The following is a 161,893-nucleotide window of genomic DNA, read 5'->3' on the forward strand; positions in this document are numbered from 1 at the left end:
GCTGGCCACACACAGCGTCGGACTGCTCATCGGCACGGGCCTGCCGCTGCTCGGAGCCGCGGGCGCGAGCACGGTGGGACGGTTCATCAAGGAGTACGACTGGAAGGTCGGCGAATCCCCCGACGGGCTGCGGCTCGACCACGGGCTGCTCGACAAGGCTCACGAGACGGTGCCGCCGGGCCGTGTGCAGGCGGTGCGCATCGTGGAGCCGCTGCTGTGGCGGCGGCGCGGCTGGGTGCGGGTCGAGCTGGATGTCGCGGGCTCGTCCAACAGCATTCTGGTGCCGGTCGCCCCGCGTGCGCTCGCGGAGTCGGTGATCGCCCGGATCCTGCCGGGGGTCACGGTCCCGCGCGAGCTGTTCCGGCCCCCGGCGCGCTCCGCGTGGTGCGTACCGATCTGGTGGCGCGGCCACGGACTGGCCGTGACGGAGACGGTCTTCGCCACCCGGCACGGACTGCTCAGCCGCACCCTCGCCCTGGTCCCGCACGCGAAGGTGCAGAGTGTGCGACTGACTCAGGGCCCCTGGGAACGCCACAAGGGCGTGGCGGACATCCATGTGGAAACCGGTGCGAACACCTCGGTCACGGCCCGGCTGCGCGACACCACCGAGGCGTCCGCGCTGCTCCAGTCACAGGCCGACCGCTCGCGAACGGGCCGCCGGACGGCACGGCCGGACCGGTGGATGGCCAAGCCGTAGAAGTCCCCCACGAGTTCGCCCCAGCCACAGCCACAGCCGCAACAATCGCCACCGCCGTCACCGCCGCAGGTAACCGCGCCGGGAAATCGGGCTACGAGATCGGGCTACGAGATCGCGCTGCGCAGATCCGCCACATCGATCTGCTCGGTGTCGTCGTGGGCGGTCAGGTCGATGACCTCTCCCACCGGGCCGCGCTGCGCCGACGACGACGTGCCCGAGCCATGCTCCACGCCCTGCGCATCCGCCTCACCCGGCTCCCCGGCCTCGCCCGGTTCCCCCGTCTCGCCCAGCTCTTCGCGCGCCCCCAGTTCCGCCCTGTGGGCGGCCAGCGCCTCCTCGCCCACCACATCGGCGAGGTCTTCGTCCTGCACGGCGCGTACGGCTTCGATGGCGGCCGGGCTCGGGCCCGCCTGCACCGCCTTCGCCGCCGGCCCCGTCTGCGTACCGAAGAAGTCGAATCCGCCCACGGCGGTACGTCGTACCGGAGCGTGCGGTACCACCGCCGCGGCGGCGGGCACGGAGTAGTGCCGAGGGCCCTGGGGTGCGGCGGCCGGGCGCTCGTGAGCGTCGACCGCCCCGGGCTTCCCCTGCGCGGCCTCGACCTCCTCACGGGACGCGCCGCCGGCGGCACTTCCCGCACCGTTCGATGAGGCGGCAGCGGCGGCCGCGTTGTTCTGCTGCGCCGCGGCGTTGCGCTCCAGGCGCTCAAGTGCCGTGCTTGCGCGCAGATAGAGCGCGGGGCTCGGGGTCCGGTTCGCGGTGTCCGCGCCCGCGGGCGGCAGGGCCTTCGCCGGGGCGGCGGCCTCGATCGCGAGGCGGCGGCGCCCTTCGAGCGCGCTGGCCCGCTCGGTCTCCGCGGTGGCGTACCGCCGCAGGAGCGCCGCGTGTTCGCTGCGCAGGGCGGCCAGTTCGGCACGCTTGGAGCGGAGTTTGCCCTCGAGCTTGCCGCGCAGTTCGCGCGACTCGTCGAGGTCGGACTCCAGCTCGGCTATTCGCTCGTCGTGCTTCCACTCGTCGCTCGCCCGGGCCCGGGTGAGTTCCGCGACGCGTTTGCCGGCGAGCCGGTCCCAGCGGCGCATGACGACCGAACCCACGACGGCCGCGGCCGCGGCCGCGCCGACCAGGCCGCGCAGCACCACGGGTTCCGCGACCAGCCAAGCTCCGGCGGCGCAGACGAGCGATACGCCGGCGACCGTCGAGGGGGGAAGCAGCCTGTGCAGGGGTGGGGAATGGCGGTGACGTCCACGTGGCATGGCCAGAAACTTACCGCGCGTGCAGAGCGGACGAACCCCCGCCCGGGAATCTGTTCCCTTGTGGTTACGTACGCCCCATACGGTTCAAGCGGCAACCAACCGCCATCCCCCACCACTTGAGGCCCTTTGCGGGTCAGCTCAAGATCATTTCTTGATGAGCCCCTTGGACTCCAGGTACTCCTTGGCCGCGTCGGCTTCCTTGACCCGCTCCGCGTCCACCTTGCGGTTGAGTTCCACGAGATCCTGTGTGGACAGCGTCTCGGTCAGCTTCGCGAGTACGTCGGCGATCTCCTTGTCGCCCGCCTCCTTGCTGTTGACCACCGGGAGGATGTTGTCGGCGTTCTGCAGTTTCTTGTCGTCCTCGAGCAGGACGAGGTCGTAGTTCTCCAGCGTCGCGTCCGTCGTGGTGGTCAGGACGAGCTGGTCCTCGCCGTCCTTGACGGCCTGCTTGGCCTGCGGGGTTCCGACGCCCTTGGGGTCGACGCCCGCGACGTCGATGCCGTACGTCTTCTTCAGACCCGGTGCGCAGAACGGCCGCACCTCGCACTCGTCACCGGCCGCGATCTTCACCTTCAGCTTTGCCTTGCCGAGGTCGGAAAGCGACTTGAGCTTGTTCTTCTGCGCGTATTCCTTGCTCACCGCGAAGGCGTTCTGGTCGACCGCCGCGCCCGCGGGCAGGACCTTCAGTCCGCGCGGTCCGGCCAGCTTCTCCAGGGCGGCGACGGTGGCTTCGACGTCACTGGAGGCGACCGGCTTCGCCTTCGGGCCGTTCTTCTTGGCGTTGAGGAATTCGGCGAGCGTCGCGGCGTATTCGGGGACTACGTCGATGTCGCCCTTCTCCAGGGACGGTTCGTAAAGCTCACGGTTCTCCACGGTCTTGATGGACGTGCCGTATCCGGCGTCCTTCAACAGCTGGGAGTAGAGCTCGGCGAGCACCTTGGACTCGGTGAAGCCGGCGGAACCCACCACCAGGGAGCCCTTTTTGCCGCCACCGCCCTTCTCCGAGCCCTTGTTCTCAAGGCTGTCGCCGCCGCAGGCGGTCAGCCCCGCGGCAAGGCCGACCACGGCGGCCGCGGCGGCGGCCGTCCGTATGCCGTGCGGAAACTTCTTCATGGGGAACCACCATTCGCTGTCGTATGACGTCTGAAGTCGCTTTACATCACTTACGTGGCACTACTTACGCGGCGCCGCTTAGGCGGCACTGCGCGAGCGTCGCGCGGCGGAGCATCGCACGACGGGCCCGTACCCCGGCGGCATACCCCGGCGGAGCCTTACGCCGCGGCCCTGCGCCGCATCGGATCGAACCACTTGCCAAGGGCCACGAGAACCCCCTCCACCAGGAGAGCCAGCGCCGCGACGAGAACCGCACCGGCGACGACCTGCGGAGTGTCCTGCAGGTTGAAGCCGGCCGTGATGATCCGGCCGAGGCCGCCCTCCCCCGCCATCGCGGCGAGCGTCGCCGTCGCGACCACCTGCACCGCGGCGGAACGGAGGCCCGTCATGACCAGCGGGTAGGCCAGCGGGAGTTCCACCTTCAGGAAGAGCTGGCGGCCGCTCATGCCCATGCCGCGCGCCGCCTCCACCACCGCACGGTCCACCTCGCGCATACCGACGTAGGCATTGGTCAGCAGCGGCGGCACGGCGAAGAGCACCAGGGCGATCAGGGTGGGCAGATCGCCGAGCTTGCCGAGCGGGGTGAGCGAGAGCAGGACGAGCACCGCGAGCGTGGGAACGGCGCGCCCCACATTGGAGATATTGACCGCGAGCGCACCCCCCTTGCCGATGTGCCCGAGCACGAGCGCGACGGGCAGCGCGATGAGACAGGCGACGGCGAGGCAGGTCCCGCTGAAGTCGAGATGCTCGGCCAGCCGGTTCCAGACGCCCTTTTCGCCCTGCCAGTTGGCACCGTCGGCCAGCCAGTCGAAGGCACCCGATATCGCGTTCATGCGGGCTCCGTCACCTTCGGTGTGCGCTCGGCGCGGGGGCCGCCACGCACCGTCCGTATTCGGGTCCAGGGGGTCAGCCACCGCTGCAGGGCGAGCAGAAGCAGATCGGCGGCGATCGCGAGCAGGACGCACAGGAGCGAGGCGGTCAGCACCTGCGCCTTGAAGTCACTGCGCAGGCCGGACATGATCAGGCCGCCAAGGCCGCCGAAGTCCACGATCGCGCCGACGGTCGTCATGGCGATCGTGGAGACCGTGGCGATGCGCACGCCGGCGAGCAACGCGGGCAGCGCGAGCGGGAGTTCCACCTCCCAGAGCAGCCGCCCCGGTCCGTAACCCATCCCGCGGGCCGCCTCCCTGGCCTCTTCGGGGACCGCCTCGAGCCCCGCCAGGATGTTCCGCACGAGGATCGTCAGGGAGTAGAGCACCAGGCCGGTGACGACCAGGGCCACGGAGAGCCCGAACGCCGGGAGCAGCAGCGAGAACATGGCGAGCGACGGCACCGAGTACAGCGCCGTGGTCACCCCGAGCACCGGTCCCGCGAAGGTGCGGCTGCGGCGCGCGAGCAGGGCGAGCGGGAAGGCCACGGCGAGCCCGATCACCACCGACGCGGCCGTGATGCCGATGTGCTGGACCGTGGCGTCGACCAACTCCTGGCCGCGGGAGCGGACGTACTCCCCGCACAGCCAGTCATTGGTGACCAGGCAGTTCTGCTCGGCCATCGCCCGCCCGCCTCCCCCGAACACCTTCGTACGCCCGTCCGTACATCCGTCGTATGTCTGGCGACCCTAAACCCCGGCACTGACAATCGCCGAGAGCCGTCGTCTTGCAGCAACATGAGGTTCACAGAACGCCCACCACAATGGGGAGCCATGATCCGGTTCGAGCACGTCACCAAGCGCTACGCAGACGGCACCACGGCCGTCGACGACCTGTCCTTCGAGGTTGCCGAGGGCGAACTGGTCACGCTTGTGGGCCCTTCGGGCTGCGGCAAGACCACCACGATGAAGATGGTGAACCGGCTCATCGAACCCACCTCGGGCCATATCCACCTGGACGGCGAGGACATATCCACCGTCGACCCGGTCGAACTGCGGCGCCGGATCGGCTATGTCATCCAGCAAGTGGGCCTGTTCCCGCACAAATCGGTTCTGGACAACACCGCGACCGTCCCGCATCTCCTCGGCGTCAAGCGCTCCAAGGCCCGTGAGCGCGCCGCCGAGCTCCTCGACCTGGTCGGCCTCGACCCGTCCGTCTACGGCGGGCGCTACCCCGAGCAGCTCTCCGGCGGCCAGCGCCAGCGCGTCGGTGTGGCCCGCGCACTGGCCGCGGACCCGCCGGTGCTCCTCATGGACGAGCCCTTCGGCGCCGTCGACCCGGTGGTCCGCGAGCATCTGCAGAACGAATTCCTCAAGTTGCAGGCGGCGGTGCGCAAGACCGTGCTCTTTGTCACACATGACATCGAGGAGGCGGTCCGGCTCGGTGACCGCATCGCCGTCTACGGCGCCGGACGTATCGAGCAGTACGACGCACCTGCCGCCGTTCTCGGCGCCCCCGCCACTCCCTATGTGGCGGATTTCGTAGGTGCGGACCGTGGGTTGAAGCGGCTCTCGGTCACCCCCATCGAGGAGGGCGATCTGCAGCAGCCGCCGGTGGTACGCCTGGACGACCCGCTCGGCGAGGCCGCGGCGCAGCTGAGCGCGGAAGGCGCCCACTGGGCCGTCGTACTCGACGAAGAGGGCCATCTGCACGGCTGGATCTCGGCCGAACACACCCTGAGCGACGGCACCGTGCGCGATCAGGCCCGCCGCATGGAGGCCTGGCTGCCGGTAGGCGCCTCTCTTAAGCAGGCGTTTTCGACGATGCTGCAGCACGACGCCGGCTGGATCGCCGTGATCGACGAGGCGGCGGTGGGCCGTTTCCTGGGGGTCCTGACCCCCGCGACCCTGCACGAGGCGCTGCGCCGCTCGACCACGGCGGACGCCCGGGACATCTCCCGCGCGGAGGTCGACCTGGAGACGGTGACCATTCGCTGACCACCACCCCTGAGGCGACGGCTGCTTCGCGCTGACCTTGTCGCTTACTTCTACTTCGCGCTGACCTTGTCACTCAGCCACACCAGGGCGGGCGGGATCTCCCTGCGCCAGGTGTTGAAGTTGTGGCCGCCGCTGTCGAGGATGATCGAGGAGACCCGGGTCGGGGACTTCACCTTGTCGATGAACTGCTCCGTCTCCTTGAGGTTGCCCTCGCCCTGCTTGCTGCTGGTGGTCAGCAGCGCGACCTTCGGGGCGGGTTCGTGGTCGAGCAGCCACAGCAGGTCGGCGCGCTGCTCCACCTTCTTGTCGCCCTGGAAGAGGTCACCGGTGGTGTCGTCGATGGGCGCCCGGTAGTTGGCGGAGAGACCGGCGCCCGCGGCGAACTTGTCGGGGTGCTTCATGGCGATCTTCAACGCGCAGTAGCCGCCGGTGGAGTTGCCGATGACGCCCCAGTTCTCGGGCTTGGTGCCGACCCGGTAGTGGTCGGAGATCGCGGCCGGCAGGTCCCTGGCGAAGAAGGTCTCGGTCTGCGGGCCGTTCGGGACGTCCACGCACTCGGTGTCGCGCGGCGGCGCCACCGTGGGCCGCAGCATGACCAGGATCATCGGCTGCATCTTGCCCTGCTTGGCCTGGTTGTGGGCGGTGGCCGGGTAGCGAAGTCCGTTGAGCAGATTCTCGGCCGTGCCCGGGTAGCCGGTGATCACCACGGCTGCGGGGAACTGGCGGTCCTTGTCCTTGAAGTACTCGGGCGGCAGGTAGACATACGCGGGTGAGCGTATGTCGGAGTCCTTGCCGACCACGTCGATCTTCTGTATCTGGCCGCCGACGGTGGGCTTGGAGCCGCCGGTCACGTTCGTCACGGCCTGGGTGCCGACGACCTTGACCGAGCCGTTGGCACCGCCGGCCTTGTCGTGGTCCACGACGACGCCCATCTCCTGTTCCTGGCCGAAGAGATCGGCCCAGGAGGCGTAGAACTCGAAGGAGCGGTTGGCGGCGAGCCCGACCGAGGCGAACACCATCACCTGGGTCGCCGCGAGCAGGCCGATACGGCCGAGCACGGCACGCCAGTTGCGGCCCGCCAGCTTCGGCCACAGCCATACCGTCGCGACGAACAGCAACACGGCCAGAGCGGCGGCCAACACCAGCACGAGATTGCTCTTGAGACCCATGGGGTTTTCCTGCCTGCGCTTTCTGCCGGGCGAACGCCCGGGCTTCCGTCCTACGCCGGTGTCCGTCCGGCGCGGCACCCGCTGGGGCACCGCCGGTTCGGCTCCGGCGTCTTCGCCGGTTTCCGGCCTCTGCACCGGTTTTCCGGGCGGAGAGTGAACCCGTCTCCCTGTTGTGCCGTCCTAGAGGGCGCAATTTGTCCGGCGTAATGAAGGAGCCGGGCTCCAGCTCTCTCGCAGAACTACGGGATGCGATGTCTGTCAGGATAGATGGGGAAATGTCGGGTGGGGTTGCAGCCATTTCTCGCAGGGCCCGCCGCATACTGCGCGGGCCGAGCCCCGAGAAGGTTCCGTCCCTGGTCGCCACCGCCTGCACCCTGGTAGGCCTCCTGGACATCGCCGCGGGGGTCTTCCCGAGATTCCGGCACAGCCGGATCCATGCCATCGCCGAGGTCCTGCCGGGCGCCCTCGGCCCCTTCGCCGCCGCCCTGGCGCTCAGCGCGGGTGTCCTCCTGCTGCTGCTCGCACACGGCCTCAGGCGTCACAAGAAGCGGGCCTGGCGGGCCGCCGTGGTGCTGCTCCCGGCCGGTGCCGTGGCGCAGTTCGCGTACCGGCACTCGATCCTGGGCGTCGTGATCGCCGGTCTGCTCCTCGCCCTCCTGTTGCGCCATCGGAGTGAATTCTCCGCGCTCCCCGATCCCCGCAGCCGTTGGCGTGCCCTTGCCAACTTCTTCCTGATGGGCACCTTCTCACTGGGCCTCGGCACGGTCGTCGTCGGCACCCACCCGCACAAGGTGATCGGCGACCCGAGCCTCGCCGACTACCTCACGCACGTCGTATACGGCCTGTTCGGCGTCGAAGGCCCCATCGACTACACAGGACGTACGTCCTGGACCGTCGGCTACTCGCTCGGCGCCCTCGGCCTGCTCACCGCCATCACCACGATCTATCTGGCCTTCCGGCCCGAGCACCCGGCGGCCAGGCTCACCCAGGACGACGAGGCACAGCTGCGGGAGCTGCTCGTGCGGCACGGGGAGCGCGACTCCCTCGGCCACTTCGCGCTCCGCCGCGACAAGGCCGTGGTCTTCTCGCCCAGCGGCAAGGCCGCCGTCACCTACCGCGTCGTGTCCGGTGTGATGCTCGCCAGCGGCGATCCCATCGGGGACGTCGAGGCCTGGCCGGGCGCCATCGAACGCTTCATGGACGAGGCGAAGAAGCACTCCTGGACGCCCGCCGTCATGGGCTGCTCGGAGACGGGCGGCGAAGTATGGACCCGCGAGACCGGCCTCGACGCGCTCGAACTGGGCGACGAGGCGGTGGTGGACGTCGTGGATTTCTCCCTCACCGGGCGCGCGATGCGCAACGTGCGGCAGATGGTCAAGCGCATCGAGCGCAATGGCTACGAAACCCGGGTACGGCGCGTACGTGACCTCAGCGAAGGGGAGTTGGAGCGCGTCCAGCGCGCCGCCGCCGACTGGCGCGGCACCGACACGGAGCGCGGCTTCTCCATGGCGCTCGGCCGCATCGGCGACCCGGACGACGGCGACTGCCTGATCGCCACGGCCCACAAACAGGACGAAGTCCCCGGCCCCTACGGCGACTTGAAGGCGGTCCTCCACTTCGTGCCCTGGGGCAAGGACGGCGTCTCGCTCGATCTGATGCGCAGGGACCGCTCCGCCGACCCCGGCATGAACGAACTCCTCATCGTGGCGGCCCTGCAGGCGGCCCCGAAGCTGAACATCGCGCGCGTGTCGCTGAATTTCGCGATGTTCCGCTCGGCGCTCGCCCGCGGCGAGAAGCTCGGCGCGGGCCCGGTCCTGCGCACCTGGCGCGGACTGCTCGTATTCCTGTCGCGCTGGTTCCAGATCGAGTCCCTGTACAAGTTCAACGCCAAGTTCCGGCCCCGCTGGGAGCCCCGATTCGTGGTCTTCCGCACCACCCGTGACCTGCCCCGCATCGGTATCGCCGCGATGCAGGCCGAGGGCTTCGTGACGCTCGCGATGCCGCGCTTCCTGCGCCCCCGGCCGCGCCCGCAGCGCCCCTGCCCGCACACTCCGGCCGTCGAGCGGCAGGAACGGGCGACGGAGCGCGAGCGCGAGGTCCAGACGGTCTGAGCACCGCCGCACCCGGCGGCAGGGCACTGGTGCGGACCGGGCTGCGGCGCCCGCTCCGTACTGGCCGCCCGCCGTCCGGGCCTAGGCTGGAGGCATGAGTACGTTGCGCGGCCGAGGCTCGGTCGAAGGCCTTCCGGAGTGGGACCGCTGTGCGGTGATGGGGGTCGTCAATGTGACGCCTGACTCCTTCTCCGACGGCGGCCGCTGGTTCGACACCACGGCCGCCGTCAAGCACGGCCTCGATCTGGTCTCGGAGGGCGCCGACCTGGTCGATGTCGGCGGCGAGTCGACCCGCCCCGGCGCGAGCCGTGTCGACGAGGCCGAGGAGCTGCGCCGCGTCGTCCCCGTGGTGCGCGGTCTCGCCTCCGAGGGTGTCACCGTCTCCGTGGACACCATGCGCGCCCGGGTCGCCGAACAGGCACTCGCGGCGGGCGCCGTCCTCGTCAACGACGTCAGCGGCGGTCTCGCCGACCCCGCCATGATCCCCACGGTCGCCGCCGCCGGGGCCCCGTTCGTCGTCATGCACTGGCGCGGCTTCAGCGAGGACATGAACAGCCGCGCGGTGTACGAGGACGTGCTGGCCGAAGTCGTCGCCGAGCTGCACGCGCGCGTAGAGGCGGTTGTCGCCGGCGGTGTCGCCCCGGAGCGGATCGTGGTCGACCCCGGCCTCGGCTTCGCCAAGCAGGCCGACCACGACCTGACCCTGCTCGCCGGAATGAAGGAACTGCGCTCCCTGGGGCGCCCGGTCCTGGTCGCCGCGTCCCGCAAACGCTTCCTCGGACGTGTGCTCGCCGGCCCCGACGCCGCCCCGCCACCCGCCCGCGAGCGGGACGCCGCCACCGCCGCCGTCTCCGCCATCGCCGCACACGAGGGCGCCTGGGCCGTGCGCGTCCACGAGGTGCGGGCCACCGCCGACGCCGTGCGCGTAGCCCGCGCCGTAGAAGGAGCCCAGTGACGTCACGTACGGACATCGAAGCCGTCGAAAGTGCCAACACCGCCTTCTACGAGGCACTTGAGCAGGGCGCCTTCGAGGGCCTCTCCGACCTCTGGGTCTCCGACGACGACGAGGACGGGGCGGCCGAGACCGTCTCCTGTGTGCACCCCGGCTGGCCCGTGCTCACCGGTCGCGGCGAGGTGCTCAGGTCGTACGCCCTGATCATGGCGAACACCGAGTACATCCAGTTCTTCCTCACCGACGTGAAGGTCGGGGTGCACGGTGACACCGCCCTGGTGAGCTGCACGGAGAACATCCTCAGCGGCGGCCCCGCCGAGGAGAGCGGCGAACTCGGCCCGCTGGTCGGCCAGCTCGTGGTCGCCACAAATGTGTTCCGTCGCACATCCGACGGCTGGAAGATGTGGTCCCACCACGCCTCGCCGGTGCTCGCCGAAACTGATGACGAAGAGGACACAGAAGGCGGCGAAACACCCGCCTGAGTGGGTAGGGGACCCGTGGGGATTGGAATCTTGGGCCCTTGGGTATGGGCGGCTACCAGCCGCAGCCCGGATTGTCCATAGCCCCCGTGGGCAAGCAGTGTCGGCGCTCGCAGGTAGATTCGAATGGGCCTCGTGTGCCGACCGCACTCGGCATGGGCCTGCCGAACCGACGATTGCAGGAGTGATTCGCGTGGATCGTGTCGCGCTGCGCGGCCTCAAGGCCCGTGGGAACCACGGTGTCTTCCCCCGTGAACGCGAAGAGGGCCAGACCTTCATCGTGGACCTGGTGCTCGGCCTCGACACCAGGGCGGCCGCGGCCGACGACGACCTGGCGAAGACCGTGCACTACGGCGTCGTCGCCGAAGAGGTCGTGGCGGTCGTCCAGAGCGACCCCGTCGACCTCATCGAAACCCTCGCCGAGCGCATCGCACAGCAGTGCCTGAAACACGAAGGCGTCGAGGAGGTGGAGGTGGTGGTGCACAAGCCGGACGCACCGATCACCGTGCCCTTCGACGACGTCACCATCACCATCACCCGGAGCCGAGTATGAAGCCCTCCCGTCACCCGGCCACCGCCCCTGAAGGAGCCGCTTCGCGGCGCGGTGATTTCGGCGACCCGACCGTACAGCCGGTGCCCGCCTCCGTGGTGGAACAGGTGGATGCCGCGGACGTCACCCTCAGCAACCCCAAATTCGCCGTCATCGCCCTCGGCAGCAATCTCGGCAACCGCCTGGAGACCCTCCAGGGCGCCGTCGACGCCCTGGAGGACACCCCGGGCCTGCGCGTGAAGGCCGTCTCGCCGGTGTACGAGACGGAGCCCTGGGGCGTCGAGCCGGGCTCACAGCCCGCGTACTTCAACGCCGTGGTGGTCATCAAGACCACCCTGCCCCCGTCCTCGCTCCTGGAGCGCGCACACGCCGTCGAGGAGGCCTTCCACCGCGTCCGCGACGAGCGCTGGGGCCCGCGCACCATCGACGTCGACATCGTCGCGTACCAGGACGTCATCTCCGACGACCCGGCCCTCACGCTGCCGCACCCGCGCGCTCATGAGCGGGCCTTTGTGCTCGCCCCCTGGCACGACGTCGATCCGGAGGCGCAGATTCCGGGCCGCGGTCCCGTCGCCGAGCTGCTCGGCCAGGTCATGGGCCAGGGTGTCGCAGCCCGTGGCGACCTGGAACTCCGGCTGCCCGAGTAGTCGTTAGGGTCTGCACAGGCCCGCGTACGGGTTCACAGGGACCCCGAGGACGAGGCAAGACGAGGAAGAGGCGACCGCCACCGTGAAGCAGCTGCGCATCCGGACGCTGATCGGACTGTTCGTGGTCGCGGGGGTGCTGTCCTGGGCGGGCGCCCGGCTCTGGGATTCGCTCGGCGATCTGCCGAGCGTCCCCCTCGCCGCCCCGATCGTGCTCGCCGTGATCGCCGCGGTCCTGCTGGCGACGGCGCTCTCCATCCGTGCCCGCCTGCGCGCCCAGCGCGAGCGCAGGCCGGGGGCCAAGGGCGTGGAACCCATGATGGCGGCCCGCGCCCTGGTATTCGGCCAGGCAAGCGCCCTGGTCGCAGCCCTGGTCACGGGGGTGTACGGCGGCGCGGGCGTCTTCCTGCTCAGCCTCCTCGACGTCCCCGCCCGCCGCGACCAGGCCATCTATGCCGGCTTCGCGGTCCTGGCAGGCGTGGGCGTGATCGCTGCGGCCCTGTTCCTTGAGCGGGTCTGCCGGCTCCCGGACGACGAGGACGAGGTCGGCGCGGCCGCGGCGTAGGGCGCAGGCGCAGGACCGAGCGCCGCCCCGAACTCCAGGGCGCAGAACCCGAGTTCACCGAGGCGCGACCGAACCTGCCCCCCGGAAACCCCTGCCCCTGCCCCGGAAACCCCGGTCCCTGCCCTGCCCTTGCCCCTGCCCCTGCCCTTGCCCGCAGACCTCAAAAGGCCGCGCGCCGCGCCTCACTTCGCCATGATCAGGCTCATCGCCTCGGCCCGCGTGGCCGGGTCCCGCAGCTGCCCCCGTACCGCCGACGTGATCGTCTTCGCGCCCGGCTTGCGCACACCGCGCATCGTCATGCACATGTGCTCGCACTCCACCACGACGATCACTCCGCGCGGCTCCAGGATCTGCATCAGGGAGTCGGCGATCTGCGTGGTCAGCCGCTCCTGCACCTGGGGACGCCGGGCATAGACGTCGACGAGCCTGGCCAGCTTGGACAGACCGGTGATCTTGCCGTCGTTGGACGGGATATACCCGACGTGCGCCACTCCGACGAAGGGCACCAGATGGTGCTCGCAGGAGCTCATCACCTCGATGTCCTTCACCAGCACCATCTCGTCGTGACCGAGATCGAAGGTGGTGGTCAGGACGTCCTCGGGCTGCTGCCACAGACCGGCGAATATCTCCTTGTACGCCCTCGCCACCCGCGCCGGCGTCTCCCGCAGCCCCTCACGGTCCGGGTCCTCTCCGACCGCGATGAGAAGCTCACGCACGGCGTTCTCGGCTCGCTTCTCGTCGAACTCGCCGATCGAGCCCTCGCCGTCCAGCGTCACCGGGTCGGTCATCTGTGCCTCGTTCCTGTTACGACTGGCATGGCGCCTGTACGTCTGACATGCGGCGCACAAAGATGCCGCGCCCCCCAAGGCTAAAACTTGGGGGGCGCGGCATCCATTCCGGGCCTGCTGAGGCGTCCGGGGAGAACCCCGGGCCTCATGACCGCGGCATCAGCTCTCCGGTCGCTCCTCCGGAGCCGGGGCCTTGGTCAGGTCCGCCGGCGCCGAGTCGCTCGCGGAAGCGGTCACCGCGGGCGCCGTGCCGTTGGCGCCGTTGGTCAGAGACAGCTCCTTGGGCGAGAGGACCGGCGGCCGCGTCGACGGCGTACGCCGCGAGGAGCCGGTCCAGGCCGGGCGGGCCGGGCGCTTCACGATCGGCGCGAAGATCTCGGCGATCTGCTCCTTGCCCAGCGTCTCCTTCTCCAGGAGCTGCAGGACGAGGTTGTCGAGAACGTCGCGGTTCTCGACCAGGATCTCCCAGGCTTCGTTGTGCGCGGTCTCGATGAGCTTCTTGACCTCTTCATCGACCAGAGCGGCGACCTCTTCCGAGTAGTCGCGCTGGTGCGCCATCTCGCGGCCGAGGAACGGCTCGGTGTTGTCGCCGCCGAACTTGATGGCGCCGAGCCGCTCGGTCATGCCGTACTGCGTGACCATGGCACGGGCCGTGGCGGTGGCCTTCTCGATGTCGTTCGCGGCACCGGTGGTCGGGTCGTGGAAGACGAGCTCCTCGGCCGCGCGCCCGCCCAGCATGTACGCCAGCTGGTCGAGCATTTCATTGCGCGTGGTCGAGTACTTGTCCTCCTCGGGGAGCACCATCGTGTAGCCGAGGGCACGGCCTCTGGAGAGGATCGTGATCTTGTGGACCGGGTCGGAGTTCGGTGAGGCCGCCGCGACCAGGGCGTGTCCGCCCTCGTGATACGCGGTGATCTTCTTTTCCTTGTCCGACATGATCCGGGTCCGCTTCTGCGGGCCCGCCACGACGCGGTCGATCGCCTCGTCGAGGAAGTAGTTGTCGATCAGCTTCTTGTCGCTGCGCGCGGTGAGGAGCGCGGCTTCGTTCAGCACGTTCGACAGGTCGGCGCCGGTGAAGCCGGGGGTGCGACGGGCGACGGCCGAGAGGTCGACGTCCGGAGCGACCGGCTTGCCCTTCTGGTGGACCTTGAGGATCTCCAGACGGCCCTGCATGTCCGGGCGGTCGACGGCGATCTGCCGGTCGAAGCGGCCGGGGCGCAGGAGCGCCGGGTCGAGGATGTCGGGCCGGTTGGTGGCGGCGATCAGGATGACGCCGCCCTTCACGTCGAAGCCGTCCATCTCGACGAGCAGCTGGTTCAGGGTCTGCTCGCGCTCGTCGTGGCCACCGCCGAGACCCGCACCGCGGTGCCGGCCGACGGCGTCGATCTCGTCGACGAAGACGATCGCCGGGGCGTTCGCCTTGGCCTGCTCGAAGAGGTCACGGACACGGGAGGCACCGACACCTACGAACATCTCGACGAAGTCGGAGCCGGAGATCGAGTAGAACGGAACGCCCGCTTCACCCGCGACGGCACGCGCGAGCAGGGTCTTGCCGGTACCGGGCGGGCCGTAGAGCAGCACGCCCTTGGGGATCTTGGCGCCCACGGCCTGGAACTTGGCCGGCTCCTGCAGGAACTCCTTGATCTCGTGGAGTTCCTCGACGGCCTCGTCCGAGCCCGCGACGTCCGAGAAGGTCGTCTTCGGGGTGTCCTTGGTGATGAGCTTGGCCTTGGACTTCCCGAAGTTCATGACTCGGGAGCCGCCGCCCTGCATCTGGTTCATCAGGAACAGGAAGACAACGACGATCAGTACGAACGGGAGCAACGAGAGCAGGATCCCGACGAACGGGTTCTGCTTGGAGGGCGAGACGGTGTAACCGTCCTTGATGTCGCCGTTCTCGTAGTTCTGCTGCAGCTTGGTGGCCAGCTGGGCGCCCTGGTCGCCGATGTAGCTCGCCTGGATCTTGGCGCTGCCGCCGTACTTGTCCTTGTCGGCGCCATCCTTCAACTCGACCTTGATGGTCTGTTCGTCACCGGTGGTGAGCTTGGCGGTCTGGGCCTGCTTGTCGTCGATGGCCTTGATGACCTGGGCGGTGTCCACCGTCTTGAAGCCGCCGGACGAGCCGACGACCTGCATCAACACGACCACGGCGAGGACGGCCAGCACGATCCACATGACCGGCCCACGGAAGTATCGCTTCACGTCCATCCATACGGAGCGGTGCCGCCCCGTCCCTCCTGCCATAGTGAGTTTGATAAAGACTGTTCTTCGGACGGTACCCCAGCATTGTCACCCGAAGCCGCAGGGGACGGCGGGCAATCCCGTCTTCCCATGCTCCAACGGCGGGAACCCGGCAAGGGTTCCCGCGGGATACGGGCCGGGGTTTCAGCCGCCGTATACGTGTGGAGCCAGCGTGCCGACGAACGGCAGGTTCCGGAACTTCTCGGCGTAGTCGAGGCCGTAGCCCACGACGAACTCGTTGGGGATGTCGAAGCCGACCCACTTCACGTCGATCGCCACCTTCGCGGCGTCCGGCTTGCGCAGCAGGGTGCACACCTCGAGGGACGCGGGTTCGCGGGAGCCGAGGTTGGAGAGCAGCCAGGACAGGGTCAGGCCGGAGTCGATGATGTCCTCGACGATCAGGACGTGCTTGCCCTTGATGTCGGTGTCGAGGTCCTTGAGGATCCGGACCACACCGGAGGACTGGGTGCCTGCTCCATACGAGGACACCGCCATCCAGTCCATCGTGACCGGAGTGGACAGCGCACGCGCCAGGTCCGCCATCACCATCACGGCGCCCTTGAGGACACCGACGATGAGGACGTCCTTGCCCGCGTACTCCGAGTCGATCTTCGCGGCCAGCTCGGCCAGCTTCGCGTCGATCTCTTCCTTGGTGATGAGCACCGACTTCAGGTCGGTGCCCATGTCTTTCGCGTCCACCCGCACATCACTTTCGGTTCGCCGTCTGTCAGCCCTGCCGGATGACAAGTCTGCCACCCTGCCGCTGGGCCTCCACCCGGCCGGGGAGGTTGATGGCCCCCTGGCCGCGCCAACCGGTGATCAGACGGTCGACTTCCTCGATGTGCCGGGCGAACAGCGCGCCCGCGGGCGAGCCCGCGGCGATGGCGGCCCGGCGCAGGACGCGGCGGCGCACGGCGGGCGGCAGGGCGTAGAGCTTGGCGCACTCCAGGAGGCCGGCCTCGTCGCGTACGGAGGTCTCGGCCTGGGCGGCCCAGGTGTCGAGGGCGTCGGCGTCGTCGCGGGAGAGCTGGGCGGTGCGGGCGAGCGCTTCCACGACGCCTTTGCCGAGGGCCTTTTCGAGCGCGGGCAGGCCTTCGTGACGAAGCCGCGAACGGGTGTAGGCCGGGTCGGCGTTGTGCGGGTCGTCCCAGACGGGCAGGGACTGCACCATGCACGCCTTGCGGGCGGTCTGCCGGTCCAGGTGCAGGAAGGGCCGGCGATAGCGTCCGCTGGCGCCCGGCCCGCCGGAGACGGCGGCCATGCCGGACAGGGAGCGGATACCGGAACCGCGGGCCAGGCCGAGGAGGACGGTCTCCGCCTGGTCGTCGCGGGTGTGGCCGAGCAGGACGGCGTCGGCGCCGTGGCGTTCGGCGACTTCGTCGAGCGCGGCATAGCGCGCGTCCCGGGCGGCGGCTTCGGGGCCGCCTTCGCGCCCGACGTGCACGGCGACGCACTCGACGGGGTCGAGTCGCAGCGCGGTGAGCCGGGTGACGACTTCGGCGGCACGCAGGTCGGAGCCGGGCTGCAGACCGTGGTCGACGGTCACGCCACCGGCCCGGATGCCGAGTTTGGGGGCTTCGAAGGCGAGAGCGGAGGCGAGCGCCATGGAATCGGCGCCGCCGGAGCAGGCGACAAGCACGAGCGGGGAACGGCCCGGCTCGGATGGCGGGCGAGCGCCCCGCGCAGGCGCGGATGGCGCGCCGGATGCGGTGTGTGCGGAGTGCGCCGCGAGGTCGCGTGCTGCTAGATCGGTCAGGACGTCGTGGAGTACGCGGCGGACCGCCAGGCGTATCGCCGCGACCGCAGGATGGGGACCCATTGCCCGGTTCCCTTCGTGAAGTTCGGGGGGTGTGCCTCGGTTCAGTCACTTCGCTCGAGATCGTTCACTTGAGCGCGCCCTCAAGAGGTCTTTCCTGGATTCTCTTGAGATCGCCACTCAGGATCAGTCACTCAGAGTGTGTCGATGGTGACAGAGCCGAGCCGTTACCCGAGCATTGCACGCCTACCCATGGCTCACGGTCCCTCGGAAGGGTGATTGCGGCGGCTTGCTCCTGCCGCCGGCGGCATGCCGCTCACGACTCTGCCTTACGGTGCACCCTCGCGACCCAGTCCGCCGGTTTGGCGATCTCCGCCTTGGTGGGGAGGGTGTTGGGTGAGGTCCAGACCCGGTTGAAGCCGTCCATGCCGACGTCTTCGACGACCGCGCGCACGAACCGCTCGCCGTCGCGGTACTGGCGCAGCTTGGCGTCGAGGCCGAGGAGCTTGCGCAGGGCCTGGTCGAGGCGCGAGGCCCCCTTGGCCCTGCGCTCCTTGAACTTCTCCCGGATCTCGCCGACGGACGGCACGACTTCGGGTCCGACGCCGTCCATCACGTAGTCCGCGTGCCCTTCGAGCAGGGACATCACGGCGGTCAGGCGGCCCAGGATCTCGCGTTGGGCGGGGGTCTGCACCACCTCGACGATGGACCGGCCGCCCTCGTCGTCCTCCTCCGGCCGGTTGCCCGCGAGGGACGAGGCGGCTTCGCGGAAGCGCTCGAGGAGCGTCATGGGGTCGACCTCGGTCTCGCCGAGGAATGACTGGATCTCGCCTTCGAGGTGGTCGCGCAGCCAGGGCACCGCGGTGAACTGGGTGCGGTGGGTCTCCTCGTGCAGGCAGACCCAGAGCCTGAAGTCATGGGGGTCCACGTCGAGTTCACGCTCCACGTGGACGATGTTCGGCGCGACGAGGAGCAGCCGGCCGCCGCCGGGGCCGCCCGCGGGCAGCTCGCGGCTTGGCGGGGCGAAGGTCTCGTACTGGCCGAGGACGCGCGAGGCGAGGAACGACAGGAGCATGCCGAGCTCCACACCGGTGACCTTGCCGCCGACCGCGCCGAGCACGGCACCGCCGGGGCCGCCGCCGCGGCGCTCCTGCATCTTCTCGAGCAGGGGCTTGAGCACTTCCCTGAACCCGGCGACGTTCGCCCGCACCCAGCCCGCGCGGTCCACGACCAGGACGGGGGTGTCATGGGCGTCCTCGGTCCCCATCTTCGTGAAGGAACGGACGTGCGCCTCCGAGGACTTGGCGTGCCGGCGCAGCTCCGAGACGACGGCGCGCGCCTCGTCCCGGCTCACCTCGGGCCCCGGCCGCACGAGCCGGGTCGCGGTCGCCACCGCGAGATTCCAGTCGACCATCTCCGCACCACCGATGCTCGTCATGCGTCTCCGTACGTCGTCGGCTCGCTGCACGGTGGGGTGTGAGGGGGCCCGCCCTACCGGCCGGGGGTCCGGGGGTCGCCCCCGGGAGGACACAGTCAGTCGACCATCTCCGCACCACCGATGCTCGTCATGCGTCAACCGTACGTTGTCGGCTGCGCCAACGGTGAGGGATGCGGTCGCCCGGCTTGCCCTGGGCGGTACGGGTGGGCCTGGGCTGTTCCCGGTTGTCCGGAGTGGTGCGCGGATCCGGGATACCGGCGTACGGCTTCCGGTTTGTCAGTGGCAGCCGCAGTTCGCGACGGATCCGGGGTACCGGCGCGCAGGCTCTCGGTTCCTCAGCGGCAGCCGCAGTTGGCGACCGTGGAGGCGAGGCGGTCGAGGGTGGACTGGGCCGATCGGGGGTCGGCCGTGCCGGAGGCCGTGAAGGCGAAGACGAGGAGGCGGCCGTCGGCGTCGACGACGGTGCCGGCGAGGGTGTTCACGCCGGTCAGCGTGCCGGTCTTGGCGCGGACCAGGCCCGTGCCGGGCGAGCCGTCCTCGTACCGGTTGCGGAGCGTGCCCGTGAAGCCCGCCACGGGCAGGCCGGTGAGGGCGGGGCGCAGCTCGGCGCGGGCCGGGTCGGCGGCGCGGGCGAGCAGGGCGGTGAGCAGCTTCGCGGTGAGCTTGTCGTCCCGGTTCAGACCGCTTCCGTCGGCGAACTTCACGCCTTCCAGGGGGAGTTCGAGCTTGCGGAGTTGGTCCTCCATGGCCTTGGCGGCGCCCTCGAAGCTGGCCGGTTCGCCGTCGGCGATGGCCGTCTGGCGGGCCAGGTGCTCGGCGATGTCGTTGTCGCTGTGCGTCAGCATCCGCTCGACCAGGGCGGCGAGCGGCGCCGACTCGGTCTTGCCGAGGGTCTCGGCCCGCTCCCCCGCCTTGCCGGGGCCCGGCTCGCCCGTCACGTCGACGCCCCGGTCCCGCAGGAGGTCGGCGAAGGTGCCGGCGGCGTCACGGGCCGGGTCCGCGGTGCGCTGCGCGGGGCCGCTGGTGGAGTCGTCCATCCGGCCCTCGTCGACCATCAGGGCGCTGACCGGCGCGATGTTCTCGTTCGGCCCGATGGGGTGCTGGTCGGGCCCCGAGTACGCGGAGGTGTCGTACGAGAGCTTGATCTTGTCGAGGCCCCGGGTGCGCAGGGCGTGCGCGGTCTCGTCGGCCAGGGTGTGCAGGCTGGCGTTGCCCTGGGAGCCCTTGCGGGCGGTGAGGGTCGGGTCGCCGCCGCCCACCAGGACGACCTCACCCGGGTCCGCGCCGGAGTCCGCGCCGGTGACGGTCTTCGTGGCGATGCGGTGGTCGGGTCCGAGTGCCGCGAGCGCCGCCACCGCGGTGGCGATCTTGGTGGTGGACGCGGGTGTGACGGCTTCGCCCGCCCCCGCGGCGTACACCTCGGTGCCGGTGGCCGCGTCGACCACGGACGCGGTGCGCTGCGAGCCGAGGGCGGGGTCCTTGAGGAGCGGATCCAGTACGTCGGCAAGCGCGCGCCCGGTGGGGGCGGGGGCGCCGCCCGCGGGGGCGCCGAGGCCGTTGAGCACGCCGGGGGCGCTCGGTGCGGCCGAAGGGTCCTTGCCGCGGCCGTGATCTGCGCCACCGTCGCGGGCACGATCGGCTGCCAGAGCGCGTTCGGCCGTACGCTGACCCGAGTCCCAGGGTCCGGCCGCGGTCACCGCCACAGCCGAGAGGGCGAGGCCTACCGTGGCTGCGCCCGCCGTGAGTTGCCAGGTCGTGAGCGCCCTGAGCCGCGGGGGCCGGGGCAGCCGGGGCGGCTTCACCGGCTGTCGCAGCCGCCGAAGGCCGGGGAGCTCCCTGATCTTGAGCTCAGGCACCACCGACCAGCCCCTTTCGCGATCACACACCTGCGTGAGGGACACTTAATCACTGCGTCTTGCCGCGGGATCGCACCGCGGTGGGTCCGGCCACATAAAAGGGCCGGACGTCCGTGGGGTTGTCCCCCGGGAGGACGCAGCACCGTCCGTTGTTTGTGTTGATCATGGAGGAGCATCCGGTGGAGTTCGACGTCACGATCGAGATTCCGAAGGGTTCGCGGAACAAGTACGAGGTGGACCACGAGACCGGTCGTATCCGTCTGGACCGTCGTCTGTTCACCTCGACCAGTTACCCGGCCGACTACGGCTTCGTCGAGAACACCCTCGGCGAGGACGGTGACCCGCTGGACGCCCTGGTCATCCTGGACGAGCCGACCTTCCCCGGCTGCCTCATCAAGTGCCGCGCCATCGGCATGTTCCGTATGACCGACGAGGCGGGCGGCGACGACAAGCTGCTCTGCGTGCCGGCCTCCGACCCCCGTGTGGAGCACCTGCGCGACATCCACCACGTCTCCGAGTTCGACCGCCTGGAGATCCAGCACTTCTTCGAGGTCTACAAGGACCTGGAGCCCGGCAAGTCCGTCGAGGGCGCCAACTGGGTCGGCCGCACCGACGCCGAGGCCGAGATCGAGCGCTCGTACAAGCGCTTCGAGGAGGAGGGCGGTCACTGACCCCCTCGCCACAGCCGTACCGGAGAAGGCCGTGCGCACCCCTGACAAGGGGGTCCGCGCGGCCTTCTTCGCGTGTCCATGCTCATACTGGCCTTACCGGAGGTGCGTAAGTCGGAAGTACGAGGAAGCAGAGGGTGGCTACACGTGGCTGACACCACGGAGGAGGAAGACCGCAAGCCGCAGTCGGACGAGGCGCACAGCGCGTTCGCTCCGGTCGACGGCGCCGGGACTCCGTCGGCTCCTCCCGAGGACGAGCAGCCGACCTCCGAGTTCACCATCCCCCAGGGACTGCGGATTCCGCCCGCTCCCGAGGACCAGGAGAGCTCGGCCTTCAAGCCGCCGCCCAGCTACGACGCCCGCCAGGCCGCGGCCTTCACGCCGCCCGAGGGCATCCCCCTGGTCAGACTGACCAAGGAGGCGCCCTGGCAGGACCGGATGCGCACGATGCTGCGCACCCCGGTCGCCGACCGGCCCGCGCCCGAGGCGACGCAGAAGAACGACGACGAGACGGGGCCCGCGGTCCCGCGCGTCCTCGACCTGACGCTGCGTATCGGGGAGCTGCTGCTCGCGGGCGGCGAGGGCGCCGAGGACGTGGAGGCGGCGATGTTCGCCGTGACCCGCGCCTACGGCCTCGACCGGTGCGAGCCGAACGTCACCTTCACGCTGCTCTCCATCTCGCACCAGCCGTCCCTGGTCGACGACCCGGTGACGGCCTCGCGGACGGTACGCCGCCGCGGCACCGACTACACCCGGCTCGCGGCCGTGTACCAGCTCGTCGACGACATCGGCTCCGAGGACATCGACGTCTCCCTGGAAGAGGCGTACCGCGGTCTCGCGGAGATCCGCCGTAACCGGCACCCGTATCCCGGCTGGGCCCTCACCTCGGCGGCGGGCCTGCTCGCCGGGTCGGCGGCGACGCTGGTCGGCGGCGGTGTCGTGGTGTTCATCGCGGCGGCACTCGGCGCGATGCTGGGCGACCGGCTCGCCTGGCTGTGCGCGGGGCGCGGGCTGCCGGAGTTCTACCAGTTCATCGCGGCCGCGATGCCGCCCGCCGCGATGGGTGTGGCGATCAGCCTCCTGGACCTGCCGGACGTCCGTGCCTCCGCGGTGATCACCGGTGGTCTGTTCGCGCTGATCCCGGGGCGGGCCCTGGTCGCCGGTGTCCAGGACGGTCTGACGGGCTACTACATCACCGCGGCGGCGCGGCTCCTGGAAGTCGGCTATCTGGTCGTCGGCATCGTGATCGGCGTACTGACCGTGCTGTATCTGGGCGTGCGGCTCGACGCCGGGCTCAACCCGGAGACGACGATCCACGCCTCGAGCCGCCCGGTGATCCAGATCCTGGCGGCCATGGCGCTCAGCCTGGCCTTCGCGGTCCTGCTCCAGCAGGAACGTTCCACCGTGCTGCTCGTGACGCTCAACGGCGGGGTGGCCTGGGTGGTGTACGGGGCCATCGCCAGCGCCGGCAGGCTCTCGCCGGTGGCGGCGACGGCGGCCGCGGCGGGCCTTGTGGGGCTGTTCGGGCAGCTGCTCTCCCGCTACCGGTTCGCCTCCGCGCTGCCCTATGTGACCGCAGCGATCGGTCCGCTGCTGCCCGGTTCCTCGACGTACTTCGGACTGCTCGACATCGCGCAGAACGAGCTCAACCACGGCCTGGCCCAGCTGTCCAAGGCGGCCGCCCTGGCCCTCGCCATCGCGATCGGCGTGAACCTGGGCGGCGAGCTGGCCCGGCTCTTCTTGAAGGTGCCGGGCGCGGAGAGCCCGGTCGGGCGCCGCGCGGCCAAGCGGACACGCGGCTTCTAGCGCTCCGCGGGAAGCCCGGTACCGCGGGTGCGTAGCGGCTTGTCGCTCCCCGGGCTACCGCTATCGCTTCGCGTGGCGGCCGCGCTGGGGCTGCTGCGCCGCGGTGCCGCCAGCGGTCGCGGCCGCCTTCTTGTTCTTGGAGCGGGCCCGCAGGAACTCGATGATGATCGGGACCACCGAGAGCAGCACGATGCCGATCAGGATCGCCTCGATGTTCTTGTGCACGAAGTCGATCTGGCCGAGCCAGGAGCCGAGCAGGGTGACGCCCGCGCCCCACAGGACGCCGCCGATGATGTTGAACGTGATGAACGAGCGGTAGTTCATCCGGCTCACGCCCGCGATGATCGGCGTGAAGGTGCGCACGATCGGCACGAAGCGGGCCAGGACCAGCGACTTCGGGCCGTACTTCTCGAAGAACTCGTGCGCCTTCGTCACGTTCTCCTGCTTGAAGAGGCGGGAGTCCGGGCGGTTGAAGAGCGAGGGCCCGACCTTGCGGCCGAAGAGATAGCCCGCCTGGTCACCGAGGATCGCGGCGAGGCAGATCAGGGTGCAGACCAGCCACAGCGGGTGATCGAGGACGCCCGTCGTGACGAGCAGTCCGGTGGTGAACAGCAGCGAGTCACCCGGCAGGAAGAAGCCGATCAGCAGGCCGGACTCGGCGAACACGATGATCAGCAGGCCGATGAGCCCGAACTTGTTCAACAGAAAGTCCGGATCGAGCCAGCTTGGTCCGAGCGCAAGCGTCGTCATCACGGGTCCGGGCTCCTGGGGTGTCGGTGGGCTGAAACGGCGAAGTGGCCGCCCAAAGTTATCAACGCAAGGAGACGGGACCAGGTTCCACCGGACTTCCCAGGATGCACCCCGTACCAAACAGGACAAAGCTGTACTGCTGGGGGGCCGTGTCCCTGTGGGGGCTGTTGTGGAGGTGGACGTTCATGGGCATCGAGGACTTCGGCGGCGGACAGGCCCCACAGTCGGACGTACTGGTCGTGACGACCAATGACGTACCCGGATTCCAGGTCCAGCAGGTCATCGGCGAGGTCTTCGGGCTCACCGTCCGCTCCCGGCACCTGGGCAGCCAGATCGGCGCGGGCCTGAAGTCGATGATCGGCGGCGAGCTCAAGGGCCTCACGAAGACGCTGGTGGAGACCCGCAACCAGGCCATGGAGCGCCTTGTCGAGCAGGCACGCGCGCGTGGCGGCAACGCGGTCCTGATGTTCCGCTTCGATGTGACCGAGGCGCTCGACGGGGCGGCCGAGGTCTGCGCGTACGGCACCGCTGTCGTGATCGCGCCCGCATAGGTAACCCGCACAGGTAAGGGGCGCCCCCAATTGCGGGGCGCCCCTTACCGGTTACGCATGCCGGATCGCGTTCGCCAGGATCGCCTCGCGCTCGTAGGCGGCGAGGCCCGGCTTGGCCTGGTCGATGTTGTGCGTGAAGCGCTCGTCCGACACGTACATCTCGCCGAGACAGGTGTGCATCTCGTACGAGCACTCGTAGTGGTTCCGCGAGATCCACTGGCGGTGCGCCTCGGCGGCGTCCATCGCCTCGTCGGACTCGGGTCCCGCGCCCGCCTCCATCAGCTCCACGAAGCGGCGCGTGACCTCGTCGCCCTCGCGCATGATCCGCTGCCAGTCCTCCTTGGTGTACGAGGCGGAGCGGCGCTTGGACTCGGCGTAGGCGTCGGTATCGCCCCAGCGCTCCTGCACCTCCTCCTCGTACTGGTCCGGGTCGTGGTCGCCGAAGACCTCGAACTTCTCCTCGGGCGTGAGGTTGATCCCCATCTTCCTTGCCTCCATGGCTGTTTCGACGGCGGCGGCCATCTCCTGGAGCTTGGCGATCCGGGCGGTCAGCAGCTCGTGCTGCCGGCGCAGGTGATCGCGCGGGTCCGTGTCCGGGTCGTCAAGGAGCGCCGCCACCTCGTCGAGCGGGAAGCCCAGCTCCCGGTAGAACAGGATCTGCTGCAGCCGGTCCAGGTCCGCGTCGCTGTAGCGCCGGTGCCCGGCGTGACTGCGCTCGCTGGGGACCAGCAGGCCGATCTCGTCGTAGTGGTGCAGCGTGCGCACCGTGACGCCGGCGTATCGGGCGACCTGTCCCACGGAGTAGCTCATCGCCACCCGCTCCTCTCGGTGTTTCTCGGTACGCGGATCAGCCTGGGGCCTCACGTGACGTGAGGTGCAAGTCCAATTTTCCGGAGGGTCCCCGCGCTCCCCTGGGCGGCCACGACGGGCTTATGCCCTGGTTGCCCCGTTATGGTGGCGTCATGACCCTGCACAAAGGCGGCACCCACCCCCAGGACGGTCCGCAGGAGAGCAGGCTCCCGCCGAACCCGTTCTTCGGCGAGGCCGATCCGGTCGGCGGGATGGCCTCGGCCCCGCCGCGGCACCGGCTGCCCGACGGGCCGCTGCCGCCCACGACGGCATACCAACTCGTCCATGACGAGCTGATGCTGGACGGCAACGCGCGGCTCAACCTGGCCACCTTCGTCACCACCTGGATGGAGCCGCAGGCCGGCGTCCTGATGGCGGAGTGCCGGGACAAGAACATGATCGACAAGGACGAGTACCCGCGCACCGCCGAGCTGGAGCGGCGCTGTGTGGCGATGCTCGCCGACCTGTGGCACGCGCCGGACCCGCAGGCGACGGTGGGCTGCTCGACGACCGGCTCCAGCGAGGCCTGCATGCTCGCGGGTATGGCGCTCAAGCGGCGCTGGGCCAAGCGGAACGCGGACCGCTATCCCTCGCGTGAGGCCCGCCCCAATCTCGTCATGGGCGTGAACGTGCAGGTCTGCTGGGAGAAGTTCTGCAACTTCTGGGAAGTGGAGGCCCGCCAGGTGCCGATGGAGGGCGACCGCTACCACCTCGACCCCGAGGCCGCGGCCGCGCTCTGCGACGAGAACACCATCGGCGTGGTGGCCGTGCTCGGCTCGACCTTCGACGGGTCGTACGAGCCGGTGGCCGAACTGTGCGCCGCGCTCGACGCGTTGCAGGAGCGCACGGGCCTCGACATCCCGGTCCATGTGGACGGCGCGTCGGGCGCGATGGTCGCGCCCTTCCTCGACGAGGACCTGGCCTGGGACTTCCGCAAGGCCCGGGTGGCCTCGATCAACACCTCGGGCCACAAGTACGGCCTGGTCTACCCCGGAGTCGGCTGGGCCCTGTGGCGCTCCGCCGAGGAACTGCCGGAGGAGCTGGTGTTCCGGGTGAACTACCTGGGCGGTGACATGCCCACCTTCGCCCTGAACTTCTCCCGCCCCGGCGCACAGGTCGTCGCGCAGTACTACACCTTCCTGCGCCTCGGGCGCGAGGGCTACCGGGCCGTGCAGCAGGCCTCGCGCGATGTCGCCTGCGGGCTCGCCGAGCGGATCGAGGGCCTGGGAGACTTCGAACTCCTCACCCGGGGCGACGAGTTGCCGGTCTTCGCCTTCACGACGGCGGCCGATGTGACGGCGTACGACGTGTTCGACGTGTCGCGGCGGATGCGGGAGCGGGGGTGGCTGGTCCCGGCGTACACCTTCCCGGCGAACCGGCAGGATCTGTCCGTGCTGCGGGTGGTGTGCCGCAACGGGTTCTCGGCGGATCTGGCGGGGATGTTCGTGGACGATCTGGAGCGGCTGCTGCGGGAGTTGCGGCGGCAGCGGGGGCCGCTGGGCAGGGATACGAGCAAGGCGACTGCCTTCCATCACTGAGCGCTCCGCGGGAAGTCCGGTACGACACCTGCGGGTGCGTCGTGGCTTGTCGCTCCCCCAGCTACCGCTGGGGGTACCCGCAGCGCGGCGGAGCCGCATATCGACACAGCCCCGTGCCCCTTCGGGGCACGACGAACCGCACCGGACTTCGCCCAAGCCGCTCGGAGCCGTGCGGGGCGCCCCGCCACAGAGCGCCCCGCACGCCGCGACCGCTACTTGCTCAACCTCCCGAACCTCCGTACCGCCAGCGGAAAGAACACCGCCAGCAGGGCCAGCGGCCATAGCACCGCGAGGAGTTCGGCGTGCTGGGCCGCCCACGACGCGGGGGTCACGCCGCCATCGTTGCCGAACAGGTTCCGTACCGATGTGGCGGTGGCCGACATGGGGTTCCACTCCACCACCGCCCCGAGCCAGCCCGGCATGGACTCGGGGGTCGCGAAGGCGTTGGACAGGAAGCCGACCGGCCAGACCATGATCTGCACGGCCATCACCAGCTCCGGCTTGCCCGCGATCATCGCCAGGTGGATGCCCATCCACAGCATGGCGAAGCGGAAGAGCAGCAGCAGCCCGACGCCGCCCAGGAGCGCCGCGAACGAGCCGTGCCAGCGCCAGCCGACCGCGAGCCCCACCCCGATCAGGACGATCAGCGAGAGCGCGGACTGCAGCATGTCCGCTGCCGAACGCCCCACCAGGACCGCGCCACTGGCCATCGGCATGGAGCGGAAGCGGTCGATGACGCCCTTGTTGAGGTCCTGGGTGACCGCGACCATCGTGGCGTCCAGGCCGAACGCCATGGTCAGGGCGAACATGCCCGGGACGAGGTACTCCCGGTAGTCGCCCTCGATGCCGGCGCCGCCGCCGATCAGATAGCCGAACATCAGAAGCAGCATCACCGGAAAGGCGAGGCCGACCACGACCTGCACGGGCTGCCGGGCCCAGTGCGCGAGTTCACGCCGGGTCATGGTCCAGGAGTCGGTCAGCGCCCAGCTCAGCGAGGTACTCATGCCGCCTCACCCCGCTCGCCGTCCGTACCCGTCAGATGCAGGAAGACCTCGTCGAGCGTCGGCCGCCGCACCGCGATGTCCTCGGCTTCGACGGCGGCGTCCTCCAGGGCGCGTACGACCTGGGTGAGCGCCGCCATCCGGTCGCTCACGGGCGCGCCGGCAAGGCGCCGGTCCTCGTCCACCGTCACCTCGCCCGCCGCGAAGGCGCGCAACAGGTCCGCCACACACGGGAGTTGACGGCCGTCGTGCACCACCACGTCGATACGGTCGCCGCCGGTCTTGGCCTTCAGCTCGTCCGCCGTGCCGTCCGCGATCACCCGGCCTGCGTCGAGCACCGAGATCCGGTCGGCCAGCTGGTCCGCCTCCTCCAGGTACTGCGTGGTGAGAAGGACGGTGGTGCCGCCGCCCACCAGGGACCTGACAGCGCTCCACACCTCGGTGCGGCCGCGCGGGTCGAGCCCCGTGGTGGGCTCGTCGAGATAGAGCACCCCGGGGTCGGTGATCAGGGACGCCGCGAGGTCGAGGCGGCGCCGCATGCCGCCGCTGTACTGCTTGACCGCCTTGCGCCCGGTGTCCGCGAGGCCGAACCGGTCGAGCAGTTCGTCCGCGCGGGCGGCCGCCTTGCGGGCGCCCAGGTGGTGCAGGCGTCCGAACATGTCGAGGTTCTGCCGGCCGCTGAGGTCCTCGTCGACGGCGGCGTGCTGGCCGAGGAGACCGATGCGATGCCGGACCTCCCGGGCGTGCGTGCGGACGTCGTACCCGAGGACCTCGGCGCGGCCCCCGTCGGGCCGCAGCAGCGTGGCCAGGATGCGTACGGCGGTGGTCTTGCCCGAGCCGTTCGGGCCGAGCACGCCGTGCACGGTGCCGCGGCCGACGGTCAGGTCCAGACCGTCCAGGGCCCGTTTCGGTCCGTACTTCTTCTGTACGCCTTCGACGACGATCGCGTCGCTCATGCGCCTCCTCCTGGCGGTTAGTCAAACTTGACCAATGAGGATCGAAGGTAGCGGGGCGCCAGGGATTAGTCAAACTTGAGTAGCCGCAGACTCAAGTTCTCCGACCTGCCCTTCAAGGCCCTTGCCCTTGCCCTTGCCCTTGCCCTTGCCCTTGCGGACAGAACCTGACCGCAAGGGTCCGTAACGTCGTATCCAAGAAGCCCGGCGAACACCGGAAAGCCGGTCACAGAAAGGCGGCCCGATCATGGTCATGCACGTTCCCGCAGAGGCCCACGGCGACGAGCGCGGCGCACTTCTCGCCTTCCTGGACGAGGGTCGCGGCGGTATCCGCCGGGCCCTGCTCGGCCTGACCGACGAGCAGGCGGCGCGGCAGCCGAGCGCCAGCGAGCTCTCCCTGTCCGGGCTGCTCAAGCATGTGGCCGAGGCCGAGCAGGGCTGGGTGGCGCGGGCCAAGGGCGAGGAGCCGGCGATCGCCCGCGACGAGTCCAACTGGGACGAGACCTTCCGGCTCATCGGCGCGGAGACGGTCGCCTCGCAGCTCGCCCACTGGGAGCAAGTGGCCAAGGACACCGAGGAGTTCATCCGCTCGGCGCCGAGCCTGGACGAGACCTTCCCGCTGCCGGACGAGCCCTGGTTCCCCAAGGAGCGGGTCTCGCTGCGCTGGCTGCTTCTCCGCCTGATCAGCGAGATGGACCGGCACGCGGGCCACGCGGACATCATCCGCGAGACCCTCGACGGCAAGACGGCCTTCGAGCTGGTGGCCCAGGAGCAGGGCGACTCCTGGGGCTGACGGGACGGCCGCCCGGCCCGGGACCTAGGCCATCAGTTCACGCAGGCGCTCCACTTCGCTGCGGACCGACTCCCTTTCCTCATCGGCGAGTTGGACCGCGGCGGCCTGTTCCAGAGCGCGCGCCGCCGCCCGGTCGTCGCCGGTCCGCAGGGCCGCATCGCCGCGCAGCACAAGGAGCCGGACGAGCTGCACGGCTGTCGGGCGCTCGCCGTCCAGGTCCAGGACCCGGTCGATGATCCTGGCGGCGCCCGCCGGGTCCTCCTTCGAGTCGAGAAAGAGCGCGGCGTTGTGCAGCGCCTTCGCGAAGGTCTCCTTGGGGGCGGGCCGGTGGCTCTGGTCCTCGCTGATCTTCTGGCCGATCCGGATGCCGTTGCCGCCGGGGTCGGTCATGAGGAACTGCCGCACGCCGTACGACATGTCCTTCAACGGGCCGATCCGCGGGATGCCGCGGCTCGGTATCCGCCCGTACGCCGCCTTGAGTCCGCCGCGGAAGGACTCATAGAGGCCGTCCACGTCGTCGGTCAGGACATAGGCCATGCTGAGCGACTCGCTCGGCTCGTACTTCTTCATGCCGAAGAAGTGCAGCTCGATGTCGCCGCGCTCGACGCACGCGTACGGGTTGGGGCTCTTCTGCTGGAAGGTCACCTCGAAGCCGAGCGCCGTGTAGAAGTCGAGCACCGGCTGCAGGGTCTGACAGGGCAGGATGGGGATCACTTTTTCGGGCATGCCCAGTATGCTAGTCAAAGTTGAATAGAAAGGATCCGCTCCATGTCCGCAATCAGGCTCCTCGTCCTCGGCGCCGTACGTATGCACGGCCGGGCGCACGGCTATCAGGTGCGCAACGATCTGGAGTTCTGGGGCGCCCACGAGTGGTCCAACGCCAAGCCCGGGTCGATCTACCACGCGCTGAAGCAGATGGCGAAGCAGGGCTTCCTCAAGGCGCACGAGATCGCGCCCTCGACCGCGGGGGGCCCGCCGCGCACCGAGTACGAGATCACCGACAAGGGCACCGAGGAGTATCTGTCGCTGCTGCGTGACGCCCTCACCTCGTACGACCAGAAGCTGGACATCCTGTCGGCGGGGATCGGGTTCATCGTGGATCTGCCGCGCGAGGAGGCCGTGGCCCTGCTGAAGAAGCGGATCGAGGGCCTCGAGGGCTGGCGCAAGTCGGTCACCGACTACTACACCCCGGAGGACGGGCCCGAACAGCTGGGCCACATCGGGGAGATCATGAACTTCTGGGTGCACTCGGCGGACGCGGGGGCGGAGTGGACCCGCGGGCTCATCGAACGCATCGAGCAGGGGGCGTACGTCTTCTCCGGCGAGGGCGAACCGTTCGTGGGCGTGCTCGCCCAGGGCGAGGAGAACCCGTACGCGACCAAGGAACACCACCCCGGCGACGACGACTGAGGCCGCCCCGAAAACCGCCCGCGGCCGCTACAGCGGGAAGCGGCTCTTGCCGTGCTGTACCGAGATCCACTTCTGGGTGGTGAACGCGTCCACCGTCGAGTCGCCGTTGAGCCGGCCGAGCCCCGAGTACTTCTCGCCGCCGAAGGCCACGAACGGCTCGTCGTGCACGGTGCCGTCATTGACGTGCATCATGCCCGTCTCGATCCGGCGCGAGAAGCTGACACCGCGCTCCAGATTGGCGGTGTGCACGGCGCCGCTCAGGCCGTACGGAGTGTCGTTGGCCAGGCGTACGGCGTGCTCCTCGTCGTCGAAAGTGACCAGGAGCGCCACCGGGCCGAAGATCTCCTGGCGCAGGATCGGGGAGTCGTCGGGCAGGTCCGTGAGCACGGTGGGCTCGACGAGATTGCCGAGCGTACGGCCGCGCACCAGGGCGGTGGCCCCCTCGGCCAGGCCCTGGTCGACCAGGGTGGTGAGGGCGTCGGCCTGGAAGGCGTTGATGACCGGGCCGATCTGTGTGTCCGGGTCGCGCGGGTCACCCGTCTTGAGGTCCTTGACCCGGGCCACGAACTTCTTGGTGAACTCGGCCGCCAGGGACCGGTCCACGAGGATGCGGTTGGCGGCCATACAGACCTGGCCCTGGTACACGAAGCGGCTGAAGACCGCCGCGTCCACGGCGTAGTCCACATCCGCGTCGTCGAGTACGACCAGGGCGCTGTTGCCGCTCAACTCCAGGATGGCGCGCTTGAAGTGACTGGCCGTCACGGCGCCCACATGGCGGCCGACACGGTCCGAGCCCGCGAAGGAGATCACCTTCGGCACCGGGTGCTCTATGAGCGCGTCACCGACCTCGGCGATATCCGTCACGAGGACATTCAGAAGGCCGGCCTCAAGACCCGCGCCCTCGAAGATCCTGGCGATCAGGCCGCCGCCCACCACCGGGGTGTTCTGGTTCGGCTTGATCACGACGGCGTTGCCGAGCGCGAGGGCCGGGGCCACGGACTTGAGCGTCACCAGGAACGGGAAGTTGAAGGGGCTGATCACACCGACCACACCGACCGGGACACGGTAGACCCGGTTCTCCTTGCCGTCGGTGGTCGAGGCGAAGATCCGGCCCTCCGGGCGCAGGGCCAGCTGGCTGGCCTCGCGCAAGAACTCCTTGGCCAGGTGGACTTCGTACTCCGCCTTGAGGCGGGTGCCGCCGAGTTCGTCGATGATCGCCTCGACGATCTCGTCCTCACGGTCCTCGGTGACGCGCAGGGCCCGCTCGATGACGGCACGCCGGGTGTACGGGCTCGCCGCCGCCCAGCTCTTCTGGGCGCGCTCGGCGGCGCGGTACGCCTCGTCGACCTCATAGCGGGTGGCGACCGTCAGGGAGGCGAGCTTCTCGCCGTTGTACGGGTTGAAGTCGATGATGTCCCACGAGCCGCTGCCGGTCCGCCACTCGCCGTCGATGTACTGATGGGCAAGGTCGGTGAAGAAGGACATACGACCCCTTACCGCTGATTCGGGTGCGTCATCGACATGGTCAGTGCCGTGATCCTTGCCATGGCCGCTCCGTGTACAACTCCTGATGGCACGTCATCGTACTTGTGTTTCAGGAAAGTTGGAGTAGACCACGAAGCAAATCCCTGGTCTCATCAGGGCTCGGGCTGTCCTTCTGGAGGCGTTCCATGGCCCTTTCGTACTGACTGACCTCTTCGCGCTTGTCGAGGTACAGGGCGCTGGTGAGCTGCTCCAGATAGACGATGTCCGACAGGTCGGACTCCGGGAAGCGCAGCAGGGCGAAGGCACCGGACTCCCCCGCGTGCCCGCCGAAGCTGAACGGCATCACCTGAAGGGTCACGTTCGGGCGCTCGGAGACCTCGATCAGATGCTCCAACTGCCCCCGCATCACGGCCCGGTCGCCGTAGGGGCGGCGCAGTGCGGCCTCGTCGAGCACGCAGTGGAAACGGGTCGCGCGCTCGGACACCAGAACCTTCTGGCGCTCCAGGCGCAGGGCCACCCGGCGCTCGGTCTCCGCCGCGCTCAGGCCCGGGGCGCCACGCTTGACCACCGCGTGCGCATAGGCCTCGGTCTGCAACAGACCGTGCACGAACTGGACTTCGTAGACGCGGATGAGCGAGGCGGCGCCCTCCAGGCCGACATATGTCTGAAACCAGCCGGGTAGAACGTCCGAGTAACTGTGCCACCAGCCCGCGACGTTGGCCTCCTTGGCGAGGTCGAGGAGCGGGCCGCGCTCGGCCTCGGCCGTGACGCCGTAGAGCGTGAGGAGGTCTTCGACGTCTCTCGCCTTGAAGCTCACCCGTCCCAACTCCATGCGGCTGATCTTCGATTCGGAGGCACGGATCGAGTAGCCGGCCTGCTCGCGCGTGATGCCGCGCGCCTCACGCAGCCGCCTGAGCTGCGATCCGAGCAAGATGCGCCGCACCACTGAGCCGCTCGACACGGAACCGCCAGACTCTTCCGCGGTCACGTCGACACCCTCCCCATCCTCCCCGTTCTCAGGAACCGGAGCTTCCCGGCGCCGTGAACCGAAGCTCCCCCCGTTGCCAGGAGCCGAAGTCTGCCATTAAAACGCTCCTCCCCGTACTCAATCGATTACAGAAACAGTCCCCTCACAGAACAGCTACGAAAGAGGACGGAGGAAGAAATGAGCAAGAACCGGTACGGGAAGGTCCAACTCCGGCGCGTGCACGTGCATCTGCCCTTGCATCCGCCCTACGCATTCGGAACGATGGGCCGCGCGCACCACCGCAACATCGCTACTGGCTGACTGGCCGCGAAACCGGGGAGTGCCTCGCATGGGGACGAATGGATCGACCATGCTCGAGCCGTTACGGCAGGGGCTGCCTCCGATCGACCCCTCCGCGGTGTCGAACGCCGCGTCGTGCGCTCTGCCCGCACGCTACGAAGCAGTGCGCGGAGCACGGCAGTTCACCCGCCGCACGCTCGGCGAGTGGCACCTGGAGGAGCGCTTCGACGACATCGCGCTCGTCGTCTCCGAACTCGTCACCAACGCCTTGCGCCACGGCCTGCCCCTCGCCCGCCACCACCCTTCCAACGAGACCCTTCGGGCCGCACCTCCCGATTCGGCCGACACCCCGCGCGACGAGGACTCGCCGGTGCGGCTGCATCTGATGCGCTGGACCTCGCGCCTGGTGTGCGCGGTGCGCGACCCGAGTCCGGAGAGCCCTGTCGCCCTTGACGACGCGGAGATCGCCGACTTCTCCGCGGAGTCCGGGCGCGGGCTCTTCCTCGTGGACTCCTTCGCCGACGGCTGGGGCTGGCACCCGCTCGCGGGCGCACTCAGCGGCAAGGTGGTGTGGGCGCTGTTCCGGCTCGCGCCGGAGGGTTCCTGAGCCGGAGGGTTCCTCAGCCGGAGGGAGCCCGAGGGGGTACGGCCCGGCTGCCTGCGCCGGGCCCGTCGGCTCAGCCCGCTATGAGATGGTCGAACTCGCCGTCCTTTATGCCCAGAAGCATCGCCTCTATCTCGGCGCGCGTGTAGACGAGGGCGGGACCGTCCGGATGGCGTGAGTTGCGTACCGCCACACTTCCGTCCGCCAGCTTCGCGAACTCCACGCAGGAGCCCTGCGAATTACTGTGCAAGCTCTTCTGCCAGACCACACCCTGAAGCTCCGTGGCCGCCATGCCGTTGTACACGTGGTGCACAGGTCGCTCCCCGGTGGTGCTGTGACTCGTGTTATCCAAGCGGTCAACTGCCCCGGATCATAGCCTTGTTCACATGCGGCTGCATGGGCAGATGCACGTGCACGCGGGGTGGTGAGCTGGTTACAGCTTTGCGAGGACGGCCTCGAGTGCCCGCAGGACATACGAGCGCCAGCCCTGCCCCATGATCCTGTGCGCCATCATCTGGGCCGGGTCGTCCGGATCGAATCCCTCGTGTACCAGGAAGAGACGTGTGCCGCGCCCTTCCGGCTCCAGGGTCCAAGTGATCGTCCAGTCAGCCGGGTTGGCGGAGCCCGCGGGATCGGCGTCCTGCCAGCGGACACACAGCATCCGCTCACGCTCGAAGGCGAGCACCTCGGCACTGATGGTGCCGGAGAAGCCGGTGTTGGGGCGCGGGATCGCCGCCATCCGGTAGCGGTGCCCGACTTCGAGCCGGAAGCACTCGTCGGCCGCTCCGCGACCGGCCCCGGGCATCAGCCACTGGGCGATGAGCTCGGGCTCGGTCAGGGCGCGCCAGACCTTGGCGGGCGGGTGGGCGAGGAACTGGTCGACGCGGAGTGTGGTGAGGTCGTCGTCGTCCGGGTGCGGGCTTGTCATGCCTCATCGTCCGGCATGCGGCCGAGGAGATCGCCCAGGCCCTTGAGCCGGTCACGCCAGAATCGCTCGTACGGATGGAGCCAGTCCTGCACTTCGGCGAGCGGGGCGGCCTCGAGGCGGTAGATACGCTGCCTGCCCTGGCGCTCCTCGGAGACCAGGCCGGCGTCCCTGAGCACCTTCAGATGCTCCGAGAGGCTGGGCCGGCGCATGTCGAAGTGGTCGGCGAGCGCCTGCACCGGCTGCGGGCCCTGCTCCCGCAGGAGCGTCAGGACCTCGCGGCGGGTGGCGTTGGCGAGGGCGGCGAAGAGGCGGTCCTCTGCGCTGCCCTGGCCGTGCGGGGCGCTCTTGGTGACCACGCGGTCAGAAGCCTTCCTTCTCCGTGAGCAGCATGAAGCGGTTGCCGTCGGGGTCGGCGAACTGGGCCATCCTGCCCCACGGCAGCTCGTCCGGTCCTTCGACCCGGACACCGGCCGCGGCGAGCCGCTCGCAGTCGGCGTCGACGTCATCCGTGACGAACATGATCCCTTGTGCACTGCCCGGCGTGAAGCCGCCCATGCCGGGGCCGGAGAGCGTGAGCACGGTCTGCGCGCCCTTGGGGGCGACCTGGAGCCAGCGGCCCGGGGGCATCTGCCGGTCCGCGGTGACCTCGAAGCCGAGGGTCTGTGCGTAGAAGCGGAGGGCGGCGTCCTGGTCGGAGACGGGGACGGTGACGAAAGAGGCGTGGGTGATGTTCATGGCGTCCACGATAGGTAGGGAATTTCCTACGTGTCAAACGTAGGGAAATTCCTACCTATCGTGACGGGGTGGGCGGGCGAAGCGGGGCGGGCCGGGCCAGGGCGGTGCGAGGCGGGCCGGTCCAGGGCGGTGCGAGGCGGGCCGGTCCGGGCCAGGGCGGGCGCGAGGCGGGCCGGGGCGGCTATCGGCTGGAGTAGGGCAGCAGGGCCATCTCCCGGGCGTTCTTGATCGCGCGGGCCAGCTGCCGCTGCTGCTGTGCCGTCACCCGCGTGACCCTGCGGCTGCGGATCTTGCCGCGGTCGGAGATGAACTTACGGAGCAGATCCGTGTCCTTGTAGTCGATGTAGGTGATCCCTGCCTGGTCGAGGGGGTTGGGGCGGTTCTTGACCGGCTTGCGTTCGGGCTTGCGGGGGGACATGGGGAGTCAGACCTCCAGGAGGGTGTCGAAGGCGGGCGGCAGCCGCTTCCAGGCCTCGCGGCCCGCGGCGTACTCGGCGTCGGTCAACAGGCACGATTCGAGGACGTGTTGAAGCCCCTCGCGGTCCAGGCCCGGTGAGGTGAAGACCAGGTGCTGGCAGCAGTCCCCGTGCTCGGGGTGCCAGTCGAGGGCGGCGGCGGCCCGACGCACCGGCGGTACGAGTTCCCAGGCGGCGTCGGGCAGCGAGGCGAGCCAGGGCCCCGCGTTCTCGACGCAGAGGGCGCCGCCCGCCGCGTCCCAGGCGAGCAGGGTGTCGGGGTGGTCGGCCAGCCAGAAGCGGCCGCGGCTGCGGGCCGCCGCGCAGGTCAGGTCTTCGAGGGCCTGGTAGAGCCGCTCGGGGTGGAAGGGGCGGCGGGCATGCCAGACATACGTGCCCACGCCGGCCTCGTCCGCCTCCTGCGGCAGCAGCGCGCAGGCCGGATGCTGGGCCGCGGCGGCCGCCTCGATGTCGAAGCCGGCGAGCGCCGCTCCCGCCAAGTCGCCTTCCTCGACGGACACTTGGCGGGCGGTGGGGTGTAGCTGGGCGAGCAGGGCCCGGTCTTCCGCGTCGGCCTCCGCGCTGTCGACGACGGCCAGGACGGGGGCGTACTCCAGCTGCCGCGCCCAGGTGTCGGCGACCGTGCGCTGGTCGGTGGCGGCGGCCGCAAGTCCCGCCTCCATCAGGTCGTCGCCGTTGCCGAGATACGGCAGGAGCAGCGCGGGGTCCACGGCCGTGATGACCGAGGTGACGCGCAGTCCGCCCGATGCGACCACCTCCGCCATCGCCTTGGGCTCGACGGAGTCCCACAGCTCGACCACCGCGAGCCGGGTGAGACCGCTGTCCGCGAGCCGCTCCAGCTCGGGCACCAGGTCCTCGCGCAGGGCGCAGCAGGCGCAGTCGTTGACGAGCGGCGCCTCGCCGGTGGACAGCACGCCCGTGGCGTCGCGCACGGTGCGGACGACGGTGCCCTGCACGGCGGTCGAGAGATCGTGATGGAGCGCGACGCTGCCCGCCACCGTGCCGAGCAGCCGCTCGACGGCGGCCTTGCGGGCGTCCGCGTGCAGGCCGCCGACCAGGGCGACACCGAAGTCCGCGGCCATCAGCGGTCCTTGTGCGCGCCGTAGCGGCGCTCGAAGCGCTCCACCCGGCCCGCGGTGTCCAGGACACGTGCGGTGCCGGTGTAGAAGGGGTGGCTCCGGTCCGAGATCTCCACGTCGATGACGGGGTAGGTGTTGCCGTCCTCCCACTCGACCGTCTTGTCGCTGGTGGCGGTGGAGCGGGTCAGGAAGGCGTAGTTCGCGGCGCGGTCGCGGAACACGACGGGGCCGTACTCGGGGTGGATTCCGGGCTGCATGTCAGCGCTCCTCCTTGAAGTCGACGTGCCGCCCTGCGACCGGGTCGTACTTGCGGAGCACCATCCGGTCGGGGTCGTTGCGGCGGTTCTTGCGGGTGACGTACGTGTAGCCGGTACCGGCGGTGGACCTGAGCTTGATGACGGGGCGTAGTTCGTTGCGGGCCATGTGGGCTACAGTAAATGAAAATGGTTTCCATTACCAAGCTCGTTCTGAGACGAGCCCACAGAGAGGTGCATCACCTTGTCCGCGCACTGCATGCTGACCGGCCGCGCGCCCGGATTCGGCAACACGATCTCCCACTCCCACCGGCGCAGCTCACGCCGCTTCGACCCGAACATCCAGCGCAAGCGGTACTGGCTGGAGAGCGAGGGGAGGCATGTGCGGCTGACGCTCAGCACGAAGGGGATCAAGACCGTCGACACGATCGGGATCGAGGCCGCCGTGGCCAGGATCCGTGCCCGCGGGGTGAAGGTCTGATGGCCAAGAAGAGCAAGATCGCAAAGAACGAGCGCCGCCGGGAGATCGTCGCGCGCTACGCCGAGCGCCGCGCCGAGCTGAAGGAAATCCTTCGCCGGCCCTCCACTCCGGAGGCCGAACGGCTCGCTGCCCAGCGGGAATTGAGCAGGCAGCCACGGGACGCCAGTGCCACCCGGGTGCGCAACCGGGACAGCGTCGACGGGCGTCCGCGCGGATATCTGCGCACCTTCGGACTGTCCAGGGTGAATCTGCGTGAGCAGGCGCACGCCGGATTTCTGCCCGGGGTCCGTAAGTCGTCCTGGTAGCTTGGCCCGGCTTTTTCGTTGAGCCGAGCACATTGGGGGACTTCACCGTGCTGAAGCACGTACGCATCTGTGCCGCCGCCGCTGCCGTGGCGGCCGCTCTCGCACTGACCGGCTGCAGTGGTGACGGCGGCGGCAAGGGCAAGAAGGGCGACGAGCCCGCGGCGAGCGAGGGCGCGCAGGAAACTCCGGGCGGCGACGCCGGTGACACCGGCGGTTCGGGCGGCACCGGCTCCGACGCCAAGGGCGGGAGCCTGGACGGGGTCTGGGTGGCCGTGGCCAACGGCAAGTCCGTCGCGCTGACCATCTCCAAGGGCGGCAAGGTGGCCGCGCTCGCCGAGCTCGGCGTCGGCTCCGGCACGGGGGTCACCTGCGTCGGCAAGGCCGGTACGGAGGCGGGTACGCAGATGATCCACCTCACCTGCAAGGGCGGCGGCCAGCGGGAGATGGGCCGGGTCGAGTCCGTGGACGCCACTTCCATGAAGGTCGCGTGGGAGGGCGCCGGCACCGACGACTTCAAGAAGACCGAGAACGGGCAGCTGCCGGAGGGCATCCCCACGGAGGGGCTGCCGCAGTCCTGACCTGAACTCCTCTCTACTGGCGGGCCGTTGTCCCCTTCGGGGGCTGCGGCCCGCGGTCGTGTCCGCGGTCTTCGGGTGCCCCGCGCGGTGGGGCGTCCAGGGCGTCGGAGAGTTCCTCGAGCGATTCGAGGAGCAGCCGCCCCGCCCGGCGTACGACCCGGTCGGGTACGCCCTCGCCGTCCCACTCGCGCAGCGCCTTGCGCACCGGCTCCCAGTCGGGTGCGCGGCGTTCGCGCACGTCCTTGGCGGCCTGTTCGGTCGCCTGCCGCAGGGCGTCGGCGAGGTCGGCCGCGGGCGGCACCGGGGTGGTGCCGCGCTCCGGAAGATGGGCCTCCATCAGCATGGCGACGCGGGCGATCTGCGCGAGCGCGTGCTCGGCGCCGTCCGCCGCGGCCCGGGACAGACCGCGGTGCCGCACCGGTTCGTCCTTGGCCCGGTGCACGGCGTCCTGCCAGGCGATACGGGCGTCGCGCGCCTGCAGCAGGGATTCTCTTACGTCGGCGCAGGCACGGCCCGCGGGTTCGGCGTAGTGATGCACGACGGCGGCCGCGTAACGCCCGTCCGCCACCAGCCAGTCGGCGAGCCGGGTCCGCAGCCGCGGTGTCTCCCAGGCGGGGTAGACGGCGTACGACAGCATCGCGAGCAGCCCGCCGACCAGGGTGAGGACGACACGCTCGGGCACGGTCTGCGTCCACTCCGTACCGCCCATGCCGAGCAGGAAGACGACGTACGCGGAGATCGTCACCTGGGAGACCGCGTAGCCGGTGCGCATCAGGAGGTACGTCAGGCCCGCGCAGCAGATGGCCAGGGTCGCGGAGAGCACCGGGCCCGGGTCGGTCAGCTGGACGATGCCGGTGGCCACGGCGACGCCGATCAGGGTGCCGCCGAAGCGGGCCACGGCGCGTCCGAAGGTCTGCGAGAAGTCGGGGCGCATCACCATGACGGAGGCCATGGGCGCCCAGTAGCCGTGGCCCAACGGGAGGGCGTGGCCGATGAGATAGCCGACGACGGCCACGGTGGTGACGCGGATGGCGTGCCGTTTCACCGCCGAGTCGCCGGTGAGTTCCCGGCGCAGGGTGCGGGCGGCGACGGGGGCGAGCGCCGGGACCGTGGGGCGGACGAGGGCGATGGGGCGGGTGTCGGAGGTGGTGTGGCCCGCGGGCTGCGGTGCGGGGCCAGGTTCGGGCTGCGGTGCGGGGCCAGGTTCGGGCTGCGGTGCGGGTCCAGGTTCGGGCTGCGGTGCGGGTCCAGGTTCGGGCTGCGGTGCGGGGCCAGATGCAGGCTCCGGAGCGGGTTCCCGGGTCGGGGCGGTCGAGGAGCGGCGGCCCGTCAGGGTCAGGAGCCAGCGCCTGCCCTTCGCGGCGCTCGGCGGGTCGGCCGTTTCGATGACGTCGTCGAGGAGGGCCGCGAGACGGGTGGCGGCGCGGCCCGCGGGGCCCGTCAGGATCGCGCCGGTGTCCGGGGTCCTCAAAGCCGCCAGGGCCGCCGCGGGCAGCTGCGGCGGTTCCCCGTGGCGGATCGCGTGGGCCGCGGCGTCGAGCACGGCGGCCGCGGCGGCCAGGAGTTCACGGACGCGGTCGCGCTCCACGCCCTCCGCCGGTACGCCGACGGCCGGGTCGGCGAGCGAGGCGAGCACCGGCCGGACACGTTCGGCGAGGCCGCGGGCGCCGTGGAGTTCGGCGGGGCGGCGGCGGGCCTGACGCGGGGTGACCGCGGCAGCGTCGCGGGCGGCCATCAGCGGGGCCGGGTCGAAAGGGGCGACCGGGTCGTGGCGGAGACGGCGGGCGTAGTCGGCCTCGGCGGCCAGGGCGTCGGCGAGGGCGTCGCGCTGGGCGCCCCATCTGCGTACCGGGAAAAGGACGATGAGGGTGGCCTGCACCAGGCCGCCGGCCGCGATCATCGCCGCGTGGCCCGCGGCCGCGGCGACCGTCGTCGGAAGGGTCACGGTGACCAGCATCATCGCCACGTTCGACGAGGCGATGATGCCGACCGTGGGGCCGACGGACCAGCTCAGTCCCGCGAGGAAGGTCCACAGGGCGAGCAGCGCCATGAAGAGGACCAGGTGGGAGGCGCTGAGATAGCCGAGGAAGGTGCTGATGCCGAGGCTCACACCGGAAGCGAGGGCGAGCACCGGGCGCGGGCGCCAGCTCCGCTGGAACGTGGCGATGGCCGCCTGGAAGGCACCGAACGCGGAGCTCACGGCGACGGCGGGGCCGAACAGGGCGAGGCTGACGCCCACGACAATCGCGAGCCCCGCGGCGGCGCGGAGAGTGATGAGCGGCTCAAGGCGCCGCCGCTCGACCTTGAGGCCCGAGCGGGCGGTCTCCTTCAACGCTCGTAGCCAGCTCACTCCGTGAGGATACGTCGTATTCCGGGACAAGCTGGGCTGGGGGCTCCAAGGGCAGGCGAGGCCTTCGGGGTCACACCCCGTGAGCGCGGTCCGCTGCCGCTGTGCCCTCCGTCCAGCCTGCCGCGTCCTGGGCGGAGCGGACCCGGGTGGTGGTGGTCCGGGGGAACATCTCCTCCGTGCGGCCCGCGACCGCCACGTCGCGGGCGGCCAGGACGGGCAGCAGGTCGTCCGCGGCCACCGCCGTGACCTCGGCCGATGTGGCCGTCAGCCGGGTGCCGACGCGATGGGCGTAGGCGAGCAGGAAGGACTGCCGGAACGTCTTCGTGCGCTTGCGGCCGCCCGCGCGCTGGGCCGCCTCCGCCTTGGTCATCGCCGATGTCGCCTGCACGAGCAGCGAGGTGTGGAGCAACTCCACCGCGTCCAGGTCGGTTTCGAAACCGACGACCGTCGAGAAGCCGAACGCCTCGTTCCACACCGCGCGGCAGCGGTTCGCCTCGGCCACCGCGTCAAGGAGGATCGCCTTGGCCGCCTCGTAGGGCGCGTCGACGCCGATCCGGCGGGCGGCCGGGGTGTCCGTGGCGTGGGCACGATGGGCCAGGAGCGCCTCGTCGATCCCCTGCCGCGCCATCAGCTCCTGCGCCTTCGCGGTGAGCGCCTCCGCCTCCTCCGGGTAACCGGTCGCCTCGGCCTTGGCGAGCAGGGCCCGGATCCGCGACAGCATCCGGGGTTCCGCATGCGTGGACGGCACGTGCACGGGCGTGCCGGGCGCGGGACCCACCGGCTCGATCGCGGGCAGCCGGAGCAGCAGCCGGTACAGCTCCAACAGGGCCGTCGCGTACAGGAATCGGTCACCGCGCGGGCCGGGTACGGGCAGCTCCGCGACCTGGGCGTCCCAGCGCGGCGGCAGGCCCTGCTTCACATAGCGCCGCACCTCGCTCCTGATCAGCTCCGCCGCGATCTCCGCGTGCCGTTCCGCCAGCTCGCGGCGGACCATCCGGACGATGTCGGCGGGCTCCCAGCCGCGCTGCCAGGCGGCGCGCACGAACTCCTCGCCGCGGCGCAGCGCCTCGCGCACATGGGCAGGGCCGGCGGTGAGCAGGGCGGCGCCCGCGTCCACCCCGGCCTCGGCACCCATGCCCGCCCCTGCCTCACCGCCCGCGTACAGCGCGGTCGCGAAGGCCCGGTCCACGGCATCGGTCACCGCCTCGGTACCGGCGTCGTTCACGGCATCGCTCACGGGGCGGCCTGCGCCTCGTCGGCGGGCGTGCGGGTGCCGTCGGCGGCCTTGCGGGTGTCGTAGGCGGCGCGGGCCTCCGCGATGGCCGGGCGGTGGGCGATGGACCAGTCCGAGAGCGCCTTGAGGAGATGGGTCATGCTGTGGCCCATCGCGGTCAGTTCGTACTCGACCTGCGGCGGCACCGTCGGATACACGGTGCGCGTGAGGAGGCCGTCGCGCTCCAGGCGGCGCACCGTCAGGGTGAGCATGCGCTGCGACACGGGCCCCGGGATGCGGCGCTGCAGCTCCTTGAACCGCAGTACGCCCGCGGCGAGTTCGACCAGGACGTACACCGACCACTTGTCGCCGAGGCGGTCCAGGACGTCCCGCACCCCGCACTCGTCCTGCGGGGTCTCGCAGCTGATCACCGGTTCGGCGATCCGGCCCGGGACCGGGCCCGGGGGACCTGAGGGGCCTGAGGGGCCTGAGGGGCCCGGGGTGGTTACCTCGGTGTGCCCTGCTGACATGAAAGTGCCTCCTTACGCGACCACGCGCCGCCGAGCACGATAATCCCCATGCTTCTGATCACCGGCGCCACGGGCGCACTCGGCAGACTCGTCACCGCACGCCTCACCGGCCGTGACGATGTGCCACCGGTCGTCGTCGGCACCCGCTCCCCCGGCCCCGGGCAGCGCCGTATCGACTTCGACGACCCCGCTTCCCTGGGCCCCGGCCCCTCCTCCAGCCCTTCCTCCTCCAGCCCTTCCTCCTCCAGCGCCTCCTCCTCCAGCCCTTCCTTCGGTCTCTCCGGTGTGGACACCGTCCTGATGATCTCCGCGGGCGCCGCCGAGGACGATGTCGTGATCACACGGCACGAGGCCCTCATATCCGCCGCCGAGAAGGCCGGCGTGCGCCAGATCGTCTACACCAGCCTGAGCGGCGACGGCGACCATCTGACGTACGCACTCGCCCACCGCTGGACCGAGCGCAGGCTGCGCGACTCCTCGCTGCAGTGGACGATCCTGCGCAACGGCCTGTACGCCGAGTTCCTCGCCGCCGTCGCCGCGCCGGGCGCCGACGGCACCATCGCGGCCCCGCTCGGCGAGGGCCGGCTCGCGGCGGTGGCCCGCGCCGACCTGGCGGAAGTGGCCGCGCGCGTGGCGGCCGACAGCGCGGCGCACGCCGGGAAAGTGTACGAGCTGGTGGGTGAAGTGGCCCTCGGCGGAGCCGAGCTGGCGGCCGCCGTGGGCGGCACGTACGAGCCCTCGGGGCTCGCGGCGACCCGTGCGGCGATCACGGCGGCCGGGCAGGCGCTGCCGTTCCAGGTGCCGATGCTGATGAGTACGTACTCCTCGATCGCGGGCGGTTTCATGGACGGCGCCTCGATCGGCCCGCGAGCGGCCGGCGCGCTGCGGACCCTGCTCGGCCGTGCGCCGGAACCGGCGCTCGATGTGTATGCGCGGACGGTCCGGGCGGCGCAGGCGGACCATCGGGCCGCGCAGGGCGCCTAACTGTCGCCGCCCTCGTCGATCAAGCGGCGCACCTCACGGTCCACCATCCCCAGCCTGGCCTCCGCGACCAGCGGGACCGCGCGCCGCTGCCGCCGCGCCTCGTGTACGTCGATGTCGACGGTGACGAGCGCGGGCTCCCACTTGGGCGCCTGCGCGACGACGGTGCCGCGCGGGTCGACGACACGCGAACCGCCCCAGAAGGAGGCCCCGTTCTCGTTGCCTACGCGGTTCACGAAAACCACCCATGCCTGCAGCATGCGGGCCGTGTAGGACAGCAGCGTGTCCCAGTACAGGCCGGTGTCCATGGCCTCCGGGTCGAGGCTCGCGGCGCTGTTCGTCGGTACGACGATGACCTCGGCGCCGTCCTGCACGGCCAGCCACGGCAGGACCGGCTGCCAGGCGTCGTTGCAGACCAGGGTCGCCGCCCGGCCGTGCCCGCCCGGCAGGTCGTACGCCCGCAGGGACTGCCCGGGGCTGACGTGCTTGCGCTCTTCCCAGGCAAGGTAGTTGGGGAGATACAGCTTGCGGTGCGGGTGCAGCAGCTCGCCCTGCGCGTAGTAGGCCGAGGTGTTGTACGCGCGCAGGCTCGTGTGCTCGTGCAGGCCCACGAGGACATCCGCGCCGTGCGTGCTCAGCTCCAGCAGGCGCGGGTCCCTCGCCTCGACGGACGTATCCCGCTTCAGGCCGCCGAGGTGGTAGCCGTGCAGGCTGAGTTCCGGGAAGACGACGAGGTCGGCGCCCTGCGCCACGGACTGCTCGATCTGCTCACGGGCGGTGCCGAGGTTCTGCTCGACCTCGCCGAGCACACAGTCGGTCTGCGCAAGGGCCACACGCATCGGGGCTCCCTCATCACGTATCCCCCGCCGTCCACTTTCTCCCTCTACGTTACGTACGTCCGCCGCTCATGGCAGCAGCTCATGGCAGCAGCACCAGCTTCCCTCGCACATGTCCGGCCTCGCTCAGCTCCAGGGCCTTGGCCGCCTCGGCCAGCGGGCGGGTCCCCGCGACCGGTACCCGTACCCCCGCCTCGACCGCACGCCGTACCGCCTCGACGGCCGCCGCGTCATGCGCACCGCCCCGCGAGAAGGTGATCCCGAGGCCGGGCGCGGCCATGTCGGCGATGGTCACGATGCGTTCCTTCGTACCGCCTCGCAGCTCGACGGAGTCCTCCAGGGCGCCCCTGCCGGCGACGTCGAAGACCGCGTCCACCGTGGCGGTGACCTCGCGTACGCGGTCCACCAGGCCTTCGCCGTACGCGACGGGCAGCGCGCCGAGGGAGCTCAGATAGGCGTGATTGGCGGGCGACGCGGTGCCGATGACCCGGGCGCCGCGGGCCAGGGCGAGCTGCACACCCGCCGAGCCGACGGCCCCGGCGGCGCCGTGCAGGAGCAGCGTGTCCCCCGCGCCGACGCCCAGGAGGTCCAGGACCCGGGTCGCGGTCTCGCAGGCCACGGGCAGCGCGGCGGCCTGCGCCCAGTCGAGTCCAGCGGGCTTGCGGACGACCGCGCTCGCCAGGGCGTACTCGGCGTACGCACCGGTCTCGGTCCAGCCGAACACCTCGTCGCCGACGCTCCACGCGGTGACGCCGGGCCCGACCGCGTCGACGACACCGGCAGCCTCGCTGCCGGGCACGGCGGGCAGCGGGGTCGGCATATACGGCTGCATCCAGCCGTTGCGGATCTTGTAGTCGATGGGGTTCACCGCGGCGGCCTCGATCCGCAGGCGCAGCTGCCCGGGGCCCGGCTGCGGTGCCCCGGTCTCGGTGAGGCACAGGACCTCGGGTCCACCGAACCGGTCGTAGCGGATCGCTCTCATACCGCCGCTCCTCGCTCCTGGGTACGTGGCGTTCGTGGCATCCACGGATACGTGACGTTCGTGTCGTCCACGGATACGTGACGTTCGTGTCGTCCACGACGCACGGATGTGGCGCCGTACAGGCGTACTGGCGTACTGGCGTACAGCCTCACTGTCAGTACCCCCTGCCACACTCGGCTCATGAGCGAGCGGTGGGTGATCGCCCTGACGGCGGACGGCGGCGCGCAGCTCGTCCCGCTCACCGCTGACGGGCGCCCGTCGGGCGAGGTGGCCGAGGAGCCGGACGCGGCCGAGGCGGTGCGGCGGCGCCCGGAGGTGACGCGGTGGGTGTGGCGGTCCACCGCGGAGATCTATCCGCTGCTGCTCGCGGCGGGCGTGCGCGTGGAGCGGTGTTACGACATCGAGGACGCCGAGCAGCTGCTCCTCGGCCACGAGGGCCGGCTCGGCGAGCCCCGGTCCGCGGCCGCCGCGTGGGCCCGGCTCCACCACAGGCCCGTGCCGCCCGATCCGCCGCAGCGCTCCGCCGAGCCCGGCGCGCAGTCCTCGCTCTTCGAGCCCGGCCCCGTGCACGTACCGCTGGAAGGCCTCATCGAGGTGTACGCCGACCAGTTGGCACGGCACGAGCGGGCCGCACACCCCGGCCGGATGCGGCTGCTCACCGCGTCCGAGTCGGCGGGCATGCTGGTGGCCGCCGAGATGAACACGGCGGGCCTGCCGTGGAGCGCGGACGTGCACAAGGAAGTGCTGCACGAACTGCTCGGGGAGCGGTACGCGGGCGGTGGCGAGCCGCGCCGCCTGGCCGAGCTCGCGGACGAGGTGTCCACGGCGTTCGGCCGGCGCGTGCGCCCCGATCTGCCCGCGGATGTCGTGAAGGCCTTCGCGCAGGCGGGCATCCGGATCAGGTCCACCCGGCGCTGGGAGATCGAGGGCATCGACCACCCGGCCGTCGCCCCGCTGATCGAGTACAAGAAGCTGTACCGCATCTGGGTCGCCCACGGCTGGTCCTGGCTGCAGGACTGGGTGCGCGACGGCCGCTTCCGGCCCGGGTATCTGCCGGGCGGCACGGTCACCGGGCGCTGGGTGACCAACGGCGGCGGGGCGCTGCAGATCCCCAAGGTGATCAGGCGTGCGGTCGTCGCGGACCCGGGCTGGCGGCTCGTGGTCGCCGACGCCGACCAGATGGAGCCCCGGGTGCTCGCGGCGATCTCCCGCGACCCGGGCCTGATGGAGGTCGCGGGCCGCACGGACGACCTCTACCAGACGGTCTCCGACCGGGCGTTCGCCGGTGACCGCGAGATGGCCAAGCTGGCCGTGCTCGGCGCGGTGTACGGCCAGACGTCGGGCGACGGCCTGAAGAACCTGGCGCTGCTGCGGCGGCGCTTTCCGCGCGCGGTGGCGTATGTCGACGACGCGGCGCGGGCCGGCGAGGAGGGACGGCTCGTACGCACCTGGCTCGGCCGCACCTGTCCGCCCGCGGTGGGTGCGGGTGAGGCGGAGGAGGCGGGCATTCCGGTGCCGGCCGACGAGGGCGCGGCGGCGGTGGACGGTGCGGGGGACACCGCCGATGAGTGGGTGCCGGGGTACGCCTCGACCAACACCCGCGCCCGCGGCCGTTTCACGCGAAACTTCGTCGTCCAGGGCAGCGCATCCGACTGGGCCCTGGTGCTGCTCGCCGCGCTCCGCCAGGAGACCGCGGACATGGCGGCCGAGCTGGTCTTCTTCCAGCACGACGAGGTGATCGTGCACTGTCCGGCCGAGGAGGCGCAGACAGTGGTCGAGGCCATCGCGCGGGCCTCGGAGCGCGCCGGGCGGATCGTCTTCGGCGAGACGCCGGTGCGTTTTCCGTTCAGTCCGGCGGTGGTGGAGTGCTACGCGGACGCGAAATAGTGATCGGCATGACCGAGCCCACGCGCCCGCGCCCGCAACCGCCCGTGCACGTGCAAGCGCAGGCGCCCGTGCAAGCACAGGCGCAAGCGGCCAAGAGCGGCACCCGGCAGCGCATCGTCGACGCCGTGCTCCGCATCATCGGCGAGGACGGCGTGGCCGCGGTCACCAACCGGCGGATCGCGAAGGAGGCCGGGGTCTCCCTCGGCTCGGTCACCTATCACTTCACGGCCCAGGACGAGCTGCTGCGCGAGGCCCTGCTGCACTTCGTCGCCGAGGAGACCCGGCGCTTCACCGAACTCGCCGACCGCTCACGCGCCGACGGCGTCGACCTCGCGGGCGCCGCGGCGCTCGTGGGCCAGGTCGCGGGCGGTACGGAGTTCGACAGCACCCAGATCGCACCGTTCGAGCTCTACATCCAGGCGGGCCGCGACGAACGGCTGCGCGCCGCGGCCGCCGAGTGCTTCGCGGCGTACGACCGCCTCGCCGCCCAGATCCTCACCGCCCTCGGCGTCCCCGACCCCGACCGGCTCGCGGCCACCGCCGTCGCCCTGGTCTTCGGCCAGCAACTGCGCCGTCTGGCGACGGGCTCACCGGCCGAGGAACTGGTGGACGCGTTGTTGCTGCTCACTCGGGGGACTACGGGTCCCTGATGGGCCCCAGGTGGGCAGACCGGCCCTCAGCACAACCTGGCGGACGGCCAGTTGGAGCTGCACACCGCCGCGCCCCGGCCCTTCAGGACGCCACAGGCACCGCGGACACCTCGGAGAAAGCGGCGGCCTCGGGCACGGCGGAGATCTCGGGCACCGGGGCGGCCTCCGGGGACGCCTCCGCCCAAGTCGCGCCCAGGGTCGCGTCCAGGGTCGGGTAGTCCGTGTACCCGTCCGCGCCGCCCGCGTACATCTGGCCCTTGTCCCGCAGCGGGTTGAGCGGCGCCCCGATGGCGAGACGCTCGACCAGGTCGGGGTTGGCGAGGAACGCGCGGCCGAGCGAGATCAGGTCGGCGCCCGCGGCGAGCAGCCGCTCACCGGCCTGCTTGCCGCCGTCCGCGGGCAGCGGCACGCCCCAGCCGAGCAGCGGGTTGGCGATCAGCGTGCCGGGCCAGGCGGCACGGATCTCCCGGAAGAGGGCGGAGTCCGGCTCGGCGAAGACGACGTGCAGGTAGGCGAGGCCCGCGCCCGCCAACTCCCCCACCAGCGCCCGGTAGATGCTGTCGGTGTCGCCCTCGTCCATGCCGTTGACCGTGAGTCCGGGCGAGATCCGCACGCCCACCCGTTCGGGGCCGATCTCGGCGGCGACGGCGCGGACCACTTCGAGGGCGAACCGGATGCGGTGGGCCACGGGACCGCCGTACGCGTCGGTCCGGCGGTTGGTGCCCTGCCCGAGGAACTGGTGGATGAGATAGCCGTTCGCCGCGTGCACCTCGACCCCGGCGAAGCCCGCGTCGATCGCCCTGCGCGCGGCGGCCGCGAAGTCGGCCACCGTCGCGTGGATCTCGTCGAGGGTCAGCTCGCGCGGTGTGACCGCGTCCTGGTGACCACTCGGAGTGTGGATGCCCTCCGGGAGCGGGACCGGCGACGGCGCGACCGGCGTGTGCCCGCTGTTGTCGGGGTGCCCGACCCGCCCGCCGTGCTGGATCTGCAGGAACATCCGCCCGCCGGCGGCCCGTACCGCCCCGGTGACCTGGCGCCAGCCGGCCACGTGGGCGTCGTTGTGGATCGCGGTGATGTTGGGGTACGTCTGCCCGACGGCGTTCGGCGTGGCGGCTTCGGCGATGATCAGGCCGGCCGAGGCACGCTGCGCGTAGTAGGTCGCCATGATCGACTGCGGTACGCCGTCGGCCGCGGCCCGGTTACGGGTCATCGGCGCCATCACCAGCCGGTTGGGCAGCCGCAGCGCCCCGAGGCGGGCGGGCTCGAAGAGGCGGGACGCGGCGGGGACGTGCTGCGCTTCCGGGGCGGCGGCGGTCGTGGTCATCTCAGGGCTCCCTGTCGGGTGTGGTGCGTGCCGCGCGCTGAGCTCCGCGGCTGCGTTCGGTTCCTCCGCTTACAGGGATGACTCTGCTCCGGAGCCCTTCGGAGGGGCTGATGATCCGCTGACGGGCGCCCGCGGGCGACCAGCCAGGCCTCACCCCTCACCCCTCACCCCTCACCCCTCACCCCCGCCCCGGCCCCGCCCCTCAGGTCGTGTAATCGGCGTTGATCTTCACGTACCCCTCGGTGAGATCACACCCGTAGACGGTGAACTCCCCCTCACCGATGCCCAGTTCGACCCCGATGACGACCTCGCTCCCGCCCAGATACGCGGCGGCCTCGTCCAGCACCGCCTCGGTCACCTCCTCCGGATACATCGCGATGTCCCCGAACCGGATCCGTACGCGCCCGGGATCGATATCGCTCTCGGCGTCCAGCTTGCCGATCGCCATGGCGACCCGCCCCCAGTTCGGGTCGCAGCCGTGCACCGCCGTCTTGACCAGGGGCGAGTTGACCACGCTCTTGCCGACCCGCTTGGCCTGCGCGGTGTCCCGGGCCCCGGTGACACGCACCTCGATGAGCTTGCTCGCCCCCTCGCCGTCCGACGCGATCTCCCGCACGAGGCGCAGCGCACACGCGTACAGCACCTGCTCGAAAGCGCCGGGATCCACAGGACCGGCAAGGCCGTTGGCGAAAACGGCGGCGGTGTCGCTCGTGGAGGTGTCGGTGTCGATGCTCAGGGCGTTGAACGTACGGTCCATCACGCGCCGGAACAGCGCGTCGAGGCGGTCCGCCGGCAGCTCGGCGTCGGTGAAGAAGAAGGTGAGCAGCGTGGCCATATCCGGCTCGATCATGCCCACGCCCTTGGCGATACCGGTGAGCACGGCGTCCCCGCAGCGCACGGTCACCAGCTTGGCGCGGGTGTCCGTCGTCATGATCGCCGCGGCCGCCGCCCCGAAGTCCGCCTCGGGCAGCGGCCGTTCGAGCCGCGCGATCCCCTCCCGTACCCGCTCCATCGGATACCGCCGCCCGATCACCCCGGTCGACGCGACCACAAGCTCCTCGGGCGCGACACCCGCGAGCCCGGCGACGGCGCCGCGCACCTCGGCCGCGTCCTGCGCCCCCACCGCACCGTTGGCGACATTGGCGTTGCCCGAGATGACGACCATCCCCCGGCTCCGCTGCAACGGGGCGTCCCGCCGGCTGAGTTCCACGCTCGGCCCGGCAAACCGCGACCGGGTGAACACCGCCGCGGAGCGCGCCGGCACCTCGGACACCACCACGGCGAAGTCATCACCCCCACCCTTGACCCCGAGCCGCCCGGCCACCCCACGAAACCCCTGCGGACCCATCCCACGCCACCTCTCCACCTCGAATGAATATGCAAACTCCTACATACTCATACCCCATGGGCCGCACGAAGCCCACCGAGTTCCGCCTCGGCCGACTCAGGGCATGAAAAAGCCCCAGGTCACGGCGAGTGAGTCCTGGGGCTGATCCGAGCCGCCTTCGGGATTCGAACCCGAGACCTACGCATTACGAGGACGGTAGCGATCATGACGGCATGTGCCGCGCGGTCGCGGCAGGTCCCGTTTTCGCAGATCAGAGCACCTGCCGCCGTCCGGCTGCGTACATCCCGTGCCGCACTGTCCACAGGCATCCGCGCTCCCCTTGCGCTCCCCTGAGTCCGCTTCGTAGCTACGGCACGCCAGGCAGCCACCGCCGTCCTGGACTCGAGTGCCTCTTGTTCGTCCTCAACAAAGCGGGATGCTTGCTGGCCCGGCCTTCGTTCCGAGGCAGAAAGAAGAGGGAGATGCCTGCTCGCTGAACGCCGTACTCACCGCAGAGGTTTGCGCCCGAAGACGTAGACGTAGTCCCAGACGCCCAGCGCCCTCCACAGGCGAGCCGCGTCCTTGGGCCGGAGATTGATGCAGCCCGCCGAGCCCGGCCCGGAGAAGAGATTGCTGTACGAGCCGTGCAGGGCCTGGCCCCCGGAGAAGTACTGGGAGTGCGGCATCGGGGTGTTGTCGTACAGGGTGGAGATCTCGTTCTTCTTCTTGCGGAAGACCTGATGCCAGCCGCGCCGCGTCTCCTTGCCCGGGCGTCCGGTACGGATCGGCACCACCCCGTACGTGATCTTCCTGCCCTTCTGCACCCACATCAGCTGACGCGTCAGATCCACGCAGGCCACCCGGCGCTTGCGGACCGGGCAGCGGGAGCCGACACCGGGCTTCTTGCGGGCCTGCGCCACCACGGCCATGTACCGGGTCGCGCCGCTCGCGTACCCGTTGGCCGGTGAGATGCCCTCGCGCCGCTGGAACGCCTGGATCGCGGCGCACTCCGCCGAGGACTGGTGCCCGTCGACGCGCAGCCTCAGCAGCCGCTCGACCTCTTTCTGGTACGGGCCCGCCACATCCACGACGCAGCGCTTGGGCGCCTCGGCGGCCTGGGCCGGCGCGGCGCCGAGGACCGTGGCGAGTGCGCCGCCGGCGACGGTGAGGGCGAGCGGTGCCCACAGCGAAGGACGAAGGGCCGGTGGGGAGGTCACGAACACGGTGCGGCTCCAGTGGGGGGCGGTGGCCTCGGGTCGGGTGCCGGTCCATCACAGACTGCGGTGCGATCATCCGATGGGCTGGCGCGCCGACCTGTGTGGCGCGGCCCCTCGTTTGGCCTCTCCGGCCCGCAGGGCGGCGGCACCTGGCCTTGACGCAGGGCTGGGCCAGACGTGGCGCAAGCGGGGCCCGGCGCAGGGCCTACCGGGTTGCTTGTCTCACCCGAAGAGCCTCTTATGTTGATGGCGCGGAAGAGCCGGTCCATGCGGGGCGATATCGGTTGGTCCGAGGTGTGACGAGCGGTATACCGCGGGCACTTCGGACCTCCCGTCCTCGATTCGCAGGAGACCCTGACAGATGCGCATGTTGTTGCAACGCAGATCCGTGTGGGTGGCGATCACCACCGCGGCTGCCCTGGCGGCCGGTGGGCAGTCGGCACTGGCGGTGCAGGCCGCACCGGAACAGACCGACCTGGCCCGTGGCCGAGCCGCGTGCACCCCCACGGCTCCGTACACGGGGTGCCAGGAGTTCACGTTCACCGGCGCCGAGCAGACGTTCCCTGTCCCGGACCGCGCCATCCAGGTCGAGGCCGAGCTGAAGGGCGCGGGCGGCGGAGGCAGCGCCGCGGCGGCCCCCGCCGGCGGCGACCAGCAGGCCGGTGACGGCGGCACCACCAAGGCCACCCTGCCGGTGAAGCCGGGCGACGACCTCACCATCACGGTCGGCGGCGGTGGCCGGACCGGGTCCACCACCAACTCGGCGGGCACACAGCGACGCGGCGGCTTCGGCGGCGGCGGGCACGGCGGATGGTCGGGGCGTTCCGGCGGTGGCGGCGGTGGCCTCAGCGGGGTCGCCAAGGGCACCACCCAGCTGGTGATCGCCGGTGGCGGCGGTGGCGCGCCGGGCGGCAGCGCACAGCCCGGGGCCGCCGGCGGCGACGGCGGTGGTACGGCCGGACAGGGTCTGACCATCCCCGCGGTGGGCGGTGGCGGCACGCAGACCGCCGGCGGCGCCGGCGGCACTCCGATGGGCCACTGCAATATCGCTGGTCAGGCAGGCACCGCGCTCAAGGGCGGGAACGGCGGCACGATCGGCATGAGCGGCACCCAAGACGCCGCCGGCGGTGGTGGCGGCGGCTGGTTCGGCGGCGGCGGTGGCGGTTGCTCCCCCGACGCCAACCCGTTTGGTGAAGGTGGTGGCGGCGGCGGCTCCGGCTACGTCAACACCGGTGCCGGCGTGAACGGCACCACCACGGTCGGCGGTGGCGGCGCGGGCGGTACCAACCAGAAGGACGGCACCAACGGCACCGTCAAGATCCAGTGGAAGGAGCTGAAGCCCCCGGCCATCACCGGCCCGGCCGACGGCTCCAGCGCTCCGGGCGACGGGCCGATCAAGGGCACGGGCGAGCCGGGCGCGACCGTCACGGTGAAGGACAAGAACGGCAACACCATCTGCACCGCCAAGGTCCAGGCGGACGGCAGCTGGTCCTGCACCCCGAGCAAGCCGCTGCCCTGCGGTCCGAACGAGCTGACGGCCACGCAGGAGAAGGGCGGTGTCACCTCCGAGCCGGAGAAGATCACGTTCAACGCCGGCCAGCCCTGCATCAGCCCGCCCCAGCCGCCGGTCATCACCAAGCCCTCCCCGCCCACGGGGACCAGCAAGTCCCCCGGCAAGGTGACTGTGCGCACCCAGACCGGCGAGGTCGTCTGCACGGCGACCGTGGGCGCCGACGGCAAGTGGTCCTGCCCGCCGGGCAAGCCGCTGCCGCCGTGCACCGAGCTGACCGCAACGGTCACCAAGGACGGTGCGACCTCCAAGCCGTCGAAGGTGGCCCGCACCTACTGCCCGCCGAAGTACGGCAAGAAGTAGGAAACTTGTCTCTCCCCATCAACCATGGGGAGAGTTCCTGGCTGGGCGAGCTCGGCCGGGAAGCTATGTGAGGCAGGGCCTCTGGTTACAGCGCGACGGCGGCGGAAGCCACCTCGTGTGACCGGAGGCCCTGCTGATGCCGTCGTACTTGTCTTGCCCTCGGGGTTCGGGTCGGCGCCGCCGATATGCGATCTTCCGCTCACCGGTTCAGGAGCGCAGGCGACTGGCCGCACCTGGAGGACACGGGCCGCACGCTGCGTTCGGGGAGACTCACGCCCGTCAACCGATATGGGAGTGGACTGGGAGGCGGCGCTGTTTCATGCCCCGTTCGATAGCGGGTGTGCCGGGCTCTCCCCGGCCACCATGGCGCCGCAACGTCAGTACAGCGCGCGGGGATCTACCTGACTGTCAGCACGCCCGAGAGTTCATCCGGGTGCCGGACGTCGACACTGGCCACTCGTGCACGAGCCGCCCTACTGCCAGCCATCCAAGGAGAATTGAGGGCCGTCCTCGAGGTAACGATGGAGAGCGCTCGCGGTGGTGTCCACGAATTCGTCGGGGATGGTGTCGGTGGCAACCCAGCGGACCTGGGCGTGCTTGCGCGGTTCACGGTTCTCGGGCTCGCCGGTCCACTCATGTGCGGCGAAGACGACGGTGAGGAAGCCGTTGGGGGCCTCAACTCCCCATGCCCCGTGGAAGATGTGGGCAACCTTCAGGGCTTCTGGCCTCACCGTCAGACCGGTCTCCTCGTACAGTTCACGCACCGCGGTCTCGGTGATCGGCTCGCCCGGTTCGCTTTTGCCGACTGGGCAGGTCCCACATGCCCTGCGCGAAAGAAGCGCCTGCGCGCCGGCGGCTACGCCCGCTACGAGGTCGACGTGCGCGTCCACCTCAAGCCTCACCTGGGCGAGATACGCCTCGACAGGCTCAACGTGCCCCATCTGGACCGCATGTTCGACGTCATCAACGAGGCGAACATCGAGATCCAGGAGCAGAACGCTCAACGGTACGCGGCAGTAGCCGAGTTGAAGGCCATCCCGTGGATGGGTGCGGAGAACCGGGCTCGCCGCAAGTGGGTGAAGGCCGCCATCGACGAGATGCCGCCGTTCCGTCGGGTGACCAGCGTCAACACGCAGCACCACATCAGGGCCACCCTGCGCGCCGCGCTCAACACGGCCATCGCGCAGCGCATCATCCCCAACTACAACCCGGCGGAACACGTCGAGCTGCAGCCCGGCACCAAGCCCAAGGCCCTCATCTGGACCGAGGAGCGCGTGACCGCTGGCTGGCCACCGGGGTAAAGCCCAGCCCGGTGATGGTCTGGACGCCAGAGCAGACCGGCATCTTCCTGGACCATGTCACCGGCCACCGCCTGGAGGCCATGTGGCGGCTGATCGCGTTCCGCGGCCTGCGGCGTGGCGAAGGCTGCGCACCACGGTGGATCGACTTCTCGAAGAAGAGTCGATCGCTGGAGATCGCCACACAGCTCGTCCAGGACGGCTGGGAAATCCTCGAAGGACTCCCCAAGACCAACAGCGGCATCCGCTCCGTGGCGCTCGACGAGGAGACCGTCGACCTCGTCGAGGTACGCCGGCGCCTCCAGGAGAAGGAGCGGCGCGAGTGGGGTGATGCCTGGAAGGACACGGGCCGCATCTTCACCGAGGAGGATGGTTCCCTGCTCCACCCCGGCAAGATCTCCGATCTCTTCGACCGCTTGATCACCGAGGCTGGCCTCCCGCCCATCCGCCTCCACGACCTGCGCCACGGCGCCGCGACCCTCGTGCTCGCCGCAGGCGTCGACATCAAGGTCGTCTCCGAGACGCTGGGCCACAGCGACACGCGCATCACACGCGACGTCTACCAGGCCGTCCTCGACGACCTCGCCCGAGCGGCAGCCGAAGCCGTGGTCAAACTCGTCCCCCGCGCCCCACGTGCCATCCGCTCGGCGATCGAGCTGCACGCCGCGCGACCTTCAATCCCCCTCGGCGCCTCGCCCGGATGCTCCTGCGAGTGCACCTGTGGGGCAGCCGCCCGCCCCGTACACACTGCTTGATCAGGTGATGGGGCTTACGCCTCTGATCTTCCCCAGCACTGCCGTGCCAGCCTTGTCCGCCCCCCTACGGTCTCAGCCCGCTCGTCGACGTCCCGAGGGGAAGGCGTGCGTGCGGGCGACCACCACAATGATCAGCACCGGGACGAGGAGCAGCAGGGAGCTGTGCGGGAAGGAGGCCGGGCCGAAGGCGGCGAGGAGGATCCCGCCGAGGGCGCCGCCGCCGGCGATGGAGGAGTTGCAGACGGTGACGTACAGGGCCTGGGCCTGGTCGCCGCCGGCATCGGCGACCGCGGTCTGCAAGAGGGTGGCGATGCCGCCGCAGGCCAGACCCCACAGGGCGGTGGCCGCGTAGACCGCGGCGGGGGTGTCCGCCAGGGTGGCCAGGAGAGTCGATGCGGTCAGGAACAGGGTGACGCTGGTGATGGTCAGGGTGCGCAGGTGACGGTCGACCAGGGCGCCGGCGGCGAGGATGCTGGCCACGGAGGCCGCGCCGAAGACGAGCAGCACACTCTCGCGGGAGGCGCCCATGCCGTGTGCGTCGAGGAAGGTGGCAACGTAGGTGTAGAGGATGTTGTGGGCCAGCATGAAGGCGGCTGCCGTGAACAGGACCGGCAGGACCCCGGGGAGCCGAAGCGCCTGCAGGATGGGTTGGCGCTGTTCGGGGGGTCGTCCCGCGAAGTCGGGCAGCACGGCGGACATCCAGCCCAGCAGGGCCAGGGTGATCAGGGTGACCAGGAGGAAGGTGCTCCTCCAGCCGATCCGGGAGCCGAGCAGGGTACCCAGGGGGATGCCCAGCGACAGGGCGAGCGGGATGCCGGCCAGGGCGACGGCGGCGGCCCGGCCCCGCAGGTGGGGCGGTGCCAGGCGGCGGGCGTAGACGACGAGTTCGGACCAGACCACGGCGGCGGCGATGCCCGCGACCAGGCGCAGTCCCATGGTCACCAGGTAGCAGGAGGAGGCGGCCGTGGCGGTGTTGGCAAGGGCGAAGACCGCCACCGCAGCCAGCATCAACCTCTTGCGCCGCCAGGCGGCCATGGCCCTGGCCAGCGGAATGGCCGAGAGACCGGTGGCGAGGGCGTAGATGGTCAGGGACTGGCCCATCGCAGACTCGCTCACGGAGAGGTCGCGGGCCATCTCCGGTAGGACTCCGGCGGGCAGGGCCTCGGTGAGCACGGTCATGAAGGCCGCCAGGGCCAGCGCCAGTAGCGGGGACAGGGGGAGTCTTCCCTGGTCCTTTGCCTGCTCGGAACGGGGAGGGAGTGCAGTGGTGGGCATCGGGCAGCGGTCCAGGTGAACGTAGGCGGGCGGCGCGGACCGCCTCCGCTCACCGAAGGAAGGTCACACCCACACCCACACGTGGGAAGGGCAGATCGGCATACGGCGCGGGAAGCCATCGCATCCCGTTCACCTGGCCGCGCTCGGAACCGATCACGTACCGCACCCGGCGGCCGTGCACCCGACGCGCCGGAGCCCGGCAGCCGCGCGGGCGGCAACCAGGAGCGAGACGGGCGGCGATGGGCATGATCGAAGGCTAGCCAGGCTCGCATCGGTCCGGCCAGGAGCAGATGTCCCGTATCCACCAGGGCACAGGTCCCGCTCCACGGACACGACCCCTTGTCCGATTGCTCACCTGCCCCGGAGCGCGGACCGCCACCCACGGCCAGGGTGAGTGCGGCCCTCAACGATCACGCCACGACTCTGACCTGCTACTTCAAGATGGGGCAGCTCAATGAGCGACGGCAGGAGCGGAAACAGGCCCGTACCTTCGCATCGGGCGGTGGAGCTGCCTTCGAAGGTCACAGCCACCGAGGCCAGCCGGGCCGACACACCTTCGCTACTCGGCTTGTTCACGCAGACCGCGAGCAAGCGCGGCATGGTGGCGCATCACCGGCACGGTGCCGGCGTCCACATTTCCCTCTGGCCGTGCTCCTCGCCACAAGGACACAGGCTCCACTCCTCGGACTCGATCCGGTCGGCAGTGGTGTCCACCAGTGCCGCCACCTCGTCGAGCACCCCTACCGGGATCTCGGCAGCACCCTCGGCGTAACGCTTCACCAGTGCGGCACCGAGCTCGGTGGCAAGGTCCAGCAAGTGTGCCGAGGCTGCTCCGTCGCCGTTGACCCCGGCGTACTTGCCGGCCTGCGATGCGGCCATGACCAGGTGCCCCACAGCCTCGACGGGGACGCCAACCGTGCGGTCGTCGACTCGAACCGGGCGCATGGCGTGCGGGCCTGACACCCCATGCTCCTCTTCGGCCGCCGCCATGATGATCTCGGCCACGGCCTCCGGGGTGACCAGATGGACGGCCTCCTCAAGGTCTACGCCCACTTGCCCAGCCATGACCTCCACGCAGTGCGTCGCCACGCCGTGCACCGACGTGGGCTCGACCTCGACACCGTGCGTCAGCAGCACGGCGCTCGTCTGCGCCACCAGCGCCTTGACAGGGAGCGTGTCCATCGGCTCTGCCACAACCTTCACCCCTAGAAGGACGGATTGGAGCACCTCCACAAAACCGATGCTCCACGTGGGAAACCCGCCGAAGCCCGCTCGGCCCGCAGCGCGATTGCCTCCGCCGCGCACCCCGGCACTCCCATTGCGCTCACGCGCTCCCCTCGCGCTCCCCTTGGATCTCCCGGCACGAACGGAGGCGCCGTCCTCGGCGCCAGAACACCCCAGACATGAAAAAGCCCCAGGTCACGGCGAGTGAGTCCTGGGGCTGATCCGAGCCGCCTTCGGGATTCGAACCCGAGACCTACGCATTACGAGGGCCTGAAAGATCGTGACGGGTGGTGCCGTGGTTGCGTGCTGGGTCTTGTCTTGCCTGGTCAGGAGCGTGGTGCTGCTCCCGCTCGTGCCGCGTGATCCAACGTGTGCTGCCCCGTCCGCTCACGCAGCGCTCACGCAACTGATGAGGCTCCGTGACGGTCGGCGCTGGTTCAGGTACCGCTCGCTCGGGCCGAACGGGGCAGGGCGCGCAGGGCCGGTAGCCGGGCGCAGTCTTCTGCTCCGGCCAGGCCCTCGCCCAGGGCCATGAGGGAGAGGATCCGTACTGGCCGGCCGACCGTGGCAGCGGCCTCCAGTTTGTGGTGGCCGTCGAGAAGGAAGTGGGTGAGGCCCCAGTGCTGGTAGTGGTCGATCGGCATCCCGGTGGCGGGTTCGCACACGTCGAGCGTGGAGATCGCCACCGCCGTGGGGGCTGTTCCCTGCCCCATGAGCGTGACGTATTCCTCGACGCGCTCTCTCTCGTTCCACGTCGGGGGGACCATGGGCACGACGAATTCGTAGAGGTGAGTGTCCGCGTCGACGGTGGTCTCGAAGGTCCGGTAGTACGGGGTGTGCGGGTACTCCGGGAGGCCCCAGAACTGATCGATACCCCATGTGCTTACCTGCTCGCCGCTGAAGTAGTCGCCTTCTTTGCCGGGGACGATCAGGCGGGGTTCCACCTCGAGGAGCAGCGGTAGGTACTCGCCCTGCGGCAGCAGCATGCCGAACGCGTCGATCACTCCACAGGCGTCCGGATCGTCCAACGCGTTGGTGAGCCGTTCCTGCACGTCCTCCAGGGACAGCTTCTCGCGCGCGCCTTCCAGCCGACGGAACAGGAACGGGCACGTTCCGCAGTAGAAGCTGAGCTCGAAGGCAGGCTCATCGTCGACCATGAGCAAGCGGCGCCGTGGCCCGCCGCCGATCTCGTGCAATTCGGTGTCGAAGCGCAACCGGGCCTCGGGCGCAGGGACGCCGAGGCTGCGCGGGGCGCCCGCTTGGATCATCACGGATCGACCGTACGGGACGCTGCAGACCGGCTCCACCGACTAATGAGCGCCCTTCTGGCCGATCGGCCAGCCAACGGGGGTGGCCAGCTCGGAAACCCAGTGGTGAGGCGAGCGAGCTCCCGTCCACACTGCACCGATGAGCAGCCCTTACCCGTGTCCGTGCTGTGGGCATCGCGTTCTCGACCGCATGCCCGGCTTCTACGAGATCTGTCCCGTCTGCTTCTGGGAAGACGACGGTGTTCAGTTCCGCTGGCCGACTGTGGCCGGCGGAGCCAACAAGACCTCGCTCATCGAAGCCCAGCGCAACTACCAGGACTTCGGCGCCTGCGACCGGCAAGGCTTGGCCCATGTCCGTCTGCCGGCCGAGGACGAACCGCTCGATCCGACTTGGCGCCCCATTGATCCGGCCCGCGATTCCTTCGAGGACTGGGACGCAGAGGAGCGGGCCCCATGGCCCGACGACCGCTCGGTGCTGTGCTGGTGGCTGCCGACCTTCTGGCGTCGCGACATCGCGCCTCACGCAGACTGAGCCCACACCCACCCGAGAGGCACCCCGCATGGCATCCCACATTGAAGCCCTCGTCCAGCAGATGGATGGCCCTGCTGACGAGTCCATGGATGCCCGCGCCGAGCTGATCCACATCGGGCGCCCCGCCATCCCCGTCATCATCGACGGCCTGCCCTCTCTCGGCGCCTTCGGCCAGCTGACTGCCATCGAGGTCTTCGAAGAAGTCCGAGACGTCCGCTGCGGGCATGCGCTGATCGCTCTGTTGGCCAGTGAGAACAGCACGGTCCGGGAGTGGGCGGCGCTCGCGCTCGGGGACCTGGGCATCTGCGAGGCGGTCGAGCCGCTGTGGGGTGCGTACCGCGCCTGCGTGGAGCGGACGACGCCGCCGGACTGGAGCGAGCCGGGTGGCATCCGCTGGGCTCTGACGGAACTCGGCGCCCGCAATCCGGTCCTGCCTTCGTTCACGGCCGGCCTGCGCACCACGATGGTCGGCGACGTGCCCGGGTGGCCGTCGGTCCATTACCGCGAGATCGTGAACGACTTCGCGGACCATGAACAGGCCGTCCTCTGCTGTCAGTTCTGGAAGATCGAGGGGGACAGCATCTACCGGATATCCGGTCCCAAGGCGGACTGGGAACTCGACTGGACTGCGCCTTGGCCAGAGCTGGTCGAGTCCGCCCGCGAATGGGCACTGCTCGAAGCCACCGAAGCCCCTGCTGCTCACGACGTCGTCGTCACCATCGAATGGATCGACCACACCGACCTACATCCATGGGTGATCGCCGACTAGCCTTCCCGGCATGTCTGATGCCACTGTGCACAAGCCGCTGCTGTGGGTCGAGTCCGGCGGCGGTCCGCTGGTCATCGTGTCCGAATCCGCCTTGGGTACCTGGCGGACGGGTACGGAAGCTGCGAGCGCAGACGAGTCCAGCGACTGGGGCGACTACGACCGGGCCTGCCAGGTCGACGAGTACATCGGCACCCTGCACGTAGGGGACGCCGAGGCCCTGGTACTGGCCGACAGCCCTGACTCCACGACCTTCCTGCCGAACCGCATGCTGTTCATCCGGTGGGGCGGGGCCGACTCCGAGAACGACATCCTCGCCGCACTCGACTCCGCGCTCGACGTGGCCGAATGGGAATCCCCGGTGCAGTGGACGGTCCCCGCCGGCCCGGTCGTCCTCTTCGACGCTGCCTGGTCCGGCACCGACCTGCCTGACCACCAGCCGGACAACCACCTGTCCATCGACCTGCCCTCCGGCACTTACGTGGCCGAGTACGCGAACGTCGAGCCGAACCCGCGCACCTCGTTCGGCCTCGTCCGACTCACGCCGCACGCTGGGTGACGGGCATGCCGATTCAGCACCCCGGCGACATCGGATTCGGGTACGTCATCGAGCGATACGTCACGACCGGGCGCGGCCGTTCCGCCCCCTCGGACGCTACGGCGAGATACTCAGCGGCCACTACATCCGCAAGGAAGGAGCCGCTCGCAAGCGATTCGTGCGCGCCATGGTCCACGACGCCGCCACGATCACGAACGATGAACTGGCCGCGCTCTTCGGCTTCGAGTGGCGGGCCCGCCTCACCGCGTCCTGGCTGGTCGGCGTTGCCCGGCGCCACGAGTTCCGCCAGCAGATCGCCGATCTGCTGCTCGCCAGCGAACTCACCTACGCAGGACGGGGATACTGCTTCGCCCTGGCACGCCTCGGTACACACGAGGACGCAGAGATCCTCACCGCGTACCTGGACCGCTATCTGCCGCAGCTCGATCTCCGCTACGACCAACCTGACGCACTTGGCGCACTGCTGCGCCTCGACGCCCAGCTCGGCACCGAACACGCTGCCAGATTCACGCCTCCCGACGGCCCATGGGAGCGTTGGGTCAACGCCCTCCCACACCTTCGCGAGCAGCCGGGCTATACACCTGCCGATCAGTGCCGATGGACCGATACCCAGTGCGACTTCGCCAGCGGATGGTCTCTCGCGTGACACCTCCTATGTGCTCGCGGAGATCAGCGGACCCAATAGTCCCTGACATGCCGCAACCGCCGCCGGCGTTGCGAAGGGCGCACCGCGCGGGCTGCCTCAAGGCTCATTCGGTGAGGCGTGAAGTGACCACGAACGTCGTCCCCTCAAGCGGGTTCCCCACACTCGTCTGACCCCACGCCTTGAGTGCTGCTGGCTCCGAACAAACCCTGGACAGAAGCTTGGTGACGTCATCGGTGCGAGGAGCCGCGGGCAGCCTGCATCGCAGGAGTGGCTCACCGGTGGCGCTGGTGTACTCCTCTTCCCCCTCCTCCTCGGGATCATCGGGAACCCACCGGCACACATCAATGTGCCAGGCGCCCATACCCTCGCCCCCCGGATCCGGCGCGGAGACCGTCAGGAAGTGGTGATCCGCGTCGTACGGCTCGGCGAAGATCTGGGGGTACTCGAGCGAGAACATCCCGTCGTCCGCCTGTGCAGCTGACCACTGGTCGAAGGCGGTGACCAGGAGCCGCAGCTCCGAAACTGCCGCTTCCCGTTCCCCGCGGGTGATTCCTTCCTCAAGACGGTCCAAGTCTTGCCGTGCTTCGCGCGTCAGAAGATGCATACCGCCGCGGTAGGGAACGAACGGGAAATCAGAATCCCAGGAACGCTGGTTCTCCTCAGGCACAGGCACTGCTTCCGAGTACTCAGCGAGCGCGTCGCGCAGCTCGCGTTCCTCTGCCTCCAGCTCCGCGTCGATCGCGATACGGATCGGAGCGGGTGCGGCGGCGACGGCCTCGTCCAAGTCGACCAGCGCCTGGTGAAGATCAAGGCAGACCCACTCGTACCAGAGGCTGTGCGTGCCTTTGAGGAGCCCGGCGCGCGCTGCTCGGTCGGTGAGTGCCGCCAGATGTTCAGTGGGGTACCTGGCTACTCGCTTCCGTCGCTCGTCAAACAGTCCCAGGGGAACTGTGGCGAGTGCGGAGATCCGATTGAGTGCGTCGACGATCGGTGCCGCGAGACGCGCGGAGCCTAGGCTCGTCACAGTCGACGAAACTGTGTCGTCTCCGCGTTGGTAGACCGCCAGGATCTGTGTCTTCCCACGGTTCGCGTGTTGACAGTAGATGGTCATGCAGACGCCTTTCGGCCGCGGAGGCTGAAGCCCCGGCGGCGGAAGAGGTGAAGAGGTTACGGAAAGAGGCGGTGGCGAGGGCGCGTTCCGACGCTCCATGCCTCGAAGAGATCAGCGGTGGTTCAGGTCCTATCCCGAACTCCTTGCTCACGGGCAGGCTATCCACCCCACGTGGCCCCTGACAACCGCCGAGCGGATCCCCTTCCGCTGCCGCGCTGTTGGAGTCTCAGTCCCGAGGTCACGCGATGCGAGTCGCGCACAGGTACTCGAAAGTTGGCACGGAGAACGCACACATGTGCAACACCTCCCTCCTACTGACTACTCACACTCATGCCCTGCGGCGATCCAAAGCACTTGCGATCCAAGGCGATGAAGATCGTCTCTGTGCCTTTCGCTCTCATCTTCATCGGCCGGCTCCAAGTCGGGCAGTTCCTCTCTGATGATGGCCGCGATCTCCTCCGTGGGAAACCACGTTGGAAGCTCAGCGATCTGACAGGAAACCCCGGAATGCTCCCAGGTCCTTGAGTCGCGCTGCTCGCTCCACTGCGCTACGCCACCAAGCATCAAATGCAGCAACTCCGAATCGCCTTCGATCGCATCAGCCAATACCTGTCGCACTGTCGCTGCGCTGCTGATTTCGGCTGAAGCGGCGAGTAGTAGGCGTGAGTGAAACCGGTTGTCTACCCACACGTCAGGCGTCTGCCAGGATTCGGCTCGAAGAGCCTTCGCTGCCTCCTCCATTGCCTCGGCCTGCAATGTGTGGCGTTCGGAATCCTTTGCGGTCAACATGAGATGGCGAAGAAGGGATACGGCGCATGCAAGAGGTCGTTGCTCCGTGGCCTGATGAATCAGTGCCCGGTACGTCTCATCGTCGGCATTGCGGGCTACCTTTGCAGCGCGTCGAGCCGTCGCGTCCAGTCCAACCGTGAGCGTCGATGGGACATGAGGTAGATCTACTACGCGTTGCATTGCTTCCACTAGCCGGCTGTACAACTCGGCGTCATAATCCCGATGAGTGGCTCTCGCCCATGGTCCCGCTGCATCCAGCAGTTCACAGTGTTCCCTCACAGCACGTTGCTGTTCCATCTCAACAGGCGCAGAAACAGGCGCCTCAGGCTCCGGAGGGTTGGATGCGTCATCGCCACGCCACGCTGCGCTGAGCTGCCGCGACGCGTGCTGCAACTTGGCAATCGCCTCGGGCAATACATCGTCATCCTTGGATGGTGGTCTTCCAGGCCAACGGCCAGAGGCAGACAACAGTTTCCCGGACTGTCTCTCGACCCAGTCGCACCAGGGCGCCAGCCGTTTGTCAGCTGCAGAAACTGCGTGGAGTTCCGCTACGAGATTGATGACCAGCGGCTCCAGGGTGGCCACGCTCTCGGCGAGGGCTGATTCCAGAGCGTCGTGGTATGGCTTCGCCTCCATGTGGGACGGCTCCACCGGACGGCGCTCACCATTGGCGTCATAAGCGGGTATCGACCTCGTTGTGCGGTCGCGCAACGCCTGCCATGCCTGGGCTGCATCACGTGGGAGACGCCTCTTCTGATGAGCCGTAGAAGCCAACTGTCCGACACATCGAGCTGCCGCCAAGACCGTCTTCGCGCCAGCCGTCGCAATGCCCACCTGCCGCGAGTCGAAGGAAGCGACGGCCACTTCCTCCGCCTCAACATCACTTAGCGGCCAGGACCGACCTATCTCGGCATACTCGTCAAGCTGTGCCGTCTTCCACCGCCGCAGCAACTCCGCGGGAAAGTGCTCCGGTGTGTCATCTACCTCGGTGGCATGATCGAAACAGAGCAACAGCAGGTTGCCTGCGCCGCGGTTCTGCTCTTCCGGCATGTCTGGGTCCCAGCGCGGTCCCCCTTCGCTGCGCGCATGGATGTGTGCCACGTGACTGTTGAGGAGAAGTTCGCCCGTCTCGTTGTTCTGGCGGTACAGGGGTCGCGAGCATGCAGGCTCGGCGCATCGAAATGCCGTCCCGTAGAGCTTCTTTACCGTTCCCGCAGTCGGCGTGCGGTGGTTCACGATCGGGCTGTGCTGCCCGGAGTCTGCGCTTGTCACCCGGAACATTGTCGCCGACGAGAGGCCCTCACGTATCAGTAAAGGCAGGAACGGCACCGATCGAGGGTAGTAACTGAACACTCGGAGACGTCATTGGTCAGCATGCGTTCAGACGGGTCGATGATGTCCAGCCTGCAGCGAGACGCCCTCGCTCACTAACGCGGCATGCGTGCCTGACGGTTATCAGCCGTGGACGAGCCGCAGTCCCGGACGCGGTGAATCAGAGACCTGCCCGCCACCTTGAACACCGATCGGCACGAGGCCAAAGACATAGTCATTGAGGTCCTCGGGATGGATTCCCATCTGACTTGCAATCTCGGCGGGATGCATACCTCTGTCCCGCAGAGCGTCGAAGACCTTGGCTAGGAGCTGGCTGCTCTCACGGGCCATGAGGGACTGGGGCTCACCGCTGCGGTAGCCCATCTGCGCAAGCTTCTTGACCGTCTGCCCGTGCTTCCACTCGGAGAGAAGACCCAAGTCCCGCAGACGATAGGCAAGCGCCATGGCCGATACTCCCCAGCGTCGTTTGGCGCTCAGGATCCGGTCCACCGAAGCATCGGCCAGTCGCTGAGCGACAATGCCTGCTTTAGGCATGAGGAAGGCGGAAGCGAAGGCGTTGGCCTCTGGTTCGGCCGCACGGCCCCCTGGGAGCCGGTACTCGGAATGCAGTACGAGGTGCCCCAACTCGTGGGCAGCGTCGAATCGTCCCCGCTCGCCCGTCTTGCGGGTGTTCAGGAAGATGTAGGGGGTGCCAGCATGCGTAGTCGAAAAGGCATCGGCGTCAAGGCAGTCCGGTGCCAGAGAGAACACTCGTACGCCGTTGGCTTCTAGGAGATGGACGAGGTTGGGCACGGGTGCCTCGCCTAGCCCCCACGCAGCTCTGACCTGCTCAGCGGCCTGCTCAGTTGGTAGGTGGGGGTAGGTAGGAACGTTTGGGGCGGGTAGACGGAACCTCTCTTGCAGCCACGCGTTGAGGCTGGCAGCGATGGCACCGGAACTGAGCGTGGCGTCCCGCTCCAGGGCGCTCATCTTCGTTGGCGCACGGAAGCTGACGGCGTCCAATTGCATCTCTGGTGCCGGCGGCGCTCGGAAGAACGCGATGGGAAGGTCGAGAATGTCCGCCAGGATGGACAGCGTCTCCGCGGATGGCGTCTTCCGATGCTTCTCGAAGGCGTTGATGCTCTGTGCGGAGAGCCCAGAGGACGCCGCCAAGGCTGCCTGGGTCATGCGCCGCCGCTTGCGCGCGAGGACCAGTCGCTCCGGCGTGAACACGTGCCTCAACTCCCATATCTTGCTCCGACCAGCTAATTCTCTCCCAAGAACTCCACGACGACCTCCGGGCCCTCGTCGTCGCCAGGATCATCAAGCGAGATGTCGAAGCCCGGGTCGTCTAAGGGCGGCAGGCTGATCGGTATGCGCGTGAGCCACTCGTCGACGTACTTGCCCTTCATTTTCACTGGCAACGACAGCTCGGCGAGGATCTCCCCCTCAGCGCGCTTGTAGAGGAGGCACCAGGTCGGGATCTGGTCCAGCTCAACCCCGTACAGCAGCTCGTCTCGCGATACGAACGAGAGCTGTACGTTCTTCTCCACCATGCGTGCCATCGCGGGGCCCTTGGGGTTCTTGGACCTCACGGGCTTCTTCAGGTTGGCGACACCGCCCTCAGCGCTGATCGCCGTAATGGCGTGAGTCCGCTCGGGGTGGATCACCCGCAAGATGCTGTCTCGAGACGTGCGCCCCCAGCTGTCAGGCACGAGGATCTCGGCCAGGTAGCGGTTCACCCGGCTCCAGAAAATGAACCCTCGTGCAGCAGGAGCATCAAAGTCCGTGCAGCCGCGTACGTCCTCGACAGCCATGCCTAAGGCCAAGGTGAACAGATCTTCTGACACGCCGAGTTCGGCCAGCTGCCGCGCGTGCTGTTGGGGGTCGAGCTGCGCCAAGGTTCGTTCCCTCCAAGCGACTTGAGTTTCAGAAATCGTACCTCAATCGAGGTTCGATTTCTGAAACTACCGCGATCGTACGTACGTTCCCTCGGCCGGGGCAAGAGTGCGCGGCTGCACTAATCCCAGCCATCGAGCGAGACTTGAGGGCCCCCGGTCAGGTAGCAGCGCAGAGCACTGGCGGTGGTATCAACGAACTCCTCGGGGATCGAGTCTGCTTCGACCCACCGGACCTGGGCGTGCTTGCGAGGCTCACGGTTTGCCGGTTCGCCCGTCCACTCCTCAGCCGCGAAGACGACGGTGAGGAAGCCGTTGGGTGCTTCAACTCCCCATGCCCCGTGGATGATGTGGGCGATCCTGAGGGACTCGGGCTTCACGGTTAGGCCGGTCTCTTCGTAGAGCTCGCGCACCGCAGTCTCCGTGACGGGCTCGCCCGGCTCGCTCTTGCCGACCGGCAGGTCCCACATCCCTTGGGCGAACTTTGCGTTCTCGCTGCGCTGGAGCAGGACGACGCGATCAGTGGCCTTGTCGTGGACGATGACGGCGGCGACCAGCAGGGTCATGGATTCGAGTGCGGGCTTGAGGGCTTTCGGCTGCTGGGCGTCGGTTGTCGGCTGAGCCACGATGGTCCCTTCGTCGACCGGGTTGTTGGGCATGTTAGGCGAGCGCTTCGCGTGCGCGGCGTGTGAGTTCGGCGGCTCCTGGGACACCTCGGCGCTGGTAGACCGCGAGGGTGGATCTGAGCGACGTGATCGCCTTGCGGGTGCGGTCGGAGGTCATGCCCTCCATGAGGGTCAGAGCCTGGCTCCAGGCGGCGACGGCTTCGTCGGCGCGGGCCCGGGCGGCCAGGCTGTCGCCGAGGTCGGCGTACGTGAGGGCGTGGACGCGCTTGTACTTCTCCGGGTCCCAGCGGGTGAGGGCGTCGCGGTGTTGCTGCTCGGTGCCGACGTGGTCGGCGAGGTCGGTCAGGGTGCGGGCGGTGTGGCTGGCCACGGTGCCGGCGGCCGGGCCGCTGACGCGGGAGTAGCTGGGCTGAGGGCCGTCGTCGCGGAGCAGGGCGTCCTCGGCGGCGAGCAGGGCGCGGGCGGCGGAAGGCTTTTCTCCGGAGGCGGCGTATGCGCGGGCGTGGGTGATGTGGAGCAGGGCTTCGGTCTGGCCGTCGACGTGGCCGATCCCGTTTGCGAGGGCTGCCTGGGCGAGGTCGATGCAGTGGTCGGGCTGCTTGAGGCTGAGGGCCTGGTGGGCGAGGGCGCGCATCATCCAGGCGGCGTGGCCTCGTGGGTCCGCCTCACAGGCGAGTTGGTACCCGACCTGGTAGTAGCGCTGGGCGGCGCCTTCCTGGCCAAGGTCGTGGTGCTTCCAGCCTGCCAGGTAGGCGAGTTCGGCCACCGCGCCGAAGGCGGTCCGGCGTAAGGCTTCGGTGGGGAAGCGGGCGCGGAGCATGGGTGCTGCGGTGTCGGCCAGGTAGGCGGTGACGGTGGTCAGTCCGTGGCCGCCGCCCAGGCGCTCGTCGGCTGCGCTGAACGCGGCGGTGATGTGGCGTACGACGTCTACATCTTCGGCGCCGACCAGCATGCGGCCGGTGCGTGCGCGGAGCATGCGGGCGGTCGCCTCGTGCTCGTAGGCAAGAGGCATCGCTACGCCGGCTGTGGTGAACGCGGCGATGGCGAGGAAGCGTCTGCGCTCAACATCCGCTCGCCCCAAGTCTGTTGCAGCGATCACTGGGTCGGTCTCGTCCGCCGTGTCCTCGGCGGCTCGCAGTCCGATCTCGCTCTGCGTGACGGTGCGTCTGGTACGACGGGACAGCGCCTCGGCGAGGTAGCGGCCGACTTGTCCGGTGGGCTGGCGAGTGCCGTTGACCCAGTGCGAGATGGCTGACTTGTTGGTCTGCAGTAGATCGCCGTTCTCCGCGGCGATTCGGCGGACGTCCCCCACTCCCTCACCGTCTCCGCCCAGCTCGTGCAGGACGGCTGGGAGGTCGAGGCATCCGACCCGAAGACGGACAGCGGCTACCGCGTGGTGGCGCTCGACGACGACACGGTCGACGTCTTGAAGCGGCACCGCGAGCGGCAGGACAAAGCCCGCGCAGAGTGGGGCTCGGCCTGGGTCAAGACCGGCCACGTCTTCACCCAGGAAGACGGCTCCTGGCTCCACCCCGGCAAGGTGACCGACCTCTTCGAGCGCCTCGCCGCCGCCTCCGGCCTCCCGCCGATCCGACTGCACGACCTGCGCCACGGCGCGGCCACCCTCATGCTGGCCGCCGACATCGACATCAAGATCGTGTCGGACACCCTCGGGCACAGCGACACCCGCATCACGCGGGACATCTACCAGAGCGTTCTGCCCCAGGTCGGCAAGAGCGCCGCCGAAGCCACCGCCAAGCTGGTCCCGCTTCAGCGCAAGACCGAGGCGGAAAAAGCGGCCCGCAAGGCGGCGAAGAAGGCGAAAGCCAAGGCTGGCAAGGGCAACGGTCGCAAGCCGAAGGGCAGGGCGAACGCTCACGCCGAAGCCGCGAAGAAGGCCAAGCGCCGGAAGCCCAAGAAGTAGGTTCCTGTGCGCTCCGCTCACGCATCGCTCACGCAAGCAAAGTCGCGGCGCCCCAGCCGCGCGGCGCCCCAGCCGCGTGGCGCCGCATGCCCCGAGCAACACAAAACCCCAGGTCACGGGCTATGCGACCTGGGGTTTCTCCGAGCCGCCTTCGGGATTCGAACCCGAGACCTACGCATTACGAGTGCGTTGCTCTGGCCATCTGAGCTAAGGCGGCAAGCTACGGAGATGACGTCTCTTCCGCGCAGGAAGAGGTTCGCATCAGCAGCGCCGCCAAGTCTACAGGGTTAATCGGGGTGCCCCTGACCAGCCCCCGGCCCGCCCGGACAGCCCCCGATCAGCCCGCGGCCCCGCCCCCCGGACCGGCCGTCGGACGGCTCAGCACTTCTTGCCGTCCGGCGGCGCATCGCCGCGCAGGAGGTAGCGGTTGATCGCGCTGTCGATGCAGTCGCTGCCCCGGCCGTAGGCGGTGTGGCCGTCGCCGTCGTAGGTCAGGAGGTGGCCGGAGTCCAGCTGGCCGGCGAGGGCCTCCGCCCACTTGTAGGGGGTGGCCGGGTCGCGGGTCGTGCCGACGACCACGGTCGGGGACGCGCCCTCGGCCTTGATGCGGTGCGGCTCGCCGGTGGCCCGCACCGGCCAGTACGCGCAGTTGAGGGAGGACCATGCGAGACCCTCGCCGAAGACCGGTGAGGCCTTCTCGAACTCCGGCAGAGCGGACTTCACCGCGTCCGGGTCCTTGAAGGCGGGGGGCAGGTCGAGGCAGTTCACGGCAGCGTTGGCGAACATCAAATTCGCGTACTTCCCGTCCGGCTCCCGCTCGTAGTAGCTGTCGGCGAGGGCGAGGAGACCGGCGCCGTCCTCTTTCTCCATGGCTGCCGCGATGGCGTCCCGCAGCTGCGGCCAGGCCGCCTCGTCGTACATCGCGGCGATCACGCCGGTCGTGGCCAGGGACTCGCCGAGCCTGCGGTCGGTGCCGGTCGGGACCGGCGCCTTGTCGAGGTCACGGAAGAAGTCCTTCATACGCTTGCCCGCGTCCTCGGGGCTTCCGGTGCCGAGCGGGCAGTTCTTGCGGGCCACGCAGTCCTTCGCGAACGCCTGGAACGCCGTCTCGAATCCGGCCGTCTGGTCCAGGTTCATCCGGCGCGCAGGCAGGGACGGGTCCATCGCGCCGTCCAGGACCACGCGGCCGGTGCGCTTCGGGTAGAGACCGGCGTACGTCGCGCCCAGGAACGTGCCGTACGACGCCCCTACGTAACTCAGCTTCTCGTCACCGAGCGCCGCGCGGAGCACATCCATGTCACGGGCCGCTGCCACCGTGGAGACATGGGGCAGCACCTTGCCCGAGCGCCGTTCGCAGCCCTGCGCGAACTCCTTGTAGGCGGCCACCAGTTGGTCTGTCTCGCGCTGGCCGTCGGGAGTGACGTCGGTCTGCGTGTACGCGTCCATCGCCTTGCCCTCAAGGCATTCGACCGGCTCGCTGCGGGCCACGCCGCGCGGGTCGACGGCGACCATGTCGTACTGCGCGCGCACCGGCGCCGGGTAGCCGATACCCGCGTACGTCTGCAGGTACTGGATCGCGGAGCCGCCCGGGCCGCCCGGGTTGACCATGAGCGAGCCGAGGCGCTTGCCCGGCCCCGTGGCCTTCTTGCGGGCGACGGCGAGCTTGATGTCGCCGCTCCCCGGCTTGTCGTAGTCGAGCGGGGCCTTCATCGACGCGCACTGGAAGCCGGGCACGCCGCACTCGCGCCAGCTCAACTCCTGTCCGTAGTACGCCGTCAGGGCCTTCGGTGTCTCGGCCGGCAGCGCGGACTCCACGGCGCTGGACGACGAACTCCCCGACGAACAGCCGGAGATCAGCAGCGCGGCCGCCGTGAGCAGGGTGCCGCTGGTGCGGAAGAGGTGGCGCCTGGTGTCCATCCGGCGAGCGTAACTCTCAGGTGGCCGAGGGCACACATTCCGTGTTCAGCGGAGTCCTTACGAGTGACGGTCCCCCCACACACAGACACCCGTGCCGCCCCCACCGACACCCGTGCCACGGCAGTCCGACCCAGCCCCGCCTCATCTCCGAGTAAGGCCGCCTCACCCCGCGCGGAGCGCCACCGCCATCGCCTCCACCGCGAGCAGCGGGGCCACATTGCGGTCAAGTGCCGTACGGCAGGCGGCGATCGCCTCGATGCGGCGCAGGGTCGCCTCCGGTGAGGAGCTGAGCGCGATGCGGTCGAGGGCGTCGCGCATCTCGGTGTTGGCGAGGGCGACCTGGGAGCCGAACTGCAGCGCCAGTACGTCGCGGTAGAACGCGGTCAGGTCGACCAGGGCCAGATCGAGGCTGTCGCGCTGCGTACGCGTACGGCGGCGCTTCTGCCGGTCCTCGAGCTCCTTCATCACGCCCGCCGTGCCGCGCGGCATCCGCCCGCCCTGCGCGGCACCGAGCGCCGCCTTCAGCTCCTCGGTCTCCTTGACGTCGACCTCTTCGGCGACCTGCTTGGCGTCGTCCGACGCGGCGTCGATCAGCTCCTGTGCGGCCTTCAGACAGCCGCCGATGTCGTCGACACGCAGCGGCAGCTTCAGCACCGCCGCCCTACGCGCGCGTGCCCGCTCGTCGGTCGCCAGGCGGCGGGCCCGGCCGATGTGCCCCTGCGTGGCACGGGCCGCGACGGCGGCGACCTCCGGCTCGATGCCGTCCCTGCGGACCAGGATGTCGGCGACGGCCTCCACCGGTGGCGTACGCAGCGTCAGGTGGCGGCAGCGGGAGCGGATGGTGGGCAACACGTCCTCCAGGGACGGCGCGCAGAGCAGCCAGACCGTGCGGGGGGCGGGCTCCTCCACCGCTTTCAGGAGGACGTTCCCCGCGCCCTCGGTGAGGCGGTCGGCGTCCTCCAGGACGATGACCTGCCAGCGGCCGCCGGCGGGCGAGAGCTGGGCGCGGCGGACCAGCTCCCGGGTCTCCTTGACGCCGATGCTCAGCATGTCCGTCCGTACGACCTCGACATCGGCATGCGTACCGATCAACGAGGTGTGGCAGCCGTCGCAGAATCCGCACCCCGGAACCCCGCCCAGGGCGCGGTCCGGGCTGACGCACTGCAGGGCGGCGGCGAAACCACGGGCGGCCGTGGAGCGGCCCGAGCCGGGCGGGCCCGTGAACAGCCAGGCGTGCGTCATCTTCGAGGCCTCGGGGGCGGGAGTCCTGGCCGCCTCCGCGGTCACCAGGGCGTCGGCGTCCCCGGCCGCGGCACTGAGCTGCGCCGCGACGCGCTCCTGTCCGACCAGGTCGTCCCATACGGGCATGTCGCCCCGCCTTTCCCTGCTTACCGCCGTGCCGTTCGGTCACTGCTGTGCCGTTGGCCTACCGCCGCGTCACGACTGCGCGCGCTGACGGCAGCACTTGCCCTGCCTCTCCATTGTGAGGCAGGGGTCTGACAGCGGGGGCCAGTGACGGCGGGACGCCAATGCCAGCCGGACACCACCGGTGCCAGAGACCCGGCCGCCACGGCCGCCCGGCAGCCCGGCCGCAGCCCCTTAGCCGCGCCGCCCCCGGCCGCCACGGCCACCGCGGCCGCCCTCGTCCTCGTCCCGCTCCCCCAGCAACTCGTCCGCCAGCGACGGCAGATCGTCGAGCGGCGTCTCCTCCGCCCAGTCGGAACGGGGGCGCCGACGCGCGGTGCCCGACTCCGGGTCGACCTGCGGGAGTTCACGGGTGCGGTCCTCGTCCGGCGAGGGCTGCTGCCGCTCCTCGCGGAAGATCCCCGGCGGCACCCGGTCCGCGGGGTTGCTCGCCGCGTTGCCCGCCGGGCGGGCGTCCCGCACGGGAGGCAGCACCGCAGTCTCGTCGGCCGCGCCCTGAGGAGCGGGCGGCTGAGGCAGCACGGCCGTCTCCTCGTTGTCCGCGCCGGCTCTCTCGGGGTTCGCCACGGGCAGCACCGTCGTCTCGTCGGCGGCGCTCGACGGTGCGGCGTCGGGCTTGACGATCGGCGTCGGCACGGTCGTCTCACTGTCGGTTTCCGCAGCCGCGGCTTCCTTGCCCGGCGCAGCGGCAGCTTCCTTGCCCGCCGCCGCGGAGGCCGCGGAGGCCGTGGACGCCGCTGCCGCCGCGGATGCTCCGGTCGTCGCCGCCCGCCGCGCCTGCTCCGCCCGCAGCAGGGACTCTTCCGCCTTGCGCTGCTTCTCCAGGCGGCGCGCCTCGGCCTCGGCCCGCAGTCGCGACTCCTCCTCCGCCTGCCGGCGCCGTCGCTCCTCCTCTGCGGCCCGCACCTTCTCCTCGGCCTCGCGCCGCTTGCGCTCCTCCTCGGCGAGACGGCGGGCCTCCTCGGCGCGCTGCCTGGCTTCCTCGGCCTGGCGCTCGGCCTCGCGACGGCGGGCCTCCTCCAGCTCGCGCCGCTTGCGCTCCTCCTCCTCGGCGCGCAACCTGGCGAGCTGCTCCTGCCGTTCGCGCTCCTGGCGCTCCTCCTCGGCCTTGCGGGCGGCCTCTTCCTCGGCCTTGCGCCTGGCTTCTTCCTCGGCCGCCTTGCGCGCTTCTTCCTGCGCCTTCAGCTCGGCCTCGGACAGGGGCAGCACCTGGTCGAGGCGATGGCGTACGACCGTGGTCACCGCCTCGGGCTCCTGGCCCGCGTCCACCACCAGGTAGCGGCCGGGGTCAGAGGCGGCGAGCGTGAGGAAACCGGAGCGCACGCGCGCGTGGAACTCGGCGGGCTCCGACTCCAGACGGTCGGGCGCCTCCGTGAACCGCTCCCGCGCCGTCTCCGGCGAGACATCGAGCAGCACCGTCAGATGCGGCACCAGCCCGTCCGTCGCCCAGCGCGAGATCCGGGCGATCTCGGTCGGCGACAGGTCGCGGCCCGCACCCTGGTAGGCGACGGACGAGTCGATGTAGCGGTCCGTGATGACGACCGCGCCACGCTCAAGAGCGGGGCGTACGACCGTGTCGACGTGCTCCGCGCGGTCGGCGGCGTACAAAAGCGCCTCCGCGCGGTGCGAGAGACCGGCGGACGACACATCGAGCAGGATCGACCGCAGCCGCTTGCCGACCGGAGTGGCACCCGGCTCGCGGGTGAGGACGACCTCGTGGCCCTTGGCCCTGATCCACTCGGCGAGCGCATCGGCCTGGGTGGACTTCCCCGCGCCGTCGCCGCCTTCGAGGGCGATGAAGAACCCGGTGGCGGCGGGCGCCTGCACGGGGTCGCCGCCACCGCGCAGCGCCTCGCTCAGGTCACGCCGCAGCGGCACCCCGGAGCGGTCGTCGGTACGGGCGAGCACCAGCGCCGCGACGGGCAGGAGCAGCGCCCCGGCGAGCATCAGCGCGAACGCGGCGCCGCCGTGCGCGAACACGAACTTGCCGCTCTCCACGCGGTGCGGCCCGATCGCCGCGGCAAGGAGCGGGGCGGCGAGCGCGCCGAGCGCGATGAAGACGCGTACGACGGCCTGGAGGTGCTCGGTGGTGCGGGCCCGCCGGAAGTCCTCGACCTCCTGGTCGAGCAGCGCGTGCCCGGTGTTGGCGGCGACCCCGGCGGCGTACCCGGACAGGGTGACGATCAGGAGCACCGTCGTCGGATCGGGGACGAGCCCGGCGGCGAGCAGGCCGAGGCCCGTGAGGGCGATGGCGAGCGCGAGCAGCCGGCGCCGTGAAAGGGCGGGCAGCACGGACGCCGCCGTACGGATCCCGAGAACCGTGCCGCCCGTGAGGCCGACGACGAGCAGACCGAAGAGCACCGGCCCGCCGGACAGGTCCACGGCGTGCAGGACGGCGACGGCGACCGCGGCGGCGATCGCACCCGCGACCGCCGCGCAGGCGAGCACGAGCAGTGGGCTCGCGCCCGTGCGCCCCTTGTCGACACCGGTACCGGTCTTGGGGCGGCGCAGTCCCTCCAGCGGTGAACGGGCGCGCGGCGTCTGGGTGTCGGGCAGTTCGAGGAAGTAGACGACGGACAGCGAGGCGGCGAACAGGCCAGCCGCGACATACGAGGCGAGTGCCGCCTGGTGCAGATCGAACCACTCGATCCCGGCGCCCAGGAGATTGCTCACCAGGGTGACGGCGATCAGGCTGAACGCGGCGAGCGGCAGGGCGACGAAGGCGGTACGCAGCGAGAGCCGCCGCAGCGCGTCCATGTGGTCGGGCAGCGGGCGCACAGTGGCGCCTTCGAGCGGCGGCGCCGGCAGCAGGGCGGGCGCGGCGCTCTCCCGGGACACGGTCCAGAAGCGCTCGGCGACCCCGACCACGAAGCCGGTGACGAGCAGCACGGCGAGCGCGCTGTCCGGGGTCCAGTCGATCCACAGCGGTGCCACGATCAGCAGCACGGCCCGCAGACCGTCGGCACCGATCATGGTCCAGCGCCGGTCGAGCGGGCCCTGGGCAGAGGTGAGCGAGGTCAACGGGCCGAGGAGCACCGCCCCGAAGAGCAGCGTGGCGAGAATGCGTACGCCGAAGACCGCCGCGACCGCGAAGGCCGCCCCGCGGTAACCGCCCCCGAACGACCCCTCGATGACCGCCGCCTGCAGGGACAGGACGACGAGTACGAGAAGCGCGAGGGCGTCGCCGATACTGCCCACCAGCTGCGCACTCCACAGCCGCTTCAGCGGCGGGAAGCGCAGCAGTGCGCGGACGGCACGCTCACGGGAGTCTGCGACCAGGGCGTCGTCGGGGTCGTGGTTCACGACCGTTGGCTGCTCGGCACGCGTCATCCCGCCAGCCTATCCGGAGCCCCGGGCTCCCCGAAGCGAGTGCCCGAACATACGCCCGGACCACCACGCTCCAGAGACCCGCAACAGCCCTCAGCCCGCCGAAGGCCGACCCTCCGAGGCTCAACTCACTCCACCGAAGACCGACCCTCCGAGGCTCAGCTCAGTCCTCCGAAGGCACCTTCGCCGAGGCCGCCTTCTTGGCCGGAGCCTTCTTCGCGGCAGCGGTCTTCTTGGCGGTCGTCGTCTTCTTAGCGGCGGTTTTCTTGGCCGCCGTCTTAGTGGCGGTTTTCTTCGCCGGGGCCTTCTTCGCGGGCGCCTTCTTGGCCGCCTTCTTGGCGGTCTTCTTGGCCGGGCCCTTCGCCCGCTTCTCCGCGAGCAGTTCGAAGCCGCGCTCGGCCGTGATGTCCTCGACCGAGTCCGCCGCCCGCAGCGTCGCGTTGGTCTCGCCGTCCGTGACGTACGGGCCGAACCGGCCGTCCTTCACGACCACCGGCTTCCCGCTGACCGGGTCCTCGCCGAGCTCCTTCAGGGGCGGCTTGGCGGCGGCCCGGCCGCGCTGCTTCGGCTTGGAGTAGATCTCCAGGGCCTCTTCGAGAGTGATCCCGAAGATCTGGTCCTCGGTCTCCAGGGAGCGCGAGTCGGTGCCCTTCTTCAGATACGGCCCATAGCGGCCGTTCTGCGCGGTGATCTCGACACCTTCGGCGTCGGTGCCGACGACGCGCGGCAGCGACATCAGCTTCAGGGCGTCGTCGAGGGTCACCGTGTCCAGGGACATCGACTTGAAGAGCGAGGCCGTGCGCGGCTTGACCGCGTTCTTGCCGGTCTTCGGGGTGCCTTCCGGCAGCACCTCCGTGACATACGGGCCGTACCGCCCGTCCTTGGCCACGATCTCGTTCCCGCTGTGCGGGTCCTTGCCGAGGGCGAAGTCGCCGCTGGGCTTGGCGAGCAGCTCTTCCGCGTACTCCACGGTGAGCTCGTCCGGAGCCAGATCGTCCGGAACGTCCGCACGCTGGTGGTTCTCCTCGCCCTTCTCACCGCGCTCGATGTACGGGCCGTACCGCCCGACGCGCAGCAGGATGCCCTCGCCGACAGGGAAGGAGGAGATCTCACGGGCGTCGATCGCACCGAGGTCGGTGACGAGCTCCTTGAGGCCGCCGAGGTGGTCCCCGTCGCCGTTCCCGGCGTCCGATGCGGAGCCCTCCGCGTCACCTTCGCCGAAGTAGAAGCGCCGCAGCCACGGCACGGCCTGCGCCTCACCGCGCGCGATGCGGTCGAGGTCGTCCTCCATCTTGGCGGTGAAGTCGTAGTCGACGAGCCGGCCGAAGTGCTTCTCGAGGAGATTGACGACGGCGAAGCTCAGGAAGGACGGCACCAGGGCCGTGCCCTTCTTGAACACATAGCCGCGGTCGAGGATCGTCCCGATGATCGAGGCGTACGTCGACGGGCGGCCGATCTCGCGCTCTTCGAGCTCCTTGACGAGGCTGGCCTCGGTGTAGCGGGCCGGGGGCTTGGTGGCGTGGCCGTCGACCGAGATGTCTTCGGCGCTCAGGCCGTCGCCCTCGCTGACCTGCGGGAGCCTGCGCTCACGGTCGTCCAGCTCGGCGTTCGGGTCGTCGGCACCCTCGACGTAGGCCTTCAGGAAGCCATGGAAGGTGATGGTCTTGCCGGAGGCGCTGAACTCGGCGTCGCGGCCGTCGGAGGCAGTGCCGCCGATCTTGACCGTGACCGAGTTGCCGACCGCGTCCTTCATCTGGGAGGCGACGGTCCGCTTCCAGATCAGCTCGTAGAGCCGGAACTGGTCACCGGTCAGACCGGTCTCGGCCGGGGTGCGGAAACGGTCACCCGAGGGGCGGATCGCCTCGTGCGCCTCCTGCGCGTTCTTGACCTTGCCGGCGTACGTACGCGGCTTGTCCGGCAGGTAGTCGCTGCCGTAGAGCTGCGTGACCTGGGCACGGGCGGCCGAGACCGCCGTGTCCGACAGGGTCGTGGAGTCCGTACGCATATAGGTGATGAAGCCGTTCTCGTACAGCTTCTGCGCAATCTGCATGGTGGCCTTCGCGCCGAAGCCGAGCTTGCGCGACGCCTCCTGCTGCATCGTCGTCGTACGGAACGGGGCGTACGGCGAGCGGCGGTAGGGCTTGGACTCGACCGAGCGGACCGAGAACCGGGAGTTCTCCAGGGCCGCCGCGAGCGCCCGGGCGTTCGCCTCGTCCAGGTGCAGGGTGTTCGCGCTGTTGGGCTTGAGCTGCCCGACGGAGCTGAAGTCACGGCCCTGCGCGATGCGCTTGCCGTCGACCGTGGTGAGGCGGGCGACCAGCTGCGAGGGGTCTGAGGCGTCACCGCCGCGGCCGGTGCCGAAGGTGCCCGTCAGGTCCCAGTACTCGGCGGAGCGGAAGGCGATGCGCTCGCGCTCCCGCTCGACGACGAGGCGGGTGGCGACGGACTGCACACGGCCCGCCGAGAGCCGCGGCATGACCTTCTTCCACAGGACGGGAGAGACCTCGTAGCCGTACAGCCGGTCCAGGATCCTGCGGGTCTCCTGGGCGTCGACCATGCGCTTGTTGAGCTCACGCGGGTTCGCGACGGCGCCTTGGATGGCGTCCTTGGTGATCTCGTGGAACACCATCCGCTTGACCGGCACCTTGGGCTTCAGGACCTCGAGGAGGTGCCACGCGATGGCCTCGCCCTCGCGGTCCTCATCGGTGGCGAGGAAGAGTTCGTCGGAATCCTTCAGGAGGTCCTTGAGCTTCTTGACCTGGGCCTTCTTGTCGGCGTTGACGACATAGATGGGCTGGAAGTCATGCTCGACGTCCACGCCGAGGCGGCGCACCTCGCCGGTGTACTTGTCGGGCACCTCGGCGGCGCCGTTCGGGAGGTCGCGGATGTGCCCGACGCTCGCTTCGACGACGTATCCAGGGCCGAGATAGCCCTTGATCGTCTTCGCCTTGGCGGGCGACTCGACGATGACGAGTCGGCGGCCGCCGCTTGCGGTCTCGCTGGTCGGGGACAACGTTGGCTCTTCTCTCCGGTCGGCACTCGGTGGCTCTGCGGTGGCTCCGCGGTCGCTCTTGTGGTCCGCACGGTCCCGCACGGCGCTCCGTACACCTTCATACGGTGACGCCGTACGCGTTCATACGGTGACGCTGCGGAGTGTGACGGTACATCCCGCCCCCGTGTCAAACGGGAAAAGCCCGCAACGGCCACTCGAACGGTAACCCGACTACCGCCATTCCTGCCGCCCGGAGTGTCTACCTGGCCTTTCGGGGATATCCGGAATCTCCTCTCCCACATTCAACCCCGGCCCGGCGCCCGGCCCCCTCTCAAAGGCGCGTGAAGCACCACACCCCGAGCAGCAGGGCGCCCGCCCCGGCCAGTGCGGTGAGCGTCGCGGATGCGACCGGGCTCACACCTTGCGCCACCGGCTCACGGTGCCGCACGCGGACGCCGGTCCACATCAGCAGCCCGGCTCCGAACAGCGCGAACACCGTTCCCGCGAAGATCGCTGGTCCGCTCTCCATGCCCGTGTCCTCCCCGCCCCGGGTGTCCAGAACGCGGAGGCTGACACGCCAAGCGCACGTCCAGGGCACGACGGGACGGCATCCGGGCGTCATCGGCGCGAATCAGGGGTGAACGCGCCCGGTGGATGTTGGCCGGTTTCCCTCCGGTACGGCCGATGCCCCACGGGTACGCCTCTGACTCCTGACTCCTGACTCCTGTGGCGCCTCGCCCCGCCGGTTACCCCACAGGGTCCAGGAACCCCTGCTCGACCAGGAGCCTGATCTGCCGCGGGGTGCGGTCGCGCAGCAACACCGGGTCCTCGCCGACCAGTTGGGCGATGGCGTCGAGGATGCGGCCGGCGCTCAGCGATCCGTCGCACACGCCGGCGAAGCCCGCGCCCACCGTGTCGACCTTGGTGGCCCGGCGCATCCCTCGGTGCTGGCGCAGGACGACATGCTCCGGGTCCTCGGCTCCCGGGAGCCCGACCTGCTCCTGCACGACCTCGGCACCCAGCTTGAAGTGCCCGGCGAGCAGCGCAGCGTCGTCGGTGTCCCGCAGGAAGTCCTGTCGCTCGAAGTGCGTGCGCACGGCCTCGCCGAGCGGCTGCTCGACCGGATGCGGCCACTCCTCGACGGTCACCGACGGGGTGGCCGCCCCCGACTTCCTGAGCGTGATCCACCCGAAGCCGACGGCCTTGGTCTTGCGGGCCTCGAACTCGTCCAGCCAGGCGTCGTAACGGGCCGCGTACTCCGCGGGGTCCATGCGGTGGTCACCCGCGTCGCGCAGCCACAGCTCGGCGTACTGCGTAATGTCCTGCACTTCGCGCTGCACGATCCACGCGTCACAGCCGCGCGGCACCCAGGAGCGCAGACGGTCCTGCCACTCCTCCCCTTCCACGTGCTGCCAGTTGGCGAGGAACTGCGCGTATCCCCCTTCGTTCAACCGCTCCCCCGCCCCTTGAACGAGCGAGCGGCACAGATCGTCCCCGCCCATGCCGCCGTCCCGGTAAGTCAGGCGCGCACCGGGAGAGATGACGAACGGCGGGTTGGAGACGATCAAGTCGTACGTCTCGTCGGCGACCGGTTCAAAGAGCGAGCCCTCCCTGAGGTCCGCCTCATGGGCGCCGGACAGGGCGAGGGTGAGCCGGGTGATGTGCAGGGCACGGGGGTTGAGGTCGGTCGCGGTCACGCGCGTCGCGTGCTGGGCGGCGTGCAGGGCCTGGATCCCGGAGCCGGTGCCGAGGTCGAGCGCGCTCGCGACCGGCGTGCGCACCGTGATGCCCGCGAGCGTCGTGGACGCCCCGCCGACACCGAGCACCACGCCCTCGTCGTGACTGCCGATACCTCCGGCGCCGCCCACGGCGCAGCCGAGGTCGGAGACGATGAACCAGTCCTCGCCGCCGGGCCCGCCGTACGGCCGTACGTCCACCGTCGCCCGTACCTGGTCACCGTCCTGCGTGAGCCAGCCGTCGGACAGGCACTCGTCCACCGCCAAAACCGCCGCCACGCGCGCGTGCGGCACGCCCTCCTGCAGCAGGAAGAGGCGTACGAGCGCCTCCAGCGGGCCGTCTCCCCGCGTGGCCCGCAGCGCCGGCACCGTCTCACTGCGGGCGAGCGCGGCATACGCCGGGGCGCCGAGCAGTTCGAGCAGTCCGTCGGCCGTGAAGTCGGCGGCGAGAAGGGCCTCCCTGAGACGGGCGGCGGTTCCTGGGCGGTCGTTCGCGGGCAGCCTTGTCGTACTCACACGTCCATTGTCCTCTTCCCCGTCCACCGCACACCCCGCACCCACGCCGAAGGGCGCCGAGGGCGGGCACCGGGACGCGACAAGGGCCCAGCACGCACGCGTGCCGGGCCCTCACGGGAGAACGAGTATCGCTGTCTCTGCCTGCTCCTTGCCGCTGCGCCTCCGGCCTGCCGCTACGCCTTGGAGGGCGCGGGCGCCTTGGACGCGTCGGCCTTGCAGCCGTCCTGCTTCTTGATCGCGGCGCCGACGTCACCGTCGAGCAGCGTCTTCAGAGCCCCGTCGCCGTCCTGCTGGATCTTGCCCAGGTCGTCGGCGACCTTCTGCAGGCCCTCCGAGAACTTCTTGAGTCCCTCGGGCGAATCGTCCTTGGCGTCCAGGCCGTCGACGTCCTTCTTCAGGTTCTCGTACGACTTCGACGCCTCGTTGAGGTCCTTGATGGCGTCCTGCTGGATCTTCTTGCCGTCGTCGACCGGGGGCGCGCCCGCCTTCTCCAGGGCACCGGCGATGGCCTTGTCGGCGTCGGCGATCGCCTGGAACGCCTCCGAGTCCGCCTTCTGAATCTCCTCGGGCTTGCCGTCCGCCGCCGTCGAGACGATGGTCTGCTGCGCCTTCACGCTCTTCTCAAGCTGCGGCTGGATCTGGCCGCACAGCGACTTGGCCCAGTCGTTGAGCTTGTCGTCCTTGTTGTCGCTGCACCCCGACAAGGCCAGTACCAGTACCGCACCGCCGGACAGTGCGGCTGCAAGCTTCTTGTTCACCGGATTGGTCCCTTCCATGGCTCTCGGCCCCGGAACATACACGCCAAGTGGGCGACAACCGCGTGCCGGGCGTCCGCTAAGAGCCCTATTGCAGCCATTTGCACCAAGGGAGAGGAGAGTCACTGAAACAAAAAGGGGGCGCACGGCGCAACAAGGCGGGCGGACGACGCATCAAAAAGCGCCGCCCGCCCGCCTGTTGAGCAGGTGTCGTCCCGAGGTCAGGACACCACCGCGGGGTCGGCCGACTTCGCGACCCGCTCGGAGTTGCCTTCGTCACCCACGGCGATACCGCGCCGCTTGGAGATGTAGACAGCCCCGATGATGACGAGAATCGCGAGCGTGGCGATGCCCGCCCGCACCCCGACACTCGCGTCGTCGCCATAGCTGAACTGGACGACCGCGGGCGCGATGAGCAGCGCCACCAGGTTCATCACCTTCAGGAGCGGGTTGATCGCCGGTCCCGCGGTGTCCTTGAACGGGTCGCCCACGGTGTCACCGATGACCGTCGCGGCATGGGCCTCCGAGCCCTTGCCGCCGTGGTGGCCGTCCTCGACCAGCTTCTTGGCGTTGTCCCACGCGCCACCGGAGTTGGCGAGGAAGACCGCCATCAGCGTGCCGGTGCCGATGGCACCCGCGAGGAACGAGCCGAGCGCGCCGACGCCGAGCGTGAAGCCGACCGCGATCGGGGTGAGCACCGCGAGCAGGCCGGGAGTTGTCAGCTCGCGCAGCGCGTCCTTGGTGCAGATGTCCACGACACGGCCGTACTCCGGCTTCTCGGTGTAGTCCATGATCCCGGGGTGCTCGCGGAACTGCCGCCGCACCTCGAAGACCACCGCGCCCGCCGACCGCGACACCGCGTTGATCGCGAGCCCCGAGAAGAGGAACACGACCGCGGCGCCGAGGATCAGGCCCACCAGGTTGTTGGGCTGCGAGATGTCCATGACGAGGTTCATCGGAGCCCCGTCGCCGAGCTTCTCGCCGACGTCCTTGGCCGCACCCGCGATGGCGTCGCGGTACGAGCCGAAGAGCGCCGAGGCCGCGAGTACCGCGGTGGCGATGGCGATGCCCTTGGTGATGGCCTTGGTGGTGTTGCCGACGGCGTCCAGGTCGGTGAGCACCTGCGCGCCCGCTCCCTCGACGTCGCCGGACATCTCGGCGATGCCCTGGGCGTTGTCGGAGACCGGACCGAAGGTGTCCATGGCGACGATGACGCCGACCGTGGTGAGCAGACCGGTACCGGCCAGAGCCACCGCGAACAGCGCCAGCATGATCGACGTACCGCCGAGCAGGAACGCGCCGTAGACACCGAGACCGATCAACAGGGCGGTGTAGACGGCTGATTCGAGGCCGATGGAGATACCGGCCAGAACCACGGTCGCGGGACCGGTCAGCGAGGTCTTGCCGATGTCCCTGACGGGGCGCCGGTTGGTCTCGGTGAAGTAGCCGGTCAGCTGCTGGATCAGCGCGGCGAGCACGATGCCGATCGCCACGGCCACCAGCGCCAGGACCCGCGGGTCGCCGTCGTGGGCCGTGATCGCCGCGTCCGTGACGCCCTTCAGCTCGGCGTACGTGGCCGGGAGATACGCGAAGACCGCGGCCGCCACGAGCACCAGCGAGACCACCGCGGAGATGAAGAAGCCGCGGTTGATGGCGCTCATCCCGCTGCGGTCGGAGCGGCGCGGCGCGACGGCGAAGATGCCGATCATCGCCGTGACGACACCGATCGCGGGCACGATCAGCGGGAACGCGAGCCCGGAGTCACCAAAGGCCACCTTGCCGAGGATCAGCGCGGCGACCAGCGTGACGGCGTACGACTCGAAGAGGTCGGCGGCCATGCCGGCGCAGTCGCCGACGTTGTCGCCCACGTTGTCGGCGATGGTCGCGGCATTGCGGGGGTCGTCCTCCGGAATGCCCTGCTCGACCTTGCCGACCAGGTCGGCGCCGACGTCGGCGGCCTTGGTGAAGATGCCGCCGCCGACGCGCATGAACATCGCGATCAGTGCGGCACCGAGGCCGAAACCTTCCAGCACCTTCGGTGCGTCGGCCGCGTAGACGAGCACCACGCACGCGGCACCGAGGAGGCCGAGACCCACCGTGAACATGCCGACGACGCCGCCCGTACGGAAAGCGATCTTCATGGCCTTGTGCGAGACGGCCGTCAGATCCTTTGCGGGTTCTCCTTCCGCGGGAGTCGCCTCTCGTGCGGCGGCTGCCACACGGACATTGCTGCGGACGGCGAGCCACATGCCGATATAGCCGGTGGCCGCCGAGAAAAGCGCTCCGACCAGGAAGAACACCGAGCGTCCGGCGCGCTGATTCCAGTCGTCCGCGGGCAGCAGCATGAGTAGGAAGAACACCACAACGGCGAATAGGCCGAGGGTGCGCAACTGGCGGGCCAGGTAGGCATTTGCGCCTTCCTGGATCGCTGCCGCGATCTCCTTCATGCGGTCGGTTCCTTCGCCCGCCGCGAGCACCTGGCGCACCAGGACTCCGGCCACCGCGAGCGCCGCGAGCGCGACGACACCGATGGCGACCACGATGAGGCGGTTGTCGGAGGTCAGTACTGCGGCTGCGAAGGTTGAGGGGTGGTCGATCTGATGAGGGGAAAAAAGCCCCGCCATTCGTCCTCCTTGACGCTGGGGCTGAGCTCAAGATGTGGACGGATTGTAGGGAGCTGGACCTGATCAAAACAGTGCGCGTCAAACGGAATTGGCCCGCAGTTGCTCCTCAGCAAATGATCGCGCCCCGGGATTGCCCTCGAAATGGCTAATGCCTCAAAGGCATTGACGATTGATCGACGATCAAGGAATGTGCCGGGGATATGTTCTCGACCAGGACGTCTGCGAAAACCATCCAAGATCGACCAGGCACCCGAAGATCACGGGGAACGCCAACTCGGCAGCAAAAAGGCCCTGTTCAACGATGTTGAACAGGGCCTGAAACGATCACTGCACGGGCAGCAGGTCGCGCGCGCCGCGCTGGCCGGCTCAGGGCAGCAGCGTCGCCGGTGCCGTCGGCCAGCTCATCCGGATCAGTCCGCCGTCCTCGCCGGCGGTGACCTCCACGTCGTCGACGAGGCCGCTGATGACCGCGAGGCCCATCTCGTCCTCGCCCTCGGAGTCCAGGTCGTCCGCGCCACCGCGAGCACCCGGCACCGGGCCGCCCGCTCCCGCCGCCGCGCCGTCGTGCGGCACTTCGTCACCGACCTCGATGGAGAACTGCTTCTCCTCCTCGATGAGCACCACCCGCACCGGCGCCGAGATGCCATTGCTCTGATGCAGTCCGACGGCACGGGTGCAGGCCTCGCCGACGGCGAGCCTGACCTCGTCGAGAACGGCCTCGTCCACTCCGGCCCTGCGCGCCACCGCGGCCGCCACGAGCCGGGCGGTCCTGACGTGCTCGGGCAGCGCGCTGAAGCGGAGTTCAACGGTGGCCATGCAGCATCCCCCTCGGGCGTATGAGCGTGCTTTCAAGGGGCCGGGCCGCGATGGCCCGGTACCCCCCTGCTCTTGCCGCCCCGGGCCGACCGGCCCGGGGCATCGGCCGTCAGTCGGTGGCCGCTACCGCTTCCTCGACCGAGGTGTGAATCGGGAACACCTTGGTGAGGCCGGTGATGCGGAAGATCTTCAGAATGCGCTCCTGGTTGCACACCAGGCGCAGCGAACCCTCATGGGCCCGCACTCGCTTGAGACCGCCTACCAGCACGCCGAGTCCGGTGGAGTCGAGGAAGTCCACGCCCTCCATGTCGACGACAAGGTGGAAACTGCCGTCGTTCACCAGCTCGACCAACTGCTCGCGCAGCTTGGGCGCGGTATATACATCAATTTCGCCACCGACCTCGACGACCGTACGGTCGCCGACGGTACGGGTCGACAGGGACAGGTCCACGGATCCTCCAGCACCTTGCTATCGAGCGCTCGCCCCTCGGACACCTGATGTCAGGCCTGAGGCGGTCGCCAGCCGCGATGGCATTCAATCACTTACCGGCGGGCGTGCACGACGCCTTCGGACCATTGTCCGTCACGCCAGTGACACACTCGGTGCCGATGGCCAAGAATCTCCGTCCCGATCAAGCCCCGACGGGCACACCTGAGCGACCCTCGCCGCGTACGGTCCTCGACCGGCTCGCCGCGGGGGAGAGCCGGGCTTCGCGCATCACACATACGGAGCACTTGCCCCCGAGGACCGGCCGCCATGCCGTCTGGCCCGATCGCATCCGGGCCGAAGTGATCGCGGCGGTCCACGCGGCGGGAATCGAGCACCCGTGGGCCCACCAGGCGCTCGCCGCGGAACACGCGCTGGACGGGCAGTCCGTCGTCGTCGCCACCGGCACCGCGTCCGGCAAGTCCCTCGCCTATCTGATGCCGGTCCTGTCCACCCTCCTCGACGGCTCCGAAGCGCCGAACGGGCGGGGCGCGACCGCTCTCTATCTCTCGCCCACGAAGGCGCTCGCCGCCGACCAGTGCCGCGCGGTGAAGGATCTGGCCGCCCCGCTCGGTCACTCCGTGCGGCCCGCGGTCTACGACGGTGACACTCCCGTCGAGGAGCGCGAGTGGGTGCGCCAGTACGCCAACTACGTACTGACCAACCCCGACATGCTGCACCGCGGCATACTCCCCTCCCACCCCCGCTGGTCCTCCTTCCTGCGCGCCCTGCGCTATGTCGTCATCGACGAATGCCACACCTACCGCGGTGTCTTCGGCTCGCATGTCGCCCAGGTCCTGCGGCGGCTGCGGCGGCTCTGCGCCCGCTACGGCTCCGATCCCGTGTTCCTCCTCGCCTCCGCCACCGCGGCGGACCCGTCCATAGCCGCGGGGCGGCTCACCGGCCTGCCCGTGAAAGAGGTCGCCGACGACGCCTCACCGCGCGGCGAGCTCGTCTTCGCCCTGTGGGAGCCCCCGCTCACCGAACTCCACGGCGAGAAGGGCGCCCCGGTCCGCCGCACCGCCACCGCCGAGACCGCCGACCTCCTCACCGACCTGACCGTGCAGGGTGTGCGCTCGGTCGCCTTCGTACGCTCCCGGCGCGGCGCCGAGCTGATCTCCGTGATCGCGCAGGAGCGCCTCGCCGAGGTCGACCGCTCCCTGGTGCAGCGCGTCGCCGCCTACCGGGGCGGCTATCTGCCCGGCGAGCGGCGCGCCCTGGAGCGCGCCCTCCACTCCGGCGAGCTCCTCGGCCTCGCCGCCACCACCGCCCTCGAACTCGGCGTCGACATCTCCGGCCTGGACGCCGTCGTCATCGCCGGCTACCCGGGCACCCGCGCCTCCCTGTGGCAGCAGGCGGGCCGCGCCGGACGCTCGGGACAGGGCGCGCTCGCGGTCCTGGTCGCCCGCGACGACCCGCTGGACACCTATCTCGTCCACCACCCCGAGGCGCTCTTCCAGCAGCCGGTGGAATCCACCGTCCTCGACCCGGACAACCCCTACGTCCTGGCCCCCCACCTGTGCGCCGCCGCCGCTGAACTCCCGCTCACCGACGAGGACATGGACCTCTTCGGGCAGGCCGCCGCGGAACTGCTGCCACAGCTGGAGGCCGCGAAGCTGCTGCGCCGCCGCACCAAGGCCTGGCACTGGACGCGCCGCGAACGCGCCGCCGACCTCACCGACATCCGCGGCGAAGGCGGCCGCCCCGTACAGGTCGTGGAGTCCGGCACCGGCCGCCTCCTCGGCACCGTCGACGCCTCCGCCTCGCACACCGCCGTGCACGCCGGGGCCGTCCACCTCCACCAGGGCCGCACCTATCTGGTGCGGGAACTCGACCTGGAGGACTCGGTGGCGCTCGTGGAGGAGGCCAATCCGCCGTACTCCACCACCGCCCGCGACACCACCGCCATCTCCGTCCTGGAAACGGACGTGGAGGTGCCCTGGGGCGACGGCCGCCTCTGCTACGGATCCGTCGAAGTCACCAACCAGGTCGTCTCCTTCCTGCGCCGCCGGCTGATCACCGGCGAGGTCCTGGGCGAGTCCAAACTCGACCTCCCTCCTCGTACGCTGCGCACCCGCGCCGTGTGGTGGACGGTCACCGAGGACCAGCTGGACGCGGCCCGGGTGAACCCGGAGATCCTCGGCGGCGCCCTGCACGCCGCTGAGCACGCCTCCATCGGCATGCTGCCGCTCTTCGCCACCTGCGACCGCTGGGACATCGGCGGTGTCTCCGTGCCCCTCCACCCGGATACCCTGCTGCCCACCGTCTTCGTCTACGACGGGCACCCGGGCGGCGCGGGCTTCGCCGAGCGGGCCTTCCACACCGCGCGTGAATGGCTCACCGCCACTCGCCAGGCCATCGCCTCCTGCGAGTGCGAGGCCGGCTGCCCGTCCTGCATCCAGTCCCCCAAATGTGGCAACGGCAACGACCCTCTGCACAAGCGCGGCGCCGTACGGCTCCTCACGGAACTCCTCAAGGCAGCCCCTACGCCGTAGTCCCGCCCGACCGGGCCCCTGCCCGCCGACCGCCCCGGCGGGGTCGGCGGGGTCGGCGGGCAGGGGCCCGGTCGGCTAGGCCCGCTGGGTCGGCTGGGGCGGCTAGACCCGCTGGGGCGGCTGGGCGGCTGGGCGGCTGGGCGGGGTTCCGTGGGCGCTGGGGCCGGACCTAGCCCTGCGGCCCACCAAGGTCCGGAGGTCTCGCCGGGGCCGGTGGGCGCGCCGCCCCCGGTGGCCCCGCACGGGAGCGCACCTGGGCCCGGAAGGCGCCCGCTGCGGCCCGCACCGTCACATCGGCGATCTCCCCGCTCACGGCGCACCGCACCACCTCGGCGTCCTGAGCCCCGGCCACGCGGGCGGCCCCGGCACAGGCCGCCGCACGGCCCCGCAGTGCGTGGTCGGCGGCGGCGAGTGCCGCCAAGTCGGCTGCACCGCCCGCCCGATGCCGGGCCAGCACCGCCTGGCCGAGCAGCAGCACGGCACCGAACACCACACCCAAGGCGGCGGCCATCACGACCACCCACAAGGTCGCCGACCCACGATCCTCACTGCACCGTGCACCCGCCCCACGAGTGCGATCCGGCCACCTCACGCCCCCACCCCCTCGGTGTCCGCCCCATCGCCCCCGACGCTGTCCTCCGCCAAGGCCACGGCCTCGGCCCGGAGTTCCAGCGCGAACGCTCCCGGTCCCGGCGAGCGGGCGACGACGGCCACCCGCACCAGATCTCCCTCCCTCCGCACGGCGATACGTGCCCCATCGGGCGCTGCCTGCTCCGCTGCCGCCACGGTCGCGCCCGCCGGCTCCTGCCGGGCCGCCGCCCGTGCCCCGGCCCTGGCCGCGTCCACGCACTGGATCTGCGCGGCAGCGGTCATCAACGCCCACAGCAGCGCCACCCCCAGCAGCACCAGCGTCGGAAGCACGGTGGCCGCCTCGGCCGTCACATAGCCGCCGTCACCCGCTCTCCGTCGAAGGCGGCACACGTCGGCCGCTCTCGGCCGACCGCACACACGGCGCACTCTCCGTAGGCCGCGCACCCCGCGCACCCCGCGCTCAGAACTGGACACCGAGCGCCTTCCCCAGGATCGACTCCAGTGCCGCCCTCACCGTGTCGGAGGTCAGTACTCGGTAGAGCACCCCCGCGAGGCCACAGGCCGCGACCGTGCCGAGCGCGTACTCGGAAGTCGTCATTCCGGAGTCGCCCGCCCGCATCCGGTCCCGCACGAACCTGAGCGCGCTTCCGTAGACCCTCGCCCCGTGGACCTTCGCCGGGTAGACCTTCGCCCCGCAGGCCTTCGTCCCGAGGACCCGCGTTCCCACAGCCTTCATCCCAACCCCCATGTGTGTCTGATCAGTTGCCGTTCAGAACCCCGTCGGCCAGTCCGATGACCACCGGGACCACTCCGACCGCGAGGAAGGCGGGCAGCAGGCACAGGCCCACCGGTGCCGCGATCATCACGCTCGCCCTGTGCGCGCGGGCAGCGGCGGCACGAGCCCACTCGGCCCGGCAGTCAGCCGCGATCCGCGCCACCTGCTCAGCGGCCGGCGCGCCGGACGCCCCTGCCCTCTCCAGGCACCGGGCCAGTGCGCCGGCACCCGGTATGGCGGCGAGGCGGCCCCACACCCGCTCCGGATCGCCGCCGAGCCGCAGCTCCACCGCGGCCCGCCCCAGACGTTCGGCCACCGGCCCCCGAAGTGACTCCCCCACTGCTTCCGCGGCGGCGACGGGACTGGCGCCCGCACTCACGCAAGCCGCCAGGAGGTCGGCTGCGAGCGGGAGTTGGGGGTCCGGCTCGGTGAGCGCCGCCACGCCTTCCCGCCGTTCGCTCCGGCGCTGCCAGCGTCGTACGCCGTATCCCGCGATGAGACCCAGGAGGCATCCCTGGATGCCGCCCGCCAACGCGTAGCCCGCGCAAACCGCGCCCGCCACCGGGGCCCACCGGGTGGCGGCACCCCGTGCGCGGAGCCGTTGCCTCGGCGGCCGCCGCAGCCCGAAGACCCGTCGCGCCCGCAGCCGCGCTCTTCGCTCGGACCGCCCCACCGCCACCGCCCACACCACACCGGCCAGCGCCAAGGCCAGCAGCAGCGCCGCCCCCAGCCCGTGGACAACGTCGGCATCCATGCCGTCACCACCACCCATGGCCCCGCCCTCCAAGTCCCCCGGCCCGCCTCACTCCGGCGCTGCTCACGTCCGCACCCCTCACGCCGCCTCACCGCGCCCCTGCTCAAGTCCGCACCCGATACGTGCCGCGGGCCCTGCTCAACTCCGCGCCCCGGCCGCCTCCCCACGACCCCCGCCTCAGGGCCACATCGCCACACCGCCTCATCCCGCACCCCGTCCTCATCGCCGCTCCGCGCGCCGCATGATCCGCACCGCCCACCAGAGGCCAAGCCCCTCGAGCGATCCGCCGATGAGCAGGCAGCCGAGACCGGCGGGGGTGTGCAGCAGCACCCGCAACGGATCGGCGCCCAACCCGGTGCCCATCAGGACACCCACCACGGGCAGCCCGGCGAGGAGCACCGCCGTCGACCGCGCGGTGGACAACCGCACACGCAGATCGGCGCGTTGGTCCCGCTCCGAGCGGAGCGCGCTCTCCAGGCGTGCGAGCCCCGCGGCCAGGCCGCCGCCGCTGTCCACCGCGACCCGCCAGCACGCCGCGAGCCCGAGCAGCCCGTCCGCGCCTGGCTCCCGCGCCGCGTCCCGCAGCGCCCCCGGCACATCCCCGCCGAACCGGGCCGCCGCCAGAACAGCGGTCTCCGCCTCACCGAGCCCCGACTCTCCCTCGGCGCAGCCCACAGCCGTCTGCAGCGCCACACCCGGCTGCCGTCCCGCCCGTACCTCGGCGGCCAGCGCACCGCACAGGGCAATCACCGCGTCGGCCCGCGCCTCGCGCGCCCGTCGCCGCTCCCGGCCGCGCAGCGCTCGCCCCATGAGTGGCATGCCGAGCGCTCCGAGGACGAGCGGCACCACCGATCGCCCCATGGCCGCGACCATCAACGCGACTGCCAGGCACCACCATTCAGGCCGGGCGCGCACCCGCAGCCAGGCGAGCCACCGCTCCCAGGGCGGCGCCGCCGCCGGTTCGTGCACCGTGGCTCCCGCGAGCAGCAGCCGTGCCCGCCGGACCCCGCGGTCCTGCCCCACCGTCAGCCAGGCAGCCGCCCCGGCGCACACCGCCGCGGCATACACCGGCCCCGCCGAGGTCACCCCGGCACCGGCCACAACGACCGCCGCGTCCATCACCGAACACCTCCCAGAAGGTTCTGCAACCGCTCCCAGCCCTGCTCGTACGCGAAGGCCTCCTCGCTCCAGCGCAGGGCGGGCACCGCCACCACAAGGCCCGCCGAGTCCCGCTCCAGCACCCGCACCTCGGCGATGCGCCGCCGTCCTGTCCCGTCCCGTACGAGGTGGAGGACGACGGAGACGGCGGCTGCCAACTGGCTGTGCAGCGCCGCCCGGTCGAGCCCTGCGGCCGTGCCGAGTGCTTCGAGGCGGGCCGGCACGTCGGCGGCGGCATTGGCGTGCAAGGTGCCGCAGCCGCCTTCGTGCCCGGTATTGAGCGCGGCCAGCAGATGCACGACCTCCGCTCCGCGGACCTCGCCGACCACCAGCCGGTCGGGGCGCATCCGCAGTGCCTGGCGCACCAGGTCGCGCAAGGTCACCCGGCCCGCGCCCTCCTGGTTGGCAGGCCGACCCTCCAGGCGCACCACATGGGGGTGGTCGGGGCGCAGCTCGGCCGAGTCCTCGGCGAGAACGATCCGCTCCTTGGCGCCGACGAGCCCGAGCAGCGCCGCGAGCAGCGTGGTCTTGCCGGAGCCGGTGCCGCCGCTGATCAGAAAGGACAGCCGGGCGTCGATGAGCGAGCGGAGCACGCGGTCACCGCCGGGCGGCACGGTGCCCGCCGCGACCAGCTCCGCCAGGGAGAAGGCCTTGGGCCGCACCACGCGCAGCGAAAGGCAGGTGGAGCCGACGGCCACCGGCGGGAGGACCGCGTGCAGCCGTGTCCCGTCCGGCAGCCTGGCGTCCGCCCAGGGCCTCGCGTCGTCGAGGCGCCGACCCGCTACTGCCGCGAGCCGTTGGGCGAGGCGCCGCACGGCCTGCGCGTCCGTGAAGGACACCTCGGTCAGCTCCAGCCCCTGGCCCCGGTCCACCCAGACCTGATCGGGCCCCGACACCAGCACATCCGTCACTTCCGGGTCGGCCAACAGCGGTTCCAGAGGCCCGGCTCCGACGAGTTCGGAGCGCAAGTCCCGCACGACACCCAGGAGTTCGGCGTCACCGAGCACCCGCCCCTGGTCCCGCAGGGCCTGCGCCACCCGGGCGGGCGTCGGCTCGGCGCCGGACTCGGCGAGCCATTGGCGCACTCCGTCGAGCAGCCCCGCGCTCATGACCCGCCCTCCGCCTGAACTCGCGTCCAGAAGGCCGCGCCGAAGCGGCCGAGCGCACTGCGCGCATCGCTGCCGGGCGGCTCGTCCCCTCCTGACAGGCCGGACTCCTGCGGGAGTTCACCGGCCAGCGGCAGGTCGAGCAGCCGGGCGATCTCGGCGCCGTCGAGCCCCGCAGTGAAGGGTGCGCGCACCACGGCCCGCAGATCCCGCAGCACCATCCCGGCGGCCGCGGCCACCCGCCCCGCCGCAGCCACGGCACGGAGCTCGCCCGGCACCACCAGGAGCCCGAGATCCATCTGGGCCAGCGCCTCGGCGACCGCCTCGTCCACTCGCCGCGGCAGATCCACGACCACCACTCCGCCGCGCCTGCGGGCGGCCGCCAGCACCGCGCGCATGGCATCCGGGGGCACCACCACGGCATCACCGCGGTCCCAGCTCAGCACGCGCAGCGAGTGCAGCCGGGGCAGCGACTCCTCCAACGCACTGCCGGCCACCCGCCCCCGGGACTCGGCGAAGGCGGGCCAGCGCAGCCCCTTCGTGGTCTCGCCGCCCAGCAATACGTCGAGCCCGCCGCCCAGGGGGTCGGCGTCGATGAGCATGGTCCGCTGTCCGGCCTTCGCCGATGTCACCGCCAGGGCGCACGCCAGTGTCGAGGCTCCGGCACCCCCTCGCCCGCCGATCACGCCCACGGTCAGCGCGGGCCGTCCCACCCCTTCGGCCACATCCGCGATGCGGTTGACCAGCCACTGCTCCGCGTCGGGCAGCCGGAGCACATGGTCGGCGCCGATCTCCACGGCCCGCTGCCACACTCCCGGGTCGTCCTGGTCGTGGCCGACGAGACAGACACCGCGCCTGCGCGTCGCCCCGCGGACCCGTGCCGCGGCGTCGTCCCCGACCAGGATCATCGGCGCCGCTTCCCAGCCGCCCCTGCGCTCGGGCACCCCGTGGTGCACCTCGGGCCGAGCGCCCGCCGCGGCGCACAGCCGCAGCAGGTCGTCGAGCAGCTGTGCGTCCTCGGTGACGATCAGCGGCCCGGCGCGTCCCGTCTCATCCGTCGGTGCCCGGCCATGAGTGATCGATCCGACCATGACCCCGCCCCCTCTCGCTTGTGAACGCCCGCTTGTGAACGATGCGAACGATGTGATTCCGCTCCTGCGATCGAGTGCCTGAACGCGTCTCGACTTCGCGGCTGGAATCACGATGAGCGGCGGCTGAAAATCGTGTGGATCTTGGTCAAAAACTGTGGACAACTCAGCGGTTGTGAATATCCCCCTCACCCAAACCAGTGACGCCGGATCTCTTCCACAGAGCAGCGCAACCGCTACACACAGTTACGAATCTTGGTCAGCGCAGAAAGACGCCGACTTGGCGCCGCACGGGCTCAAAGGATCAAAAAAGAAGGACCCAAACGGGTCCGGACATGCGACGACCCCCGCCGGGGGGGAGAGCGGGGGTCGTCCCCACGGCCGACTCGGGGGGGGAGGAGTCGGACCGGGTTAGCACGGTCGCGAACGATCCGTGACTTCCATGGTGTACCCGAGAGCCTTCTCAGGCAAACCCACGCGCCCCAGCTTACGCCGAATGGTGGGCCCCTATGCTCGGGCTCGTGGAAAACCACTCCTTGCCCCGCACAGCCGCCTTCTTTGACCTGGACAAGACGGTCATTGCGAAGTCGAGCACGCTCACGTTCAGCAAGTCGTTCTACCAAGGTGGACTGATCAACCGCAGGGCGGTGCTGCGTACCGCCTATGCGCAGTTCGTCTTTCTCGCCGGCGGCGCCGATCACGACCAGATGGAGCGCATGCGTGAATACCTGTCCGCGCTCTGCCGCGGGTGGAACGTCCAGCAGGTCAAGGAGATCGTCGCGGAGACGCTGCACGATCTGATCGACCCGATCATCTATGACGAGGCCGCGTCCCTCATCGAGGAGCATCACACCGCGGGCCGGGACGTCGTGATCGTGTCCACCTCGGGCGCCGAGGTCGTCGAGCCGATCGGTGAACTTCTGGGCGCGGACCGGGTGGTGGCGACCCGCATGGTCGTCGGCGACGACGGCTGCTTCACGGGTGAGGTGGAGTACTACGCGTACGGCCCGACCAAAGCGGAGGCGATCCGCGAGCTCGCCAAGTCCGAGGGGTACGACCTCGAGCGGTGCTACGCGTACAGCGACTCGGCCACCGACCTGCCCATGCTGGAGACGGTCGGCCACCCTTACGCGGTCAACCCGGACCGCGCGCTCCGCCGTGAGGCCCTCGCCCGCGACTGGCCGATTCTCGACTTCCACCGCCCGGTACGCCTGAAGCAGCGGGTGCCCTCGCTGTCCGTGCCGCCCAAGCCCGCCCTGGTCGCGGCCGCGGCGGTGGGTGCTGCCGCGGCCACCGCGGGAATCGTCTGGTACGCGAACCGGCGCCGCTCGCCAACCTCTTGAATCCCGGTCGCAGGCCCCTCGGATCCCGGGCGCACCAAGGGCATCAGCGAATGGCCGTTTCGCCCGAATTTGAACCTAAAAGTAAAGAACTCCGGCCAGGGGTTTCGCTTCCCCCAGGACAGGAGTACAAAGGAGTCAACGGCCCGCGAGACCAAGGACATCCGAGAGGATCACCTTTAACGCAACCAAGGCCCCACGGACCGAGCATGGCCGTCAAGCACCCACGCGACGTCGACCCGTCGATTACGGGCCAGCCGCACCAGGCAACGGGCAAAGTTCCCCGACCTGATGGGCACATATTTCGAGGACGCATGGTAACTGGGCGGACATGCCAGCGGCGGTACCAGAACTGGTACCGCCGCAACCCTGTTCAGGGACTTTCTCCAGACACCCGCACCATGTGAGGCACCCACCACCACGCGCGCGTAGTGGCGCCCGAGCGTCAGCCGTAAGCGCTACGCCGCTCCGCGCTGGAGCGCCTCGCAGACTGCCGTCGACTCACGCGCCCCCAGCTCGACCGCCTTGCCGCAGTGCGCGATCCACGCCGCCATCCCCTCCGGCGTACCGGAGGCATAGCCGTCGAGCGCGGCCAGATAGGCGGCGCGCCCCAGCTCGCCGTGGCCGGCCTCGGCAGGACAGATCGACTTGGGGTCGAGGCCGCTGCCGACCAGGACGATCCGCTCGGCCGCGCGCGCGACGAGCCCGTTGTACGAACCGAACGGACGCAGCGCGAGCAGCTCCCCGTGCACGACGGCGGCGGTCACCAGAGCCGGTGCCGAACTGCCCGCGATGACCATCTGGGAGAGACCTTCGAGGCGGCCGGCGACCTCGTCCGCGTCCGGAAGGGGAAGTTCGACCAAGGGCTCGTCGACGGGTTCGCCCGGGAGCCGGGGCCGGCCCACCGTGTCCTCCTGGACCCCGGCGGCCACCAGGTGCAGACGCGCCAGGACGCGCAGGGGCGACTGGCGCCAGATGGAGAGCAGCTGACCGGCCTCCGCCGTGAGCCGCAGCGCGGCGCCCACCATGCGGGCCTCGTCGTCACCGCCGAAGTCACTGCGCCTGCGCACCTCTTCGAGCGCCCAGTCGGCACCGGAGACGGCCGCGGAACCGCGCGCTCCGCGCAGCGCGGCCTCGGAGGTGATCTCGTTGCTGCGGCGTCGCATGATCCGGTGTCCGTAGACCCGGTCGACGCTCTTGCGCACGGACTCCACGGACTCGGCGACACCCGGCAGCGAGCCGAGCACAGCGAGCGGATCGGCTGTCGTACTCATAAGTAAGCAGCCTACGCACACGAGAGGCCGCCCCCACGAAGGAGTGGTCTTCTTCACGCGCGGCAACCGCGCACAGCGATCACCGCACTACTCTTGGTGAACATGAAGATCGCTTTCGTGGGGAAGGGCGGCAGCGGCAAGACCACGCTGTCCTCGCTCTTCATCCGACACCTCGCCACCACCGGCTCTCCGGTCGTCGCCGTCGACGCAGACATCAACCAGCACTTGGGCGCCGCCCTCGGACTCGACGAGGAGGAGGCCGCGGCGCTGCCCGCCATGGGGGCACGGCTGCCGCTGATCAAGGACTATCTGCGCGGGACCAATCCGCGGATCGCCTCCGCCGAGACAATGATCAAGACCACGCCTCCGGGCGCGGGTTCACGTCTGCTGCGCGTGCGCGAGGACAACCCGGTGTACGACGCGTGCGCCCGGGAGGTGGAACTCGACGGCTCCGCCATCCGTTTGATGGCTACCGGCCCCTTCACCGAATCCGACCTCGGCGTCGCCTGCTACCACTCCAAGGTCGGCGCCGTGGAGCTCTGCCTCAACCATCTCGTGGACGGCCGCGAGGAGTTCGTCGTCGTCGACATGACGGCGGGGTCCGACTCCTTCGCCTCCGGCATGTTCACCCGCTTCGACATGACGTTCCTGGTCGCCGAGCCGACCCGCAAGGGCGTCTCCGTCTACCGCCAGTACAAGGAGTACGCACGGGACTTCGGCGTATCTCTGAAGGTCGTCGGCAACAAGGTGCAGGGCCAGGAGGACATCGACTTCCTGCGCGAAGAGGTGGGCGATGACCTGCTGGTGACCGTCGGGCACTCCGACTGGGTGCGGGCCATGGAGAAGGGCCGCCCGCCGCGGTTCGAGCTGCTCGAGTCCGCCAACCGCGAGGCGCTGCGGACGATGTGGAGCACCGCCGACGCCTCGTACGACCGTCGGGACTGGGAGCGCTACACCCGGCAGATGGTGCACTTCCACCTGAAGAACGCGGCGAGTTGGGGCAACGCAAAGACGGGCGCCGACCTGGCGGACCAGGTCGACCCCGTCTTCGTACTGCGGGAGAGCGCCGGGGCGGCCGGCGTCAGTGCTGCCCCTTGCGCTCCTCAGCCGGCTTGACCGCCGGGGCGCCCGGGACTCCCTTGGGCGCCGGCGCGGGCTGGCCGGAGAGGAAAGCCGGCCAGCCCTCCTTCGGAGCCTTGCCCACCGGAAGCGTGCGCATCTTCTCCAGGACCTTCGGGTCCTGGGCGTCCAGCCAGTCGGCGAGCTGACGGAAGGAGACGCAGCGCACCTCGCGCTTGGTGCAGACGCGCTCGATGGTCTCCTCGATGGCACGCATATAGGTGCCGCCGTTCCAGGACTCGAAGTGGTTGCCGATGATCAGCGGCGCGCGGTTGCCGTCGTAGGCGCGCTGGAAGCCCTGGAGCAGGCCGTCGCGCATCTGGTCGCCCCAGTACTTGTGCTTCGAGGGGTCGCCCTTCGAGGTGTTGCCCGACTGGTTGACCATGAAGTTGTAGTCCATGGTCAGCGTCTCGAAGGCCCGTCCGGGCACCGGGACCAGCTGCATCGACAGATCCCAGAGGCCCTCCTTCTTCTTGGGCCACAGCTGGTTGTTCACGCCGCTGGTGTCATAGCGGAAGCCCAGCTCCCGGGCCGCGCGCATGAAGTTCTTCTGGCCCTCGAGGCAGGGAGTGCGCGCCCCGATGAGTTCCTTGTCGTAGTCGAAGGGAAGCGCATCGGCCTGCTTGGCGCCGGTGTTGCTCTTCCAGCGCTTCACAAAGGACTTGGCCTGGTCGATCTCGCTCTTCCACTCGGCCACGGACCACTCGCCGACGCCGCCGCCCTTGCCGCAGAAGTGGCCGTTGAAGTGGGTGCCGATCTCGTTGCCCTCGAGCCAGGCGCCGCGCAGCTGCGTCACGGTGTCCTTGATGCCCTTGGCGTCATTGAAACCGATGTCGGAACGGCCTGCGGAGTGCTGCGGCGGGTTGTAGAGGTGCTTCTTGTCCTCGGGCAGCATGTACACGCCGCTGAGGAAGTACGTCATGGTGGCGTTGTTGGCCTTGGCCACCTTGCGGAAGTGCGAGAAGAGCTTCTGGCTGTCCTCGCCGGCCCCGTCCCAGGAGAACACCACGAACTGCGGGGGCTTCTGCCCCGGCTTCAGGCGCTCCGGCTTCGGCAGATGCGGCTGCGCCCCGGTGTAGGCGGTGGATCCGTCGCCGATGAGCCGGACCGCGCTCTTGGGGGCGGGCGCGGGCTGCGCCTTCTTCGCGCCGTGGGCGCCTTCCGTGGAGCCGGGTTCGCCGCTTCCACAGCCGGCGAGTGCTACGGCGCAGGCCGCCGCGACGGTGATGCCCGCGGCGAGCTTCTTGGTGGCGGCCATCATCCGCCCACCTCTTCCTTCGGGTCGGGATCTTTCGGCGTGGATGTCGGCGATGTCGGCGTGGATCTCTTCGGCGTCGACGTACGCGGCAGCGGTGTTTTCGGGCGTGACATTAGGTAACGCCCAGAAGGCAGCAATTCGGTGTAAATACCTACGGCGTCGCCAAAATCGCACGCCTCGCAGCGGCAGCTGGTCCGACAAGCCGGACGAAAGGCTTATTCACTCGCCGGGGTGAAAGATTGCCCCATTTGCACTCTTTCTCCCGCCCTAACCTTTACTCTCCATTACGATTCGTTTACCGAGAGTTGATTAATCCCGCCGCTGTACGCCGTGACCCACGGCCGCGTCCCCACTCCCCCGGCACGCCCGGGGGACCCCAAGCGACCGCGTAGCCCCGGAGGAGACGGGAACCATGTCTGCCTGCGTCCCCACCCGCACCGACGACTCTTCTGAACCGGCCGACGAGCGCCGTCCGCACGGCCCGCCGCACGGCCCCAGGCGCCGCTTCAAGATCACCGGCGCTGATCTGTCCGCATCGATCGCCGTCTTTCTGATCGCGCTGCCGCTGTCCCTCGGCATCGCGCTCGCCACCGGAGCACCGCTCCAGGCCGGGCTTGTCGCCGCCGCCGTCGGCGGACTCGTGGCCGGGCGCATCGGCGGTGCGCCACTGCAGGTGAGCGGGCCCGCGGCCGGGCTCACCGTGGTCACCGCCGACCTGATCCAGAAGTTCGGCTGGCGCACCACCTGTGCCATCACCGTGATCGCCGGGCTCGCCCAACTCGGCCTGGGATTCCTGCGCGTGGCGCGGTCCGCGCTCGCCGTCAGCCCGGCGATCGTGCACGGCATGCTGGCCGGCATCGGCGTCACCATCGCCGTGGCGCAACTGCACATCGTGCTCGGCGGCAACCCGCACAGCTCCGTGGTCGACAACGTCCGGGAGCTGCCCGCCCAGTTGGCGGATCTGCATCCGGCGGCGCTGGCGACGAGCGCGCTGACGATCGCGCTCCTGCTGCTGTGGCCCCGGATGCCGGGCCGGGCCGGCCGTATCGCCCGCAAGGTGCCCGCACCGCTCGTCGCGGTCGCCGGGGCCACGGCCGTCGCCGCGCTGGCCGGGCTGAGCCTGCCCAAGGTCGATCTGCCGTCCTGGCAGAGCCATGCGCTGGCCGGGCTGCCGGACGGGCCCGTGCTCGCCCTGGTCGCCGCCGTTCTGACCACCACGCTGGTGTGCAGCGTGCAGTCACTGCTCGGCGCCGTCGCCGTGGACAAGCTGACGGCGGGGCGGTCCGGTCTCTCGGCGCCGCCGCAGCGCGCCGATCTCGACCGGGAGCTGCTTGGTCAGGGCGCGGCCAATATCGCCTCCGGGGTGCTCGGCGGACTGCCGGTCGCCGGAGTCGCGGTGCGCAGCACGGCCAATGTCCGAGCCGGCGCGATCAGCCGGAACTCCACGATGCTGCACGGCGTTTGGGTAGTAGTGGCCTCCCTCGCCCTGGCGTCCGTCCTGGAGCTGATCCCGCTCGCCGCGCTCGCCGCACTCGTCATGGCCGTCGGCATCCAGATGGTCAGCATCAACCACATCCGCACCGTGACCCGCCACCGGGAAGTGCTCGTCTACTCGGTGACCACGCTCGGTGTCGTCCTGCTCGGCGTCCTGGAGGGGGTGGCCCTCGGTATCGCCGTCGCCGTGAGCGTCGCCCTGCACCGCCTCGCCCGCACCCGGATCACACACGACGTGCACGACGGGGTCCACCGTGTGCACGTACGGGGGCAGTTGACGTTCCTGGCCGTGCCCCGGCTCACCCGGTCCCTGCACCTCGTCCCCCACAAGGCGGACTGCGTCGTGGAGCTGGACGGCTCCTTCATGGACCACGCCGCCTACGAGACCCTGCAGAACTGGCAGGACGCACACACCACACACGGCGGCTCGGTCACGCTGACCGGGCGGTCCGGCGGCCGGATCGCCGAGCACGCGTCGGCCTCGCACTCCTGCTGCCGTCCCTGGACGCCATGGCGCAACCACACCTGCCACGAGTCCACCCCGGTGGCCCGCAGCGGGCGCCAACTCGCGGATGGCATCAGCTCGTTCCAGCGCAACACCGCACCTCATGTACGCGGTGAGCTGGCGCGGCTCGCGCGGGAGGGGCAGCGGCCCTCGCAGCTCTTCCTGACCTGCGCGGACTCCCGCCTCGTCACCTCGATGATCACGTCGAGCGGGCCCGGTGACCTGTTCGTCGTACGCAATGTGGGCAATCTCGTTCCGCTGCCGGGGGCCGAGAGCGGGGACGACTCCGTGGCGGCGGCGATCGAGTACGCCGTGGAGGTGCTGCAGGTGGAGTCGATCACTGTCTGCGGTCACTCCGGGTGCGGGGCGATGCAGGCGCTGCTCAACTCGCCGCCCGAGGGCGGTCAGACGCCGTTGCGGCGCTGGCTGCGGCACGGCCGGCCGAGCCTGGAGCGGATGGCCGACGAGCAGCACGCATGGGCGCGGATCTCGGGCAGGGCCCCCGCCGACGCGGTGGAGCAGCTCTGTCTGACCAATGTGGTGCAGCAGCTGGAGCATCTTCGGGCGCACGATTCGGTGCGGCGCGGGATCGCCGAGGGCCGGCTCGCCCTGCACGGGATGTACTTCCATGTCGGGGAGGCCCAGGCCTATCTGCTCGCCGACGCCGAGCGGCTCTTCGACCGGGTGGCTCCGGCCGCTTCGGCGAACGGTTCGGCGAGCCGGCTGACGCGCACCCCCGTCTGAGCGCTCCGCGGGAAGTCCGGCAGGGCATCTGCGGGTGCGTCGTGGCCCGTCCAGCGCAAGGCAACTCCCGTCCGTGTGTACGTGTGGCCCCGTCACCGCGGGGCCACACGTACACACAGGTCTAAACCAATTCTCGGCAGGCCCTTGTCACCGGCAGGGTCCTTCTGATGAGCTGTGGCCTGGGACACAACGGTCGCCCCGGCAAAGCACCGTAGAGGGAGATGTCGTGAGCAACGAAAGCCTGGCCAACCTCTTGAAGGAGGAGCGTCGCTTCGCGCCGCCGGCCGACCTGGCCGCGAACGCCAACGTCACCGCGGAGGCGTATGAACAGGCCAAGGCTGACCGGCTGGGCTTCTGGGCCGAGCAGGCACGGCGACTGAGCTGGGCCACCGAACCGGCCGAGACGCTCGACTGGTCGAACCCGCCCTTCGCCAAGTGGTTCGCCGACGGCAAGCTCAACGTGGCGTACAACTGCGTGGACCGCCATGTCGAGGCGGGCCACGGCGACCGGGTCGCCATCCACTTCGAGGGTGAGCCGGGCGACAGCCGCGCCATCACCTACGCCGAGCTCAAGGACGAGGTCTCCAAGGCCGCGAACGCCCTTCTGGAGCTGGGAGTTCAAAAGGGCGACCGGGTCGCCGTCTATATGCCGATGATCCCCGAGACCGCGGTCGCGATGCTCGCCTGCGCCCGGATCGGCGCCGCGCACTCCGTGGTCTTCGGCGGCTTCTCGGCGGACGCGCTCGCCAAGCGCATCGAGGACGCCGACGCCAAGGTCGTGATCACCTCCGACGGCGGTTACCGGCGCGGCAAGCCCGCCGCCCTCAAGCCCGCCGTGGACGACGCGGTCGAGCGCGTGGACAACGTGCGGCATGTCCTCGTGGTGCGCCGCACGGGCCAGGACGTCGCCTGGACCGAGGGCCGCGACGTGTGGTGGCACGAGATCACCGAGCGGCAGAGCGCCGAGCACACCCCCGAGGCCTTCGACGCCGAACACCCGCTGTTCATCCTGTACACCTCGGGCACCACGGGTAAGCCGAAGGGCATCCTGCACACGTCCGGCGGCTACCTCACCCAGGCCGCGTACACACACCACGCCGTCTTCGACCTCAAGCCGGAGACCGACGTCTACTGGTGCACGGCCGACGTCGGCTGGGTCACCGGCCACTCGTACATCGTCTACGGCCCGCTGGCCAACGGCGCGACACAGGTCATGTACGAGGGCACCCCCGACACCCCGCACCAGGGCCGCTTCTGGGAGATCGTGCAGAAGTACGGCGTCACGATCCTCTACACGGCGCCGACCGCGATCCGTACGTTCATGAAGTGGGGCGACGAGATCCCCGCCAAGTTCGACCTGTCCTCGCTGCGGGTCCTCGGTTCGGTCGGTGAGCCGATCAACCCCGAGGCCTGGATCTGGTACCGGAAGAACATCGGCGGCGACAACTGCCCCATCGTGGACACCTGGTGGCAGACCGAGACCGGCGCCATGATGATCTCGCCCCTGCCCGGAGTGACCGAGACCAAGCCCGGCTCCGCCCAGCGGCCGCTGCCGGGAATCTCGGCGACCGTCGTCGACGACGAGGCGCACGAGGTCCCGAACGGCGGCGGTGGCTATCTGGTGCTCACCGAGCCGTGGCCGTCGATGCTGCGCACCATCTGGGGCGACGACCAGCGGTTCATCGACACCTACTGGTCGCGCTTCGAGGGGCAGTACTTCGCCGGTGACGGCGCCAAGAAGGACGAGGACGGCGACATCTGGCTGCTCGGCCGGGTGGACGACGTGATGCTCGTGTCCGGGCACAACATCTCCACCACCGAGGTCGAGTCCGCGCTCGTCTCGCACCCTTCGGTCGCCGAGGCCGCCGTGGTCGGCGCCGCCGACGAGACCACCGGGCAGGCCATCGTGGCCTTTGTGATCCTGCGCGGCACCGCCGACGCGGAGGCCGAGGGGCTCGTCGCCGACCTCCGTAACCACGTGGGCGCCACCCTCGGCCCGATCGCCAAGCCCAAGCGGGTCCTGCCGGTCGCCGAGCTGCCCAAGACCCGCTCCGGCAAGATCATGCGGCGGCTGCTGCGGGACGTGGCGGAGAACCGCGAGCTCGGTGACGTCACCACGCTCACCGACTCGTCCGTCATGGACCTGATCCAGACGAAGCTGCCGTCGGCGGGCTCCGAGGACTGATCACCCGAGGCCTCCGCCCGCACAGGCAGCTCAGGGCCTGCGCGTAGGTACGCATAGGTACGCAGCCCAGCTCAGGGCCTGCGCATGGGTACGTAGCCCAGAGGGCACCCGGCAACGCGCCGGGTGCCCTTTTTGCTCGTAAAGTGAAGATCACCCGATGCACCCGGACGGGCGACCGGTACAGTGGTTGCCGCGTCAACATCGCGACAAGACAAGAACTCGCAAATCAGGTGCGCCGGGAAGTCTGGTCGGCAACGGGGTCCAACGACCCTTCATACGCCGAACACGACCGGGAGGTCATCGCCTGTGCCCGCGCCTGCGCCCACCAACAACCGCAAGGTCTTCGGCCGCCTCTCGTTGCCCGAGCGGAACTTCGTCGCGGATGCGCTGCGCGCCGAGACCGTGGGCGGCGTGCTGCTGCTCGTCGCCGCCGTGGCCGCCCTGATCTGGGCGAACACCCCGCTCAGCGACAGCTACGAGACAGTCCGCAAGTTCTACATAGGCCCCGAGTCACTCGGCCTGAAGCTGAATATCCAGCACTGGGCGGCCGACGGACTCCTCGCGATCTTCTTCTTCGTCGCCGGTATCGAGCTCAAGCGCGAGCTGGTCGCGGGCGATCTGCGCGACCCCAAGGCCGCGATCCTGCCGGTGGTCGCCGCGATCTGCGGTATGGCCGTGCCCGCGCTCGTGTACGTCCTCACGAACCTCGCCGGCAATGGCTCACAGAGCGGCTGGGCCGTGCCGACCGCCACCGACATCGCCTTCGCGCTCGCCGTGCTCGCGGTGCTCGGCACCTCGCTTCCCTCCGCGCTGCGGGCGTTCCTGCTGACCCTCGCGGTGGTCGACGACCTCTTCGCGATCATGATCATCGCGATCTTCTTCACCAACGACCTCAACTTCGCCGCGCTCGGCGGCGCCGTCGTCGGCCTCGCGGTCTTCTGGCTGCTGCTCCGCAAGGGTGTCCGCGGCTGGTACATCTACATCCCGCTCGCCCTGGTCATCTGGGGCCTGATGTACAACTCCGGCATCCACGCGACCATCGCGGGCGTGGCCATGGGCCTGATGCTGCGCTGCACCAAGCGGGACGACGAGGAGCACTCCCCCGGCGAGCACATCGAGCACCTGGTGCGGCCGGTCTCCGCCGGCCTCGCGGTCCCGCTGTTCGCCCTGTTCTCCGCCGGTGTCGGCGTCACCGGCGGCGCGCTCGCGGATGTCTTCACCCAGCCCCAGACGCTCGGTGTGGTGCTCGGTCTGGTCGTCGGCAAGACCATCGGTATCTTCGCCGGCACCTGGCTCGCCGCCCGCTTCACCCGGGCCGAGCTCAGCGACGATCTGGCCTGGCCCGATGTCTTCGCGGTCGCCTCCCTCGCCGGTATCGGCTTCACCGTCTCCCTGCTCATCGGCGAGCTGGCCTTCGCGGGCGACGAGGCGATGATCGACGAGGTCAAGGCGGCCGTGCTCATCGGCTCCCTGATCGCCGCCGTCCTCGCGGGCTTCCTGCTCAAGCTGCGCAACGCCAAGTACCGCAAGATGGTCGAGGACGAGGAGCGCGACGAAGACCTCGACGGCATCCCCGACATCTACGAGCAGGACAACCCGGCGTACCACCTCCGGATGGCCGAGATCCTCGAGAAGAAGGCCGCCGAGCACCGCCGTCTCGCCGAACTGCCCACCGGGGGAAGCGGCAAGGACGACAGTCCGGCATGATCTGACACAGGCCGCCGCGTACAGAGGGCGCGCCCCGGTACTGAGAGCCACGTCCAGAAGAGAAGAGGGAGACCGCGATGAGCGCAGCCGATGGCGCCGACCGCAGCCTCGGGCAGCTGGTCGCCTCGGCGACCACCGAGATGTCCGCGCTGGTGCACGACGAGATCGCGCTGGCCAAAGCCCAGCTGCGACAGGACGTCAAGCGTGCCGGGATCGGCAGCGGCGCGTTCATCGCGGCCGCCGCCGTGCTGATCTTCTCGCTGCCCATGCTGAGCTTCGCGCTCGCGTACGGCATCCACGCCTGGAGCGGCTGGCATCTGTCCGTCTGCTTCCTGCTCTCCTTCGCCGCCAATGTGCTCGTGGCGGGGCTGCTCGGGCTTATCGGCGTCGTCTTCGCCAAGAAGGCCAAGAAGGGCAAGGGCGCGCAGAAGACGGTCGCCTCGGCCAAGGAGACGGCGGCCGTACTGCAGAACGTCAAGCCGCACCCGCGTGCGGTCACCGCTTCGGCGCGGGCCGAACTGGCCGAGAGGGTGGCCGAGACGGCGCCTGTGGCACGCTCGTCTTCATGACGGATCCCGCCACACCGGCCGCTCCTTCCGGGCCGCCCACTTCAGTCGTACGCCTCGACATCCCCGGTGGGAGAGAGGTGACCCACCGGGACGTGGCCGCGAACGGTGCACGCTTCCATATCGCGGAGGCGGGTGACGGGCCGCTGGTGCTGCTTCTGCACGGCTTCCCGCAGTTCTGGTGGACCTGGCGGCACCAGCTGACGGCCCTCGCCGACGCGGGCTTCCGCGCGGTGGCGATGGATCTGCGGGGCGTGGGCGGCAGCGACCGGACACCGCGCGGCTACGATCCGGCGAACCTCGCGCTCGACATCACCGGCGTGGTGCGGTCGTTGGGCGAGCACGACGCCGCGCTCGTCGGGCACGACCTGGGCGGGTATCTGGCGTGGACGGCGGCCGTGATGCGGCCCAAGCTGGTGCGCCGGCTCGTCGTCTCCTCGATGCCGCATCCACGGCGCTGGCGCTCGGCGATGCTCTCCGACCGCAAGCAGACCGCGGCCGGCTCCTACATCTGGGGCTTTCAGCGGCCCTGGCTGCCGGAGCGTCAACTGGTCGCGGACGACGGTGCGTTGGTGGGGCGGCTGATCCGGGACTGGTCGGGGCCGCGGCTTCCGGACGACGAGGCGGTGGCGACGTATCAGCGCGCGATGTGCATCCCGTCGACGGCGCACTGCTCGATCGAGCCGTACCGGTGGATGGTGCGGTCGATGGCGCGGCCCGACGGCATCCAGTTCAACCGGCGGATGAAGCGTCCCGTGCGGGTGCCCACGCTGCATCTGCACGGCTCCCTCGACCCCGTGATGCGCACCAGGAGCGCGGCGGGCTCCGGCGAGTACGTCGAAGCGCCTTACCGCTGGCGGCTGTTCGACGGTCTCGGCCACTTTCCGCATGAGGAGGACCCGGTGGCGTTCTCCACGGAGCTGGTGAACTGGCTGAAGGATCCTGAACCGGATCGGTGAGTGCGGGCGGGGAGGCCGGCCGGGGCGGGCTTGAGGGGGCCGGCCGGGGCGGGCTTGTGGGGGCTCCGCAATCCGGAAGGGAACAGTCGTCCTTCGAACGGCCAATTGCCTGACGCATAGGCCGATTGGGGACCGTGGGGGCGGTTATCGACCATGAGGCACGGGCACACGTCCGGGTATGGGCTGGACGCACGACTACAGTGACGCAGCACGCAATCGCCGCTCGGCCGCAGCGCTGAACCCGCATCAGAGGGGCGGCCCCCCGGATCAGGGGCATGAGCACTCCTCCGCGGCGATCGGCATTCCCCGCATCCTCCGCCGGAGGGCCCGCTGGGTCTCGGCGCGGCTGCGGCACACCCGCGACTGAGCGCGCCACGGCCGGAGTTGCTCACCGCCCCACGGCCGGAGTCACCACTCGCGCCGCGACCGGAGTTCGCCTCTGGCACCGCGACCGGAGTTCGCCTCTGGCACCGCGACCGGGATGACAGCGCGAAGCCTTCCGCGAGGCAGAGCACGCGACTCACGCGGATTCACGCGATCTCACACGACTCAGAACGCGCGCGTCAGAGCACGAGCGTGAGACCACGAGTGCGAGACCACGCGAGTCAGAGCGTGTGCGTCAGAGCGCGCAGCCTTCCGTGTCGACCTGCTGGTTCGACGTGCGGCCGAGCCTGATGTCGTCCCGCACCTCGTCCGCGGTCAGCGCGTAACCGGTCTGCGGGTCGTCGAGCGACTTGGCGAACACCACGCCGTACACCTTGCCGTCCGGGGTGAGCAGCGGGCCGCCGGAGTTGCCCTGGCGCACGGTCGCGTAGAGCGAGTACACATCGCGCTGCACGGTGCCGCGGTGGTAGATGTCCGGGCCGTTGGCGTTGATGCGGCCGCGGACGCGGGCCGAGCGGACGTCGTACGCGCCGTTCTCCGGGAAGCCCGCGACGATCGCGCTGTCACTGCTGACCGCGTCCTTGTCGGTGAACTGCAGCGGCCTGGCGTTCAGATTCGGTACGTCGAGTACGGCGATGTCGCGCTCCCAGTCGTAGAGCACCACCTTCGCGTCGTATCTGCGGCCCTCGCCGCCTATCTGGACGGTGGGCTCGTCGACGCCGCCCACCACATGGGCGTTGGTCATCACGCGGCGGTCGGAGAAGACGAAGCCGGTGCCCTCAAGGACTTTGTTGCAACTGGTCGCCGTGCCCATGACCTTGACGATGGACTGCTTGGCGCGGGCCGCGACCGGGCTGTTCTGCAGCTTGGGGTCGGGGGCCCTGACCTCGGTGATGGGCTCGTTGGAGAACGGGCTGAAGACCTGCGGGAAGCCGTTCTGCGCGAGGGCGGAGGTGAAGCCCCTGAACCAGGTGTCGGCCTGGACCGGCAGGGCGCTCGCGATGCCGTTCAGCACCTTGGAGTTGCGGACCTCCTTGCCGACCGTCGGCATCGTCGTCTGCGCGACGAGGGAGCCGATCAGCCAGGCGACGAGGAGCATCGCCAGGACGTTGACCAGGGCGCCGCCGGTGGCGTCCAGGGCGCGGGCCGGGGACCAGGTGATGTACCGGCGGAGCTTGTTGCCCAGATGGGTCGTGAAGGCCTGGCCCACGGAGGCGCAGACGATCACGATGACGACGGCCACGACCACCGCCGTGGTGCTCGCCTCCTGGCCGTCGGTGAGGGCGCCCCAGATGACGGGCAGCGCATAGACCGCGATCAGACCGCCGCCGATGAAGCCGATCACCGACAGGATGCCGACGACGAAGCCCTGGCGGTAGCCGACGATGGCGAACCACACGGCAGCGACGAGCAGCAGTATGTCCAGCACGTTCACCGAATCAGCCCTCGCCTCACATCGACCAGTCCTCGCCTCGCATCGCGGATCGCCGTCGTCCCGCGTACGCGCCGCGGCGCCGTCCTGTGCGGGGCGGCGGCGTCGTACTGCGTACGCACGGCACGGTGGCCAAGCCTGTCATGCGTGCCAGTCGAGGGGGACCTGCTTCGAGCGGTCCCAGGGTCTCTCCCAGCCCGCGAAATGCAGGATCCGGTCGATGAGTCCGGCCGTAAAACCCCAGACCAGAGCCGATCCGACGAGGAATGCGGGGCCCTTGTGGCCGCGGGGGTGGACCGAGGTGACGCGATTGGCCGGATCCGTGAGATGTGCCACGGGAACCGTGAAGACCCGGGCCGTCTCTCCCGGGTCGACGACGCCGACCGGGCTCGGCTCGCGCCACCAGGCGAGCACGGGGGTGACGACGAAGCGGCTCACCGGGATGTACAGCTTCGGCAGGACGCCGAAGATCTGCACCCCGGCCGGGTCGAGGCCGGTCTCTTCCTCGGCCTCGCGCAGGGCGGCGCGCAGCGGGCCCGTGGTGTGCGGGTCGCCGTCCTCGGGGTCGAGGGCGCCGCCGGGGAAGGAGGGCTGGCCCGCGTGCGAGCGCAGGGCGCTGGAGCGCTCCATGAGGAGCAGCTCGGGGCCCGTCTCGGCGGTGCCTTCACCGAAGAGGATCAGCACGGCGGACTGGCGGCCCTCGCCGCTCTCGGGCGGCAGGAAGCGGCTGAGCTGGTTCGGCCGGACTGCGGCGGCGGCGCGGGCCACCGGGTCCAGCCAGTCGGGCAGGCCTTCGGCGGTGACGGTCACGTCGCGGTCGTACGCGGGGTACGTGGCGTACGCCTCGTCGGTACCCGTGCCCTTGGTCGTGCTCGTGCCGGTGCCGGTGCCGGTGCTCGTGCCGGTGCCGGTTCCCGCCTCCGTGCCGGTTCCGGTGCCGCTCCTGTTCGTTCCGCCTGTGCCGCTCGTCCTGATCGCCCCGCTCGTTCTTGTATGCCTCATGGGCACCCCCGTCCGTCCGTTACTGCACAACGCCTGCGGGCGCCCCGATCGTTCCGGCCCCGGCCTACCCCTGTCGGCGCCATGTCATCCGGCGTCCAGCGGGGGCGCGGGCCGGCCCGGGTAGTCCGGCGGGGGCTTCAGGCGCTGGCCCGGGAGGCCGCCCTTCTCGTACTTGAGGAGCTTTTCGGCCTTATCCGGGTCCGTCTCGCCCTCGCCGTACGACGGGCACAGCGGGGCGATCGGGCAGGCGCCGCAGGCCGGCTTGCGGGCATGGCAGATGCGACGGCCGTGGAAGATGATCCGGTGCGACAGCATCGTCCAGTCGCTCTTCGGGAAGATGTCACAGACCAGCGCCTCGATCTTCTCCGGGTCCTCGGAGTCGGTCCACTTCCAGCGGCGTACGAGGCGGCCGAAGTGGGTGTCGACCGTGATGCCGGGGACGCCGAAGGCATTGCCGAGGACGACATTCGCCGTCTTGCGGCCGACACCGGGGAGTTTCACCAGGTCGGCGAGGCGGCCCGGCACTTCACCGCCGTGCTCGTCCCGCAGGGCCTTGGCCAGGCCCATGATCGACTTGGTCTTCGCGCGGAAGAAGCCGGTCGGGCGGATCAGCTCCTCGACCTCCTCGGGGTTGGCCGCGGCCAGGTCCTCGGGGGTCGGATACGCGGCGAACAGGCGCGGTGTCGTCTGGTTCACCCGCAGGTCGGTGGTCTGCGCGGAGAGGACCGTGGCCACCAGGAGCTGGAAGGGATTCTCGAAGTCCAGCTCGGGATGGGCGTACGGATACACGTCGGCGAGCTCGCGGTTGATACGGCGAGCGCGGCGGACCAGGGAGACGCGGGATTCGGGCTGAGAGATCTTGGTGGGCTTCAGTGGCTTCGCGGGCTTCGGACCGCTCGGGGACTTGGCGGTGCCTGCGGGCTTGGCGGTGCCTGTGGACTTCGCCGACTTCGCGGTCTTCGCCGGGGCCGTCTTGGCGGCCTTGGCCGTCTTGGCGGTGGCGGCCGCCTTCGTCGCCTCGCTCGCGGCCGTCGCCTTCTTCGCCGGGGTCGCCTTCGTGGTCGCCGTCTTCTTCGCCGAGGTCACCTTCGGGGCCGCCGCTTTCTTCGCTGAAGCCTTCTTCACCGGGGACGCCTTCGCGGCCGTGGCCGAGGCCTTCTTCGCCGTGGCCGAGGCCTTCTTCGCCGTGGCCGAGGCCTTCTTCGCCGAGGCCTGTGTCTCCGGTGCCGGCTTCCGGTTTACTGGTGCCTGCTCCACCGGATCCCCACCCTCCCCTTTTGTCCCTTTTGCGGCTTTCTTTGCGCTTCTTGTGACCTGTTCGCCCACAGCGGAATAACTGCGCTCCGCCACCGTCCCAGCCCCCTTGGCCTGTGCTCTCACCGGCGTATTGGACACTCGGCCAGCGTAAAGCCACCCACCGACATCCGCCCCGGGCCCAGGTGAACAGCCCCCGATTGGGCCCCCAGTCGCACGGCATACGACACCAGTACGGCATCCTTGTGACTGATCACACTGTTTGGACCGTCCGGCATCATGGGGACCACGGTCCCCGATGAGCAGGTCGACAAGGAGAGAACTCGTGGACGACGTTCTGCGGCGCGCCCCGCTCTTCGCGGCGCTCGATGACGAGCAGGCGGCGGAGCTGCGCGCCTCCATGAGTGAGGTGACCCTCGCACGCAGCGAAGCGCTGTTTCACGAGGGCGACCCAGGTGACCGCCTGTACGTGGTCACCGAGGGCAAGGTGAAGCTGCACCGCACCTCACCCGACGGCCGCGAGAACATGCTCGCTGTCCTGGGCCCCGGGGAGCTGATCGGCGAGCTGTCGCTCTTCGACCCCGGCCCGCGTACCGCCACCGCCAGCGCGCTCACCGAGGTCAAGCTCCTCGGCCTGGGCCACGGCGATCTGCAGCCCTGGCTGAACGCCCGCCCCGAGGTCGCGTCCGCGCTGCTGCGCGCCGTCGCCCGGCGGCTGCGCAAGACCAACGACCAGATGTCCGATCTGGTCTTCTCCGACGTGCCGGGCCGTGTGGCCCGTGCGCTCCTCGACCTGTCGCGCCGCTTCGGCGTGCAGTCCGAGGAGGGCATCCACGTCGTGCACGACCTCACGCAGGAAGAGCTGGCCCAGCTGGTCGGCGCCTCCCGCGAGACGGTCAACAAGGCGCTCGCGGACTTCGCGGGCCGCGGCTGGCTGCGCCTGGAGGCCCGCGCCGTGATCCTCCTCGATGTGGAGCGCCTCGCGAAGCGCTCGCGCTAGCCGCTGCGACCGGCAGCCGGCCACGGCTGCCGCAGCAGCACAGCAGCACCCCGGTTTCGTACGCCGACGGGCCCCGCCACACGCTTGGCGGGGCCCGTCGGCGTCCTCCTTGCGTCTTCCCAGCGCGTGCTCCCGGGCTAGATCAGGCCATGTTCACGCAGGTACTCCAGCTGCGCCCGTACGGACAGTTCGGCCGCGGGCCACAAGGAGCGGTCCACGTCGGCGTACACATGCGCCACGACCTCGGGCGCCGTCTTGTAGCCGTCCTCCACGGCCGTCTCGACCTGGGCGAGACGGTGGGCGCGGTGGGCGAGGTAGAACTCGACGACGCCCTGGGCGTCCTCGAGCACGGGGCCGTGACCGGGAAGGACCGTATGGACGCCGTCGTCCACGGTCAGGGAGCGCAGCCGACGCAGCGAGTCGAGGTAGTCGCCGAGGCGGCCGTCGGGATGCGCGACGACCGTCGTACCGCGGCCGAGGACCGTGTCACCGGTCAACACCGCCCGGTCGGCGGGGAGATGGAAGCAGAGGGAGTCGTCGGTGTGCCCGGGGGTGGGCACGACGCGCAGCTCGAGGCCGCCGGTGGTGATCACATCGCCCGGCGCCAGCCCCTCGTCGCCGAGGCGGAGCGCCGGGTCGAGGGCGCGCACCTTGGTACGGGTCAGCTCGGCGAAACGGGCCGCGCCCTCCGCGTGGTCGGGGTGGCCGTGGGTGAGGAGGGTCAGCGCGACGCGTTTGCCGGCCCGCTCTGCGGTGTCGAGGACCGTCCGCAGATGGCCGTCGTCCAGAGGGCCCGGGTCGATCACCACCGCGAGCTCCGAGTCGGGCTCGGCGACGATCCAGGTGTTGGTGCCGTCCAGGGTCATCGCGGAGGCGTTCGGAGCCAGGACGTTGACCGCGCGGTCGGTGGCGAGGCCGGAGAGCACCCCGCCCCGCGGCTGTCCCGGCAGGGCTGCGGCTTCGGTCATGTGGAGCTTCCCCCGGCGGTGGCATCGGTGTCGGCGTCGGTCTCGGTGGCAGCGACTGCGTCGGTCCCGGCGTCCGGCCCGGCGTCGGTCTCGGTGGCGGTGGCGGTGGCAGTGACTGCGTCGGTCCCGGCGTCCGGCCCGGCGTCGGTCTCGGTGGCGGTGGCGGTGGCAGTGCCGGTCTCGTCGACCGGGATGTGCTTGGTGAACTCGTCGTGCCCCGGCCAGGTGAGCACCAACTCGCCGTCCTCCAGGCGCGCTTGGGCCAGGACCGGAGTCAGGTCACGGTCGGCCGCCGCGGCCAGGGCGGCGGCGGCCGTCGCGCTGGGGGCGAGCTGGCGCAGGGTCGCGATGGTCGGCGGCATCATGAGCAGCTCACCGCGGTCGTACGCAGCGGTCGCGTCCTCGGGGCGGATCCAGACCGTCCGGTCCGCTTCCGTGGAGGCGTTACGGGTGCGCTGGCCGGCCGGGAGCGCGGCGACGAAGAACCAGGTGTCGTAACGCCGGGGTTCGAACTCGGGGGTGATCCACCGGGTCCAGGCGCCGAGCAGGTCGCTGCGCAGGACCAGGCCGCGCCGGTCCAGGAACTCGGCGAACGACAGCTCACGCCCGACGAGGGCCTCGCGGTCGGCCTCCCAGTCGTCGCCCGTGGTGTCGGAGACGACCGAGCCGGCGTCGGGGCCCGCGAGCAGGACGCCCGCCTCCTCGTAGGTCTCACGGACCGCGGCGCACACGATGGCCTGCGCCTCGGCCTCCGTGACGCCCAGGCGCCCGGCCCACTCCTTGCGGTCCGGGCCCGCCCAGCCGACCAGGCGGTCGTCGTCGCGCGGGTCGACGCCGCCGCCCGGATACGCGTACGCGCCTCCGGCGAAAGCCATGGAGGCGCGTCTGCGCAGCATGTGTACGGCGGGTCCGTCCGCGGTGTCCCGCAGCAGCATGACCGTGGCCGCGCGACGCGGGGTCACGGGCGTCAAGGCGCCCTCCGCGAGCGCGCGGATACGGTCCGGCCACTCCGGCGGATACCACTGCCCATTAGCCATGGGCGGAGGCTATCCCCTGACGGGTTGATGTTCGAGAGGCAACCAAATCCCCGCGATCATCCCCTCAGCCCTCGTCGACCAGCTCCACCTGGATCTCGACCTCCACGGGGGCGTCGAGCGGAAGCACCGCCACACCCACCGCGCTGCGCGCGTGCACGCCCTTGTCGCCGAGGACCTCACCGAGGAGTTCGCTGGCACCGTTGAGGACGGCGGGCTGGCCCGTGAAGTCCGCGGCGGAGGCGACGAAGCCGACGACCTTCACCACGCGCTTGATGCGGTCCAGGTCACCGGCGACCGACTTCACGGCCGCGAGTGCGTTCAGGGCGCAGATGCGGGCGAGGTCCTTGGCGTCCTCGGGGGTCACCTCGGCGCCGACCTTGCCGACCGCCGGAAGCTTGCCCTCCACCATGGGGAGCTGGCCGGCGGTGTACACGTACACACCGGACTGGACGGCCGGCTGGTACGAGGCGAGCGGCGGGACGACGTCCGGCAGGGTCAGGCCGAGCTCGGTGAGCTTCGCCTCCACCGCGCCGCTTACCGCGCCACTCATGCCTGCTTCTCCCGCTTCAGGTAGGCCACCAGCTGCTCGGGGTTGTTGGGGCCCGGGACGACCTGGACCAGCTCCCAGCCGTCCTCGCCCCAGGTGTCCAGAATCTGCTTCGTCGCGTGCACGAGAAGGGGCACGGTCGCGTATTCCCACTTGGTCATACGGCGACTGTAATGCCTGGCACAGACGACCTCGTGCGTAGGCCGGGGGGCGACTGGTTAGGCTCGAATACGTGAGCAGGCTCCAGGTCGTCAGCGGCAAGGGCGGTACCGGTAAGACCACGGTGGCCGCCGCTCTCGCGCTCGCCCTCGCGACGGAGGGAAAGCGCACGCTTCTTGTGGAGGTCGAGGGCAGGCAGGGCATCGCGCAGCTCTTCGAGACCGAAGCACTCCCCTACGAGGAGCGGAAGATCGCGGTCGCTCCGGGCGGAGGCGAGGTGTACGCCCTGGCCATCGACGCCGAGCTGGCGCTCCTCGACTACCTCCAGATGTTCTACCGGCTCGGCGGCGCGGGCCGCGCCCTGCGCAAGCTCGGCGCGATCGACTTCGCCACCACCATCGCCCCCGGCGTCCGCGACGTACTCCTGACGGGCAAGGCGTGCGAGGCGGTCAGGCGGAAGGACAAGAAGGGCCGGTACGCGTATGACTACGTCATCATGGACGCCCCGCCCACGGGGCGGATCACGCGCTTCCTGAACGTCAACGACGAGGTGGCGGGGCTCGCCAAGATCGGGCCCATACACAACCAGGCGCAGGCCGTGATGCGGGTCCTCAAGTCGCCCGAGACGGCTGTGCACTTGGTGACCCTGCTCGAGGAGATGCCGGTCCAGGAGACCCTGGACGGGATCGGGGAACTGCGGGACGCGGGACTCCCGGTGGGGCGGATCCTCGTGAACATGGTGCGGCCCGCGCTGCTCGACGGGCCCGTCCCCGACGGCGTACGGCGCACCGACCTCGCCAAGGCGCTGTCCAGCGCGGGGCTCGGCGGGGCGCGCAAGGGCGGGCTCGCGGAGCAGCTGGTCGATCCGCTGCTCGCCCAGGCCGCGGAGCATGCCGAGCGGGTGGAACTGGAGCGCGGTCAGCGGGAGCTGCTCGCCGAACCGGGCCTGCCCGTGCAGGAGTTGGAGCTGCTCACCGAGGGCATCGATCTGGCCGGGCTCTACCGCCTGGCGACCGAGTTGCGGAAACAGGGGGTCGTCGCATGACGCTGGATCCGGTACCGACGCTCGACGTCGATCCGCTGATCGACGACCCGAAGACCCGGATCATCGTGTGCTGCGGCGCGGGCGGCGTGGGCAAGACCACGACCGCCGCCGCCCTCGGCCTGCGGGCCGCCGAGCGCGGCCGCAAGGTCGTCGTCCTCACCATCGACCCGGCCCGCCGCCTCGCCCAGTCCATGGGCATCGACTCGCTCGACAATGTGCCGCGGCGGGTGAAGGACATCAGTGGTGATGGCGAACTGCACGCCATGATGCTGGACATGAAGCGCACCTTCGACGAGATCGTCGAGGCGCACGCGGACGCCGACCGGGCGGCCGCGATCCTGGGCAACCCCTTCTACCAGTCGCTCTCGGCGGGCTTCGCGGGCACGCAGGAGTACATGGCGATGGAGAAGCTGGGCCAGCTGCGGGCCCGCGACGAGTGGGACCTGATCGTCGTCGACACCCCGCCGTCGCGCTCGGCGCTCGACTTCCTGGACGCGCCGAAGAACCTGGGGTCGTTCCTGGACGGCAAGTTCATCCGGGTGCTCATGGCGCCGGCAAAGGTCGGCGGGCGGGCCGGGATGAAGTTCCTGAACGTCGGGATGTCGATGATGACGGGGACGCTCGGGAAGCTGCTCGGGGGCCAGTTCCTGGGGGACGTACAGACTTTCGTGGCCGCGATGGACACCATGTTCGGCGGTTTCCGCACCCGGGCCGATGCGACCTACCGGCTCCTCCAGGCGCCGGGTACGGCCTTCCTGGTGGTGGCGGCGCCGGAGCGGGACGCGCTGCGGGAGGCGGCCTATTTCGTGGAGCGCCTGGCCGCCGAGGGGATGCCGCTGGCGGGCCTTGTGCTCAACCGGGTGCACGGCAGCGGCGCCGCCCGGCTCTCGGCCGAGCGGGCGCTCGCCGCTGCGGAAAATCTTGATGAGCGCCGCATTGTGGATCAGGAGGGCGGGAAGGAAGGAGTGCGTAACTCCCCCGAATCGCCCGAACCCCCAGCGCAAGCGGCGGATGAAGCCGAGGAACCCACGGCCCCCACGGCACCCATGCGCTCCAAGGCATCGGCCTCGGACTCCACAGACCACTCGGACTCCACAGACCGGGCGCACTCCACGGACCCGGCGCACCAACTGGCCGCAGGGCTGCTGCGGTTGCACGCCGAGCGTATGCATCTGCTCGCCCGTGAGCAGCGCACACGTGACCGCTTCACCGCGCTGCACCCCGAGGTGGCTGTGACCGAGGTGGCCGCTCTGCCCGGCGATGTGCATGACCTCGCAGGGCTCCGGGACATCGGAGACCGGCTCGCGGCCGGGAGCCAACCGGCCGGAGCTGAGCCCGAGTCCGCGTGATCAGCGCGTGATCAGCGTGGGTCCGCTTCAGGGATCCGCGTGAGTCCGCGTGCGATGAACCGCCGGCCCGCTACCCCACGGCGGCGTAGCTTCCGTACTCGTAGTGCTGCTGCTCGTCGATGTCGTCGAGGTTGTCGATGGCGTCGATGTTGTCGACGTCCACCGGCAGGATGCCCGCGCTGCGCTCGTACTCCGTACGCGCGGTCTCGAGCAGTCTGCGCCACGAGGTGACCGTGGGACGCCTGCGCAGCAATGCGCGGCGCTCCCGCTCTGTCATGCCACCCCACACGCCGAACTCGACGCGGTTGTCCAGCGCATCGGCCAGGCACTCCGTGCGCACCGGACATCCGGTGCACACCGCCTTCGCCCGGTTCTGCGCTGCTCCTTGAACGAACAGTTCATCCGGATCGGTAGTGCGGCAGGCCGCCTGCGCACTCCAGTCGGTTACCCAGCCCATACCGGCGCCGTCCTCTCCCGAATCGAGGCTCCCCCACGGCGGCAGCGGCATATTCACCGCCGCCAGTTGAGGACGTTACGGAAGGTGGCGACAGCGCAACACCCCCTTCGGGCCCAATCTTGAATGGCCCGAACGGACTATGCGTAAGCGGCAGATCACCCGACGGAGTGAGCTGGCGACATGCGTGAGGAATCCCGGCAAACCAGGACAGTTCAGCTGAGCCACAACGGGCGTCCGGTGACGCATGAGGCGGATTCGGGCATCGGACCGCCGGATTCGGGAACGGCGGAGCAGACCTCGACAGACCGGGTTCGGTCCCGGGTCTTGATGCGGAACCACACTGCTGTGACAGTTGATAGCCAGCTTAGGCCAAGGCGTTACGCCTGTCCGGCGATTCAGAACGTAGGCTGCCCCCATGGGAAACAAGCGCTCGGGCGGAGGTCTGTCCCCGACTCAGCAGGCCGCCAAATTCCTCGGTGTCAGCGTGCTCGCGGGTGCTGTGCTCGCCGGTATCGCCCTGCCCGCGGCAGGTGCGCTCGGCCTCGCGGCCAAGGGATCGGTCGAGAGCTTCGACGATATTCCGGCCAATCTGAAGCGGCCGCCGCTCAGCCAGCGCACCACCATCCTGGACAACAAGGGCGGCACGATCGCCACGGTCTTCTCCCGTGACCGCACCCTGGTGGACCTCAAGAACATCTCGCCGTACATGCAGAAGGCGATCGTCGCGATCGAGGACTCGCGCTTCTACGAGCACGGCGCGGTCGACCTCAAGGGCATCCTGCGCGCCCTGAACGAGAACGCCCAGTCGGGCGGCGTCTCGCAGGGCGCCTCGACCCTCACCCAGCAGTACGTGAAGAACGTCTTCGTCGAGGAGGCGGGCGACGACCCCACCAAGGTCGCCGAGGCCACCCAGCAGACCATCGGCCGCAAGATCCGCGAGTTGAAGTACGCGATCCAGGTCGAGGAGGAGCTGGGCAAGAAGCAGATCCTGGAGAACTACCTCAACATCACGTTCTTCGGGCAGCAGGCCTACGGCGTCGAAGCCGCGGCCCAGCGCTACTTCTCCAAGTCGGCCAAGGACCTGAAGGTGGAGGAGGCCGCGCTGCTCGCCGGCATCGTCCAGTCGCCGAGCCGCTACGACCCGGTCAACGACTCCGAAGAAGCCACCAAGCGCCGCAACACCGTGCTGCAGCGGATGGCCGCGACCCACGACATCTCGCAGGAAGAGGCCGACAAGGCCAAGGAGAAGCCGCTCGGTCTGCAGGTCAGCAAGCCGAAGAACGGCTGCATCACCGCGGTCCGCGGCGCGGGCTTCTTCTGTGACTACGTCCGCAACGCGTTTGTGAACGACCCGGTATTCGGCGAGACCCGCGAGGACCGCCAGAAGATCTGGAACCAGGGCGGCCTCAAGATCCAGACGACGCTCGACCCGCAGGCCCAGGAATCGGTGCAGGCGTCGATAAAGGACAACGTCCGCCAGACCGACCAGGTGGCGACCGCGGTCTCCATCGTCGAGCCCGGCACCGGCAAGATCCTCGGCATGGGCCAGTCCCGGCCGTACGGCTACGGGCCGAACGAGACGGAGATCAACCTCTCCGTCGACAAGCGCATGGGCGGCGGCGCGGGCTACCAGCCCGGCTCCACCTTCAAGCCGGTGGTCGCCGCGGCCGCCATCGAGCAGGGCAAGGCGCCGACACAGAAGTACGGCTCGCCGTACGAGATGCCGTATCCGAGCCCGGTGGCCACCTGCTCGGGCAACTGGACCAACACGCAGAACGAGAAGCTGACCAACGAGAACGAGGAAGAGGTCGGCCCGTACGGCATGAAGGAGGCGACCGCGAAGTCGGTCAACACCTACTTCGTGGAGCTGATCAGCGATATCGGTATCTGCCCTGTGACCTCGATGGCCGAGAAGATGGGCGTCAACCGCGCCGACGGCCGGCAGATCGCACAGGCCCCGTCCATCGCGCTCGGCACCCAGGAGATGTCGCCGCTGACGATGGCCTCGGCGTACGCCACCTTCGCCAGCCGCGGCACCTACTGCACACCGGTCGCCATCGAGGCGATCACCGGCCCCGACGGCAAGTCGATGCGGGTGCCCAAGACCTCCTGCAACCAGGCCATGTCGCCGAAGACCGCGGACACCATCAACACCCTGCTCAAGGGCGTGGTCGAGGACGGCACGGGCCAGCAGGCGGGACTCGGCGGCAGCCGCCCGAGCGCGGGCAAGACGGGTACGACCGACTTCCGCTACGCCGCCTGGTTCGTGGGCTACACGCCGAACATGTCGGGCGCCGTCTGGGTCGGCGACCCGCAGCACAAGCGGCAGATGACCGACATCACCATCGGCGGCAGCTACTACGACAAGGTCTACGGCGGCGAAGTCCCGGGCCCGATCTGGAAGCAGGCCATGTCGGGCGCCCTGTCGGGCAAGCCCGCGCCGAACTTCAACCTCGTCAACATCCCCAAGGACAAGCCCAAGGAAGACGACGGGGGCGACCACGAGGACGACGAGAAGCCGGGCCGGCCGGGCGGCGGTGACGGGGGCGGCGGCAACGACAACCCGTGGCCGGACGTCTCCCTGCCGCCGGACCTCATCGGCGGCGGCGGCAACGGCGGGAACGGCAACGGCGGCGGTAACGGGGGGTGGCCGCAACCGCGTTGAGACCCGCCTGCGGGTAGCGGTGCGCGGATGATGCCTGCCGGCAGCAGTTCGTGAGTGAGGGCGCCCCCTGAAGTTCAGGGGGCGCCCTCACTCACGTAAGCGCCTACTCGCGCACGTACACGTACACGTATATACGCGGAACCTCAGCCGGCGAGCAGCTGCTTGACCACCGCGGCGACGCGGCCGCCCTCGGCCTGGCCCGCGACCTTCGGGTTCACGATCTTCATGACCTGGCCCATGGCGCGCGGGCCCTCGGCGCCTGCGGCCTTCGCCTCTTCGACGGCCTGCGCCACGATCTCCTTGAGCTCGTCGTCGCTGAGCTGCTTGGGCAGGTACGCGGCGAGGATCTCGCCCTCCGCCCGCTCCCGCTCGGCCTGCTCGGCGCGCCCGCCCTGGGCGAAGGCCTCAGCGGCCTCGCGGCGCTTCTTCGCCTCGCGGGTGATCACCTTCTGCACCTCGTCGTCGGAGAGCTCACGGGCCGTCTTGCCCGAGACCTCCTCCTTGGTGATCGCGGACAGGGTCAGCCGGAGCGTGGCGGAGCGCAGCTCGTCGCGCTCCCTGATCGCCGCGGTGAGGTCTTCCTGCAGCTTGGACTTGAGCGTGGTCATGCCCCAAGTGTCGCAGGTGCGCGCTCCGCGGCGCCCGCCGATTTCCCGGCACCACCTGGTCTGCAACGATGGGTTCATGCGCGCGCGATACGGAGTACCCCTGGGAATCACCGCGGCGGGTGCCGCCGGTGTGTTGTACGCGGCTGCCTTCGAGGTCCGCTCCTTCCGGCTGAGGCGCGTCACCGTGCCGGTGCTGCCACCGGGAATGCGCCCCCTGCGCGTGCTCCAGGTCTCCGACATCCACATGGTGTGCGGACAGCGCAAGAAGCAGCGCTGGCTGCAGTCGCTCGCGGGCCTGCGCCCCGACTTCGTGGTCAACACCGGCGACAACCTCTCGGACCCCGAGGGCGTCCCCGAGGTCCTCGACGCACTCGGCCCGCTGATGGAGTTCCCGGGGACGTATGTCTTCGGCTCCAACGACTACTACGGCCCCACACCGCGCAACCCCGCCCGGTACTTGGTCGAGAGGCTGCAGGGACGGCATGGGCTGAACGGCAACACGGGAGTCGTGGGCGCCGTCCACAACCCGTGGGAAGAGCTGCGCGACGCCTTCGACGCGGCCGGCTGGGTGGGTCTCAGCAACACCCGCGGCTCACTCAAGATCGACGGTTACGAGATCGCCCTCACCGGCCTGGACGACCCGCACATCAAGCGCGACCGGTACGCGCGCGTGGCGGGCGGTCCGGACACGGGGGCCGACTTCTCCATGGGCATCGTGCACGCCCCGTACCTCCGCGCCCTCGACGCCTTCACCGAGGACGGCTATCCGCTGATCCTCGCCGGGCACACCCACGGCGGCCAGCTCTGCATCCCCTTCTACGGCGCCCTGGTCACCAACTGCGACCTGGACACGGAGCGCGTGAAGGGCCTGTCGCGGCACACGGCCGGCGGCAAGGAGTCGTATATGCACGTCTCGGCGGGCTGCGGCACCAGCCGCTACACCCCGGTCCGCTTCGCCTGCCCCCCGGAGGCGACGCTGCTGACGCTGACGGAACGAGCCGCGTAGGCGCTGTCGCGCCTGCGAGGGCGGGGCCTGTGGTGCGGGTGGGACCTGCGGTGCGGGTGAGGCCTATGGATGGGACCTGCGGTGCGGGTGGAGCCTGTGGGTGGGCGGCCCTGATGCGGGCCCAACCGGGCACCTATTAACGTATAGGCATGATCGCGCCTCCTCCGGCAAACTCCCCAAAACCGGTACATGCGAACAGCGCTGACAACGTGCCCGCGGGGGCCGTCATGCCGCCCGTCCGCCGCCCCTTCGTGGCCGTCGTCCGCGCGCTGATCTCCCTCGCAGCGATCACGGGCATCGTCATCGACCTGACCCTCGGCAGCCCGCTGCGGGTGCTCAGCTACTTCACGATCCAGAGCAACCTGATCGTCGCGGCGGTCCTCGGCGTCTCCGCGTGGCGCGCCTGGACCGGCCGCCCGCGCCTCGCCCCCTGGATCACCGGCGGCACGACGCTCTTCATCGCGATCACGGGCCTCGTCTACCACCTGATCCTGGCCAATGCCTCCAGCGGCTTCTCGATGACCGGCACCGCGAGCATCACCGGATGGCACGCGGTCTCCAACCAGCTCCTGCACACGGTCACCCCCATCGGCGCCGCCCTGAACTGGCTGCTCCTGACCCGCCCCGGCGGCCTCCGCCCGCGCCACGCGGGCCTGTGGCTGCTCTATCCCCTGGCTTACCTCGGCTTCGCCCTGGTACGCGGCGCGCTCATGTCCCCCGGCTCACCGGCCCGCTACCCGTACCCCTTCGTGGACGTCGACCTCCACGGTTACGCGGGCGTCCTGGGCAACGCCGTCGTCCTCGGGCTGATCTTCTACGCCCTCGCCCTGGCCATCGTCGGCCTCGACCGGATCCGACCGGACCTCCGGGCCGGTGAAAACCGGATTTCGCCTCAGGGCGACGGTCCGCTAAAGTAATCGATGTCGCCACGACGTGGTCACACGCAACAGCGACATCGGGGTGTAGCGCAGCTTGGCAGCGCGCTTCGTTCGGGACGAAGAGGTCGTGGGTTCAAATCCCGCCACCCCGACTGAGAAGTAGCAGGTCAAGGGCCTGATCCGGAATCGGATCAGGCCCTTCCTGCGTCCCTGGTGATCGTTTGGGAGAAATCTGGGAGAAGATCTTGGTGGGCTTCTCCCAGCAGGCGATCGTCCGGCAGGGGCGGCACGCCTCCGGCGTGTTACCTCGCACCTGCGCGTTCGCGAGCTTCAGTTGCCCACTCGACCCGAGGACAGCCTGTGGACCACGGCTTCGACAGCACCGACGACGTCGACACCAGCGCCTCCGAGCGAGCGGGGCTCCCATGCGCGGTCTGCGGCACAGAGATGGAGTATTGGCGCCCGCGCAGTCAGAAGTACTGCTCCGATCCCTGCCGTACCTCGGCCGCCAGGAAGCAACGGGCTGAACGTCCGAAGGACGCGCCGAGAGTGCGGCGCCCGAAGCAGACGCTCACGCCTGGTACGCCGCCGGTGCCTGATCTCGCCAGGACACGCGAGGTTCGCGGTGATCCCTACTGGAACCCGGTCCTCGCGGCTGCCGAACGTGCCACCGGCGGCGAACCTTGCCGTATCTGCGGCGAGCCTGTGTCGAGGAGCGCGCACTGGGAGCACCGTGACCGGCACGTCTGCTCGGGTCGGTGCAACACCACGCTCAAGCGGCGTACGAAGGCGCGGATCGAGAGGGGTGAGATCGACGTGGCTGCCATCGTGGATCACGGCGACCGGTCCTCTGCCGATGCCGACCAGCGCGCTCGGTTCGGGGCAGCACGGGAGCCGCGGGTCTTCTGCACCAGGACCGCCGACGGCGACTTCCCCTACGAGTTCTACGGGTTGAGCCCCATCGAGGGCGATGTCGTCGAGCGGCACGGCTCCGTCACGACGTACGCCACCGCTACCTCCCTGGGTGCCGACGAGCTCGTCGCCTTGGTGCGGGCGAACTCCGAGTCCGACGCAGAGCCGATGGTCGCGATCCACCAGCAGACCGGAGCACTCCTCGCCTACACGGACCGAGTCCTGTGGTGGACCAAAGTGCCCGGCCAGGAACACCCCCTCGTCCAGCAGACGTCGTTCGAGGGGGACGACGGGCGTCGGTGGCACTGGCAGAACGAGATCTTCCGTGACGTGGACGAGAGCGGGAAGACTTACGACTGGGAAGCCTGGGTCTGCGTCGCCGAACCGACGCCCACCCTCTGGACCCCGGCATACACTGCCCGCTCCGAAAAGCAGCGGCGCTCCACTCGAGCCCGTAACAGCTACCAGGCTCGCATGCGCGGCTACGGCACACTCAATGCCGGAGCTGACCAGGTGGACCCGTTCGACATCTACGAACGCGCCCAATGGATCTGCCAGTTGTGCCACTGCGCGATGGACTCCGCCGTTGAGTGGCCCGACCCGTGGTCCGCCACCCTTGACCACATCCGGCCTGTTGCGGAGGGCGGCGCGCACACAGCGGAGAACCTGCAGGCGGCCCATTGGGTCTGCAACATCCGCAAGGGGGACGCCTGGGGACCTGGCGGCGCCCAGCCCTCCTCCTAGGAGGAGGGCTGGGCCTGACGCGTCAGCCGCCAGTCTGTAGGAGCCGGTCCAGCGCAGATACTGGGGAACGCGGGTGCAGCGCACGCCTGGCGGCGAGTGCCGCCTCCCACTGCTCGGTCAGGCCAGCCATGAGGCGCTTACGCATGCCGGGCGTGACGTGGGCGTAGCGCGCGGAGACCGAGCCGTCGATGTGGCCCATGCGCTCGTCCATGAGGACCTTCTCGGTACCGAGGTCCTCCATCATCGTCCGGTGCGTATGGCGCAGGCCGTGCGGCGTGAGGCTCTTGGCGATCGGGAGCCAGCAGGCATCGGCCCGAGCAGCAGCGCCTCGACCTCGGGCCGGGATGCCGGGCCACGGCTCGCCGAGAATCGGCACCGGGCGGGCCTCCTGGGGTGCCTTCTTCGGGTACCAGCCGGAGACCGCCGGGGTGAACAGCCAGGTCGCAAAACCGTTCCTGCGCCAATGCGCTGCGTGCTCCGACGTGGTACCGCCCCGTACGAACCCGAGCTCGGCGATGACGAGTTCGACGCGTACGCGGGTGTCCTCCCGTACGCGGTCGGGGTGGTTGAGGACGTTGGAGACCGTTCCGGTGGAGACTTCGGCGCGGCGTGCCACGTCGACGAGCTTCGCTCCCTGGTGGCCCCCGGTACGGGCCGCTCCAAGTCCGCGGTAGACGTAGGTCTTACCGTGGCATGGGCAGGGCTGCGGCTTCGTACGGGCGACGTGGTTGGCGACGAGGGCAGAGAGCCAGTCCATCGAGTCAATGGTGCGGTAGCTGTCGTCCTTGGGCGGGACGCGCACGAGCTCGCCAGTGTCCAGTTCGTACAGCTGCCACTCGACGCGGAAGGCGTCCGGGCGGGCGAACTCCGTTTCCAGGCCGACGATTTCACCCCAGCGCATACCGGTGTAGCCCTTCTGCACGACGGCGACGAACTCGTCGTCGCGGCCAGAGAGCAGGGCGGCTCGCTCAGCGGTCAGCAGGATGCCGAGCGGATCGGTGATGGCCTTCTCGGGGCCGCGGTCGCGGGACCGGCCGGCGCGTTTGCCGCGCCCGCGTCGCCTGGCGGCCGGGTTGGAGGTGATCAACCCCTCGTCGATCGCGTCCTCGAAGATCAGGTGGAGCGTGGAGCGCCAGGTCTTGACGCTGGAGGCCGCGTAGACGGCCTTCTCCTTCTTCTCCCAGCGGTCGACGTCGGCGCGCAGGATGCCCGCGAGGGCCTTGTCCTCGAAGTCGGGGAGCAGGTGCTCCTCGATGTGGCGCCTGTAGTTCTGCATGGTCGAGGCGGCCAGGTCCTGGGCTTCGTACCAGCGGCTCGCGTACTCACCGAAGGTCTCCTGGCCAAGGTCCGGGTCGCGCCAGGTTCCGCGCCGGACGGTGACCTCTTCGGCGTCGGCGGCCTGCTTGGCTTCGCGCTTGGTGGCGAACTTGACCACCGCACCGGTCGGGTCTGCGACCGTGCCGTACTTGCCGTCCTCGATCTTGTACCGGCCCCGCCAGTAGTTTCCGCGCTTCTCAGCGAAGCCCAAGTGTGGTGCCCTCCCCTTCGTTCGGCAGTTGGCTTTCCGGGTGCGGTACTACGCGGCGGTGTCGAACTCCGCTCGGCGGGTGCGCTGTGGCGGCCGGGAGTGCAAGCGTGCCGCCGCCGGGCCCGATGCGGAGGGCGAGCCGGGCTGCCGCCTGGCTGAGGTCTTGGCCATGGCGGGCAGGCCAGCGCGGGGCTTCGTAGCGGCAGGTGGGCGTTCCTCGTTGAGGCGGATGATCTCGGCGAGGTGGTCGGCCGTGAAGCGGTAGGCGCGGCCGACGCGGGTGTGCGGGATCAGCCGGCGACGGGCACGGTCCTTGACCCACCAGGTGGAGCAGCCGAGGACGGTGGCGACCTCGTCGGGGCGGTAGAGGCGGAGAAGTGCCGTCGCAGTGTGCGGGAGGGCAGGGGGTGTGGGCTCTTGGGGCAAGGAGGTTCCTATCTGGCGCGGTGGTGCGGGGAGGCCACGCGGACTGGCTCCTTTCGATTCGGTGCGCGGCATCGGTCGCCGCGTGTGTACGCAGCAGGCCACCCGGCGCGGCACCGGGCGGACACCACAACTGTCCGGAGATTCCCCGGTTTCGCTAACCGGGGAATACGTGGTATAAGACCGCAGCTCAACTGCCGCTGGCAGGTGAGGACCGCGAGCGGCCATACGGCACAACAGGGGTGAATCCGCGAGCACCGATGTGAGCGCTCAGACGCAGACGGGGCGAAGTGCGCTGCGGATCAAAGGTGTTGGCTTTCCGGACGCGGGGCGGCAGCAGGACCATCCGGCCTCGCCGAGGAAGGCAAGCGAGAAGACATCGAGGGCGGCCACGTTGACGAGGCTGTCGGCGTCTCGGCGGTGCCGCCGACGTTCGAGGCGCGTGAACATGGTGACGGTCACAGAATGCCCCGGCGCGGGGCACAGGCGGCCAGCTGTCGTTGGGCGAGTTCGCGCGCGGTGGAGCCGCACCCGATGGCGCGGACGGCTGGCCGTTTTCCGGCCAGACCCTTTCCCAGAAGGCTTTTCGTCATGCGTCTGTTGTAGCTCGCGGAGCGCGATTTCGGTAACCGCTGATCCACTGCTATCTTGCGTAGCTTTGTTGTCAGATCCCCTAGGTCGCCGCCAGGAATGGGCGAAATATGGCGCGGAATTACCGATTGCTAAAGTCACGGTAAGCCAGGCCGACCGCCTCGATGACGCGTCACCGAAGCAGGGCATCACGCCTGGTCAAGTGCCATATATGACCGCACGTGGGATCTGCCCAGGATCGCCACCCAAGCATTACTAGTTGCCTGCTTTAGCCCCGTCATCACGCCGGGCGATTTCGCCGACCGGGGATCCGGGTCTACTGTTCTAGCCCCTCCCGTGCATGAGGTGTTCTCCGTAGGCTGTTTGCTTTCTCGGCGGAATGCTGGACTTGTGCGGGTGGTTGTGGCTGTCTTGTCCAGGCGCCGGAGCGCTGTTTCCGGACCATAGGACACCGGCACACCGCAGCCAAGGCCACGGCGTCCCTGCGGAGCATCCCCACGGGAACCTCGCCGGGACCTCCAGCCACAACCCTCCCCAAACCCCCGAAGCGGACCGTCCGCCCCCCACCTGCCCTAGGAGCCGCCGCCCGATGAGCCGAGACGCCCGCGAATGGGCCTGGGAAAACAGCACCAGCCGAGGAACCGCCCGCCTGGTCCTGCTGTCGATCGCCGACCGGATACCGGACGAGCAATGCGTCGCCTGGGCCTCCGTCACCTCACTGATGAAGCGCACGAACGCCAGCCGCAACGCCGTGCGCAGCGCCTTGGTAGCCCTGGCCGACAGCGGCGAGCTGGAGCTGCTCGACGCGTACGAGGGCCCGCAGCGCAGCACCGTCTACCGGCTGCCGCGCACCGCCGCATGGCTCGCCAAGGTCACGGCCGCCCGGAGAAGCGATCCCGACGCGTACGTCGAGCCCCTGGCCGAGTCCGATCCGGTGCCCGAGGTGGACGGCAAGCGGCTGCGCAAGCACGGCATCTGGCCCAAGTCCGGGGCCGATTCCGACCCCCCTCGTCAGAATCCGGCCGGGTCAGATCCTGCGTCCTCACGTCAGAATCCGGCCCCCCGACGGGGCACATACCGACCCCTCGACGGGGCAGAATCCGACCCCCAGAACCGTAGTGAACCGAAGGTGAACCGAAGTAACTGCAGCAGTGCTGTAGCCACCCTCACCTCGGCCACGGACTGGGAGCTCGACGACGCCAGCCGTGCCTGGGCCCATCAGCAGGGCCACCTCGCCCGCCTCGGCGAGCACGGTATCCACGCTGCGGACGCGAAGTGGCGCTCGAACCGGGCGACATGGGCACCCCGTAGCGCCGCCGCGTGGGCTGCCGACTGGCGCACCTGGATCGCCCGCGAGCACTCCCCCGCCCCGGGGCCCCCGAACCTCCATGCCCTGTCCGGCGGCACCCCTGTCCCCGCCCCCGCAGTCGGCATGACCCGCGCCGAGAAGCACACCGCCGCCCTGCTCGCCGCCCTCGACGAGCCGACCGGAACGTAAGGAGCAACTCCCCTGGATCACCGCGAAATCGCCGCCGTCCTCGCCTACATCGGCCGCCTCGACCCTCGCACCATTCGCACCGATACCGGCGAGGCTCGTGACCAGATCGCCCAATGGCACGAGCTGCTCAGCGACGTACCGCTGGCTACAGCCCACGGCTGGGATGCCCGCGAGGCGATACGAGCCCATGTGCTCGACTCCCCGTACCCGATCCTGCCCGTGGACATCGCCCGCAAGTGGCGCGCCTACGGCCGCGACCGTCTCGATCGGCACACCGACCCCACCCCAGCCACGGACCCGGACGACCCAGCTGGCTGGCGAGCCGAGCTGCTCGGCGCTCGCCGCGCTGTCGCCACCGGTCAGGCCGCGCCTGCAACGCACCGCCAACTCTCCGGCGGCGCGCCACATCCCGACGTCGAGGCCCGCCTCGCCGCCATCGGCTCGTGCATCCCGCCCACGGTGCGCGCCGAACTGGCCCGCTACCGGCCGACCCGAGCCGCCCGCGAGACCGCCATGGCCGCAGGTCAGCCCGATGCCCTCAGCGTCGCCTGCCAGTGGTGCCACGCCCCCAAGGGCGAGCCCTGCCGCAGCCGACGTATGAGCCCCGACGGCCGCGCCCGGGGCAACGCCCCTCGCACCACACCCCACCCGACCCGCGTGGACCTTGCCGCCTCAGGGTTTGCGGAGCTTACGGCTGCCTGATCCCCATCTCGCGCCCCTCCTCTCCCTTCACCCCACCCCGCCACTCGGCACCGTGCGCGTGCCTTGACCGCCCCGGTGATGACGGACCCGGCTCTGAGCCCATGCCAGGCCACCGCCTCTCCGGCACCCCTCCCAAACCCCTGGAGAACTCCCATCGCTCACCACCCCACGCCTGCCCCACATCACCCCGAGCGGGAGTCTCTCGTGCCCAAGTGCTCTCCCGAAAGGTTCGTGCTCATCACGGCAGTTGCCGTCGTCGTCGCCCTCGCCGTCGGCGGCTTCTGGCTGTCGTACGCGCATCTCGCCGAGGTCGCCGGAGCCCATGGGTTCGGCGGCTCGCCCGCTCGCCGCTGGGCCTGGCCCGCGCCCCTGTACGCATGCATCGTCGCGGGCGAGCTGCTGATGCTCCGCGCTGGCCTGCGCCGCGTCACCGACCGCTGGGCCATCGCGCTGACCGCCACCGGGGCAGTCGGCGCCATCGCCCTGAACGTGGTCGGGGTCAGTAGCGCGGGCCCCGCCAGCAGCGTGTCCCTGCTCGACTATGTGGTCGCCGCGGTGCCCCAGACCACCGCCTTGCTGGCCTCCGGCGTCCTCATGCGGCAGATCCACCAACTCGTCGGCCGGATCGCCGATCGCCCGGAACCCGACTCGGGTCAACTACCGGAGCCACCCGCTGCCTCTCCCACCTGCCCCGGCCCTGACGATCCACCGGACGCCACCACGTCCCGGACACCGCAGGGGTCGGATCCCGATGCCCGCCCATATGCCGACTCCCAGGCCCACCCGGTACTCGGACGCAAACCGCGAGACAACCACCCCCACAGCGAGGACCCGCACAGCTCGTCCGCACCCGCGCCACACCCCAAGGAGGCGTCGATGCCTCGGCGCACCGAGCAGCCTTCCAACGCCTCGATCGACGAACTCCTGGCCATCGCTCGCTCAGTGGTGGTCCGGATGGGCGACGTGGACGGCACCGAGATCGAAAGGGAGATCCGGGAGGTCCACGGCCTGAAGGCCGCTGACGACCAGTTACAGAAGGCCATCTGGCTGGTGGAGGACGAGCAAGACGCACTGTGGGACGCCGTCGACGAGATCGGCTGAGGCCGACCGCCGACGATGCGAAACCACCTCGGCACTTCCAGCAGACCTCCCTTTGCGCTCGTGCGCGTACGTGGTGCCGATCAGCGCGCGCAGCGTCCACCGGCACAGGAAATCCCTGGTCAAACGATTCGTGTGACCGTGCGCGCCGGACACGCACCCAAGCATTCACGCACGAGGCCCCTCAGCGCGGCCCGCGTGAACGCCCCGCCCGTGAACGCCCTCGGACGAGTCCCGCCCACACCCTGTGGACAGTGACGAGGCGCGCCACCCGACGGGGGCCTGCGTGTACTGCACCTCCACCCCAGCTTCCCTGCTCTTCCGCCCCAACCCCCACCCAGGAGCCCCTCGCGTTGCGCCTCCCCGCCCTCGTATCCCCGGCCGCCATGCACGGCGGCCGCACCATCCGCGTCGGCATCGTCCTACTCGCCGTCTTCGCCTTCTCCTTGTCCTACGACGCCCTGCGGCAGATGGCCGTCGCCGCCCACATACGCGGAGCACTCACCTATCTCTTCCCCCTCGTGATCGACGGGTTCATCGCCATCGGCGTCATCGCCCTGCTGATCCTGCGCACCGCGCCACGTTCCTCCCGCCTGTACGTCTGGGCGCTCGTCGGCCTGGCCACGCTCGCCAGCATCTGGGCGAACGCCCTGCACGCCATGCGCCTAAACGAGCAAACCCGGCTCCACCTCAACAACGCCACCGTCGGTGCCCTGTCCGCCATCGCCCCGCTCGCCCTCGCCGGCGCCGTCCACCTCTACCTCGTCATCAACCGCCACCTCACCGCCGTCACCAACGCGGCGGCGGAAGTGCCGTCCGCCACCTCGCCCGCCCAACCGGCCCCGCCAAAGCCGAGCCGTCAGATCCGCCAAGAAGAACCGGACGGCGCCAATACCGCGCCTTCCGCCAAGTCCGGCGCACCCGAGCCGAAGACCGCCACGGTCATGGCGCCATCGACCACGGTGAAGCCCCAGCAGGGCGGGCGCAGGACCACCGTTCCCGACGACGTCCTGTGGGCGACGGCCCGCGCCATCGGCGCCAGGCTCGGCAAAGTCCCCCGCACCACCCTGGAGGACGAGGTCAGAGCCCAAGGCCACACGATCCAAAAGGACGTCGCCAAAGTGGTCGCCAAGACCGTCACGGCGGAACTCGCTGCCGCCAACAACACCGCCACTGCCGCATGAGCGCCATGGCGGGACGCCCTGTGTTGGCGGAAAGCCTCCCCGCCAACGCCGGGCACCGCCACGTGAACCTCACCGCCAACCCCTTCATCGTGCCCGGGCCGTCACGTCAGTCGCAGCATCTGCGAACTCACCAACTCCAAGGGACTTCCGCGCGTCTCGCCCCGGGCACCCGAGAGCACTCGTTCGCCAGCTCTACGACCGCACGTACCACCACACCCCGCACAGCCCTGGAGACCCATCCCATGCCTGACCAGCAGCGCCAGGACCCCACCCGACCCGCTGATATCGCAGACCCCACCAGCCCCACAGCGCGAGCAAGTTGTCCCGGGAGCAATGCTCCCGGAGTCCCCGCCCCGCAGGGGGCGGAGAATGCCCGGCACCAGGGGGCGCCAGACGGGGAAGCTGCGGCCGAGGGCGGACCGCAGCAGGGAGGGGACCGGCCTGCCGAACAGCTTGCGCGCAAGCGTCAGCGTCCCCGTCAGCCCACGCACCGCAAGCGTCTGCACCAGGCCAGCTGCCGCATGAACGACGCCGAACTCGCCCGCCTCACCGACGCCGCCGAGACGTGCGAGATGAGCATCGCCGCCTTCCTCGCCTACGCCGTCGACAAGGCCGCCCGCGACCTGACCCGCACCGCCGCCGAAATCGCCGCCGAGCGGGAAGTCATCGACGAACTGTTCGCCGCCCGTCGGCACCTGGGCCGCATCCACGGCCTGTTCAACCAGACGGTCAAGGCCCTCAACTCCGGCGCCGACGTACCCCACCTCGACGCTGCCGCCCAGGTCGTCGCGGACGCGGCCAGCCGCATGGAAGACGCGGCCGATGCCCTGCTCGCCCACCGCGACAACACCGCGGAGGACGGTGCCGCAGCATGATCCCCAGCATCCACAAGCGCGGCAGCGAAACCATCGGGCTGATCCGCTACCTCTACGGCCCCGGCACCAAAGAGGAGCACACCGACCCGCACCTGGTCGCCGCCTTCGATCCACTCACCCCCGACCCCGGCCGCGACCCGAACGCCACCTACCAGCAGCTGGAGCGCCTGCTCGACCAACCCGTCAACGCCCTGCCCAAGAGCCGCCGCCCCGCCAAGCACGTCTGGCACATATCCGTGCGGGCCAGCCCGGAGGACCCGATCCTGTCCGACGAGGACTGGGCCGCCATCGCCCGCCGCACCGTCGCCGCCACCGGCATCGCCCCCGAAGGCGACGAGCAAGCCTGCCGGTGGGCGGCCGTCCGGCACGCCGACGACCACATCCACATCATCGCCACCCTGGTCCGCGACGACGGCCGCCGCCCCCGCCTGCACAACGAAGCCCGCCGCGCCCAGGCCGAGGCCCGCCGCATCGAAGCCGACTACAACCTGCGCCGCGTCACCCCGGGCGACGGGACCGCCGCCAAACGCCCCACCCGCGCCACAGTCCACAAAGCCGAACGCCTCGGCCAGGAAGCCGCCTCACAAGAGCTGCTGCGCGAGCACGTCCGCCGCGCCCTGGCCGGCGCCGCCGACGAGGTGGAGTTCTTCGACAGGCTCGCCGCCGAAGGCGTACGCATCGACAAACGCATCGCGCCTTCCGGCGACGTGCTCGGCTACAAGGTCGCCATCGTCGGCGACCGCAACAAGGAGCAGGAGCCCGTCTGGTATGCGGGTTCCACCCTCGCCCCCGACCTCTCCCTGCCCCGCATCCGCAACCGATTCACCGCCGTCACAGACACGGACACGCAGCCCACGCCGCTGGACCGCAGCGGCGCTTCGGCACCTGCCCGCGCCCGCTACACCGCTGCCGTGGCCGCCGACTCCGCCCGCGCCGCGTTCGCCTCCGGCGACGACACCACGGCAGCGGCCCAGCTGGTCGGGGTCGGTGAGGTTCTCGATGCCCTCGCCCAGACCGCAGCCGGGCCCAGCCGCTCCGAACTGCGAGAGGCCGCATGGCACTTCGAGCGTGCCACCCGCTCCCATATCCGCGCCAAGGACGAGGAGATGTACGCCCTGCGCCGCGCGGCCCGCCAGATCGTCCACTCCGGTACCGCCCTCGGCCGCGGCCCCGACAGCACTGCCACCGCCCTGATCCTCGACGTGATGATCCTGGCGGTCATCGCAGCTGCCCGCTGGCACGCTGCCCGTGGCCACGCTCAACAGGCCCAGGCAGCCCAGCAGGCCGCCGACCACCTGCGCACCGCCTACCAGGCCGCCGCAGCCGAACCACTGGCCGCCCTGCACGCCTGGGGCGAACGCCTGCCCGTGCCCAACCGACAGCGCCACACCACCACGGTCCGCACAGCCCTCCCCCACCTCGCCGACCGCCTCCAGGCCGAGCCCGGCTGGGACTCCCTGGTGATGGTCCTCGACCAAGCCGAGCAGGCCGGATATGACACCGCCGCCCTGCTGGCCAAGGCCGCCGCGCAACGCGAACTCGGCACCGCCGACTCGGCCAGCGACGTCCTGATCTGGCGACTCCACCACCTCGGCTACACCACCCCGCCGCCTCGGCGTCCGCGGTCGCAACCGAACCCTGCTCCGAAGGCCACTCCCGTCACGGGGGCCGCTGCCCGGCAGGAAACGGTACGACCGCACCGGCGGTGATCACGGCCTCGCGGACAGCTTGGGAGGAGAAGCTCCAACATCTCCTCCCAGCGGAAGTGGTCAGCCTTCGGGGGCGCAGCTCGCTCGGAATCCCACGAAGCATCCACCCGAGGCATGCGCAGCACCACCGCCTTGTACCCGCCGCACAGCCCACGAACGGCTCTGCTTGACGGCGCTGACCGGGCGAGCGGGGCGAAAGATAGCCGACGATCCCCGGTTAGCGAAACCGGGGATCGTTCGGAGCATTGGTGGTCGCCCACCCTCACCCCCACCCCTTTTTTGAGGAGAACCCCTGTGCCCGCCTCCGCCCCTCGACCCCACGTCATGGCCCTACTGTTTGACACGGATCTCAACCGCCCTGCGGATTCCCTCGTCTTCCGCCACCTCGACGGACGCCTCTTCACCGAGGAGGAACAGGCCGTCGTCCGTAACGCCACGATCGAAGAACTCCAGGCCGCTGGCGTCTACGTCCACAACCCGGCAGCCGAAGCCGAGGCCGCAGCAGCCGCACAGGAGCTGGCCGAGCTCTTGTTCAAGTACGTCATCCCGCACCATGAAGTCCTCATCCCCTTCATGACCGACGAGGACGTGCTCGAATACGACCGGTTGGCCACCATCGTCGTCGCGGGCGCCGACAGCAACCTGCCGCACGAGGACTGAGCACACGGGCAAGCCCCCCGACGAAGACCAGCGGCAGGTTGCTGAAGTTGCTACCAAGAAGCCACCCCTGGCTCCGAGGCTCCCCCGATTCGCTACGCCGTTTCACCCCGTACACGTTCTGACCAGGAGACGCGCCACCTACAGACCAATATGGGGAAGAGGGCCGGCGGCCGGGAATCATCCCGGCCGCCGGCCCTCTTCGTGGTGCCATTTAACGCGCCTTCCACCTGGGTCGCCTCGGCAATCGGCGGGGCCCCGGCCCCTCAGCTCGGCTTACGAGCGAGCCACTTCCCGCTTGCGGCCGGGGCTGGCGTTACGGGGGTGGGCAGGGTTGAGGAACCACTTGCGAGCCGAGGCGAGCCACCAGATACCGCAGAAGGCGACAACGACACCGACCGCGATCGGGGCGTAGTTGAAGGTCTCCGCGGTGATCGGTGAGCTCTGCGGCAGCATGAACAGCACCGTGATCACCACGACCCAGGCGACCGCGATCGCGCCGACGAGGGTGGACCAGGAACCCAGGTGCCAGGGGCCGCGCTCGAACCGGTCCCCCTGCCGCAGCCGCAGGAAGGTGGGAATCACGTAGGCGATGTAGAGGCCGATGGTCGCGATCGAGGTGACGGCGGCGTAGGCGGTGCTGTTCCACAGATAGGGCAGGCCGAGTACAAAGGCGCCGCCGGTGGCCAGCCAGACGGCGTTGGCGGGGGTGCGGGTGGCGGGGTTCAGCTGGTGCCATGTCCGGGAGAAGGGCAGCGCGCCGTCGCGCGAGAAGGCGTAGATCATCCGGGAGTTGGCGGTGACCGAGGCCATGCCGCAGAAGAGCTGGGCGACGATGACGACGAGCAGCAGGCACTTGCCGGTCGCCGCGCCGAGAGCGTCCATGAGGATCTGCGCCGGGGGCACGCCCGTGGCCGAGTCGAGGGAGCCGGCGTAGGACTGGATGGCGTAGGTGAAGCCGAAGAGGAGGACGAATCCGGCCGCGAGCGAGACGAGGATCGAGCGGACGATTCCCTTGGGTCCGGCGGTGGAGGCGTCGATGGTCTCCTCGGTCATGTGGGCGGAGGCGTCGTAGCCGGTGAAGGTGTACTGCGCCATCAGCAGCCCGATCAGCACCACGTACACGCTGGAGCTGAAGCCCGTGTTGTTGACGAACTCGCCGAACACGAACTGCGTCGACTGGTGGTGGCCAGGGACAAGGACCAGGGCGCCACAGATGACCACGACACCGAGGATGTGCCACCAGATGGACACCTCGTTGAGGAAGGCGACGATGCGCACGCCGAAGGTGTTCAGCACGCCGTGCAGGACGAGGATGATCCCGAACAGGATGATGGTATGCCCCGGCGTGGCCTCGAAGCCGAACTGAAGGTCCAGTAAGGCGTTGAGGAAGGTGGCCGCGCCGAAGTCGATGCCCGCGGTCACCGCTATCTGCCCGAGGGTGTTGAACCAGCCGGTGAACCACGCCCACGCCGCCGCCGACCGTCTGGGCGCCATGCGGTGGGCCCAGAAGTACAGGCCCGCGGACGTCGGGTAGGCGGAGCAGACCTCTGCCATGGACAGCCCGACGAAGAGCGTCATGAGGCCGACGAACAGCCAGCCCCACATGATCACTGCCGGGCCGCCGGTGTTCATACCGTAGCCGTACATGGTCATGCAGCCGGACAGGATCGAGATGATCGTGAAGCTGACGCCGAAGTTCGCGCGGCCGGACATCGAGCGCGACAGGGTCTGCTGGTAGCCGAGCTGCTTGAGGCGTTCCTCGTCGGAGACGCGGGAGACATCGAGAGGCACAGGGGGTTCCGTCCTATGGCAGGTGGAAGGGATGGTTCGAGGGCTCAGTGGTGTCGGCGCCGTGGCGGGCTGTACGCCCAGCCGCGGTGCCGCAGGAACAGTTCGCGGGCCTGGCCGCAGTAGGACCAGGGGACTTGCGTGGCGTACGGGCCGATCACGTCGAAGACCTCCAGGGCCTCGTGGTGCCGGTTCGCGAACGACAGGGCGTGGGCGAGGTAGTTGGCGTCGTCGGCGAGGCATGCGTGCGGATGCGGTGCGCGGTAGCGCCACCAGCGCTCCAGCACGACGTCGATCTGCGGGCAGTCGACCCAGGGGTGGATCGTCAGGCCGTACGTCTTCTGGTCCTGCTCCTGACGGGAGCGGTGTGCCTCCGCGAGGACGACCAGGGGTAGGACGGCGATGGGTAAGCCTTGAGGGGCGATGGACGCCTGCTCCTCGGCCCACCATGCGGCCTCGCCCTGCGCGCCGTGATAGCGCGGGAGGAGATAGGTGACGATCTCGTGGTGCGCTTCACGGTTCCAGGGGTCGCGCTGCTTGATCTCCTCCCATACGCGGCCGAGCGTGTCTCGGTCGGGGACGTGGGTACGCAGCAGCGCGAGCATGACGACCAGCGGTGCCACGTCTCGGGGCCACGCGTCCAGAGCGGTGTGACAGGTGGACCAGGCTTCCTCCATCAGGGTTCGCCCGGCACCGCGTCCGGCGATCATCGCTCGCAGGGCCTGCACGTTCGCGAGGAGAGCGAGGGCGTGCGGAGAGCGGGGCTCGGCCTTGGCCCAGGTATCGGCAAACCTGAGCCGCGCCCCCGCTTCGGCGAGGATCTGGAGGCGGAAGATCCTCCGGTCCCAGTCCGGGCCCGTCGCGACCAGCAGATCCCGGGCACTCTCCCACCGGCCCATCGCCGCGTCCTCCACCGCCGGCCGTAGTGCCAGGTCATCGCGAGCCGGATGCTGATCGAGCGGGGGACTGCGGTCGTGACCGTGTCGCCCCATCAGCGGGCCCGCCAGGACATCCGCGGGTCGTCGTAAGTGAACCCGAGCGACGCGTACAGCGGCTCGCCCTCCGAGCTGGAGGACAGGCTGACGCGCTTGCAGCCGCTGGCGGTCATCCAGTCCATGAGCGCTGTCACCACGGCCCGCGCGTAGCCGCGCCTGCGAAATGCCTGATCGGTGGCGAGACAGTGCTGATGTCACCGTTGAACGGTTTGGCGCTGTCGGGTCCCGGGAGCCTGGGCAGTAGCAAGCCCATCGCGCAGGCCGCCATGCGGCCCGGTTCGGCATCGACGACGAACGCGGCGGTCCTGTCCTGGTCGCGGAGCAGGGAAGCGATGGCCTCCTCGCACTCCTTGACCCATGGCCCATCCGGCACGGCCCTCGGCTCGCTCCACGGCACAGACGGGCAGGTCAGCGAAAGCTGGCGCAGGCGGGCCAGCTCCCCGGCGTCGGCGGCCACCGCTCGTCGCACGGACACGGTCACAGCAGATCCTCCCGATCATGAGTGCGTTCTTGATTGCGGCGGTATCCGCGAGGTCCGTAACCTGCTGGGCAACGCGATGACGGAGACGAGTAGCCAGGGATCACGCGAGCAGAGAGAGCCGCCGGTAGCTGGGAAGGCGGACTCGCACCCCGAGGCGAAGACCCTCCCGAGCGCGGGGAGGAACGACCACGTCGTGGTCCCATGCCCCGCCGGCCGGCCCCCGTCACCGGGCCCGAATGAGGCCGCCACCTCGTGGCGGCGAAAGTGCGGTGGTACCGCGAGTTCCCTTCTCGCCCGCACTCCCAAGGGATCATGACGATGTCCTTCGGAGGACCGCAATGATCCAAAGCCGCGTACACGTCGCTGACCTGCGAGAACACGTCGGCCGTACCGTTTCCGTCTGCGGGTGGGTGAACACCCTCCGCCTGCAGCGCAAGATGCAGTTCGTCATCGTGCGCGACAGCACCGGCATGGTGCAGGTGACCCATACGCGCGACGACGGACCGCTGGAGGCCCAGCTCGAAGCCCTCACCCTCGAATCCGCAGTACGGATCACCGGCCGCGTCGTCGACGCCGCCCAGGTGAAACTCGACGGCCTGGAGATCGTCCCCGAGCAGGTGGAGGTCCTGAACCCGGCCGCGACGCCGTTGCCGATCGACGAGCACACCGGCCTGGAGCAGCGTCTCGACTGGCGCTTCCTGGATGTGCGGCGCCGTCCCGCCGCTCAGCTGCTGTTCGCCGTGCAGACCACCCTGGAACAGGGGATGCGCGAGTACGCCTACGCGCAGGGCGCTACCGAGATGCACACGCCCAAGCTCATGGGCACCGCCTCGGAGTCTGGGGCGGAGGTCTTCAAGCTGGGCTACTTCGACCGCTCCGCCTATCTGGCGCAGTCGCCGCAGTTCTACAAGCAGATGGCGATCTCGGCCGGGATCGAGAAGGTCTTCGAGATCGGTCCGGTCTTCCGCGCCGAGCCGTCGTTCACCTCCCGGCACGCCACCGAGTTCACCGGCGTCGACGTGGAGCTGGCCTGGATCGACGGCGTCGAGGACGTGATGGCGTTCGAGGAGCAGATGCTCGCCCACGCCATCACCAAGGTGGCCGACGTGCACGGCGAGGCAATCCGCGAGCACTTCGGCGTCGAGGCTGCCGTGCCCACCACGCCGTTCCCCCGCATCACCATGGCCCAAGCGCACGAGGTTCTGCGTGAGGGCGGCTGGGACCCGGAGGGGGTCAAGGTGGACCTGGACCCGGAGGGTGAGCGGAGCATCTCGGCTCACATCAAGGAGGCCACCGGGCACGAGTTCGTGTTCATCACGCACTACCCGGCCGTCATCCGGCCCTTCTACCACATGCGGCCGGCCGACGACCCGAGCGTGACCCTGAGCTTCGACCTGCTGTGGAAGGGCCTGGAGGTCACCACCGGCGCCCAGCGCGAGCACCGCTACGACGTGCTGCTCAAGCAGGCCGCCGAGAAGGGCATGAGCACGAAGCCGCTGCAGGACTACCTGAATGCCTTCCGGTACGGATGCCCGCCGCACGGCGGGCTCGGCATGGGGCTCGGCCGGGTGCTGATGGTGATGCTCGGCCTGGACTCCATCCGTGAGGCCACCTTCCTCTTCCGCGGACCGAACCGGCTCACGCCGTAACCGACGGCGGGCGGCGTCCCACGGCACGGGCGAACGCCTCGTGCCCTGGGACACGGTCTCAGTAGCGGACATTGCACTGGTCATACGTCTGCGCCCCACCAGGGCCCCTGTCCGGGTCCTGCCATGTTCGCTGAGTTGGCCATGGGGTGAGTTGTGCCGGTGCTACGGTCGCCCGCATGACGCTCTCGGCCCCTTCGGCGCGCGCCGTCGACTTGCGAGTTGAATCGGTGGACATCGTTCTCGATCACGTAGAGCGATCCCTTCAAGTCGAACTGGACCGGGAGACGGTGGTACGTAAACGCCGCTCGGTCGGAGCGCGTACTGACCGGCGGACATGGATCCGTATCGAGAGGCGCGGGCTCGACAAGATCGGTGTGCAGGGCTGGAACGGCACTGAATGCGCCGCACGTCTGGAAGGCATTGCCCAGCCCGTCTGGCGTGGGTGCGTGGTCTGGCGGGACGCGGACGAACCCGTGATGTGGCGGGCCGACGAGACCGAACTCCTGCCGAGTCCACCCATCGGCAACGCGATCCTTAGCGAAGACCCGAAGCTGCAGGACTCGTGGTGGCAAGCGTTCAACACCTCGCTGGACGCGCTCACGGCCCAGGAAACGCGGCGCGTCGCCACCCCGGACACCATCACCGTCACGCAGGCTCTTGTCACTGAAGCCGTCCGCAGCGTCGCCCCTACCCACGACCTCAACACAACCGTCGAGCGCTGGGTTCCCGCCCACGCGGACCTGAACTGGGCCAACATGACCGCGCCGACGTTCTCTCTCTTCGACTGGGAGGACTGGGGCAACGCGCCGCGCGGCTTGGATGCCGCTTCGCTGTGGGGCAGCTCGCTCGCCGTCCCTGCTCTGGCCGATCGCGTTTGGCACGAGCGACGCCACGACTTCGAGAGCCGGGACGGCAAGCTGATGACGCTCTTCGCGTGTTCGAAGATCCTTGGGCCAGACGCGCACCCACAGGACCCCCGGCTGAAGCCCGCGCGCCAGATGGTGGAGCGAGTCGTCGCGGAGCTTCAAGCAGGCTGATCACGCGACCGGGACCGGATGAGGTCCCGGTACTCGCGAACGGCCCGCTCGTCCACCTTGCCGGCCAGGGCGCCCATCAGCTCGCCCAAGTGGGCGGGCTCATCCGTGCCCACGGCGATGGTGCTGACCTTCGGAAGGTCGTACGCCGCTCGGAAAGCCGCCTGCACCCGGGTTAGGCGGTCACCGCCCCGGAGGAACACACCAGGGTTGATTCTGTCCCACACCGGAGCGCGGGTGCTGCCGCCGAAGGGGCTCATCCCCCAGACCCTGTCGCTGCCGAGGCCCCATGCCGCAGCCACGGCATCCGCTGCGTCGAGCGTCCTGGTCCCGACCAGGAGGCCGGCGCGGACCATGAGGACCGAGGGCCGCGGCAGGGCCACGTCGACCAGGCCCACCAGCGGCGCGGGATCCCACGACGCGACACCCCAGGCGCCGCACACCCCCTTCGCCGCGGCTACGTCGAGCGCGGCGCACGCCTGGGCCAGTGTGTATCGGTCACGGGACGCGGCTCCCGTGAGGGTGTGTTCCGGGTTGTGCAGGAAGATCAGGTCCGGCTCCCGCCCGAGGTCCTTGACCGCTTGTTCCACGGCTACGTGCAGCCGCGCCGGGTCGAGGGAGTGCTCCGCCCTGTCTGCCCCTGGGAAATAGCCGACCTTGGTGGAGAGCGTGAATCTCGGCAGCAGATCCCCGGCCACGCGCGCCAGAACCTCGTGCGAGCGGAAGCCGAGGTAATTGGAGCTGGTGTCGAGCGCGGTGACGCCGAGGTCCAGCGCGCCGGTCAGGAGACGGCGTTCGTGACGAGACCGGTGTAACCCGAGGACAACTCGGGGGTCAGCGTCGCGCATATCTCCTCCTTCACCAAGATCTCGGCGACCTCGGCTACTTCGGCCCCGACAGTGGCCGCCGCCTGGTCGAGCGGGACCGGCTGGCCGCTGAGCAGAAGACGCAGCGCGGGCAGAGCCTTGGACGCGAGGGTGAGCTTCTTGCCCGAGGCCAGAACGTCGACGGTGTCGCCGCGCTCCTTGATCTCGGGGCGGAAGCGGGTGGTGCACACCGCGGCCTCCAGCGGGCCGAGGATGTCCAGGTAAGGCACGTGGCGGGGCAGCGTCGTCTGCTGCTCGTAGACGGCCAGGAAGTCGGCGGGTGAGCGCTCGCCGATCAGTTGTACGGCAGCCTCCTTCAGGGCTTCACCGCTGGCTCCGGGACTGCGGTCCAGGTCTCGACGGAAGATCTCCCGCTCTCGACACCAGTCGGCCAGCCATCCCATCCAGCTCGCCCCCGTGCGCTGGGTGATGCCGAAGGTCACGTGGAGGCTCTTCCCTGAGCCGCTGCCGGCCCGGGTCGCCCGGTGCCAATGTCCTCGGGGGATGTGCATGATGTCGCCGGTCCGCATGACTCCGGACCAGAGGATCTCCTCGCTCGGGGTGGTGTTGGGGTCGGCGTCCCGGTACAGGGGGGCCGCACGGGAAGTCCCGCGTACCTCCCACGCCTTCTCGCCTGCGAGCTGGACGATCACCACATCGTGGTCGTCCCAGTGCAGCGGGAAGCCGGAGGCGTCGTTCGTCGTCAGGTAGGCGTTGACCTGTACCCGTTCGTGGGACCACCACTGCAGTGCCCGGCAGGCGACCTCCATGGTCGGGTCGAAGACGTTGAGCTGGTCGAGGATGAGCGTGGCGCCTTCCCCGAGCAGCCTGCCCAGGCTGCGCATGTTGACCGTGGGGATGCTTTGGCCACGAGGGCTGACGACGTCGGTGTAGTAGATGGCCGGGTGGACTTCCTCGCCCTTCTGGAAGCACCGGAACTGCGGGCGGTTCAGGCTCCTGCGCATCGCGATGTCGAGCAGGCGGTTCGGCGTCAGGATGCGAGCGGCGAGGCCGACGTCCCCCATGCGTCCCCGGGCGAATCCCTTGCCGAGTTCACCGGGCCCGTTCCACCCGAGTGCTGCCTCGATGGCGTTGATCAACTGGTGTTCCATTGCTGCCTCCTCATGCGTTCGTCCATGTGGTGCAGATGCGGCAGGGCGAGCACGAACCACTGAGCTCGCCCTGCCGCCTGGTGCTATGCGACCTCGGTCAAGTTGCCGTCACCGCCGGGCCACGGAGCGTCTCCGGAGCTCCCCTGGTTGTCGGACCGGAGGCTGTCGTACCGGTCGTGGACGGCGGTCAGCTCCTCGACCGCCACCAGAAGGCCGCCCCTCGTGGGAAGCGGTGCAATGGTCTGTGCCACCTCTTGCTCCTTCCTGTTCGGATCCCTCGCCAGGACTCCGGCGAGGGTTCAAAGGCCGCTCCCACGCCCGTGGGAGATGTTGGTTACGTGAGAGCGGCGGTCAGTGGGCAGCCTGAAGCTGGCAGAGCGCAACGCGGCGCTCACATACAGACCCCGACTGCTCTGCCGTGGGGCCTGATAGGTCTGGGCGTACGAGTGCGAGGCTGCTCAGGCCGCCGTTCGGGCCAGTGGCTGGAGCACAGGTCCGGTCCCACGCCGTAGTCGGGCCGCGAAGAACCTGCGGAGAACGGCCGCCCTGATGGCCGGTGGAGGCTTCGGGAGTTCGATCTCCGCCCACACTCTCTTGCCATGCGCGAGGGGCTCCCAGCCTGAGCGCACCGCGAAGTAGTCCACCAATGCGAGTCCACGCCCGCACTCGGCGCTATCGGGCGCACAACTCGCCACCGGAGCCTGCTGGTCACGGTCGGATACAGCGATCACCAACCTGCCGGGGCGGTGGTGAAGCACGACGGTTACAGGCCCTGCTCCGTGGATCACCGCGTTACTGATCAGCTCGGACGCGACCAGGCGGATCGTGTCCGCCGCGTCGTCGCCCAGGGCGACACCCCACGCCCGGACGCAGTCAACGATCTTGTGGCGGGCGGGAGATACCTCGTCCTCCGCACCAGCAAGGGCAAAGCGTAAGACGAGCGTAGGCATGGCGGACGCCTCCGGAGGGGTGGGGAGCGGCTCCATCTCCGACGGGGGACGGTGATGGAGCCGCCGTATGTGGTGGTCGTGCAGGAGCGGCACCTTCTGGCAGCTCCGGTGGGGCTCCCACAGTCAACTGCCGCGGCGTACATGCCCGGAACGTTTCTTGGAGGTTTCTCTCGGGGACACCCTTCCGCGGGCCTGTACGCGCAGTAGCCTCCGGACCACGCCGTGAGGGGATGACGGGAGTGATGACGTGCCCGGTGAACCGTTAGCAGTTCACCCGCTGACCTTCGTGCGCCAGTCGCATGGATGGGGAAAGGCCGAGTTCGCCCGCCTCATGCGGTCACGTGGCACGCTGCTCGGCATCTCCCTGGCGACCAACCGGACGACGGTGTGGAAGTGGGAGCAGGGACAAGAGCCGGACGGGGATGCTCAGCGCGTGCTCGCCGACCTCCTCCGTATCCCCTACGCGCAGATCCAGGCGGAACAGTGGCCACAGTGGCTGCCCGTGTGGGAAGTGACAGGGCTTACTGCCCCATGGACGGAGGCGGGAACCGTCGAGGCGCTGGCTGACCTGGTGGGCAGCGGCCGCTTGGACCGCCGAGGCTTTCTCACCATCACCGGCGCCGCCCTGACAGGGCTTGCGGCGAGCTGGGTCGATGCACCGCCGGCGTTCGCCTCGGCGCTCAACGGCGATCAAGTCACCGACAAGATGGTCTCGACGCTTGAACAACGGATCAGCACGCTCCGCACGCTCGACGACCAGCTCGGCGGCGCCCGGCTTCTGGAGCAAGCACGCGGTGACTTCAGCCTGATCAGCGGTCTCCTCAGCGCCGGCCGGTACACAGACAGCGTCCGCCTCCGGCTGTACGCGCTCGCGGCCCGGGTGTCGCACCTGTCCGGCTGGATGGCCTACGACTCAGGGCTGCGGTCGGCCGGGCAGCAGTACTACGTCGGGGCCCTGCGTAGCGCCCGTACGGCCGGTGACGATGCCTTCGGCGCCTTCGTCCTGGCGGAGATGGGCGTGCACGTCTCCGAGGCCGGCCGGACCGCCGAGCGGGTCGACCTCATCGCAACAGCCCTGGACAACGCGCCTCGAACGCTGTCGCCCTACACCCAGTCCTTCCTCTACCTGCACAAGGCCGAAGCGCTGTCCCGCGACGGCGATCACCAAAGGGCCGGTACGGCGCTGAATCGTGCCGCTTCCCTCTGGGAGCGCCACACGGTGGAGGACACCCCGGACTGGCTCGCCTGGTTCGGCGAGGCACAGCTGAGGTCGACCGAGGGCAAGGTCCTGCTGCGCTCGGGCCAAGTGGAGCGCGCTACGCGCTCCCTGGAAGCCTCCATCAACAAGGCGGCTCCCCGGGACAAAGCCGTGCGCTCCAGCCGTCTGGCCGAGGCCCGCCTTGCCGGTGGCGATCTCGACGGGGCACTCGACGCAGCGAACTACGGCGCCGGGCTCCTCGAAGACAAGGTCACCTCCGTCCGGGCCCTGGACCGCCTGAAGGAGTTCTCCGCGCGGCTCGAACCACGCAAGTCAGATCCCGCCATCCGAGAGTTCCGCGAGCGGCTCCAGGCACTGCCCGTTACAGCGTGACCGAGGACACTGCATGCTACGAGTGCGGTGCGGGCTGAGCCCTTGGCCCAGGCGGTCGGAGTGCCACGATGGTCCGTATGACGACGATCAACGGTGAAGTCGCGGCCGAATTCGAGCCCGTGCGCGCGGCGTTCGCGGCCAACTTCGCGCAGCACGGGGACATCGGCGCAGCGGTGTGCGTGTACCAGCACGGCCAGCCAGTGGTGGACCTGTGGGGTGGAGTCGCCGATCCCGACACCGGCCGCCCATGGCAACGCGACACTCTTCAACTGGTCTACTCAGCAACCAAGGGGGCAACTGCAAGCGCCGCGCATCTGCTGGTCCAGCGCGGCGAGCTGGACCTAGACGCGCCTGTGGCCAAGTACTGGCCGGAGTTCGCCGCGAACGGCAAGGCAGACATCCCGGTGCGCTGGCTCCTGTCCCACCAGGCCGGCCTGGTCACACTGGACCAACCAGTTCCGCTGACCGAGGCGTTGGCCTGGCATCCAATGGCCGCCGCACTGGCCGCTCAGCGCCCGGTGTGGGCTCCAGGAACCGCCCACGGATATCACGGGCGGACATGGGGCTGGCTGGTCGGCGAATTGATCCGCAGGGTGTCCGGCCGCTCACCGGGCCGCTTCTTCGCCGACGAGTTCGCCGCCCCGCTCGGGCTCGACTTCTTCATCGGGCTGCCGGCGAGCGAACGCGACCGGGTCAGCCGCATGGTGCACCGGAAGCCGGACGTCGACTTCACCACCCTGCCACCGGAGTCGATCCCCGAAGACCTCCGCGAACAGGTCGCCGCCTGGCGCGACCCGAACTCCTTCAGCAACAGGGCGTACATGGTCACTGACCCGGCGGCGATCGACTTCGACTCCCCCGAGGTGCAGGCCGCGGAACTCCCGGCCTCCAACGGCATCGGCACCGCGCGGGGGCTGGCGTGCATGTACGCGGCGCTGATCGGAGAGGTGGACGGCGTGCGCCTGCTCACCCCAGAGACGATCGCATCGGCCACAAAAGAGCAGTCGAGCGGAATGGACCAAGTATTGGTGGCGCCCAGCCGCTTCAGCTCCGGATACATGCTGCCCACCGAGGGCAATCCCATGACCGGGCCGCACTCCTTCGGCCACACCGGACGGGGTGGCTCCCTCGGATTCGCCGACCCGGAACACGGCATCGCCTTCGGCTACGTGATGAACCACATCATCAGCGGCTCTGACGATGTGCGGGCGGCATCGCTGGTCGAGGCAGTGCGCACATCACTGTCGTGACGAGCCCTGCCCGGCGGGCTCATCCCTCGAGCCGAGCCGAGCTCCGGCATCGGCAGGTTGAAGGGCGTGGGGGCTCAGTGGCCGAGGTGGCGCAGGCCCTCTTCGAGGGTGGGGTGATAGCGGTCGACCGGGCCGGAGTTGCGGTTGTACCAGGCTGCGTCCAAGCCCGGCTCCTTCGTTTCGTGACCGGCCCGGCAACGCAGCCACACCGAGTCGTCGCGCATGCAGAAGACGATCCAGTCCCGGTAGTCGCCGCACTGCGGACACGTACGAACCTGGCCATCGATGACGAGCGGCTGGACCCAACGCATCATGAACCCGTCGACGTCCTGCCGGGACGGCGCGCGCAGATCGGCTGGCGGGAAGTCGGGCGCGTGCGCCGCAGCGTCCGATCCGGCTGGCGCCGCTGGTACCTCAGCCTGGGCGGAGCCAAACGGCGACGGCTCCTGCGCCAGCCGCTGCAGCACCGCGAATCCCTCCTGCTGAGCCTCGCGGAACTCACGGTCGGCACGGGCACGGCGTCGGAAGTACATGCAGAACTCCATCTCTCTCGTCTGACAGGTGCAGAGAACGCGCCCCCAGGGAAAGGGGCGGGGAGCCGCATGACAGCGGCTCCGTGCGGGCGCGGATTGTCAGCTGCGGCGGACGACGCTGAGCCGCCCCTCAGTGGACTCGGGCAAGTGGCGGCGGGGTACCGGGACCGGTGAGGCCAGCGAGGAGGCGAACGCGGCGACCAGGTCGTGGGGGACGCTGGCGCTGAAGTTCGCGCACCACAGGTACGGTGCGCCGAGCACGGGTTCCGCCCATGCCTGCCAGCCCACCAGGTCGGGGCGCGGGTCAACGTCCTGGATGAGCGGCGGCAGCAACTCCAGAGACACGGTGCAGGAGAAGCCGGGGTCGGCAGCGGTGCGGGGCCGGTCCACGTCGCGGAGCCAGCCCTGGGTACTGAGCGCGGTCAGGACGCTCTCGGGGCCCTCGAAGCCGACGTCGGGCGCCTCACGGGCGTCGATCGCGACGAGGAGATCAGCGAGCGCCTCAGGCGGGACACCGGCGGTGAAGTACACGTTCCATTCGGCAATGGCGGAGGCCGCATGGGAGCGGGCGCTGAGCTGCCAGGCGACAGGCAGCCCACCCAGCTCGAATGGGTGGGCCGCGAGAATCCACTCGGCGCCGCGCAGCCCGTCCGGGCTCACATACAACAGGGTGTCACGGGAAGTCGGCCACATGCGCCAGCCAAGGCCGACCAGGATGTCGCCCATCCGCTCGGCGAGATCGCCGTCGTCACCGGCCAGGTGGCGCGGGGTGACCCAGTACACCGGGTCCGGCACGTCGGGGCCGGTGGGATTGCTGGGGTGGTGCGGATGCAGGGGCGCCTCCGTGGGTTCGGGGGTGGTTCTCCGGCAGGGCGTTGTACGTTCGCATGCGTTGCGGGTGTGCACCAGCCCCTTCCGGGGTCTTTCCTGTCTGCCCCGGGCGAACTCCTGTCTCCAGTCATCCAATCGAATCACTTTCGATGGGGCGTGCCGTACGTCGAGGCGCCCTGTGTGGAGCACACCACGTCGTTGCCTACATCGACGGTGAGAGCCGCCAGCAATGCGAGAGCACCTGCATCGGCCGCCTCATCGGCGGCGAACCCACCGTGCAATGACGAAGCTGACGAGGTCCGGCTCAACTCCCACTTCCCGTGACCCGTTGCCCTGCACGCGTGATACGGCGAATCAGGCCGCTGGGCTCCAAGCCGTGTTCAATCCTGAGCAGATACGAGACCGGGGATTCGACCAGCAGTTGGTCGCGCTGCTGCGCTGCGGAGTGCCGCATGCCCAGGAGTCCGTACACGACTGTCGACGCCTTCACCAAGGTCGGCGAGAGTGTGTACGCCATGGGCAGGTTCAAGCCAACCCCGGATTCTTCGCCCTCGCGCTCCATTACCATCAGCCCTGGACAGGGACTTGGAGCGCACGTCAGAACCAGAGGTGCGGCCTGGTTTCCCTGCCCGTCAGGGGGTGCTCGCTCACTCGGTTCCGCTGGTTCTCGGGACAGCCGCACACCGAGAAGCAGCAGGGAGCGGGAGCAGGGCTGGAACTGCGCATGACGTACGACATCGCGGCCCCCGAACCTGCGGGCATGGTCGCCTCTCTCAGCTCCCTCGGGTACTCCCTGCCCGCAGCCGTCGCGGACTTGGTGGACAACAGCCTCTCCGCGCACGCGACGAACATCGACGTCGAGTTCACCTGGGCAGGACGGGACTCGTGGATCGCCGTCGTCGACGACGGCGGCGGTATGAACGCGGAGGAGCTCGTCACCGCCATGACCGTGGCCGCGCGTGGACCGGCGACGCCGCGGAGCGCCACAGATCTCGGTCGTTTCGGGGTCGGCCTCAAGTCGGCGTCGTTCTCCCAGGCGAGACAGCTCACCGTGTCCACCGCGACCTCCGGTGCGTGGCACACACGGACCTGGGATCTCGACGTCGTCGAGAAGTCCGGCCAGTGGCGCCTGCTGCGCGGCGCGGACGAGACGACCACCGCTCTGCTGGACAGGATCCGCGGCACGTCGGATCACGGCACCATCGTGTTGTGGCGGAGACTCAACGGCTACCACGTCGGCGACGTGACGGTGGACGACGAGCGGACCCAGAAGCAGTTCTACGCGGAGAGACACCGAGTGAGGTCACACCTCGCCATGGTATTCGCCCGTTTCCTCGTCGGAAGCCGTCGCCGCACCTTGCGGGTCTCCGGGAGCACCGTCGAAGGGTGGGACCCCTTCCTGACGGGACACCCCTCCGTGCAGTCGCTTCCGGTCGAGCAGCTCCCACTCGGAGCAGGAACCGTGCGTGTGGAGGCATTCGTCCTGCCGAGTGCCCAGCGGCTCGCCCCGGCCGAGTACGAAGCTGCCGGAGGGCCACGTGGGTGGCTCGACCAGCAGGGGTTCTACGTCTACCGCCGGGACCGTCTGATCCTCGCCGGGGACTGGCTCGGGCAGCGCGGCATACGCCGCGAGGAGAAGTACAACCTGGCCCGCATCGCCGTCGACATCCCGGCCGAGACCGATGTCGAGTGGGGCGTCGACGTCCGCAAGTCGAGCGTCGTCCCTCCCGTCGGCCTGCGACCCCACCTCCAGCGCATCGCCAAGCGGACCCGGAGACAGGCTGCCGACGTGTTGCGCTACCGCGGGCAGATCGCGGCACGGACACATGGCGATCCCCTGCTGTACGCCTGGAACGTCCGCCGTACCGACGATCGGGTCAGCTGCCGGATCAACCGTGGCCACCCATTGGTCAGAGCGGCATTGCGACCCGGCGGTGGCAGTGCCGACGACGTACGCGCGCTGATCCGCCTGTTGGAGGAGACCGTTCCCGTCACCGCGCTGCGCGTGATGCACGAGACGGACACCAGCGACGACCCCGAGCCCTTCGGAGGGGCTGGGTTCGCCGACGCGGAGGTCACGGAGATCGCCCACCGGGTGTACGAGTCGCTGGTCTCCGACGGGCGGTCACCTGCCGCGGCACGGGAGCGGCTGAGGTCCATGCCGCCCTTCGACCAACTGCAGGGCTTCTGGAGCACATGAGCCTGATGTCAGTGGCCGCCCCTACCCTGCTCGATACCGTCAACTTCCAGTCGGAGGACCGCTGTGAGCCCCAACCCCGAGGAGTCGACCGACTCCCTCGCCAAGGCCAGGCGCCTGGTACTCGCCCTGCTCTCCCAGGACCGACAGCCGACTCCCGATGAAGTGCAGAACGCGGTCACCGTCATCTTCGGGATGCTGGCCGGGCAGGGCGAGGTCCTCGACCGGGAGCGACTGGCCAAGGAGATCGAGGCCATGACCGCCGTCTTCCAGGAGGGCTCCTCCGGCCTGGAGAGCGACAGAGGGCACGAGCAGTGGTTGCCCGAGGCCAAGAACGACCGGGACTGGGACTTCTGGGAGCGCTACCGGCGCTACCTCGAGGACGTCCGCAACCTCCCCCCGGTCGTCGTACGTCGCCTCGACCAGAGCACGGACGACGTCCTGAGCCAGCTGGAGGACCCTCGCCGCCCGGGATCCTGGCGTCGCACGGGCCTCGTGATCGGGCAGGTCCAGTCGGGCAAGACGGGCCAGTACATCGGGCTCGCCGCGAAGGCCGTCGATGCGGGGTACCAGTTCGTGGTGATCCTCGCCGGCATCCACAACGACCTCCGGAGCCAGACACAGCTGCGGGTCGACGAGGGCCTCCTCGGGTTCGACACCCAGCACCAGCAGCGGTCCAACCAGAACGGGAAGTCCCGCCTCATGGGAGCCGGGAGGATGCCCGGTGCGCGGAGACTGGACATCGCGTCGCCGACCAACAGCTCCGAGAAGGGCGACTTTGGTCGGCAGGCGGCGAACGCGGTCAACTTCCCGCTCGGCCGTTTCCCCGTGGTCCTCGTCGTCAAGAAGCACTGGAAGATCCTCGAGTACCTGCGTACGTGGGTGACGGAGGTCCAGGGCACGGAGGACGAGAGGGGTAACAAGGTCGTACGTGACATCCCGCTGTTCGTCATCGACGACGAGGCGGACAACGCCTCCGTCAACACCAAGCGCGACCCCGAAGCGGACCCGACCAGGACCAACGGTGCGATCCGCGACCTCATGAAGAGCTTCGAGAAGGCGGCGTACGTCGGGTACACGGCCACGCCGTTCGCCAACATCTACATCGACCCGGACGCCGAGCACGCCTCCCTCGGCTCGGACCTCTTCCCCGAGAGCTTCATCCGTACCCTGCCCTCACCGACCAACTACCTCGGCCCCGAACGGGTCTTCGGGCTCCAGGTCGACAACGACGACGAGGAAGGCGTCCTGCCGCTCCCGCTCGTGCGTCCTGTGGACGACGGCGAGACCTGGGTGCCGACCAAGCACAAGTCGGACTTCGAACCCTCCGACGACCTTCCGCGGTCCCTTCACGAGGCCATCGCTTCGTTCGTGCTCGCATGTGCCGCCCGCAGGGCACGGGGGCAGACGAGGGTCCACAACTCCATGCTCGTCCACCTCAGCCGTTTCAACCTGGCACAGGCGACCATGAGAGACCAGGTCTACGACCACCTGCGCCTCCTCGTGGACTCACTCAGCGACCGATACGGGCAGGCCCAAGCACGCATGGCCGACTTTCAGGACCTCTGGGAGCGGGACTTCGTACCCACCACCGGCCATTTCCCTGCCGACGAGGCCGAGCGGGTGACCTGGAAGGAGGTGTCCAGGCAGCTCATGCCGGCCCTGCGCAAGATCGTGGTCAAGACGGTGAACGGCGCCTCGCGTGACGCGCTCGACTACTACGAGCACCGCAGGAACGGCCTCTCGGTCATCGCGATAGGAGGCCAGAAACTCTCCCGAGGTCTCACCCTGGAAGGGCTGACCGTCAGCTACTACCTGCGCAACACCACCACTTACGACAGTCTGCTCCAGATGGGCCGGTGGTTCGGATACCGCCCAGGCTACGAGGACCTCTGCCGCCTCTACACCACCCCCAAGCTCCAGGCCAGGTACGTCGAGGTGACCTCTGCGACCGACGAACTGCGCCGTGAGGTCGAGGAGATGGCCGCCCTCGACCTCACACCGAGGAACTTCGGGCTGAAGGTACGCGCCTCGTCACTCGGTCTCGCGATCACGGCCGCGAACAAAATGCGCCAGGGAACCAAGGTCATGCTGAGCTACTCAGGCGAAGGCCCGGAGACGGTGCTCTTCGACTTGGCCCAGCGGACCGTCGAGCACAACCTGAAGGCGCTCGGGGACTTCGTCCAGAGGCTTGACGGGGTCACTGAGGCCGAGGCTGCGAAGACGCCGGGCGGCAACGTGAGGTGGAACGGAGTCCCCTCCGACGCTGTCGTCGAGTTCCTCTCCCGCTACGAGACCGAGCGTACGGCGCAGAGGGTCCGCCCCCGGTTCATCGCGAAGTACATCGAGCAGTGTGTAGCCGTGGGAGAACTTCCCCAGTGGACGGTGATCCTTGTCGGCAAGACCACCGCGAAGGACCCTCAGGACGTCGCCGGACACACCGTCGGACCCGTGACGCGCACAGCCATCAACCCGGGTTTCGAGGCTGAGGGGCGGTACACGATCCGTCGTGTGCTCAGCCCCCCTGACGAGTACCTCGACCTCGATGAGGGCCAAGTGGAGGCCGCGCGCGTCGCGACAAAGAAGGCAGCGGAGAAGAACAAGAAGGAGAAGGTTCCCCAGAACCCCTCCGGCGAGCTCCTGCGCTGGCAGCGCAGGCCCGACCAGGCGCTGCTGCTGATCTACCTGATCGAGCGGCCCGCGTCTGCGGACGGGGCAGCGCAACCGCCTTTGGTGGGCTTCAAGGTGAGCTTCCCCCGCTCCCAGCACCAGTCGGACACCACGTACGTCGTCAACAGCATCTGGCAGCAGGAGGGCCTCGACACCTACGACGAGGAGGACTCGGAGTGACTGTCACCGAGGACGAATGGCGTGAACTGGAGACGCCCCAGGGCACTACAGGGCGGTCCCGCCTCCGTCTGCACCCTGACGCACCGCTGGACGTCTTCCTGTCCGTCTCCCACCCGGGCCACCAGCGCATGCTGGTTCTCCGAGCCGACGCACGCGCCGCGGACCACATCGTCCGCTCGGTGGGTCGGCTTCCGCGGGCGGCAGGGCTGGAGATGAACCTGAGTGCGGTGTCACGGGTCGAGTACGAACTCCAGGTGGTCCTGACCTCCAACGAGCTTCGTGAGGTCTTCAACCCGCTTGTAGACGACGTCGCTGACACTGTGCGGGCCGCGCCCGCAGCCGACGCGGCACTGACCGCTGCCGTGGACCGGTTCGGGAGGTGGCAGGACCTGCTGCGGGCGGTCGGCACCGACGGGCTGAGGCCGGAGGAGCGCCGAGGGCTGGCCGGCGAGCTCCTGGTCCTCCGGGAGCACGTCCTGCCACCGCTCGCCCAGACCGACGCCGTCGACTCCTGGACCGGGCCCTCGGGGGCCGACCAGGACTTCCAGCTTCCCGCTGTGGCCATCGAGGCCAAGTCGAGCACCGCGAAGCGGCCTCGGAGTATCCGCATCGCCAGCGAGCGGCAGCTGGACGCCACCGGGGTGCCCACGCTCCTCCTGGCACTCGCGATGCTTGACGAGCGGCGCGGCGGATCGGGCGAGAGCCTGAACAGGCTGGTCGACTGTATACGGGAACAGCTCACCAGCCCTGCCGCCCGCTCCGGGTTCGACGGCCGTCTGATCCAGGCCGGATATCTCCCCGGGCACCGTGACCTCTACGACGAGCCGCGCTACACCCTTCGTGACCTGCACTTCTGGCATGTGCGGGACGCCTTCCCGAGAATCGTCGAGGCAGATCTCCGTGAAGGCGTCGGCCACTGCACGTACCAGGTGAACACCACGGGACTGGACCAGTACCGAGCCACGACCGACGAGGTGACCGAACTGATCAGGGGCCAGCATGCCTGAACTCGACCTGAACGAGTTCTCCCGCGACCTCGTCGCGGACGTCCAGGCGACCGCCGACGCCGAGGGGACCACCACCCCCGAGGCGTTCACACGCAGGGTGTTCGAGGACCTGGAGCAGACCGGCATCGCGTCCAACACCTTCACCGCTTACCACAAGGCCCACGGACACGAGGTGCATGGATACGGCGTCGGGGAGTCCGGCGAGTGCCTCGACCTCTTCTTCACGGACTTCCACCTCGACCCGTCGGACGCCAAACTCACGAAGGCCCAGGCCGAGTCGTTCTTCAAACGACTCCTGACGTTCGCACGCCGGTGCCGGGACGGACTGCAGCAGCACATCGACGAGTCCTTCGACGTGTACGACATGTGCGCCGCGGTCGAGAAGGCCCTGACCGAGGTACAGCGGATCAGGTTGTTCCTGCTCACCAACCGTGTGAGCACCTCCACCGACCTCTCTCCCGGCGAGTTCGGCGGACTCCCGGTCAGCCGTGAGGTGTGGGACCTGGCACGGCTGCACCGCCACGCGACGTCCGGCAGCATCAGCGAGCCCATCGTGGTGTCCTTCGACCCACCGCTGCCCTGCGTCTCGACCCCCAGCACGGAGCCGGACCATTCCGTGGCACTGTCGGTGATCCCTGGGCAACGGCTGGCGGAACTCTACGGCGAGCACGGCACGCGGCTGCTCGAACTGAACGTCCGCTCCTTCCTGCAGACCAGGGGCGCGGTCAACCGAGGCATCCGGGAGACGCTGCTCGACGCACCCGGCAGGTTCCTGTCCTACAACAACGGCATCACGGCGACGGCGTCCCAGGTCGACTTCGTACGTGGCCCGCACGGGGAGCCCACCGGGATATCCCGGGTGCACGGGCTCCAGATCGTCAACGGTGGCCAGACGACGGCCTCGCTTCACTACGCGTCGAGCCGTGACAAGGCCGACCTGTCGCATGTCATGGTGCAGATGAAGCTCACGGAGGTGTCCCCGGTACGGCTCGCTGAGATCGTTCCGAAGATCTCCCAGTACTCGAACACCCAGAACCGGGTGACACTGGTCGACTTCAGCTCGAACCACGAGTACCACGTGGCCGTTCAGAGGATCACCCGTTCCCTGTGGGCTCCTGCGACGGACGGGAGCGGCCAGGAGACGCACTGGTTCTACGAGCGTGCCCGCGGTCAGTTCACCGACGAGCTGGCCAAGGCCCGCACCCCGGCCCGGCAGCGCCACTTCAAGGCACTCAATCCGACACGGCAGAAGTTCACGAAGGCGGACCTCGCGAAGTTCGTCCACTCCTGGAACCAGCTTCCGTACCACGTCAGCCGGGGAGCCCAGAAGAACTTCGCCGAGTTCATGCTCCGCGTCGACGAGGCACCCCCTCGGGTCGACGTCCAATACTGCCAACGTGTGATCGCCATGGCGATCCTGTTCAAGGCGGTGGACCGCATCGCTGCCGCACACCAGGCAGGCAGCTACAAGAGCATGATCACCACTTACACCATGGCCCGGCTGTCACTCGCTGCGGACAGACGGATCGATCTCGACCAGATCTGGCGGGAACAGGCGATCTCGGAGGCCCTCGCAGAGTCGATCGACGACCTGTGCCCCCGGGTGATGGCGGTCGTGACCGCGCCTCGTGAGGGCAACCACGTGGGCGAGTGGGCCAAGAAGGCAGCCTGCTGGGATGCAGTGTCCCGAGTGCCGTGGGCTGTGCCTGGGGTGCTGCGGGCAGAGCTCCGAGACCACCCCTTGGACGAGGCGGCACTCGCTGGCGGTACGCAGGCCGACGCGGGCGCGACTGACGAGGTATCGCTCATCTCCCCGGACGAGTGGTACGCGGTCGAACAGTGGGCGAAGGAAACGCGCAACCTCGAGCCTTGGCAGCGCCAGCTCGCCCAGTACGTCGGTCGGCGCCTCGAACTCGACCAGGAGGTTCCCGAAGTTCAGGCGGTCCAAGCCCTCCACGCCCGCAACGAGGCCCTCTCCCTGGGCTTCGTCCCCGGGCCGTAGACAGCTGCGTGGCCCCGCTCGTCAGAGCCGCCCCCGTTCGACCAAGTCCAGCATGGCGTCCTCCGCCCGGCGGAGGACGATCCTGCCGTCCCCGTCACTGAACGCCACGAGGCCGGCGCCCGGTGCGAGACCGGCCTCGGCGAGCAGCCCAAGGGGGAGTTCGACACGGCCTTGGTCGTCGATACGGAGTTCAGCTGGTTCCCGGAGCATGAGCAGAGTGTGGCACCCTGCTTGCCGGGACGTCGCGGACGGGCTGGAACCACAGGGATGGCACAGAACAGCAGCGCAGCAGGCGGAAACTGGGTCAGCACAGCGAAGGGCGAACACCTCCGCGGACGTCGTGCACGTGACACGGCACCCGAGGTAACCCTCCGAAGAGCCGTTCACCGGCAGGGGCTCCGGTTCCGGCTTCAGCGCAAGGTGGCCCCTCGTTGCACGGCCGATTTCGTCCTGCCCCGGTATGGCGTTGCCGTGTTCGTCGACGGATGCTTCTGGCACGGGTGTCCCGTGCACGGGCCCAAGGTGTTCCGAGGCCCCAACGCCGCCCTGTGGCAGCAGAAGATCGAGACGAACAAGGAACGGGACCGTCGGAACACCGAGGCGGCGGAAGCCGCAGGATGGGCCGTTGTCCGGGTGTGGGAGTGCGAGGTCCGGACCGACGTCGAGCGAGCGGCGCTCAACGTCGCGCTGCAGTGCGCCGCTCAGGATCGCCGGTCTGGGCAGGAACTGCCACCCGGCCGTGGGTCCCGCTCACCGCGTCGCTGAACAGATCACCCGAGACCTCGTCCCTGCTGGCGCAGAACGCGCTCAGAGGACATCGTTCGCAGAGTGGCTGCCGAGCCAGGCACAGCGTGTCCCCGATCAGGCGCAGGGCGGCCATCCGCAGGGGCGCTTCCTCCCCGGCCCCGACCAGCTTCACGAGGTCCACCCGTCCGTCGCTGAGCTTGTTCGTGCGATCCGATTCGCTGCCGTTGAGACGAGCGGCGACGCGGAGCGCCCCCTGTCCGATCCAGAGGAGATCGTTGTCGGTCAGCAGCTGGTAGAGACGCTGTTCACCAGGCTTCATCCCCAGGTGTCCGGGAACTTCTTCCGGCTGCTGCCACAGACGTGACTTGCCCACGACCACGGACAACCTGTCCACGCGCGCACGAGCGGCATCGGTGGGAGCTGCCTCAAGAAGGGCCAGGAAAGCGTTCTTGGTCAGGGAGCTGCGTTCCCGGATGGTCTCGACCATTTTGTGCATCTGGGCGGGCTGCACCCTGGTCCCGGACAGTATGGCCACGACCGCCGCGTGCAGAGGGGACAGCTTCGGAAGCTGGTACCACTCGTCTCCCTCGCGTTGCCGCTCCGCCCAAAGGGTCAGCTCCCGACGCACCGTGCGCCAGTGAGGCTGCAGCGCCCCCTCCGCCAGCCCCTGGTCAGTGGGCCGCAGAACCTCGGCTGCGGCCTGGCCGAGCAGAGGAGGCACGGCGTTTCCGATCTGACGGAACGCGTCACTGCGCGTTCCTGCGAACCTGAACCGGTCGGGGAACGTCTGCACCCGCGCCGCCTCGCGCACGGTCAGCGTGCGGTTCTGGTCCGGGTGGATGTACCAGTAGCCGTCCTTGGCGATGTGGGCCGTGATCGACCGGCTGAGTTCACCCCAGCCGAGCTTCTTGTACTTGTCCGTGAAGTGCTTGACGTCGTAGCGCTGCAGCTCCGGGGAGATCTCCGAGTACAGGGTCCTGGAGTCCATCCCGTCGAAGATCTCCCAGTCGTCCTTCCGGACCCGCCGGGTCATGTGGTCGAAGACGACGCCCCGTCGCGCCCACTTACGCATGTCGGTCGCGAACGAGGAGAGTTCCGAGGGATCGGCGGAGTACGCCCACTCACGGCCGCCGACCCGTTCCGTAGGCACGACAGGAAGTTCGGGCAGGTCACCGATGGCGTCCCGCAGCGTGGTGCGGTCCTCCTCCGCCAGCTCCTGCCGCCACTCGAACTTGTCCACGTCCTTCCTGGCCAGCAGGATCAGCCGCTTGCGATGCTGCGGGACTCCGTAGCGCCAGGCATCGACGAGGCGCACCTGAGTCGCGTAGCCCAACTCCTCCAGCTGCTGCTCGATCGTGCGCACCACGAAGAAGTCGTCGCCCAGCCCCATGTCGGGCACGTTCTCCATCAGGACGGCACGAGGTTCCAGCCGCCTGACCACATCTAGGTAGGCGCTCCACAGCTCCTTGCGGCGGTCGTGGGGATCCCGTCCGTGATACTCGACGAGGTTCCGGATCTTGCTGCGTCCCGCCCTGCTGAACGGCTGGCAGGGCGGGCCTCCCGCCACCAGATCGATCTTCCCCTTGGCCGGTTCCAGAACCTGCTCGAGCCGGTCGCGCTCGTCGGGGTTGCCCAGGTCCATGTGCAGGCTCATGCCGGGGAAGTTCGCGGCGTGCGTCTCCAAGGCCCGTTCGTCGAAGTCGACCGCGGCCGCGACCGTCCAGCCGGCGCGCTGGAGCCCGAGACTCAGCCCCCCTGCTCCCGAGAAGAGGTCGACGGCGAGCCGCTTTCCGCTTCCGAAGCCTTCAAGCCACTTGGCGAAGCGCTCGGGCTTACAGCTGTTCCTGTTGCGGGTGAGCTTCAGGTAGTCGCTTCGCTCAAGGGGTACGCCGTAGTGCCCACCCTGCACAGCACGCACCTCCACACCAGCGAGAACAACGAGCACCAGGAGATCACGGACGCGCTGGTGGAGGCAAGGATTCCACCATGCTGACCACGGGAGATGTCCGCGATCCGCTCGCGTCGTCCCGCCAGGCACCCCGGCGCGTCCACAGGACTTCCGGCCCTCCGCCTCGAAACGATGTTCTGGTGCGATGCCGACGCAATCTTAGAGGACAGCCGTAGCAGCGCCATACCGGACCCAGCCAGGTGCGGTATCTGGCTCAACGATCCGGCGGGTCTGAAGACACGTTCGAGCCACTGTCGACGAGCGGCACCGCTGACAGTCGCGCGTCAGGCCACACGGCCGCGACAGTCAGGACGCCGTGATCCGATTGTTGGCCGCCCCAGCCGAGAATCACGACAAAGGGATCCACGCCGCCAGCCTCTCCGACATGATTAGCACATGGTTCCCGAGTTCGAGGTAGAGATCAGCCATCACTACGAACTGGCTGAGCTACGAACCGAGTTGACCGCCGAGGACGTGGCCTCTGGATTCGTCGAGCACCACGACTACCAATGCCTCGGCCTGCCCAGCTGGCAGGAGGTCGCGGCGTGCCTCGCCGAGGAGGCCGAGATCCTTGAGCGGGCTGCCCGTTCGAGCGCGCCGGACGGCATCGAGGAGATCCTCGACGCGCTCCACGAGGAGGATGGCGTGGGGTTCGCCGAACTCATGTCGGTCTTCCACTGGAACGACATCGGAGTGGCCGGCGCGAGTCTCGCTCTCAGTGCGGCCCGGACCGCCACCTTCTACTCCTGTTCCAGCGGGCTCGATCACCGTCACCACGCCAAGTACCCGATGGTGGGCTTCGTGCCCGACGCAGAGCGCGCCACCTTGATAGCCGAACTCGCGGAACGTACCGGCTGCGGAATCGGCCAACAGTGGGGCCGGTGGTACCTGTACGCCAGGTCGGTGACCGCCTTCCATGCCCTCGGTCAGTCGATCTTGGAGCACCGGCAAGCCTTCGACGCCCTGCCACAACCGACGTGGGTCGAAGGGCTCGAGGAAGAGCTCGAGCGGGCCAATGACTACTGAGGGACAAGCGGCCGAGCCCGCAGCGGAGCGTCTCAGCTGATTGCTTGGGCTCGGCCCATAGATCGGGCCAGGGACGCCCCGACGGGTGCCTGCACATGGCGAGCGCCCGTCAGGTCATGCGTCCTGTCAGCTCACATGCCGTCCGTCGCGCAAATTCGCCCACGCAACGCGGTCTACAGCCGAGGCTACCCGGCTGCCACACCGCCGTCTGGGAGAAATCTGGGAGATGATCTTCTCTCGGAGACCCGTTGAGGCCACCCGAAACCACCCCACTCCAAGCTCCTGACCAGCACAGATTCCTGTCCAGCCCGGTAGCGATCTTGATCGAACCTCATTCGGGACGAAGAGGTCGTGGGTTCAAATCCCGCCACCCCGACAGCCGTAACAGCAGGTGAGGCTCCTATCGGATTCGGTAGGAGCCTCACCTGTTTCTGTGTGCGTGTCTATCTGCGTGACTACCGCTCCGGGGCCCGCTTGAAGATGCCGTCCATGACCACGGCGCCGGTCTGGATCACGGGTCGGATCTGCTTCCGATAGACCTCCTCGGTCACGGCCGTTCCGGAGTGGCCGACGAGGCGGGAGATCTCTTCCAGGGGTACGCCGCTGTCGGAGAGCAGCGACACGAAGCTGTGCCGAAGCTCCCGTGGAGTCCACTCGTTGGCGTTGATCCCCTTGGCTCCCTTGAGCGCGGCCCGGAAAGCACGGCGGACGTTCGTCGCGTCCAGCGGCTTGCCGACAGCCGACGAGAAGACCAGCCCGTGCTCCTCCCAGCCATCACCGGCAGCCAAGCGCTCCCACCCCTGATCCTCGAACTGGGCCCACAGAACCTCGACGCAGCGCGCGGGCAGGGCGAGCGTGCGCCGGGACTTCCGCGTCTTGGTGTCACCACCCCGTCGGACCGACCGCCACACGGCGATGTGCGGAGGCTGCGGCGGATTGGCGTCCGGCCTGCCATTGAGAAAGACGTGATCCCAAGTCAGCGCCCGCAATTCCTCGGTGCGGGCCCCAGTCAGCAGCGCGACGACGATGTACGCGTACATCGAGGTCCCCTCAGCCGCCTTCAGCACGGCCTCCGCCTGGACCAAGGTGAGCGCCTTGGACGGGCGCCCCGGACGGCCGGCCGGAACGGCGCACAGCTCGACGACGTTGCGCTTCACCTTGTCCCGCGCCATGGCTCGCTTGACCGCACGATTGAGGCAGGAATGCACGCCTTGCAGAGTGCGCGTGCTGAGCGATCGAGCCTTCACCGCCAACCAGCGGTCAACGTCCTCAGCGGTGAGATCCCGCAGCTTCCGCGCGCCCAGACTCGGGATCACGTGAGTCGGGACTGTCAGAAAGAAGGCTCTTCCAAGAATTTCGTAGGCGCTGATCGGCTTGGGGTTTCTGGCGTCTGACGTGCCCGGGTTCGGTCAGGATGGTCGCGTGTAGTGTCGAACTATCCGTGCTGCTCCCGCAGTTGGTGGACGT

General features: G+C 69.6%; 145 protein-coding genes, 2 tRNA genes and 5 pseudogenes (1 of these 152 only partly in view). 62 read left to right on the top strand and 90 right to left on the bottom strand.

The window, feature by feature from the left end:
• Positions 1-697, top strand: partial view of a PH domain-containing protein gene (locus tag ACFQVC_RS29345; protein ID WP_381836442.1) — the end only. Its footprint begins 704 nt before the window's first position; 697 of the gene's 1,401 nt are visible here — the last part of the coding sequence; its start codon lies beyond the left edge, outside the window; it ends in the stop codon at positions 695-697.
• A 104-nt stretch (positions 698-801) separates the two neighbouring features.
• Here the strand turns inward: ACFQVC_RS29345 and ACFQVC_RS29350 are convergent, their stop codons facing one another.
• From ACFQVC_RS29350 to ACFQVC_RS29365, 4 genes are all read right to left on the bottom strand, one after another.
• On the bottom strand, positions 802-1,950 hold the full coding sequence (locus ACFQVC_RS29350; protein ID WP_381836193.1) for a hypothetical protein: 1,149 nt from the start codon (positions 1,948-1,950) through the stop codon (positions 802-804).
• 144 nt (positions 1,951-2,094) lie between these two features.
• Complete coding sequence (locus tag ACFQVC_RS29355; protein ID WP_381836195.1) at positions 2,095-3,063, bottom strand: ABC transporter substrate-binding protein; 969 nt, start codon at positions 3,061-3,063, stop codon at positions 2,095-2,097.
• Positions 3,064-3,221: 158 nt separating this feature from the next.
• Positions 3,222-3,896, bottom strand: a complete 675-nt coding sequence (locus tag ACFQVC_RS29360) for an ABC transporter permease (RefSeq protein ID WP_381836197.1) — start codon at positions 3,894-3,896, stop codon at positions 3,222-3,224.
• On the bottom strand, positions 3,893-4,615 hold the full coding sequence (locus ACFQVC_RS29365; RefSeq protein WP_381836198.1) for an ABC transporter permease: 723 nt from the start codon (positions 4,613-4,615) through the stop codon (positions 3,893-3,895). Before ACFQVC_RS29365 ends, ACFQVC_RS29360 begins: the two co-directional genes overlap by 4 nt.
• Before the next feature lie 150 nt (positions 4,616-4,765).
• Here ACFQVC_RS29365 and ACFQVC_RS29370 point away from each other — a divergent pair, with 150 nt between their 5' ends.
• Positions 4,766-5,929, top strand: a complete 1,164-nt coding sequence (locus ACFQVC_RS29370) for an ABC transporter ATP-binding protein (RefSeq protein WP_381836200.1) — start codon at positions 4,766-4,768, stop codon at positions 5,927-5,929.
• A gap of 50 nt (positions 5,930-5,979) precedes the next feature.
• On the opposite strand, the gene ACFQVC_RS29375 is transcribed toward ACFQVC_RS29370, so the two are convergent.
• Complete coding sequence (locus tag ACFQVC_RS29375) at positions 5,980-7,098, bottom strand: alpha/beta hydrolase (protein WP_381836202.1); 1,119 nt, start codon at positions 7,096-7,098, stop codon at positions 5,980-5,982.
• Between the two features lie 275 nt (positions 7,099-7,373).
• On the opposite strand from ACFQVC_RS29375, the gene ACFQVC_RS29380 reads away from it, so the two are divergent.
• The 6 genes from ACFQVC_RS29380 (at position 7,374) to ACFQVC_RS29405 (ending at position 12,399) form a co-directional block, all read left to right on the top strand.
• The gene (locus tag ACFQVC_RS29380; protein ID WP_381836204.1) at positions 7,374-9,209 is read left to right on the top strand and encodes a phosphatidylglycerol lysyltransferase domain-containing protein; all 1,836 of its coding nucleotides are present in this window, start codon (positions 7,374-7,376) and stop codon (positions 9,207-9,209) included.
• Between the two features lie 94 nt (positions 9,210-9,303).
• Positions 9,304-10,164 (top strand): dihydropteroate synthase, encoded by an 861-nt coding sequence (gene folP / locus ACFQVC_RS29385; protein WP_381836206.1) that lies wholly within the window; start codon positions 9,304-9,306, stop codon positions 10,162-10,164.
• Positions 10,161-10,643, top strand: a complete 483-nt coding sequence (locus ACFQVC_RS29390) for a nuclear transport factor 2 family protein (RefSeq protein ID WP_381836208.1) — start codon at positions 10,161-10,163, stop codon at positions 10,641-10,643. Before folP ends, ACFQVC_RS29390 begins: the two co-directional genes overlap by 4 nt.
• Before the next feature lie 190 nt (positions 10,644-10,833).
• Positions 10,834-11,193, top strand: a complete 360-nt coding sequence (gene folB / locus ACFQVC_RS29395; protein WP_381836210.1) for a dihydroneopterin aldolase — start codon at positions 10,834-10,836, stop codon at positions 11,191-11,193.
• Positions 11,079-11,837, top strand: a complete 759-nt coding sequence (gene folK / locus ACFQVC_RS29400) for a 2-amino-4-hydroxy-6-hydroxymethyldihydropteridine diphosphokinase (RefSeq protein WP_381836212.1) — start codon at positions 11,079-11,081, stop codon at positions 11,835-11,837. Before folB ends, folK begins: the two co-directional genes overlap by 115 nt.
• Before the next feature lie 82 nt (positions 11,838-11,919).
• Positions 11,920-12,399 (top strand): DUF3180 domain-containing protein, encoded by a 480-nt coding sequence (locus tag ACFQVC_RS29405; protein WP_381836214.1) that lies wholly within the window; start codon positions 11,920-11,922, stop codon positions 12,397-12,399.
• 182 nt (positions 12,400-12,581) lie between these two features.
• Here the strand turns inward: ACFQVC_RS29405 and folE are convergent, their stop codons facing one another.
• The 6 genes from folE to dacB all read right to left on the bottom strand — a co-directional run bounded on the left by folE (position 12,582) and on the right by dacB (position 20,478).
• Positions 12,582-13,187: a GTP cyclohydrolase I FolE gene (gene folE / locus ACFQVC_RS29410; RefSeq protein ID WP_381836216.1), complete on the bottom strand. Its 606-nt coding sequence runs from the start codon at positions 13,185-13,187 to the stop codon at positions 12,582-12,584.
• 159 nt (positions 13,188-13,346) lie between these two features.
• Positions 13,347-15,395 (bottom strand): ATP-dependent zinc metalloprotease FtsH, encoded by a 2,049-nt coding sequence (gene ftsH / locus ACFQVC_RS29415; protein WP_381836444.1) that lies wholly within the window; start codon positions 15,393-15,395, stop codon positions 13,347-13,349.
• Positions 15,396-15,572: 177 nt separating this feature from the next.
• Positions 15,573-16,112, bottom strand: a complete 540-nt coding sequence (hpt, locus tag ACFQVC_RS29420) for a hypoxanthine phosphoribosyltransferase (protein ID WP_381836446.1) — start codon at positions 16,110-16,112, stop codon at positions 15,573-15,575.
• A gap of 43 nt (positions 16,113-16,155) precedes the next feature.
• Positions 16,156-17,247 carry a tRNA lysidine(34) synthetase TilS gene (gene tilS / locus ACFQVC_RS29425; protein ID WP_381836218.1) on the bottom strand — a complete coding sequence of 364 codons (1,092 nt, stop codon included), beginning with the start codon at positions 17,245-17,247 and terminating at the stop codon, positions 16,156-16,158.
• A gap of 253 nt (positions 17,248-17,500) precedes the next feature.
• On the bottom strand, positions 17,501-18,622 hold the full coding sequence (locus ACFQVC_RS29430; protein WP_381836220.1) for a zinc-dependent metalloprotease: 1,122 nt from the start codon (positions 18,620-18,622) through the stop codon (positions 17,501-17,503).
• 335 nt (positions 18,623-18,957) lie between these two features.
• Positions 18,958-20,478 carry a D-alanyl-D-alanine carboxypeptidase/D-alanyl-D-alanine endopeptidase gene (dacB, locus tag ACFQVC_RS29435; protein ID WP_381836222.1) on the bottom strand — a complete coding sequence of 507 codons (1,521 nt, stop codon included), beginning with the start codon at positions 20,476-20,478 and terminating at the stop codon, positions 18,958-18,960.
• 179 nt (positions 20,479-20,657) lie between these two features.
• On the opposite strand from dacB, the gene ACFQVC_RS29440 reads away from it, so the two are divergent.
• Both ACFQVC_RS29440 and ACFQVC_RS29445 read left to right on the top strand, forming a co-directional pair.
• On the top strand, positions 20,658-21,149 hold the full coding sequence (locus ACFQVC_RS29440; RefSeq protein ID WP_381836224.1) for an inorganic diphosphatase: 492 nt from the start codon (positions 20,658-20,660) through the stop codon (positions 21,147-21,149).
• 144 nt (positions 21,150-21,293) lie between these two features.
• A complete protein-coding gene (locus ACFQVC_RS29445) occupies positions 21,294-22,952 on the top strand; it encodes a threonine/serine exporter family protein (protein ID WP_381836226.1) in 1,659 nt (552 codons plus the stop codon).
• Between the two features lie 60 nt (positions 22,953-23,012).
• Here ACFQVC_RS29445 and ACFQVC_RS29450 read toward each other — a convergent pair whose 3' ends face one another.
• On the bottom strand, positions 23,013-23,702 hold the full coding sequence (locus tag ACFQVC_RS29450; RefSeq protein ID WP_381836448.1) for a DedA family protein: 690 nt from the start codon (positions 23,700-23,702) through the stop codon (positions 23,013-23,015).
• Between the two features lie 185 nt (positions 23,703-23,887).
• Between ACFQVC_RS29450 and ACFQVC_RS29455 the strand changes: the two genes are divergently transcribed.
• On the top strand, positions 23,888-24,253 hold the full coding sequence (locus ACFQVC_RS29455) for a YbjQ family protein (protein ID WP_381836228.1): 366 nt from the start codon (positions 23,888-23,890) through the stop codon (positions 24,251-24,253).
• Between the two features lie 51 nt (positions 24,254-24,304).
• Here the strand turns inward: ACFQVC_RS29455 and ACFQVC_RS29460 are convergent, their stop codons facing one another.
• Entirely contained in the window at positions 24,305-25,063 is a 759-nt protein-coding gene (locus tag ACFQVC_RS29460; RefSeq protein ID WP_381836230.1) for a MerR family transcriptional regulator, read from the bottom strand.
• A gap of 152 nt (positions 25,064-25,215) precedes the next feature.
• Here ACFQVC_RS29460 and ACFQVC_RS29465 point away from each other — a divergent pair, with 152 nt between their 5' ends.
• On the top strand, positions 25,216-26,640 hold the full coding sequence (locus ACFQVC_RS29465) for a glutamate decarboxylase (protein ID WP_381836232.1): 1,425 nt from the start codon (positions 25,216-25,218) through the stop codon (positions 26,638-26,640).
• 212 nt (positions 26,641-26,852) lie between these two features.
• On the opposite strand, the gene ACFQVC_RS29470 is transcribed toward ACFQVC_RS29465, so the two are convergent.
• Both ACFQVC_RS29470 and ACFQVC_RS29475 read right to left on the bottom strand, forming a co-directional pair.
• A complete protein-coding gene (locus ACFQVC_RS29470; protein WP_381836234.1) occupies positions 26,853-27,644 on the bottom strand; it encodes an ABC transporter permease in 792 nt (263 codons plus the stop codon).
• On the bottom strand, positions 27,641-28,597 hold the full coding sequence (locus ACFQVC_RS29475; RefSeq protein WP_381836236.1) for an ATP-binding cassette domain-containing protein: 957 nt from the start codon (positions 28,595-28,597) through the stop codon (positions 27,641-27,643). Before ACFQVC_RS29475 ends, ACFQVC_RS29470 begins: the two co-directional genes overlap by 4 nt.
• A 244-nt stretch (positions 28,598-28,841) precedes the next feature.
• Here ACFQVC_RS29475 and ACFQVC_RS29480 point away from each other — a divergent pair, with 244 nt between their 5' ends.
• The gene (locus ACFQVC_RS29480) at positions 28,842-29,387 is read left to right on the top strand and encodes a DinB family protein (RefSeq protein ID WP_381836238.1); all 546 of its coding nucleotides are present in this window, start codon (positions 28,842-28,844) and stop codon (positions 29,385-29,387) included.
• Positions 29,388-29,411: 24 nt separating this feature from the next.
• Here the strand turns inward: ACFQVC_RS29480 and ACFQVC_RS29485 are convergent, their stop codons facing one another.
• Positions 29,412-30,113 (bottom strand): bleomycin resistance protein, encoded by a 702-nt coding sequence (locus ACFQVC_RS29485; protein ID WP_381836240.1) that lies wholly within the window; start codon positions 30,111-30,113, stop codon positions 29,412-29,414.
• A 42-nt stretch (positions 30,114-30,155) separates the two neighbouring features.
• Here ACFQVC_RS29485 and ACFQVC_RS29490 point away from each other — a divergent pair, with 42 nt between their 5' ends.
• Entirely contained in the window at positions 30,156-30,797 is a 642-nt protein-coding gene (locus ACFQVC_RS29490; RefSeq protein ID WP_381836242.1) for a PadR family transcriptional regulator, read from the top strand.
• A 27-nt stretch (positions 30,798-30,824) separates the two neighbouring features.
• Here the strand turns inward: ACFQVC_RS29490 and ACFQVC_RS29495 are convergent, their stop codons facing one another.
• Positions 30,825-32,282 carry an aldehyde dehydrogenase family protein gene (locus ACFQVC_RS29495; RefSeq protein WP_381836244.1) on the bottom strand — a complete coding sequence of 486 codons (1,458 nt, stop codon included), beginning with the start codon at positions 32,280-32,282 and terminating at the stop codon, positions 30,825-30,827.
• Between the two features lie 109 nt (positions 32,283-32,391).
• Positions 32,392-33,225: a helix-turn-helix domain-containing protein gene (locus ACFQVC_RS29500; protein WP_381836450.1), complete on the bottom strand. Its 834-nt coding sequence runs from the start codon at positions 33,223-33,225 to the stop codon at positions 32,392-32,394.
• Positions 33,226-33,598: 373 nt separating this feature from the next.
• On the opposite strand from ACFQVC_RS29500, the gene ACFQVC_RS29505 reads away from it, so the two are divergent.
• Positions 33,599-34,156, top strand: a complete 558-nt coding sequence (locus ACFQVC_RS29505) for an ATP-binding protein (protein ID WP_381836246.1) — start codon at positions 33,599-33,601, stop codon at positions 34,154-34,156.
• Between the two features lie 70 nt (positions 34,157-34,226).
• Here ACFQVC_RS29505 and ACFQVC_RS29510 read toward each other — a convergent pair whose 3' ends face one another.
• The 8 genes from ACFQVC_RS29510 to rpmG all read right to left on the bottom strand — a co-directional run bounded on the left by ACFQVC_RS29510 (position 34,227) and on the right by rpmG (position 37,794).
• The gene (locus ACFQVC_RS29510) at positions 34,227-34,466 is read right to left on the bottom strand and encodes a DUF397 domain-containing protein (protein WP_381836248.1); all 240 of its coding nucleotides are present in this window, start codon (positions 34,464-34,466) and stop codon (positions 34,227-34,229) included.
• 120 nt (positions 34,467-34,586) lie between these two features.
• Positions 34,587-35,081 carry an SRPBCC family protein gene (locus ACFQVC_RS29515; protein WP_381836250.1) on the bottom strand — a complete coding sequence of 165 codons (495 nt, stop codon included), beginning with the start codon at positions 35,079-35,081 and terminating at the stop codon, positions 34,587-34,589.
• Entirely contained in the window at positions 35,078-35,437 is a 360-nt protein-coding gene (locus ACFQVC_RS29520; protein WP_381836252.1) for an ArsR/SmtB family transcription factor, read from the bottom strand. The genes ACFQVC_RS29515 and ACFQVC_RS29520 overlap by 4 nt, the downstream gene beginning before the upstream one ends.
• Before the next feature lie 4 nt (positions 35,438-35,441).
• Positions 35,442-35,816, bottom strand: a complete 375-nt coding sequence (locus tag ACFQVC_RS29525) for a VOC family protein (protein WP_381836253.1) — start codon at positions 35,814-35,816, stop codon at positions 35,442-35,444.
• Positions 35,817-35,997: 181 nt separating this feature from the next.
• Positions 35,998-36,234, bottom strand: coding sequence for a 30S ribosomal protein S18 (gene rpsR, locus ACFQVC_RS29530; protein ID WP_381836255.1), 237 nt, complete (start codon positions 36,232-36,234; stop codon positions 35,998-36,000).
• 6 nt (positions 36,235-36,240) lie between these two features.
• Positions 36,241-37,374 carry a CobW family GTP-binding protein gene (locus ACFQVC_RS29535; RefSeq protein WP_381836257.1) on the bottom strand — a complete coding sequence of 378 codons (1,134 nt, stop codon included), beginning with the start codon at positions 37,372-37,374 and terminating at the stop codon, positions 36,241-36,243.
• A complete protein-coding gene (locus ACFQVC_RS29540) occupies positions 37,374-37,628 on the bottom strand; it encodes a type B 50S ribosomal protein L31 (RefSeq protein WP_381836259.1) in 255 nt (84 codons plus the stop codon). Before ACFQVC_RS29540 ends, ACFQVC_RS29535 begins: the two co-directional genes overlap by 1 nt.
• A gap of 1 nt (position 37,629) precedes the next feature.
• Complete coding sequence (gene rpmG, locus ACFQVC_RS29545) at positions 37,630-37,794, bottom strand: 50S ribosomal protein L33 (RefSeq protein WP_381836261.1); 165 nt, start codon at positions 37,792-37,794, stop codon at positions 37,630-37,632.
• A gap of 75 nt (positions 37,795-37,869) precedes the next feature.
• On the opposite strand from rpmG, the gene rpmB reads away from it, so the two are divergent.
• The 3 genes from rpmB to ACFQVC_RS29560 are packed head-to-tail and all read left to right on the top strand — an operon-like array spanning position 37,870 to position 38,989.
• Positions 37,870-38,106 carry a 50S ribosomal protein L28 gene (rpmB, locus tag ACFQVC_RS29550; protein WP_381836263.1) on the top strand — a complete coding sequence of 79 codons (237 nt, stop codon included), beginning with the start codon at positions 37,870-37,872 and terminating at the stop codon, positions 38,104-38,106.
• Positions 38,106-38,411: a 30S ribosomal protein S14 gene (rpsN, locus tag ACFQVC_RS29555; protein WP_381836265.1), complete on the top strand. Its 306-nt coding sequence runs from the start codon at positions 38,106-38,108 to the stop codon at positions 38,409-38,411. Before rpmB ends, rpsN begins: the two co-directional genes overlap by 1 nt.
• 47 nt (positions 38,412-38,458) lie before the next feature.
• Positions 38,459-38,989, top strand: a complete 531-nt coding sequence (locus ACFQVC_RS29560) for a hypothetical protein (protein ID WP_381836267.1) — start codon at positions 38,459-38,461, stop codon at positions 38,987-38,989.
• Positions 38,990-39,002: 13 nt separating this feature from the next.
• Here the strand turns inward: ACFQVC_RS29560 and ACFQVC_RS29565 are convergent, their stop codons facing one another.
• The 3 genes from ACFQVC_RS29565 to ACFQVC_RS29575 form a co-directional block, all read right to left on the bottom strand.
• Entirely contained in the window at positions 39,003-41,339 is a 2,337-nt protein-coding gene (locus ACFQVC_RS29565) for an FUSC family protein (RefSeq protein WP_381836269.1), read from the bottom strand.
• Positions 41,340-41,409: 70 nt separating this feature from the next.
• Positions 41,410-42,540, bottom strand: coding sequence for a DUF2786 domain-containing protein (locus tag ACFQVC_RS29570; protein WP_381836452.1), 1,131 nt, complete (start codon positions 42,538-42,540; stop codon positions 41,410-41,412).
• Between the two features lie 32 nt (positions 42,541-42,572).
• Positions 42,573-43,082, bottom strand: coding sequence for a winged helix-turn-helix transcriptional regulator (locus ACFQVC_RS29575; protein ID WP_381836271.1), 510 nt, complete (start codon positions 43,080-43,082; stop codon positions 42,573-42,575).
• Positions 43,083-43,130: 48 nt separating this feature from the next.
• Between ACFQVC_RS29575 and ACFQVC_RS29580 the strand changes: the two genes are divergently transcribed.
• Complete coding sequence (locus tag ACFQVC_RS29580) at positions 43,131-44,066, top strand: NAD(P)H-binding protein (RefSeq protein WP_381836273.1); 936 nt, start codon at positions 43,131-43,133, stop codon at positions 44,064-44,066.
• Here ACFQVC_RS29580 and ACFQVC_RS29585 read toward each other — a convergent pair.
• Both ACFQVC_RS29585 and ACFQVC_RS29590 read right to left on the bottom strand, forming a co-directional pair.
• Positions 44,063-44,902: a nitrilase-related carbon-nitrogen hydrolase gene (locus ACFQVC_RS29585; protein ID WP_381836275.1), complete on the bottom strand. Its 840-nt coding sequence runs from the start codon at positions 44,900-44,902 to the stop codon at positions 44,063-44,065. The two genes, ACFQVC_RS29580 and ACFQVC_RS29585, sit on opposite strands and share 4 nt — an antisense overlap.
• Before the next feature lie 79 nt (positions 44,903-44,981).
• The gene (locus ACFQVC_RS29590) at positions 44,982-45,881 is read right to left on the bottom strand and encodes an NADP-dependent oxidoreductase (RefSeq protein WP_381836277.1); all 900 of its coding nucleotides are present in this window, start codon (positions 45,879-45,881) and stop codon (positions 44,982-44,984) included.
• A gap of 180 nt (positions 45,882-46,061) precedes the next feature.
• Between ACFQVC_RS29590 and ACFQVC_RS29595 the strand changes: the two genes are divergently transcribed.
• Both ACFQVC_RS29595 and ACFQVC_RS29600 read left to right on the top strand, forming a co-directional pair.
• Entirely contained in the window at positions 46,062-47,768 is a 1,707-nt protein-coding gene (locus ACFQVC_RS29595) for a bifunctional 3'-5' exonuclease/DNA polymerase (protein ID WP_381836279.1), read from the top strand.
• Positions 47,769-47,776: 8 nt separating this feature from the next.
• The gene (locus ACFQVC_RS29600; protein ID WP_381836281.1) at positions 47,777-48,418 is read left to right on the top strand and encodes a TetR/AcrR family transcriptional regulator; all 642 of its coding nucleotides are present in this window, start codon (positions 47,777-47,779) and stop codon (positions 48,416-48,418) included.
• An 82-nt stretch (positions 48,419-48,500) separates the two neighbouring features.
• Here ACFQVC_RS29600 and ACFQVC_RS29605 read toward each other — a convergent pair whose 3' ends face one another.
• The 3 genes from ACFQVC_RS29605 to ACFQVC_RS29615 form a co-directional block, all read right to left on the bottom strand.
• Positions 48,501-49,742, bottom strand: coding sequence for an alkene reductase (locus tag ACFQVC_RS29605; RefSeq protein WP_381836283.1), 1,242 nt, complete (start codon positions 49,740-49,742; stop codon positions 48,501-48,503).
• A gap of 202 nt (positions 49,743-49,944) precedes the next feature.
• Complete coding sequence (gene argJ / locus ACFQVC_RS29610; protein WP_381836285.1) at positions 49,945-51,090, bottom strand: bifunctional glutamate N-acetyltransferase/amino-acid acetyltransferase ArgJ; 1,146 nt, start codon at positions 51,088-51,090, stop codon at positions 49,945-49,947.
• A 485-nt stretch (positions 51,091-51,575) separates the two neighbouring features.
• Positions 51,576-52,292: a L,D-transpeptidase gene (locus ACFQVC_RS29615; RefSeq protein WP_381836287.1), complete on the bottom strand. Its 717-nt coding sequence runs from the start codon at positions 52,290-52,292 to the stop codon at positions 51,576-51,578.
• A gap of 355 nt (positions 52,293-52,647) precedes the next feature.
• Here ACFQVC_RS29615 and ACFQVC_RS29620 point away from each other — a divergent pair, with 355 nt between their 5' ends.
• A complete protein-coding gene (locus ACFQVC_RS29620; protein ID WP_381836289.1) occupies positions 52,648-54,159 on the top strand; it encodes an Ig-like domain-containing protein in 1,512 nt (503 codons plus the stop codon).
• A gap of 473 nt (positions 54,160-54,632) precedes the next feature.
• Here the strand turns inward: ACFQVC_RS29620 and ACFQVC_RS29625 are convergent.
• A pseudogene (locus ACFQVC_RS29625) lies at positions 54,633-55,002 on the bottom strand (NUDIX domain-containing protein); the annotation flags it as partial.
• Here ACFQVC_RS29625 and ACFQVC_RS29630 point away from each other — a divergent pair.
• A pseudogene (locus tag ACFQVC_RS29630) lies at positions 54,993-56,212 on the top strand (site-specific integrase); the annotation flags it as partial. The pseudogenes ACFQVC_RS29625 and ACFQVC_RS29630 sit on opposite strands and share 10 nt — an antisense overlap.
• A 72-nt stretch (positions 56,213-56,284) precedes the next feature.
• Here the strand turns inward: ACFQVC_RS29630 and ACFQVC_RS29635 are convergent.
• The 4 genes from ACFQVC_RS29635 to ACFQVC_RS29650 form a co-directional block, all read right to left on the bottom strand.
• The gene (locus ACFQVC_RS29635; RefSeq protein ID WP_381836291.1) at positions 56,285-57,487 is read right to left on the bottom strand and encodes an MFS transporter; all 1,203 of its coding nucleotides are present in this window, start codon (positions 57,485-57,487) and stop codon (positions 56,285-56,287) included.
• A 49-nt stretch (positions 57,488-57,536) separates the two neighbouring features.
• On the bottom strand, positions 57,537-57,734 hold the full coding sequence (gene trpM, locus ACFQVC_RS29640; protein ID WP_381836293.1) for a tryptophan biosynthesis modulator TrpM: 198 nt from the start codon (positions 57,732-57,734) through the stop codon (positions 57,537-57,539).
• A 362-nt stretch (positions 57,735-58,096) separates the two neighbouring features.
• The gene (locus ACFQVC_RS29645) at positions 58,097-58,681 is read right to left on the bottom strand and encodes a hypothetical protein (RefSeq protein ID WP_381836295.1); all 585 of its coding nucleotides are present in this window, start codon (positions 58,679-58,681) and stop codon (positions 58,097-58,099) included.
• A gap of 467 nt (positions 58,682-59,148) precedes the next feature.
• Positions 59,149-59,979, bottom strand: coding sequence for a hypothetical protein (locus ACFQVC_RS29650; RefSeq protein ID WP_381836454.1), 831 nt, complete (start codon positions 59,977-59,979; stop codon positions 59,149-59,151).
• Positions 59,980-60,118: 139 nt separating this feature from the next.
• Between ACFQVC_RS29650 and ACFQVC_RS29655 the strand changes: the two genes are divergently transcribed.
• The 4 genes from ACFQVC_RS29655 (at position 60,119) to ACFQVC_RS29670 (ending at position 62,482) form a co-directional block, all read left to right on the top strand.
• Positions 60,119-60,511, top strand: coding sequence for a CPCC family cysteine-rich protein (locus tag ACFQVC_RS29655; RefSeq protein WP_381836297.1), 393 nt, complete (start codon positions 60,119-60,121; stop codon positions 60,509-60,511).
• Between the two features lie 28 nt (positions 60,512-60,539).
• Positions 60,540-61,280 (top strand): HEAT repeat domain-containing protein, encoded by a 741-nt coding sequence (locus ACFQVC_RS29660; RefSeq protein ID WP_381836299.1) that lies wholly within the window; start codon positions 60,540-60,542, stop codon positions 61,278-61,280.
• A gap of 10 nt (positions 61,281-61,290) precedes the next feature.
• Positions 61,291-61,836 carry an Imm21 family immunity protein gene (locus ACFQVC_RS29665; RefSeq protein WP_381836301.1) on the top strand — a complete coding sequence of 182 codons (546 nt, stop codon included), beginning with the start codon at positions 61,291-61,293 and terminating at the stop codon, positions 61,834-61,836.
• Between the two features lie 106 nt (positions 61,837-61,942).
• Positions 61,943-62,482: a DUF6000 family protein gene (locus ACFQVC_RS29670; RefSeq protein WP_381836456.1), complete on the top strand. Its 540-nt coding sequence runs from the start codon at positions 61,943-61,945 to the stop codon at positions 62,480-62,482.
• A 103-nt stretch (positions 62,483-62,585) separates the two neighbouring features.
• On the opposite strand, the gene ACFQVC_RS29675 is transcribed toward ACFQVC_RS29670, so the two are convergent.
• The 6 genes and pseudogenes from ACFQVC_RS29675 to ACFQVC_RS29700 form a co-directional block, all read right to left on the bottom strand.
• Positions 62,586-63,593: a hypothetical protein gene (locus ACFQVC_RS29675; protein ID WP_381836303.1), complete on the bottom strand. Its 1,008-nt coding sequence runs from the start codon at positions 63,591-63,593 to the stop codon at positions 62,586-62,588.
• A 318-nt stretch (positions 63,594-63,911) separates the two neighbouring features.
• Positions 63,912-65,711 (bottom strand): hypothetical protein, encoded by a 1,800-nt coding sequence (locus ACFQVC_RS29680; protein ID WP_381836305.1) that lies wholly within the window; start codon positions 65,709-65,711, stop codon positions 63,912-63,914.
• A 126-nt stretch (positions 65,712-65,837) separates the two neighbouring features.
• Positions 65,838-66,926, bottom strand: a complete 1,089-nt coding sequence (locus tag ACFQVC_RS29685; RefSeq protein ID WP_381836306.1) for a helix-turn-helix domain-containing protein — start codon at positions 66,924-66,926, stop codon at positions 65,838-65,840.
• Between the two features lie 32 nt (positions 66,927-66,958).
• On the bottom strand, positions 66,959-67,594 hold the full coding sequence (locus ACFQVC_RS29690; RefSeq protein ID WP_381836308.1) for a hypothetical protein: 636 nt from the start codon (positions 67,592-67,594) through the stop codon (positions 66,959-66,961).
• Between the two features lie 119 nt (positions 67,595-67,713).
• The gene (locus ACFQVC_RS29695) at positions 67,714-68,250 is read right to left on the bottom strand and encodes an NUDIX domain-containing protein (RefSeq protein ID WP_381836310.1); all 537 of its coding nucleotides are present in this window, start codon (positions 68,248-68,250) and stop codon (positions 67,714-67,716) included.
• A gap of 1 nt (position 68,251) precedes the next feature.
• A pseudogene (locus ACFQVC_RS29700) lies at positions 68,252-69,523 on the bottom strand (tetratricopeptide repeat protein); the annotation flags it as partial.
• Between the two features lie 3 nt (positions 69,524-69,526).
• Between ACFQVC_RS29700 and ACFQVC_RS29705 the strand changes: the two are divergent.
• A pseudogene (locus tag ACFQVC_RS29705) lies at positions 69,527-70,141 on the top strand (site-specific integrase); the annotation flags it as partial.
• 143 nt (positions 70,142-70,284) lie between these two features.
• Here the strand turns inward: ACFQVC_RS29705 and ACFQVC_RS29710 are convergent.
• From ACFQVC_RS29710 to bldG, 11 genes are all read right to left on the bottom strand, one after another.
• Positions 70,285-70,358, bottom strand: a tRNA-Thr gene (locus ACFQVC_RS29710).
• Between the two features lie 161 nt (positions 70,359-70,519).
• Positions 70,520-72,058 carry an alpha/beta hydrolase gene (locus tag ACFQVC_RS29715; protein ID WP_381836312.1) on the bottom strand — a complete coding sequence of 513 codons (1,539 nt, stop codon included), beginning with the start codon at positions 72,056-72,058 and terminating at the stop codon, positions 70,520-70,522.
• A 162-nt stretch (positions 72,059-72,220) separates the two neighbouring features.
• The gene (locus ACFQVC_RS29720) at positions 72,221-73,426 is read right to left on the bottom strand and encodes a DNA polymerase III subunit delta' (RefSeq protein WP_381836314.1); all 1,206 of its coding nucleotides are present in this window, start codon (positions 73,424-73,426) and stop codon (positions 72,221-72,223) included.
• 231 nt (positions 73,427-73,657) lie between these two features.
• Entirely contained in the window at positions 73,658-76,813 is a 3,156-nt protein-coding gene (gene tmk / locus ACFQVC_RS29725; RefSeq protein WP_381836316.1) for a dTMP kinase, read from the bottom strand.
• Positions 76,814-76,973: 160 nt separating this feature from the next.
• Positions 76,974-79,823, bottom strand: coding sequence for a type I DNA topoisomerase (topA, locus tag ACFQVC_RS29730; RefSeq protein WP_381836318.1), 2,850 nt, complete (start codon positions 79,821-79,823; stop codon positions 76,974-76,976).
• 310 nt (positions 79,824-80,133) lie between these two features.
• Entirely contained in the window at positions 80,134-80,331 is a 198-nt protein-coding gene (locus ACFQVC_RS29735) for a hypothetical protein (protein WP_381836320.1), read from the bottom strand.
• Between the two features lie 217 nt (positions 80,332-80,548).
• Positions 80,549-82,054, bottom strand: a complete 1,506-nt coding sequence (locus tag ACFQVC_RS29740; protein ID WP_381836322.1) for a DUF7059 domain-containing protein — start codon at positions 82,052-82,054, stop codon at positions 80,549-80,551.
• Positions 82,055-82,227: 173 nt separating this feature from the next.
• Entirely contained in the window at positions 82,228-82,812 is a 585-nt protein-coding gene (locus ACFQVC_RS29745) for a small secreted protein (RefSeq protein ID WP_381836324.1), read from the bottom strand.
• Positions 82,813-83,030: 218 nt separating this feature from the next.
• A complete protein-coding gene (locus tag ACFQVC_RS29750; protein ID WP_381836326.1) occupies positions 83,031-85,433 on the bottom strand; it encodes a sodium-translocating pyrophosphatase in 2,403 nt (800 codons plus the stop codon).
• Positions 85,434-85,799: 366 nt separating this feature from the next.
• Positions 85,800-86,249, bottom strand: coding sequence for an ATP-binding protein (locus ACFQVC_RS29755; RefSeq protein WP_381836327.1), 450 nt, complete (start codon positions 86,247-86,249; stop codon positions 85,800-85,802).
• Between the two features lie 109 nt (positions 86,250-86,358).
• Positions 86,359-86,700, bottom strand: coding sequence for an anti-sigma factor antagonist BldG (gene bldG / locus ACFQVC_RS29760; RefSeq protein WP_003975386.1), 342 nt, complete (start codon positions 86,698-86,700; stop codon positions 86,359-86,361).
• A 77-nt stretch (positions 86,701-86,777) separates the two neighbouring features.
• Here bldG and ACFQVC_RS29765 point away from each other — a divergent pair, with 77 nt between their 5' ends.
• Positions 86,778-89,231 (top strand): DEAD/DEAH box helicase, encoded by a 2,454-nt coding sequence (locus ACFQVC_RS29765; RefSeq protein ID WP_381836329.1) that lies wholly within the window; start codon positions 86,778-86,780, stop codon positions 89,229-89,231.
• Positions 89,232-89,400: 169 nt separating this feature from the next.
• Here ACFQVC_RS29765 and ACFQVC_RS29770 read toward each other — a convergent pair whose 3' ends face one another.
• The 7 genes from ACFQVC_RS29770 to ssd all read right to left on the bottom strand — a co-directional run bounded on the left by ACFQVC_RS29770 (position 89,401) and on the right by ssd (position 94,706).
• Positions 89,401-89,742 carry an Rv3654c family TadE-like protein gene (locus tag ACFQVC_RS29770; RefSeq protein ID WP_381836331.1) on the bottom strand — a complete coding sequence of 114 codons (342 nt, stop codon included), beginning with the start codon at positions 89,740-89,742 and terminating at the stop codon, positions 89,401-89,403.
• A gap of 77 nt (positions 89,743-89,819) precedes the next feature.
• The gene (locus ACFQVC_RS29775) at positions 89,820-90,212 is read right to left on the bottom strand and encodes a TadE family type IV pilus minor pilin (protein ID WP_381836333.1); all 393 of its coding nucleotides are present in this window, start codon (positions 90,210-90,212) and stop codon (positions 89,820-89,822) included.
• 70 nt (positions 90,213-90,282) lie between these two features.
• Positions 90,283-90,558 carry a DUF4244 domain-containing protein gene (locus ACFQVC_RS29780; RefSeq protein WP_381836335.1) on the bottom strand — a complete coding sequence of 92 codons (276 nt, stop codon included), beginning with the start codon at positions 90,556-90,558 and terminating at the stop codon, positions 90,283-90,285.
• Positions 90,559-90,580: 22 nt separating this feature from the next.
• Positions 90,581-91,351 (bottom strand): type II secretion system F family protein, encoded by a 771-nt coding sequence (locus ACFQVC_RS29785; protein ID WP_381836337.1) that lies wholly within the window; start codon positions 91,349-91,351, stop codon positions 90,581-90,583.
• A gap of 219 nt (positions 91,352-91,570) precedes the next feature.
• Positions 91,571-92,470, bottom strand: a complete 900-nt coding sequence (locus tag ACFQVC_RS29790) for a type II secretion system F family protein (protein WP_381836339.1) — start codon at positions 92,468-92,470, stop codon at positions 91,571-91,573.
• Entirely contained in the window at positions 92,470-93,618 is a 1,149-nt protein-coding gene (locus tag ACFQVC_RS29795; RefSeq protein WP_381836341.1) for a TadA family conjugal transfer-associated ATPase, read from the bottom strand. The genes ACFQVC_RS29790 and ACFQVC_RS29795 overlap by 1 nt, the downstream gene beginning before the upstream one ends.
• Positions 93,615-94,706: a septum site-determining protein Ssd gene (ssd, locus tag ACFQVC_RS29800; protein ID WP_381836343.1), complete on the bottom strand. Its 1,092-nt coding sequence runs from the start codon at positions 94,704-94,706 to the stop codon at positions 93,615-93,617. Before ssd ends, ACFQVC_RS29795 begins: the two co-directional genes overlap by 4 nt.
• Before the next feature lie 506 nt (positions 94,707-95,212).
• Between ssd and ACFQVC_RS29805 the strand changes: the two genes are divergently transcribed.
• On the top strand, positions 95,213-96,046 hold the full coding sequence (locus ACFQVC_RS29805) for an HAD family hydrolase (protein WP_381836345.1): 834 nt from the start codon (positions 95,213-95,215) through the stop codon (positions 96,044-96,046).
• Between the two features lie 455 nt (positions 96,047-96,501).
• On the opposite strand, the gene ACFQVC_RS29810 is transcribed toward ACFQVC_RS29805, so the two are convergent.
• Positions 96,502-97,317, bottom strand: a complete 816-nt coding sequence (locus ACFQVC_RS29810) for a Fic family protein (RefSeq protein WP_381836347.1) — start codon at positions 97,315-97,317, stop codon at positions 96,502-96,504.
• 102 nt (positions 97,318-97,419) lie between these two features.
• Here ACFQVC_RS29810 and ACFQVC_RS29815 point away from each other — a divergent pair, with 102 nt between their 5' ends.
• The gene (locus ACFQVC_RS29815) at positions 97,420-98,433 is read left to right on the top strand and encodes an ATP-binding protein (RefSeq protein WP_381836349.1); all 1,014 of its coding nucleotides are present in this window, start codon (positions 97,420-97,422) and stop codon (positions 98,431-98,433) included.
• Here ACFQVC_RS29815 and ACFQVC_RS29820 read toward each other — a convergent pair.
• A complete protein-coding gene (locus ACFQVC_RS29820) occupies positions 98,399-99,694 on the bottom strand; it encodes a polysaccharide deacetylase family protein (protein WP_381836458.1) in 1,296 nt (431 codons plus the stop codon). The two genes, ACFQVC_RS29815 and ACFQVC_RS29820, sit on opposite strands and share 35 nt — an antisense overlap.
• A 412-nt stretch (positions 99,695-100,106) precedes the next feature.
• Here ACFQVC_RS29820 and ACFQVC_RS29825 point away from each other — a divergent pair, with 412 nt between their 5' ends.
• The 6 genes from ACFQVC_RS29825 to ACFQVC_RS29850 all read left to right on the top strand — a co-directional run bounded on the left by ACFQVC_RS29825 (position 100,107) and on the right by ACFQVC_RS29850 (position 108,221).
• Complete coding sequence (locus tag ACFQVC_RS29825) at positions 100,107-102,437, top strand: bifunctional SulP family inorganic anion transporter/carbonic anhydrase (protein ID WP_381836351.1); 2,331 nt, start codon at positions 100,107-100,109, stop codon at positions 102,435-102,437.
• A 226-nt stretch (positions 102,438-102,663) separates the two neighbouring features.
• Entirely contained in the window at positions 102,664-104,622 is a 1,959-nt protein-coding gene (acs, locus tag ACFQVC_RS29830; RefSeq protein ID WP_381836353.1) for an acetate--CoA ligase, read from the top strand.
• A 306-nt stretch (positions 104,623-104,928) separates the two neighbouring features.
• Positions 104,929-106,329 (top strand): Na+/H+ antiporter NhaA, encoded by a 1,401-nt coding sequence (gene nhaA, locus ACFQVC_RS29835; RefSeq protein ID WP_381836355.1) that lies wholly within the window; start codon positions 104,929-104,931, stop codon positions 106,327-106,329.
• A 77-nt stretch (positions 106,330-106,406) separates the two neighbouring features.
• Positions 106,407-106,898 carry a phage holin family protein gene (locus tag ACFQVC_RS29840; RefSeq protein ID WP_381836357.1) on the top strand — a complete coding sequence of 164 codons (492 nt, stop codon included), beginning with the start codon at positions 106,407-106,409 and terminating at the stop codon, positions 106,896-106,898.
• The gene (locus ACFQVC_RS29845) at positions 106,895-107,854 is read left to right on the top strand and encodes an alpha/beta fold hydrolase (RefSeq protein WP_381836359.1); all 960 of its coding nucleotides are present in this window, start codon (positions 106,895-106,897) and stop codon (positions 107,852-107,854) included. The genes ACFQVC_RS29840 and ACFQVC_RS29845 overlap by 4 nt, the downstream gene beginning before the upstream one ends.
• A gap of 178 nt (positions 107,855-108,032) precedes the next feature.
• Complete coding sequence (locus tag ACFQVC_RS29850; RefSeq protein WP_381836361.1) at positions 108,033-108,221, top strand: hypothetical protein; 189 nt, start codon at positions 108,033-108,035, stop codon at positions 108,219-108,221.
• Between the two features lie 252 nt (positions 108,222-108,473).
• Here the strand turns inward: ACFQVC_RS29850 and ACFQVC_RS29855 are convergent, their stop codons facing one another.
• From ACFQVC_RS29855 to nth, 3 genes are all read right to left on the bottom strand, one after another.
• Positions 108,474-109,673, bottom strand: a complete 1,200-nt coding sequence (locus ACFQVC_RS29855) for a MarP family serine protease (RefSeq protein ID WP_381836363.1) — start codon at positions 109,671-109,673, stop codon at positions 108,474-108,476.
• A 138-nt stretch (positions 109,674-109,811) separates the two neighbouring features.
• The gene (locus ACFQVC_RS29860) at positions 109,812-110,672 is read right to left on the bottom strand and encodes an NUDIX hydrolase (RefSeq protein WP_381836365.1); all 861 of its coding nucleotides are present in this window, start codon (positions 110,670-110,672) and stop codon (positions 109,812-109,814) included.
• 84 nt (positions 110,673-110,756) lie between these two features.
• Positions 110,757-111,797, bottom strand: coding sequence for an endonuclease III (nth, locus tag ACFQVC_RS29865; RefSeq protein ID WP_381836460.1), 1,041 nt, complete (start codon positions 111,795-111,797; stop codon positions 110,757-110,759).
• Positions 111,798-112,251: 454 nt separating this feature from the next.
• Between nth and ACFQVC_RS29870 the strand changes: the two genes are divergently transcribed.
• Positions 112,252-112,926: a Crp/Fnr family transcriptional regulator gene (locus ACFQVC_RS29870; protein WP_282516665.1), complete on the top strand. Its 675-nt coding sequence runs from the start codon at positions 112,252-112,254 to the stop codon at positions 112,924-112,926.
• A gap of 137 nt (positions 112,927-113,063) precedes the next feature.
• On the opposite strand, the gene ACFQVC_RS29875 is transcribed toward ACFQVC_RS29870, so the two are convergent.
• The 4 genes from ACFQVC_RS29875 to ACFQVC_RS29890 all read right to left on the bottom strand — a co-directional run bounded on the left by ACFQVC_RS29875 (position 113,064) and on the right by ACFQVC_RS29890 (position 115,639).
• A complete protein-coding gene (locus tag ACFQVC_RS29875; RefSeq protein ID WP_381836367.1) occupies positions 113,064-113,894 on the bottom strand; it encodes an MBL fold metallo-hydrolase in 831 nt (276 codons plus the stop codon).
• A complete protein-coding gene (locus ACFQVC_RS29880; RefSeq protein WP_381836369.1) occupies positions 113,891-114,931 on the bottom strand; it encodes an NUDIX hydrolase in 1,041 nt (346 codons plus the stop codon). Before ACFQVC_RS29880 ends, ACFQVC_RS29875 begins: the two co-directional genes overlap by 4 nt.
• 64 nt (positions 114,932-114,995) lie before the next feature.
• On the bottom strand, positions 114,996-115,481 hold the full coding sequence (locus tag ACFQVC_RS29885) for a RidA family protein (protein WP_381836371.1): 486 nt from the start codon (positions 115,479-115,481) through the stop codon (positions 114,996-114,998).
• Complete coding sequence (locus ACFQVC_RS29890; RefSeq protein ID WP_003975360.1) at positions 115,478-115,639, bottom strand: DUF4177 domain-containing protein; 162 nt, start codon at positions 115,637-115,639, stop codon at positions 115,478-115,480. The genes ACFQVC_RS29885 and ACFQVC_RS29890 overlap by 4 nt, the downstream gene beginning before the upstream one ends.
• 71 nt (positions 115,640-115,710) lie before the next feature.
• Between ACFQVC_RS29890 and bagA the strand changes: the two genes are divergently transcribed.
• Both bagA and bagB read left to right on the top strand, forming a co-directional pair.
• Positions 115,711-116,682, top strand: a complete 972-nt coding sequence (bagA, locus tag ACFQVC_RS29895; protein WP_381836373.1) for an ATPase BagA — start codon at positions 115,711-115,713, stop codon at positions 116,680-116,682.
• A complete protein-coding gene (gene bagB / locus ACFQVC_RS29900; RefSeq protein WP_381836375.1) occupies positions 116,679-118,031 on the top strand; it encodes an ATPase BagB in 1,353 nt (450 codons plus the stop codon). The genes bagA and bagB overlap by 4 nt, the downstream gene beginning before the upstream one ends.
• 70 nt (positions 118,032-118,101) lie before the next feature.
• On the opposite strand, the gene ACFQVC_RS29905 is transcribed toward bagB, so the two are convergent.
• Entirely contained in the window at positions 118,102-118,488 is a 387-nt protein-coding gene (locus ACFQVC_RS29905; RefSeq protein ID WP_381836462.1) for a WhiB family transcriptional regulator, read from the bottom strand.
• A 415-nt stretch (positions 118,489-118,903) separates the two neighbouring features.
• Here ACFQVC_RS29905 and ACFQVC_RS29910 point away from each other — a divergent pair, with 415 nt between their 5' ends.
• The gene (locus tag ACFQVC_RS29910) at positions 118,904-121,153 is read left to right on the top strand and encodes a transglycosylase domain-containing protein (protein ID WP_381836376.1); all 2,250 of its coding nucleotides are present in this window, start codon (positions 118,904-118,906) and stop codon (positions 121,151-121,153) included.
• A gap of 143 nt (positions 121,154-121,296) precedes the next feature.
• Here the strand turns inward: ACFQVC_RS29910 and ACFQVC_RS29915 are convergent, their stop codons facing one another.
• Positions 121,297-121,761 carry a GatB/YqeY domain-containing protein gene (locus ACFQVC_RS29915; RefSeq protein ID WP_381836378.1) on the bottom strand — a complete coding sequence of 155 codons (465 nt, stop codon included), beginning with the start codon at positions 121,759-121,761 and terminating at the stop codon, positions 121,297-121,299.
• Between the two features lie 76 nt (positions 121,762-121,837).
• Between ACFQVC_RS29915 and ACFQVC_RS29920 the strand changes: the two genes are divergently transcribed.
• The 4 genes from ACFQVC_RS29920 (at position 121,838) to ACFQVC_RS29935 (ending at position 125,301) form a co-directional block, all read left to right on the top strand.
• Positions 121,838-122,767: a metallophosphoesterase gene (locus ACFQVC_RS29920; protein ID WP_381836380.1), complete on the top strand. Its 930-nt coding sequence runs from the start codon at positions 121,838-121,840 to the stop codon at positions 122,765-122,767.
• A 227-nt stretch (positions 122,768-122,994) separates the two neighbouring features.
• Entirely contained in the window at positions 122,995-123,684 is a 690-nt protein-coding gene (locus ACFQVC_RS29925) for a Pr6Pr family membrane protein (RefSeq protein WP_381836382.1), read from the top strand.
• A 39-nt stretch (positions 123,685-123,723) separates the two neighbouring features.
• Positions 123,724-123,797 (top strand) — tRNA-Pro (locus tag ACFQVC_RS29930).
• A 664-nt stretch (positions 123,798-124,461) separates the two neighbouring features.
• A complete protein-coding gene (locus tag ACFQVC_RS29935) occupies positions 124,462-125,301 on the top strand; it encodes an HNH endonuclease (RefSeq protein WP_381836383.1) in 840 nt (279 codons plus the stop codon).
• Between the two features lie 22 nt (positions 125,302-125,323).
• On the opposite strand, the gene ACFQVC_RS29940 is transcribed toward ACFQVC_RS29935, so the two are convergent.
• The 3 genes from ACFQVC_RS29940 to ACFQVC_RS29950 form a co-directional block, all read right to left on the bottom strand.
• Positions 125,324-126,829 carry a LacI family DNA-binding transcriptional regulator gene (locus tag ACFQVC_RS29940; RefSeq protein WP_381836385.1) on the bottom strand — a complete coding sequence of 502 codons (1,506 nt, stop codon included), beginning with the start codon at positions 126,827-126,829 and terminating at the stop codon, positions 125,324-125,326.
• Between the two features lie 48 nt (positions 126,830-126,877).
• Entirely contained in the window at positions 126,878-127,255 is a 378-nt protein-coding gene (locus ACFQVC_RS29945; protein WP_381836387.1) for a helix-turn-helix domain-containing protein, read from the bottom strand.
• A gap of 455 nt (positions 127,256-127,710) precedes the next feature.
• Complete coding sequence (locus ACFQVC_RS29950) at positions 127,711-127,845, bottom strand: hypothetical protein (protein WP_381836389.1); 135 nt, start codon at positions 127,843-127,845, stop codon at positions 127,711-127,713.
• Between the two features lie 587 nt (positions 127,846-128,432).
• Between ACFQVC_RS29950 and ACFQVC_RS29955 the strand changes: the two genes are divergently transcribed.
• The 7 genes from ACFQVC_RS29955 (at position 128,433) to ACFQVC_RS29985 (ending at position 135,569) form a co-directional block, all read left to right on the top strand.
• Complete coding sequence (locus tag ACFQVC_RS29955; protein WP_381836391.1) at positions 128,433-129,341, top strand: helix-turn-helix domain-containing protein; 909 nt, start codon at positions 128,433-128,435, stop codon at positions 129,339-129,341.
• A 12-nt stretch (positions 129,342-129,353) separates the two neighbouring features.
• Positions 129,354-130,043 carry a zinc finger domain-containing protein gene (locus tag ACFQVC_RS29960; RefSeq protein ID WP_381836464.1) on the top strand — a complete coding sequence of 230 codons (690 nt, stop codon included), beginning with the start codon at positions 129,354-129,356 and terminating at the stop codon, positions 130,041-130,043.
• A gap of 204 nt (positions 130,044-130,247) precedes the next feature.
• Positions 130,248-131,144, top strand: a complete 897-nt coding sequence (locus ACFQVC_RS29965) for a DUF2637 domain-containing protein (protein ID WP_381836393.1) — start codon at positions 130,248-130,250, stop codon at positions 131,142-131,144.
• 350 nt (positions 131,145-131,494) lie between these two features.
• Positions 131,495-132,325: a DUF2637 domain-containing protein gene (locus ACFQVC_RS29970; protein ID WP_417851989.1), complete on the top strand. Its 831-nt coding sequence runs from the start codon at positions 131,495-131,497 to the stop codon at positions 132,323-132,325.
• Positions 132,326-132,846: 521 nt separating this feature from the next.
• A complete protein-coding gene (locus ACFQVC_RS29975) occupies positions 132,847-133,200 on the top strand; it encodes a plasmid mobilization relaxosome protein MobC (protein ID WP_381836395.1) in 354 nt (117 codons plus the stop codon).
• The gene (locus ACFQVC_RS29980) at positions 133,197-134,909 is read left to right on the top strand and encodes a relaxase/mobilization nuclease domain-containing protein (protein WP_381836397.1); all 1,713 of its coding nucleotides are present in this window, start codon (positions 133,197-133,199) and stop codon (positions 134,907-134,909) included. The genes ACFQVC_RS29975 and ACFQVC_RS29980 overlap by 4 nt, the downstream gene beginning before the upstream one ends.
• Positions 134,910-135,233: 324 nt before the next feature.
• Entirely contained in the window at positions 135,234-135,569 is a 336-nt protein-coding gene (locus ACFQVC_RS29985; protein WP_381836399.1) for a hypothetical protein, read from the top strand.
• Between the two features lie 273 nt (positions 135,570-135,842).
• Here the strand turns inward: ACFQVC_RS29985 and ACFQVC_RS29990 are convergent, their stop codons facing one another.
• From ACFQVC_RS29990 to ACFQVC_RS30005, 4 genes are all read right to left on the bottom strand, one after another.
• Positions 135,843-137,360: an amino acid permease gene (locus ACFQVC_RS29990; protein WP_381836401.1), complete on the bottom strand. Its 1,518-nt coding sequence runs from the start codon at positions 137,358-137,360 to the stop codon at positions 135,843-135,845.
• Between the two features lie 44 nt (positions 137,361-137,404).
• On the bottom strand, positions 137,405-138,256 hold the full coding sequence (locus tag ACFQVC_RS29995; protein ID WP_381836403.1) for a hypothetical protein: 852 nt from the start codon (positions 138,254-138,256) through the stop codon (positions 137,405-137,407).
• A gap of 92 nt (positions 138,257-138,348) precedes the next feature.
• Positions 138,349-138,489: a hypothetical protein gene (locus ACFQVC_RS30000; RefSeq protein WP_381836405.1), complete on the bottom strand. Its 141-nt coding sequence runs from the start codon at positions 138,487-138,489 to the stop codon at positions 138,349-138,351.
• Positions 138,483-138,833: a hypothetical protein gene (locus ACFQVC_RS30005; protein WP_381836407.1), complete on the bottom strand. Its 351-nt coding sequence runs from the start codon at positions 138,831-138,833 to the stop codon at positions 138,483-138,485. The genes ACFQVC_RS30000 and ACFQVC_RS30005 overlap by 7 nt, the downstream gene beginning before the upstream one ends.
• A gap of 338 nt (positions 138,834-139,171) precedes the next feature.
• Here ACFQVC_RS30005 and aspS point away from each other — a divergent pair, with 338 nt between their 5' ends.
• Both aspS and ACFQVC_RS30015 read left to right on the top strand, forming a co-directional pair.
• Entirely contained in the window at positions 139,172-140,482 is a 1,311-nt protein-coding gene (aspS, locus tag ACFQVC_RS30010) for an aspartate--tRNA(Asn) ligase (protein WP_381836409.1), read from the top strand.
• 176 nt (positions 140,483-140,658) lie between these two features.
• The gene (locus ACFQVC_RS30015; RefSeq protein WP_381836411.1) at positions 140,659-141,519 is read left to right on the top strand and encodes a hypothetical protein; all 861 of its coding nucleotides are present in this window, start codon (positions 140,659-140,661) and stop codon (positions 141,517-141,519) included.
• Here the strand turns inward: ACFQVC_RS30015 and ACFQVC_RS30020 are convergent.
• The 4 genes from ACFQVC_RS30020 to ACFQVC_RS30035 all read right to left on the bottom strand — a co-directional run bounded on the left by ACFQVC_RS30020 (position 141,507) and on the right by ACFQVC_RS30035 (position 144,480).
• Positions 141,507-142,364, bottom strand: coding sequence for an aldo/keto reductase (locus ACFQVC_RS30020; protein WP_381836413.1), 858 nt, complete (start codon positions 142,362-142,364; stop codon positions 141,507-141,509). The genes ACFQVC_RS30015 and ACFQVC_RS30020 overlap by 13 nt on opposite strands.
• Positions 142,298-143,494, bottom strand: a complete 1,197-nt coding sequence (locus tag ACFQVC_RS30025) for a JmjC domain-containing protein (RefSeq protein WP_381836415.1) — start codon at positions 143,492-143,494, stop codon at positions 142,298-142,300. Before ACFQVC_RS30025 ends, ACFQVC_RS30020 begins: the two co-directional genes overlap by 67 nt.
• 83 nt (positions 143,495-143,577) lie before the next feature.
• On the bottom strand, positions 143,578-143,745 hold the full coding sequence (locus tag ACFQVC_RS30030) for a hypothetical protein (RefSeq protein WP_381836417.1): 168 nt from the start codon (positions 143,743-143,745) through the stop codon (positions 143,578-143,580).
• A gap of 207 nt (positions 143,746-143,952) precedes the next feature.
• Positions 143,953-144,480 carry an ATP-binding protein gene (locus ACFQVC_RS30035; RefSeq protein WP_381836468.1) on the bottom strand — a complete coding sequence of 176 codons (528 nt, stop codon included), beginning with the start codon at positions 144,478-144,480 and terminating at the stop codon, positions 143,953-143,955.
• A gap of 211 nt (positions 144,481-144,691) precedes the next feature.
• Here ACFQVC_RS30035 and ACFQVC_RS30040 point away from each other — a divergent pair, with 211 nt between their 5' ends.
• Complete coding sequence (locus tag ACFQVC_RS30040; protein ID WP_381836419.1) at positions 144,692-146,035, top strand: transcriptional regulator; 1,344 nt, start codon at positions 144,692-144,694, stop codon at positions 146,033-146,035.
• 77 nt (positions 146,036-146,112) lie between these two features.
• Complete coding sequence (locus tag ACFQVC_RS30045; RefSeq protein WP_381836421.1) at positions 146,113-147,285, top strand: serine hydrolase domain-containing protein; 1,173 nt, start codon at positions 146,113-146,115, stop codon at positions 147,283-147,285.
• A gap of 74 nt (positions 147,286-147,359) precedes the next feature.
• Here the strand turns inward: ACFQVC_RS30045 and ACFQVC_RS30050 are convergent, their stop codons facing one another.
• Both ACFQVC_RS30050 and ACFQVC_RS30055 read right to left on the bottom strand, forming a co-directional pair.
• A complete protein-coding gene (locus ACFQVC_RS30050; RefSeq protein ID WP_381836423.1) occupies positions 147,360-147,818 on the bottom strand; it encodes a hypothetical protein in 459 nt (152 codons plus the stop codon).
• Positions 147,819-147,917: 99 nt separating this feature from the next.
• The gene (locus ACFQVC_RS30055) at positions 147,918-148,601 is read right to left on the bottom strand and encodes an SPDY domain-containing protein (protein ID WP_381836470.1); all 684 of its coding nucleotides are present in this window, start codon (positions 148,599-148,601) and stop codon (positions 147,918-147,920) included.
• 772 nt (positions 148,602-149,373) lie between these two features.
• Between ACFQVC_RS30055 and ACFQVC_RS30060 the strand changes: the two genes are divergently transcribed.
• From ACFQVC_RS30060 to ACFQVC_RS30075, 4 genes are all read left to right on the top strand, one after another.
• Positions 149,374-150,849, top strand: a complete 1,476-nt coding sequence (locus ACFQVC_RS30060; RefSeq protein ID WP_381836425.1) for an ATP-binding protein — start codon at positions 149,374-149,376, stop codon at positions 150,847-150,849.
• Between the two features lie 63 nt (positions 150,850-150,912).
• The gene (locus tag ACFQVC_RS30065; protein WP_381836427.1) at positions 150,913-153,696 is read left to right on the top strand and encodes a Z1 domain-containing protein; all 2,784 of its coding nucleotides are present in this window, start codon (positions 150,913-150,915) and stop codon (positions 153,694-153,696) included.
• Positions 153,693-154,703: a PD-(D/E)XK motif protein gene (locus ACFQVC_RS30070; protein ID WP_381836429.1), complete on the top strand. Its 1,011-nt coding sequence runs from the start codon at positions 153,693-153,695 to the stop codon at positions 154,701-154,703. The genes ACFQVC_RS30065 and ACFQVC_RS30070 overlap by 4 nt, the downstream gene beginning before the upstream one ends.
• On the top strand, positions 154,696-156,705 hold the full coding sequence (locus tag ACFQVC_RS30075) for an AIPR family protein (protein ID WP_381836431.1): 2,010 nt from the start codon (positions 154,696-154,698) through the stop codon (positions 156,703-156,705). The genes ACFQVC_RS30070 and ACFQVC_RS30075 overlap by 8 nt, the downstream gene beginning before the upstream one ends.
• Positions 156,706-156,726: 21 nt before the next feature.
• Here ACFQVC_RS30075 and ACFQVC_RS30080 read toward each other — a convergent pair whose 3' ends face one another.
• A complete protein-coding gene (locus ACFQVC_RS30080; protein ID WP_381836432.1) occupies positions 156,727-156,915 on the bottom strand; it encodes a hypothetical protein in 189 nt (62 codons plus the stop codon).
• A gap of 57 nt (positions 156,916-156,972) precedes the next feature.
• Between ACFQVC_RS30080 and ACFQVC_RS30085 the strand changes: the two genes are divergently transcribed.
• Positions 156,973-157,470 carry a very short patch repair endonuclease gene (locus ACFQVC_RS30085; protein WP_381836434.1) on the top strand — a complete coding sequence of 166 codons (498 nt, stop codon included), beginning with the start codon at positions 156,973-156,975 and terminating at the stop codon, positions 157,468-157,470.
• Here ACFQVC_RS30085 and dcm read toward each other — a convergent pair.
• Positions 157,382-159,361 carry a DNA (cytosine-5-)-methyltransferase gene (gene dcm, locus ACFQVC_RS30090; RefSeq protein WP_381836472.1) on the bottom strand — a complete coding sequence of 660 codons (1,980 nt, stop codon included), beginning with the start codon at positions 159,359-159,361 and terminating at the stop codon, positions 157,382-157,384. The genes ACFQVC_RS30085 and dcm overlap by 89 nt on opposite strands.
• Before the next feature lie 435 nt (positions 159,362-159,796).
• Here dcm and ACFQVC_RS30095 point away from each other — a divergent pair, with 435 nt between their 5' ends.
• On the top strand, positions 159,797-160,426 hold the full coding sequence (locus tag ACFQVC_RS30095) for a hypothetical protein (RefSeq protein ID WP_381836436.1): 630 nt from the start codon (positions 159,797-159,799) through the stop codon (positions 160,424-160,426).
• 455 nt (positions 160,427-160,881) lie between these two features.
• On the opposite strand, the pseudogene ACFQVC_RS30100 reads toward ACFQVC_RS30095, so the two are convergent.
• Positions 160,882-161,745 (bottom strand): annotated as a pseudogene (locus tag ACFQVC_RS30100) (tyrosine-type recombinase/integrase); the annotation flags it as partial.
• Between the last annotated feature and the right edge of the window lie 148 nt (positions 161,746-161,893).

Origin of the sequence: Streptomyces monticola, assembly GCF_042665355.1 — a bacterium.
Lineage (GTDB): Bacteria > Actinomycetota > Actinomycetes > Streptomycetales > Streptomycetaceae > Streptomyces > Streptomyces monticola.

What these genes read in the sequence shown, in the direction of transcription:
- ACFQVC_RS29350 (WP_381836193.1), bottom strand. Translation starts at nt 1,950, where the DNA reads ATGCCACGTGGACGTCACCGCCATTCCCCACCCCTGCACAGGCTGCTT.
- ACFQVC_RS29355 (WP_381836195.1), bottom strand. Translation starts at nt 3,063, where the DNA reads ATGAAGAAGTTTCCGCACGGCATACGGACGGCCGCCGCCGCGGCCGCC.
- ACFQVC_RS29360 (WP_381836197.1), bottom strand. Translation starts at nt 3,896, where the DNA reads ATGAACGCGATATCGGGTGCCTTCGACTGGCTGGCCGACGGTGCCAAC.
- ACFQVC_RS29365 (WP_381836198.1), bottom strand. Translation starts at nt 4,615, where the DNA reads ATGGCCGAGCAGAACTGCCTGGTCACCAATGACTGGCTGTGCGGGGAG.
- ACFQVC_RS29370 (WP_381836200.1), top strand. Translation starts at nt 4,766, where the DNA reads ATGATCCGGTTCGAGCACGTCACCAAGCGCTACGCAGACGGCACCACG.
- ACFQVC_RS29375 (WP_381836202.1), bottom strand. Translation starts at nt 7,098, where the DNA reads ATGGGTCTCAAGAGCAATCTCGTGCTGGTGTTGGCCGCCGCTCTGGCC.
- ACFQVC_RS29380 (WP_381836204.1), top strand. Translation starts at nt 7,374, where the DNA reads ATGTCGGGTGGGGTTGCAGCCATTTCTCGCAGGGCCCGCCGCATACTG.
- folP (WP_381836206.1), top strand. Translation starts at nt 9,304, where the DNA reads ATGAGTACGTTGCGCGGCCGAGGCTCGGTCGAAGGCCTTCCGGAGTGG.
- folE (WP_381836216.1), bottom strand. Translation starts at nt 13,187, where the DNA reads ATGACCGACCCGGTGACGCTGGACGGCGAGGGCTCGATCGGCGAGTTC.
- ftsH (WP_381836444.1), bottom strand. Translation starts at nt 15,395, where the DNA reads ATGGACGTGAAGCGATACTTCCGTGGGCCGGTCATGTGGATCGTGCTG.
- hpt (WP_381836446.1), bottom strand. Translation starts at nt 16,112, where the DNA reads ATGGGCACCGACCTGAAGTCGGTGCTCATCACCAAGGAAGAGATCGAC.
- tilS (WP_381836218.1), bottom strand. Translation starts at nt 17,247, where the DNA reads ATGGGTCCCCATCCTGCGGTCGCGGCGATACGCCTGGCGGTCCGCCGC.
- ACFQVC_RS29430 (WP_381836220.1), bottom strand. Translation starts at nt 18,622, where the DNA reads ATGACGAGCATCGGTGGTGCGGAGATGGTCGACTGGAATCTCGCGGTG.
- ACFQVC_RS29450 (WP_381836448.1), bottom strand. Translation starts at nt 23,702, where the DNA reads ATGACGACGCTTGCGCTCGGACCAAGCTGGCTCGATCCGGACTTTCTG.
- ACFQVC_RS29455 (WP_381836228.1), top strand. Translation starts at nt 23,888, where the DNA reads ATGGGCATCGAGGACTTCGGCGGCGGACAGGCCCCACAGTCGGACGTA.
- ACFQVC_RS29460 (WP_381836230.1), bottom strand. Translation starts at nt 25,063, where the DNA reads ATGAGCTACTCCGTGGGACAGGTCGCCCGATACGCCGGCGTCACGGTG.
- ACFQVC_RS29465 (WP_381836232.1), top strand. Translation starts at nt 25,216, where the DNA reads ATGACCCTGCACAAAGGCGGCACCCACCCCCAGGACGGTCCGCAGGAG.
- ACFQVC_RS29470 (WP_381836234.1), bottom strand. Translation starts at nt 27,644, where the DNA reads ATGAGTACCTCGCTGAGCTGGGCGCTGACCGACTCCTGGACCATGACC.
- ACFQVC_RS29475 (WP_381836236.1), bottom strand. Translation starts at nt 28,597, where the DNA reads ATGAGCGACGCGATCGTCGTCGAAGGCGTACAGAAGAAGTACGGACCG.
- ACFQVC_RS29480 (WP_381836238.1), top strand. Translation starts at nt 28,842, where the DNA reads ATGGTCATGCACGTTCCCGCAGAGGCCCACGGCGACGAGCGCGGCGCA.
- ACFQVC_RS29485 (WP_381836240.1), bottom strand. Translation starts at nt 30,113, where the DNA reads ATGCCCGAAAAAGTGATCCCCATCCTGCCCTGTCAGACCCTGCAGCCG.
- ACFQVC_RS29490 (WP_381836242.1), top strand. Translation starts at nt 30,156, where the DNA reads ATGTCCGCAATCAGGCTCCTCGTCCTCGGCGCCGTACGTATGCACGGC.
- ACFQVC_RS29495 (WP_381836244.1), bottom strand. Translation starts at nt 32,282, where the DNA reads ATGTCCTTCTTCACCGACCTTGCCCATCAGTACATCGACGGCGAGTGG.
- ACFQVC_RS29505 (WP_381836246.1), top strand. Translation starts at nt 33,599, where the DNA reads ATGGGGACGAATGGATCGACCATGCTCGAGCCGTTACGGCAGGGGCTG.
- ACFQVC_RS29515 (WP_381836250.1), bottom strand. Translation starts at nt 35,081, where the DNA reads ATGACAAGCCCGCACCCGGACGACGACGACCTCACCACACTCCGCGTC.
- ACFQVC_RS29525 (WP_381836253.1), bottom strand. Translation starts at nt 35,816, where the DNA reads ATGAACATCACCCACGCCTCTTTCGTCACCGTCCCCGTCTCCGACCAG.
- rpsR (WP_381836255.1), bottom strand. Translation starts at nt 36,234, where the DNA reads ATGTCCCCCCGCAAGCCCGAACGCAAGCCGGTCAAGAACCGCCCCAAC.
- ACFQVC_RS29535 (WP_381836257.1), bottom strand. Translation starts at nt 37,374, where the DNA reads ATGGCCGCGGACTTCGGTGTCGCCCTGGTCGGCGGCCTGCACGCGGAC.
- ACFQVC_RS29540 (WP_381836259.1), bottom strand. Translation starts at nt 37,628, where the DNA reads ATGCAGCCCGGAATCCACCCCGAGTACGGCCCCGTCGTGTTCCGCGAC.
- rpmG (WP_381836261.1), bottom strand. Translation starts at nt 37,794, where the DNA reads ATGGCCCGCAACGAACTACGCCCCGTCATCAAGCTCAGGTCCACCGCC.
- rpsN (WP_381836265.1), top strand. Translation starts at nt 38,106, where the DNA reads ATGGCCAAGAAGAGCAAGATCGCAAAGAACGAGCGCCGCCGGGAGATC.
- ACFQVC_RS29575 (WP_381836271.1), bottom strand. Translation starts at nt 43,082, where the DNA reads ATGTCAGCAGGGCACACCGAGGTAACCACCCCGGGCCCCTCAGGCCCC.
- ACFQVC_RS29580 (WP_381836273.1), top strand. Translation starts at nt 43,131, where the DNA reads ATGCTTCTGATCACCGGCGCCACGGGCGCACTCGGCAGACTCGTCACC.
- ACFQVC_RS29585 (WP_381836275.1), bottom strand. Translation starts at nt 44,902, where the DNA reads ATGCGTGTGGCCCTTGCGCAGACCGACTGTGTGCTCGGCGAGGTCGAG.
- ACFQVC_RS29590 (WP_381836277.1), bottom strand. Translation starts at nt 45,881, where the DNA reads ATGAGAGCGATCCGCTACGACCGGTTCGGTGGACCCGAGGTCCTGTGC.
- ACFQVC_RS29595 (WP_381836279.1), top strand. Translation starts at nt 46,062, where the DNA reads ATGAGCGAGCGGTGGGTGATCGCCCTGACGGCGGACGGCGGCGCGCAG.
- ACFQVC_RS29600 (WP_381836281.1), top strand. Translation starts at nt 47,777, where the DNA reads ATGACCGAGCCCACGCGCCCGCGCCCGCAACCGCCCGTGCACGTGCAA.
- ACFQVC_RS29605 (WP_381836283.1), bottom strand. Translation starts at nt 49,742, where the DNA reads ATGACCACGACCGCCGCCGCCCCGGAAGCGCAGCACGTCCCCGCCGCG.
- argJ (WP_381836285.1), bottom strand. Translation starts at nt 51,090, where the DNA reads ATGGGTCCGCAGGGGTTTCGTGGGGTGGCCGGGCGGCTCGGGGTCAAG.
- ACFQVC_RS29620 (WP_381836289.1), top strand. Translation starts at nt 52,648, where the DNA reads ATGCGCATGTTGTTGCAACGCAGATCCGTGTGGGTGGCGATCACCACC.
- ACFQVC_RS29635 (WP_381836291.1), bottom strand. Translation starts at nt 57,487, where the DNA reads ATGCCCACCACTGCACTCCCTCCCCGTTCCGAGCAGGCAAAGGACCAG.
- trpM (WP_381836293.1), bottom strand. Translation starts at nt 57,734, where the DNA reads ATGCCCATCGCCGCCCGTCTCGCTCCTGGTTGCCGCCCGCGCGGCTGC.
- ACFQVC_RS29650 (WP_381836454.1), bottom strand. Translation starts at nt 59,979, where the DNA reads ATGATCCAAGCGGGCGCCCCGCGCAGCCTCGGCGTCCCTGCGCCCGAG.
- ACFQVC_RS29655 (WP_381836297.1), top strand. Translation starts at nt 60,119, where the DNA reads ATGAGCAGCCCTTACCCGTGTCCGTGCTGTGGGCATCGCGTTCTCGAC.
- ACFQVC_RS29660 (WP_381836299.1), top strand. Translation starts at nt 60,540, where the DNA reads ATGGCATCCCACATTGAAGCCCTCGTCCAGCAGATGGATGGCCCTGCT.
- ACFQVC_RS29665 (WP_381836301.1), top strand. Translation starts at nt 61,291, where the DNA reads ATGTCTGATGCCACTGTGCACAAGCCGCTGCTGTGGGTCGAGTCCGGC.
- ACFQVC_RS29675 (WP_381836303.1), bottom strand. Translation starts at nt 63,593, where the DNA reads ATGACCATCTACTGTCAACACGCGAACCGTGGGAAGACACAGATCCTG.
- ACFQVC_RS29695 (WP_381836310.1), bottom strand. Translation starts at nt 68,250, where the DNA reads ATGCCCAACAACCCGGTCGACGAAGGGACCATCGTGGCTCAGCCGACA.
- ACFQVC_RS29715 (WP_381836312.1), bottom strand. Translation starts at nt 72,058, where the DNA reads ATGGACACCAGGCGCCACCTCTTCCGCACCAGCGGCACCCTGCTCACG.
- ACFQVC_RS29720 (WP_381836314.1), bottom strand. Translation starts at nt 73,426, where the DNA reads ATGCCCGTATGGGACGACCTGGTCGGACAGGAGCGCGTCGCGGCGCAG.
- tmk (WP_381836316.1), bottom strand. Translation starts at nt 76,813, where the DNA reads ATGACGCGTGCCGAGCAGCCAACGGTCGTGAACCACGACCCCGACGAC.
- ACFQVC_RS29735 (WP_381836320.1), bottom strand. Translation starts at nt 80,331, where the DNA reads ATGGAGAGCGGACCAGCGATCTTCGCGGGAACGGTGTTCGCGCTGTTC.
- ACFQVC_RS29750 (WP_381836326.1), bottom strand. Translation starts at nt 85,433, where the DNA reads ATGGCGGGGCTTTTTTCCCCTCATCAGATCGACCACCCCTCAACCTTC.
- ACFQVC_RS29755 (WP_381836327.1), bottom strand. Translation starts at nt 86,249, where the DNA reads ATGGCCACCGTTGAACTCCGCTTCAGCGCGCTGCCCGAGCACGTCAGG.
- ACFQVC_RS29765 (WP_381836329.1), top strand. Translation starts at nt 86,778, where the DNA reads ATGGCATTCAATCACTTACCGGCGGGCGTGCACGACGCCTTCGGACCA.
- ACFQVC_RS29770 (WP_381836331.1), bottom strand. Translation starts at nt 89,742, where the DNA reads ATGGCCGCCGCCTTGGGTGTGGTGTTCGGTGCCGTGCTGCTGCTCGGC.
- ACFQVC_RS29780 (WP_381836335.1), bottom strand. Translation starts at nt 90,558, where the DNA reads ATGAAGGCTGTGGGAACGCGGGTCCTCGGGACGAAGGCCTGCGGGGCG.
- ACFQVC_RS29785 (WP_381836337.1), bottom strand. Translation starts at nt 91,351, where the DNA reads ATGGATGCCGACGTTGTCCACGGGCTGGGGGCGGCGCTGCTGCTGGCC.
- ACFQVC_RS29790 (WP_381836339.1), bottom strand. Translation starts at nt 92,470, where the DNA reads ATGGACGCGGCGGTCGTTGTGGCCGGTGCCGGGGTGACCTCGGCGGGG.
- ACFQVC_RS29795 (WP_381836341.1), bottom strand. Translation starts at nt 93,618, where the DNA reads ATGAGCGCGGGGCTGCTCGACGGAGTGCGCCAATGGCTCGCCGAGTCC.
- ssd (WP_381836343.1), bottom strand. Translation starts at nt 94,706, where the DNA reads ATGGTCGGATCGATCACTCATGGCCGGGCACCGACGGATGAGACGGGA.
- ACFQVC_RS29805 (WP_381836345.1), top strand. Translation starts at nt 95,213, where the DNA reads ATGCTCGGGCTCGTGGAAAACCACTCCTTGCCCCGCACAGCCGCCTTC.
- ACFQVC_RS29810 (WP_381836347.1), bottom strand. Translation starts at nt 97,317, where the DNA reads ATGAGTACGACAGCCGATCCGCTCGCTGTGCTCGGCTCGCTGCCGGGT.
- ACFQVC_RS29815 (WP_381836349.1), top strand. Translation starts at nt 97,420, where the DNA reads ATGAAGATCGCTTTCGTGGGGAAGGGCGGCAGCGGCAAGACCACGCTG.
- ACFQVC_RS29820 (WP_381836458.1), bottom strand. Translation starts at nt 99,694, where the DNA reads ATGGCCGCCACCAAGAAGCTCGCCGCGGGCATCACCGTCGCGGCGGCC.
- ACFQVC_RS29825 (WP_381836351.1), top strand. Translation starts at nt 100,107, where the DNA reads ATGTCTGCCTGCGTCCCCACCCGCACCGACGACTCTTCTGAACCGGCC.
- ACFQVC_RS29840 (WP_381836357.1), top strand. Translation starts at nt 106,407, where the DNA reads ATGAGCGCAGCCGATGGCGCCGACCGCAGCCTCGGGCAGCTGGTCGCC.
- ACFQVC_RS29845 (WP_381836359.1), top strand. Translation starts at nt 106,895, where the DNA reads ATGACGGATCCCGCCACACCGGCCGCTCCTTCCGGGCCGCCCACTTCA.
- ACFQVC_RS29850 (WP_381836361.1), top strand. Translation starts at nt 108,033, where the DNA reads ATGGGCTGGACGCACGACTACAGTGACGCAGCACGCAATCGCCGCTCG.
- ACFQVC_RS29860 (WP_381836365.1), bottom strand. Translation starts at nt 110,672, where the DNA reads ATGAGGCATACAAGAACGAGCGGGGCGATCAGGACGAGCGGCACAGGC.
- ACFQVC_RS29875 (WP_381836367.1), bottom strand. Translation starts at nt 113,894, where the DNA reads ATGACCGAAGCCGCAGCCCTGCCGGGACAGCCGCGGGGCGGGGTGCTC.
- ACFQVC_RS29880 (WP_381836369.1), bottom strand. Translation starts at nt 114,931, where the DNA reads ATGGCTAATGGGCAGTGGTATCCGCCGGAGTGGCCGGACCGTATCCGC.
- ACFQVC_RS29885 (WP_381836371.1), bottom strand. Translation starts at nt 115,481, where the DNA reads ATGAGTGGCGCGGTAAGCGGCGCGGTGGAGGCGAAGCTCACCGAGCTC.
- ACFQVC_RS29890 (WP_003975360.1), bottom strand. Translation starts at nt 115,639, where the DNA reads ATGACCAAGTGGGAATACGCGACCGTGCCCCTTCTCGTGCACGCGACG.
- bagB (WP_381836375.1), top strand. Translation starts at nt 116,679, where the DNA reads ATGACGCTGGATCCGGTACCGACGCTCGACGTCGATCCGCTGATCGAC.
- ACFQVC_RS29905 (WP_381836462.1), bottom strand. Translation starts at nt 118,488, where the DNA reads ATGGGCTGGGTAACCGACTGGAGTGCGCAGGCGGCCTGCCGCACTACC.
- ACFQVC_RS29910 (WP_381836376.1), top strand. Translation starts at nt 118,904, where the DNA reads ATGGGAAACAAGCGCTCGGGCGGAGGTCTGTCCCCGACTCAGCAGGCC.
- ACFQVC_RS29915 (WP_381836378.1), bottom strand. Translation starts at nt 121,761, where the DNA reads ATGACCACGCTCAAGTCCAAGCTGCAGGAAGACCTCACCGCGGCGATC.
- ACFQVC_RS29920 (WP_381836380.1), top strand. Translation starts at nt 121,838, where the DNA reads ATGCGCGCGCGATACGGAGTACCCCTGGGAATCACCGCGGCGGGTGCC.
- ACFQVC_RS29925 (WP_381836382.1), top strand. Translation starts at nt 122,995, where the DNA reads ATGCCGCCCGTCCGCCGCCCCTTCGTGGCCGTCGTCCGCGCGCTGATC.
- ACFQVC_RS29950 (WP_381836389.1), bottom strand. Translation starts at nt 127,845, where the DNA reads ATGACGAAAAGCCTTCTGGGAAAGGGTCTGGCCGGAAAACGGCCAGCC.
- ACFQVC_RS29955 (WP_381836391.1), top strand. Translation starts at nt 128,433, where the DNA reads ATGAGCCGAGACGCCCGCGAATGGGCCTGGGAAAACAGCACCAGCCGA.
- ACFQVC_RS29975 (WP_381836395.1), top strand. Translation starts at nt 132,847, where the DNA reads ATGAACGACGCCGAACTCGCCCGCCTCACCGACGCCGCCGAGACGTGC.
- ACFQVC_RS29980 (WP_381836397.1), top strand. Translation starts at nt 133,197, where the DNA reads ATGATCCCCAGCATCCACAAGCGCGGCAGCGAAACCATCGGGCTGATC.
- ACFQVC_RS29985 (WP_381836399.1), top strand. Translation starts at nt 135,234, where the DNA reads ATGGCCCTACTGTTTGACACGGATCTCAACCGCCCTGCGGATTCCCTC.
- ACFQVC_RS29995 (WP_381836403.1), bottom strand. Translation starts at nt 138,256, where the DNA reads ATGGGCCGGTGGGAGAGTGCCCGGGATCTGCTGGTCGCGACGGGCCCG.
- aspS (WP_381836409.1), top strand. Translation starts at nt 139,172, where the DNA reads ATGATCCAAAGCCGCGTACACGTCGCTGACCTGCGAGAACACGTCGGC.
- ACFQVC_RS30015 (WP_381836411.1), top strand. Translation starts at nt 140,659, where the DNA reads ATGACGCTCTCGGCCCCTTCGGCGCGCGCCGTCGACTTGCGAGTTGAA.
- ACFQVC_RS30020 (WP_381836413.1), bottom strand. Translation starts at nt 142,364, where the DNA reads ATGCGCGACGCTGACCCCCGAGTTGTCCTCGGGTTACACCGGTCTCGT.
- ACFQVC_RS30025 (WP_381836415.1), bottom strand. Translation starts at nt 143,494, where the DNA reads ATGGAACACCAGTTGATCAACGCCATCGAGGCAGCACTCGGGTGGAAC.
- ACFQVC_RS30035 (WP_381836468.1), bottom strand. Translation starts at nt 144,480, where the DNA reads ATGGAGCCGCTCCCCACCCCTCCGGAGGCGTCCGCCATGCCTACGCTC.
- ACFQVC_RS30045 (WP_381836421.1), top strand. Translation starts at nt 146,113, where the DNA reads ATGACGACGATCAACGGTGAAGTCGCGGCCGAATTCGAGCCCGTGCGC.
- ACFQVC_RS30050 (WP_381836423.1), bottom strand. Translation starts at nt 147,818, where the DNA reads ATGTACTTCCGACGCCGTGCCCGTGCCGACCGTGAGTTCCGCGAGGCT.
- ACFQVC_RS30060 (WP_381836425.1), top strand. Translation starts at nt 149,374, where the DNA reads ATGACGTACGACATCGCGGCCCCCGAACCTGCGGGCATGGTCGCCTCT.
- ACFQVC_RS30075 (WP_381836431.1), top strand. Translation starts at nt 154,696, where the DNA reads ATGCCTGAACTCGACCTGAACGAGTTCTCCCGCGACCTCGTCGCGGAC.
- ACFQVC_RS30080 (WP_381836432.1), bottom strand. Translation starts at nt 156,915, where the DNA reads ATGCTCCGGGAACCAGCTGAACTCCGTATCGACGACCAAGGCCGTGTC.
- ACFQVC_RS30085 (WP_381836434.1), top strand. Translation starts at nt 156,973, where the DNA reads ATGGCACAGAACAGCAGCGCAGCAGGCGGAAACTGGGTCAGCACAGCG.
- ACFQVC_RS30095 (WP_381836436.1), top strand. Translation starts at nt 159,797, where the DNA reads ATGGTTCCCGAGTTCGAGGTAGAGATCAGCCATCACTACGAACTGGCT.